This window comes from Nitratidesulfovibrio sp. HK-II (assembly GCF_003402415.2).
Lineage (GTDB): Bacteria > Desulfobacterota > Desulfovibrionia > Desulfovibrionales > Desulfovibrionaceae > Cupidesulfovibrio.
Map to the genome: position 1 here is coordinate 3594916 of NZ_AP036014.1, position 230686 is coordinate 3825601.

176 protein-coding genes, 1 tRNA gene, 1 pseudogene and 1 riboswitch (1 of these 179 cut by a window edge) are annotated in these 230686 nt (G+C 66.6%); of the genes and pseudogenes, 110 read left to right on the forward strand and 68 right to left on the reverse strand.

Going from position 1 to position 230686, the window contains the following annotated elements; genetic code table 11:
• Positions 1-563: 563 nt before the first annotated feature.
• From malQ to RVX_RS15210, 4 genes are all read right to left on the reverse strand, one after another.
• Positions 564-2075, reverse strand: a complete 1512-nt coding sequence (gene malQ, locus RVX_RS15195; RefSeq protein ID WP_116308018.1) for a 4-alpha-glucanotransferase — start codon at positions 2073-2075, stop codon at positions 564-566.
• A gap of 346 nt (positions 2076-2421) precedes the next feature.
• Entirely contained in the window at positions 2422-3345 is a 924-nt protein-coding gene (locus RVX_RS15200) for a GNAT family N-acetyltransferase (protein ID WP_230404819.1), read from the reverse strand.
• Between the two features lie 101 nt (positions 3346-3446).
• Entirely contained in the window at positions 3447-4340 is an 894-nt protein-coding gene (gene sppA / locus RVX_RS15205) for a signal peptide peptidase SppA (RefSeq protein ID WP_007524460.1), read from the reverse strand.
• Complete coding sequence (locus RVX_RS15210; protein ID WP_116308020.1) at positions 4324-6057, reverse strand: 30S ribosomal protein S1; 1734 nt, start codon at positions 6055-6057, stop codon at positions 4324-4326. The genes sppA and RVX_RS15210 overlap by 17 nt, the downstream gene beginning before the upstream one ends.
• Positions 6058-6366: 309 nt before the next feature.
• On the opposite strand from RVX_RS15210, the gene RVX_RS15215 reads away from it, so the two are divergent.
• The gene (locus tag RVX_RS15215) at positions 6367-6702 is read left to right on the forward strand and encodes a hypothetical protein (RefSeq protein WP_116308021.1); all 336 of its coding nucleotides are present in this window, start codon (positions 6367-6369) and stop codon (positions 6700-6702) included.
• Positions 6703-6848: 146 nt separating this feature from the next.
• On the opposite strand, the gene RVX_RS15220 is transcribed toward RVX_RS15215, so the two are convergent.
• Positions 6849-7493 (reverse strand): XTP/dITP diphosphatase, encoded by a 645-nt coding sequence (locus RVX_RS15220; RefSeq protein WP_420192360.1) that lies wholly within the window; start codon positions 7491-7493, stop codon positions 6849-6851.
• A 162-nt stretch (positions 7494-7655) separates the two neighbouring features.
• The gene (locus RVX_RS15225) at positions 7656-9467 is read right to left on the reverse strand and encodes an ATP-binding protein (protein WP_420192361.1); all 1812 of its coding nucleotides are present in this window, start codon (positions 9465-9467) and stop codon (positions 7656-7658) included.
• Between the two features lie 277 nt (positions 9468-9744).
• On the opposite strand from RVX_RS15225, the gene rimO reads away from it, so the two are divergent.
• The 3 genes from rimO to RVX_RS15240 all read left to right on the forward strand — a co-directional run bounded on the left by rimO (position 9745) and on the right by RVX_RS15240 (position 16086).
• Entirely contained in the window at positions 9745-11097 is a 1353-nt protein-coding gene (gene rimO, locus RVX_RS15230; RefSeq protein WP_116308022.1) for a 30S ribosomal protein S12 methylthiotransferase RimO, read from the forward strand.
• A 399-nt stretch (positions 11098-11496) separates the two neighbouring features.
• Entirely contained in the window at positions 11497-13320 is a 1824-nt protein-coding gene (gene glmS / locus RVX_RS15235; protein WP_116308023.1) for a glutamine--fructose-6-phosphate transaminase (isomerizing), read from the forward strand.
• 313 nt (positions 13321-13633) lie between these two features.
• Positions 13634-13708, forward strand: a riboswitch (cyclic di-GMP riboswitch).
• Positions 13709-14046: 338 nt separating this feature from the next.
• Complete coding sequence (locus RVX_RS15240) at positions 14047-16086, forward strand: methyl-accepting chemotaxis protein (RefSeq protein ID WP_172596670.1); 2040 nt, start codon at positions 14047-14049, stop codon at positions 16084-16086.
• Between the two features lie 236 nt (positions 16087-16322).
• On the opposite strand, the gene RVX_RS15245 is transcribed toward RVX_RS15240, so the two are convergent.
• From RVX_RS15245 to RVX_RS15265, 5 genes are all read right to left on the reverse strand, one after another.
• Entirely contained in the window at positions 16323-17600 is a 1278-nt protein-coding gene (locus RVX_RS15245) for an AI-2E family transporter (RefSeq protein ID WP_116308025.1), read from the reverse strand.
• 495 nt (positions 17601-18095) lie between these two features.
• Positions 18096-18785 (reverse strand): Crp/Fnr family transcriptional regulator, encoded by a 690-nt coding sequence (locus RVX_RS15250; protein ID WP_116308026.1) that lies wholly within the window; start codon positions 18783-18785, stop codon positions 18096-18098.
• A 105-nt stretch (positions 18786-18890) separates the two neighbouring features.
• Positions 18891-19229: a 4Fe-4S dicluster domain-containing protein gene (locus tag RVX_RS15255; RefSeq protein ID WP_116308027.1), complete on the reverse strand. Its 339-nt coding sequence runs from the start codon at positions 19227-19229 to the stop codon at positions 18891-18893.
• A gap of 27 nt (positions 19230-19256) precedes the next feature.
• Positions 19257-21041, reverse strand: a complete 1785-nt coding sequence (locus tag RVX_RS15260; protein WP_116308028.1) for an FAD-binding protein — start codon at positions 21039-21041, stop codon at positions 19257-19259.
• 326 nt (positions 21042-21367) lie between these two features.
• Positions 21368-22420: a sulfite exporter TauE/SafE family protein gene (locus tag RVX_RS15265; RefSeq protein WP_116308029.1), complete on the reverse strand. Its 1053-nt coding sequence runs from the start codon at positions 22418-22420 to the stop codon at positions 21368-21370.
• Positions 22421-22845: 425 nt separating this feature from the next.
• Between RVX_RS15265 and RVX_RS15270 the strand changes: the two genes are divergently transcribed.
• From RVX_RS15270 to RVX_RS15310, 9 genes are all read left to right on the forward strand, one after another.
• On the forward strand, positions 22846-23106 hold the full coding sequence (locus RVX_RS15270) for a hypothetical protein (protein ID WP_116308030.1): 261 nt from the start codon (positions 22846-22848) through the stop codon (positions 23104-23106).
• A 266-nt stretch (positions 23107-23372) separates the two neighbouring features.
• A complete protein-coding gene (gene polA, locus RVX_RS15275) occupies positions 23373-25991 on the forward strand; it encodes a DNA polymerase I (RefSeq protein WP_116308031.1) in 2619 nt (872 codons plus the stop codon).
• A gap of 75 nt (positions 25992-26066) precedes the next feature.
• Positions 26067-27017, forward strand: coding sequence for a DNA cytosine methyltransferase (locus RVX_RS15280; RefSeq protein WP_116308032.1), 951 nt, complete (start codon positions 26067-26069; stop codon positions 27015-27017).
• Positions 27018-27019: 2 nt separating this feature from the next.
• Positions 27020-27619 (forward strand): HNH endonuclease, encoded by a 600-nt coding sequence (locus tag RVX_RS15285; protein ID WP_216362360.1) that lies wholly within the window; start codon positions 27020-27022, stop codon positions 27617-27619.
• A 24-nt stretch (positions 27620-27643) separates the two neighbouring features.
• Positions 27644-28849, forward strand: a complete 1206-nt coding sequence (locus RVX_RS15290) for a class I SAM-dependent rRNA methyltransferase (RefSeq protein ID WP_116308033.1) — start codon at positions 27644-27646, stop codon at positions 28847-28849.
• Between the two features lie 17 nt (positions 28850-28866).
• A complete protein-coding gene (locus tag RVX_RS15295) occupies positions 28867-30036 on the forward strand; it encodes a pyridoxal-phosphate-dependent aminotransferase family protein (protein ID WP_116308034.1) in 1170 nt (389 codons plus the stop codon).
• A 217-nt stretch (positions 30037-30253) separates the two neighbouring features.
• Positions 30254-30577 carry a DUF1844 domain-containing protein gene (locus RVX_RS15300; RefSeq protein ID WP_116308103.1) on the forward strand — a complete coding sequence of 108 codons (324 nt, stop codon included), beginning with the start codon at positions 30254-30256 and terminating at the stop codon, positions 30575-30577.
• A 76-nt stretch (positions 30578-30653) separates the two neighbouring features.
• Positions 30654-31706, forward strand: a complete 1053-nt coding sequence (gene argC / locus RVX_RS15305) for an N-acetyl-gamma-glutamyl-phosphate reductase (protein WP_116308035.1) — start codon at positions 30654-30656, stop codon at positions 31704-31706.
• A gap of 152 nt (positions 31707-31858) precedes the next feature.
• Positions 31859-33850 (forward strand): methyl-accepting chemotaxis protein, encoded by a 1992-nt coding sequence (locus RVX_RS15310; RefSeq protein WP_116308036.1) that lies wholly within the window; start codon positions 31859-31861, stop codon positions 33848-33850.
• 164 nt (positions 33851-34014) lie between these two features.
• On the opposite strand, the gene RVX_RS15315 is transcribed toward RVX_RS15310, so the two are convergent.
• The gene (locus tag RVX_RS15315) at positions 34015-35223 is read right to left on the reverse strand and encodes an HD-GYP domain-containing protein (protein WP_116308037.1); all 1209 of its coding nucleotides are present in this window, start codon (positions 35221-35223) and stop codon (positions 34015-34017) included.
• A gap of 314 nt (positions 35224-35537) precedes the next feature.
• Here RVX_RS15315 and RVX_RS15320 point away from each other — a divergent pair, with 314 nt between their 5' ends.
• Entirely contained in the window at positions 35538-36779 is a 1242-nt protein-coding gene (locus tag RVX_RS15320; RefSeq protein WP_116308038.1) for an EAL and HDOD domain-containing protein, read from the forward strand.
• A 209-nt stretch (positions 36780-36988) separates the two neighbouring features.
• Here the strand turns inward: RVX_RS15320 and RVX_RS15325 are convergent, their stop codons facing one another.
• Positions 36989-38284, reverse strand: a complete 1296-nt coding sequence (locus RVX_RS15325; RefSeq protein ID WP_116308039.1) for a phenylacetate--CoA ligase — start codon at positions 38282-38284, stop codon at positions 36989-36991.
• Between the two features lie 435 nt (positions 38285-38719).
• Between RVX_RS15325 and purD the strand changes: the two genes are divergently transcribed.
• Complete coding sequence (gene purD, locus RVX_RS15330; RefSeq protein ID WP_116308040.1) at positions 38720-39997, forward strand: phosphoribosylamine--glycine ligase; 1278 nt, start codon at positions 38720-38722, stop codon at positions 39995-39997.
• Between the two features lie 262 nt (positions 39998-40259).
• Positions 40260-40760, forward strand: a complete 501-nt coding sequence (purE, locus tag RVX_RS15335) for a 5-(carboxyamino)imidazole ribonucleotide mutase (protein WP_116308041.1) — start codon at positions 40260-40262, stop codon at positions 40758-40760.
• A 332-nt stretch (positions 40761-41092) separates the two neighbouring features.
• On the opposite strand, the gene RVX_RS15340 is transcribed toward purE, so the two are convergent.
• The 3 genes from RVX_RS15340 to RVX_RS15350 form a co-directional block, all read right to left on the reverse strand.
• Positions 41093-41416, reverse strand: coding sequence for a hypothetical protein (locus RVX_RS15340; protein WP_230404822.1), 324 nt, complete (start codon positions 41414-41416; stop codon positions 41093-41095).
• Between the two features lie 148 nt (positions 41417-41564).
• Entirely contained in the window at positions 41565-42362 is a 798-nt protein-coding gene (locus tag RVX_RS15345; RefSeq protein ID WP_116308042.1) for an ABC transporter permease, read from the reverse strand.
• Positions 42359-43222 (reverse strand): ABC transporter ATP-binding protein, encoded by an 864-nt coding sequence (locus tag RVX_RS15350; RefSeq protein WP_230404823.1) that lies wholly within the window; start codon positions 43220-43222, stop codon positions 42359-42361. The genes RVX_RS15345 and RVX_RS15350 overlap by 4 nt, the downstream gene beginning before the upstream one ends.
• A 235-nt stretch (positions 43223-43457) precedes the next feature.
• Between RVX_RS15350 and mutL the strand changes: the two genes are divergently transcribed.
• Both mutL and RVX_RS15360 read left to right on the forward strand, forming a co-directional pair.
• Entirely contained in the window at positions 43458-45692 is a 2235-nt protein-coding gene (gene mutL / locus RVX_RS15355) for a DNA mismatch repair endonuclease MutL (RefSeq protein WP_116308043.1), read from the forward strand.
• A gap of 332 nt (positions 45693-46024) precedes the next feature.
• Positions 46025-47551, forward strand: coding sequence for a response regulator (locus RVX_RS15360; RefSeq protein WP_116308044.1), 1527 nt, complete (start codon positions 46025-46027; stop codon positions 47549-47551).
• A gap of 274 nt (positions 47552-47825) precedes the next feature.
• Here the strand turns inward: RVX_RS15360 and rfaD are convergent, their stop codons facing one another.
• From rfaD to RVX_RS15380, 4 genes are all read right to left on the reverse strand, one after another.
• Positions 47826-48809 carry an ADP-glyceromanno-heptose 6-epimerase gene (gene rfaD / locus RVX_RS15365; protein ID WP_116308045.1) on the reverse strand — a complete coding sequence of 328 codons (984 nt, stop codon included), beginning with the start codon at positions 48807-48809 and terminating at the stop codon, positions 47826-47828.
• A 250-nt stretch (positions 48810-49059) separates the two neighbouring features.
• A complete protein-coding gene (locus RVX_RS15370) occupies positions 49060-50019 on the reverse strand; it encodes a YkgJ family cysteine cluster protein (protein WP_116308046.1) in 960 nt (319 codons plus the stop codon).
• Between the two features lie 190 nt (positions 50020-50209).
• On the reverse strand, positions 50210-52114 hold the full coding sequence (locus tag RVX_RS15375) for a protein kinase domain-containing protein (RefSeq protein ID WP_116308047.1): 1905 nt from the start codon (positions 52112-52114) through the stop codon (positions 50210-50212).
• A gap of 246 nt (positions 52115-52360) precedes the next feature.
• Positions 52361-53164, reverse strand: coding sequence for a metallophosphoesterase family protein (locus RVX_RS15380; RefSeq protein WP_371682117.1), 804 nt, complete (start codon positions 53162-53164; stop codon positions 52361-52363).
• Between RVX_RS15380 and RVX_RS15385 the strand changes: the two are divergent.
• Positions 53145-53264: pseudogene (locus tag RVX_RS15385) on the forward strand (IS481 family transposase); the annotation flags it as partial. The gene RVX_RS15380 and the pseudogene RVX_RS15385 sit on opposite strands and share 20 nt — an antisense overlap.
• 138 nt (positions 53265-53402) lie before the next feature.
• Here the strand turns inward: RVX_RS15385 and RVX_RS15390 are convergent.
• The 15 genes from RVX_RS15390 to RVX_RS15460 form a co-directional block, all read right to left on the reverse strand.
• Positions 53403-53990, reverse strand: a complete 588-nt coding sequence (locus tag RVX_RS15390; RefSeq protein WP_147307544.1) for a hypothetical protein — start codon at positions 53988-53990, stop codon at positions 53403-53405.
• A 365-nt stretch (positions 53991-54355) separates the two neighbouring features.
• A complete protein-coding gene (locus tag RVX_RS15395) occupies positions 54356-54955 on the reverse strand; it encodes a tetratricopeptide repeat protein (protein WP_230404825.1) in 600 nt (199 codons plus the stop codon).
• Between the two features lie 419 nt (positions 54956-55374).
• Positions 55375-56523 carry an NADP-dependent isocitrate dehydrogenase gene (gene icd, locus RVX_RS15400; protein WP_116308050.1) on the reverse strand — a complete coding sequence of 383 codons (1149 nt, stop codon included), beginning with the start codon at positions 56521-56523 and terminating at the stop codon, positions 55375-55377.
• 385 nt (positions 56524-56908) lie between these two features.
• Positions 56909-57688 carry a tryptophan synthase subunit alpha gene (gene trpA / locus RVX_RS15405; protein ID WP_043609070.1) on the reverse strand — a complete coding sequence of 260 codons (780 nt, stop codon included), beginning with the start codon at positions 57686-57688 and terminating at the stop codon, positions 56909-56911.
• 29 nt (positions 57689-57717) lie between these two features.
• Positions 57718-58902: a tryptophan synthase subunit beta gene (gene trpB, locus RVX_RS15410; protein ID WP_116308051.1), complete on the reverse strand. Its 1185-nt coding sequence runs from the start codon at positions 58900-58902 to the stop codon at positions 57718-57720.
• A gap of 147 nt (positions 58903-59049) precedes the next feature.
• The gene (locus RVX_RS15415; RefSeq protein ID WP_116308052.1) at positions 59050-59742 is read right to left on the reverse strand and encodes a phosphoribosylanthranilate isomerase; all 693 of its coding nucleotides are present in this window, start codon (positions 59740-59742) and stop codon (positions 59050-59052) included.
• Positions 59739-60566, reverse strand: a complete 828-nt coding sequence (locus RVX_RS15420) for an indole-3-glycerol-phosphate synthase (RefSeq protein WP_116308053.1) — start codon at positions 60564-60566, stop codon at positions 59739-59741. The genes RVX_RS15415 and RVX_RS15420 overlap by 4 nt, the downstream gene beginning before the upstream one ends.
• A complete protein-coding gene (gene trpD / locus RVX_RS15425) occupies positions 60559-61575 on the reverse strand; it encodes an anthranilate phosphoribosyltransferase (RefSeq protein WP_116308054.1) in 1017 nt (338 codons plus the stop codon). The genes RVX_RS15420 and trpD overlap by 8 nt, the downstream gene beginning before the upstream one ends.
• Before the next feature lie 243 nt (positions 61576-61818).
• Positions 61819-62412 (reverse strand): anthranilate synthase component II, encoded by a 594-nt coding sequence (locus tag RVX_RS15430; RefSeq protein WP_116308055.1) that lies wholly within the window; start codon positions 62410-62412, stop codon positions 61819-61821.
• On the reverse strand, positions 62393-63967 hold the full coding sequence (locus RVX_RS15435) for an anthranilate synthase component I family protein (RefSeq protein WP_116308056.1): 1575 nt from the start codon (positions 63965-63967) through the stop codon (positions 62393-62395). The genes RVX_RS15430 and RVX_RS15435 overlap by 20 nt, the downstream gene beginning before the upstream one ends.
• A gap of 119 nt (positions 63968-64086) precedes the next feature.
• Entirely contained in the window at positions 64087-64878 is a 792-nt protein-coding gene (locus tag RVX_RS15440) for a prephenate dehydrogenase (protein WP_116308057.1), read from the reverse strand.
• Entirely contained in the window at positions 64875-66227 is a 1353-nt protein-coding gene (locus tag RVX_RS15445; protein WP_116308058.1) for a 3-phosphoshikimate 1-carboxyvinyltransferase, read from the reverse strand. Before RVX_RS15445 ends, RVX_RS15440 begins: the two co-directional genes overlap by 4 nt.
• A 453-nt stretch (positions 66228-66680) precedes the next feature.
• Positions 66681-67901, reverse strand: a complete 1221-nt coding sequence (gene pheA / locus RVX_RS15450) for a prephenate dehydratase (RefSeq protein WP_172596671.1) — start codon at positions 67899-67901, stop codon at positions 66681-66683.
• Between the two features lie 34 nt (positions 67902-67935).
• Positions 67936-68907: a 3-dehydroquinate synthase II family protein gene (locus RVX_RS15455; protein ID WP_116308060.1), complete on the reverse strand. Its 972-nt coding sequence runs from the start codon at positions 68905-68907 to the stop codon at positions 67936-67938.
• A gap of 324 nt (positions 68908-69231) precedes the next feature.
• A complete protein-coding gene (locus tag RVX_RS15460) occupies positions 69232-70029 on the reverse strand; it encodes a 2-amino-3,7-dideoxy-D-threo-hept-6-ulosonate synthase (RefSeq protein ID WP_116308061.1) in 798 nt (265 codons plus the stop codon).
• Between the two features lie 822 nt (positions 70030-70851).
• Between RVX_RS15460 and RVX_RS15465 the strand changes: the two genes are divergently transcribed.
• Positions 70852-71457 carry a hypothetical protein gene (locus RVX_RS15465; protein WP_116308062.1) on the forward strand — a complete coding sequence of 202 codons (606 nt, stop codon included), beginning with the start codon at positions 70852-70854 and terminating at the stop codon, positions 71455-71457.
• Positions 71458-71595: 138 nt separating this feature from the next.
• Positions 71596-72936, forward strand: coding sequence for an EAL domain-containing protein (locus RVX_RS15470; RefSeq protein ID WP_116308063.1), 1341 nt, complete (start codon positions 71596-71598; stop codon positions 72934-72936).
• A gap of 324 nt (positions 72937-73260) precedes the next feature.
• Here RVX_RS15470 and RVX_RS15475 read toward each other — a convergent pair whose 3' ends face one another.
• On the reverse strand, positions 73261-74469 hold the full coding sequence (locus tag RVX_RS15475) for a DHH family phosphoesterase (protein WP_116308064.1): 1209 nt from the start codon (positions 74467-74469) through the stop codon (positions 73261-73263).
• Positions 74470-74569: 100 nt separating this feature from the next.
• Complete coding sequence (gene cbiR, locus RVX_RS15480) at positions 74570-75433, reverse strand: cobamide remodeling phosphodiesterase CbiR (RefSeq protein WP_116308065.1); 864 nt, start codon at positions 75431-75433, stop codon at positions 74570-74572.
• Between the two features lie 243 nt (positions 75434-75676).
• Between cbiR and RVX_RS15485 the strand changes: the two genes are divergently transcribed.
• Positions 75677-75826, forward strand: coding sequence for a hypothetical protein (locus RVX_RS15485; protein WP_007524573.1), 150 nt, complete (start codon positions 75677-75679; stop codon positions 75824-75826).
• A 219-nt stretch (positions 75827-76045) separates the two neighbouring features.
• Here RVX_RS15485 and RVX_RS15490 read toward each other — a convergent pair whose 3' ends face one another.
• Entirely contained in the window at positions 76046-79723 is a 3678-nt protein-coding gene (locus RVX_RS15490; RefSeq protein ID WP_116308066.1) for a UvrD-helicase domain-containing protein, read from the reverse strand.
• 322 nt (positions 79724-80045) lie between these two features.
• Here RVX_RS15490 and RVX_RS15495 point away from each other — a divergent pair, with 322 nt between their 5' ends.
• Positions 80046-80999 (forward strand): tRNA1(Val) (adenine(37)-N6)-methyltransferase, encoded by a 954-nt coding sequence (locus tag RVX_RS15495; RefSeq protein ID WP_116308067.1) that lies wholly within the window; start codon positions 80046-80048, stop codon positions 80997-80999.
• Between the two features lie 48 nt (positions 81000-81047).
• Here RVX_RS15495 and RVX_RS15500 read toward each other — a convergent pair whose 3' ends face one another.
• Positions 81048-82865: a chloride channel protein gene (locus RVX_RS15500; RefSeq protein ID WP_116308068.1), complete on the reverse strand. Its 1818-nt coding sequence runs from the start codon at positions 82863-82865 to the stop codon at positions 81048-81050.
• A 252-nt stretch (positions 82866-83117) separates the two neighbouring features.
• The gene (locus RVX_RS15505) at positions 83118-84062 is read right to left on the reverse strand and encodes a bifunctional riboflavin kinase/FAD synthetase (RefSeq protein WP_116308069.1); all 945 of its coding nucleotides are present in this window, start codon (positions 84060-84062) and stop codon (positions 83118-83120) included.
• 402 nt (positions 84063-84464) lie between these two features.
• On the opposite strand from RVX_RS15505, the gene RVX_RS15510 reads away from it, so the two are divergent.
• The 25 genes from RVX_RS15510 (at position 84465) to RVX_RS15630 (ending at position 112756) form a co-directional block, all read left to right on the forward strand.
• Positions 84465-84551 (forward strand) — tRNA-Leu (locus RVX_RS15510).
• Between the two features lie 343 nt (positions 84552-84894).
• On the forward strand, positions 84895-85833 hold the full coding sequence (locus RVX_RS15515; RefSeq protein ID WP_116308070.1) for a glycosyltransferase family 2 protein: 939 nt from the start codon (positions 84895-84897) through the stop codon (positions 85831-85833).
• Between the two features lie 23 nt (positions 85834-85856).
• The gene (locus RVX_RS15520; protein ID WP_116308071.1) at positions 85857-86999 is read left to right on the forward strand and encodes a glycosyltransferase family 4 protein; all 1143 of its coding nucleotides are present in this window, start codon (positions 85857-85859) and stop codon (positions 86997-86999) included.
• Entirely contained in the window at positions 86977-88092 is a 1116-nt protein-coding gene (locus RVX_RS15525; RefSeq protein ID WP_116308072.1) for a glycosyltransferase, read from the forward strand. Before RVX_RS15520 ends, RVX_RS15525 begins: the two co-directional genes overlap by 23 nt.
• 31 nt (positions 88093-88123) lie before the next feature.
• Positions 88124-89164: an SDR family NAD(P)-dependent oxidoreductase gene (locus RVX_RS15530; RefSeq protein WP_116308073.1), complete on the forward strand. Its 1041-nt coding sequence runs from the start codon at positions 88124-88126 to the stop codon at positions 89162-89164.
• 48 nt (positions 89165-89212) lie between these two features.
• Positions 89213-90235: an N-acetylneuraminate synthase family protein gene (locus RVX_RS15535; RefSeq protein WP_116308074.1), complete on the forward strand. Its 1023-nt coding sequence runs from the start codon at positions 89213-89215 to the stop codon at positions 90233-90235.
• Positions 90232-91389, forward strand: coding sequence for a UDP-N-acetylglucosamine 2-epimerase (gene neuC / locus RVX_RS15540; RefSeq protein ID WP_116308075.1), 1158 nt, complete (start codon positions 90232-90234; stop codon positions 91387-91389). Before RVX_RS15535 ends, neuC (RVX_RS15540) begins: the two co-directional genes overlap by 4 nt.
• A gap of 94 nt (positions 91390-91483) precedes the next feature.
• Positions 91484-92965, forward strand: coding sequence for an MBOAT family O-acyltransferase (locus RVX_RS15545; protein ID WP_116308076.1), 1482 nt, complete (start codon positions 91484-91486; stop codon positions 92963-92965).
• Positions 92946-94166 (forward strand): hypothetical protein, encoded by a 1221-nt coding sequence (locus RVX_RS15550; RefSeq protein ID WP_147307545.1) that lies wholly within the window; start codon positions 92946-92948, stop codon positions 94164-94166. The genes RVX_RS15545 and RVX_RS15550 overlap by 20 nt, the downstream gene beginning before the upstream one ends.
• 24 nt (positions 94167-94190) lie before the next feature.
• The gene (locus RVX_RS15555) at positions 94191-94946 is read left to right on the forward strand and encodes a hypothetical protein (protein WP_147307546.1); all 756 of its coding nucleotides are present in this window, start codon (positions 94191-94193) and stop codon (positions 94944-94946) included.
• Between the two features lie 76 nt (positions 94947-95022).
• Entirely contained in the window at positions 95023-96051 is a 1029-nt protein-coding gene (locus RVX_RS15560) for a glycosyltransferase family A protein (RefSeq protein WP_116308078.1), read from the forward strand.
• Between the two features lie 86 nt (positions 96052-96137).
• Complete coding sequence (locus tag RVX_RS15565) at positions 96138-96827, forward strand: hypothetical protein (RefSeq protein ID WP_420192362.1); 690 nt, start codon at positions 96138-96140, stop codon at positions 96825-96827.
• The gene (locus RVX_RS15570; RefSeq protein WP_116308080.1) at positions 96824-97741 is read left to right on the forward strand and encodes an FkbM family methyltransferase; all 918 of its coding nucleotides are present in this window, start codon (positions 96824-96826) and stop codon (positions 97739-97741) included. The genes RVX_RS15565 and RVX_RS15570 overlap by 4 nt, the downstream gene beginning before the upstream one ends.
• Complete coding sequence (locus RVX_RS15575) at positions 97738-99588, forward strand: ABC transporter ATP-binding protein (protein ID WP_116308081.1); 1851 nt, start codon at positions 97738-97740, stop codon at positions 99586-99588. The genes RVX_RS15570 and RVX_RS15575 overlap by 4 nt, the downstream gene beginning before the upstream one ends.
• Entirely contained in the window at positions 99566-100315 is a 750-nt protein-coding gene (locus RVX_RS15580) for a cytidylyltransferase domain-containing protein (RefSeq protein ID WP_172596673.1), read from the forward strand. The genes RVX_RS15575 and RVX_RS15580 overlap by 23 nt, the downstream gene beginning before the upstream one ends.
• Before the next feature lie 20 nt (positions 100316-100335).
• Entirely contained in the window at positions 100336-101835 is a 1500-nt protein-coding gene (locus RVX_RS15585; protein ID WP_420192363.1) for a hypothetical protein, read from the forward strand.
• The gene (locus tag RVX_RS15590) at positions 101828-102886 is read left to right on the forward strand and encodes an N-acetylneuraminate synthase family protein (RefSeq protein ID WP_420192364.1); all 1059 of its coding nucleotides are present in this window, start codon (positions 101828-101830) and stop codon (positions 102884-102886) included. Before RVX_RS15585 ends, RVX_RS15590 begins: the two co-directional genes overlap by 8 nt.
• On the forward strand, positions 102870-104057 hold the full coding sequence (gene neuC / locus RVX_RS15595; protein ID WP_420192365.1) for a UDP-N-acetylglucosamine 2-epimerase: 1188 nt from the start codon (positions 102870-102872) through the stop codon (positions 104055-104057). The genes RVX_RS15590 and neuC (RVX_RS15595) overlap by 17 nt, the downstream gene beginning before the upstream one ends.
• A gap of 24 nt (positions 104058-104081) precedes the next feature.
• A complete protein-coding gene (gene asnB / locus RVX_RS15600; RefSeq protein WP_420192366.1) occupies positions 104082-105893 on the forward strand; it encodes an asparagine synthase (glutamine-hydrolyzing) in 1812 nt (603 codons plus the stop codon).
• Positions 105875-106588, forward strand: coding sequence for a cytidylyltransferase domain-containing protein (locus RVX_RS15605; RefSeq protein WP_420192367.1), 714 nt, complete (start codon positions 105875-105877; stop codon positions 106586-106588). Before asnB (RVX_RS15600) ends, RVX_RS15605 begins: the two co-directional genes overlap by 19 nt.
• Positions 106585-107553 carry a 2-hydroxyacid dehydrogenase gene (locus RVX_RS15610; RefSeq protein ID WP_420192368.1) on the forward strand — a complete coding sequence of 323 codons (969 nt, stop codon included), beginning with the start codon at positions 106585-106587 and terminating at the stop codon, positions 107551-107553. Before RVX_RS15605 ends, RVX_RS15610 begins: the two co-directional genes overlap by 4 nt.
• The gene (locus RVX_RS15615) at positions 107474-108928 is read left to right on the forward strand and encodes a surface carbohydrate biosynthesis protein (RefSeq protein WP_420192369.1); all 1455 of its coding nucleotides are present in this window, start codon (positions 107474-107476) and stop codon (positions 108926-108928) included. The genes RVX_RS15610 and RVX_RS15615 overlap by 80 nt, the downstream gene beginning before the upstream one ends.
• Entirely contained in the window at positions 108925-110217 is a 1293-nt protein-coding gene (locus RVX_RS15620) for a hypothetical protein (protein ID WP_420192370.1), read from the forward strand. Before RVX_RS15615 ends, RVX_RS15620 begins: the two co-directional genes overlap by 4 nt.
• On the forward strand, positions 110214-111542 hold the full coding sequence (locus RVX_RS15625) for a surface carbohydrate biosynthesis protein (RefSeq protein ID WP_420192371.1): 1329 nt from the start codon (positions 110214-110216) through the stop codon (positions 111540-111542). The genes RVX_RS15620 and RVX_RS15625 overlap by 4 nt, the downstream gene beginning before the upstream one ends.
• A 29-nt stretch (positions 111543-111571) precedes the next feature.
• Positions 111572-112756, forward strand: coding sequence for an NAD-dependent epimerase/dehydratase family protein (locus tag RVX_RS15630; RefSeq protein WP_420192372.1), 1185 nt, complete (start codon positions 111572-111574; stop codon positions 112754-112756).
• A gap of 91 nt (positions 112757-112847) precedes the next feature.
• On the opposite strand, the gene RVX_RS15635 is transcribed toward RVX_RS15630, so the two are convergent.
• The gene (locus RVX_RS15635) at positions 112848-114026 is read right to left on the reverse strand and encodes a sigma-54 interaction domain-containing protein (RefSeq protein WP_420192373.1); all 1179 of its coding nucleotides are present in this window, start codon (positions 114024-114026) and stop codon (positions 112848-112850) included.
• Between the two features lie 249 nt (positions 114027-114275).
• On the opposite strand from RVX_RS15635, the gene RVX_RS15640 reads away from it, so the two are divergent.
• From RVX_RS15640 to RVX_RS15685, 10 genes are all read left to right on the forward strand, one after another.
• Positions 114276-115253 (forward strand): sulfite exporter TauE/SafE family protein, encoded by a 978-nt coding sequence (locus RVX_RS15640; RefSeq protein WP_043609059.1) that lies wholly within the window; start codon positions 114276-114278, stop codon positions 115251-115253.
• Between the two features lie 24 nt (positions 115254-115277).
• Positions 115278-115697, forward strand: coding sequence for a DUF1634 domain-containing protein (locus tag RVX_RS15645; protein ID WP_420192374.1), 420 nt, complete (start codon positions 115278-115280; stop codon positions 115695-115697).
• Between the two features lie 195 nt (positions 115698-115892).
• Entirely contained in the window at positions 115893-117488 is a 1596-nt protein-coding gene (locus tag RVX_RS15650) for a sigma-54 interaction domain-containing protein (RefSeq protein WP_420192375.1), read from the forward strand.
• 1 nt (position 117489) lies between these two features.
• On the forward strand, positions 117490-117837 hold the full coding sequence (locus RVX_RS15655; protein WP_420192376.1) for a NifB/NifX family molybdenum-iron cluster-binding protein: 348 nt from the start codon (positions 117490-117492) through the stop codon (positions 117835-117837).
• Positions 117834-119564: a sensor histidine kinase gene (locus RVX_RS15660; protein ID WP_420192377.1), complete on the forward strand. Its 1731-nt coding sequence runs from the start codon at positions 117834-117836 to the stop codon at positions 119562-119564. Before RVX_RS15655 ends, RVX_RS15660 begins: the two co-directional genes overlap by 4 nt.
• A 1-nt stretch (position 119565) precedes the next feature.
• The gene (locus tag RVX_RS15665; protein ID WP_420192378.1) at positions 119566-119955 is read left to right on the forward strand and encodes a response regulator; all 390 of its coding nucleotides are present in this window, start codon (positions 119566-119568) and stop codon (positions 119953-119955) included.
• Between the two features lie 49 nt (positions 119956-120004).
• Positions 120005-120739 carry a sensor histidine kinase gene (locus tag RVX_RS15670; RefSeq protein ID WP_420192379.1) on the forward strand — a complete coding sequence of 245 codons (735 nt, stop codon included), beginning with the start codon at positions 120005-120007 and terminating at the stop codon, positions 120737-120739.
• 124 nt (positions 120740-120863) lie between these two features.
• Positions 120864-121154: a hypothetical protein gene (locus RVX_RS15675; RefSeq protein ID WP_420192380.1), complete on the forward strand. Its 291-nt coding sequence runs from the start codon at positions 120864-120866 to the stop codon at positions 121152-121154.
• A 93-nt stretch (positions 121155-121247) separates the two neighbouring features.
• On the forward strand, positions 121248-121703 hold the full coding sequence (locus tag RVX_RS15680; protein ID WP_007524674.1) for a response regulator: 456 nt from the start codon (positions 121248-121250) through the stop codon (positions 121701-121703).
• 29 nt (positions 121704-121732) lie between these two features.
• On the forward strand, positions 121733-122908 hold the full coding sequence (locus tag RVX_RS15685; RefSeq protein ID WP_420192381.1) for a sensor histidine kinase: 1176 nt from the start codon (positions 121733-121735) through the stop codon (positions 122906-122908).
• A 105-nt stretch (positions 122909-123013) separates the two neighbouring features.
• Here the strand turns inward: RVX_RS15685 and RVX_RS15690 are convergent, their stop codons facing one another.
• Positions 123014-123736: a DUF3313 domain-containing protein gene (locus RVX_RS15690; RefSeq protein ID WP_420192382.1), complete on the reverse strand. Its 723-nt coding sequence runs from the start codon at positions 123734-123736 to the stop codon at positions 123014-123016.
• A 370-nt stretch (positions 123737-124106) separates the two neighbouring features.
• Here RVX_RS15690 and RVX_RS15695 point away from each other — a divergent pair, with 370 nt between their 5' ends.
• Positions 124107-125771 (forward strand): patatin-like phospholipase family protein, encoded by a 1665-nt coding sequence (locus RVX_RS15695; RefSeq protein ID WP_420192383.1) that lies wholly within the window; start codon positions 124107-124109, stop codon positions 125769-125771.
• A 250-nt stretch (positions 125772-126021) separates the two neighbouring features.
• Here RVX_RS15695 and acs read toward each other — a convergent pair whose 3' ends face one another.
• Complete coding sequence (acs, locus tag RVX_RS15700; RefSeq protein ID WP_007524681.1) at positions 126022-128025, reverse strand: acetate--CoA ligase; 2004 nt, start codon at positions 128023-128025, stop codon at positions 126022-126024.
• Between the two features lie 446 nt (positions 128026-128471).
• On the opposite strand from acs, the gene RVX_RS15705 reads away from it, so the two are divergent.
• A complete protein-coding gene (locus RVX_RS15705) occupies positions 128472-131147 on the forward strand; it encodes a bifunctional acetate--CoA ligase family protein/GNAT family N-acetyltransferase (RefSeq protein WP_116308266.1) in 2676 nt (891 codons plus the stop codon).
• Positions 131148-131180: 33 nt separating this feature from the next.
• Here the strand turns inward: RVX_RS15705 and RVX_RS15710 are convergent, their stop codons facing one another.
• On the reverse strand, positions 131181-132170 hold the full coding sequence (locus RVX_RS15710) for a hypothetical protein (RefSeq protein ID WP_147307553.1): 990 nt from the start codon (positions 132168-132170) through the stop codon (positions 131181-131183).
• A gap of 265 nt (positions 132171-132435) precedes the next feature.
• Positions 132436-134130 (reverse strand): NADP-dependent glyceraldehyde-3-phosphate dehydrogenase, encoded by a 1695-nt coding sequence (locus tag RVX_RS15715; protein WP_116308260.1) that lies wholly within the window; start codon positions 134128-134130, stop codon positions 132436-132438.
• 302 nt (positions 134131-134432) lie between these two features.
• On the opposite strand from RVX_RS15715, the gene RVX_RS15720 reads away from it, so the two are divergent.
• The 6 genes from RVX_RS15720 to ablB all read left to right on the forward strand — a co-directional run bounded on the left by RVX_RS15720 (position 134433) and on the right by ablB (position 141331).
• Positions 134433-135767 (forward strand): LuxR C-terminal-related transcriptional regulator, encoded by a 1335-nt coding sequence (locus RVX_RS15720; protein WP_116308259.1) that lies wholly within the window; start codon positions 134433-134435, stop codon positions 135765-135767.
• 563 nt (positions 135768-136330) lie between these two features.
• Positions 136331-137158: an ABC transporter substrate-binding protein gene (locus RVX_RS15725; RefSeq protein ID WP_116308258.1), complete on the forward strand. Its 828-nt coding sequence runs from the start codon at positions 136331-136333 to the stop codon at positions 137156-137158.
• 169 nt (positions 137159-137327) lie between these two features.
• Entirely contained in the window at positions 137328-137984 is a 657-nt protein-coding gene (locus RVX_RS15730) for an amino acid ABC transporter permease (protein WP_116308257.1), read from the forward strand.
• Between the two features lie 70 nt (positions 137985-138054).
• Complete coding sequence (locus RVX_RS15735) at positions 138055-138828, forward strand: amino acid ABC transporter ATP-binding protein (RefSeq protein ID WP_116308256.1); 774 nt, start codon at positions 138055-138057, stop codon at positions 138826-138828.
• Positions 138829-139056: 228 nt separating this feature from the next.
• The gene (gene ablA, locus RVX_RS15740; protein WP_116308255.1) at positions 139057-140319 is read left to right on the forward strand and encodes a lysine 2,3-aminomutase; all 1263 of its coding nucleotides are present in this window, start codon (positions 139057-139059) and stop codon (positions 140317-140319) included.
• Positions 140309-141331 carry a putative beta-lysine N-acetyltransferase gene (gene ablB / locus RVX_RS15745; RefSeq protein WP_116308254.1) on the forward strand — a complete coding sequence of 341 codons (1023 nt, stop codon included), beginning with the start codon at positions 140309-140311 and terminating at the stop codon, positions 141329-141331. The genes ablA and ablB overlap by 11 nt, the downstream gene beginning before the upstream one ends.
• 188 nt (positions 141332-141519) lie before the next feature.
• Here the strand turns inward: ablB and RVX_RS15750 are convergent, their stop codons facing one another.
• The 6 genes from RVX_RS15750 to RVX_RS15775 all read right to left on the reverse strand — a co-directional run bounded on the left by RVX_RS15750 (position 141520) and on the right by RVX_RS15775 (position 147200).
• Positions 141520-142362 (reverse strand): glycosyltransferase, encoded by an 843-nt coding sequence (locus tag RVX_RS15750; RefSeq protein WP_116308253.1) that lies wholly within the window; start codon positions 142360-142362, stop codon positions 141520-141522.
• A gap of 118 nt (positions 142363-142480) precedes the next feature.
• Positions 142481-143200, reverse strand: a complete 720-nt coding sequence (locus RVX_RS15755) for a chemotaxis protein CheD (protein WP_230404853.1) — start codon at positions 143198-143200, stop codon at positions 142481-142483.
• Between the two features lie 196 nt (positions 143201-143396).
• Positions 143397-143672: an HU family DNA-binding protein gene (locus RVX_RS15760; protein WP_007524696.1), complete on the reverse strand. Its 276-nt coding sequence runs from the start codon at positions 143670-143672 to the stop codon at positions 143397-143399.
• A 318-nt stretch (positions 143673-143990) separates the two neighbouring features.
• Entirely contained in the window at positions 143991-145052 is a 1062-nt protein-coding gene (locus tag RVX_RS15765; RefSeq protein WP_116308252.1) for a metal-dependent hydrolase, read from the reverse strand.
• A gap of 533 nt (positions 145053-145585) precedes the next feature.
• Positions 145586-145864, reverse strand: a complete 279-nt coding sequence (locus RVX_RS15770; RefSeq protein WP_116308251.1) for a hypothetical protein — start codon at positions 145862-145864, stop codon at positions 145586-145588.
• A gap of 202 nt (positions 145865-146066) precedes the next feature.
• Positions 146067-147200 (reverse strand): YbgA family protein, encoded by a 1134-nt coding sequence (locus tag RVX_RS15775; RefSeq protein ID WP_116308250.1) that lies wholly within the window; start codon positions 147198-147200, stop codon positions 146067-146069.
• A gap of 95 nt (positions 147201-147295) precedes the next feature.
• On the opposite strand from RVX_RS15775, the gene RVX_RS15780 reads away from it, so the two are divergent.
• From RVX_RS15780 to leuB, 8 genes are all read left to right on the forward strand, one after another.
• Positions 147296-147964, forward strand: coding sequence for an HAD family hydrolase (locus RVX_RS15780; RefSeq protein WP_116308249.1), 669 nt, complete (start codon positions 147296-147298; stop codon positions 147962-147964).
• A gap of 225 nt (positions 147965-148189) precedes the next feature.
• On the forward strand, positions 148190-149038 hold the full coding sequence (locus RVX_RS15785; RefSeq protein WP_116308248.1) for a TVP38/TMEM64 family protein: 849 nt from the start codon (positions 148190-148192) through the stop codon (positions 149036-149038).
• A gap of 207 nt (positions 149039-149245) precedes the next feature.
• Complete coding sequence (locus RVX_RS15790; protein ID WP_116308247.1) at positions 149246-149890, forward strand: phosphatidylserine decarboxylase family protein; 645 nt, start codon at positions 149246-149248, stop codon at positions 149888-149890.
• Between the two features lie 48 nt (positions 149891-149938).
• Positions 149939-150688: a CDP-diacylglycerol--serine O-phosphatidyltransferase gene (pssA, locus tag RVX_RS15795; RefSeq protein ID WP_116308246.1), complete on the forward strand. Its 750-nt coding sequence runs from the start codon at positions 149939-149941 to the stop codon at positions 150686-150688.
• Between the two features lie 228 nt (positions 150689-150916).
• Positions 150917-152461, forward strand: a complete 1545-nt coding sequence (locus RVX_RS15800) for a 2-isopropylmalate synthase (protein WP_116308245.1) — start codon at positions 150917-150919, stop codon at positions 152459-152461.
• Positions 152462-153718: a 3-isopropylmalate dehydratase large subunit gene (leuC, locus tag RVX_RS15805; protein ID WP_116308244.1), complete on the forward strand. Its 1257-nt coding sequence runs from the start codon at positions 152462-152464 to the stop codon at positions 153716-153718.
• 61 nt (positions 153719-153779) lie between these two features.
• Positions 153780-154271 (forward strand): 3-isopropylmalate dehydratase small subunit, encoded by a 492-nt coding sequence (locus RVX_RS15810; RefSeq protein WP_116308243.1) that lies wholly within the window; start codon positions 153780-153782, stop codon positions 154269-154271.
• Positions 154272-154527: 256 nt separating this feature from the next.
• Entirely contained in the window at positions 154528-155604 is a 1077-nt protein-coding gene (gene leuB, locus RVX_RS15815; RefSeq protein ID WP_007524715.1) for a 3-isopropylmalate dehydrogenase, read from the forward strand.
• A gap of 1222 nt (positions 155605-156826) precedes the next feature.
• Here leuB and pspC read toward each other — a convergent pair.
• The 3 genes from pspC to pspA all read right to left on the reverse strand — a co-directional run bounded on the left by pspC (position 156827) and on the right by pspA (position 158686).
• The gene (gene pspC, locus RVX_RS15820) at positions 156827-157414 is read right to left on the reverse strand and encodes an envelope stress response membrane protein PspC (protein WP_216362362.1); all 588 of its coding nucleotides are present in this window, start codon (positions 157412-157414) and stop codon (positions 156827-156829) included.
• A 2-nt stretch (positions 157415-157416) separates the two neighbouring features.
• On the reverse strand, positions 157417-157737 hold the full coding sequence (gene pspB / locus RVX_RS15825) for an envelope stress response membrane protein PspB (protein WP_116308242.1): 321 nt from the start codon (positions 157735-157737) through the stop codon (positions 157417-157419).
• A 217-nt stretch (positions 157738-157954) separates the two neighbouring features.
• The gene (pspA, locus tag RVX_RS15830; protein ID WP_116308241.1) at positions 157955-158686 is read right to left on the reverse strand and encodes a phage shock protein PspA; all 732 of its coding nucleotides are present in this window, start codon (positions 158684-158686) and stop codon (positions 157955-157957) included.
• 189 nt (positions 158687-158875) lie between these two features.
• On the opposite strand from pspA, the gene pspF reads away from it, so the two are divergent.
• Positions 158876-160111 (forward strand): phage shock protein operon transcriptional activator, encoded by a 1236-nt coding sequence (pspF, locus tag RVX_RS15835; protein WP_116308263.1) that lies wholly within the window; start codon positions 158876-158878, stop codon positions 160109-160111.
• Between the two features lie 74 nt (positions 160112-160185).
• Entirely contained in the window at positions 160186-162153 is a 1968-nt protein-coding gene (locus tag RVX_RS15840) for a molybdopterin biosynthesis protein (protein WP_116308240.1), read from the forward strand.
• A 723-nt stretch (positions 162154-162876) separates the two neighbouring features.
• Here the strand turns inward: RVX_RS15840 and RVX_RS15845 are convergent.
• Positions 162877-163833 (reverse strand): DMT family transporter, encoded by a 957-nt coding sequence (locus RVX_RS15845; protein WP_230404852.1) that lies wholly within the window; start codon positions 163831-163833, stop codon positions 162877-162879.
• Positions 163834-163997: 164 nt separating this feature from the next.
• Here RVX_RS15845 and RVX_RS15850 point away from each other — a divergent pair, with 164 nt between their 5' ends.
• The 5 genes from RVX_RS15850 to RVX_RS15870 all read left to right on the forward strand — a co-directional run bounded on the left by RVX_RS15850 (position 163998) and on the right by RVX_RS15870 (position 168347).
• Complete coding sequence (locus tag RVX_RS15850; protein ID WP_116308239.1) at positions 163998-164681, forward strand: peroxiredoxin family protein; 684 nt, start codon at positions 163998-164000, stop codon at positions 164679-164681.
• A 56-nt stretch (positions 164682-164737) separates the two neighbouring features.
• On the forward strand, positions 164738-165610 hold the full coding sequence (locus tag RVX_RS15855) for a redoxin domain-containing protein (protein WP_116308238.1): 873 nt from the start codon (positions 164738-164740) through the stop codon (positions 165608-165610).
• Between the two features lie 37 nt (positions 165611-165647).
• Positions 165648-166262: a VOC family protein gene (locus RVX_RS15860; protein ID WP_116307786.1), complete on the forward strand. Its 615-nt coding sequence runs from the start codon at positions 165648-165650 to the stop codon at positions 166260-166262.
• Between the two features lie 395 nt (positions 166263-166657).
• A complete protein-coding gene (locus tag RVX_RS15865; RefSeq protein ID WP_116307785.1) occupies positions 166658-167059 on the forward strand; it encodes a MucR family transcriptional regulator in 402 nt (133 codons plus the stop codon).
• Between the two features lie 355 nt (positions 167060-167414).
• A complete protein-coding gene (locus RVX_RS15870) occupies positions 167415-168347 on the forward strand; it encodes a DMT family transporter (RefSeq protein ID WP_116307784.1) in 933 nt (310 codons plus the stop codon).
• Positions 168348-168430: 83 nt separating this feature from the next.
• On the opposite strand, the gene RVX_RS15875 is transcribed toward RVX_RS15870, so the two are convergent.
• The 4 genes from RVX_RS15875 to RVX_RS15890 all read right to left on the reverse strand — a co-directional run bounded on the left by RVX_RS15875 (position 168431) and on the right by RVX_RS15890 (position 174056).
• Entirely contained in the window at positions 168431-169936 is a 1506-nt protein-coding gene (locus RVX_RS15875; RefSeq protein ID WP_116307783.1) for a flagellar hook protein FlgE, read from the reverse strand.
• A 329-nt stretch (positions 169937-170265) separates the two neighbouring features.
• Positions 170266-171132 carry a bifunctional methylenetetrahydrofolate dehydrogenase/methenyltetrahydrofolate cyclohydrolase FolD gene (gene folD, locus RVX_RS15880; RefSeq protein ID WP_116307782.1) on the reverse strand — a complete coding sequence of 289 codons (867 nt, stop codon included), beginning with the start codon at positions 171130-171132 and terminating at the stop codon, positions 170266-170268.
• Between the two features lie 713 nt (positions 171133-171845).
• Complete coding sequence (eno, locus tag RVX_RS15885; protein WP_116307781.1) at positions 171846-173150, reverse strand: phosphopyruvate hydratase; 1305 nt, start codon at positions 173148-173150, stop codon at positions 171846-171848.
• A 117-nt stretch (positions 173151-173267) separates the two neighbouring features.
• The gene (locus tag RVX_RS15890; protein WP_116307780.1) at positions 173268-174056 is read right to left on the reverse strand and encodes a type III pantothenate kinase; all 789 of its coding nucleotides are present in this window, start codon (positions 174054-174056) and stop codon (positions 173268-173270) included.
• Positions 174057-174527: 471 nt separating this feature from the next.
• On the opposite strand from RVX_RS15890, the gene RVX_RS15895 reads away from it, so the two are divergent.
• Positions 174528-174833, forward strand: coding sequence for a hypothetical protein (locus RVX_RS15895; protein WP_116307779.1), 306 nt, complete (start codon positions 174528-174530; stop codon positions 174831-174833).
• Between the two features lie 252 nt (positions 174834-175085).
• Here RVX_RS15895 and RVX_RS15900 read toward each other — a convergent pair whose 3' ends face one another.
• Complete coding sequence (locus tag RVX_RS15900) at positions 175086-175718, reverse strand: tetratricopeptide repeat protein (protein WP_116307778.1); 633 nt, start codon at positions 175716-175718, stop codon at positions 175086-175088.
• 99 nt (positions 175719-175817) lie between these two features.
• On the opposite strand from RVX_RS15900, the gene RVX_RS15905 reads away from it, so the two are divergent.
• The 7 genes from RVX_RS15905 to RVX_RS15935 all read left to right on the forward strand — a co-directional run bounded on the left by RVX_RS15905 (position 175818) and on the right by RVX_RS15935 (position 182813).
• Entirely contained in the window at positions 175818-176012 is a 195-nt protein-coding gene (locus RVX_RS15905; protein ID WP_012612933.1) for a ferredoxin, read from the forward strand.
• A 349-nt stretch (positions 176013-176361) separates the two neighbouring features.
• Positions 176362-176640 (forward strand): DUF2325 domain-containing protein, encoded by a 279-nt coding sequence (locus tag RVX_RS15910; protein ID WP_116307777.1) that lies wholly within the window; start codon positions 176362-176364, stop codon positions 176638-176640.
• Positions 176641-176851: 211 nt separating this feature from the next.
• On the forward strand, positions 176852-177178 hold the full coding sequence (locus tag RVX_RS15915) for a tetratricopeptide repeat protein (RefSeq protein ID WP_043609158.1): 327 nt from the start codon (positions 176852-176854) through the stop codon (positions 177176-177178).
• A 398-nt stretch (positions 177179-177576) separates the two neighbouring features.
• Complete coding sequence (locus RVX_RS15920; RefSeq protein ID WP_116307776.1) at positions 177577-178041, forward strand: chemotaxis protein CheX; 465 nt, start codon at positions 177577-177579, stop codon at positions 178039-178041.
• Between the two features lie 600 nt (positions 178042-178641).
• The gene (locus RVX_RS15925) at positions 178642-179358 is read left to right on the forward strand and encodes a radical SAM protein (protein WP_116307775.1); all 717 of its coding nucleotides are present in this window, start codon (positions 178642-178644) and stop codon (positions 179356-179358) included.
• A complete protein-coding gene (locus tag RVX_RS15930) occupies positions 179258-181303 on the forward strand; it encodes a ribonucleoside triphosphate reductase (protein WP_116307774.1) in 2046 nt (681 codons plus the stop codon). Before RVX_RS15925 ends, RVX_RS15930 begins: the two co-directional genes overlap by 101 nt.
• 292 nt (positions 181304-181595) lie before the next feature.
• A complete protein-coding gene (locus tag RVX_RS15935; RefSeq protein WP_116307773.1) occupies positions 181596-182813 on the forward strand; it encodes a MalY/PatB family protein in 1218 nt (405 codons plus the stop codon).
• Between the two features lie 158 nt (positions 182814-182971).
• On the opposite strand, the gene RVX_RS15940 is transcribed toward RVX_RS15935, so the two are convergent.
• The 6 genes from RVX_RS15940 to RVX_RS15965 all read right to left on the reverse strand — a co-directional run bounded on the left by RVX_RS15940 (position 182972) and on the right by RVX_RS15965 (position 190439).
• On the reverse strand, positions 182972-183991 hold the full coding sequence (locus tag RVX_RS15940; RefSeq protein WP_116307772.1) for an ABC transporter ATP-binding protein: 1020 nt from the start codon (positions 183989-183991) through the stop codon (positions 182972-182974).
• A gap of 13 nt (positions 183992-184004) precedes the next feature.
• A complete protein-coding gene (locus RVX_RS15945) occupies positions 184005-185006 on the reverse strand; it encodes an ABC transporter ATP-binding protein (protein ID WP_116307771.1) in 1002 nt (333 codons plus the stop codon).
• 3 nt (positions 185007-185009) lie between these two features.
• Positions 185010-185930 carry an ABC transporter permease gene (locus RVX_RS15950; protein ID WP_116307770.1) on the reverse strand — a complete coding sequence of 307 codons (921 nt, stop codon included), beginning with the start codon at positions 185928-185930 and terminating at the stop codon, positions 185010-185012.
• Between the two features lies 1 nt (position 185931).
• On the reverse strand, positions 185932-186909 hold the full coding sequence (locus RVX_RS15955; protein WP_007524784.1) for an ABC transporter permease: 978 nt from the start codon (positions 186907-186909) through the stop codon (positions 185932-185934).
• A gap of 534 nt (positions 186910-187443) precedes the next feature.
• Positions 187444-189006 (reverse strand): ABC transporter substrate-binding protein, encoded by a 1563-nt coding sequence (locus tag RVX_RS15960; RefSeq protein WP_116307769.1) that lies wholly within the window; start codon positions 189004-189006, stop codon positions 187444-187446.
• Between the two features lie 440 nt (positions 189007-189446).
• A complete protein-coding gene (locus RVX_RS15965) occupies positions 189447-190439 on the reverse strand; it encodes a hypothetical protein (RefSeq protein ID WP_116307768.1) in 993 nt (330 codons plus the stop codon).
• 501 nt (positions 190440-190940) lie between these two features.
• On the opposite strand from RVX_RS15965, the gene RVX_RS15970 reads away from it, so the two are divergent.
• From RVX_RS15970 to galE, 11 genes are all read left to right on the forward strand, one after another.
• Positions 190941-191588: a winged helix-turn-helix transcriptional regulator gene (locus tag RVX_RS15970; RefSeq protein WP_116307767.1), complete on the forward strand. Its 648-nt coding sequence runs from the start codon at positions 190941-190943 to the stop codon at positions 191586-191588.
• Positions 191585-192727 carry an N-acetylneuraminate synthase family protein gene (locus tag RVX_RS15975; RefSeq protein WP_116307766.1) on the forward strand — a complete coding sequence of 381 codons (1143 nt, stop codon included), beginning with the start codon at positions 191585-191587 and terminating at the stop codon, positions 192725-192727. Before RVX_RS15970 ends, RVX_RS15975 begins: the two co-directional genes overlap by 4 nt.
• On the forward strand, positions 192727-193866 hold the full coding sequence (locus RVX_RS15980) for a glycosyltransferase (RefSeq protein ID WP_116307765.1): 1140 nt from the start codon (positions 192727-192729) through the stop codon (positions 193864-193866). The genes RVX_RS15975 and RVX_RS15980 overlap by 1 nt, the downstream gene beginning before the upstream one ends.
• The gene (locus RVX_RS15985) at positions 193863-195797 is read left to right on the forward strand and encodes a cytidylyltransferase domain-containing protein (protein ID WP_230404771.1); all 1935 of its coding nucleotides are present in this window, start codon (positions 193863-193865) and stop codon (positions 195795-195797) included. Before RVX_RS15980 ends, RVX_RS15985 begins: the two co-directional genes overlap by 4 nt.
• Positions 195794-196507 carry a TylF/MycF/NovP-related O-methyltransferase gene (locus RVX_RS15990; protein ID WP_116307764.1) on the forward strand — a complete coding sequence of 238 codons (714 nt, stop codon included), beginning with the start codon at positions 195794-195796 and terminating at the stop codon, positions 196505-196507. Before RVX_RS15985 ends, RVX_RS15990 begins: the two co-directional genes overlap by 4 nt.
• Before the next feature lie 75 nt (positions 196508-196582).
• Positions 196583-201403: an FkbM family methyltransferase gene (locus RVX_RS15995; protein ID WP_230404770.1), complete on the forward strand. Its 4821-nt coding sequence runs from the start codon at positions 196583-196585 to the stop codon at positions 201401-201403.
• Positions 201400-202491: a glycosyltransferase family 2 protein gene (locus tag RVX_RS16000; protein ID WP_116307762.1), complete on the forward strand. Its 1092-nt coding sequence runs from the start codon at positions 201400-201402 to the stop codon at positions 202489-202491. The genes RVX_RS15995 and RVX_RS16000 overlap by 4 nt, the downstream gene beginning before the upstream one ends.
• A complete protein-coding gene (locus tag RVX_RS16005) occupies positions 202484-203923 on the forward strand; it encodes a radical SAM protein (protein ID WP_116307761.1) in 1440 nt (479 codons plus the stop codon). Before RVX_RS16000 ends, RVX_RS16005 begins: the two co-directional genes overlap by 8 nt.
• A 31-nt stretch (positions 203924-203954) precedes the next feature.
• Entirely contained in the window at positions 203955-205064 is a 1110-nt protein-coding gene (locus tag RVX_RS16010) for a class I SAM-dependent methyltransferase (protein ID WP_230404769.1), read from the forward strand.
• Positions 205065-205243: 179 nt separating this feature from the next.
• Positions 205244-207997: a glycosyltransferase gene (locus RVX_RS16015; RefSeq protein ID WP_116307759.1), complete on the forward strand. Its 2754-nt coding sequence runs from the start codon at positions 205244-205246 to the stop codon at positions 207995-207997.
• A gap of 74 nt (positions 207998-208071) precedes the next feature.
• Entirely contained in the window at positions 208072-209073 is a 1002-nt protein-coding gene (galE, locus tag RVX_RS16020) for a UDP-glucose 4-epimerase GalE (protein WP_230404768.1), read from the forward strand.
• A 169-nt stretch (positions 209074-209242) separates the two neighbouring features.
• On the opposite strand, the gene RVX_RS16025 is transcribed toward galE, so the two are convergent.
• Complete coding sequence (locus RVX_RS16025) at positions 209243-212074, reverse strand: glycosyltransferase family protein (protein WP_116307757.1); 2832 nt, start codon at positions 212072-212074, stop codon at positions 209243-209245.
• A gap of 39 nt (positions 212075-212113) precedes the next feature.
• Entirely contained in the window at positions 212114-217744 is a 5631-nt protein-coding gene (locus tag RVX_RS16030; protein WP_172596644.1) for a methyltransferase domain-containing protein, read from the reverse strand.
• Positions 217745-218021: 277 nt separating this feature from the next.
• On the opposite strand from RVX_RS16030, the gene RVX_RS16035 reads away from it, so the two are divergent.
• The 10 genes from RVX_RS16035 to RVX_RS16080 form a co-directional block, all read left to right on the forward strand.
• Positions 218022-218771 carry a cytidylyltransferase domain-containing protein gene (locus RVX_RS16035; protein ID WP_116307755.1) on the forward strand — a complete coding sequence of 250 codons (750 nt, stop codon included), beginning with the start codon at positions 218022-218024 and terminating at the stop codon, positions 218769-218771.
• Between the two features lie 3 nt (positions 218772-218774).
• A complete protein-coding gene (locus tag RVX_RS16040) occupies positions 218775-219764 on the forward strand; it encodes a Gfo/Idh/MocA family protein (RefSeq protein WP_116307754.1) in 990 nt (329 codons plus the stop codon).
• Positions 219761-220714 (forward strand): polysialyltransferase family glycosyltransferase, encoded by a 954-nt coding sequence (locus RVX_RS16045; RefSeq protein WP_116307753.1) that lies wholly within the window; start codon positions 219761-219763, stop codon positions 220712-220714. Before RVX_RS16040 ends, RVX_RS16045 begins: the two co-directional genes overlap by 4 nt.
• A complete protein-coding gene (locus tag RVX_RS16050) occupies positions 220711-222012 on the forward strand; it encodes a DegT/DnrJ/EryC1/StrS family aminotransferase (protein WP_116307752.1) in 1302 nt (433 codons plus the stop codon). The genes RVX_RS16045 and RVX_RS16050 overlap by 4 nt, the downstream gene beginning before the upstream one ends.
• Positions 222013-222051: 39 nt before the next feature.
• On the forward strand, positions 222052-223914 hold the full coding sequence (gene asnB / locus RVX_RS16055; RefSeq protein ID WP_420192384.1) for an asparagine synthase (glutamine-hydrolyzing): 1863 nt from the start codon (positions 222052-222054) through the stop codon (positions 223912-223914).
• A gap of 26 nt (positions 223915-223940) precedes the next feature.
• Positions 223941-224639: an N-acetylneuraminate synthase family protein gene (locus tag RVX_RS16060; RefSeq protein WP_116307749.1), complete on the forward strand. Its 699-nt coding sequence runs from the start codon at positions 223941-223943 to the stop codon at positions 224637-224639.
• 65 nt (positions 224640-224704) lie between these two features.
• Positions 224705-226210: a glycosyltransferase family 2 protein gene (locus tag RVX_RS16065; RefSeq protein ID WP_116307748.1), complete on the forward strand. Its 1506-nt coding sequence runs from the start codon at positions 224705-224707 to the stop codon at positions 226208-226210.
• A 232-nt stretch (positions 226211-226442) separates the two neighbouring features.
• Complete coding sequence (locus RVX_RS16070; RefSeq protein ID WP_172596643.1) at positions 226443-227333, forward strand: class I SAM-dependent methyltransferase; 891 nt, start codon at positions 226443-226445, stop codon at positions 227331-227333.
• 102 nt (positions 227334-227435) lie between these two features.
• Positions 227436-228842 (forward strand): sulfotransferase, encoded by a 1407-nt coding sequence (locus tag RVX_RS16075; RefSeq protein ID WP_147307541.1) that lies wholly within the window; start codon positions 227436-227438, stop codon positions 228840-228842.
• A gap of 91 nt (positions 228843-228933) precedes the next feature.
• A protein-coding gene (locus RVX_RS16080) for a PEP-utilizing enzyme (RefSeq protein WP_172596642.1) crosses the window boundary here: on the forward strand, positions 228934-230686 show its 5' portion. The gene runs 623 nt beyond the window's last position; 1753 of the gene's 2376 nt are visible here — the first part of the coding sequence; the start codon lies at positions 228934-228936; the stop codon falls past the right edge of the window.

A 230686-nucleotide genomic window follows, 5' to 3' on the forward strand; every position in this document is an offset into this window, starting at 1 on the left:
GTCGGCAGCTTCCCTTCTGCACAGGACGCCTCCGGGCGATCTGCGCGACGGAAACGCCAATGCGCACATGGCTCTCGCAGGCATCACCGTGCAAGGGTACCCTTATTTACACCCTTGTTGCGACGCATGTGCCACCGTCTTTGCATCAGGCAGAAACCCGCATGCGGCGATACGCATACGTAGCCGGAGATCACCGCCGAGACCTTGCGAGGCGGAAGCTCCGGCGGTAACGGATGCGCGCCGCGGTAGAGTCGTACAGCCAAGGCTCCCAGGTTCCGCCGGGCCACTGGGAGCCACGCGCACATACGCATTCCGCCGGGCAGATCGCCCGGAGGCGCCTGCGCCGGAGGATAGCTGCCCGATGCAGGAATGCGGTGCAGGACGACTCGGGGGCCGGGGGCAGAGCCCCCGGAACGCGGGGGTGCAGGGGGCCGTCGTTACACGGCCCCCTGCCCGCCGGAGGCATAACGAAATCGCGCGTGTTCAACAGGGCGCAACCGTCTTCGTAGAAGCCGCACCCACCAGCGCGCGCCATCTTCCAATCCACGCCCCCGCGTTCCCCCCTACCTCCCGAACAACCTCGTCAACCGCCCCAACTCCGCGTACAGGCCCGCGTCCATCTGTTCCGGCGTCATGCGCCACGCCCAGTTGCCCGCAGCCACGGACGGCGTGTTCATGCGCGCCTCCGCCCCCAGGCCCAGCACGTCCTGCACCGGGGCCACGGCCAGTTCGGCCACGCTGCCCAGCGCCAGCCGCAGCAGCGTCCCGTGCGCCTCGTGCGGGGCGATGGCGTGGCCAACGTATTCCTCCAGCCGCGCCCGCTCGTGGCCCGGCGCGGACTCGAACCACGCCCGCGTGGGCGCGTTGTCGTGGGTGCCGGTGTAGACCACGCTGCGCGCCTCGTGCCGGAAGGGCACGTCCGGATTGTCGGCGGGGTCGCCCCCGAAGCCGAACTGCAACACCTTCATGCCCGGCAGGCCGAAGGCGGCCTTCAGCTCGCGCACGTCGGCGGTGATCACCCCAAGGTCCTCGGCGATGAGCGGCAGCGCCGTGAACCGCCGGGCCAGCGCGCCGAACAGCTCCATGCCCGGCGCATCCACCCAGCGGCCGTTGATGGCTGTTTCCTCCGCCGCCGGAATTTCCCAGTACCCCGCGAAACCCCGGAAGTGGTCCAGCCGCACGATGTCGGCCATGCGCAGGTTGTGCGCCACGCGGCGCACCCACCACGAAAAGCCGTCGCGCCGCAGGGCGTCCCAGTCGTACACCGGGTTGCCCCAGCGCTGGCCCGTGGCGCTGAAATAGTCGGGCGGCACCCCGGCCACGTGGGTGGGGGCGAAATCCGCGTCCAGCCGGAAGTAGCCGGGGTTGGCCCACACGTCGGCGCTGTCGTGGGTGACGTAGATGGGCACGTCGCCCACCAGCCGCACGCCAAGTTCGGTGCACGCGGCCCGCAGGTCGTACCACTGGCGGAAGAACAGGTACTGGCAGAAGCGCACGTGATCGAGGGCTGCGGCCTCTTGCGTGTCCAGCAGGGCCAGGGCGTCCGGGTGGCGGCGGGCAAAGGGCTCATCCCACATGGTCCACGCGGCCCCGCCAAAGCGCTCCTTCAGCACCACGAATCGGGCGTAGTCGTCCAGCCAGTGGGCATTGCCCCGGCAAAAGCGCAGGTAGGCGGTGTCCACGGCCAGTTGATGGCGGTTGCGCTCCCACGCGGCACGCAACAGGGCGCGGCGATGCGCCTCCACGGCCTCGAAGCACACCGACCCCCGTGCTACGTCGCGGAACTGTTCGGCCCCGGCGTCCACGTCGGCCCAGGAGACGAAGCCTTCCTCGGCCAGCCGTTCCGGACTGACCAGCAGGGTGTTGCCCGCGAAGGCAGAGGGGCTGGAATAGGGCGAATTGCCGATGAAGGTGGACGTGGGCGTCACGGGCAGGAACTGCCACACCGTCTGCCCTGCCCCGGCCAGCAGACGGGCGAAGGCATGCGCGGCCGGGCCCAGGTCGCCCACGCCGAAGGCCGACGGCAATGAGGTGATGTGCAGAAGAAGACCGCTGGCGCGGACCGGACGGGACATGCGCGTGCTCCTTGAAAGATGTGCGGCGGCGATGCGCGCGGGGCGGCGCGGGATGGGACGGCGTGCGGAAAGGCCGGGCGGACCGACGGACCGGGACGAACAAGGGCGAACCGGGGCGAACCGGCGAACCGGGGCGAACCGGCGAACCGGCGGACCGGCGGACCGGCGAACCGGGCCGACTGCGCACGGCAGGCCATTACCGACCGATGTTACCCACTGCAACGCTAGCATGAACGGAAACCGCGCGCCATGCGCCTAGACGGCGCAGGGCCGGGAGGCGGGACACTGGGCGGGGAGCCGGGCGGGGCTGGCTGGAACTGCCTCGCCCAAGCCCATCCGCAAGACGTCAACGCCGCACGCGGTACCAGTATCCGTAGGTGGTGGCGAAACCCAGCCCCTCGTACAGCACGCGGGCAGGCGTGTTGCCCTGCCCCACCTGAAGCCACGCCGTGCGCGCCCCGTCCTGCCGGGCGTCACCCAGCATGGCGGAAACCAGCCGACGGCCCAGTCCCTGCCGACGCAGGTCCGGGTGCGCCACCACGGCGAAGATGCCGTAGTCGTCGCCGGTGCGCACGCCGAGCCCGCACACGGCGGGCTGTCCGTCCACGCGCAGCAGCCACGTCTGCCCGGCGGGACCAAGGGTGGCCAGCAGCTCGCGCAGGACCGGATTCACGGCGGCATCGCCGGTGCGTCCCCGCAACGCGCCCTCCGCCGCCAGCCACGTGGCATGGTCAACGATGGCGCACGGTCGGTTCGGCAAGGGGGTGTTGCCGGGCCGCGTTACGACGGCATGGCATGACGCGAGCGGGCAGCCCGGCCAGCCCGCCAGATCCAGTTCCTGCACCAGCGTGGGGTCGGTGGCGCTGTACCCCCTGGACGCCAGCACCGGATCAAGGCCGCCCACTCCCGGCGGCCCCTGCCCTTCCAGCGGCTCCGGCAACCGGAACTGCGGCGGCAGGCCGCGCGCGGCGAACCATGCCTCGGCATCGCGGACATGCCCTTCGCTCCACGTCACGCCCGCACCCGGCATCACCAGCGGCACGCCGCTGTTGATGCGCATGGAATAGCCCCCGGCCGCGCGCAACAGCAGATGCCCCCGCCGCTCTTCCTCCAGCGCGGGCCATGCGGCGAAGCAGGCCGCCTCCAGCCGCAGGCAGCGGGCCAGCCGCATGGAATGGCCCGCGCACGCGGCGGCCACCTCGAAGGTGAAGGGCTGGCGATACGCGCCGCCGTGCCCGGTTGACGGATGCTCTGTGTCTGCGGAAGCCATGTTCATTCCCCTGCGCCCATTCCGACGCTCCAAAACGAAAGCCCCTGCGGCGTGGGCGGCAGGGGTTGCAGTTCAGCGGAAGCGGACAACACCCGCGTTGCTCAATACACGTACATGAAGCCGGGCGTACCCACCCGCGACGCCGGTTGCAGGTCCAGCACCGACTCCAGCGCGTCGCGCAGCCACGACGAGGGCTTGGGCTGTTCCACCAGCACCGGGCGTTCGGCAATGCCGCACAGCTGCAGCAGGTCGGTCAGGGCCATGTCCATGCCGCCCAGGGCATCCACCAGGCCCAGTTCGTGGGCCTGCCGCCCGGTCAGAGCCCGGCCGTCGGCCACGGCGCGCACCTTTTCCACGGGCAGGTTGCGCGAATTGGCCACCTCGGTCACGAACTGGTCGTACATGTCCATGACCAGGGCTTGCAGGTACTCGCGCTCCTGCGGGGTCATGGCCCGGAAGGGGGAACCCGCGTCCTTCATGTCGCCGGAAACCAGGGTCTGCCGGGCCAGGCCCAGTTTGTCCATGAGTCCCTGCATGTTGGGCAGTTCCATCTTCACGCCGATGGAGCCGGTGAGGGTGGCGGGGTTGGCGATGATGCGGCTGGCCCCCAGCGAAATGTAGTAGCCGCCCGACGCGGCCACGGTGCCCATGGAAACCACCACCGGCTTCACGCGCGCCATGCGGCGCACCGCCTCCAGCAGTTCCTGCGACGCGGCCACGCCGCCGCCGGGCGAATCCACCCGCAGCAGCACGCCGCGCACCGTGGGGTCTTCGCGCAGCTTGTCCATCCAGCCGACCGTCTTCGTGATGTCGGCGATCATGCCTTCCACGCGCACCACCCCGACGCGCGGGCCCGCGAACGGGCCCGCATCGCCGGTGAAATGGCGCAAGGCGGCCGAAGCCCCCATGAAGAGGGCAACGGCCGCCATAATGAGCAGGAATCCGAAGATGAACGGATGCCGCTGGCTGAAGGAGGGTCTAGCTGTCGGAAGCATCCTCTTCCAGCTTCTGCTTCAGCAGGTCACCAAGGTTCTGGCCGCCCGTATCGGCGGGACCGGCGCGGAATTCCTTGGGCTTGCGACGTTCTTCCTCGTCCTTGAGCTGCTTGATGGACAGCCCGAGGCGGCGTTCTTCGGCGGAGACGTGGATGACCTTGGCCTGGATGACCACGCCTTCCTTGAACATCTCGGAGGGCGACTTGATCTTCTTCTGGCTGATTTCGGAGACGTGGACCAGGCCTTCAATGCCTTCTTCCACTTCAACGAACAGGCCGAAGTCGGTGATGTTGGTCACCGTGCCTTCGATCAGGCCGCCAACCGGGTAGCGCGAGGGCACGTGGGTCCACGGGTCTTCGGTCAGCTGCTTGATGCCGAGGGTGAACTTTTCGTTCTCCTGATCGACGGTCAGCACCTTGGCCTGCACCACGTCGCCGGTCTTGAACACTTCGTTGGGATGGCGGATCTTCTTGGTCCAGCTGATGTCGGACACGTGGATCAGGCCGTCGATGCCGTCCTCGATGCCGATGAACATGCCGAACTCGGTGATGTTCTTGATCACGCCTTCAAGGATGGTGCCTTCGGGGTACTTCTCGGCCACCACTTCCCACGGGTTCGGCTTGACCTGCTTCATGCCGAGGGAGATGCGCTTCTTGTCCTGGTCCACGCCGAGGATGACCACTTCCACTTCGTCGCCCACGCGCACCATCTGCGACGGGTGACGCAGCTTGCGGGTCCACGACATTTCGGAGATGTGGACAAGGCCTTCCACGCCGGCTTCCAGCTCGACGAACGCGCCGTAGTCGACAAGGTTGGTCACGCGGCCCTGAAGCTTGGCGCCTTCGGGGTACTTGGCGGTGATGTCCTGCCACGGGTCGGCCACCAGCTGCTTCATGCCCAGCGACACCTTCTGGTTGTCGCGGTCGAAGGAGAGAACCTTCAGCTGCAGTTCCTGGCCAAGGGCGACCAGTTCCTTCGGGTGACGGATGCGCTTCCAGGACATGTCGGTGATGTGCAGCAGGCCGTCCAGCCCGCCAAGGTCCACGAACACGCCGTATTCGGTGATGTTCTTGGCCTTGCCGGTGACGATCTGACCCTCTTCGAGGGTGCGCAGCAGATCCTGACGCTTGGAATCGCGTTCCTCTTCAAGCAGGACGCGGCGGGAAACGATGACGTTGCTGCGCCGACGGTTGATCTTGAGAACACGGAATTCGTATTCCTGGTTGACCAGCGCGTCCATGTCGGGGACGGGGCGCAGGTCCACGTGCGAACCGGGCAGGAAGGCTTCGACGCCGCCGAGATCGACGGTGTAGCCGCCCTTGATGCGACGCACGATGCGGCCGGTGATGACCCCGTTGTTTTCCTGAATCTCTTCGAGCTTGTCGAAGAGCTGCATGCGCTTGGCCTTCTCGAAGGACAGGGTGATGGTGCCTTCCATCTCGTTCTTGCGAACGACGAAGACGTCCACCTTGTCGCCCACGGCGATGTTGACCTTGCCGGTGCTGTCCCTGAACTCGGAAGCGGAAATCTGCCCTTCGGACTTGAAGTTCACGTCGATGAGAACGCTGTCCTCATCCACGCGAACCACCTCGCCCTTGATGATCGACCCTTCTTCAAGGTCGCCGAAATCGGAGCTGAGGTAATTCTCGAGGGCGCTCTCGAAACTCAGATCCATTTCAAGAGCGGCGTTTTCCATGTTTTCGGGGGTTGCTGTCATACGTTTCCTCCAACCGACGCAAATTTTCCCGCCCTAATGCGCGGGATTGGTCTGCATAGCAGAATGCCCTGGGAATGACAACCGCGCGGGCAATGGCGGGCGGGAGCGGACGGAGAAACAGGACGGCCGGGGTGGGACCCCCTTGGGAAGGGCGTCACCCCGCCCGCCTCCCGCAGTCCCCACTTGACGCCACCCGCCCGGCATGCCAACCAAAAAATCCCACGGCGGGGGTACGCTTTCTCAAGCCGACCCGCCGGGGACCACCGCAACACCACGACACCCCCGGACCACTCCGGCAGGAGGCCGACCATGTACGCCATCAACTATCTGCTGAACCTGTGCGGCATCGCCATGCTGGCCGGGGCCGCCTTCAACTGGCTGCGCTGGCGCTCGGGCAACCGGGCGGCGGGCATCCGCGCGCGCAGCCTGGCCGTGGGCGGGGCCATGCTGCTGGTGTTCGGCAACCTGGTGTCGCCCATCGAACCCAAGGTGGAGCAGCCGGCAAACGCCACTACGCCGGTCACGCAGTCGCAGACGGCGCAGCCCCAGGCCGCGCCCCAGCCCGTTGCGCCCGTTACCCCGGACCAGCCCGCCGTTCCAGCCCCGTCGCCCCAGCCGGAACAACCCGCCCAGCCCGCCAAATAAGCGGCACTCCGGGCGCGGCCCGCATGCCGGACAGCCTGACCGGCCACCCGCAGCCTTTCCGAAAAACCAGAAGCCCCGCGATGTTCCGGATAAGCCGGAACGTCGCGGGGCGTCGTTTGGTGCGGACGGAGGCGAAAGTACCTGGACTAGCCCTTGCCCCCCGCGAAGGCGGGCCACAATTCCAGCAGGCGGCGCAGGGCCTTGCCCCGGTGGCTGCGGGCGTTCTTTTCGTCGCGGGTCAGGGTGGCGGCGGTGCGGCCCAGTTCCGGGTCGAAGAACAGCGGGTCGTAGCCGAAGCCGTTGTCGCCCTGCGGGGCGGCGGCCACGCGGCCTTCCCAGGCCCCGGCGGCGGTGATGTGGCGGCCGTCCGGGGCGCAGGCGGCGATGACCGAGCGGAAGCGGGCCGTGCGTTGCGCATCCGGCACGCCGGACAGGGCGGCCAGCAGCTTCTCGTTGTTGCGGGCGTCGGTGGCGGGCACGCCGTCTTCTGCGGAATAGCGGGCGGAATACACGCCCGGCGCGCCGCCCAGGGCGTCCACCTCGAGTCCGGAATCATCGGCCACGGCGATGCGGCCGGTCAGTTCGGCCACGGTGCGCGCCTTCAGCAGGGCGTTTTCCTCGAAGGTGACACCGGTTTCCTCGATCTCGCCGATCTCGGGGTAGGCATCCAGGCCGACCACGGTGACGCCGGTATCGCGCAGCATGTCGTTGAGTTCACGTATCTTGCCCGCGTTGCGGGTGGCCAGCACGATGACGGCGGTGTCGCCGATGGTGTTCGAAGCGGTGGTCATGGTGTGTCGAGGGTCGGGTTCGGGTTCAGGGTTGGGGTGGCGGCGGGTGATGCCCGCGCTGTGCAACGGATGCGCGGCGCATTGTGCGGAAGAATCGCCCCGGAGGCAAGAGAGCGCGGCAAGCGGCGGCTTGGCTACGGGCGGTTATGCGGCGCGGCGCGCCTACCCCTTCAGTCCCTCGCCCGCCGGGTCGTCCCGTGCCGGGGCCGCCTGTTCGGGCACGGCCAGCAGCGGTTGCAGGCGCAAGGTGATGGTGGTGCCCTTGCCCACCTGGCTTTGCAGGTCCACCTGGCCACCCATTTCCTCGATGATCTTGCGGCTCATGGCCAGGCCGATGCCCGCGCCCTTTTCCTTGGTGGAAAAGAACGGGCTGAATATCTTGTCGTGCAGGTCCGCCGGAATGCCCACGCCCGTGTCCTCCACGGCGATGTGCACGTACTGCGGGGTCATGCCGGTGCGCACGGTCAGGCGGCCGCCGTCGGGCATGGCCTCCTGCGCGTTCTTGACGAGATTGATCAGGCATTGCTTGAGCATTTCGCCGTCGCCGCGCGCCTTGGGAATATCGAGGGCCAGTTGCAGGTCGATTTCGATGCGCCGCTGGTCGAAGCCGATGCCCATCAATTCCATGGTCTGGCGGGCCAGCAGGTTCAGGTCCACCTCGCCGGTGCGGGGCGAGGTGGGCCGCGCGAAGTTGAGGATGGACTTCAGGATGGTGTCCAGCCGCCGCGATTCCTCCAGGATCACCTGCACCTTGCCGCGCGCGGCATCGTCCAGCGAGGGCGAGCGCAGCAGCGAATTGGCGAAGCCCCCGATGGCGAACAGCGGGTTGCGAATCTCGTGCGCCACATAGGTGGAAAGTTCGCCGATGGCGGCCATCTTCTCCGCCTGTTGCAGGCGGATTTCCATGTTGGTGCGGTTGGTGATGTCGCGCCGCATCTCGATGACCCGCGTCATGCGGCCCGTCTCGTCGGTGACGGGGTAGGTGTATACCCTGAAATACTGCACCCGCCCGTCTTCGTTGACCTTGGTGTGGATGCGTTCGGCCTTGCGCCCGGTGGTCACCGTTTCCTTGAAGGTGCAGCCCCCGTGCTGGGGCGGACAGCAGAAGGACGGCCCGTCGAGCTGCCAGCAGCAGGTGCCTATCCAGTCGTCCTTGGAACCGCCCTTGCGTTGCAGGATATTGCGGTTCAGGTCCACGATGCGGCCTTCGGTGTCCAGCAGCAGGATGTCCTCGTCCACCTGGTCGATGAGCGTGGCGAACAGGTCGCGCGCCTCGCGCAGGTGCAGGTTGCAGGTGGAACACAGCTTTTCCGAGGCCAGCATTTCCCACACCCACAGCGCGCCGCCCGCGTCCAGCAGCGAGACGCCGGCGGGGACCGCCGCGCGCAGGTCGGCCATGTGGCGGCCGTCATCGGACAGGTCGAGCACCATGCGCAGGTCGGGCAGGGCCGCGAACAGGGCGGCGGCGGAATCGAAGCGGGGCGCGCCGCCGGGATCGGGGGGGACGGGCGGCAGACCCGCGCGGGCTTCAAGGATGGCGAAGTTGATGGCGGACTGGCTTGCGCCGGGGCCGGGGGGCGGAACATCGTCGCCAAGGCCGGGGGGCTGGCAGGCGTGTTGCGCCAGTTCCTCGTGGTCCTGTTCGGTCAGCAGCAGGCCCGCCAGCCGCACCCACGGAAAGCCCCGCAGAAAATCCGGCCTGCGCAGCAGCCCGGCCACCGGACGCAAGGCGCGCCCCACGCCCGCCAGCGCCACGGGAAAGGGGCGGCGCGGCGGCGCGGCCTGGTCGTGCGGGTCAGCTGCCGCCATCAATGGGCCGGACTGTCCTGATTGACCGGCAAGGCCAGACGGGACGCAGGACATGCACGCCGGGCCGCAATCCGGGCAGCCCGGCGCGGCGCGGGGTGGTTCTTCGCCTGTTTCCGGTGCGGTGGGGGGCGATGCGGGCGGGCCGGGGAAGGGCTGCGTGGTCATGCGGGGCTCCTTGGTCCGAACTGCGGGGACTGCCGGAACGGCGGGGGCGGCAGGGGCGGCCATGGCCGACGGACATCATGCGGGCGCGGGGCCGGGGTTCCGGCGGGGGCTTGCGCGCGGCGCGCATTGCGGGTACGCGGCACCCAGCACCACGCCGTCCGCAACATTCCGCCCTCGCTGGGTCGGGGGGCGTGGGCGCGGCTTCCGTGGCACGGGCATGTGCCGCCACGGGCGCACGCGGTACCTTCCATCTTTTCCATACCCGGAACGCCATCCAATGATAAGTGTTTATTCCGTCAGCCTCGGCTGCCCCAAGAACCGCGTGGACACCGAACGCCTGCTGGGCGCGCTGGGCACGCCCGTGCGGCCCGTGGAAACCATGGCCGAGGCCGACGTGGTGCTCGTGAACACCTGTGGCTTCATCCTGCCCGCCGTGGAAGAATCGGTGCGCACCGTGGTGGAGGCCGTGGACGAGATTTCCGGGCTGGCCCGGCGTCCCCTGCTGGCCGTGGCCGGGTGCCTGGTGGGCCGCTACGGCGAGCGCGACCTGGCCGCAGAACTGCCCGAGGTGGACCTGTGGCTGCCCAACCAGTCCATCGAGAACTGGCCGGACCTGCTGGCCAACGCCCTGGGGTCCGGGGGCGTGGCCGCGTTCGGCGCGCCGGGCGTCGTCGCGCCCGGCTACGCGGGGGGCACGCGCCTGCTGTCCACCGGGCCGTCGTACGCCTGGCTGAAGATCAGCGACGGGTGCCGCCACAACTGTTCGTTCTGCACCATCCCCTCCATTCGCGGCCCGCACCGCTCCACCCCTGCGGCGGAGCTGGAACGCGAGGCGCGCCAACTGCTGGACATGGGCGTGCGCGAACTGATCCTGGTGGCGCAGGACGTGACCGCCTGGGGAGAGGACCTGAATAAGGCCAGCGGCAAGGGCGACCTGCGCCCCCTGCTGGACCGCCTGCTGCCGCTGCCGGGGCTGGACCGGCTGCGCCTGATGTACCTGTACCCGGCCGGGCTCAACGACGACCTGCTGTCCTACCTCGCGGCGGCGGGCGCGCCCTTCGTGCCCTATTTCGACGTGCCGCTGCAGCACGCCCACCCGGACGTGCTGGGCCGCATGGGGCGTCCCTTCGCGCGCAACCCCCGCGCGGTGGTGGAACGCATCCGCAAGCACTTTCCGGATGCGGCCCTGCGCACCTCGATCATCGTGGGCTTTCCCGGCGAGACCGAGGAACATTACGCCGCGCTCACCGATTTCGTGGTCGAGACGCGCTTCCATCACCTGGGCGTGTTCGCCTACCGGGCCGAGGAAGGCACCCCCGCCGCCGCCATGCCCGAGCAGGTTGACGACACGGTGAAGGAATGGCGGCGCGACGCGCTGATGGAAGTGCAGGCCGAAATCAGCGAGGAGATCATGGAATCATACGTGGGCCAGCGGCTGCCCGTGCTGGTGGACGCCCCCCACGACGAATGGCCCGGCCTGCACACCGGGCGCACCTGGTTCCAGGCCCCGGAGATAGACGGGGTCACCTACGTGAGCGGGGCCGGGGTCGCCCCCGGCGCGCTGGTGGAGGCGGACATCGTGGAGGCGCGCACCTACGACCTGGTGGCCCTGGCCGAGCCGGAGGAATAGGTCCGGACCGGGCGCGCCGACCCGGAATGGCATGCAGCGGAGTGCGATGCGCCCCGCCGGACCCGGCGTGACAGGGCATGGCGGAACATGGCGGGACATGGCGGAGCATGGCGGGGCATGGCGGGACATGGCGGGGCATGGCGGGGCATGGCGCATCGCCTGCGCCAGCCCGGCAAGCGTGCCGCGCGGCGGCCGCCCCCGGCAAGTTCCACCGCCGCCGTTCCCCGCTTCCGCCCCCCTGCCACCAGTTGCGAACCGTGCCGCAAACCTGATACATGCCACACCGCGAGGAATCGTTCGGGCGGCATGCGCCGCCACCCTCGCGACACACCTTCCGGCGGCCACCCCGGCCGTCGCCGCGCGGCGTCCGCCGCGCCTCTCCCAAGGAGCACACCACCTATGTGCGGCATCATCGGATACGCCGGTCATCGTCCCGCCGTTCCCCTCATCATAGAAGGCCTGCGCCGCCTCGAATATCGCGGCTACGATTCCGCGGGCGTGGCCTTCGTCCAGAACCGCGAGCTCATCACCGTGCGCGCCGAGGGCAAACTGTCCGCCCTTGACGAAAAGCTGGCCTCGTGCCCCAACACCGTGGCCACCACGGGCATGGGGCACACCCGCTGGGCCACCCACGGCATTCCCGTGGAACGCAACGCCCACCCGCACAAGTCCAACGACGGCCATCTGGCCATCGTGCACAACGGCATCATAGAAAACTACGCGGAACTGAAGGCCGACCTTGCCGCCAAGGGCTACGTCTTTCATTCCGAAACCGACACCGAGGTGCTGGCCAACCTCATTTCCGAGGGCCGCAAGCACACCGCCACCACGCTCGACGCCTTTGCCTGGGCGCTGCGCCAGGCCCACGGGGCCTACGCCGTGGCCCTGACCACGCCGGAAGAGCCGGACGTGCTCTACGCCGCGCGCCTGTCCGCCCCGCTGATCCTGGGCGTGGGCACCGGCGAGAACTTCGTGGCGTCCGACATCCCCGCCTTCCTGCCCTACACCCGCGACGTGGTGTTTCTGGAAGACGGCGAGTTGGTGCGCATCGACGCCAATTCGTGGAAGGTCATGCGCATCGCCGACCTGTCGACGGTGGACAAGACCGTCAACCACATCCAGTGGGACATGCAGGCGGCCCAGAAGGGCGGCTACAAGCACTTCATGCTCAAGGAAATCTTCGAGCAGCCCAAGGTCATCACCGACTGTCTGGCCGGCCGGGTGGACTGGAACCGCATGGAAGTGACCCTGCCGGAGCTGGCCGCGCTGCCGGTGCCCAAGCGCTTGCACATCGTGGCCTGCGGCACCTCGTACCATGCGGGCATGTGGGGCAAGCACCTGCTGGAAAGCTGGGCCCGCGTGCCGGTGAACGTGGAAATCGCGTCGGAGTTCCGCTACCGCGACATCATCCTGGACCCGGCGGACATGGTGCTGGTCATCAGCCAGTCGGGCGAAACGGCGGACACCCTGGCGGCCCTGCGCATAGCGCGGGAGCACGGGGTGAAGGTGGCGGGCCTGTGCAACGTGGTGGGCTCGTCCATCGCGCGCGAGGCGGACGCGGTCATCTACACCCAGGCCGGGCCGGAAATCAGCGTGGCCTCCACCAAGGCCATGTGCAGCCAGATGGTGCTGCTGACCCTGATGGCCCTGCACTGGGGCCGCAGCACCGGCGCGCTGTCCGACACTGTGCGGGCCAACGTGCTGCAAACCCTCAAGAAGCTGCCCGGCCAACTGGAAACCGTGCTGCCCGCCATGCGCGACGAGGCGCAGGTGCTGGCCCGCACTTACTCCAAGGCCAAGAGCTTCTTCTACCTGGGCCGCGGCCACTGCTTCCCGCTGGCGCTGGAAGGCGCGCTGAAGCTGAAGGAAATCTCGTACATCCATGCCGAGGGCTACGCATCCGGCGAAATGAAGCACGGCCCCATCGCGCTCATCGACCCGGACTTCCCCACCTTTGCCCTGGCCCTGAACGACGAGCTGTTCCCCAAGGTGAAGTCCAACATCGAGGAAGTGCAGGCCCGGCGCGGCAAGATCATCGCCCTGACCAACCCCGGCGTGGAACTGAAGGTGGACCACCCCTGGTCCATCCCCGACGCCTGGGGCCCCATGGCCGCCTTCCTGGTGCTGCCCGCCCTGCAATTGTTCAGCTACGAGGCCGCCGATTACCTGGGCAAGGACGTGGACCAGCCGCGCAACCTCGCCAAGAGCGTGACGGTGGAATAGCGCCCGCAGCATGCGGCAATGGCGGGCATTGCCATTGCCGCCCTTTCGCGACGGGTGCCTTCTCGCGAGAGGCACTCCCCTACCCACAAGGTACATTCAGGCAAGCCCCCGCATGGGGGCTTGCCTCGTTTCCGGGTACGAACTCGAACCAGCCCCCTCGCGACCTTGTGACATCGAAAGGCATATTCGAAACATATCGGAATATTGCACAAAGAACGCCATCGCCAAACAAAAAACCTACTCATGAACATTTGTAACGGTGGGGTTACAATTCAATTGACAGAAAAGGCGATATGTCGCAGTTGAGCCTTTGCGAGACAAATGCCAAACCTGCCGTGAGGTAGGGACGGAAAGCCACGGGTCTCTCGAAGACAGCCGGGCCGCCTTGCATCCGTCACCTTTTCCCCGCCTGAAGGGGAACCTTCGCTTCGCGTGACTGCCTGATCAAACAAACACGATTGGCGGCACGCACCTCCGGCACCCACCGCACTGTCCCGCCCGCCGTCGCACCCGTCGACGCGGCATCGCGCACTCACCCGCGCGGCGCGCCCCCCCGGCTTTTGGCCGCGGCTGCCGCCACCGGGCCGGGCAACGTCACGCCCGTGCGCAGGGACCACACTCATCGTGCATACCATGCAACCAGGGCATCACGCCCGCATCACGCATGCCCTCCCGGGGGGGACGGGCAGCGCGATGGCCTACCGCAACCCCGCCGGGGGGAACTTCATGAAACTGAATTTGCGCGCGCAGTTCCTGCTGCCCATCGTGGGCGTGGTCGTGCTGTCCATGGCGGCGTCGGGCGCCTTGTCCTACCGCAACGCCACCGATGCCCTGTGGAACGGCTACATTTCCACGGCCAACGAAATCGCCGCCACAGCCAGCCTGGGCTTTACCGAGCGGGTGGGCGACCTGCGCACCACCCTCACCTCGCAGGCCAAGGCCGCCGACATCACCGGCGTGCTCACGCCCGGCGGCGCGGCCCCCGATCCCGTGGGCACGGCCAACGCCGCCCTGCGCGACATCATGGAGGCCAACCCGGTGCTCCAGGCCGTCAACGTCATCGGGCCGGACGGCATCGTGGCGGCCAGCACCCGCCCCGACAGCGTGGGGCGCGACAATCTGGCCGAGCGCGACTACTTCAAGAACGGCATGCGCGGCGAAACGACCATCACCGACGCCTTCATGAGCAAGATCAGCAACGCGCCGGTGTTCGTGCTGGCCGTGCCCATCCGCAAGGACGGCAAGGTCCTGGGCGTGCTCTCCGCGCCGGTGGACCTGGCCGTGCTGTCCGCCCGGCTGGTGGACCCGGTGAAGGTGGGCAAGAACGGCTATGCCTTCCTGGTGGCGCGTTCCGGCAAACTGGCCGCGCACCCCAGGAAGGACCTGCTGCTGAAGCTGGATCTGAACGAGTTCGATTGGGGCAAGAGGCTCATCGCCCGGCGCTCCGGCACCCTGGAATACGATTTCGAGGGCCAGCACAAGGCCGCCGCCTTCACCCTGAACGAGACCACCGGCTGGATCATCGCGGTGAACGTCAGCGCGTCGGACATCGCCGCGTCGGTCACGGGCATCCGCAACGCGGCCATGGCCACGGGGGGCGGGGCCATCGTGCTGGTGTGCCTGGTGGTGTTCTGGATCGTGCGCGGGGTGACGCGGGCGCTGGGGTCCAGCGTGTCCTTCGCGCAGGCCGTGGCGGACGGCGACCTTGGCCGCAGCCTTGACCTGCGCCGCAACGACGAAATCGGCACCCTGGCCGACGCCCTGCGCACCATGGTGGGCAACCTGCGCGAGATGATCGCCACGGCGGACCACAAGACCGCGGAAGCCGAGGAGCAGACCCGCCGCGCCGAACACGCCGTGCAGGAGGCCGAGGCCGCCAAGAGCCGCGCCGAGGAAGCCCGCCGCGAAGGCATGTTGCATGCCGCCGGGCAACTGGACGTCATCGTCATGCGCGTGGGCGCCGCGTCCGAGGAACTGGCCGCACAGATCGAACAGTCGTCGCGCGGCACCGAGGTGCAGCGCGAACGCACGGCAGAGGCCGCCACGGCCATGGACCAGATGAACGCCAGCGTGCTGGAAGTGGCGCGCAACGCCACCGACGCCGCGGAAAGCGCCGACCGGGCGCGCGCCACGGCCCAGGAAGGGGCCGGAGTCGTGGAATCCGTGGTGGAGGCCATCGACGAGGTCAGCCGCCACGCGGGCGAACTGACCCGCAGCCTGGGCGACCTGGGCACCAGGGCCGAGGGCATTGGCCGGATCATGGGCGTCATCAGCGACATCGCCGACCAGACCAACCTGCTGGCGCTGAACGCGGCCATCGAGGCGGCCCGCGCCGGCGACGCCGGGCGCGGCTTCGCCGTTGTGGCCGACGAGGTGCGCAAGCTGGCCGAAAAGACCATGAACGCCACCCGCGAGGTGGACGAGGCGGTGCGCGCCATCCAGACCGGCACCCGCGAGAACATCCGGGGCATGGAGGAGGCGTCGGGCGCGGTGAGCCGCAGCACCGAACTGGCCACCGTGGCCGGGCGCTCGCTGGGCGACATCGTGACCATCGTGCAGACCACCGCCGACCAGGTGCGGTCCATCGCCACGGCGTCGGAAGAACAGTCCGCCGCCAGCGAGCAGATCAACCGGGGCACCGAGGAAGTGAACCGCATCGCCACGGAAACCGCCGATGCCATGAACCAGTCGGCCGCCGCCGTGTCCGAACTGGCCCGCATGGCGGCCGAGCTGCGCGGCCTGGTGGAGGAACTGAAGCAGGCGTAACCCGCGTCCCCCTGCACGGCCCTGCCCGACAGCAGGGCTGTTTCGGGCCGAGCAGGTCCGGCCCGAGCCTATCCGGGCCGAGCCTATCCGGGCCGGACAGACACGAAACACGACAAGGCCCCCGCGTGAGCGGGGGCCTTTTGCATCGTCGAACCGGCGTGGTCCCAGAGCCAGCGGCCATCTGCCGGATTTACCGGACTGGCCCGGACTGGCCGGACTTACCGGACTGGCCGGACTTACCGGATTGGCCCGCCGTCCTTGGGGGCCATTTCGGCGGCCACCTCGGCGTACATGGCCAGGGCCACCATGGCGAAGGTAAGCAGCAACGGCCCGTACAACAGGCCCAGCATGCCGAACATGTTCAACCCGCCCAGAATGGCCAGGAACAGGTAAAGCATGGGGATGCCCGCGCCTTCCTTCATGAACCACGCCCGCAGCAGGCCATCGGAGCTGGAAACCAGCACCGCGCACCACCCCAGCAAAAACACCGCCCGCCACGTTTCGCCCGAAAGGTACAGGTAGGCCGTGGCCGGAGCCCAGATGAGCGCGGTACCCACCACGGGAATCATGGCCGCGAAGGACATGGCGAAGCCCCAGAACAGCGCGGGCAGCCCCACCAGGGCAAAGCCCACCGCGCCGATCACGCCCTGGAACACCGCCACCAGCACCCCGCCCATGAACACCGAGCGGGCCACCCCGCGCAGGGCCGAGATCAGCCGGTCCTCCTGGGCGTGGGCCAGCGGCGAGACGCGCTTGACGAAGGCCAGCATCTGCCGCCCGTCGCGCAGCAGAAAATACAGGATGAACAGCATCAGCAGAAAATGGCCGAACAGGTACACCGCGTTGCCCACACCGGCGGTGATGCCGTGCAGCACGGCTTCCCCGGCCTGACGGGCCGCGCCCAGCAGGGTGCCGCGCAGGCTGGCCGGGTCGAAGTCTGCAATGTCCGAGGCGTCGATGCCGAAGTCGGCCAGGGTCTGGGTGACCCACACCGAAAGTTCGTGCAGCCGGGCCAGCCCCAGTTCCACCGGCGCGGGCAGTGAGCCCGCCGTGGATGCGGCGGTGGCGGTTCCGTCGGCAGCGCCGCTGCCGGACGCGGCGTAGAAGGCCATGGCCGCGCGGGCCAGGGCGCGGGCCTGCGGAATCAGCGCGGCCACGAACACGGCCAGCGGCGCGGCCACGCACAACAGCAGGGTGGCGATGGTGGACGCCGCCGCAAGGTCCGGCTGGTGCACCCGGCGGGCGATGCGCTCCCGCAGTGGCGCGGCCAGCGCGGCCACCACGATGGCCACGGCAAGGGTGTGGATGAACGGACGGGCCAGCAGCCAGCCGATGCCCACGGCCACCACGGCCAGCAGGGCCAGCCACACCCGCGTGGGCGCGGCGTGGGCCAAGGCGGGTGCGGATACGGGTGCGGGACCGGATGCGGGCGGCGGGACGGAAGTGGCGGAAGCGCCCGCAGGGGCCGACGCCTCCGGCTGCCCGGCAGGTTGCCCGGCGGGGCTATCGTTCACGGTTTCGGTACGGACGGAAGGGCACCCCGCGCAAGGCGAAGGGGCGAACGGGTCCGCGCCTTGCGGGGGGACATCGCCGGGGCAGCCGCCGCAGGGCGGGGAAAGACGCGTGGCGGCACGGCGCAGCACCGGCCGGGCGGCACGACGGGGGGAACGTACAGGAGTACTCATGGCGCGGTGCTAGCACGCGGTGGGCGGCGAAGCAACCGCGACACTTTTGATGCTTCAGAGGGTACCGACACGAATAGGATTTTTGTTCTCTGCCAAGGGAGAATGGATTTTTATAAAGGGAGTGCTTCAGCCGTTGGGTGAGCGGAGCGAACCTTACGGATGAGGACCGCAGAGCGTACTTTGATGGTATTCGACCGGAATAAAAATCCATTCTGACAGCGTTGCTCTCGATGCCCGTACGGCTCACAAGCTCGCCAACGGGCACGCTACGCGCCCTTCGGGTCGGCCAGTCAGAGGACAAAAGGACACTCGTGCCGAAACCCTCTACAGTTCCGCGCGCTCCAGCAACCGCAACGGATGCAGCACCACCACCTCGCGGCGGGTCACCCGCACCAGCCCCTCGTCCTGCATCTCGCGCAGAAAGTCGCTGACGGTCTGCTGGCACGATCCGGTCATGGCGGCCATCTGCTCCTGGGTCAGACGCACGGGGATCACCGCCGGTTCAAGCCATGCCGCCTCGTCGCCCAGCACCTCGTAGGCCATGTACACCAGCAGCTTGGCCAGCCGGGTGCCCACGTCGCAGGTCATCAGGTTGCCCACCTGCTCGCCCAGGTAGCGCACCCGTCCGCCCAGCGTGGCGATGACCCTGCGCGCCGCGCCGAAATGGCCGGACAGGAACTTCTCGAACTCGTCCCGTCCCGCCTCGCGCAGCACGCAGGGGGTCAGGGCCTGGGCATTGGCCTTGCGCGGCACCGAATCCAGCACCTCGGCCAGGCCGAACATCTCGCCCCGGCGGCGCAGGAAAAAGATGGGCTCCTTGCCTGACGGCGCAATGCGAAAAATGCGCACGATGCCCTGCTCCACGTAGAAGCACGAATCGCCGGAGTCCTCCTCGAAGAACACCATGTCGTTCTTCGCAAAGTCCCTCCGGCGCGACAACGCCAGAAACGCCGCCCGCTCGTCCGGCAGGTCGGCGAAAAAATCCTCGGTCCAGAGATGCCAGTTGCGTTCCATGGGCCCCCCTGGCGGAGAGCGTAGTGCTCCTGCGGCATATGGCAAGGGGGCAAGGGCGGTATCGGACAGCGCATGCCCGGGCCGCCCCCGCCCCCCGGAGTGTGATTACGCGTTCTTATCGGCCTGCAAGCGGTTGCGATACTTGTAGGTGGTTTCCACGCCGTGGATGTCCACGCACTTCCAGGTGATGTGCTCCTTGCCCATGATGGGCCGCAGGGACGCCTTGTGGTACCCCAACTGGTAGGGGATGCGCGTCTCTATGGCGGCGCGGGGGCAGGCCTTGGTACAGGACATGCAGTCCCAGCAGTCGCGCGTGCAGCGGCAGCGGGCCTTGCCCGTGGCTGCGTCCACCACCATCAGGTTGCCGGGGCAGGCTTCTTCGCAGCGCGATTCGGGCAGCCCTTCGCAGCCGTTGCACTTTTCGGTCAGTATTCTCGGCGGCATGTGTTCCTCCGTCCGGATGAGATGCGGTTAAGCCTTGAACCGGTCGCCCGGCACCAGCTGCTCGTAGGGCCGGGTGAAGGCGGTCACCTCGCCGGTGGCCGGGTCGCGCCGGGTTTCCACGAAGCAGTCGAAGTTGGCGTCGTCGCGGCCAGGGTAGTCGCTGCGGGTCTGCCACCCGGCCCAGCGGGTTTCGCGGCGGGCCTTCAGGTGGTGCACCACGGCCTCGGCCACGTCCACGCGGTCCATGGTCTCGTTGGCCTGCATCAGGTCGTGCAGGTCGGCGGCCTTCAGGTAGGCGAACTGCGATTGCAGCATCTTGATGTGGCGCAGGGCGTAGTCCAGGCGCTCCTCGTTGGTGCGGTAGAACTGCGAGCTGCCGCCCGCATACTCGTCCATCAGGCGCTGGAGACGTTCCTTCATCTCGGTGGGGGTCACGCCGTCGTAGTCGCCGCCGCGCAGCAGCGGCGCGAACACGCGGGCCTTTTCGGACTCCACCTGCATGGTGACGGCTGCCTCGTCGGGCGTTTCAAGGCCCGCCGCCATGTAGGCAATGGCCCCGCGCGCGGCCAGCTTGCCTTCCGCCGCGCAGCCGCCCACGAACTTGTTGGGGTTGCCGCCCGCCGTTTCGCCCGCCGCGAACAGGCCGGGCACGGTGGTCATGCGCTGCATGTCCACCCAGAAGCCGCCCATGGTGTGGCCGCCCATGATGTACGGGTCGGACCCGTAGATCTCGATGGGCTCCCTGGTCACGTCCTGCCCCCGGCTGGCCAGGAACAGCACGAACGACGGACGCTCGTTAAGGTAGTCGGTCATCATGGCCTGCACCAGTTCGGGGGCCATGTTGCGGGTGTCGCAGTAGCAGGGGCCGCGCCCGGCCAGCCATTCCTCCATGGGGGCGTTGGCCCGGATGAAGCGCGGGGCCGCGTCGCCGCCGAGGTGGGCGTAGCGGCTCATGACCCGCTCGTCCTTGCAGTTGATGATGGGGGCCTTGTAGCCCACCGAAATGGTGTCCACGGGGCCGCAGAAGTCCTTGGTGCGGGTGGCCACCCAGCGCTGCTCCAGCGAGGACAGCTCCGCGCCCTGGCGAAAGCCCATGGCGTAGCCGGAGCCCACGCAGTAGGGGCACATCCAGATCTGCGCGCCGCTGTCGGTGGAATCGGCCGTGTACGACTTGTACAGGGTGCCCGCGCCGCCGGTGGAAACCACCACGGACCTGGCGCGGAACACGTAGAACAGGCCGTCGCGCACGCCAAGGCCCATGGCCCCCACGCAGCGGCCGCCGTCCATGAGCAGGCCGGTGCCCACCACGCGGTTGTACACCTCGGCCCCGGCCTCGATGGCCTTCTCGGCCATGATGGGCTTCAGCTGCTCGCCGTGGATGGAAATGTCCCACTTGCCGCGATAACGGATCTTGCCGTTCTCGTCGCGCAGGATGGGCAGGCCCCAGCGCTCCAGGTCGTCGATGGCCTCGTTGAGCTCCTCGGCGTTGCTGAGGGCCAGGTCCTCGCGCAGGGGGCCGCCACCCACCTGGGCGCGGCTCCAGCGCACCAGGTCTTCCGGGGTCTTGCCTTCGGGGATGTAGGTGTTCAGGGCGTCCATGCCCGCCGAACACGCGCCGGAACGCATGATCTCGGCCTTTTCCATGATCACCACGCGCAGCGACGGATCAAGCCGCTTGGCCTCGGTGGCCACGAAACACCCGGCGTTGCCGCCGCCGATGATCAACAGGTCGCACTCCACCGTTTCCGTGCGCACCTCCGCAAGGCTGCGCGGCGCGATGTCCACGGCCCTGCTGGCCTTTCTGTTCGCCATGTCGTTTCTCCCGACGTTGATTGGATACGTTACGGATGCGCCGCAGGGGCCACCGCATCATTCTTTCTGTCGTTCACGTGCCCCCACCCGTTACGGCACTGGGGCTCATGGATCTTCAGTTTGCCCAAACGCGGGCCGTCTTGCTGCGGCGCAGGGATTCATGAATCTTCTCAGCCCTGATTCGGGCTATCTTTTCGCGACGCAGGATTTTTGTTCGCTGGCAAGGAGAACAAGCCTGTCATGAGGGAATATACTCTTTGGTATTTGACCGACATGACAGGCGAAGTTCGACGATGCCAGCGGACGAAAGGACAAGTCGCGATACATCAGGCGCTGCCAAGGCCGAGCTTAATGCCCATGTACTGCAACCCCACGAAGATCAGCAGGATGCCGAACAACAGGCGCAGGTAGCGGGTGTCCACCACGCAGCCCAGACGCCGCCCGAAGTTGGCCCCGCAGTAGCCGCCCAGCATGGCGAACACGGCCAGCTGGTAGATGACGGTGTCGGCCACGCCGCGCACGATGAACTGCGAGCCGATGTTGGCCACCTTGACGAAGTTGCCGGTGCCCACGGCCACCATCATGGGCAGGCCGAAGGCCGCGTGCAGCATGGGGGTGAACAGAAAGCCCCCGCCCACGCCGATGATGCCGGTGACGGCGGCGATGAAGAAGTTGCCGAAGGCCGGGTACAGGATGTTGGTGCGGTAGGGCACGCCGCCCCATTCGCCGCCCGCGTACAGCAGGCCCTGCTTTTCGGTGGCCACGAAGCCGCCGCTCTTGGCCGGGGCGGGGCGAATGCCGCGCCACAGCATCCAGAACGCCGCGCCGAACACCAGCACGGAGAAGTACATCTTCAGCTGTTCCGGGGTCATGCCCAGCGAAAGGTACGCGCCCGCGCCCGCGCCCAGAAAGCCGGTGGCCATCATGGGGAAGGCCACCTTCATGTTGGGGGTCTTCTTGGACAGGTGCACCATGGCCGCCATCAGGCCGATGACGGCCGAGGCAAGGCTGTTGGTGCCCAGGGCCACCTTGACCGGCAGGCCCAGCCACAGGGTGTACAGGGGCACGGAGAACAGGCTGATGAACGCCCCCACCATGCCGCCCAGGAACCCGGCCACCATGCCCACGCCAATGCCCAGCACCGGCACCACGTTGACGGTGCCCCAGTTGGGGTGGCTCCAGGCCACGGTCCACGAGGGGGCCACCGATTCCTTGACCAGCGCCAGCAGCAGCACGGCGGTCAGCGCCCACAGGGCCATGTTGCCGGGGGTGCGTTCGCCCAGCACCGCCCGAATGCCCGTGAGGACCGGTGAACAGGTGACGTCGGCGTCCGCCGCTCCGTTTGCCGGGGCCGCGCCCGTGTTGTTGGTATCCGCCATTCCCGCCTCCCTTGCTGGTTGAAGTGAGTGTGATGGTGAGTGCGCCCGCCTCGCCGGGGCATCCGGAATCGGACAGCCGGACGCGGGGCGTGCATCGTGAGCCACGGGAGTAGCGCGGAGGGGCAACGGGTTCTATCGCGGGGACGATAAACGGAGGAAACGTGATGAAAATACGCGCGGAATGCGGGCCTGCGGGCTGGCCGGAAAGACGGCGGGCACCGCGCTCACGGGCGAAAAAGGATAGCGAAAGGAGGGCGACGTGCCGGAGGGAGCGGCCCGCACTGCTGACAACGACCGCGCGGCGGGCTATGAAAAAGCATCCCCGTCCCGGCCGCGCGGCCCGCGCCGCCCCACGAAGCGAAGACCAGGCGCGTCAGCTGCGCGCCACAGGCACGCGCCGCAGACACGGGGAAGGAGGGTGCGCCGTGTTCGCCCTGCTGTTTCTGCAACGCTACTGCGTGGGCTGCGGCTTCTGCTGCGCCAAGGCCCAGTGCCCGCCGGGCCGCGAGGCCTACGGCGACCGCCGCCGCTGCCCCGGCCTGTTCTGGGACGGGGCGCGCTACCGCTGCCGCCTGGTGATGACCGACGCCCAGGTTGCCGCCGTGCTGCAGGTGGGCGAAGGCTGCTGCCGCCCGCTGAACCGCTGGCGCAGGGATGTGCGGGAGCGGGTGAAGCCGTTGCGATGACGGCCCTCGCCCTCCTTTCGGCACGCAGCCCGGCACGTGATCCGGCATCCTGATTCCGTCCCCGTCCCGGCCAATCCCCGCCGGTACACGCCCGCGCGCACGGCTTTGCTTCGGGCGCGGCGTGACGTATACCCTTTGCGCAGGTTGCCCCGGCCAGGGCGCGTTGCCGTTGCGCAGTCCGTGCGCAGCCCCTTCGCGTCCCTTCGCCTCCCTTCGCAAGGGGCCCGCGCCATCCCCTCACATCCAAACCGCCAACCGGAACCAGCATGTCGCTCACCCAACGCCTCGGCCTTCGCGGCGAGCCCCTGTGGCTCATGGACGGCTCGGCCTTCATCTTCAGGGGCTTCTACGCCTACCAGAGCATGCAGCGTTCGGACGGGTTTCCCACCAACGCGCTGTTCATCGTCACCCGCATCCTGCTGCGCCTTCTGCGCGAGGAACGCCCCACGAATTTCTGCTTCGTGCTGGACGGCAAGGGACCGACCTTCCGGCACGAGCTGTTCCCGCCGTACAAGATGCAGCGCGCCGTGACGCCGGAACCGCTGGTGCAGCAGCTGGACCCCATCAAGCGCATGGTAAAGGCGCTGGGCCTTCCGCTGGTCGTCTCCGACGGGTGCGAGGCCGACGACTGCATCGCCTCGCTGGCGGCGCGCCACCGCGCCGAGCGCCCCGTGGTCATCGTGGGCACGGACAAGGACCTCAAGCAGTGCCTGCACGACAACGTGGTGCTGTGGGACCCGGCGGCCAAGGAAGAAAAGCTGGTCACGCTCAAGGACTTCACGGCGGAAACGGGTCTTGCCCCCGCCCGCTGGCCCGACTTTCAGGCGGTCATCGGCGATTCGTCGGACAACATTCCCGGCATCCCCGGCGTGGGCCCCAAGACGGCGGAAAAAATCTTCAAGGACTTCGGCTCGCTGGAAGACATCCGCGACCGTGTGGGCGAACTGCCCGAAAAGCTGCGCGCCAAGTTCGAGCCGCACCTTGAAACCATGTTCCTGTACCGCCAGCTGACCACCCTGACCACCGACGCCTGCCCGGAAGTGACCCTGCCCGACCTCGCCGTGCGCCCGCTGGACCCGGCCGAGGCCGGGGCCATGCTGCGCGAATTCGAGCTGCGCCAGCTGACCCGCGAACTGTCCGGCATGATCGAAAACGGCAGCGTCACCTCTGCCCCGCGCTCCACCAGCCAAGTGCAGGCCAGCCTGTTCGGCGACGAGGGCCGCCGGGCCGACCCGGTGAGCACCTGCAAGGACCCCGGCAAGCTGCCCGACTGCGACGGCGTGGCCGCCGCCTTGGCGCCGCTGTTCGACAACGGCGCCATCACCGCCTACGCCGTGGCCGCCGGGGATTGCGAAAGCCGCTATTCCGGCCCGGTGGACGCGCTGGCACGTCACCTTTCCAAGGCCGCGCAGGTGGCCGCGCCGGACGTGAAGCACCTCTTGCGCACCGACCCGGCCTGGGGCGGCGTGGACCCGGCCCGCTGGTTCGACCTGGGCCTTGCCGCCTACCTGCTGAACCCGGAAGAGCGCGACTACGGCTGGCCGCGCCTGGCCGCCCGCTGGGGCGACGAACTGGAGCGCTCGTCCGGCAACCCCGGCTTGTTGGCGCTGGAAATGGCGGGCGCGCTGTCCGGCCGCCTGGCCGGGGCGCAGCTGTCGCGCCTGATGCGCACGCTGGAAATGCCGCTGATTCCCGTGCTGGCCGATATGGAGGCCGCGGGCATCGCCGTGGACCTGAACGCCTTCGCCGCCTTCCTGCGCGAGGTGCAGGGCGAGCTGGACCGCCTGACGCGCGACGTCTACAAGGCCGCCGGGGGCGAATTCAACATCCGCTCGTCGCAGCAGCTGGCCGAACTGCTGTTCGGCACGCTGGGCCTGCCCACGGGCGGCAAGACCAAGGGCGGCCAGACCTCCACCGCGCAGGATGTGCTGGAAAAGCTGTCCGGCCGCCATCCAGTGGTGGACGCCATCCTGGAATTCCGCAAGCTGGAGAAGCTGCGTTCCACCTATCTGGAACCGCTGCCCCGCCTTGTCGATGATGCCGGGCGCATCCACACCACCTTCAACCAGCTGGCCACGGCCACCGGGCGGCTGTCGTCCAGCAACCCGAACCTGCAGAACATTCCCGTGCGGGGCGACCTGGGCCGCCGCATGCGCACCTGCTTCACCGCCGCGCCGGGCCTGCGTCTGGTGTCCGCCGACTATTCGCAGGTGGAACTGCGCGTGCTGGCCCACATGTCGCAAGACCCCACGCTGCTGGCCGCCTTCCGCGAGGGGGCGGACATCCACAGCCGCACCGCCAGCCTGCTGTACGACGTGGCGCAGGACCAGGTTTCCACCGACCAGCGCCGCAACGCCAAGACCATCAACTTCGGGCTCATCTACGGCATGGGGCCGCAGAAGCTGGCGCAGGAACTGCGCATCCCGCTCACCGAGGCCAAGGCGTTCATCGAGCGGTATTTCAGCAAGCTGCAGAAGCTGCGCGCATTCTACGACGAGGCGGAAACCACCGCCCGCGAGCTGGGCTACGTGACCACCATGGCGGGCCGCCGCCGCCTGCTGCCGGAAATCCATTCCGAAAACACCCAGCTGAAGTCGCAGGCCCGCCGCCAGGCCATCAACACCCTGATCCAGGGCAGCGCCGCCGACATCATCAAGCTGGCCATGCTGGCCGCCCATGCCGACCCGGACCTGCGCGCGCTGAACGCCCGGCTCATCTTGCAGGTACACGACGAACTGCTGCTGGAAGTGCCGCAGGACAACGCCCCCGCCGCTGGCGAGCGCCTTGCCGCGCTCATGTCCGGCGTGCGCCCCGGCGGCGTTGCGCTGGATGTGCCCCTTGCCGTCGATTGGGGGCAGGGGGAAAACTGGGGCGTTGCCCATTAGACATGCACACTCTTCCGCAATCCTGCCCTGCGGACACATATTGCCCCGAACACCGTTTTGCTACAGGGATAACTCATGTTGAATTCTGTCGAAATATGCGCTGGAGCAGGAGGCCAAGCCCTGGGGCTTGAGATGGGCGGCTTCGGCCACGCCGCGCTTGTAGAAATCGAACCCGCCGCATGCGCCACTCTTCGGCACAATCGCCCTGCCTGGAACGTCATGGAAGGGGATGTTCGCGCGTTCGACGGCGTAGCCTACCGGGGCATCGACCTGCTTGCCGGGGGGGTGCCCTGCCCTCCGTTTTCCAAGGCCGGAAAACAATTGGGGGCCAACGACGAACGCAACCTCTTCCCGGAAGCCATTCGCCTCGTGGATGAGTGCCGCCCCAAGGCCGTTATGCTGGAAAACGTCCGGGGGCTTTTGGATGCCATCTTCGATGATTACCGCAATCACGTGGAACAGCAGCTTAAAAAGCTTGGATACACTCCGGGCTGGCGCCTTCTTAACGCTTCCGACTTCGGCGTTTCGCAGTTGCGTCCACGCGTTGTTTTTGTGGCAATTCGCAAAGAACTTGCCCACGGATTCCACTGGCCAGAACCATTGCAAGCGGCCCCACCCAGCGTAGGCGAACTCCTGTACGACCTTATGGCCGCCAATGGCTGGAAAGGCGCGGCCCGCTGGCGGAAAACGGCAAACGCCATCGCCCCCACCCTTGTAGGTGGCTCGAAGAAGCATGGTGGACCCGACCTTGGCCCCAGCCGGGCCAAAGCGGCGTGGGCCTCCCTTGGTGTGGATGGCATGGGGCTTTGGGACGATGCTCCTCCTGCTGACTTCGTCGGCATGCCGCGCCTCACCACCCGCATGGCGGCACGCGTACAGGGATTCCCGGATAGCTGGACAATACTCGGCAAAAAAACCGCCGCCTACCGGCAGATCGGCAATGCCTTTCCGCCCCCTGTTGCAGCGGCCGTCGGCGGGCAGATTCATGCCTGCCTTACGGCAAAACACTTCTTCAAGGTCGCGTAATCATGACACAGAAGAAATCCGGTGCGCGCACCATGCTGCGCTCTCATTTTCTGGACAACATCGGGCGCGTCATGGAATCTGCGGAACTTCGGGAAGTTTCCGGCAATATCAGCGAATGGGCACGTCGTGTTCGCGAATTGCGCACGGAAGAGGGGTACCAGATACTCACGCACCATGACCGCAGCGACCTTAAGCCGGGGCAATACCTGCTCGAAAACCCCAAGCCCCAGCCTGCCTTTGAACGTGCGATCTCCAAGGAGACCAGGGCGTTCGTGCTTGATCGCAACGGTTTCACCTGCCAAATGTGCGGCGCAGTGGCGGGCGAACCGCATCCGTATGATCCCAGTCGCAAAACCCGACTCCACATTGGTCACATTGTGGACAAGAGCATGGGGGGCACGGATGACGCTACCAACCTGCGTGCCATCTGTTCCGTTTGCAACGAAGGAGCCAGCAACGCAACGCTGACGCGACCAGACCTGCTCAAGCTGTTAACCCAAATCCGGCGCGCCACATCGCTTGACCAGCTTGAAACTCTCAAGTGGCTGATTGCAAAATTTCCAAAGCAGGCCGCCGAACTGCTCCGGCCCGCATCCAAATAACCATCTCCAGAACACACGGACACAATGAAGACACTGATCCTGAAACGCGGAGAAGAGCGCCGACTGCGCGTGGGGCACCTGTGGGTGTTCAGCAACGAGGTGGACGTGCAGCGCACGCCGCTCAAGGACTTTGCGCCGGGCGAGGCCGCGCTGGTCTTGGACGACGGGGGCCGCTGCCTGGGCACGGCCTACGTGAACCCGGCCTCGCTGATCTGCGCTCGCATGGTGAGCCGCCGCGAGAACGACCCGCTGAACGCGGACCTGCTCAAAACGCGCATTGGCCGCGCGCTGGCCTTGCGGCAGGCGCTGTTCGACACGCCGCACTACCGGCTGTGCTTTGGCGAGGGCGACATGCTGCCCGGGCTGGTGGTGGACCGCTACGGCGACACGCTGGTGGCCCAGATCACCACTGCGGGCATGGACGCCCAGACCGACGCGGTGGTTGCCGCGCTGGTGGAGGCCACCGGCGCAACCGGGGTGCTGCTGCGCAACGACACGGCCTCGCGCGAACTGGAAGGGCTGACCCGCGAGGTGCGCGTGGCGTACGGTTCCGTGCCCGACACCACGGAGATTTCCGAGAACGGCTGCACCTTCACCGTGCCGCTCACCGCCGGGCAGAAGACCGGGTGGTTCTACGACCAGCGCGACAACCGGGCCTTTGCCGCCCGCTTCGCCAAGGGGCAGGACGTGCTGGACGTGTTCTGCTACGTGGGCAGCTTTGGTGCCACGGCGGCGCGCGCTGGCGCGGCCTCGGTGACGCTGGTGGATGCGTCCCTGCCCGCCGTCGAACTGGCGGTGGAAAACGTGAAGACCAATGGCCGCGCCTATGGGCCAGGCGGTGTGGACGACGCCGACGGCATAGAAGGCGACGCCTTCGAGGCCATGGCGGAACTGCGGCGCGAGGGCCGCAAGTTCGGCCTGGTCTGTCTGGACCCGCCCGCGTTCATCAAGCGCAGGAAGGACGCCAAGCAGGGCCTGACGGCCTACCAGCGGGCCAACGAACTGGCACTCGACCTGGTGGCCGATGGGGGTGTATTCGTCACCTGTTCCTGCTCGCAGCACCTCGACAGGGAAGAACTGCGCCGCGTGCTCACCCATGCCGCGGCAAAGCGGAAGATGCAGGCCCAGATCATCGCACAGGGGCATCAGGGCGCGGACCATCCGGTACACCCGGCCATGGCCGAGACCGACTACCTGAAATCCTTCACCGCGCGGATCTTCCGCGCCTGAACCGGAGACATTGCGGCATGCTCGACAAGCCACGCCTGCTCACCCCCGGCCCCACGCCCACGCCCGAACGGGTGCGGCTGGCCATGGCCCATGACATGATCCACCACCGCAAACCCGCCTTCAAGGCCATCATGGCGGCGGTGCAGCCCAAGCTGCGCGAGCTGTTCGGCACGGCCCAGCCGGTGCTGCCCATGGCCTGTTCCGGCTCGGGCGTCATGACCGCCGCCGTGCACGGCCTGTTCAAGCCGGGCGAGAAGGTCATCGTGATCGAGGGCGGCAAGTTCGGCCAGCGCTGGCGCGAAATCGCCGCCGTGCGCGGCCTGAACGTGGTTTCCGTGGTGGTGGACTGGGGCCGCCCGGTCACCCCGGCGGAAGTGGAAGCCGCCCTCAACGAACACCCGGACGCCGCTGGCGTGCTGGTGCAGCTGTCGGAAACCTCCACCGGCACCCTGCACCCGGTGCGCGAGATCGCCAGGCTCACCGCCGGGCGCGACACCCTGCTGGTGGCCGACGGCATCTCCGCCGTGAGCATCTCGCCCTGCCCCATGGACGAATGGGGCATCGACTGCCTGCTCACCGGCTCGCAAAAGGGGCTGATGCTGCCGCCGGGCCTCGGCCTGATCGCGCTGTCCGAGCGGGCCTGGCGCAAGGCGGACACCGTGCCCCCCTCGTGCTTCTATTTCAACTTCCGGGGTGAGCTGGCCAACCAGGAAAAGCAGCAGACCCTGTTCACCACGCCGGTCAGCCTTATCATAGGGCTGAACGAAAGCCTGGACATGTTCCGCGAGGTGGGGCTGGACACCGTGTACCGCAAGCAGTGGGCGCTGACCCAGATGGCCCGGCGCGGGGTGACGGCCATGGGCCTTGAGCCGCTGGTGAAGGAAGGCTACACATGGGGCCTGACCAGCGTGCTGCTGCCCGAAGGCGTGCCCGCCACCGGCGTGCTGCGCGTGGCTGCGGAACGCTACGGCGTCATCATGGCCGCCGGGCAGGACCACCTGAAGGAACGCATCATCCGCATCGGCCACATGGGCTGGCTGGACTGGGCCGACCTGGCCGCCGGGCTGCACGCCCTGGCCGAGGGCTTCCGGGCCTGCGGCGGGTACATCGGCGCGCGCGACGTGCTGGAACAGGCCCTGGCCGCCTACCAGGCCGGGCTGGCGGTTGCGCCGGGAACGGAAATTTAGGGGCTGCTGCAAAATTGTCCTTTCGCCCGTTGGCTGCGTCAAACTTCGCCTGCCATGTCGGTCGAATACGATAAGAGTATACTCCCTCATGGCAGGCTCGTTTTCCTTGCCAACGGACAAAAAACCTAATTTTGCAACAGCCCCTCGGCGGTACGAGGGTCCGAGGAGCGCCGGAGCAATGGAACGCATGCCCGGCCCCAAACGCGAGGATGTGACCATGACCGACAACGAACGCACCGGCTGCGGCTGCGCGGCTGGCGGGGCCAAGGACGGGACGCAGGACGGCGCGCCCCAAATGCCGCAGGTGACCTTTTCCACCTTCATCCTGTCGCTGGCCTCGTCGGCGCTGGTGCAACTGGGCGAAGTGCCCGACCCGGACACCGGGCGCACCGGCGAGAACCTGCTGATGGCCAAGCACACCATCGACGTGCTGACCATGCTGCAGGAAAAGACGCGCGGCTGCGCCGACGCGGACGAGGCGCGCCTGCTGGAAGGCGTGCTGTATGAACTGCGCATGAAGTACGTGGTGCACAGGAAATAACCGTCAGATTCCACAGATCGAACGGACCACACGGACCACACGGATCAAACAGATCAAACAGCGCAAGGATCACGGCATGACTAGCATCCGCGCCGGGCTCGTGGGCGTTACCGGCTACACGGGCATGGAACTTACCCGCCTGCTGGCGGGCCATCCGAACATGCGCCTCGTGCGGGCCACCTCGCGCACCGAGGCGGGCCGCCCCCTGTCCGACATCTATCCCTTTCTGCGCGGGCTGCCCGGCGGCGACGTGGGCATGACCGCGCCCGACCCGGACGACCTGGCCGCCAACTGCGACGTGGCCTTTCTGGCCGTGCCCCACGGGGCGGCCATGGAAATGGGCGCGACCCTGCGCCAGCGCGGCCTGCGCGTGGTGGACCTTTCGGCGGACTTCCGCCTGCGCGACCCCGACGTGTACGAGGCCTGGTACAAGGTGCCCCACACCCGCCGTGCCGAACTGCCCCAGGCGGTGTACGGCCTGCCGGAACTGTATGGCGATGCGGTGAAGAAGGCGGGGCTGGTGGCCAACCCCGGCTGCTACCCCACGGCCACCATCCTCGGCCTGTACGCGGCGCTCAAGCACGGGCTGGTGGAAACCGACGGCATCGTGGTGGACGCCAAGTCCGGCGCAACCGGCGCGGGCCGCAAGGCCGCCGTGGGCACGCTGTTCTGCGAGGTGTCCGACACCTTCCGGGCGTACAACATCGGCAAGCACCGTCACACCCCGGAAATCGAGCAGGAGCTGTCGGCCATCGCGGGCGCGCCCATGGTGGTTTCGTTCAACCCGCACCTGCTGCCCATCAACCGGGGCATCCTGGCCACCATCTATGCCAAGCTGGCCAAGCCCGTCAGCCCGCAGGACGTGCAGGCCGCCTTCGAGCAGACCTGGCAGGGGTCGCGCTGGGTGCGCGTGCTGCCCGCCGGGCAACTGCCGGAAACCCGCCACGTGCGCGGCACCATGTTCTGCGACATCGGCGTGGTGACGGACCAGCGCACCGGCCGCCTGGTCATCATTTCCGCCATCGACAACCTGTGCCGGGGCGCTTCCGGCCAGGCCGTGGCCAACGCCAACCTGATGTTCGGCCTGCCCGTGGAAACCGGGCTGATGCTGGCCCCGCTGATGCCCTAGGGCGCGCCACGGCAATCGTCGTCACTGCAAGGGGACGCTCCGGCGAGGGGCGTCCCCTTTTCGTGCGCGCGCTGACATTTTCCGCGCGCATGATAATCATGGGACATCTCCCCTGCCCCCTGTCATGCAGGCATGGATAGGTGGTACGCCATATGAGCATCCGGTTGCGCATACTGCTCGCCGTCCTGGGCCAGGCGCTGCTTGCCGTCGCCATCTGCGCGGCGGTCATCGTCATTTCCAACCGCCAGACCACCGACGGCATGGCGGTAAACCTTGCCGGGCGTCAGCGCATGCTGAGCCAGAAAATGACCAAGGAGGCGCTGTCCCTGCTGCACGGCGGTCCGGCCGCGTTGCGCCAGTCCATTGCCAACCAGTTGCGCGTCTTCGACGCCACCCTCGCGGCGTTCATCGACGGCGGCGCGGCCCCGCTCACCCTGAAGCTCGATGGCCCCACGGGGCAGCTACCCCCGCCCAGCGGGCCGGTGCGCGACCAGTTGGCGACCGTGCGCGGCGAATGGCTGCGCCTGCGCGGCCTGGTCGAGGCCGCCCTGCCCGAAGGCGCGGCGGCCACCCCGGACACGGCGGCCGCCTTGCTCGCCGCCAGCGACGGAGTGCTGGACGCCATGAACAAGGCGGTCGCCCTGATGCAGGGCGAATCGGAAAGCCGGGTGCGCACGCTGTTGGTCAGCCAGTTCGTGGGGCTGTGCCTGGCCCTTGCCCTGGGCGGCGTGGCCGTGCTGGTGCTGCACCGCCAGGTCATCCGGCCGCTGCACGCCATCCGCGACTTCGCACGTGAGCAGGCCCAGGGGGCCCGCTGCATGGAACTGGCCGGCAACTTCCATAGCGAAATGCGCGAGGTGGCCGACGCCCTGTGCGCCATGACCGGCAGCCTTACCGGCGCGCTGGGCTTCGCCGAGGGCATCCTGCGCAGCATAGAGACCCCCTACCTGGTGGTGGATACCCAGGAAAAGGTGCTGCGCTGCAACGCGGCCCTGCTCGTGCTCATTGAGCGCGACGGCACCCCGGAACAGTACCTTGGCATGGGGGCCTCGGAATTCTTCTACGGCGACCCCGGACGCCAGACCGTGGTGGGCCGGGTCATGCGCGACGGCGATTCGGTCGTCCGCGAGGTGGAAATTACCGGGCGGCGCGGCGCGGTGCGGCGGGTGAACATTGCCGCGTCGCAGTTGCGCAATTCCATGGATGATTCCCTCATCGGCGGCATCTGCCTGTACACCGACCTCACCGAACTGCGTGAGGCCGAGGCCGACGCGCACGCCCGCAACGAACGTCTGGCCGATGCCGCGCGCGAGGCCGACGGCATCTCGCGCGAGGTGGTGGACCGCTCCGAGTCGCTGTCCGCCAGCGTGCGCGACGCGGCCCTTGGCGCGCAGACCCAGCGTGACCGGGTGGATGAGACCGCCTCGGTCATGCAGGACGTCAACGCCACGGCCGTGGACGCCACCCGCCTGGCCGGGCGCGCCGCCGACGCAGCCGACAAGGCCGGGGACGAGGCGCGCGACGGGGCGGACAAGGTGCGCCGCATGCGCGAGGCCATGCACGGCGTGGTGGAGCGGTCGGAGGAATTGCGTGGCGGCATGCGCGAGTTGGGCGGGCAGGCGGAATCCATCGGCCGCGTGATGGGCGTCATCGCCGACATCGCGGACCAGACCAACCTGCTGGCGCTGAACGCGGCCATCGAGGCGGCCCGCGCCGGCGACGCCGGGCGCGGCTTCGCCGTTGTCGCCGACGAGGTGCGCAAGCTGGCGGAAAAGACCATGCAGGCCACCAGCGAGGTGCACGCGGCCATCACCGCCATCCAGCACGGGGTGCGCGAAAGCATGAACCGGGTGGACGCATCCGGCGGGGCCATCGACGAGACGGCGCAACTGGCCCGCGAATCCAGCGAGGCGCTGGAGCGCATCGTGGAACTGGTGGGGGCCACCACCGGCGAGGTGGCCGCCATCGCCGACGGCGCTGGCCTTCAGGCCGACCAGGCCGCGCGGGCGGCCATGGCCATCGACGTCATCCGCGAGGTGGCCGAGGGCATGGCCCACGGCATGGACGAGGCGGCCGCCGCCGTGGACGGGCTGCGCCAGCAGGCCGACCGGTTGCAGGCGCTCATCGTGCAGATCACCGCGTGATGTCCGGCGGCTCGCCAGCCCGGCGCGGCCGCCACGCGAAACGGGGACGCCCCGGCATGGAGCGCCCCCGTTTCGCACGAAAAATCCTGTTCCCGCCTCGGGGCGGAAGGGCTCTGGTCAGCGCCCCCCGGACCGGACAGTGGCGCTGGCGCGCCCCGGCGCGGCTACTCCACCCCCAGCACCTGGCCGGGGTCGATGCCCGCGTCGCGCGGGTCGAGGCAGGCGATGACCTTCACGGCCGTCTGGCCGGAAAGGTCCAGCCTGCGGGCCGGGCCGGGCCGCCCCTTGGGGTCGCGCACCACGATGACCTCGGGCAGCAGCGGTTCGCGCGCGTTGGCCTTGCTGACCACGCCGCGCTGGCCGGTGTTCAGTTCCACCACGCTGCCCACGGGGTAGATGCCAAGACACCGGATGAACCGTTCCACGAAGCCGGGGTGAAAATCCTGCCCGCGCATGCCGTACATCAGGCCCAGCGCCTTGTGCGGCAGCATGGCGGCCTTGTACACCCGGCGGCTGGTAAGGGCGTCGTACACGTCCACCACGGCCAGGATGCGGGCGATGATGCTGATCTCCTCGCCCTTGAGGCCGCGCGGGTAGCCGAGGCCGTTGTACTTCTCGTGGTGCTCCAGCATGCCCGCCAGCACCTCGTCGTAGACCATGGGGTTGTCGCGCACCTGTTCCCACCCCAGTTCGGGGTGGCGCTTCATGACGCCGAATTCCTCGGGCGTCAGGCGGCGCGGGCTGTTCAGGATGGAATCGGGCACGCGGGCCTTGCCGAGGTCATGGAACAGCCCGGCCAGCCCCACCCGGTTCAGGGTGATGTCGCCAAAGCCCAGGTGCCGCCCGAAAACCACGGCCAGCACGGCTACGTTGATGCAGTGGGAGTACGTGTATTCGTCCACCGTGCGCAGCTTGGAAAGGCCCAGCAGCGCGCTGGCGTTGCGGGTGACGCTGGAAAGGATGCCCTCTACCATGGGCTGGGCGGCCTGCACGTCGACAAAGCCGTCCTTGCGCATGACGTCCATGGCCTTGCGGGCGAATCCTACCGAATCGTCGTACAGCGCGCGGGCCTGGGGCATTTCCTCGGCCAGCGGCACCAAGGGGGCCAGGGGGTCCTCGTCGCCAAGGTCGCGCGCCAGCTCGGCCGAAATGGCCTCTTCGTCGCTGAGGCCGTCGGTGCCGTCACCCCCCAGCGAACGGCGCGTATCCACGAAGACTTCCATGAAGCCCTCGCGCTGAATGCGCAGCACGTCGCCTTCAGAGGCGATGACGCCAACCTGGCTGTACAGGTACGGATTCTCGAGCCACGACAGGCCCATGTCCACCACGTACATGCCGGGTTTCAGATCCCTCGTGGAGATCTTCTTGAGCACCAGACCCTCCTCTCCTCCCCATTGCCGCCGAGGGGTAGCCCCTTGCATCTACGTGTCTTTGCAGCAAAAAACAACACCCGCCCCCGGCGCTGCGTCCCACGTGGACAGAAAGTCGCGCAGGCCCGCAGCACGAGGTGGTGCCCCCCCATCTGCGGCGCACTCACCCTTCCCGTGGCAGGGGGCATCACCACCTTGCACCTGCGGGCGACGCCTGCCATACTGTAAGGCTAGACATCCCGGATCTGTCCACCGGCACGGCGCGCCCGGCTCGCCCGCCGTCCAGCACACGCGCACGCGGGGCGGAGCCCGCACCCATGCAGGCCCAGAACACCACGCAACAGTCCCCCACCGTGTTCATTGCCCGGCAGCCCATTTTCGACGCCTCGGGCTCGCTGTGGGGGCATGAACTGCTGTTCCGCGACAGCCCCAGCGGGCCCGCGCGCATCGGCGACCCCGACGCGGCCACCGCCTCGGTCATCGCCGACGGTTACGCCATCGCCAGCGAGACCATTCCCGGCGTCACGCCCCTTCTGATCAATTTTCCCGAAGGGCTGCTGCTGTCCGGCGCGGCAGAGGTGCTGCCGCCCGACCGGTGCATCCCGGAAATCCTGGAAACCGTGCAGCCCACGCCCGAACTGGTGGAGGCCCTGCACACCCTGAAGCGCACGGGCTACCGCCTGGCCGTGGACGACTTCGCGGGGCAGGACCAGGCCCTGCCGCTGCTGGGGCTGGCCGACATCATCAAGGTGGACGTGCTGGCCGTGCCGCAGGCCGAACTGCACGCCCTCACGGCCAGCCTGCGCAAGCGCCACCACGCCGTGCTGCTGGCGGAAAAGGTGGAGAACGCGGCCATGTTCGGGCTGTGCCGCATGCTGGGGTACACCCTGTTCCAGGGCTACCACTTCGCGCGGCCGGTCATCGTGCCGGGGCGCACCCTGTCATCGGCCCAGACCGCGCGCCTGCACCTGATGCAGTCGCTGACCGGCGAGGTCGACCCGCACACACTGGTGCGCGCCGTGACCGTGGACCCCGGCCTGACCTACCGACTGCTGCGGTACATCAACTCCGCGTGGTTCGCCCTGCTGAAGGAAGTGACATCGGTCCAGCATGCGGCCTCTCTGCTGGGCTTCGAGACGCTGCGCAAGTGGCTGCTGGTGATCACCCTGGCCGACACGGCGGGCAGCGCCGCCCCGGCCGAGGCCATGCGCTCTGCCGTGACGCGGGCGCGATTCCTGGAACTGCTGTGCGGGGTTACCCGCACCTGCTCGCACGCGCCGGAAGCCATGTTCCTGCTGGGGCTGCTGTCGCAACTGGACGCCCTGCTGGGCATCGCCATGCCTGGCCTGCTGGCCCACCTGCCGCTGGACGCGGACTTTCGGGCCGCCCTTTCCGGCGAACCTTCACCCATGCACGACGAACTGCGTCTGGCCGTGCTGCTGGAACGCGGCGCGTGGGACGAGGCCATGCCGCTGATGGCCAGGCTGGGCTTTTCGCCCATGGACGTGGCCCGCAGCAACATCGACGCGCAGGTGTGGGCCAGCCGGATACTCAGCTAGGGATTGGCATGGCGGGCCGGATTGTAGGCATGTGGGGGCGTGCAAGAACGCAGGAGTGCAAAAAGGGCTTGTTCACGCTGTGAGAATTTTTGCCCTCTGCCAAGGAAGAACGGTTTTTTATGACGGGAGTATACTCTTATCGTATTCGACCGGAATAAAAAATTATTCTGACGAAGGCAGCGGACAAAAGGACCACAGCGTAACAATCCCTACCCGTCGGCCATGCGCAAATCGGTAACCCGCTTGGACTTGCCGAACGAGCGCGGCAGCACGCCGGGGTCCACCACCTGCACGGCCACGCGGGCCATCAGCTTCTTGTGCAGGCGGTCGCACACCTCGCGCGTGAGGCCCGCGTCGGTGTCCGCCGTGGTGCCTTCCAGCCGTTCCACCTGCAGCAGCATGGCGTCGCGGCCGTCGGTGCGGGTGAGCTGGATGTGGTACTCGGAACCCAGCACCGGGAATTCGTGCAGCACGTCGGCGATCTGGCCGGGGTAGATGTTCACCCCCCGGAAGATGATCATGTCGTCCGAGCGGCCCAGGATATGGTCGTGCCGGGGGATGCACCGCCCGCACGAACACTGGCCGGGCAGCATGCGCGTCAGGTCGCGGGTGCGGTAGCGGACCAGCGGCGAGGCCTCCTTGCGCAGCGAGGTCACCACCATCTCGCCCACCTCGCCGGGGGCCACCGGTTGCAGGGTGGCCGGGTCCAGGATTTCGATGATGAACAAATCCGCCCAGTAGTGCAGGCCCTCGCGCGCGTCGCATTCCAGCCCGGTGCCGGGGCCGTACATCTCGGTCATGCCCGCGATGTCGTAGCTGCCCGTCAGCCCCAGCTTCTGCTCGAAGGTGGCGCGCATGCGCGGGCTGTGCGTTTCGGCGCCAAAGATGACCTTGCGCAGCTTCACCTTGTCCAGCAGGCCGTTGCGCTCCACTTCCTCGGCCATCAGCAGGGCCATGGACGCCGTGGAACCCAGGCAGGTCACGCCCATGTCCACCAGCAGCTGCAACTGCATCTCCAGGTTGCCCGGCCCCACCGGCACGGTGAGCGCGCCGAACTTCTCGGACCCCAGCTGGAACCCGGCCCCCGCCGTCCACAGGCCGTAGCCCACGGCGATCTGCACGCGGTCTTCGCGGGTAAGGCCCGCCAGCTCGTAGCAGCGGGCCATCTGCAGGGCAAAGGTGTCCACGTCGTTCTGGGTGTACGCCAGGATCTTGCGCTTGCCCGTGGTGCCGGACGAGGCGTGGATGCGCACCACGTCGCTCTCGGGCACGGACAGCAGCGGCAGGGGGTAGCCCTCGCGCAGGTCTTCCACGCTGGTGGTGGGCAGGCGCACGATGTCGTCCAGGGTGCGGATGTCGTCGGGGCGCACGCCCGCCGCGTCGAACTTGGCCTTGTAGGCCGGGCAGTTGGCGTAGGCGTGGCGCACGGTCCAGCGCAGGCCCTCGGTCTGCACGCGATGCAGGGTTTCCGGGTCGAGATGGGGCAGGAAGCGATGCTGCGACATGGAAGCGGACTCCTCGGGACGGCGGAATATGTGGGCACGGGCACGGCGCGCGACACCGGCACGATACGGCGGCCCTGTACGGCGGCGCGGCTTGTGCGCGGGCGCAAAAGCCTGTATTTGAGCCCCACGCGACGCACCGGCCCGCCCCCCCCTTTGCGCGGGGGGCGGCAACCCACCGGAAAGCCGCCGACGGCTTGCCGCAGGCTGTGCCCGCCATGGGCGCACCGCCAGCGGAAACCGGGGCCGCACCCGGCCGTCAGGACCGCACGTGGCCTGAAGGCACCGGAATGCGGCGTCGCATGACGCTCACCGGATTGTATACAATCCGGGGGCGCGTCCGAGAGCTACCACGAATCACGGCGGGGGAAAACCCCGGCCCGGCTTCCCGCCGCGCGGCCCCCGCATCATCACCCTTGCCGCATCAGGAGGCCCACAGTGCGGATACTCATCGTCGGATCCGGCGGGCGTGAACACGCCCTGGCCTGGAAGCTGCGCCAGAGCCCCCTCGTCAAGGACATCTTCATCGCGCCCGGCAACGGCGGCACCGCCCTGGAAGGCACCAACGTGCCCATTTCCGACGGCGACCTGCCCGCGCTGGTGCGCTTTGCGCTGGACGAAAAGATCGACCTCGTGGTGCCCGGCCCGGAACTGCCCCTGGTGCTGGGCATCAAGGACGCCATGGTCGCGGCGGGCGTGCCCTGCTTCGGCCCCGACGCCTACGGCGCGCAACTGGAAGGCAGCAAGGCCTTCGCCAAGGAAGTCATGCGCGCGGCGGGCGTGCCCACCGCCGCCTTCGGCGTGTTCGACGATGCCGATGCGGCCCGCGCCTACATCCGCCAGAACGGCGCGCCCGTGGTGGTCAAGGCCGACGGCCTGGCCGCCGGCAAGGGCGTGGTGGTGGCCCGCAGCGTGGACGAGGCGCTGGAGGCCGTGGACGACATGATGGTCAAGCGCGCCTTTGGCGACGCGGGCGCGCGCGTGGTGGTGGAAAGCGCGCTGGCGGGCGAGGAGGCATCCTTCCTGTGCCTGTGCGACGGCGAAACGGTCATCCCCCTGCCCTCGGCGCAGGACCACAAGGCCGTGTTCGACAACGACGAAGGCCCCAACACCGGCGGCATGGGCGCGTACAGCCCCGCGCCTGTGCTGCCCGAATCGCGCTACGAGGAAATGATCGACCTCGTGATCCGCCCGGTGCTGCGCGAACTGATCAAGCGCGGCCATCCCTTCACCGGCGTGCTCTACGCGGGCCTGATGATGACCGCCGAAGGCCCCATGGTGCTGGAATTCAACACCCGCTTCGGCGACCCGGAATGCCAGCCCCTGCTGATGCGCCTGGACGGCGACCTTGCCGCCATCATGGTGGCGGGCGCGCAGGGCCGTCTGCACGAAACCTCCCTGCCCCTGAAGCGCGAAACCGCGCTGGGCGTGGTGCTGGCGGCCAAGGGCTACCCCGGCTCCTACGCCAAGGGCATGACCATTTCCGGCATCGAGGATGCCGAGGCGCTGGGCCCGGTGAAGGTCTTCCAGGCGGGCACCGAGCGGCGCGACGGCGTTGCCGTGTCACGCGGCGGGCGCGTGCTGTGCGTCACCGCCCTTGGCGGCACCCTGGCCGACGCGCAGGCCCTGGCGTACAAGGCCGTCTCAAAGGTGCACATGGACAACGCCCACTACCGCAGCGACATCGGGGCCAAGGGCCTGAAGCGCGGGGGGTAACACCCGCATGGCGGGGTGGGGAACGGCACGCCGCGGCCCTGCCCCGCAAACAGGACATGCTCCGCGCCAATCCTGGTCAGCCCCACCGGCTTCAATCGGCCCAATCGGTTCCAGCAGATCGAACATAGGCCACGCACGACGTTTCCGGCACTGCCCTCGAGTTCCGCCACGCCGTCCAGCAGATGCCCGTCCGGATTGTACCGGCGCACGGCGGCACGGAACGCCCACGTACCGAACCCGTATCGACCACAGGAGACCAGCAATGACCAAGGTTGCCGTTTTCATGGGCTCCGCCTCGGACGAGCCCACCGTGAAGCCCTGCACCGAAGTGCTCGACAGCCTGGGCATTTCCTACCTGTTCACCGTCAGCTCCGCCCACCGCACCCCGGAACGCACCGAGGCGCTGGTGACCAGGCTGGAGGCCGAAGGCTGCCAGGTGTTCATCTGCGCGGCGGGCATGGCCGCCCACCTGGCCGGGGCCGTGGCCGCGCGCACCCAGAAGCCGGTCATCGGCATTCCCGTGGCGGCGTCGGCCCTTGGCGGCATGGACGCCCTGCTGGCCACGGTGCAGATGCCCCCCGGCTTTCCGGTGGCCACCGTGGCCCTGGACAAGGCGGGCGCGCGCAACGCCGCCTGGCTGGCCGCGCAAATCCTGGCCCTGGCCGACCCGGCCCTGGCCCAGCGCCTTGCCGCCGCCCGCGCCAAGATGAAGGCCGATGCGGAAAAGGCCGGAGAAGAACTGGAAGCCCGGTACCGGAAATAGGCACGCCTGCTTCCCGCACGCAAACGACGGCCGCGCCCCATGGGGACGCGGCCGTCGTTCATTCGATCCTTGCCGACAAGGTTACGCCCTTGCCGTGGGGCAACCGGGAGGTTGCGAATCCCTCAAGTCCTCTGTTCCGGTCAAATCTTCCGATCCAGTCAAATCAACTGATTCCTCAAAGCTCCTGATCTTGCCAGCTGCTCTGATCCGGCTGTCCGGCGCGTGCCGCAGCCGCCCGGCCCATGTGACCGTGCGGGCACGCCGCCTTCCTGTCTCATCCGGTCTGTTCCGGTCCGGTCTGTTCCGGTCCGTCGGGTCTTTGGCCTTGCCCGTCAGGCGTTGCCCACCGCTTCGCCGTCACGCAGCAGATCTCGATGTACGATTTCGCTGATGCGGATGACCTTCATGCGGTAGTCGTCCTCTGCCGGGCGGCAGTGCGAGCATCCGTCGGTGACGATCATGCAATGGTCGTCAAGGTCGGATGTCTGTACACCCACGCCATGCAGCACAACGGTTGCGCGGCCCTGTTCCCACATCACCGGCCTGCCGCAACGGGCGCATTCCACAAACATCAGTTCAGGGTCATAGCCTTTCGGCTTCGATGGCACGTGGGGCTGCCGCAAAACACCGCGGTCGATGCGATCAATCTGGCGCATGGCGTTCCTCCCTGGCTTGTGCCCGGCTCGTGCCGAACTGGTATGGTCGCGGAATAACTGGTCGTTCGTCCTCCCGGTTGTCACCATCAGTCGTGCAAGGCATGCGGCGGGCGGTGTCCGTAACCACGCCGTCCGCCTTTTCCACGCCCTACGCTTTCAACAGTAAGTTATGCGCGCGCCCGAAGCAACGTTTTCGCACCAGGTGCAACACCATGAACGTGGCCAGCGCCGTGGACGCCACGATCATCAGCATGACCACTATCTGGTAACGCACGGCGTCGGCCGGGTCCGCCCCGGCCATGATCTGGCCGGTCATCATGCCGGGTATGGACACCAGGCCCACGCCCATCATGGAATTGACGGAGGGGATCATGCCCGCGCGCAGCGCCTCGCGAAAGATGTCGGCGCTGGCCTCGTCGCGGTCGGCCCCAAGGCACAGGCGCATTTCCACCTCTGCCCTGCGCGCGCGCAGGTCGGAAAACAGGCGGTCCAGCGCCACGGCCAGCGCGTTCATGGAATTGCCCGCCACCATCCCGCCGATGGGAATGAAGTACTGCGGCTCCCACCACGGCTTGGCCCCGATGATCAGCCCCGTGACCACGAAGGTGACCAGAAAGAAGGTCACCTGCACCGCCAGCAGGGTGGGCATGAAGTAGTCCACGCTCTTCTCGCGCACCCGCCCCTTGACGATGCGCGCCGCGAACCAGGTCATGACCATGTACATGCCCACCACCAGCAGCGCCGATTTCAGGCCGAACAGGATGCGCAGCAGGTAGCCCATGGCGAACAGTTGGGCAAAGGTTCGCAGCGTGCCGATGGCCAGGTCGCGTTCCAGCTTCAGGTGGTGCGCCAGCGACAGCGCGCCCGCCAGCACCACGAACACCACGGCCACGGCCAACTGCCACGGGCCGATCTGGATGTAGGCAAGCCCCAGCGGGTCGTTCATGCGGCACCCCCGGCCGCCATCGCGGCGGCGTCCGCGTCATCGGGAAGGGCCACCGCCACTTCGCGCACCCCGCCGTCCTGCACGCGCACGTCGCGCCACGGGCGGCGCGCCGGGCGGTAGGCCCCGTGGGTGACCATGAGCACGGTCACGCCGTCCTCGTTCAACTCCTCGGTCAGGGCTTCCACCACCCCGCTGCTTTCCGGGTCCAGCGCGCTGGTGGGCTCGTCCATCAGCAGGGCGGCCGGGCGCAGCAGCATCGTGCGGATGATGCACACCCGTTGGCGCTGCCCCACGCTGAGCGCGGCCGCCGTGGCGTCCAGCCCCACCCCGGCCAGCCGGAAGCGGGCCAGCCACCCGGCCAGTTCCGCGTCGTCCGGGGGCGTCAGCCCCTTGTTGGCGGCAAAGGAGAACGGCAGCAGCAGGTTGTCGCGCACCGTGCCCGCGCCCACCGTGGGTGTCTGCTGCACGAAGCCCAGAGTGCGGCGCAGTTCGGCCGGTGGAATCTCCGCCACCGGTCGGCCGCCACACCGGACCACCCCGGCGTCGGCCTCCTCCAGCCGCACCGCCAGGCGCAGCAGGGTGGATTTGCCCGCGCCCGACGGCCCGGTGAGCATCACGAAATCGCCGGGGCGCACGGCAAGGTTCACATGGAAAAGGCCGGGCGGAAGGGAAGGGGTAGGCGCACCGGCCACACCGGGCGCGGCGGGGGCGGCGGGCGCATCCGGCGCAGCGGGCACACCGCCCCCCGCTGGCACGGGGGGCGACGCAACGCTCCCCGCCTTGGGGCTGGGCGCGCCATCGCCCGTCCTGCCGGACGCATACGCGAACGACATGTCGTCAAACTGAAGAAGTGGCTGCATGGCCTCAATCTATCGCCGGGCCCGAGGGGGTGTCATCAACTATCATCCGGGCAAATGTGGAGCGCCGTTCCGGGCTGGCTGTCGTCAATGTACGCACGGACAGGGGCGGGCACGGGCAGGGCGAGCACGGTAACTGGCAACCGGTGGCGGGGCATCCCAACTCCCCCGCGCCCCTGCCGCGCGCCCTTCCCCACCGCCGCTTTACCTTGCCCGCCCGAGTGGCTACAGATGGACCATGCACACGCACGACCACGACACCGCCCGTCCCCCCGTTTCCCCCAACGCCGAACCCGCCGCCAGGCCCGCGTCCCAGGGCTCGCGCCGCCGCATCCAGGTGCTGCCCGCCGACCTGCGCAACCAGATCGCCGCGGGCGAGGTGGTGGAACGCCCGGCCAGCGTGGTCAAGGAACTGGTGGAAAACAGCCTGGACGCCGGGGCCACCACCGTGGAGGTGGCGCTGGACAACGGCGGGCAGTCGCTGATCATGGTGCGCGACGACGGCGGCGGCATTCCGGCCGAGGAGCTGGAGCTGGCCGTCACCCGCCACGCCACCAGCAAGGTGGCCAACCTGGCGGAACTGGCCCGCATCGGCAGCTTCGGCTTTCGGGGCGAGGCGCTGCCCTCCATCGCCTCGGTGTCGCGGTTCCGCATGACCTCGGCCCCCACGGCCCCGGCATCCCCCGATTCTCCGGACGGCACGCCCGGCGAAGCCACCTTCATCGAGGTAGCCCACGGCCATGTGGTGGCCTCCGGCCCGGCCGCGCTGCACCGGGGCACCATCGTCGAGGTGCGCGACCTGTTCGCCAACGTGCCCGCGCGCCTGAAATTCCTGAAGACCCAGGCCACCGAGCTGAAACGCTGCCAGGAACTGTTCGCCCGGCTGGCCCTGACCCGGCCGGACGTGGCCTTCACCCTGTCCGCGGGCGGGCGCGAGGTGCTGCGCTTTCCCGCCGGGCAGACCCTGGCCCGGCGGCTGGCCGTGCTGTGGCCCCCGGCCGTGGTGGACACCCTGCACCCCTTCGACCGCATGACCGACGGCATCCGCGTGCATGGCCTTGCCGCCGACCCGCGCGGCGCGCAGCCCCGGCCCGACCGCATGCTGCTGTACGTGAACGGCCGCGCCGTCAACGACCGGCTGCTGCTCAAGGCCGTGCGCGAGGCCTACAAGGGCCGCCTGCTGGCCCGCGAATACCCGCAGCTGGCGCTGTTTCTGGACATCGACCCGGAAGAGGTGGACGTGAACGTGCACCCGGCCAAGAACGAGGTGCGCTTTCGCGACGAGCGCGCCGTGTTCGTGGCCGTGCTGCGCGCGCTGGGCGAATCGCTGGACCGCATGCCCGCCATGGGCGCGGGCGACGAGGCAGGGCCGGGGCAGGATCCCTTCGCGGGCAGGGACCGGGGGGCGGGCCAGACGGGCGATTGGCGGAATGGCATCACCGGACAGGCCGGATTGGGCGAGCAGGCCGGCCAGCCCCGCTTCCATCAGGATTTCACCGGCACGCACGCCGCAGGGCCGCGCCTGGCCGATCCCGACGCCCCCCGCCGCGAGGCGCGCCCCCTGGGCTTCTGGGGACAGGCCGACGCCCGCGACGTGATCATCGACAAGCGCCCGCGCGAGGGCGACCCGTATGCCCCCGGCGCTGTGGAGGATGCTCCGGCGGGGTACCCCGCCACCGCCGATCCTTTCGGGCCATCCGGCCCCGGCGCGGCCCGGCCCGCCGACGACGCGGAGCCGAATCTCGACTTCCGCCCCGGCCTGCCCGGCGCGCGGCGCGACGGCCCGGCCCCCTCGCTGCTGGTGGCCGAGGAATCCGGCCTTGCCGCCTCCCCGGCCCACCTGGCGGACGGGGCGCGCCCGTTCGCCGATGCCGCCCCCCCCGCCGACTTCGCCCCGCAGGACGCCCGCGAGGGCGGCGTGCGCATTGGCGAGTACACCTACCTCGGCCAGATCGCGGACACCTACCTGGTGCTGCGCCGGGGCCGCGACACCCTGCTGCTGGTGGACCAGCACGCCGCCCACGAATGCGTGCTGCACGAACGCATCCGGCGGCGCGGCACGGCGGGCAACGGCCAGTTCCTGGCCCTGCCCGTGGAGCTGCCCCTGCACCCGGCCGAGGCGGAACGGCTGCACGAGCTGCGCCCCGACCTGGAGGCGCTGGGCTTCGCGCTGGAAACCTCCGGCACCACGGTGAGCGCCCGCGCCGTGCCCGCCCTGCTGGACCGTTCCGAAGCCGCCGCCTTCCTGCGCGAGGCCGTGGCGGGCCGCACCAACGACCTTGGCGGGCTGTGGGCCATGATGGCCTGCAAGGGGGCCATCAAGGCCGGGCAACGCCTGACGCCCGACGAGGCCGCCGGGCTGGTGGCCCAATGGCTGGCCACGCCGGGGCGCGACTTCTGCCCCCATGGCCGCCCGGCGGTGCTCACCTTCACCCCCGGCGAACTGGAACGGATGTTCAAGCGGCGCGCCTAGCCCCGGCACGGCGAAAAACCCGGCCAGCGCGCCCTGCGCACGCCACCGGCGGCCCGCCACGGGCAGGAGTGCGCCTTTCTGCCCGCGCCCCCGCCTTTCGCGCCTGGCGCGGTGCGCTCCCCCCCCCGCGCCCCTTGCGCACCGTTTCCGCTCAACCCCTTTACCCAATGCGTCCGGCGGGGTACTCTGGACAAGATACCCATGCCGCGCCGGGCGCATCCCCGCCCTTCGGCCGCCTTACGCCTTGAGCCCTTTGCCGACGGAACACCCCGTGTCCGCAACGCCAAGCCCGCGCGCCCCTGCGCCGCGCGGCCGCAAGGAGCCCGGCCACCATGTCCCCGCAGCCCCCACCCCTCGCGCCGCCGCCCGGCGTCCATCACGCCCCGTCCCCGCACGACGCCGCATCAGCCCCCACCCGCGTGCTTTCGGTGGAGGACGACCCGGTCATCCGGCAGTCCATCGCCGCGTGGCTCACCGACGAGGGCTACGAGGTCATGGAGGCCGCCGACGGCATCCAGGCGCTGCAGGCCGTGCGCGAGCGGCGGCCCGACGTGGTGCTGCTGGACCTGGGCATTCCCGGCCTTTCCGGCGACACGGTGCTTGAGCACATGTCGGCGGAGCACCCCGACGTGCCGGTGGTGGTGGTTTCCGGCCGGGCCGAGATCGGCGACGCCATCAACGCCTTCAAGCTGGGCGCGTGGGACTACATCACCAAGCCCATCCTGAACATGAACATGCTGGGGCTGACGGTGCGCAACTGCCTGGAGCGCCGCCGCCTGCGCGAGCGCCTTACGGCCATGGAGTCGCGCTACGCGGGGCTGGTGCAGAACCTGCCGGTGGTGGTCTTCAGCCTGGACGACACGCTGGAACTCACCTTCGTCAACGAGGCCTGCCGCCCCGTGCTGGGCTGGAACCCGGACCAGGCCCTGCTGGAGCCCGGCTGGTTCATGGGCAACGTGTTTCCCGAAGACCGCGAGCGGGTACGCGCCGCGTTTTCCGGCGCGTTCGCGGCCAGCGCGCCCTTTTCGCTGGAATTCCGAATGGTCAACCCGCGCGGGGTGCCCCTGTTCGTGCAGGCGCGGTCCACTGCCGTGGCCTCGCCCGATCTTGCGCGCGGCATGCCGGGCCGCATAGAGGGCGTGCTGATCGACCTTTCGCGCCGGGTGTTTCTGGAACGGCTGCTGGTGCAGCGCGAAAAGCTGAACACCCTGGGCGCGCTGGTGGACGAGATAGCCCACGAATTCCGCAACCCGGTCTTCGCGCTGGCGGGCTTTGCCCGCACCCTGCGCCGCAAGTTTCCCGACGCGCACGAGGCGGAGGTGGTGCTGGAAGAGGCCAGCCGCCTGGAGGCCCTGATCAACCGGGTGCAGCAGTACCTGGCCCCCGTTGACGTGGCGCGCCGCCCATGCAGCCTGGCCGCCGTGCTGGATTTTGCGGCGGACCTGCTGCACGGCCCGCTGCTGCGCAAGGGGGTGACGCTGCGCGTGGAGGCCCCGGCGGATCTGCCCCACGTCCTGTCCGACCCGGACCTGCTGACCCAGATCGTGGTGGGCATGGCGGGCCTGGCCGTGGAACACGGCGCGCCCGGCAGCGAAACCGCCATCCGATGCCGCGACCTGGGCCGGGGCCAACTGGTGGAGGTGCTGATGCGCACCGAATTCCCGCTGCCCCATGACGCGGAACTTTCGCTGATGCCCTTCGGCGACCAGCAGGGGCCGCAGCCGCTGGCCGTCAGCTACAAGCTGGCCCGCGACCTGAGCTGCCTGCTGCACGTGCGCCGCGAGCCGGACGGACTGCTGCTGATGCTGGCCGTGCCGTTGAGCCCGGACGACGTGGCCGACCTGCTGGCCGAGGGGTAGCGCCAGGCACACGTGGCCGGGCACATGCTCGGGCGCGCGGCCAGACGCGCGGCCAGCCACGGACCGGATGCGGACCAGACGCGAACGGGACGCATGCCCGGACGGATGGCCACGGGCCGCGCTGACGCCCCCCTTCCACACGTTGCCCCAACGCTTTGGCAGTACGAAAAACAACGGGGCGGGCCGCGCATTTCGCGCGGTCCGCCCCGCAGGCATTTTCGATTTCGGCCCGCCGCCCCCGCATGGGGGCAGTGGACGAAAGGCAGCCCGGCTTCTACCCTTCCGACCCCAGATACGGATCGTCCGTGGCCAGGTAGCCGCGAATGTAGTCGTCCACGCCGTCTTCCAGCGACCGGAAGGGTACGTCGCACCCGGCCCGGCGCAGCTTGTCCATGCTGGCCTGGGTGTAGTTCTGGTACTTGCCCGCGAGGTGCGCGGGCATGTCCATGTATTCGATGACCGGCTCGCGGTCCATGGCGGCGAACACGGCGCGGGCAAGGTCGTTCCAGGTGCGCGAGGTGCCGGTGCCCACGTTGAACACGCCGCCCACCTCGCGGTGTTCCAGCAGCCACCACATCACGTCCACGCAGTCCTTCACGTACACGAAGTCGCGCATCTGGCCGCCGTCGGCGTAGTCCGGGTGGTTGGAGCGGAACAGGGTGATGCGGCCCGCGTTGTTCACGTTGTGGAACGACTTGCAGATGACGCTGCGCATGTCGTCCTTGTGGTATTCGTTGGGGCCGTACACGTTGAAGAACTTCAGGCTGGCGATGGAATCCAGCACGCCCTCGCGCCGGGCCCACAGGTCGAACAGCTGCTTGGAGTAGCCGTACATGTTCAGGGGCTTCAGGCGCGGCATCAGCGCATCGTCGTCGGAAAAGCCCAGCGAGCCGTCGCCGTAGGTGGCGGCGCTGCTGGCGTTGACGAAGCGCGCCCCGGTCTGCATGGCCAGTTCGCACAGCATGCGGCTGTAGCGGAAGTTGTTCTCCATCAGGAAATCGGCGTCGCGCTCGGTGGTGGAGGAACACGCCCCCATGTGCACGATGGCGTCCACTTCCCACGGCAGGTCACCGTGCAGCACCATGTCCATGAACCCTTCGCGGTGGATGTAGTCCGCGTAGCGCAGGTTCACGAGGTTCTTCCACTTTTCCGTGCTGGCAAGGTTGTCGACGATGATGATGTCGTCGATGCCCATGCTGTTCAGCTTCCAGACCATGGCGCTGCCGATGAACCCCGCGCCGCCGGTGACGATGTACATTTCAGGCTCCTTTCGAAGGCTTCCCGGCGGGTGCGCCGGGCGTGCGGCATGATGCCGCGATGCGGGCCGCAGGGCAAGGGGGCGGCGGGTGGATGGCCGCCGTGCCCGGCCTGTCCGATGGTTCCGGCGGCCCCGCCGGTCCCGCCGGTCCGGTTGGTCCCGTTGGCCCCATTGGTAATGACAGGTGCTGAATGGCTATGCCCGGCAAGCGGGCGCGCACCGGGGCCGGGCCGATGCCCTCTCGCGGCAGTCAGCTGACGGAACCGGGCGGAAGCACCAGTTCCGGGCCGTCGGCGGTCATGCGCACGGCCACGCCGTACATCACCGCCGTGGCCGCCAGGGTTCGGCCCAGCAGGAAATCCAGTTCTTCCATGGCCGCTCCGGCGCGTTCGCGCACCAGCGACCGGAAGGCGAAATCGAAGCGCACGGCGTCCAGAAAGGTGGCGACGGCTTCGGCCACTTCCGCCACTTCCGCCACTTCCGCCGCATCAGGCGCATCAGGCGCATCAGGCACGTCTGGCAGACCGGGCAGGGGCACGGGATGCACCGCGCCGGGGTTGCGGGCGCGCAGATCTTCCGCCGCGCGTTGCAGGGCCGCGCCCACGGGTGCCAATACGGCGTAGCCGCAGCGTTCCTCGTGCGCGGCCAGGATGTCCGCCCACGGCACGCCGGGGTTGGCGCAACCGGCGAGTGCAGCCTGATTGGCAGAATCTGCAGGATCGGCGGAATCGGAGTGTCCGACAGCGGCACTGGCGCGTTCCGCCGCGCCTTCCGCCCAGGCGGCCAGCACGTCAAGCCGCGACACCCGACCCACCCCGTGCAAGGCGGTGATGGCCCGGGTATCGCGGCACAACAGGGCGCGGCATTCGGCGGGGCGGTGGGCGTAGACGGAGCACCGGTTGTCGGCCTGGTTCAGGAACAGGCAGGTCCAGTCGCCGCCGCGCGCGGATTGCCGTAAAATTTGGCGCGGGCGCAGCTTCACAAGTTCCCGTTCCAGCGGGCGCAACTGGCCGTCCAGGTCGCGGGCCAGTTCGCCCGCGCGCAGGGTAAGGCAGTGTTCGGGCGCGAGATGCCCGGCCCGGAACAGGGCAAGGTCTTCCGCGTGCAAGGCCGGGCCGCCCTTGCGGCAGCAGATGCCGCAGCCCCGGCAGTCGGTGTCGGCGGCAGCGTCCTGCGGGGCGAGGGCGGGCATGTCGTGTTCGTTGTGCATCCGGATTCCATTAGGGATAAAAAGGCGTTGTGCGCGGGCCGGTTGTGTGCAGGCCGAACGAGCGCAGCGTTCGCAAGGCTGAGGTCGCATGTGCGGGCCGAAAACCGGGGGACAAACGAGACGGGGACAGCTTGCGCGGCATCGGGTTGGCGACGCCGAGGCCGCAGCCCGGCGCGGCCCGTGCCCGAACCTACGCCGGGACGTCGCCGCGCACGCTCCGAACCGCCCGCACATGAAAACGGCAGGTGTCGTCCTGCCAGCCCACGAAGCCCATGGACGCGCTGACGAACCACCCCGCCGTGAACGACTTGCGGTCCGCCGTCCACAACGGGTCGGGGGACTGGTCCAGCACGGGGGGCACGCAATGGCCGTCCCCTTCCGGCGGCGGGGCCAGCAGGGTGCACAGCTCGTCCACCGTGGGCAGCCGCCAGTCGTCGAACCCGGCGAAGCGCGCCGCGTTCAGGTCGGCCACATGTTCGCGGGCCTCGGCCAAGGTCAGCCCCCATTCGCTGCCGCCGCGCTGCCACAGCAGCCCCGTGGCCGGTTGGTACGCCACCAGCGCGGCAAGATCAATCGGGCTGGCAGGGGGATTGGCGGGGGCAGTGCCGGGGACGGCGGCAACGGAAGCCTCCGCAGCCGCAGCTCCCCTCTCGGGCAGCCCCGGCAGCACCCCGCACGCGGGGCCGCCGTTGCGGGCTGCGCCCGATGCACGCGATGACGGCGAGGACATGCCGGCGGGCCGCCACAATTCGTCCAGCCCGAACAGGGCGCGGGCATGCCGGGGCATGACCTTCACCGGGGTGGAACGAACCTGTCCGGGCAAGGCACCATTCGATGCCGCGCGGCCAACTGAACCCGAAAGGCCGCCACCATCGCCCGCCGCGCTACCAACGCCATCGGACATGACAGCCTTCGGATTCCCCGCACCGCCCGGCATGCCAGCATCATCAGCCAAGCCACCATCACCCGGTGCGCCATCCTCTTCCGGCAGCAGGCACACCGCGTCCACTCGCTGACGCCATGCCGCCACCAGCGCATCCAGCTCCGCCGCCATGGTGCGTGCATCCGCAAACCGCTCACCGGGGTCGCGGGCCATGGCCCGCGCGAAAAAGTCGTCCCAGGCCGTGTCCAGGTCGGCGTGGCGCTTGCTGGCGCGGGGGATGCGCCCGCCAAAGGCCTCGTCCGTGGGCAGCACGCCGGTCAGCATGCGGAACAGCATCACCCCCACGGCGAACAGGTCGGCCCGGCCGTCCGCCGCGTCCGGGTCGCGCTCCTGCTCCGGCGCGGCGTAGTACGGCGAACCCACCTTGACCCCGCGCGGCAGCGGCTGCGCTTCGCCGCCCAGGCGCGACAATACGCTCGTTTCGCCGCGCAAGCGCGACAGTGCGCCCGTTTCGCCCCCCTGCCGCGCCAGCGCGCCCGTTTCGCCGCGCAAGCGCGAGAGGCCGAAGTCGATGAGCTTCACGTCGTCTTCGGCGGTGACCATGATGTTGAAGGGCTTCACGTCGCGGTGGATCACCCCTGCGTGGTGCATGCGGGCCAGCGCGTCCAGCGTCTGCGCGGCGTAGCGCCAGGCGCGCGGGAGCGGCAGGCGGCGGGTGGGGGCCTCTACCCGGTAGCTTTCGCCGATCAGCAGCCCCAGGTTCAGGCAGTAGTATTCCATGACGAAGAACGGCAGATCGCCGAAGCGGGCCACGCGGGCCTCGCGATCGCGCTCCGGGTCGCAGTCTTCCGGGGCGGCGGTGTCCGTGTCTCGCGCATCCCCGGCGGCCTCCACAGCCCCCTCTCCCCCGCCCCACGCATCGGGCGGCGGGCAGAAATCATCGCCGGAGGGCAGGCGCAACGTGCCCGCCGGGGCCACGTCCACATCCCACACCGCTGCCACGTGGGGGTGATCCAGCGCTGCCATTACCTGCGCCTCGTGCAGGAAGCGGCGGCGCAGATCGTCCATATCGGAAAGGTCGGCCAGCGTGTCGGCGGGGCGCAGCAGCTTCAGCGCGGCGATGCGCCCGGTAACCGGCTGGTGTACCTTGTACACCGCGCCCATGCCGCCCCGGCCCAGCAGCCCGCACACCTCGTAACGGCCTATGCGCATGGAAAAAATCCTCGGGACGTGATGCGGATGGCGGCGCGCGGGCGGCGGGTCGTGGCAAAGGGTTGCGGGGGGAATGGCATGGAACGGAAGACGTGCGGCCCGGGGGCTTCGTCAAAATTAGGATTTTCGTTCGTTGGCAAGGAAAACGAGTCTGTCATGAGGGAGTATACTCTTATCGTATTCGACCGACATGGCAGACGAAGTTTGACGTAGCCAACGGGCGAAAGGACAATTTTGACGCAATCGCTACAACAACCGCAACACATACCGCTCATTCACCCCCGCCTCGCGAAAGCGCCGGGCGGCGTCCTGCACGTCGTACCGCACGAAACGCACCGTCAGGCGGCGCTGGGCGGGTTCCCACAACAGGTACTTGGCGCGGTTGTCGCCGTCGCGCGGCTGGCCCACGCTGCCCGCGCTGATCAGGTAGCGGCCGCCCGCAGGCAGCACCCGCGCGCCCTCCGTCAGCGGTTCGCGGGCCACCACGCCGTCGGCGTCGCGCCGGACCAGTTCAAGGTCGTGGGTGTGCCCCACGAAGCAGATGGGCTCCGGAAACAGGTCGAACACCGACGCCAGCCGCTTGCCGTGAAATTCGTACAGGTAGGTGAAGGGCGAATCGGGCGGCATGCCATGCACGAAGCGGCAGCCTTCGCGCACCAGCACGCGGGGCATGGCGCGGGCCAGCTCCACCTCGTCGTCGTCCAGCCAGTCCATGGTCATGCGCACGGCCTCGCGCGACTGGCTGTTGAACTCGCGCAGCCAGCGGGCGTCGGCCACGGCCATCTCGTGGTTGCCCGCCACCGAAGGGATGTGCCGACTGGCCACAAGGCGCAGCACCGGGCCGGGGTCTGGCCCGTAGCCCACGTTGTCGCCCAGGGACACGGCGCAAGATGCCCCTTGCGCGTCCATGTCGGCCAGCACCGCCTTGAACGCGCCGAGGTTGCCGTGGATGTCGGAAATGACCGCCAGCTTCATGGCTATGGGGATAGCAGGCGCGGGGATGGTTGGGAAGGGTTGGGCCAGATGGGCAAGCAAGGCTTGCCGCATCATGGGGCATTCGCGCCAGCAGCCCCCCGAAATTCTGTGTAATTCTTTGACATTCTGGACAGAAGGGTTTGCGGTCCACTTTCCGGGACCACGGGAACCACGTTAGAACCGGGCTGATGGCGCGACGGCGGATAGGATTCTGGCCTAGCACCACGAATGCATGACGCAAGGTCTGACGCCTAGCTCACCAACTGACGCATAAGGCCAGTACGCCAAGTGTTTCTTGCAGCCAAAACTGTAATTAATCCGTAAAGCTGTTGAATCCTGCTTTCTTACGCCATTCGATAATTCCAGTTCTATAGCACATGTCTTCTAAATTCTTTCTAAGGTTAAAAAAATGAAGTTTGCGCCCATCAGAAAAATAAAAGAACTGACCCTTACTTCCCGGTCCTATTCTATAATTTATTATATCTTTCAGACTGCATCTATTAACTATTTTTGAATTCCACTTTTTCCAGTAAACACTCTGCTCATCATAACATATCCAAGACATGTTAATACATAAAATTCTTCTGATTGATATATTTATAGCAAGAATGAGTACAAACATAACAATGATCAAAGCCTCATGCCCACGAATGGAAAATCCACTACAAAAAAAAGACGCCATACACGTTACACCCGCAGATGAAACAATCATATTCGTATAATATTGCACTCTTCCATCAATATAGGATCTTCCTATACATTTCGCAGAAGGAGGAAGATTTCTTTTCCATTTTTCATTTGATTCTTTACCATATTTCCATGAAAAAAAATCAATCAAAAACGTCACTAGCAACAATACAATGAATAACCTTACATCAAAAATAGGCGCTATCGGTGCCATTCTCCACCCCGACTGCGAACACGCATATCAAAAGCAAATTACAATGTGTAACTTCAAAATTAGAATACTAACGATAGAAACAATATAAACCAACCCAGAGCGCATGACACGTACATCTACAAATTGCACCAGCGCCCCCACACGCCTTTCAAAACCAAGGACACTCTATCCATCCAAAACTATTGGTCTATCCCCAAATGCGGTGAGCAGTCCACAATATCCATGAGGCGCTATACCAGACGTTACAATTAAAAAACACTAACTGGAGGATTAGAATTCATCACGGCAACCACCATTGCCCACACTCCCCCTATCCATTGAATATTGCACCGTTGCCATTCACCGTCAAAATACGTGGCCCAGCATTACGGCAAATACACCTTGGGCGTCAGCGGCATCATGGTGTCGGAAAAGGCGTCGCGCTCGTAGGACGCCGAGCGGCCCGGCGACAGGGGACGCCAACCATAGCGCGCATCGGCCTGCGCCTCGCGGGCGTTGGCCAGGGCGGCTTCTTCGGCGTAGCCGCGCGCGGCGTCCGGACCAAGGGCCAGTTCACCGACCTGCAACTGCTGCACGCGCGGCCGGATGACCCGCACGATTTCGTAGCGGTTGCTGGTCCACTGCGACCACGCGCTGCGGGCGGCGGATTCGTCGCGGGCGGCAATGGCGGCTATGCCCGCCCAGAACCGGGCGTATTCCGCCGCGCGGGACGTATCCTGCAGCGGGCGCAACACGTCCTGGGCGGCCTGATAGTCACCGGCCTTGTACAGCGCATAACCGCGCCGCACGCCGGACTGCCAGTCTCCGGGGTTTTCGCGCTGGGCGGCGGCGTAGGTTTCCGCCGCCTGCCTATACTGGCCGTCGGACAGTTGGGACGAAGCGCGCATGCTGGTGGTGGCGCACCCGGTAACGGCAAACGCCGCCAACACGGCGGCGAGGGTGAATGTGCGAAGGTTGGTGTTCATGGTGTTCTCCTGCCCTGCCGGGGTGCATGACAGCCTCGGAAGGGGCAGCACAATCATAAGCATGGCCCGGCGACGCGCAAGATGTGCACGCAACCTATCCCACCATTATCACAGGCAATGCATCAGCCGTGCCATATGCACGACCGAAGGCAGGCGAGCGCCCGGCCTGCCCCTGCCGTGCCCGCCCACCGGGCAGAACGCAGAACGCCCCCGAAAGCGGAGAGCTTCCGGGGGCGTCATCACTAATTCCATGTTACCCGTTGCGCACATAGCATTGTTCTAAATCAGGATTCTTGTTCGTTGACGAGGTTTGACCTCATTGCGCACGGTGTCCGTAGGGCTCGCAAGCTCGCCCAACGGCCACGCTTCGCGCCCTTCGGGTCGGACGCCAACGGGCAAAAGCACCGCTCAGAGCATGCTTACAGCGCCTTGGTCACCATCTCGCCAAAGGCCACGGTGCCCACGGTGGTGGCCCCGGCCATCTGCGAGGCCAGGTCCACGGTGACGGTGCGGTTGCCGATGGTGGTGTTGATGGCGTTGTAGATGCGGGTGGCCGCATCGTTCCAGCCCATGTGTTCCAGCATCAGCGCGCCGCACAGAATGAGGCTGCCGGGGTTGGCCTTGTCCTGCCCGGCAATGGTGGGCGCGGTGCCGTGGGTGGCCTCGAAGAAGGCCAGCGAGTCGGACATGTTCACGCCCGGCGCAAGGCCAAGCCCGCCCACCTGCGCGGCCAGCGCGTCGGACAGGTAGTCGCCGTTCAGGTTGGACGTGGCGATGACGCTGTACTGGTCGGGGCGGATCAGCACTTCCTGGAACATGGCGTCGGCAATGCGGTCCTTCACCACCACCTTGCCCGCCGCGCCCCCGGCGTCTGCCTCCAGCACGGAAACATCGGCGAACTCGTCGCGCGCCACTTCATAGCCCCATTCGCGAAAGCCGCCTTCCGTGAACTTCATGATGTTGCCCTTGTGCACCAGCGTAAGGCTGGACCGCTTCTGGGCCACGGCAAAGTTCATGGCGCGGCGCACCAGCCGCTTGGAGCCGCGCGCGGTCATGGGCTTGATGCCCACGGCGCTTTCCGGGTCCACGTTGGCGCCCAGTTCGTTGCGCAGAAAGTCTATGAGCCGCTTGGCTTCCGGCGTGCCCGCCTTGTATTCGATGCCCGCGTACACGTCTTCGGTGTTTTCGCGAAACACCACCATGTCCACCAGGTCCGGCCGCTTCACGGGCGACATGATGCCCTCGAAGTAGCGGATGGGCCGGATGCAGGCGTACAGGTCCAGCGTCTGGCGCAGGGTGACGTTAAGGCTGCGGAAGCCCTTGCCCACCGGGGTGCCCAGGGGGCCCTTGATGGCCAGTTCCGCGCCGCGCAGGGCCTGCATGGTGGCCTCGGGCAGGTATTCGCCGGTGGCGGCGTAGGCCTTTTCACCGGCCAGCAGTTCCTTCCATTCGATGGAGCGCGCGTCGCCGTAGGTTTTCGCCACCGCCGCATCAATGACGGGACGGGCGGCCTTCCATACGTCGGGGCCGATGCCGTCGCCTTCAATCCAGTAGACCGTCTTCCGCATGGAGGCGCTCCTTTGCGCAGACCCCGCCGGGGCGGGGCCGTACTGTCGTGCTGATGTCGTGCTGCCGAAAAGCGGCCGGACGGCGCGCCGCCCGGCCTTGTATCACGTGCTTCCGGTGGGATCCGGTGTACCCTTGGGGGTCAGTTCCGGTAGCCGGTTTGGCGGATTTTGTCAAAACGGTCGGGATGCCCGCGACGGCAGACGCCACGGCTGGCCGATGTGCCCCCGCCCTGCCCCAGCTTCGCGCCCCCCCCACCCCGCTTGTAAAAACGAGACCGTCCCCCGCGCAGGGCGGGACGGTCCCGAAGCTTTGTGAATGCTGCCGCGCCACATCCGCGCGGCGGGCAGGGCGCTGCCCCGCCCTATCCTGTCCTATCTTGTCCCGTTACTTCCACGCAGCCAGGAACGATTCCGCGCTGTTGCCCGCGTCGATGTGGCGCAGCAGGGCAGAGCCGAACACCACGGCGTCGGGCCGGTCGGGGAAGCCTTCCAGCTGCTTCGGCTCCTTGATGCCGAAGCCCAGCGCCAGCGGCAGACGGAAGGCCTTGCGGGCGCGGGCCAGCGTCTGCGGCACTTCCGGCGGCAGGCCTTCGCGCACGCCGGTGATGCCCAGCACCGACACCACGTACACGTAGCCGGAGGCCACGGCGGCGTATTCGGCCATGCGTTCCTCGCTGGTGTTGGGGCCGACGAGGGCGATGAGGTCTATGCCCCGCGCGGCCAGCAGCGCGCGCATCTCGGCGTCTTCCTCCAGCGGCAGGTCGGGCACGATGAAGCCCGCCACCCCCGCCGCCGCCGCGTCGGCCGCCAAGTTTTCCAGCCCGTACTGCAGGAACGGGTTGTAGTAGCCCATCAGCACCAGCTCGGCGTTGTAGCGGTCCTTGCGGGCCTTCAGCCCGTCCAGGATCCAGCGCAGGGTCACGCCGTTTTCCAGCGCCCGCAGGGACGCCGCCTCCACCACCGGGCCGTCGGCCACCGGGTCGGAGAAGGGCACGCCGATCTCGATGACGTCCGCGCCGCCGCGATCAAGGCCGTCCATTTCTTCCCAGAAGCGGTCCAGGGTGGGAAAGCCCGCCGTCAGAAAGGGCACCAGCGCGGGCCGCCCCGCCGCGTTGGCGGCGGCCACGCGGGCTTCCAGCCGCGACACCGGGGCCTCGGGCAGCATGTCGTTCATGTCGGTATGAATGGCCGCGCTCATGCCAGCTCTCCTTCGCGGAACAACACTTCCCGCACGATTTCCATGTCCTTGTCGCCACGGCCCGAAAGGTTGACCACCACGTGTCCCCCGGCAGGCAGCTTGTCCCGGTTGTTCAGCACCCACGCCAGCGCGTGCGACGATTCCAGCGCGGGGATGATGCCCTCGCGCCGGGTCAGGGCCTGGAAGGCCTCCAGCGCCTGGCTGTCGGTGGCCATGCCGTAGGTCACCCGGCCAATGGCCCCCAGGTGCGCGTGCTCCGGCCCCACGCCGGGGTAGTCCAGCCCGGCGGACACGGAGTGCGACGGCTCTATCTGGCCGTCCGCGTCCTGCAGCAGCATGGTGTGCTGGCCGTGCAGCACGCCGGGGCGGCCCAGGTTGATGGGCGCGGAGTTGTAGCAGCCCGGCTCGCCGGTGCCTGCCGCCTCCACCCCCACGATGCGCACCGAGGCGTCATCCACGAACGGGTGGAACATGCCGATGGCGTTGGAGCCGCCGCCCACGCAAGCCACCACCATGTCGGGCAGCCGGCCCACGCGCTCCAGCATCTGGGCGCGGGTTTCGCGCCCGATGACGCATTGCAGGTCGCGCACCAGCGTGGGGAAGGGGTGCGGCCCCGCCGCCGTGCCGAAGCAGTAGTGGGTGGAATCCTGCTGGGCTATCCAGTAGCGCAGGGCCTCGTTGATGGCGTCCTTCAGGGTCTTGGTGCCGCTCTGCACGGGCACCACTTTCGCGCCCAGCAGCTTCATGCGCATGACGTTGGGGGCCTGGCGCACCACGTCCGTCGCGCCCATGTACACCACGCATTCCAGCCCCAGCCGGGCGGCGGCCGCCGCCGTGGCCACGCCGTGCTGGCCCGCGCCCGTTTCCGCCACCAGCGCGGTCTTGCCCATGTATTTCGCCAGCAGCGCCTGACCCAGGGTGTTGTTGACCTTGTGCGCGCCGGTGTGCAGCAGGTCTTCGCGCTTCAGCCACAGGTTAACGCCCAGTTCCGCCGACAGCGTGGGGCAGGCCGTGAGCGGGGTTTCGCGCCCCGCGAAGTTGCGCAAAAGGTCGTCCAGTTCCGCTTGGAATTTTTCCGAGGGCAGGATGTCGCGCATGGCGGCTTCCAGTTCCCGCAGCGGCGGCATGAGCATCTCGGGCACGAACTGCCCGCCGAACTCGCCGAAATAGCCTTTTTTCATGATGGTATCCTTTATCTTTTTGGAAGAGGGTGCGCCGGGGAGGGGACCTTTTGAAAAAGGTCCCCCTCCCCGGACCCCTCCCCCCAAAACTTTTTCATTGGCCAGCCCGTTATGGGGGCAGCATCATTCACTGTGCCGTATTCCTTCTCACCCTCGCAGCGCCGCAAGGGCGGCGGCCACGCGGGTTGCATCCTTCTGGCCGGGGGCGCTTTCCACCCCCGAATTGAGATCGACGCCGATCAGCATGGCGGGGTCATGGCCGCCGCAGGCGGCAACGGCGCTGGCCACGTTGTCCGGGGTCAGTCCGCCCGCCAGCAGCCACGGCGCGCCGGGGGCCAGGCCGCGCAGCGCGGCCCAGTCCATGGTGGCTCCGTGCCCGCCACCGCTGGTGCCCGCATCCAGCAGAAAGCAGCGCACATGCGGGGCAAGCACGGACAGCTCTGCTTGCAGCGCGGTGCGGCCAGTCCCCGTGATCAGGCCTGCGGAATCCACATGACGCTGCGGCCACGCCACGCGGATGACCCGTTCCCGCCCCACCCGGTCGCAGAAGGCGGCGTCCTGCCCGCCGTGCAACTGAGCAAAGTCCAGCCGGGCCGCGTCCATGATGGCCAGCACCTCGTCGGCGGACTGCTTCACGAACACCCCCACCCGCGCCATGCCGTGGCTGTGCAGCCCGGCGGCCACGGCGGGCGTTACCCCGCGCGGGCTGGACGGATGGAAGATGAACCCGCACAGGTCCACCCCGGCCTGCGCGCAGGCGTCCGCGTCCTGCTGCCGGGTCAGGCCGCAGACCTTCACCAGCAGGCGGGAGGAGGTGTCGAACACGGCGGCTGGTTTCATCGGGCACCTTCGGTTTCGTTGCATCCCAAAAGACGCATCAGCGACTCTTTAAGGTTTCCTCCGTCCATCAGGGCGGTGCCCACCAATACCGCGTCATACCCGGCATGGGCGGCTTCCGCCAAGTGGCGGTTCTCGCTGATGCCGCTGGCCGCTATCCACACCTCGCCGGGGGCGCGCAGCGGCCCCAGGCGCAGGCAGGCGGTGCGGTCCACGGCCAGGGTTTCCAAGTCGCGGTTGTTCACCTGGATGATCCGCGCACCGGATTCACGGGCCAAGGCCAGATCCGCCTCGTCGAAGATCTCCACCACGGCGTGCATGCCGTGCGCCTCGGCCTGCTCGCGCAGGTCGCGCAGGGTGCGCGCATCGGGCGTCAGCCGCACGATGAGCAGCAGCGCCGCCGCCGGGGTGGCCGCCGTGGCCGCCACCTGCAACGGGTCCATGATGAAGTCCTTGCGCAGCAGGGGCACGGACGGATCGACTTCCGCCATGCGGCCAAGGTAGGCTAGGTCGCCGCCGAAGTACTGCTCTTCTGTCAGCACCGAGATGGCCGTGGCCCCGGCGGTGGCGTAGGCCGTGGCCGCGTCCTCGGGCGATACGCCCGTCTCGATGACCCCGCGCGAGGGCGAGGCGCGCTTGTACTCGGCGATGACCGCCACCGGGGCATCCGGATAGCCGCTGCGGTCCCGCAACGCCCGCAGGAAGTCGGGGCGCGAGGTGCCGCCATCTGTCCCGGACGCCAGCGGCGCGGGCATCCCGCCTGCGGCGGCCAGCTTGCGCAGCCGGTCCAGTTCCGGCTGCTTGGCGATGCGGAAACGATCAAGCATGCAACACCTTCCTCCCTGCCCCGGCGGCCAGAGCCAGCCGCGCGGCGGCCATGGCGTCGGGCAGGGCCAGGCCCGGTTCCAGCAGGTGTAGGGCCATGCCCACGTTCAGCACCAGCATGTCGCGCATGGGGGCCGGGCCGCCGCCGGACAGCAGTTCGCGCAGCACGCGCACGGCGGTGTCGCGGTCGGGCACGGCCAACGCCTCGGGGGTGCACGGCGCGATGCCGTAGTCCGCCGGGTCCACGCTGATTTCCGTCAGCGTGCCGTGGCCCTCGCCGTCGCCCTCCAGCAGCAGGATGTGCGCGGGACCCATGGGCGTCAGTTCGTCGTAGCCGCCCGCGCCATGCACCACCGCCGCCCGGCGCACGCCGGTCAGCAGCAGGGTCTGGGCCATCAGGGGCAGCAGTTCGGCGCGGGCCACGCCCAGCAGCATGTGGGTGGGCCGGGCCGGGTTGAGCAGCGGCCCCAGCAGGTTGAACAGGGTGCGCACGCCCAGTTCGCGCCGGATGGGCATGACGTTGCGGAACGCCGGGTGGAAGCGCGGCGCGAACAGGAAGGCGAAGTTGCGCTGCGCCACCAGCCTGCGCACGTCCTCCGGGTCCAACTCCAGCGGCAGGCCCAGGCCCTCCACCGCGTCCGCAGCCCCGCACGAGGACGACACCGCGCGGTTGCCGTGCTTGACCACCCGGTGGCCCATGCCCGCCAGGGTCAGCGCCGTGGCCGTGGAGCAGTTGAACGACGAGCGGCCGTCGCCGCCGGTGCCCACGATGTCGATGGTGGGACCGTCGATGCCGGTCACCCGCACGGCGCGGGCCAGCGCGGCGCGCACCGCCTCGGTGAGTTCCTGCGGGGTCTCGCCCTTCATGCGCAGGCCCATCAGGAACGAACCCGCCTGCGCGCAGGTCATTTCGCCATCCATCAGGCGCGAGAACCCGGCCTCAGCCAGCTCCGGGGCAAGGTCCATGCCCGTGGCCAGTGTTTCCAGTATGGTGGACGTTGCGGTCTGCATTTGCTGTCTCCTTAAGGAGTTCTTTGTCGGATGGTCCTTCCGGGGAGGGGACCCTTTTGGAAAAGGGTCTCCCTCCCCGAACCCCTCCCCCCAAAAACTTCCCATCGGGCTTCGAGCCCTGATGCATCGTTTCTGTTCAGGCCCTGCCCCCATGAAAAGTTTTGGGGGGATGGGGTGGGGGTCCGGGGGCGGGGAAGGGAGACCTTTTTCAAAAGGTCCCCTTCCCCGCCCCCGATTCATCTTTCACGCAACACCCTTGGCCTTCCCCGCCACCTGGGCGGGAAAGTTGGCGAGCAGGCGCACGCCGTCGGGGGTCAGCACGGATTCGGGGTGGAACTGCACGCCCACCCAGGGCCGGTCGGTGTAGCGCAGGGCCATCACCTCGCCTTCGGGGGCGCGGGCGGTGACGGCCAGCAGGTCGGGGCGTTCCTCGGCGTGCACGATGAGCGAATGGTAGCGGCCCACCTGCATGGGGCTGGGCACGCCGTGGAACAGGCCCTGCCCGTCGTGGGTGATGTCCGAGGTCTTGCCGTGCATGATGCGCGGGCCCACATCCACGGTGGCCCCGGCGAACACCCCCAGCACCTGGTGGCCCAGGCATACGCCCAGCACGGGTACGGTGTGCGGCAGGCGCGACAGGAAATCGAGGCAGAACCCCGCGTTGCGCGGGTGGCTGGGGCCGGGCGAGATGCACACCATTTCCAGCGCGGGGTCTTCGGCCATGGCGGGCACGGCGGGGTCGTCGTTGCGGACCACCACCGGCGTGAGCCCAAGGCCGTAGAACGCCTGCACCAGATTGAAGGTGAACGAGTCGTAGTTATCGATTAACAGGAACATATTCCCCTCCGGTGACGGCGGCGCGGATGACGGCGGCCTTGTTGTTGCACTCCTTCCATTCCATCTCGGGCACGGAATCGAACACGATGCCCGCGCCCGCCTGCCAGTGCACCTGGCCGTCGCGCACCCACATGGAGCGGATGGTGATGCCGGTGTCCAGGTTCACCGAGTCGCGGTCCAGCCCCAACCAGCCGATGGCCCCGGCATAGGGGCCGCGCGCAAGGCCTTCCGCCTCGGAAATGATCTCCATGGCCCGCACCTTGGGCGCGCCGCTAACGGTGCCCGCCGGGAAGGTGGCGGCCAGCACGTCCAGCGCATCGCGGCCCGGCTCGATCTGGGCGGTAACGCGCGAGGTCAGGTGCATGACGTGCGAGAACTTTTCCACGTCCATGAACCGTTCCACCTGCACGGTGCCCGGCGCGGCGATGCGGCCCAGGTCGTTGCGGCCAAGGTCCACCAGCATGACGTGCTCGGCGCGTTCCTTGGGGTCTTCCAGCAGTTCCTGGGCCAGGGCGGCGTCGTGGGCGTCGTCCGTGCCGCGCGGGCGGGTGCCCGCGATGGGGCTGACCTGCAGCTTGTCCGCCCGGCAGCGCACCATGACCTCCGGCGACGACCCCAACAGCGAGACGCCGGGCAGCCGCATGAAGAACATGTACGGCGACGGGTTGATGCGGCGCAGGCGGCGGTACAGGGTGAACGGGTCGCCGCTGAACGAGGCCTGGAAACGGGTGGACAGCACCACCTGGATGGCCTCGCCCTGGCGGATCATGTCTTTCACCCGGGCCACGGCGCGGGTGTACACGGCCTCTTCCGGCACGTTGATGACGGGGCCAACTTCCGGCGGCTCGGGCGTGCGGTCCACCTGGCTGCGGTCCACCCTGGCCCCCGGCAGGTCAGTGAGCGAAAGCTGGCACAGCCGGTTGTACAGGTGGTCGAACAGCACCACGGTGCCGGGCAGGGCCAGGCAGGCCTCTGCCGAAGACGGCGGCAGCACCTTGGCCAGCTTGGGCTCGAACAGGCCGGACACGCCGTAGCCGAAATAGCCGTACAGGGCGCGGGTGATGGGGGGCTGGTCGGCGAAGGCCCCGTCCGGCTCGATGCGCAGGGCGCCCATCACCGCGCGGGTGCCCTCGATGAAGCCCATGCCGTCGAACCTGCGCAGCGGGGCAAGGCGCGGATCGCGCACGGCCACTTCCAGCTTGCCGTCGCGGCAGCCGAGGCGCAGCAGGAAGTTGAAGGCGATGACGCTGAACCGGCCCCAGCGGCCGTCCACTTCGGCGCTTTCCAGCAGGATGCCCTGCCCGGACCCCACCATGCCCAGGAACACGCTGATGGGGGTGTCCACGTCGGCCTCCAGCCAGCGGCCGGTCTGGCGCAACACGATCTCGCCGCCTTCGGGCAGCGGGGGGATGTCGTCACCGGAACCGGTGGGGGCGCAGCCGTTGCCGTTCGCGGTGGCCTGCGGGGCCTGGGTGACATCGGGGGTCTTCGCCGCTTCGAGGGCTTCCGCCCCGTCAGACACTTCGGCCTGTGCGGGCATTTCGGGCATTTCCATCTGGTCCTCCTTCAAGTGCGGTGTGCCGTGAGTGGTGCATCGAAAACAAAAAGCCGCGCTCCCGGGGAGGGAGCGCGGCCTACGATTGCCTTGTCCGTTACTCTACTACTTACGTGCAGCTATGACGGACGCACTCCTCCCCTTTCGGTGTGCGAACGCCACCACCACTGGGCGCGGTCGACCAGCACGTCCACATCGCCAGCGGCGGCGAAGTTGAGGAACGACAGGTAGCTGCGGACAGCGGTCTGGCTGTGGGGATTGGCTTCGAACATGCCTTCGAAGAGGGATGCGTCCTCGGTGAGCATCTTGCGCGCCGCGTCGAGGCGGCGGCGGAACGAGGGGGTGATGAAGGGGGTCAGCTCGTCGCGGTGGGCCAGCGTGGCAAGGTAGGCGACGCTGGTGATGAAGTTGAGGCCCTGGATGCAGGCGGCGGCCTCGTCATGCTCGTCCGCCGTGGTGCGGAAGGGCACGCAGCCCATGTCGGCGAACACGCGTTCGATGAGCGCCACGTCCGCCTCGTGCGCCCCCTGGCCGGGGGTCACGGCCACGCGCAGGTTCTCGGCGGGGTCGCCCGCCGGGGGAACCGGGCCGAACAGCGGGTGGGTGCCCACCACGGGGCCCGCGTAGTGGCGCTCCATGACCTGCATGGGGCGCACCTTGACGGAGGTGATGTCCGCCAGCACCTGCATGCCGTTCAGCAGCGGGGCCACCTGGCGCAGCACCTCGTCCATGACTTCCACGGGCACGCACAACAGCACGGCGGCGGCACCGTCCACGGCATGACGCAAGGCATCCTGCGTCAGCGGACGGTCCACGCCCCCCACCGCGTATCCCGCGGCGGAGAGCCTGTCGGCGAACAGGCGGCCCATGCGGCCCCCCGCGCCGACCAGCGCGATTTTCACTGCGTTCATGCGCGTACCTTTTCCCACTCGTTCCAGAAATGCGGAAACGACTTTGCCACGCAGGCCGGGTCGTCCAAAGCCACCTGTACCCCGGCGAACCCCAGAAGCGCAAGACTCATGGCCATGCGATGGTCACCGTATGACAAAAATGGCATCACTTTTTCGTCAATTGCCGGCGCCGGGCCGCCGCTGCGCAGCGAACCATGCACGACAAGGCCATCGTCCAGTTCCTCCACCCGCACCCCGGCCTTGCGCAGTTCCGCCGCCGGGGCGGACAGCCGGTCGCATTCCTTGATGCGCAGGTGCGCCACGTTGCGGATGGTGGTCACGCCCTGGGCAAAGGCCGCCGTGGCCGCCACCGTGGGCACCAGGTCCGGGCAGTGGCCCATGTCCACTTCCACCCCGGTCAGGCTGGACGGGGCCACCACCACGCCGTTGTCGGCCCGCTCGAAGCGCGCGCCCATGCGGCCCAGGATGTCCAGCATGGCCCTGTCACCCTGCAACGAATCCACCCGCAAGCCCGCCACGCGCACCGGGCGCGGACCCACGGCCCCCGCCGCCAGGAAGTACGAGGCGTTGGACCAGTCGCCCTCCACCCGGTAGTTGCCCGCTCGGTACACCCCCGGCGACACCACGAAGCGCACCAGTCCGGGCCGCACTTCGCGCAACATTCTCCAGTCGTCGGCCTGCCACGTGCCGCGCGGGGTCTCGCGCGTTTCCACGCGAAAGCCGATGCCGAAGTCTTCCAGCGCCTGCAGGGTCAGGGCCACGTACGGCCACGACACCACCTTGTCGCCGGAAACCTCGATGGTCAGCCCGCTGGTAAGCGGCGCGGCCAGCAGCAGCCCCGACAGGTACTGGCTGGATTCGCCAAGGCCGATGGCGGTGGAACCGCCGGACATGCCGTCGGAATCGACGAGCAGGGGCGGACAGGCCTCGCGGCCCTCATAGGTCACGCGCACCCCGCGCCCGCGCAGCACGTCCACCAGTTCGCCAATGGGCCGTTCGTGCATGCGCGGCGCGCCGTGGATGCGGAACTGGCCCTTGCCCGCCGCCAGCACCGCCGTCAGCAGGCGGCAGGTGGTGCCCGATTCGTGCACGTCGCACGATACCGGCGCGTCGAACCCGCCCGCAGGCGTGCCCGCCACGCCGGACACCGCGAACCTGCCGTCGCCCTGGCGCTCGATCCGCGCGCCCGCCGCCCGCAGGATGTCCGCCGTGCGCTCGATGTCGCGGCTTTCCAGCACGTGCTCCACCACCGAATCACCCGCGGCCAGCGCCGCTCCGATCAGCATGCGGTGCGACACCGACTTGGACGGCGGCGCCGCCACGATCACGGTTTCACGCTTGGTTTCCATCATGAATCCTTTTGGCAATCCGTATGGGAAGAAGAGCCACCGGGGGAAGGGACCCTTTGCGCCAGCCGTTAGGTGAGCGCCAAGCGCGAACCTTACGGATGGCGACCGCAGAGCGGGAAAGGGTCTCCTTCCCCCGGACCCCCATCCCCCCAAACTTTTTATTTGGGGGTAGGAGACACAACCCGGATGCACCCTGTCGGATGATCCGGCTCGAACTCATTTACGCAAAGAGCGCCGGTCACCGTCGCCGACGGCATGCGCGGTGCGGATTTTTGTTCTCTGGCAAGGAAGGCGAGCCTTTCAAGAGGGGAGCGTACTCTTCGGTACGTGACCCGAAGGAAAGGCGACGCCTGACGCTCTGCTCTCGATGGCCGTAAGACTCGCAAGCTCGTCTAACGGCCACGCTTCGCGCCCTTTGGGTCGGTCTGCCAGAGGGCAAAAGGCCGCGCCGCGTCAATCACCGCTCATATCCAACTGCGGCCCGGCGGGATAGCTCCCGAGGATGCGCAACGTATGGCATAGCCTGCGCAGTTCATGCACCACCCGGCCATAGTCCTCGTTGCCAAGGTCGCATTCCACGTCCACGAAGAACACGTACTTCCACTTTTCGCCGCGCAGGGGCCGCGATTCCAGCTTCTTCATGTTGATGCTTTCGCGGGCCAGCAGGTTCAGAACCTCTGCCAGCGCGCCGGGCCTGTCCGGCACCGAGAACAGCATGGAGGTCTTGTCCGTGCCGGGCTGCCCCGCCGGAGCAGGACCGATGACCACGAAGCGCGTCCAGTTGTCCGGCTGGTCCTCTATGCCGCGCGCCAGGATGTTCAGCCCCAGCAGTGCGGCCAGGCTGCGGTGCCCGATGGCCGCCGCGCCCTTCTCGCCCACCACCCGGCGCGCGGCCGAGGCGGTGGAATCCGCCGGGATGATCCGCGCCCCCGGCAGGGCCTGGCGCAGCCAGCCGCCGCACTGGGCCAGCGGCTGCGGATGCGAGTACACCGTGGTCACGTCGGCCAGGCTGGTTTCCGTGGTCAACAGGCAATGGCTGATGCGGCAGAACAGCTCGGACTGGATGAATACCTCGTGCGTCAGGAACAGGTCCAGGCTCTGGCCCACGGTGCCGTGCAGCGAATTTTCCAGCGGCACCACGCCAAGCTCGCACTGCCGGTCGTGCACGGCGCGGAACACCCCGTCCAGATCCTTGTGCGGCATGTATTCCACGGCCTTGCCCAGGAATTCCACGCCCGCGAAGTACGAAAAGGTGCCCTCGGGGCCGAGGTAGGCCACCTTCTGCGGCCGCTGCAGGCTGCGCGAGGACGAAAGAATCTCGCGCCAGATGGAGCGCAGGTGCTCGTTGGGCAGCGGCCCGCCGTTGGCGGCCATGAGATTTTCCAGCACCTCGCGCTCGCGAAAGGGCTTGAACACGATGCCCGCGTCGTCGGCCTTGATGCGCCCCACCTCCAGGCTGAGCGAGGCGCGACGGTTCAGCAGGTGCAGCAGGTCAGAATCCAGCCCGTCGATTTCGTGGCGGATCTGGCCGAGCCGTCCGGCCAGCGCCGCTTCCGGGTCGGCAGATGGCGAGGACGGGGTTGCGCCGCCGTCCGTAGCCTTGAGAGCCTTGGCGGTGCTGGCGGCCATGGCATCCCCTCGCCAGTGGGGGTCCTTGTCGTCGGTGAGGCTCATGGCCGCGTCCTCCGGCGTTGCATCGTGGTGCGCATCAGCATTCCTTGATGTCCTCCTTGATGCGCATGCCGAAGTGGCGGCCCGCGCAATCGGTGCGGCACAGGATCTGGTCGCCTTCCTTCAGGCTCACCACGCTCACCGGGGTGCCGTCCGGGCGGGTCAGGCGGATGGTTTCCGCGTTCTGCAGAAACACCGCGCCCTCCACGTCGCCAACCCTGGCGCGCACCAGCAGCATGGGCCGCGCCTCCACCTTCAGCCTGCCCACGGTGGCCACGGTGGTGGAACCGTCGGCACTGACGATGAGCACCTCGTCGCCCGCGCGCAGTTCTTCAAGGTAGGTGGTCCTGTCGCCAGGCATCTGGGCGTAGGCGTGCACGGCCCCGGCATTGACGCGGAACGGCCGCGCGGCCACGTACTCGTTGTGCTCCGTCTCGGCATGCACCAGAAAGGTGAACGCGCTGGAATTGCCCACCAGCATGCCCTGTCCCCGGCGCAGCATGGACATGGTGTCCACGCACACCCGGTGGCCAAGGCCCACGTTCTCCACCGCCGTGACCACGGCGGGGGCAAGGTCCATGCAGCCCTGCGACAGCTTGAGGTCGGCCACGATGGACTTCAGCTCGCCAGCGCCTTCAGGCAGCACCACCACGGTGGCCACGCCCCGCTCAAGGATGCCCGCCGCAAGGCGCGCTTCACCAAGGTCGGCCACTTCCACGGCCACGTCGTCGGACTGGGCCAAAAGATTCTCCACCGGAATGATCTCCCACCCGCGCGCCAGCACCACGGTTTCGCCCCGCGCCAAGCGGGCGGCGGCGTCCTCTTCGTCGGCCTTGGCCGCAAGGGCGATGGTCACAACGTCCTCGTCGGCCAATACCCGGCACCGGGCCAGGGCGGCCACCGAATCCACCTGCGCGCGCGGCACGATGATGCCGTCCACGCCCGATTCCAGCGCCAGGGTCACCAGGCCCTTGTCGAAAGGCACGCTCTTGAAAAGAATGGTCCGCATCCGACCCCTCACATTTTTGTCATGGCGGCGAACCGCTCTATAAATCCGCCCAGTGCGCGGCCCATTCGGGCCAACTCTCTTCGGGAGGAACAAGGACATTCAGCCGTTCACTGCCGGGCGTCATGCGCTTCCGACTCTCCCGGATTCGGCGCAGTTCCGTTCTCTGGCAAGGAGGTGGCACCGCTCGAACCCGACCACTTCCCGCGCGCGTATCGGTGCGCCGGCCAGGAGGACAAGGATTCCGGGAGGGAGCGTACTCTTTGGTACGTGACCGACCGGAAACCGCCGTCCGACACCGCCCGCGCGCCGATACGCCGCGGGAAGCTACTCGCCGACGAGGGAGATCGCCTGCTCCACATCCCAATCCTCATGCACCAGGCCGCGCAGGGCCTTGACGAGGGCGGGAGTGCGTTCGTGCTGAAAGATGTTGCGGCCCACGGAAAGACCGGCCGCGCCCGCGCGGACCGCGTCGTGCACCATCTGCAGGAACGAGCGGGTGGAATCCAGCTTGGGGCCGCCCGCGATGACCACGGGCACGCAACAAGAGGCCACCACGTGGGCAAAGCTGTCCATGTCGCCGGTGTAGGCAACCTTGACCACGTCGGCGCCCAGTTCCACGCCCACGCGGGCGGCGTGGGCCACCACCTCGGGGTCGTACTCGTTCTTGATGCGGGGGCCGCGGGCGTACATCATGGCCAGGAGGGGCATGCCCCAGTCGTTGGCCACGGTGGCCACGCGGCCAAGGTCGGCCAGCATGTCGCGTTCGGTCTCGTCGCCCAGGTTCACGTGCACGGACACGCCGTCCGCGCCGTGCTTCAGGGCGTCTTCCACGGTGGCGACCAGGGTTTTGGCGTTGGGGCGGGGGGAAAGGGAGGTGGATGCGGAAAGGTGCACGATGAGGCCCACGTCGCGGCCGCCCTCGCGGTGGCCGCAGCGCACCAGGCCCTTGTGCATGAGCACGGCGTCCGCGCCCCCTTCGGCCACCTGGTTCACGGTTTCGCGCATGTCCACAAGCCCGTAGATGGGTCCCACGCTCACCCCGTGGTCCAGCGGCACGATGACGGCACGCCCGGTTTTTCGGTTGAAAATGCGCTCCATCCTGATTCTTTTGCCGATTTGCATCGTATCGTCCCCTGTTATTTCGGAAAGGTTGCGGCGCAACTGGCCGTGATCGTTCGTCCTTACCTTGCGCCCAGGCCGTCTGGCGCGGACGCCGGGGGGTATCCCCCGTGTACCGGGTACTGCTGATGCGGCAGCGTCGGGCTGCGGGCCGGGGTTGCCTTGCGGCGTGCCCGGCCTTTGGGGCACACGCTCCGGGGCGCGCCGCGCGTAACGCGCCACCGGAAAAAAAGAGAAAGGGGCCGCCGGCTTTTCGCCCGCGGCCCCTTGAGTCTTCGTGTGTTTACACCTTCGTCAGATGCTTACGCACGCTCCATGCGGCCACGGGCTTCTCCATAGCTAAAAAAGTACCAAAAGTAATAGTTGGTACGGAAAGCGGTGGTGAAGGTGGCGGAGGTGGAAAGCATCTTGAATGATGTCCTTGCGGAAATCCGGTTTGGTGTCCCGACGTTATCCGTTTCAGGTGTTTCGTGAAACCTACGCCCGCCCCGCGAAAGCTGTCAAGCGGAATATTCGGGGCAATCCCGTTTTTCCACGGCTTCAGCCTTGTCCTATTTTACGTTTTTGTTTCTTCAAACACTCATAGCGTATCCAAATTTGTAATTATAACACCTGGCACATTGCCATCCACCCCGCCGACTCACCCGCGATGCCTTGAAATTCAGCACGTTGCCGCCGTTGGCCCCTGTTTTGCTAACTTCCCGGCATGGTCACGTGGACGGCTTGCCGCCGTGCACGCCCCCCCACCCCGGTTGCCCGCCGGAAAGGGGACCGGACATAACAGCAACCATAGGGCCTCCGCCGCGACCGGCACGGAAAGACGCCATGCACCCCGCACACCGCCATACGCCAGACAGCCCCGCACCCCGCCGCCGTGGCGCGGCCCGCGCCACGGCCCTGGCCCTGCGCGACCACGCGGACGTGCTGCCCTTCCTGCGCGCGGAACCGTACGGAGACCCCGCCATACCAGCGCCGCCCGCGGGCGCCGGACGTGCCTGCGACACGCCCGGCCACACCTCGCGCGGCCTTGCGCCGGGGCTCTCGTGCCTTCTGGCGGCCGGGCTGGGCGTGATTGCCGCCGCCCTGCCCGGCGACCCGGCCCGCGTCGTCTGCGCGGCCATGGTGTGCGCGTGGCTGGTGTTCACTATGCACGTGGCCGCCGCCTCGCTGCGCAGCCTGTTGCGCGCCCCGGCGGATGTCGACGCCCGCAACCTTGATGTCTTGCTGCACGCCCGCGTGCACGCCGCCCCCCAGGTTGGGGACGGCATCTGCGCGACGGGCGGTGGATTTCCGCCGGAGGCCCTTGGCGCACACACCGCGCCAGGCTTCGCGGTTCCTTCCGTGCACCGGTCCGCCGGGGGGAGCACCCTGCCGCTCCACCTGCAACCCGGCAAGATCGCGCACGGTTCCTCGCCTTGGCGAAGGAACTGACAACGGCGTGAACGGGCGGCGACACCCCAGCAACCCCCGCCGCCCGCACCCTCCGCCGGACCGGGGCACCCTTCCCCCGCCCGCCGCCCCGGTCCGGCCCTTTTTGCCCGCGCGCCGCCGCGCCCAAGAGACGACCACATGATCGCCACGACCACGGCGCGCCCGGCCTCTCCCTCGCCCGCCGAACCGCAGAGCCACACCCCTTCCGCCGCACGTCCAGCGGCGCACGGCGGCACGCCCGCCCGCGAAAAGGGCCACCCCCCGGTGCCTGGCCTGGCCATCGCCGACGTGTTCACCCTGTTCCAGCCGCTGGTCTCCGTGCGCCGCAACGCGGTTGTGGGCATGGAGGCATTGAGCCGGGGCCGGGTGCCCGGCGGCGCGGTGATGCCCCCGGACATCATGTTTTCCACGGCGGCCGCCCACGGCGGCGCGCTGGAACTGGACCGCCTGTGCCGCGAGCGGGCCTTTGCCGCCTTTGCGCCGCTGGTGCGCCGCAGGCCGGAACTCCTGTTGTTCGTGAACATCGACACCGCCGTGCTGCGGCGCGGGGTGGTGGGGTCCGGGCACATCCAGCGGCTGGCCGAGTCCGCGGGCATTAGCCACAACAACGTGGTGCTGGAAATCGTGGAATCGCAGGTGGACGACACCGACGCGCTGATGGATTTCGCCGCGCGCCACCGCAAGCTGGGCTTCCTGGTCGCCCTGGACGACGTGGGCGCGGGGCATTCCAACCTGGAACGCATCGCCGCCTTGAAGCCCGACGTGCTCAAACTGGACCGATCGCTGGTGTCCGGCCTGCCCGATTCGTTCCACCGCCAGGAGGTGGTGCGGGCGCTGGTGGGCCTTGCCCGGCGCATCGGGGCCATGACCGTGGCCGAAGGCGTGGAGCACGAGGCCGAGGCCGCCCTGCTGATGGACCTGGGGGCCGACGTGATGCAGGGCTTTCTGTTCGCGCACCCCTCGCCCGAAGGCGCGGTGGCCGAAGGCGGAACGGCCATGCACAACGTGGCCCGCGCCTATGCTGCGCTCACCCTGGCCCAGGTGGAGGAAGAGGAACGCCGCGTGGCCACCCTGCGCGCCGCCGTGCACCGCCTGCGCGAGGACCTGCACCGCGCCTGCCCCGGTGATTTCGATGGGATACTGGCCGGATACCTGAACGCGGAATCGGCCCTGGAATGCCTGTACGTGCTCGACGCCTCGGGTCGGCAGATATCCGACACCGTGTGCAACCCCTACCGGCTTTCGGCCAGCAGGCGGTTCATCTACCAGCCCGCCCGGCGCGGCACCGACCATTCGCTGAAGGAATATTTCCTGCCCATGCGCAGCGGCATAGAGGAGTGCCTGACCGCCCCGTACATTTCACGGGCCTCGGGCAACCTGTGCGTGACCCTGGCGGTGCGCTTTACCGATGCCTCTGGCACGCCCCACGTGCTGTGCGCCGACGCGGGCCGCCCCGACCGCAGGCGGCGCGGGGCGTAGCACCGGCGGCCCGGCCCCCCTCCCGCAGGACGGGCGGCCCATCGGCCATGCGGGGCACCCGGCCATGGTTGCTTTCCCTTCCCTCCGCGCGCAAGGCCGCCCCCCGGACCCCCGGAGGGCGGCCTTGCCATATGCGCGCGGGCAGGCGGCATGACGGCGGGGAACCGCAAACCGCCCCGTGAACGAGCGCGATTGCACGCCATGGGGCATGGCCGCACGCAGTTGGATGTGACCGTACGCGAATCGGCGCGGTGCACGGCAACGCTGGCCCGCAAGGAAAGGGAAAAATACTGGGAGTAGGACGAAATCGCGCGGCCGGGGCCGCTACTTGGCGCCCGTCCCCACGGGCGCGTCCGGTGCGACTGCCGCAACGGGCACATCAGACACTCCGGGCACACCGGGCACATCAGACACACTGGGCGCCCCGACAGGTGCGGCGGCCGTGCCTGCGGGCAGCGCCTTGACCGGGGCCTTCTGGGCGGGCTGCGCGGCCACCTTGGCGTCCGGCTTGACGTCCGGCTTGGCGTCCGGCTTCGCCTCGGGCCTCACCTTGGCCCGCTTGCGCGGGGCCAGCAGCCGCTTGTAGATGAAGAACTCCACGTTGCGGCCCTCGGCGACGGACAGGGGAATCTCGGCGCGGGCCATGGCCCGGTGCCCCCCGGCCGAGCCCACGTCGCCGAACTGGAGATTGGCGTAACGGCCAAGGTCGCGCCCCATGCCGTCGCCGCGCAGGATGACCACGATGGTGTCGTGGTACACCCCGCACACCGCCGCCCAGCGGATTTCGTGCACCCGCATGAAGAAGTCGGCGATGACCACCAGGATGTCCGGGTTTTCCACCTCGCCCACGTACACGTACTGGCCGGTGCCCAGCTTGTGCATGCTGATGAACGCGCGCGAGAAGTAGTCCAGCCAGTGCAGCCGAAATTCGCTGCGCACGATGCGCGACAGCAGGGCATGGTCCGCGAACTTGGTCAGGTAGCGGTAGGCGCGCATGTCCACGTCGCAAAAAGCGCGCTCGAAGCTGGCGGTGTCGGTCTTGATGCCGAACTGCAACGCCGTGGCCAGCAGCTTTCCGGGCCGGATGCCGAGATTGTACAGGTACTCGGTCATGACGGTGGAGGTGGCCCCGTAGTCGTTGCGGATCTCCTTGAAGTCGGCCACCACCGGGTGTTCCTCGCTGAGGGGGTGGTGGTCGATGACCAGGGAAAAGTGCAGGTCCTTGAAGGAAGGGTGGTGGTGGGGCTGCGAATCGACCACGGCGAAACGGTCGAACTGGGCGGCCAGCGTGGGGGTAAGCTTGACCATGGGGATGCGCAGGTAGCGGGCCATGGCCAGGTTGTCGGGCCGGGTGATCTCGTTGACGCGGGCGATGGCCACGTCGTCCACGCGGTGGATCATGATGCGCTTGAGCGCCAGGGCCGAGGCCATGGCGTCCGGGTCCGCGTTGATCACGATGAGCCAGCGTTCGGCGCGGTCGAGCAGCTCCAGCAGATGGGTGAGCTTGGTCTCCAGCTTCCTGAAGTAACTCATGGTTTCCTCTCGGCCCCGGCCACGTAAGCGTCCGCCGCGCGCGGCGCGCGGCGCTGTGTCCTGTTGCGAAATCCTGCTGAAGGTTGTCGCCGCCGCCCGGCTACCCGGGCGGTTCCGGCACTTCCGGCATCCCCGCCACTGATCGGTCTTCCGGCGCACCGGCGGCCAGCAGGCGGTCCAGCACCGGCAGCGAGGCCAGCACCCCGTCCCAGGCGAATACCTCCACCGTAAGCACCGCATCCGGCGGCAGGGCGGGCAGCACCCCCGCGGCCCACGCCGCCTCGTGGGGCGTCAGCTCCGTGAGGGGGCGGTGGCGATCCATGCCGCCCGGCGCGTGCACGTGCGCCATGCGCACCCGCGCCAGCAGCGCGGCGGATGCGGGCAGCCTATGCTGACCGTAGGTCAGGACATGGCCCATGTCCAGACACACATTGCAGTTTCCGTCGGCGATGGCCGGAATCAGGTCCACCAGATCCTGCCCGGCGATGTTTTCCAGCAGCAGGTCGGCCGGATCGCGCCCGTGGCGCGCCCATGCGTCCAGAAACACGCCCAGCAGCCGGGCTGGGCCGGACGGACCGGCAAAACCCGCCGCATGGGCCTGTTCCGGCGTGGGTGGATGCAGCACCGCGCGCCGCGCGCCCAGAAAGGCCACCCTGTCCATCAGCAGGGCGCAGACGCGCGCCGCGCTGGCGCCGGGCGCGCCATGCGGGCCGTGGCCCCACGCAAGGTCCACCGGAAGGTGGGCGTGCCAGGACAGGGGCAGCCCGGTCATGGCCGGAGGCAGGTCGGCATCGGTGTAGGCAAGGCAGGCTTCGGCCTCGAACAGGCACAGCCCCACCTCGTGCACTTTCCCCGAAAGAAATGCGCAATTATCATGGACATTGCCGGAAATAACCCACGAGGGGGCCGCCACGGTTCTGGACAGAAGCCGAGGCGATGCGGTAAGGGCCTGCGGAACGTGCATGCCGTTCCGGTTACGGGCTTTCCGCCCGCCGGGCAAGCGCGGCCCGGCAAAAATGTGCCGCCCGCGCCCGGCGGAACGCCGGTTTCCCGCCGTCCGCCCACGTCCGGCCATGCTCGACGGACGCGCCCCTTCCGCAAGGTGCCGTCACCATGGACCACGGCCCGCCACGGCATGCGGCATGCACGGCATACGTCGTTCCCCCGTCAGACTTCGGTTGACCACGGCGGGGAACAGGAGACTTTGATGCGCCACGTGAAGCACTTTCTGCAGCACCGTTTCAATCCCCTGCACGTGTACTGTCGCCTGCGCGACGCTGGCCTCAGCCCCCGCGCGGCGGGCCGGGTGTCCGGCCTGTACGAGCGCTACGTGTACAGGGTGTGCTGTCCGCTGTAGACCCTGCCCCCGCCGCCCGGCCAGTTGTGCGCATGCCGGGCCACGCGCGACGGCGCACTGTCCGCGACGCCTTCCCCTTCCCCAAAAAAACACCACGGCCCGGCATGACCGGGCCGTTTGCTTTCCGAGTTCTTGGCGAGGGGTGCACCCCGCGCGAACGTCAGGGCCTTCGTGCCCCGAAAAACCGAAGCAGCGCGCAGCGGCACCGGCCTGCCGGGTCTACAGCAACGGCAGCTGCCGCTCCTTGCGCTTCTGGTGCTGCACCAGCATGGAGCGGCGCAGCCCCTCCAGCGGCACGTCGTCCAGGAAGCGCGACGGCTTCAGGCGCAGTTCGCGGCCGTACAGTTGGCGGCGCGCGGCGCAGCTCAGGAACAGCCCCTCGGAGGCACGGGTCATGCCCACGTAGAGCAGGCGGCGTTCCTCGTCCACGTCGCTGCGCGCCTCCGGGTCGGGCTTGCCGGTCAGGGTGCCCGCCCCGGCAAAGGGCATGATGCCGTCCTCCAGCGCGGGCAGGAACACCGCGCGGAATTCCAGGCCCTTGGCCGCGTGCAGGCTCATGATCTGCACCTTCTCGCTCCCGCGCCGCACCAGTTCCAGCTCGCTTTGCAGGCTGATCCAGTTCATCAGCCCGGCCCATCCGCCGTGGGTGTCGTAGGAGCGGGACAGCGCCCGGAAGGCCGAGGACTGCCAGAACAGGTCGTCGAAGGGCGGGGTTTCGCGCAGGTAGGCGGCCACGCCCAGCGGCCCCCTGGCCAGCACCTTGGGCGGGCAGTCCACCTCGGACGGCGTGCCGCGCGCGGGAATTTCCACGTCGGGCCGCAAGGGGACCTCGCCGCCGTCCGGCAGGCCGGAAACGGCCGCGCCGGAATCCTCGGCATCGTCACCTTCCTCGTCGTGCGCAAGGGAGGCATGCAACTGCGCCGCCGTCAGCCCCAGCCGGTTTGCCAGCGAGGGGTGCACCCCTTCCGCCATCAGGCGGCGGTGGCTGAGCCCGGCGGGCAGTGCCGGACCGCCAGACGCGCCCTGCGGCGACGTGGAACCGATGCCCAGCATGCGCCCGGCCGCGCCCAGGATGAGCGCCACGCGCTGGTCGGTCCAGAAGGCTTCGGCCTCTGGCACGGCGCAGGGCACGCCGAAGCGGGTCAGGGTGCGCTGCAACTGGGGAATCAGCGATTTCACGCGCACCAGCACCGCGATGTCGCCGGGGCTGAACCCGCCCTCGTCCAGCACCGTGCCCCGGCGCGAACTGCCGTGCCCGGCATCCAGCAGCGAATGGCTGGTGGCCCCGATGAGCCCGCGAATCTGCTCGCCGATCCAGGCCGCCTCGCCTTCCGCCGTGGGGGCCTCGAACAGGTGCAGTTCGCCGGGCAGATCGCGCGCGGCGCGCAGCGGGCCGCAGGCCGAGCGGCCCCGCATCAGCCCCCCCGCGAAGTCGAGGATGCGGGCCGAGGAGCGGTAGTTTTCCTCCAGCGCGACCACGGAAAGGTCGGGCCACGCCTCGCGCAGGAAGGCGGCCACGTCGCCGTGCGCCCCCCGGAAGCCGTAGATGGACTGGTCCGGGTCGCCGATGCCGAAGAAGCCCGCGCCGCCGTGCGGGGCCAGCGCCCGCACCAGGGTGAGCTGGAGCGGCGAAAGATCCTGGATTTCGTCCACCAGCACGTGCCGCCACGGGCTGGCGTAGATGTTGTTCTGCATCTGATCCAGCCAGAATTCCAGCAAATCGGTGTAGTCGGCCAGGTTCCACGCCGCCTTCTGCTCGGTGTAGCGGGCCAGCAGGGGGGCATGCTCCACCAGGCACGAGCGCATCTTCTCGCGGCACACCCCGATGGCTTCCCACGCCTCGCGCAGGCGCTGGGCGGGCTCGTCGGGGTTGGCCTCGGCGAACACGCGGCGGGCCGCCTCTTCCGAAAGCAGCACCGGCGGGGTGGGCGTGGCCCGGTGCCAGTATTCGAAGGCGAGGGCGTGCAGGGTGTCGGTGCGCGGCAGGGGGGCGTCCTCGCCAAGGGCGGTCGCCAGGCGCTCGTCCATTTCCGCCGCCGCGCGGCGGGTGAAGGTGACGGCCAGGATGCGCCGGGCGTCGATGCCCGTTTCCGCCAGGTGCAGCACCCTGCCGACGAGCGTGCGGGTCTTGCCCGTGCCGGGACCGGCCAGCACCAGCACCGGCTGGGGGCCTGCGGTCAGGGCGCGGCGCTGGGCGGGGTTGAAGCGCATGGATGCGCCCTCGGGGGGACGGGGCGCGCTGAGCGCGGCAAAGGCGGGCGGCGTTGGGCCGTCGTCGCCGTCCGCAAGATCGGGGGCATCGATGGAGCCAGGCGTGGGCGCGGGAGAAAATTCGAATTCAGGCTCCGCAGCGGGGCCAGCTGACGTGCCGGACGCCGTGGCGGTGACCGGAACAGGGGCCCTGCGCCCCTCCCAGGCCGCCATGGGGCCAGACTGAACAGCCGGGCCAGCTTGGCCAGACGGGCCGGAAAGGGCGTCCAGCAGCGAGGGGCGGTCCGCCCCCTTGGCCTTCTTGCCCTTGCCCGTGGCGCTGGCGGCGGCCTTTACGCCATCCCCGCGCGGGGCGGCGGTCATGCCCATGCCCTCCAGCAGGGGCAGGCCGCCCACCACCGAACGGCGCTGGATGGAGGCGCGCTCCTTGTCCGTGAACACGCGCACCACGCCGTACTCGCCGTCGTAGCCGGACTGGCGCAGCACCTCGCGCCGCCGCATGCGGGCAATGCCTTCGCCCAGCGGCTCCCAGAACCGCGACAGCTCGGCCTCGGGCACGTCCTGCAGGATGTTCAGTTCCGAGCCGAATCGGGCAATGCAGCGGGCGTGCTGCTCGGCCACCTTGCGGCTCTTGGCCCCCACGCCCAGCAACTCGCCCAGGATTTCCGGCAGCGGGATGAGCGAAAGATAGCCCTGCTGCCCCGGCGACTGGATGGGGGTTTCGCGGTCGGCCAGTTCCACCACCCGGTGCAGCACGCCCACGGTCACCGGCTTGCCGCACACCGGGCACAGGCCGCCACGGGCGCGGGTTTCGCGCGGCTCCATGACCACGCCGCACTTGCGGTGGCCGTCCAGGTGGTATTTGCCTTCCTCCGGAAAGAATTCCAGCGTGCCCAGGAATCGCCCGCCGATGCCCTGCCCCTTCAGGCTGCGCAGGATGCTTTCGTAGCCGATTTCGCCGGAGAACAGGTTGGCCTCGCGCCCCAGGTTCTCGCCGGAGTGGGCGTCGGAGTTGGAGATGAGCGCGAAGCGGTCCAGTTCGCTCCACAGCCAGTTCATCTCCGGGTCGGACGACAGGCCCGTTTCCATGGCGAAGATTTCGGACGACAGGTCGCCGAAGCATTCCGCCACCGAGTCGAAGCCCGATTTCGAGCCGAACAGGGCGAACCACGGCGTCCAGATGTGCGCGGGCACCAGAAAGGCCTGAGGGTGCGTTTCCAGCACCATTTCCAGCAGGTTGCGCGAGTCCAGGCCAAGGATGGGCCGCCCGTCGGACTCGATGTTGCCCACCTCCGCCAGGCGGCGGGACAGGCGGTCGGCGGCGTCCATGTCGGGCACGTAGACAAGGTTGTGCACCTTGCGCACCTTGCCGCCGCGCTTGTAGATGCTGCTGATTTCGGCCTGGAGCATGAACAGGGTGCGCCCGGCCAGCGGCTTGCCCGCGTATTCGGGCAGTTCGGCGTCCAGCCCGCGCGGGTCGCGCAGGCGGTACAGGCCGCTGGCCTCGTCCAGCACCAGCTGCTCGGCCAGTTCCGCCCGCCACTTGGGGTGCGTGAAGTCGCCGGTGCCGAGCACGTCCAGCCCCTTCACCCGCGCCCACGCGGCCAGATGGCGGGCGTTGAGCCGCCCGCTGGTGGCGCGCGAAAAGCGGGAGTGGATGTGCAGGTCGGCCCGGAACTGCTGCATCGGGCGGGCTCCTGTGGGGCTGGCCGGACGGGACGGGCGGCGCGGAAAGGGCCACCTAGTCCGGCTGGTGTGCTACGGGCCGGGTTGCGCCGGGGCAAGGCCCCGGTCCGCGAACGATGGACCGCGAGAAGGCCGGGGATTGCGTGGCGGACCCCGCCGCACGAATCCGGCCCGTGACCTTTTGTCTATCAAAATAGACTAGCTTGGCAAATGGGTTGGCGAACAGGGCCACCCCGCCCGACTGTCGGTTGGTTACCAGCCCGTTGCCGACCCGGTTGCCCGCCGGGTTGTCAACTGGGTGCCGCCCGGATAGCCTGCGCCCATGAACAACCCTGCCGCAGAACCCCGCCCGGACGCCATGCCGCCTGCCCCGAAGATGGTCGAGCCCGCCACACTGCCCGACGCCATCCTGCAGGCCCGCGCCCTGTTCCCGCGCGGCCTGGCCCAGCCGGAAGGCAGCTTCCGCTTTTCCCTGGACGCCCTGCTGCTGGCGGCGTTCGCGGGAGAGGGGTTGACGGGAATGGAAAGGAAACCTCGCCAGAAGGGCGCAATTGCCCCTGATGCGCGGGCCATGCCGGGTCACGGCAAGGCGCTGGCCTTCGCGGACCTTGGCGCCGGGTGCGGCGTGGTGGGGCTGGCCCTGCTGCTGGCGCAGCCGGGCCTGACAAGTGCGGGCCTGACAAGTGCGAGCCTGACGGGTACGGGCATCGAGATCGACGGGCAAATGGCCGACGCCGCGCGGGACAACGCGGCGCGATTGGGGCTGACGGAACGCTTCCGGGTGCTGCGGGCCGACCTTGCCGCTACCGCCACGTCAACGTCCGACGCCCTGCCCAAGGCCGGGTCCATGGACCTGGTGGTGGCCAACCCGCCCTACCGGCGGCACGGCTCGGGCCGCCCCTCGCCCAGCAGCCAGCGCACCCGCGCCCTGTTCGAGACGCCAGAAACCCTGCCCGCCTTCGCGCGGGCTGCGGCGCGCCTGCTGCGCGCCCGAGGCCGCAGCTGCTGGGTATACGGGCCGGACCGCTTGCCCGACCTGCTGCAGGAGCTGCGCACGGCGGGGCTGGAACCCAAGCGGATGCGCTGCGTCCATTCCCGTGCCGACGGGCCGGCCACGCTGGTGCTGATGGAGGCCCGCCGCGCGGGCAGGCCCGGTCTTGTGGTGGAGCCGCCGTTGGCCCTCCACAGGGGGGAAGGGGCGGCCACGGCCCTCACCGACGAGGCGCTGGCCTTCTGCCCCCTGCTGGCGTGCAACGCCGGGGGGCATCGGCGGTAGGCCCGGCCAACAGGCGGGACCGACAGGCGGGACCGACAGGGCGGCCTCCTACTGATCCTCCCGCAGCGCCTTCAGCGACTCGCTGTACGCCCGGAACAGGTCGGACCGTTCCAGAAGGCCCAGCACCTGTTCCTCGTTGTCCTTGGAGACCACGGGCAGTTGCGAAAGGTCGGTCTCCACGAAGGCCAGCAGGGCGGTGTACAGGTCGTCGTCCTCGGTCAGGGCGGTCAGGGGGCGAGCCAGGTCGCCCGCCAGCACGAGGTCGAACAGGTCCGCCTCGTACAGGATGCCGCGCACGTCCTGCACGGCCAGCAGGCCGTTCAGCCTGCCATGCATGCCCCGCACCGGAAAGGTGAACGCCTGGGTGCCCGCGATGATGTCCGTGAGGGCCTTCAGGGTCACGTTCTCTTCCACCACCGCCACCCGGCCACGGGTGTAGCAGTCGCGCACGCGCATGGTGGCCAGCAGGTTCACCGTGGCGTCCTGAAGGTGGGCGGGCGACTCGAACTTGTTCTCCACCTGGTTTTCGTACAGCGCCGTGCGCCGCCCCAGCAGGATGCACACCGCCGAGGACAGCATCAGCGGGGCCAGCAGCCCGTAGCCCTGGGTGAGTTCGCAGACCATCACCAGCGGCCCGATGGGCGCGTGGGCGATGCCCGCGAAAAAAGCGGCCATGCCCACCAGCACGTAGCCGCCGGGCTGGGTGACCACGTTCGGCTGGATCTCTTGCGCCGCAAAGCCCACCACTCCGCCGGTCATGCCGCCCACGAACAGGGCCGGGGCGAACATGCCCCCGCTCATGCCCGAGCCCAGGGTGACGGCGGTGGCCAGCGTCTTGCCCAGCAGTATCGTCACCATGGTGACCACCGGCAACTGGCCCAGGATGGCCTGCTCTATCCAGCCGTAGCCGTCGGAGAGCACGGGCGGGTACAGGATGCCGAACAGGCCCATGAGCACGCCGCCGAGGGCCGTGGTCCACATGATGCCCACCCGCGCCCGCAGCTTGCCGAACACGGAATACTTGAGCACCCGGAAGGTGCGTACGTAGGCCCAGCCCGTGGCCGTGCAGGCCAGCGAGAGCAGCAGGTACCAGGGCAGTTCCAGCACCGAGGTGAAGCTGAAGCGGGGAATGCCGAAGATGGGCGCGGTGCCGAACACGAAGGTGAACAGCGAATAGGACACCACCGACGAAAGCACGGCGGGCAGCAGGGCCTCCGACTCGAAGTCCTCGCGGTACAGCACCTCGATGGCGGTCAGCGCGCCGCCCAGGGGCGCGCGGAACACCGCGCCCAGCCCTCCGGCCGCGCCCGCCAGCATCAGGATGCGCCGCTCGCGCGGGGAAAGTCCCAGGCGCATGGACAGCCACGAGCCGATGCCCGCCCCGATCTGCGACACCGGCCCCTCGCGCCCGGCGCTGCCCCCGGCGGCGATGGTGCAGATGGAGGTAAGCCCTTTCAGCAGCGGAGCCCGCCTGCGGATGACGCCCTTTTCCGCGTGGAAGGCGCGGATCATGGCGTCGGTGCCGTCGGTCATGCCGTCGAGGCTGTTGGGCAGAAAGCGCTGCACCAGCCAGCCGGTGACCAGACCGGTAATGCCGAGCGCCGCCACGATGACCCAGGGCCGGTAGATGCGCGCGGCCGATTCCGCGTGGCCGAACAGGGTTTCCCCGGCCGGGGCGGGCAAGGACAGCCCGGCCCAGACCACCTGAATGTAGTGCTTGCCCGCCTCTATGCCCAGAAAGAACAGGATGGCCGCGCATCCGGACAGCAGGCCCAGCCCCATGCCCAGTACGCCGAGGCGCACGTAGGCCACGGTGCGGTACAGGCGCAGGAATTCGTGCACGGGTTTCTTGAGCATGCGCAGCATGGTGCTTCCTTGGGTATGGCGCTTCCAGTCCCGATGTTTCCGGACTCGCGGTAACGCGTGCACGCCGTCAACACACAGGGGCGCTGTGCGTTACGGCGGCATGCGGGCCGCGCGGCGCGGCACACGGCCGGGCGCGGCGGGGCGAAAAATCCACAAGGTCGGCGAGTCCGGCCGATACGGCGGTCCGGCGGATCCAGCCCAAGCGGCAGAACGCAGAGCAGGCCCTGGCGGGGGACGCATCCTGCCGGAAGGCTACAGGCGCGCGTCGGGCGCGGACAGTATCTGCCGGGCCAGGTCCACGTCGCGGCGGATCTGGGTCACCAACTCGTCCAGGCCGGAGAACTTGCGCTCGTCGCGCAGGCGGTGCACGAACGAGACGCGAATCTCCCAGCCGTAGATGTCGCGGTCGAAATCGAGGATGTGCGTTTCCACGCTGAGCCGGGCGTTGTCGAAGGTGGGGTTGTAGCCCACGTTGGTCACGCCCTGGTACACCTGCCCGTCGATCTGCACCCAGGTGGCGTACACGCCGGGCCTCGGCATCAGTTCGTCGCGCGGCTCCATGTTGGCGGTGGGAAAGCCCAGCAGCTTGCCGCCCCGGTCCATGCCGCGCACCACCTTGCCACGGATGGCGTAAAAGCGGTCCATGAGCGGGCGCACGTCCCATACGTCGCCCGAGCGGATCAGGTCGCGGATGCGGGTGGAGCTGACCACGGCGTCGTTGATGATCACCGGGTCGAGCCGTTCTGTGGCGAAGCCGTACTGCGCGCCCAGACGCTGGAGCAGTTCGAAGTTGCCCTTGCGCCCCTTGCCCAGCGAAAAATCGTAGCCGATGACCAGTTCGCGCACGTGCAGGGCGTCCACCAGCACGCGGCGCACGAACTCTTCCGGCTCCTGCGCGGCCATCTCGCGGGTGAAGCGCAGCATCAGGGTAAGGTCCACCCCCAGCGCCTCGAACAGGTCCAGCTTCTTCTCGTAGTCGGTGATCAGCGGGGGAGTGTGCGGCCCCACCAGCACCCGCAGGGGATGCGGGCAAAAGGTGACCACCACCGAGGGCACGCCGAGCGCGGCGGCCTTGGCCATGACCCGCCCGATGAGCTTGCGGTGGCCGTTGTGCACGCCGTCGAAGTTGCCGACGGTGACGCAACTGCCCCGCGAAAGGTCGAGGCCGATTTCCTGTAGTTCGCGTGCGATTTCCATGAATACTCGTGACGGCGGAATGGTGCGCGGCGCGGCGGCCGGGTCGGGCCGGTAGTGGCGGCCCACGCGGCGGAGTGCGGAGCGGCGGACGGCTGCCCGCACTGGCGAAACAGCGTGCGGATGCCCCCGCCGGACGGATGGCCCTGAAGCCCGCCCGTGCGGCCCGGCAAGGTTCCTCCGCGCCGTTTCGTGCTACCCCAAACGGCCCGCGGGTTCAAGGGCGGCAGGGGCGGACCGGCCGATGCTCCCGTCCACGGGCCAGCCATGCCGCGGCACCGCCATCCTCCGGGGCGGGGCGGCGCGCCCCCTGCGTGCCTTCCTTTAAGGCGCACACATATTTCGGCACGTTCGCAAAAAACTGCTTGCCAAGCACGCCGCCATGCGGCTATACGACTTCTCCGCGCCGAAGTGGTGGAATTGGTAGACACGCTAGGTTCAGGGTCTAGTTCCCGCAAGGGAGTGGGAGTTCGACTCTCCCCTTCGGCACCACGAGAATAAAGGGCCGCAACCCACGTTGCGGCCCTTTCTCTTTGCCCTTTACGCGCACTCGCAACCCCCAAGCGGCCCTTCCCGTGCGCGTCACGCAGGATACTGGCCCACCACTCTCCGCTGGCGGGTGCCAAATATTGACGTTAGTTACCAGAGCCTGTAATTTTTCAGAACATTTTAAATTATTGCCCACGCAAACTAATAAAGGTTACAGACAGTTCGGCACCATATACCATGAATGACTGCCCGCCGCAGAAAGCCTGCAACTTGACCCACAAGTGATGCATGCCCCCATTGCGCCAGCATGACGGGCAGCAACTCATACCTGCTCTAGAGAAACCATATGAAATCATCGCTCCTGGATGTCGCTGTTGTCGTCCTGAACTACAACGGCTGGGAGGACACTATTGCGTGCGCAGAAAGTCTCCTTCTGCTTTCACCATCGCCACGCTTTATCATCATCGTTGACAATGCATCGACAAACAAATCAAAGATTCACATTTCAGAATGGATGAACAATAAATCCGGCAGTATACAGTTCAAATCCGCCGATGCGAATACTGCACTATCGACATCATTTAAACCTGCCCGCATCAATCTTGTCACTGCAGACAAGAATCTTGGCTATGCTGCGGGGAACAACATAGGCATCAAGATAGCCATGCAGCACGGCGCCAAAGCTGTGTGGATATTGAACAACGACACTCTGGTTTTCCCAGATACGCTTGGCGCACTCTGGACCCGACTCAACAACGCCCCCCGACCAGGATTGTGCGGTGCCCTGGTACGATACTTTGACGAACCAAATGTCGTGCAATGCATGGGGGGCGGGCGAACAAGCCGCGCAACGGGACTATCCACCTTGGCGGGGCAAGGCTATTCTGTCGACCAAGCCAAGGCTATCCCCACAGAAGAAGTGGAAAAAAACATCAACTTCATATACGGCGCTTCCGTACTTGCATCACGAAATTTTATTTCAACAGTTGGACTGATGGATGAACGCTACTTTCTTTATTGCGAAGAGCAAGACTGGGCGTTCAGCGCCAACGGAAAATTCAACATATCGTACGCAAAAGATGCAGAAATCCTTCACCGCGAAGGACGAAGCAGCACATGGTCGCGCAAGCATCGCTCCCTCATTGGCTTTTACAGAATAGCGCGAAGCAGAATACTTCTGGCTGCGAAGTTTCATCCTTGGTTTATACCAACCGTAATGTTCTCTTTAATATATGCGTTAGCCAGACTTGCAGCACGCTCTTTAGTAAAAACTAAATCCTCCTAACCTTCCAAAGAATCGACAAAACAATGGCACGGATAGCGTATCTATCATTCTCAAAGCTACCATCAATGACAGCAAATTCCATACACGTGATGCGTATGGCGGCTGCCTTCTCCGACATTGGCCTCGACGTGCACCTTTTTGCGCAAAGAGGCCTATGCTCCGAAACGGACATCTTCAAATACTACGGAACTCGAAAAACCTTCACCATACACCAAAAAAATTTAGCTGGGTTTCCAAAAATAAAAGTATTTATGTATTCCGCAGCATGCGCTGCACACGCGGCGCTACTGCTGAAAAAAAACGACATATACTACGGAAGAGACCCTCTCGCACTCGCGCTGCTCGGCGCGACAGGCATACCTGTCGCGTACGAAACGCACGGCCTCCCCCCCACCCCACTCGCGCGACGCGTTGAGAATTTCCTCATGAAGTCCGGAGGGTTCAAAGGCATAGTGGCCATAAGCAACACGTTGAAGCGATACTACCTAGCGAACCATCCGCGCCTTTCACCGCAAGACATCCTTGTGGCCCATGATGCGGCTGACGATACCGGCCCACCTCCTCCACCGCCCCATAACACCAGCGGAAACCGACTGCGCGTGGGATATGTGGGCAGCTTGTACCAAGGCCGTGGTATTGAGCTCATCCTTTCGCTGGCTGCGCGACAGCCCGATGTGGACTTCGTACTTATAGGCGGCCCCCCTGAACAGATCGCCCACTACAAAAAGGGACAGCCTCCGAACAATGTGCTCTTTCTTGGGCACATCAAACCGGCTGAAATACCAGACACATATGGGAACATGGACATACTTCTTGCCCCCTATGCCCACAAGGTACACATACATGGAGACATATGTGACACCAGCGCCTACATGTCCCCCCTCAAAATCTTCGAATACATGGCGGCAGGGCGCCCCTTCATTGCCTCGCGCATGCCTGCCATTGAAGAAATAGTCCAGGACGGAGAATGCTGCCTGCTGGCCGAGCCGGAGGACGCCGAGGACTGGGACCGGGCTCTGGCCACCCTAAAGGACTCGCCTGAATTACGCGAGAAATTGGCGTTGCGGGGAAGGGAGCGCTTCCTGAGGCACCACACGTGGAAAATCAGGGCCGCGAACATCCTGTCACACCTGGAGAGTTGCCATGCCAAAACCAGACAGGCGTGAAGTCACGTTCGTACTCAACACGCTCGGCACCGGCGGCGCCGAGCGTGTATGCCACACGCTGTCATGCGCACTTGCTTCAAGGGGGTGGGCGGTAACCATCGTCACCCTGTTTCAGGATGAGCCCATCGCCTTCGGGCCGCTGCCGGATTCCGTCAGACACGTCGCGCTGGACTGCCGCCATGCGCGCACCAGCCTTGTTCCGCTTGCCGCATACATCCGGCGCCACCAACCAAAGCTCGTCGTGCCGTGGATATATGGCCTGGCTGTTGCCCTGACGCTCATCCGCGCCGCAGGCCTCGGAAACTTTATTCTTCTCCCGCGGAACGTGACGGCCATGAGCGCCTATTGCCGATCACAGCGTTCCTTATGGCAACGTAAACTCGCCCCGGCCATAGCCAGGGCCATCTACGGGCGGGCCGACCACTACATAGCTCAATGCGGCAAAATGAAAGAGGAAATGGCTACAGAGTGGGGAATAGAGAGGACTCGCATTTCAGTTATTCCCAATCCTGTGGCTGAATGTTATCTAGCCCCTCTACCAAGCACCGCCCAACGGGCAACACCGCCCGAGTTGCTTTTCGTGGGCCGTCTGCAGCCCCCGAAAGGCATTGACAAGCTAGTGGAAGCATTTGCCCGTGCACGGCAACTACGCCCGAATCTTGTCTTGCGCATTGTTGGTGATGGCCCGGACCGCACCATGTTAGAGCGGCGCGTCAGGGACCTGGGACTTTCCGGTTCCGTAATCCTCGAGGGTTGGCAGCAAGGCCTGCGACCATACTACCTCAAGGCCAGCGCCACCCTGCTGACCTCGGACTGCGAGGGTTTTCCCAACGTGCTGCTGGAATCTCTGGCTTCCGGCACTCCGACAGTCGCGTTTGACTGCCCCACCGGCCCGCGAGAAATCATCCGTGATAAACGCGACGGATTCCTCGTCCCCCCGGGCGACATTCAATATTTTGCCGAACGCTGCGTCGAAGTGCTGGAATGGCCCCCCTTGGAACAAGACCGGCGTTTCGCGCCAGACGTGATAGTCGATAGCTACGAAACACTATTTTCCGACATGCTTACCCGCAGCGCGCTGCAACGACAGTAGCAAACACATCCGCACCACGAGGCCAAACGTAATGACACTTCCCGTATCGATACTGAAAAACAAACACGTTCTCATAACTGGCGTTTGCGGCACGATCGGCAATGAATTGGTTCGCCAGATACTGGGAACAGGAGCGCTAGGAATTCGCGGGCTCGATCACAACGAGACAGGAGTATTCAATTTACAAGAACAATACAGAGACGAGCCCCGTTTCACAGGCATCGTGGGAAACGTGGCCGATAGCAAGTCCGTGCACAATGCCATGGAAGGCATTGACATCGTGCTTCATGGTGCCGCCCTCAAGCATGTATATCTTGGCGAGCGCTGCCCCGACGAAATCATCAATACCAATGTACACGGTGTACAGAACATTATCCGATCTGCCGTTTCACACAACGTCGAGCGTGTTGTGTTCATGAGCTCGGACAAGGCGGTCAATCCCACTAGCATCATGGGCACCTCCAAGCTCATGGGAGAACGACTGATCACCGCAGCCCAGGGGCACGGGCGCCGCACCATTTTTTCGGCCACCCGCTTCGGAAACGTTCTCGGATCCAGCGGCTCTGTCGTGCCCGTGCTGCTTCGCCAAATCCAAAACCGGGCGCCGCTCACATTGACCGACCCCGACATGACGAGATTCGTCATGAGCAGACGCCAAGCCGTGCAGCTTGTGCTGTCCGCGCTGCAACTGGCCTTGGGAGGGGAGGTCTTCGTAACGAAGATGCCAGTCCTGCGTATTGTCGATTTGATTGAAGCCGTGCGCGACCTGTATTGCTCGACGTGCGGCATTGTCCCCCAGGAGATACCCATCACTGTGGTAGGCAAGCGCCCTGGCGAAAAGTTGTATGAAGAGTTGATGAGCAGCGAAGAGCTCGGCAGGGCATACGAAACCGAAGACTTCTTCATCGTCAGGTCCGCGTTTCAGCCAGAACTGCCTGCGGCCGACGCCTATGGCGGCAACACCACCCGCCCGCATTATGAGTACAGATCAAACCTCGAGCAGCCAATGCCTCTGGACGAAGTCGCGGCGTACCTCCAACACCACAACATCATCGAGGACGCAGAGCTTTAGCCAGCCAACCGCTCACCAGCAGCGGCGCACCAACCCAACGGAACCAGCATGATCATTTCACCCACGTTTGACATCGCAGGCCGTCCCGTAGGGGGCGATGCCCCTTGCTTCATCATCGCCGAGGCTGGCGTGGCCCATTTCGGGGATTTCAAGAAAGCCCTGAAGCTGGTGGATCTTGCCGCAGAGTCCGGTGCCGACGCCGTCAAGTTCCAGATATTTTCCGTCGACAAACTGATCGCCGACGAGGCTGCTGAGTGGAAGAATCGCCTGGGCTCGCGCAGCCTGCCCCCGGAGGCATTCCGTGACCTGCGCGACTACTGCCGCGAGCGGGGCATCATTTTCTTCGCGACCGCACATGACGACGAAAGCCTTGACCATCTGGAGCCGCTCAATGTGCCAGTGTACAAAATCGGGTCCGGAGAGCTGGCAAATCCGAAATTCATAGCGCGCGTTGCGGGCCTTGGGAAACCGGTCATCTATTCCACGGGGCTGCACACCCTCGCCGATGTGCGCCGGTCTGTGGAAGCCATGACGAGCACTGGCAACCGCGACATCGCGATCCTGCACTGCGTGACCCGCTACCCGACACCGGCCGACGACGTCAATTTGCGCGCAATGACCTTGCTGCAAGAAGAATTCCAGGGGGTCACCGGGTACTCCGACCACACCGCGGGGTTCCATATCCCCCTTGCGGCCATCGCCATGGGCGCAAATATCGTGGAGAAGCACATTTCGCTGGATTTCAATGTGCCCAACGCGCAAGACTGGAAAGTTTCCTGCGGCCCGCACGACCTTGCCCTGTTCATCCAACAGGCGAGAGAGGTCGAGGCAAGCCTTGGCCGGCGCGACAAGCAGCCGTCCTCGCTGGAATTACAAAGTGCCGCCTGGGCTCGCAAGTCGCTGGTCACCACGCGGGACATCCCGGCGGGAACCATACTCACGGACGAAATGCTCACGGCCAAACGCCCCGGCACCGGGTACCCTCCCGAAATGCTAACGGAACTCGTCGGCAAAAGAACATCTGTGCCCCTCAAGGCCGATACGGTCGTCAAAAAGGAACATCTCTCGTGAAGCGCCGCATTTGTATCGTACTCACGGCACGTGGGAATTACGCAAAGATGAAGACCGTGATGCGCGCCGTGCGCAACCATCCGCAACTTGAACTGCAAGTGGTTGTGGGCGGAAGCATTATCCTCGACAAGTATGGAAAAATTCTCGAAAACAAGCTGGTGGACGAGTTTCCTATCGACCACCTGATCCACTTTCTCATCGAGGGAGAAACGCCGCTGACCATGGCGAAATCAGCTGGCCTGGCAGTCACGGAATTTGCCAATGCGTTTGGCCATCTCAGACCTGATGTCGTCGTAATCATAGGTGACAGGTATGAGTGCCTGGCCATCACGATGGCTGCCACCTATATGAACATCGCAGTTGCCCACGTCGAAGGGGGAGAACTCTCGGGATCGATAGATGAATCCATACGCCATGCAATCACAAAGATGGCGCATGTTCATTTCCCTGCGTCCAAAGACGCCGCAGAGCGCATTAAAAAAATGGGCGAGAAGCCCGGCAGCATATTCATGGTAGGCGCTACCAGCTTCGACGTGTTGGCGTCCATGGACCTCGACAATATGGAGGCCATACGACACCACCAGACAAAAGCAGGGGTCGGGGCGGAACTGGCCATCGAGCCCGGCCGCTACATCGTCGTGAGCCAGCACCCCGTTACCACTGAATATGCCGACAACCTCGGGCACATCAACGAAACAATCCTTGCCATCGACAAGCTGGGACTGCCCACATTCTGGATCTGGCCCAACATGGATGCCGGTTCTGACGGAATATCCAAGGGCCTGCGGCTGTACAGGGAAAGGCGCTCGCCTACCCACATGCGGCTTTTCAAAAGCCTGCCGATAGAGCTCTACGCACCGCTTATCAAGAACGCCGCCTGCCTCGTAGGCAACTCATCGAGTGGCATCAGGGAGGCCGCATTTCTTGGAACGCCTGTCGTAAACATTGGGTCTCGACAGCAAGGCCGCGAAAGAGGGCCTAACGCCACGGATGTTCCCTACGACCATGCAACAATCATTGGCGCGATAGAGTCACAGATTGCACATGGCCCCTACCCCCCCTGCTACATATACGGCGACGGGAAATCCGGAGAAAAGATAGCAGACATATTGGCCAGTTTTGCCTTTGAACAACAGAAGCTCAATGCGTATTGAGAAGCACCGCGAGCGGCCATTCAGCGGCTCCATCCTTCTCCCCTGGCCAACGAAGTAAGCGAGATCACCAAGCAGGCAAGCAAAAAACCGAATCATGCTGTTCAACTCGTATATATTCCTGCTTTGCTTTTTTCCGGCAACCATTCTGGGCGCTGCATTCGCCCAACGCCTGCGTTCGCCAATACCATTGCAGGCATGGCTTTTTGCGATGTCCTGCCTTTTCTATTCATGGTGGTATCCCGAACACCTGCCTCTGCTTCTTTGCTCCATGACCTTCAACTGGTGGATGGGAAAGCAACTTGCCAAGCGACACACCCATGGCAACCACGCGCTGGCCCTGGGCATAGTGCTCAATCTCGCCCTCCTCTGCATATTCAAATACGCAAGATTCTTCCTTGAAAATATAAATGCCGTCACCGGAACCAACCTTGCGGCCTTCGACGTTGCCCTTCCTTTGGGAATATCATTTTTCACATTTCACCAGATAGCATACCTGACAGACGCCCACCACGATGGGCACGCAGAACAGTCATTCATACAGTACGGGCTTTTTGTAAGTTTTTTTCCACACCTTATTGCGGGCCCAATACTGCGACGTGACGACTTCTTCCCCCAGCTGCATGATGGGAGGCTCGGCCTTCGCTACGAAACAATCGCCACAGGGCTTGCCTTCATTGCAACAGGACTCTTCAAAAAGGTCTGCATAGCAGACCCTCTTTCACTGCTTGTAGACCCTAGCTTCTCCCTCGTAAGCGCCGGAACGAAACTCACGCTGGCTGAAGCCTGGGTTGCTGCGCTGGGCTTCACCTTCCAGCTTTATTTCGATTTTTCGGGCTATGCAGACATTGCGATCGGGCTGGCGTATTGCTTCGGCATCCGTTTTCCGTTCAATTTCAATTCGCCTTACAAGGCCCTTGGCCCCGTTGATTTCTGGCGCCGTTGGCACATGACCCTTTCCCGATTCCTGCGCGACTATCTCTACATCCCCCTTGGCGGCAATCGCGGCGCCCCGACGGCACGCGCCCTGCGCCTGCTGGCAACCTTCCTGCTGGCAGGCTTGTGGCACGGCGCAGGCTGGACCTTTGTCGCATGGGGCGGCTACCACGGGCTTGCCGTCATGATCAATCACGCATGGAATGCGCACCGAAAAGAAAAGCCGCCTCTGCCGCGGACACTTACCCTTCCTGGCACATTCCTGTTCGCCGTATTTGGCTGGGTACTTTTCCGCGCGCCCGACTTTGCCTCCGCCGCCTCTCTCATGAAATCCATGCTTGGCGTGAATGGCATCGCTGCTCCTGCGCGAATTCGCTCGGCGTTCCCCATGCTTGAGGGCATTTTCGTTGCCGGCAGCCCCTTCGCGCATGAATTCTACCCGCCCAAACTGGCCTTGGCGACGCTTTGCGTACTGCTTGCCTGGGTATGGGGGCTGCCAAACAGCCAGGAGTTGATCCTGTCTCAAGGCAAACTGCGCTGGCAATCCACACCCGCTTGGGGTGTCGCGCATGGCATTGCTCTTGCCGTATCGCTACTTTTCATGATGGGATGGAGCACTCCGTTTGTCTATTTCCAATTCTAACTGCCATACCTTCCACGCCGCGAAGAGCTACTTGATCGCAACGCTAGGCACGCTGCTAGCCTCTGCGCTTTTGGCCCTACCGCTTTTACTGTTCGCAAGAAACACTTGGGAACTGGCCTCAACGGATGAGATCGTCACCCAGCAGCGCACGCACGGCGGACTGTATGGAACCGCGATCCACGGCAACACCTACGCTTACAAACTCAGCATATACAAGGCATTACTTCCTGATGTCGTCATCCTTGGCACATCTCGCATGATGCAGATCAGACAAGGCGGCTTTCGCGCGTCCATGCTCAATGCCGCAGGGACTGCCGACACTGCACAGCAAATGGAAGCCTTTGCCAATGACATGCTCGCCATCCATACACCCAAGGCCATCATCATCGGTATCGATTTCTGGAATTACAACCCGCTTCGCCCGGAAGACGCCAGCACTGCCCCGCCAAACGGAAGCAACACCCTGTCATGGAAGCAGCTTTTTAAAATCGTCGAGTTGATCGCGGCAAAACGCATTCCCCCCGATATCGCCCTGGAATATGCATTTTCAACGCGCAAATCCACGGACATGCTCGGGATTGCCGCCATCTGCGACAATACCGGCTTTGCCACCGACGGATCGCGGCATGGCATGTCTGGCATCGTCAAAATGAAGAGCTTTCCGGACTTCAAATTCTCTGACACATTGAGCCGTGTCACGGATGGCAACCGGCGCTTTGAACCTGCAGACACCATCGACGAGAACAGATGGGAGCGCCTGCAAAACCTTATCAACACCTTCACAGCCAAGGGAATTCACGTAGCGATACTCCTTCCGCCCTTGGCCTCACCCGTTCTTGAGGCCATGAACATGCGCGGAGACTACGGCATCCTCCCGGCGTTACACGACAAAATACAGACGCTTGGCGTACCTGCTTTCGACTTCACATCCGCAAGTGTCGCCGGGGGAACAGACTGCGAGTTTCTGGATGGGTTTCACGGTGGTGACGTCCTGTATGCGCGCATGCTGCTTTCAATAGCAAAACAGAGCCCCGACTGGGTCGCAACCCTTTTCGACGTAAACGCCCTGGAGCGCATTATCGCTACCGAGCACGGACTGGCAGCGGCAAGGCCATGGCGACTTTCCGACGAACCGGAACCCGATTTCCTGGGCCTGGGATGTTCGAAGCCAGCATCCCCCCATGCATCCGCCTACCAATAAACGCGCCCCAATGCGGAGGCTACAGTGCTGCGCACAATCATTAGAAAAATCGAATCATTCAGGCACGGAATCTACTGCAGAAAAAGCAAGGAAGTGCTTGAGCGCGTCGGAATAACAAAAAATTTTGCCAACAGAGACAGCTCGGCGCTGCCTCCGAAATATGACGACCTGCACACGTTGTACGCATTGGTCAAGGAAACCCGCCCGAAGCTCATCCTGGAATATGGAAGTGGCGTTTCAACAATAACGATGGCTCACGCCCTCATGGAAAACGCCCGGCAAGGCTGGGAGGGGAAGATCCTTTCCATTGAGTCGGACAGCAAGTGGGCAAATCATACCATGGCTGGCGTTCCCTCTGCCCTGAAACCATTTATCGATATGCAAGTGCACACTCCAGAGCTGCGTCTATTTGCCGCAGTGGCTTTCGGGCAAAAAGAATTCAAACGCGGTGTCTGGTTTCGCGATCAAAAACGCCCCGCGACCATCCCCATGATGTGCATAGTGTACCCGGCTCTACTCGATATCGCGCCCGACATGGTATACCTTGACGGCCCAGATCCGCGCCATGTCAGAGGGTATTCTGACTGCCGAACAGGCGAGACAAACAGAGCAATAGTCGCAGACATGCTGTTCCAAGAACAAAAATTAAGACCAGGGTTCGTGCTCGCTGTCGATGGCAGGAATACGAACTGCGCTTTTCTGCACAACAACCTCACCGCGAGGTATTCCGCTGAAAAGCGCGAAGCGCAAAAATTCACTATTTTCAAGAAATTGAGCTAGCATCTACGAAACAAAACGGCATATTGCATTTTTAATCGCATCATCAGCCTTAAAAAACCGCGGAATCAGAAAATCCATGCGTATAGGCGAGAACCCAACAAAGTTTGCACGGCACAATCCTGACATCGTGCGCCTTGACATCAAGAAGCCAGAAAATATTCTGGCATGCACCGTCGTATACATACCCCGCCTTGATGACTACTATGCAGAGGCTCTCGATGTTCTCAAGGCATCTCTGTACTCGCTCTGCGCCACTGTTGATCGCCCTTTCGACTTGTTGGTTTACGACAACGGCAGTTGTAGTGAAGTACAAGACTTCCTGCGGAAATTGCACAGAGAAGACATTATCCAGTGGTTATGGCTGTCCTCTTGCAACATGAAGAAAATCGGCGCATGGAGCCAGATATTTGGCGCTGCCCAAGCGGACCTGGTCTACTTCTTCGACTGCGACATATTCCATCGCGCTGGCTGGCTGGAAGACTGCCTGGCCGTCCTCGACGCCTACCCGGAAGCAGGCATTGTCAATGCCGCCCCACTGCCCATGAAAGGAGCGGCCCTGCAGGCCGCCACCCTCTCCACGAGCATCGATATCGCCCACAGGACAAGAGACATCCACGTAGAGCAAGGCCAGTTCACGAATCCCGACTGGTTCAGGGAATTCGGAGAGAGTCTTGGTAGTCAGCCCGACACTTACCTTGCTCAAGCGCTGGCGAATCCCCAGGTTCGAGTGACACGCAACAACGTCTCTGCGTACATTCAATCGTGGCACGCGCAGTTCCTTGCGCGGCGCAGCGTTCTACAGGGATTCTTTCCTGCCGACAGAACCTGGCACACTGAAGGGTCGGATCGGGGCTTCGACGAGTATCTCAACTCCACTGAAATCATGCGGCTCGGCATTGTCGAACCGCGCGTTATTCACCTGGGAAACACGATACACCCCCGATACCGTGAGGAAGTGGCGCAGCTTCTCGGAGAGCATGCCACAAAGCCGCGCCTTGTCCCGCGCTGCAACCCCTGGTTCATGCGCATCCCCGGAATGCCACGCGTGGTGCGGCGGCTTCATGCCCTGACGTTCGAAGCACTGTACAACGTCAAATGCTCTTGACCCTGGGACCCGACAACGGCGCATCAAACGCGACAAATGCACAATCGCCCGCGTATGCCCCCGGGCAACGCACGCCCCGGATGGAGATGAAAATGATACTGAATTTGCTTAAGAAAGCACTCGGAAAGCCTCAGGTTCTTGATTTCGACCCTGCGCATGACATCATCAACCTGCTGCCAAACGGCATCGACTTCCCCGTTCTGCTGGCTGATGCGAAGCGAGACTTGCAGGACTCCCACGCCGAATACACATCCACGGTTTCCGTAGGCTCATCCGCCGCATCGCTCGAGCTTGCGGCGCTACTGGCCGCGCTGTGCCGTGTCCTGCAACCCCGGCGCCTCGTGGACCTCGGATCCGGCTACACCTCCTATGTCCTCCGCAGCTACGCCAAGTCGCAGGCCACGCCTGTGGACGTCACCTCGGTCGATGACAGCGCGGATTGGCTGGCTCGCACCCGGGAATACCTGGAGGCTGCGCAACTCGACACCAGCAACCTGATGACCTGGGATACGTTCGAGGCTTCAGGGGATACCGACTTCGATCTTGTCGTGTTGGATGTTCGGCCAATAGCGCGCCGCGTGGAGCACCTTCCCCGCCTCATGCGCGGCCTTCGCCCGGGCGGCATGATCATTGTGGACGACGTGCACAAGCCGCATCTCTCCCAGCCGCTGATTCGCATGGCCAAGGAACACCACTGGTTCTGTGCGGGTCTCAAGTCGTTGACCCTTGATGGCTACCAGCGCTTTGCCGCCGTAGTGGCCAAGGAGCCGGCATGAGACTTCTGACCCGCCTCCTGCGAAAGTACTACCGCCTGGTTACCGGACTCTGCTATCTGGACAAGCATCATCAGTGGCGCCCCTCTCCGCTGGGGCAGAGACTTATCCCAATCCTGCCTTCCCCGGCCGTCGAATGGGATAACGGCCAAGAACTGCGCCCTGTACTTTCCAGCCGGATCTGGGCCCAGCGCTGCGGACAGGGACATCATGAGCAGGCGCTGGACCAGCTCATCGCCCGCTGCCTCAAGCCCGGTGACGTTGTCATCGATGTCGGCGCACAGGTGGGACTGACTGCCGTTCAGGAAGCGCTCGCGGTTGGACCGTCAGGCATGGTCGTGGCCCTTGAACCGTCCCCCCTCAATTTCCCGTTCCTTTGCAAGGCGTTGCAGCTGAACAACTGCACCTGGACCACCCCGCTCAACCTGGCCGCCGGAGCACAAGAGGGAATGCTGGGTTTTTCCCACGAAGCGCGGGCCGGATTGATCCAGCGGGTTGCTGGCCAGGATCATGAAATACTCATCCCGGTCGTCAGGGTGGACGATATCGTCAGAGAGCACTCCTTGCCTGCCGTGGATTTCGTCAAGATCGATGTTGATGGACCGGAAATGGACGTCGTTTACGGGATGGAAAACCTGCTCACGGGTGAAAAGCCACCATTCCTCTGCGTTGAATGCTCACGCTACTGGGAACGTTTTAATTGCAGTTTCGAGCACGCGTTCAATTGGTTTACCGAGCGCGGTTTCTCGATTTGGCAGGCTCATCGGAGCGACTCCGGGTTGGAAAAAATCGAATCCCCTGACGCGCTGCCCCCAGGGTGGGGCACGCAAAAGGGTCTTTCCTTCAATTTCTACTGCTTCAAGACTGATTGTCACGCCGACAGGCTTGCAAACATGGGCGTAGCGCTGAATCCATGATCGAATCCTTCAAATTGATGCTTCGAGCGTTCGGGCCAGCTCGCAGCCGCCTGTTCTTGGCACTTGGATTGATGGTTGCCAGCGCGCTTCTTGAGAGCATGTCCGGGCTGTTGTTTCTTCCCATTCTGGAAGTGATGTCCGACGCCAATGCCGCCTCGGACAGACAAAGCGGCGCCCTTAAGGTCATCATCAACACGCTGCATTCATTTGGAATCAACGACATATTCGGCGCACTATGCGCAATCCTTATATTCACCTACTTCTTCAAGTCGTTCTTTTCCATAGCTAGCCTCAGCTTCAACGCCGCAACGGCGGAAAGAGTGCGCCTGCACTGGTTGGAACTATTGGGACAGCGCTATCTTTTTGCGCCATATGCGGTCATTGCCGCTCAACGACACGGAACTATTGCCAACAACATCATTCGCGAGACCACAGAGGTATCGCGGTTCCTCAACTTTTATCTCACCTACCTGATCAACTTCTTCATGGTGTGCTTTCTCGTGGGAAGCATGGCGATTGTGGACTGGCGTGTAGTTGCGGTGTTCGGAACCCTGATCAGCCTGGTTGTCATTCCCATCAGAAAGCTTCTGTTTGGCACCGCATCCCGACTCGGCAAGGAAAGCATCAGGCTTTCCCAGTCGATTATCGGCTATGTGTACGAAACGGCGTCGGCACAGCGCGAAATTCGCCTGTTCGGCGCTGAACGGCTCAGAATCACAGGCATCCGCTCGATAATGGCGCAGCTCACCCGCGTCTTCATTCTTACCCAGATCATCAAAGGGCTGCCGCAGCCAGTCGGGGAATTCATCTTCATCACCGTCGGCGGCGGCATGCTCTACGCGCTGCATATATACGCCCCCGACCAACTGGCGCTCGTCCTGCCCAAAATAGCCTTCTTCGCGCTGGCCCTGGTCCGCCTCATGGCGGCCCAAAGTCAGCTGGTTTCCATCAAGGTGGCCTATTCAAACAAGGTTCCTTCCGTGCATTTGGTCTTTGAACTGCTTGAAGACCCGAGGCTGGCCGCCGAGCAGCCAGACGACAACGACAAGATGCCCGCGCCCAAATTCGAAGGGCTGACTTTCGACGCGGTGTCCTTTGGCTATTCGGACGACCGGCAGGTACTTCACGATGTGACTGCATCGATCCCCGCAGGCAAAACAACCTACCTTCTGGGCTCTTCCGGGGCGGGGAAGAGCACCATCCTGGATATGATCGGCCGCTTCTACAGCCCGACATCGGGTTCCATCGCCATGGCCGGTCACGATATATCCGACTACGACATCAAAAGCTGGCGCAACAAACTAGGCTACGTTTCGCAAGAAGCCGTCATCTTCACCGGGTCGCTCCGCGACAACATCCGCCTTGGGCGGCAACATGTGACAGATCGTGAAGTAGAGGCCGCGGCGGAACTTGCCGGCCTGCTGCCACTGCTGGGCACGCGACCGGAAGGGCTTGATACAATTGTTGGCGATCGCGGGTTGGAGCTTTCGGGAGGACAACGCAAGCGTATCGCCATCGCTCGCGCACTTGCCGGCAGCCCGGAACTTCTCATTCTTGACGAAGCCACGACCTCGTTTGAAGAAAATCTTGAGCAGTCCATCATCCTTGCAATCAGACAGGCGCTGCCAGGCATCACCATTCTTGTCGTGACGCACCGCATAAATACCGCGAAACACGGCGACTGCGTTCTAGTGCTGGACAACGGACGTATCGTGGCGAATGGCGCGTATGACATGGTGCGCGAACAGGTTGAAAGCCTGCTTGCCACAATCGATCCGAAAGAGCTCAAAGCAAGTCACGCCGTATTCAGAAACAACGCGAGCAATGCTGATGATACCGATAAATGAGGAAAAGACCCTCGGGCTCATCCCGGCCCGAGGCGGGTCGAAGTCACTTCGGCTCAAGAATATCCATCCACTCTGCGGAAAACCGCTGATAAGCTACTGCATTGCAGCGGCAAAACACGCAATGCAATCCTCGCTTGGTGGACTGGCATGTTCGACGGATCATCCCGATATCGCGGCTTGCTGCAAAAAGTACGGCGTCTCCGTCATTGACAGGCCGGCAGAGCTTGCCACGGATGAGTCACTGACCGAAGAGGCCGTGGTGCACGCGCTGCATGTTCTGCAGCAGCAGGATGGTGAGGCACCCGGCATCATTGTGCTGCTGCAACCCACCTCTCCGTTCGTGCTACCGGAGCATATCGACGGCCTTGTCAAGCTGCTCAAGGAAGACAAGAGCCTGGACACCGCACTCACCATTGCCGACATTCCGCACAACCTGCACGCATGGAACCAGCGCAGCTTTGAAAACGGGCACGTGCGATTCCGTTATGAGAAAGAACGGCAAGCCGCATACAACAAGCAGCTGAAGCCCAAGAATTATCGTTTCGGCAACCTTGTTGCGTTCCGCGCAAGCTCCATTCTCTCCGGAAATCGATGCTTCGGGCTCAACCAGGCAGGCCTCGTGATAGAACGCCCGTACGCGCATGACGTGGACGGCCCTGAAGACTTCGCTTATGCGGAGTTTCTGATCGAACGCCAACTGATCCACATCCCTGACGACATCACGTAGTGCGGAAGCCGGACCATCACATGCCACCCAACGCCCAGAAACACACGCCGCACGTTCTCGTGTTTGCCTACCGTCCGTTTGACATACGCACGCTCGTGTTCTCGGGCGTTATCGAAGAAATGGCGAACCATGTCGACGTAACTTTGCTTGTCCCCACAAACCTGGCTGACGGGTTGCGACAGGCCGCAGGCAGCAAGGCCAAGGTACTGGCGCTGCCTGCGGGGCTCGGCAAATCGCGGGGAGACAACAGTCTCAGTTCCGATCCAGTTCGCGGTCGCAGGGCTCTCAATGCCATGCTTGCACTGGCGGCTGAACTGACATACGCGAGTGGCGACCTGCCCGAAAACGCTTCCGGCAGAATCATGCGCAGCGAAGTCGCACGCAGCATGAAAGCCAAGCCTTGGGGCAAACAACTGCTGGACATCGCGACACTCGCCATGGCCAATGCGGGTGGCAATTGCAGGTGCTTTCGACGCGCCATCCAATTAGGATACAGGATGACGTGTCATTCCAGCGGATTCGACGCCATCCTGAGAGACACTTCCCCGGACCTGCTCGTCACAGCCAGCGCAGGGCTCGCACTTGACGGGCAAATCATGTGCGCCGCCAAGGCGCTGCAAATTCCCATCGCCACCGTGGTGCAAAGCTGGGACAAAACGTCCACCAAGGGCTACCCCCCGGTACACCCGGATTACATGCTGGTCTGGAGCCATCTTACCCGCCAGGAGGCCATCCACTATCTGGACATGCCGCCTGAACACGTCTTCGTCGACGGGGCGCCAGGGTGGGATTCCATGTTCAACGCCTCCCCTTCGTGCACGCGCGAAGAGTTCCTGCACAAGCATGGCCTGGCTGCCGACACCGCCAACCTCATATACGTGTCGCTCGGCTATCCTGCGTACCACGACGGCAATCTCTGTCTTGTCAAACATCTAGTCGAAGGACTCCTGACACAGGCATTCCCACCTCGCACCGGCCTATTGCTGCGCCCGCATCCCGCCTTTCACGATGAACAGCAACTACTTCATCAATACCACGACATCGCGAGGAGCCTACCGCATGGCCGTGCCGCAATGCCAATACCGGTCAGGGTGACGTACGGTGCGGACTACTTTCTTGATGCTCGCGACGGGCAAGATCTTATTGATATGTTCCACCATTGCGACGCCTGTGTCGAAGTTGCCTCCACACAGATGATCGAAGCGGCAATTTTCGACAAACCGATTATCGACATTGCGTTCGGCACATGGAAGACATCCATATACGACATTCCTCTCAAGCAGCTAACCTTGCAACACCTGGAAAGAATATTCGCCACAAACGGCGTGACCCGCGTATTCTCACCAGAGCATCTTGCCCCCACGATCGCCGCCGAGCTTGCCTCACCACAACGGCTCAAGCACGAGCGCGAACAGATGGTGCAGCAGGAAGTTTCAGTCAACCGAGGCACCGCCGCAGCTGCTGTTGCAGCGCGGCTCTGCGAGCTTGCAGAGCACGGCTTGGGAGGCCCACGTGAATAGCGATATCATGATCGCCGGGAAGGCGATCCAGAATGACAACAAGCCATTCCTGATCGCCGAGGTTGCCCAGGCTCACGATGGCTCCCTGGGAATGGCGCACGCCTTCGTCTCGGCGGCAGCAGTCGCCGGGGCCGACGCGATCAAATTCCAGACACACATCGCCAGTGCCGAATCCACGCGCGACGAGCCCTTCCGGGTGCTCTTTTCAAAACAGGACGCCACCAGATATGATTACTGGAAGCGCATGGAATTCACGCCGGAGCAATGGCAGGGCTTGGCGGAACATGCCCGTGAATGCGGCCTGGTGTTCCTGTCTTCGCCATTCTCTGTAGCCGCCGTACGGCTGCTTGACCAGCTGGGAACCCCTGCATGGAAAATCGGCTCGGGAGAACTCCGCTCGACGGACATGATGCAGGCCATCCTTGCAACGGGAAAACCGATCCTGCTTTCCACAGGAATGGCGAGCTACACGGAACTGGATCAACTGGCAGCAGGCTTCCGCTGCGACGGATCGCCGTTCGCCATGTTCCAGTGCACCAGCAAGTATCCTTCCTGTCTTGAGGAAGTGGGGCTCAACGTTCTTCAGGAATTCCGCAAACGGTATGCCTGCCCGGTCGGCCTGTCCGACCACACGGGAAGAACTGAACCGGCAATGGCGGCAATGGCCCGGGGCGCAGCAATGGTAGAGGTACACGTCACCTTCCATCGCAGCATGTTCGGGCCCGACGTGCCTGCCTCCCTTACGTTCGAGGAATTCGCCACCCTCGCGGCCTTTCGTGATGCGCTGGAAGTCATGCGTACGCACCCCGTCGATAAGGACGCCTTGGCGCACTCCCTGGCGGATTCGCGCAGGATTTTCGGCAAAAGCGTCGCACCCGTTCGCGACCTGCCCACAGGCACGGTCCTTGACCTGTCCATGCTCACGCTGAAGAAACCGGCAACGGGCATCCCTCCTGAACATCTTGATTCCCTGCAGGGACGCCGCCTACGCAGAAACATCACCGCAGACCGGCTGCTACAGTGGAGCGACCTAGATGACAACAACGCATGATTCGGCAGAACATAACATGAGAAAAATCTGCATCGTAGTGAACAGCAGGGCGAATTACGCGCGCATCAAATCCGTCATTCTTGCTGTACAAGAGCATCCGCAGCTTGAACTGCAGCTTATTGTCGGGGCATCAGCCCTGCTGGATCGCTTCGGCCGTGTCATCGACATCATCAGGAGTGATGGCATCAAAGAATCCGCCGTTGTCTACATGGCCCTTGAAGGCGATACGCCCGCAAACATGGTAAAATCGACAGCTCTCGGCATGATAGAACTCTCGACGCTTTTCGAGCAGACGAAGCCTGATGTTGTCCTGACGGTCGCAGACAGACATGAGACGCTGGCAACAGCGGTGTCTGCAAGCTATATGAACATCCCCCTGGCGCACACGCAGGGGGGTGAAGAGACAGGGTCGATCGACGAGTGCGTTCGTCATGCCATCACAAAACTGGCGCACGTGCACTTCCCTGCGACGGCCAAGGCACGTGATACGCTGCTCCGCATGGGAGAGGCCCCCGACAAGGTCTTCCTTACCGGATGCCCGGCCATGGACATCGTGACATCACTTGCCTCGACCAAGCTCGACCAGGATTTTTTCGCACGGAATCCCGGGGTCGGAAATTCCATCGACCCGCTGAAGCCATACATTGTGGTGCTGCAACATCCTGTTACCACTGAATACGGCTCGGCCTACGCACAAATCGACGAGACGCTGAACGCCATCCTGTCACAGCAAGTACAGACAGTCTGGCTCTGGCCCAACATCGATGCCGGTACAGACCAGATCTCAAAGCGGTTGCGCCAGTTCCGTGAAAGCCGCAGCAGCCACCCCGTGTTCTTTGTAAAGAATCTTTCCGCTGAAGATTATGTGCGGCTCATCGACAATTGCGCCTGCCTCGTCGGCAACTCCTCATCCGCCCTACGCGAAGGCGCCTTGCTCGGCGTGCCGGCCGTCAACATCGGCACCCGCCAGTCCAACCGCGAGCATGGGCCCAACGTTGTGCACGCGCCCTACGCCCATGACGCCATCGACTTGGCCATCAGGCAGCAGATGGCGCATGGCAAATACCAAAGCAACGCCCTGTACGGCGACGGCCATGCTGGCAAGCGCATTGCCGATATCCTGGCCTCCGTAACCCTAGACATCCGCAAGCGGCTGGTGTTCAGCAACTAATCCGATACAGGCAAAGGATACGCAATGTGCGGCATTGCAGGCATATTTGGCCCGGCACTCACATTCCACGCTCTCGAGGCCATGACTACGGCGCTCCATCATCGGGGCCCTGACGCGCGCGGTACATACTGCATTCCGGATCAATCCATCGGGCTTGCCCACACCAGGCTCAGCATTCTCGACCTGAGCCCGCAGGGGCTGCAGCCCATGGCGGATGCCACCGGCCAGCGCCACCTCGTCTTCAATGGCGAAATCTACAACTACCTAGAACTGCGTGAAATTCTAAGCGAATATCCATTTCGCTCCAACTCGGACACCGAAGTCATCCTGGCGGCTTACGACAAATGGGGAGTGGAGTGCCTTTCCCGTTTCGTGGGGATGTTTTCCTTCGCCCTGTGGGACGCTAAAGCCAGCGTGCTGTTCTGCGCGCGTGACCGGCTGGGCATCAAGCCCTTTCTCTATTCCTGGGACGGCAGGACGTTCCGTTTCGCTTCCGAGGCAAAGGCGCTGTTCGCCGCTGGCGTGGATTCGCGCCCGAACCACGAAACCTTCGCCACCTATCTGGCGCACGGGCTTTACGACCACTCGGACGCTACGTTCTTCGCACAGGTCCACTCGCTTCCTGCGGGACATTTCATGCTGCTGACACCGGCCAGCGCCCCCGCCCCCAGACAATACTGGAGCGTGCGCATTCCAGATGCCTGCGACGTGGCACCCATCAGGGAAGAAGAAGCCATTGAGAGACTCGGCGACCTGCTGCTCGACGCGGTGCGCATACGGCTACGCTCGGATGTTCCGCTGGGGCTGAACTTCAGTGGTGGCCTGGATTCCTTCACCCTGATGAGCATCATGGAGCAGCTGAGCCCCCTCAACCAGCGACTTGATGCAAGCACTGCCTGCTTCCGGGAGCCGCAGTACGACGAGACCTGGTTCACCAGACGGCTGATGGACCAGGAAAGATGGAATTCTTTCGAAATCCCCACAGCGCCCGGCGAAATTCCGGGCCTCATGCACGAGGCACTGTGGCATCAGGAGGCCCCCATTGGTGGCGTCTCGACGCTGGCGTACCACAAGCTGCACCGCGAACACCGCAAGCGCGGGGTTGTCGTCCAGCTTGAAGCGCAGGGTGTCGACGAACTCTTTGGCGGGTATGCCTACTACTCCAGATTGGCCGCCGGAACGCAGAGCATTGACGCATGGCTGGGCGCCAACACCTATCAGGACGCCTCCCCGTTTCTTGCGCCAGAGGTTCTCGCCCCGGATTTTGCCAGGCTCGGCAACCCGGTCCTGCCGGACAGGCCATCCACTCTGGCCGCCCCGCTGGAACAAGCCCTCAAGATCGACCTCATCTACCGCAAGCTGCCTCGCGTCCTGCGCATGAATGACCGACTCTCCATGGCCAGCGGCATAGAACTGCGAGAGCCCTTTCTGGATCACCGCCTCGTCGAGTTCACGTTCACCTTGCCCAGCAGCCTCAAGATACGCGATGGCGTGTCCAAGTACCTTGTCCGCCGGCTGATTGCCGGAAGGCACCCGGAAAAGGCGGCACTCCTTCAGACCAAGCGGGCGGTTGTGGCACCCCAGAGAGAATGGCTGCGCGGGCCACTGGCATCTTGGGTGGGTGATCTGCTGCATTCCGCGGCACTGCGCGACTGCGGCTATTTTCACATCCCGGCACTGCAGAACAGGTTTCGGAACTACCTTGCGCACGGGGCCGACAACAGCTTCTTCCTGTGGCAATGGTGCAACATCGCCCTTTGGTTCGAAGCCTTCGGCAAACTTGCACACACCACCGCGCAAGCGCGCACGGAGCAACCATGCGCATTCTCGGCCTGATCAATGCCCGGGGCGGCTCCAAGGGCGTCCCCAGGAAAAATGTCCGCCCGCTGATGGGAATTCCCCTTATCGCTCATGCGATTCGTGTCGGACTGCGCTCTTCGTCGGTCAACCACCTCCTGGTGTCGACCGACGATCACGAAATCGCAACCGTGGCACGCGAACATGGCGCGGACGTGCCTTTCATGCGCCCGATCGAACTTGCGACGTCCACCGCTCTTCAGATAGACGCCATCCGGCATGCCCTTTCGTTTCTTGAGGATCGCGGCGAACACTTCGATGCCGTCCTGCTGCTGCAGCCGACCACACCCTTCCGCCTCACAGAGGATATCGAAGGTGCCGTGGCCCTCATGAATGCCAGCGGCGCCGAAACGGTGATCAGCGTTGCCGATGTATCGGGGCATCATCCCCTCACCTGCTACACGGGCAACCCCGAAACGGGGCTTTCCCCCATGCTTCCGGCAAACCCTGCCGGCGTCAGGCGCCAGGATTTTGCCCCCGTGTGGTGGCGCAATGGCGCGATCTACCTCATGCGCCGAGACGTCATCATGGATAGGAAATCGCTTTATGGGTCGTCCGTGCTGGGTTACGTCATGCCACCGGAGCGCAGCATCAACATAGACGTCCCCCTGGATTGGGTGATCGCGGAAGCCGTGGGGGGGTGGCTGGTTGAGCAAGGGCTGTGGCAGCCATGAAGCCCAAGCTGCTCATTACGGAACCACTCAACTTCCCCAAAGACGTCCTTGAAACCCTGAGGGGCGTTTTCGAGGTCCACATGGGTGCGGCAACACGTTCTGACCTGCTGCACGAATCCCGTGACGCGGATGTCATCCTCGTACGCCTGGGGCATCGCCTGGATACGGAGTTTTTCGGCCATGCTCCCAGGCTGCGGGCAATCGTCTCTGCCACCACGGGACTGAATCACATAGATATCTCCGCTGCAGCGCAACGAGGCATAGAGATAATAAGCCTCAAGGGTGAAACGGAATTTCTGCGGCGCATCACCGTCACCGCAGAACTCACGTGGGGATTGTTGCTGGCACTCGTACGCAGCATACCTGCCGCATGCGCGCACACCGCCCACGGCAGGTGGAACCGTGACGAATTTCGGGACGGCCTGCAGCTTGCCGGTCGAACGCTGGGGATATTGGGCTACGGACGGCTCGGCACGATCGTCGCGAACTACGGACATGCCTTCGGCATGCGCGTCCTTGTTGCAGACATCCGGCCCATGGAGCTTCCCCCTTGGGCAGAGCAGGTTTCCCATGACGCTCTGTACGCCGAGAGCGACGTCATCACCGTGCACGTCCCCTCGGCTCCGGAAACCCACCACCTTGTCGGCCGCTCGGCCTTTGCCCGCATGCAACGTGGCGCCGTGCTCATCAATACCGCGCGCGGTGACGTCATTGACGAGCGCGCCCTTGTCGAGGCCCTGGAAACGGGAAAAATCGCGGGCGCTGCGCTGGACGTCCTTGAAGACGAGTATGACGCCGCAGCCACAGCCAGTTCCCTCAAACTGCGGCAGCTTGCCGCGTGCAGCCGCCGGGTACTGATCACGCCCCACATCGGCGGCGCATCCAATGATGCCATGGCTCGGGCCGAAACGTTCATTTCTGAAAAACTGTTGCGCCAATGGCTGTCGTTATCACCGCAGAATTAAAACAAAGCCAACCATGCCTAATCCAACCATCCTGCTGCTTCCGGTCGAAACAAAGACCCGTGAATTTCTTGCAAAAATATTCTTCGCCGGGCATGCCGCGCGAAGAGGATTTACGGCATTGCTCGGTTGTGCCCGTTTTTTCCATGCCAACACCCCGCGCTTTCCCCGGGGCATTGTCATGGAAAACGACATCAGCGTCGGCAGCACCACAAGGCTCCCGGAATTGCGCAGGCTTGGCTTTGGCGTGGCGGCATGGGACGAGGAGGCGCTCGTCGTCAAGAACGATCCATACTACGTTGATGAGCGCGTTCGGCCCGAGGCCCTGTATGCCTGCCACAAATTCTTTACACGGGGCTCCGGCGACCTCGAGGCCATCGCCACTCGCTATCCGCTGGCCAGAGGGCACATGACCCCCGCAGGCAACCCCCGCCTGGACATTCTGGAACCGCAGTACCGACATCTTCACCGGCACACGGCCATTCAGTCTGACCGCCCCATACTACTCGTGAATTCGCGCTTCTCCCACAGCAACCCCTTTCACATGTCTCCCGAAGCATTCCGCAAGGCCTTGCTGGCACGCTCCGGGCTCAGCGGGCAGGCCCTGGAATTCAAAATCGGCTACATGGATTATACCGATAAACTCTATAGCTTTTTTAAGGAAATGGTGGCGCAACTACCCGCCCGTTTTCCCGATCACCTCGTGGTTATTCGACCGCATCCATCTGAAAATCCCAATGTATGGAATGCGATAGCTGAGGAACACGAGAACTGCATCTGCTCAAAAAAGCATACTGCTACGGAATGGTCCATGGCTGCAGTGGCGACCATTCACAACGGGTGCACAACGGCGTTGGAAGCTGCGCTACTGGGCTGCCGCGTCCTGGCGTACTGCCCCACAACATCCGGCAGCTATGATGTTCAGCTACCAAACGCCATTAGCGAACAATACGATAACACCTTTGAAATGTTCGCGGCACTGGAGCACATGCACATTCCTTCCGATGTGGAACGCGATGCGTTATCGACGGCGGCGCGTCACCGTGTTGCCCCACAGATAGCCGGCCTGTCGGGGTGCACTGCCACTGATCACATCCTTGACGAACTGGAGTCGCTGCGCTGGACGACACCTATCGCGCCACGTGAACTTCTGCGCGCAGTACGGTGCCTCGCCCGCTATTGGCGTCAGGAATCTGCAGTCGCGCTTCGGATCAGGAATAACACCAACGCTCTTCAAGCAATCATGACCCCTTATGCGCTGGAAAAATTTCCCGGCGCGACCATGGAAGAAGTGCGCGGCATTCTTGATGGATTCGGCATGCACGATGTTCTCGCTGAGGATATGGGCAACTGGTGGTTCCGCATGGTGCGCGCATGAACGATATAATAGACTTCACAAAGCGCCTCATCCCGCCTTCGTGCAAAACCGCAATAAAACAAGCGATACACACTACAGTACGTTTCTCGCGCAATGAACCCACCTACAAGACTGAAGATGACATCACCTGCATTACGTTAACCGAAAAAGGAAACCACATTTTCTTCGGATATTACGACATATCTCCATTTCACGAGAGCACGGCTCGGATTCTTGCCTGCAAGGTTTCATCAAAAAAAAGACACTCGAACAGCTTGCACATGGACCTTGGCTGGTATGACACCAGCAGCCCGGATGTGTTCCATAAAACAGCGGAAACGCAGACATGGTGCTGGCAGCAGGGAGCTCGGCTTCAATGGGTTCCGAAGGCCGGAACAAATGCAGTGTTGTACAATACACTGTGTAACGGCCATGCCGCGAGTGTCGTGAAGGACGTGAAAAACGGGAGCATTCTCTACGAATTCCCGATGCCAACCTATGCACTGGATGCATCGGGAAAACGCGCATTAAGCTTGGATTTTGCGCGGTTGCAACGCCTGCGCCCTGGCTACGGCTATGGCAACATCCCTGAACTTTCTCCCACAGCGACCATTCCGGCAGACAATGGACTGTTTCTCGTGACTCCCGACAACGAGCCAAGACTCATCCTCTCCCTTGAAAACGCCTGCCACCAACAGCCATCCCCAACGATGGCAAGCGCCTGCCACTACTTCAACCATCCTTGCTGGACCCCTTCCGGAAGCAGATTGATGGTATTTCACATCTGGGTGGCGCCCGATGGTACACGTCGCACGCGCCTGCTCACCCTAGATGCCACTGGCGACAACGTTCGGGTTCTGACACACGAAGACCACGTGTCCCATTACTGGTGGGTTGACGACAGCACCCTGCTTCTTTACGCCACGCATGGCGGGCGGCAAGGCTACTTCATGGTTCGGGACGAAGCTGGCGCCCTTCCAGAGCCCTACCTCCCCCACACCCTGCCTTCTTCGGACGGACACCCCAGCTTCTGCCGTGCCGGCACCCTGCTGGTGGGCGACACCCTGCCTGGCGCACGACCCGAGCGAAACCTGTGGGTAGCCAACCCTTCTGCAGGCACGCTGACGCAACTGGGGTCCTTCTACAGTCCGCCCAACTTGTCAGGCGAACATCGTTGCGATCTACACCCTCGCTGGAACGCCGATGGAACGCGAATCGCCATCGACACCGCACACACGGGGAAACGCTCGATGATCATTCTTGACATTTCCAAATTCATCCAAAAACACAACGCATCTTTCAGCTCATGAACAACACATACAGCAACATAGTCCTGCCGATTGAAACCACGGCGCGCGAGCTTAACGCCAAGCTGTACTTGGCCATGGTCCTGGCAGAACGAGGCTTCAACGTATATCTCGGCGCAAAGGACCCCGCACTGGAAGTCTCATGCAGGCTTCCGGGCGTCATCTATTTTGACAAGGGATTCCACAGGGGAGTTTCCGAGGGCATCTACACGCGCCTCAAGGAGGCGGGATGCCTTCTGGTAAGCCTTGACGAAGAAAATGGCGTTGATTTCCGCGACTTCTTCATGCTTGACATCAGAATGCCAGACGACTTCCTGTCCCGAATGGACAGGGTCCTGCTTTGGGGCAAATCCCAGCAGAACTACCTGGCAGAACACAGAGAAAGCATGGACACCCGGCGCGTCCTGGTTACCGGGCACCCACGTTTCGACCTTCTCGCCCCACCCTTGAGCAATCTGTACGAAGCCGAAGCACAACGCCTGCGCGACCGGTACGGAGATTTCGTCCTGTATACAACGAACTCCAAATTTTCCAACAACATCAACAGCAGAGAGCACATCCTCAAGAACTACACAGGGCGTGTAAAGGAATTGGAACGGCGCCTGGAATACGACAGCGCCCGCTTGGCAGCCAACATATCATTGATCCGCAGGATTTCCGAAGAACTCGGAATGCCCGTCGTGGTGCGTCCTCACCCAGAAGAGAACATTGGCACATATCGCGAAGCATTTGCCAATAGTCCGGGTATTTACCCGATATACAAGGGAACCGCAGTCAACTGGATCCTCGCGGCACGTACCGTGATCCACAACCACTCTACCACCGGGCTCGAGGCGGCAATGCTCGGAAAATGGGCAATTGCCTATACACCAATCGTCGTCGAGGAAAATTTCTTCCCCTGGATTCCCGTGGCGTGCAGCCACAGAATGCACAACGAAGACGACGCAGTCCGCTGCCTGGCCAATGGCCACTATCTCACCAAGCCGGAAGGCATAGACGACATCATGTCTGCATTTTTCACACATGATGGCAGGGCGGCACAAAGAATCGCCCAGGTCGTATCAGAGCTTGCCGCGAGACACGCAGTTGGCAATACCCCCACCCAAAAAGGGCTGCAAGGCTATCTCGTCAAGGTAAAGTGCAAACGTTTCCTGAATCGCCTCCTGGGCCGCATCACGACGACCGCCCTGGACCGTAACAAGCTGCGCGACCTGTACCCGGCGTCCGTCACGGCGCATTTCCGCGCCTTGCAGAGCCTTTTGCCCGGCCAGCAGACCCAACTCGACATTCTGATTCACGACCTTTATCGCATCCGGAAGGCTGGCTAACCGCACCCCAAGCACCGGAGGAGGCCCCAATGCACATTCTCATCCTAGGCGGCGACGGATATCTGGGCTGGCCATCGGCCATGTATTTCTCCGCACGCGGTCACCAGGTTACGGTTGTAGACAATTACTTCCGCCGCAAGGCCTGTATCGATGTCGATGCAGACTTCCTCTACCCCGTCCCGAGCCTGCCGGAACGAGCCCGAATCTGGCACAAAGCCACAGGCCGGGAAATCAAGGTGATACTGGCCGACCTTTCGGACTCGGAGACCATGCGCGGCCTGTTCTCCGGCGCCGTACGTTACACATGGGCTCTGGATGAAAGGTTCACCGGCCTGCCGCACACCATCCTACACTACGCCGAACAGCCATCGGCCCCGTATTCCCTGCTGGACTACCGCCGTGCGAACATCACGCTCGCCAACAACCTCATCACGACGAACAACCTCATGTTCGCCGTGAAAGACTTCGCCCCCGATACACATATCATCCACATCGGCACCATGGGCGAATACGGAACACCCAATATCGACATCGAGGAAGGCTGGCTCGACATTGAACACAAAGGCCGGCGTGACAGATTTCTTTTCCCTAGACAGGCCAGCTCCATCTACCACACGTCAAAAATCATGGATACCGACCTGTTCTGGTTCGGCATTCGCACATGGAAGCTCCGCATGACAGACCTGATGCAGGGCCCCGTGTACGGAATTGAGACGGAAGAGTCACGCGTTGACGAGCGCCTGCGCCCCTACTTCAATTACGATGAGATATTCGGCACCGTAATCAACAGATTCGTGGTGCAGTCCGTCGCGCGGCACCCCCTTACCGTTTATGGAAAGGGGGGGCAAACCCGTGGCTATCTGAACATATGCGACACGCTGCAGTGTGTTTACAAGTCCTTCGAGACCCCCGCGAATCCCGGCGAACTCCGTATTTTCAACCAGATCACCGAAACGTTCACCGTCAACGAACTCGCTGAACGCGTCCAACGTGTTGGCACTGAACGAGGGCATGCCGTTCAGGTCAACCATGTGGAAAATCCTCGCAAAGAAGCAGAAGAGCACTACTACAACCCTGCTTATCAGGGCCTCCAGGGTATCGGCGTCACGCCTCACCCCCTCACGGACGATGTGTTGCATGGATTTTTTGCCATCGTCGAAGAACACAAGGCCAACATCAAGCCGGAGTTGTTCCTGAAGGGCGTGCGCTGGTAGCCCTCTTCCCCCATCCGCCACAACAGGAAACCGCCAAGACACCGGACATGAAAAGCCCGGTGCCTTGGCGGTTTTGCCGTCGCATATTCCCTCAGAACCGCAACCCGTACTCGCTGAACTTGTAGCGCAGGGTGCGCGGGCTTACCCCCAGCAGGCGCGCGGCCTCGCCCTTGTTGCCGCCGCTGGCGCGCATGGCCTTCAGGATCACGCGCACCTCGGCTTCGCGGCGGGCCACGTCCAGACTGAGGTCCTCGCCCATGCCCGCCGGGTGCACGGCGTGGATGGCCAGTGAGTCGCCCTGCCCCGTTGCGCTCCCCATCGCGCCGCCGTTCGCCCCACCAGGCAATCCATTGCCGCCTGAACCGTTGCCCCCAGCGCCCCCGGCGTACCCGCCAGCGCCACCACCCATGCCCGCCGCCCCCAGCGCCACGGCCGACCGCAGCTCCAGCGGCAGATGTTCCGGTCCGATGTCCCCTTCCGGGGCCAGCAGGGCCAGCCGCTCCACCAGGTTCTTCAGTTCGCGCACGTTGCCCGGCCACGGGTAGCCGCTCAGGCCCGCCTCGGTCTCTGGCCGAAAACGCATCCCGTGCCGATGGTACTTCTCGGCGTAATGGGCAAGAAAATGCCGGGCCAGCGGCACGATCTCCTCGCGCCGCGCCCGCAGCGGCGGCAGCGAAACGGGGATCACGTTCAGCCGAAAGAACAGGTCCGCCCTAAAGCGCCCCTCGCGAACCATGTCCGGCAGTTCGCGGTTCGATGCGGCGATGATCCGCGCCTGAAACGGAATGTCCCGCTGCCCACCGATGCGCCGGTACTTGCGCTCCTCCAGCACCCGCAGAAAGTCCGCCTGGTTGGCGGGCGGAATCTCGCCCACCTCGTCCAGGAACAGCGTGCCGTCCCCGGCCAGTTCGAAACACCCCTGGCTGGTGCGGTGCGCGCCGGTGAAGGCCCCCTGTTCGTGTCCGAAGAACTTGTCCGCGAACAGCTCGCCCTCGTGCACGCCGCAGTTCACGGCAACGAAGGGCTTGCGCGCCCGCACGCTCATGTCGTGGATGAGCCGGGCGAACAGTTCCTTGCCGGTGCCCGTTTCGCCGTGGATCAGAATGGGCGCGTCCGACGAGGCCACCTGCACGGCCAACTGTTTCAGGCGCAGCATGTCGCCGGACAACAGGAGAAACCCCGTTCCGTTCTGCAACGTTTCGAAATGAGGACCTTCCTGGCCCTCTCCCGGCAATTTGTTGCCGGTCTGCGGAAATTTTCTGCCGTCCATGCGTGAGGACTAGGCCATTTCCCAAGGTTTGGCAAGCGCTCACTGGTGGCACGAAACTTGTTACAGCAATCACAAATAACGGAGGCGACCAGACCATCACCTCTCTTTCCGGTGGGTTGCTGGCGCACAGGACGCAACGCGCATCGCACTACGGGGCGGAAAATCCAAAAACCACCCTGCATTGCGCGCCGCGATGGCGAGTTTTTGTTTCATCAATGTTTCAATGTTTCAAAAGGGGACATTACCGACATGAACACCGCTACCAAAGTCAGGTTCTGGGGCCCGGCGGTCCTCGCGGTCCTGCTCGTGCTGTGCTGGGCCCTTCCCGTCCTGGCGTCGGGGGGCGACGCCGCCTCCGCGGCCGCCGCAGCCATGCCCGCAGACGGCCACCCGTGGTGGTTCTGGCCCACCGCGCTGCTGTTCTTCTGTTTCATTCTCGGCATCATCGCCGTGCTCGCGGGCGTGGGCGGCGGCGTGCTGTTCGTGCCGCTGGTCAGCGGGTTCTTTCCGTTCCACCTCGACTTCGTGCGCGGCGCGGGCCTGCTGGTGGCCCTGGCGGGCGCGCTGGCGGCCGGCCCTGGTCTTCTGAAGCGCAACCTGGCCAGCCTGCGCCTGGCCCTGCCCGTGGCGCTCATCGCCTCGGCCTGCTCCATCGTGGGCGCCATGGTCGGCCTGGCCCTGCCCACCAACGTGGTGCAGATCTGCCTTGGCGGCACCATCCTGTTCATCGCCGTGCTGCTGCTGGTGTCCAAGAACACCGTGCGCCCCGAAGTGAAGAAGCAGGACGCCATCAGCGTTGCCCTCGGCATGGACGGCGTGTTCATCGAACCCTCCACCGGCGAAGTCATTGACTGGAAGACCCACCGCACCCTCCCGGGCCTGCTGCTGTTCATCGTCATCGGCCTCATGGCGGGCATGTTCGGCCTTGGCGCCGGGTGGGCCAACGTGCCGGTGCTCAACCTGCTCATGGGCGTGCCGCTGAAGGTGGCCGTGGGCACCTCCAAGTTCCTGCTGTCCATCACCGACACCTCGGCCGCGTGGGTGTACCTGAACCAGGGCTGCGTCATCCCGCTGATGGCCATCCCCTCCATCATCGGCCTGATGCTGGGCTCGTTCGTGGGCGTGCGCCTGCTGGCCGTGGCCAAGCCCAAGTTCATCCGCTACATGGTCATCGGCGTGCTGCTGTTCTCTGGCGGCAAGGCGCTGCTGAAGGGCCTGGGCATCTAGCCCGGCGCACAGGAGGAAACAGACATGTCCAATCAGTCCGTCAAGGCGTCTCCGGAACAGGTGACCTACGCCAACCTGCTCTACTACGGCTGCTGGGGTTCGCTGGCCATCATGGTCGTCACCTACCTCATCTACGTGCTGGGCATCCTGCCCCCGCACATCCCTCTGGACGTCATCACCCAGTTGTGGGGCCAGCGCGTGGGCGTATACCTCTCGCAGGGCAACGTGCCCACCGGCTGGGGCTGGGCCGTGCTGCTCGGCCAGGGCGACTTCCTGAACTTCATCGGCATCGTGCTGCTCGCGGGCATGACCATCATCTGCTACCTCACGCTGATCCCGGCCTTTCTCAAGAAGAAGGACCCGCTGATGGCCACCATCGCGGTGCTTGAGGTCATCGTGCTTACCGTGGCCGCGTCGGGCATCTTCGGCGCTGGCGGCCACTAGCATTCCGATCTGAAACGCGGTCGGCACATCCGCTTGCAAAAATGTGCCGCCCGTGGAACTGCCATGGGCAACGGTCCGGGACGCGACGCGGCGTCCCGGACCGGAGAAACGGAACGCCGGTTCGGCGGGATGTTCCGCATCCCGGCGCATCCCTTGGGCAACCGGCACAACGCGCAACAACGGAACAGGTATTTCGTGTCCATACAGCAGACAGGCCCAGCAGCCCCGCACACCACCCGGCCCCGTACCGGCGCTGGCGCACGCCACGGCGCGTCGCCGCTGCCGCACGTGGCGGGGCTTTCCCCCCTGCCGGTGGACCTGTCCGCCATGCTGGACGCCCTGCCCGTGGGCGTGGCCCTGCTGGACACCGACTGCACCATCCGCCTGATGAACCGCGCGCTGGAAACCCTTACCGGGTTCACCACGGCAGAAGTGCGCGGCATCCCCTGCCGCCACGCCCTGCGCGCCAGCATCTGCCTGCACCGCTGCCCGCTGCGCCGCCCGCTGACCACCGCATCCGGGGTCACCGTGGCCACGGCATCCGGCGCGCACTACGACCTGGCCGACGACGGCGAACGGTCACCGACGCCGCAGGCCCAGGAAGGCGACATCCTCAACCGCCACCGCCGCCGCATCCCGGTGCGCATGAGCATGGCCCCCCTGCGCGACGCCGACGGCCGCGTGGTGGGCTGGCTGCACGCCGTGGAAGACCTGACCCTGGTGCGCGAGCTGGAGGAAAAGACCGCCAAGGGCGAGGCCTTCGGTCCGCTGGTGGGACGCAGCGTGGCCATGGAACGGGTGTTCCAGGCCCTGCCCGCCGTGGCCCAGAACGACACCCCCCTGCTGGTCACCGGCGAGACGGGCACCGGCAAGGACACCCTGGCCGAGGCCGTGCACAAGGCGTCGTCGCGCGCCCGCGAACCGTTCGTGAAGGCCAGCCTGTCGTCCCTGCCCGAATTTCTGGCCGAGTCGGAACTGTTCGGCCACCGCAAGGGGGCCTTCCCCGGCGCGGACGAGAACAAGCCCGGCCGGTTCCGCATGGCCCAGGGCGGCACGCTGTACCTCACCGAGATCGGCGACCTGCCCCTGTCCATCCAGGGCCGCCTGCTGGCCTTCCTGGACGAGGGGGTCATCTACCCCGTGGGTGCCACGGAACCGGCATCCTGCGACGTGCGCCTGGTGGTGGCCACCAACCGCGACCCGGAACAACTGGTGGCCGAAGGCCGCCTGCGCGAAGACCTTTTCCGCCGCCTGTCCGCCGTGCGCCTGCACCTGCCCCCCCTGCGCGAGCGGGGCGAGGACATCGAATTTCTGCTCAACCACTTCATGGGCCACTTCGCCGCGCGGCTGAAAAAGACCGTGCGCGGCTGCTCGGGCAAGGCCCTGCGCACCCTGCTGGAGTACCCCTTCCCCGGCAACGTGCGCGAGTTGCGCAACATCGCCGAATACGCCGTCACCCTGTGCCACGGTGAAACGGTGATGCCCGCGCACCTGCCCGCCTATCTCTTCCAGGCCAAGGCAGAGGCCCGCCGCGCCGAGCGCGAGCGCAGGGCCGGGCGCGCCCTGTCACCCCTGTCGCCTCTCGCCGACAACGAGCAATCCGCCGCGCAGCAGGGCATGCCCGGCGATGCGGCCGAACCCCTGGCCCGGGCCAGCGTCAGCGACCTGGAGCGCCGCCTTATCGCGGACGCCCTGCACCGCACCGGCAACCGCCGGGGCGAGGCGGCCGAACTGCTGGGCTGGGGCCGTTCCACCCTGTGGCGCAAGATGAAACAGTACGGGATGTGCTGATATGCCCGCCACCCTGCTCATACCCCTGTACCGCGACGAGATCGCGCCCCGCTTCGACCTGGCGGGAGAAGCCCTGCTGGTGCACCTGGACGCCGACGGCGCGGAGCTTTCCCGTTCCAGCGTGCTGCTGGCCCACGCCTCGTCCGAAGAGCTGTGCCGCATCGCGCTGGAAGAAAAGGTACGCGCGGTGATCTGCAACGGCATCGACGACGAATTCTGGCAGTACCTGCGCTGGAAGCGCATCGAGGTCATCGACAACGTCATGGGTCCGGCGGACGAGGCCATCGCCCGGTTCCGGGCCGACGTGCTGCGCCCCGGCGACATCCTGTTCCACAGGAGCGAGCTGTGAGCCGCTTCGAGCACTTCCGCAGCCTGTTCCGGACCATGCTGGACGTGCCGGAAGAAATCGCGCCGGAACGCTACCGCGCCCTGCGCCGCAAGATCACCCTGCTGCTGACCACGGCCGCCGTGGTGCCGCTGGTCATCCTGTCGGCCATCAACTACCACCAGTACCGCGCCACCCTGACACGCGAAATCGTCACCCCCGTGCGCGGGCTGGTGAACAAGACCCGCCATTCCTTCGAGCTGTTCCTGGCGGAGCGCGCCTCCACGGTCAGCCTCATCTCGCAGGTGTACAGCCCGGCCGAGCTTTCCGACGAACGCAACCTGAACCGCATCTTCCGCGCGGTGAAGGGCGAATTTCCCGGCTTCATCGATCTTGGCCTCATCGACGAGAAGGGCGTGCACGCCAGCTACGTGGGCCCGTACAACCTCAAGGGCAAGGACTACTCCACGGCGGACTGGTACCAGCAGACCCGGGTCAAGGGCGTGTACGTCAGCGACGTGTTCATGGGCTTCCGGCGCTTTCCGCACATCGTCATCGCCGTGCAGCGCATGACCGACGACGGCCACTCGTGGGTGCTGCGCGCCACCATCGACACCGGGCAGTTCGACCGGCTCATCGCCTCCATGGGGCTGGAGCCGGAAAGCGACGCCTTCATCGTGAACACCGCCGGGGTGCTCCAGACCCCTTCGCGCTTCTACGGCAAGGTGCTGGACGAACTGCCCATGCCCATGCCGCCCATGACCTATGAAACGGCCACCCTGGAAACCACCGACCCGGCCGGGCGCGACGTGTTCATCACCTACACCTACTTCCAGCACGCCGATTTCGTGCTGATGGCGGTGAAGCCCCGCGCCGAGATTTTCAAGCCCTGGACCACGCTGCGCAGCGACCTGATCCTGCTTTTCGTCACCAGCGTGGCGCTGATCCTGTCCGTGGCCTTCGGCCTCACCGACCTCCTGGTGCGGCGCATGCGCGCCAGCGACGAACGGCGCATCGCGGCCTTCGTGCAGATGGAGCACACCCAGAAGCTGTCCTCCATCGGGCGGCTGGCCGCCGGGGTTGCCCACGAGATCAACAACCCGCTGGCCATCATCAACGAGAAGGCTGGCCTGGCCTCAGACCTCATGGAACTGGCCAGGGACTTTCCGGAGCGCGACCGCTTCCGCGCTCTGGTGGACGCCATCCTGCGCTCGGTGGAGCGCTGCCGTTCCATCACCCACCGGCTGCTGGGCTTTTCGCGCCGCATGGACGTGAACATAGAGCAGTTGGACGTCAACGACGTGCTCAAGGAAACCATGAGCTTCCTGGAACAGGAGGCCCTGCACCGGTCCATCACCACCTCGGCCAGCCTCGACCAGGCCATGCCGCGCATCGCCTCGGACCGGGGCCAGTTGCAGCAGGTATTCCTGAACATCCTGAACAACGCCTTCGCCGCCGTGCCGGACGGTGGTTCCGTGACGCTGGCCACCTGGCTGCGCGACCCGGACACGGTGGGCGTCTCCATCAAGGACAACGGCAAGGGCATGTCCGACGAGGTGCTTCGCCACATCTTCGAACCGTTCTTCACCACCAAGAAGACTTCGGGCACCGGCCTTGGCATGTTCATAACCTACGGCATCATCAGGCGCCTTGGCGGCGACATCGCGGTGCAGAGCAAGGAGGGCGCGGGCACCACCGTGACCGTGTTCCTGCCCGTGAAAGCCGCGCCAACGGCCACCCTGGGGAGCTAGCATGCAGGAACTGAAGGTTCTGCTCGTGGACGACGAGGAAGAGTTCGTCACAACCCTGGCCGAGCGGCTTTCGCTGCGCGGCATGGTCACGCGCATCGCCACCGACGGCGAGCAGGCCCTGCGCGCCGTGGAGGCGGACCCGCCCCACGTGGTGGTGCTGGACCTGATGATGCCCGGCATCAAGGGCACCGAGGCCCTGCGCCGCATCAAGGCCGGGCACCCCACCGTGCAGGTCATCCTGCTCACCGGGCACGGCAGCGCGCGCGACGGCATCGAAGGCATGAAGCTGGGCGCGTTCGACTACCTGATGAAGCCGCTGCGGCTGGAAGACCTGCTGGAAAAGCTGCACGAGGCGGGCAGGCTGGCCCACGCCGCCCAGGGCAACAGTTAGCCCCTGCACGAGCGCATCCCGGCACAACGCACCGCACAGGAAACACGGCATGGCACACGACGACACCCCCCGCATGGACGCCCCGGCCCACATGGACGGAAGCGACGCGGCCCACGAATGCGTGGGCTGCCTTGCCGCCTCGGCCACCCACGAACTGCAGAACGCCCTGGCGGTGATCCGCGAATCGGCCGGGCTGATGCAGGATCTCGTGTCCCTGTGCGGCGAAGGGCTGCCCCACCGCGACCGGCTGTGCACCATGCTTTCGCTGATCCAGGAACAGGTGGCGCGCGGGGGCGACCTTGCGTGGAACCTGAACCGGCTGGCCCACGCCTGGGAAGAGGACGGCGAATCCGCCCGCGAGCTTTCCACAGTGCTTGAGGAATTCGTGGCCCTGGCCCGGCGCGGCTGCGCCATGCGCGGGGTGCAACTTTCGCAAGGGGATGGCCCGGCCGTGCGCGTGAGCGCACCCGGCCTTGCCCTGCGCGCCAGACTGCTGCGGGCCGTGCGCTGCTGCCTGGGCGAGGGGCTGGCGGATGGCGCCGCGCCGCAGGGCAGGCCCGCCACCGGCGGCATGCTGGTGCTGCGCACGGCCATGCGTGACGGCACGCCGGGCGTGGAACTGGATTTCACCCCGCCCGGGGCGCTGTCCGGCTCCGGAACGACGGAGCTTTCCACGTCCAGCGCCGACATAGCGCGTTGCATGCGGGCGTGCGGGGCGGATGTGCGGCAGACGGAAGGGGCGCAACTGCGCTTCTTTCTGCCCTGCCCCAACTGCACCGCATGATGCAGACGATATTTTCCGCTTTCGCGTTGCAACGGTTTCAGCTACGATATAGCCAACTGCTCTCCTGAAACATTTGTCTCACGCTGCGGCAACATCCTGCCGCCACGGCACAACGGAGGAACGTATGGCAACACTTCGTGAAACGCTGGAACGCTGCTTCGCAGCCGTGGCCTTCGCCGATGCGGCGGAACACGGCGAGGCCATGCGCATGGCGGGCGTCACCGCCACCCCCGCATGCGCCGGGCGGCTTGAAGATGTCTTCGCGGCCGTGGCCTTCGCCGAGGCCGACTGCCACGACGCGGCCCTGGAAATGATGGGATGCGCGCGCCCCGCGCGCCGGGTCATTCACAACAGTTTCCTGGACAACGTGGGCCTTGGCGACGTGGCCGTGTGCTACGGCGTGGCGCCCATTTAGCGCATGAACAGTTAAGATGCACCGCGCGGCGGCTTCGCCACCGCCGCGCGGGTTTGCGGACCGAGTTTCACCCGAACCCGAAGGAGAGCAGTCATGAAGGGTATCAAGGTATTGCTGGTGGACGACGAGGAAAATTTCGTCCGCACGCTGGCCGAGCGCATGTCCATGCGCGACGCCGGGGCCACCGTTGCCCTGAACGGTGAAGAAGCCCTGCAGATGGTGTCCTCCGGCGAAGTGCCCGACGTCATGGTCCTCGACCTGCGCATGCCCGGCATCGACGGCATGGAAGTGCTGCGCCGCGTCAAGAAGGCCTACCCGCAGGTACAGGTCATCGTGCTGACCGGCCACGGCACCGAAAAGGACGAGGAAGAAGCCCGCCGCCTGGGGGCCTTCGAATACCACAAGAAGCCCGTGGACATCGACATCCTGGTGCGCGACATCCGCCGCGCCTTCCGCGAGAGGGTCGAGGACGCCATGGTGGCCGCCACCTTCGCGCAGGCGGGCGACTTCGACAACGCCCGCAAGATCCTTGACGAAGACAAGGAGTAGCGGCGCGGGCTTGCCCGCCCGCGGGTGGCATGATGCGCGCCCTGCTCGTTGACGACGAGACGGCATTCGCCGAGCTGCTGGCCGAACGGCTGCGCGCGCGGGGCATTGCCGTGCGCACGGCCTACGACGCCGAATCCGCGCTCGCGCTTCTGGACGCGGGCGAGGAGTTCGACGTGGCCGTGCTGGACGTGTGCCTGCCCGGGGCCAGCGGCATCGACCTTCTGCGCCGCATGAAGGCGCGCCTGCCGCTGGTCGAGGCGCTGATGCTCACCGGCTCGTCCGACGTGCGCAGCGCGGTCGAGGGCATGCGGCACGGGGCCTTCAACTACCTGCTGAAACCCGCCGACATCGACGATCTGGTGCGCGAGCTGCGCGCCGCCCACGAGCGCAAGCTGCGCCAGGAAGAAAACGCCCGCATGATCGAGGCGGGCAAGCTGGCCTCCATCGGGCGGCTGGCCGAGGGCGTGGCGCACGAGATCAACAACCCCGTGAACATCATGACCAACGCTGCGGGCTGGATCGAGGACCTGCTGGACGAGCCGGACCTTGCATCCAGCCCGCACGCGGCGGAAATGCGCCGCTCGGTGATCCGGATCAAGGCCCAGAGCCGCCGCGTGCGCGAGATAACCCGCAAGCTGCTGTTCTTCGGCAAGGGGTTGGACCCGCGCCCCGGCCCGGTGCGCGCGGCCGATCTGCTGGGCGAGGCCCTGCGCCTGCTGAGCGACCGGGCCGCCGACCTTGGCGTGACGGTGCGGCTGGACGCGCCGCCGGACCTGCCCCTGCTGGTGGCCCCGCCCGTGGAACTGCGCCAGGTGTTCGTGCACGTGGCGGAAAACGCGCTGGACGCGGTGGAATACGCCCAGCCCCCGGCGACGCAGCGCGAGCTTGCCGTCACCGTGCGGGTGGATCTGCCCCCGCCCGGCGACGCAGCCGCCCCCGTTCCCGGCGGCGAACTGTGCATCGCCTTCCACGACACCGGGCACGGCATCGCCCCAGAGGTGCTGCCCCACGTGTTCGAGCCCTTCTTCTCCACCCGGCCGGTGGGGCGCGGCATGGGCCTTGGCCTGTCCGTGGCCGTGGGCGTTGTCACCGCCCTTGGCGGGTTCATCGACGTGGACAGCCGCCCCGGCGACACCACGGTCACCCTGCGCCTGCCCCTGCCGGAAACCCCTGCCGAAGCGGCCCCGCCCACCTGCCAGGGGTAGGCTGGCACGCCGACCCACCACGCCTCCGCAGTGCCCCCCCGAAAAGAACCAGCCACGAGGCAATGCCGCGTGACTGGTGACGTTTCCGCTCGCAATCGAAGGGGGCTACTTTCCGTGCAGGCGGTTCCAACCGCGCACCAACGTTGCCGCGCTGGCCTCCACGCCGCTGCGCGCGGCGTCCCACCGGCCAAAGGCCCGCAAGGGATCAAGCCCGGTGACGGAACACCGCTCCACGAAGCTCAGCAGCCGCGACCCGGTCTCGGAATCGGTCAGTTCGCCGCCCAGGGTGATGTTGCCCATCAGCGCCGCCTTGCCCGCGTCGTCCAGCCGGGTCAGGTCGATGCGTCCGAATGGCGTGTCGTAGGTCCCGTTGCTGGGGGCCACCTCGGTGGGCTGCATGCCGAAGATCATCAGCCGCAGCCGGGCCACGCCGGGGCCGGGCTGGTCGGTCACCTCCCACCCGCCGCGCCGCAGCCCATCCACGAAGATGTCGCGGGTCATGAAGACCATGTTGGCCTTCTCGTCCAGGGACGCGCCCCGGAAGGTTTCGGGATGCTCCTCGCGCAGCACCACATGCTCCATCTGGAATTTCGTGTACCGCCGCAGCAGTTCCGGCTCACGCGCGTAGAGCATGCCCCCGGTGGTGGGGTGTTCCAGCAGGAGCGGCGCGCTTTCCGCCGCTGGCGCGGCCGCCTTGGCATCCCCCTGCGCGGGGGGCTGCCTGCACGCGCACCCCGCCAGCAACAACGCAAGCAACAGAACCAGCAACAGCAGCGCCGGGCGGGGCCGGGCCACGCTACGGACGGAACGCGGGGGCAATGCGGGCATGGAAACCTCCTGGTGGTGTCGCGAAACGGGGTGGCACGGCCAAAGGGGCAATCCCGGACGAGGCCCGGAACCATACGACAACATAGCACCTTTCCGGCGCGTGCGGCAACCGGGCTAGTTTCCCTTTGCGACCATGCCGCGCCGCGCACAATTTCCTTCCCACGGGGGGCGGCATGTGCGAACATCCCTGCATCTCCTTCCACACCCCCTCCGCGCCGCCACCGCCCTCTCCCCCCCCCCGCCGCGCCGCCACCTTCCGCCACGCCATCTCCCTCCGTCGCCGTTCGCAGCAGGTGACGGGCCATGCCCGCCGCACCGCATCGGGGCGGTCAACCGGCCGTCCGCAACCTCCGATCCACCGGGGGCACCCATGGCAGAGCCGTTCCACATCGCGCTCACGTCGGCCGGGGCCGTATCCGGCGGCCCCTATTCCGCCGGGGTCATCGACTTCATCATCGAGGCGCTGGACGCCTGGTACGCGGCCAAGGCGCGCGGCGACCCCGTGCCCGACCACGACGTGCGCATCGACGCCGTGTCCGGCACCTCGGCCGGGGCCGTGGCCGCCGGGCTGTTTCCGGCGGCGGTGATCCGGGGCAGGCGCACCGCGGGCGGGCACACCCCGTCCCTGCTGCGACAGGTGTGGGTGGACAGCCTGGACCTGCGGCACGACGACGGCACCTCGCGCGGTTTCCTGGGCCTGTCGGACATGCAGGACCCCGGCGACGCCATTCCCTCGCTGCTCAATTCCCACCGGCTGGACGCCATCGCGGACGAGGCCTTCGGCTCCCCGTGGGACCCGCGCTTCTCGCCGCCCCCATGGCTGTCCGAGACGCTGCGCGTCATCCTGTGCGTCACCAACCTGCCCGGCGTGCCCTACCGCATCGCCATGCAGGGGTCCGGCCCGGAATCCGGGCACGACATGTTCCAGCATGGCGACCACGGCACGTTCCAGTTCTCGCTTGCCCCACCGGACAAGCCGGGCGTTACCCACGTGGACCCGCACGGCCCCACCGGGTGGAACACCCTGGTCACGTGGGCGCTGGCCAGTTCCGCCTTTCCCGTGGGGCTTGCGCCGCGCTTCCTGTACACCTCGCGCGAGGTCTACGAAGCGCGCATGTGGCCCGGCCTCGACCAGGACGGACGCTGTACGCCGGTGCGCGCCCCCACCCAGCTGCCCACCGGCGACACGCTGCGCTTTCCGGCGGTGGACGGGGGCATGGCCAACAACGAACCCTTCGAGCTGGCCCGGCGCGCACTGGCGGACGACATCTGCACGCGCCTGCCGCGCACGGGCGAAGCGGCCCATTCCGCCGTGGTGCTGGTGGATCCCTTTCCCTCGCCCTTCGATGCGCAGGTCTATCAACGGCAGTGCCAGCTGCGCCCCGACGTGACGGAGGTGGTGGCCCCCCTGCTGTCCGCCATGAAGCAGCAATGCCGCTTCAAGCCCGAGGAACTGGCCCTTGCCGCCGACTCGGCCATCTATTCCCGGTATCTCGTGGCCCCAACCGGCAGCAACGCGCGCGGAACCGTCTACGGCGACGACGCCCTTGCCGGGGCGGGGCTGGGGGCCTTCGCCGGTTTCCTGTCGCTGGCCTTTCGCGAGCACGACTACCAGCTTGGCCGACGCAACGCACAGCAGTTCCTGCGCATGCACTTCACCCTGCCCCTCGCCAACAGCCGGTTCGAGCCCAGCCGGTCGCTCTATGCGGCCAAGGGCGCGCTGGGCGGCCACCTGGTGGCCCGGACCACCGGCGGGGCCAGGGACCATGTGCCCATCATCCCGCTGATGCCCTCCGTGAGCGCCGAGATTCCCCTGCCCGCCTGGCCCAGGCTGCCCGCCGACGAGCTTGCCGCCATCGGCAGGGCCATGCAGCCGCGCCTGAACACCATGGTGGCCCGCCTGGGCCGCAAGACCTGCTGGCCCGCGCGGCTGTTCATGGCCGCCGCGTGGCCCTTTTTGCGCGGCATGGCGCGCCGCAAGATAGTGGAATACATGGACCGCGACTTGCGGGCACGCGGGCTGGTGACCCCATAGGAGAAGGCGGCCCGCCTGCCCCGCGCGCGGCGGCAGGGCGTTGCGCGCCCCGAAAACGGCGGAGGCGGACCGGGTGCCCGGTCCGCCTCCTTTGCGGGAAGGGGGGAGAGAACGTTTTGTGATGCTGAACCAAGGCCGGTTGTCCAGTGGCCGGCCACCCGCGCCGGACATCGCCGCACGTCCGGCGCGGGTGTGGTTGCCGGCGGGCAGGGCGGTCCGCCGCCAAACGGGCCGCCCTGCCTTGCTATGACTAATGTCCGGTAAGTTGCACGCGCCCCTCGATGAGATCCTGCACCACCCCCGGGTCGGCCAGGGTAGAGGTGTCGCCGAAGTCGGAACCCGCGCCCGAGGCGATCTTGCGCAGGATGCGCCGCATGATCTTGCCGCTGCGGGTCTTGGGCAGCCCTTCGGCGAACTGGATGACTTCCGGCGTGGCGATGGGGCCGATTTCCTTGCGCACCCAGGTGCGCAGGGCCGCGCGCAGTTCCTCGGTCTCTTCGGTGCCCGCCGCCAGGGTGACGTAGGCGTAGATGGCCTCGCCCTTGATGGCGTGGGGCATGCCCACCACGGCGGCCTCGGCCACCGAGGGGTGCGAAACCAGTGCCGATTCCACTTCCGCCGTGCCCATGCGGTGCCCGGAAACGTTGATGACGTCGTCCAGCCGCCCCATGACCCAGGTGTAGCCTTCCTCGTCGGTGCGCGCGCCGTCGCCCGATTCGTACATGCCGGGGAAGCGTTCAAAGTAGGTGGACTTGTACCGCTCGGGCGACCCGAACACCCCGCGCAGCATGCCGGGCCACGGCTTGCGGATGACCAGGTGCCCGCCCTCGTTGGGGCCGCAGGGGGTGCCGTCGGGCTTCACCACCGCCGCGTCCACGCCGGGCAGGGGCATGGTGGCCGAGCCGGGCTTGAGCGTGGTGGCGTAGGGCAGCGCGGAAATCATGATGCCGCCGGTCTCGGTCTGCCACCAGGTGTCCACGATGGGCAGGCGGTTATGGCCGATGTGCTCGTGGTACCACATCCACGCTTCGGGGTTGATGGGTTCGCCCACCGAACCAAGAATGCGCAGCGAGGACAGGTCGTGCTTCTGCGTCCAGTGCGCGCCTTCGCGCATCAGGGCGCGGATGACCGTGGGCGCGGTGTAGAAGATGTTGACCCGGAACTTTTCCACGATGTGCCAGAACCGGTCCGGCCCCGGCCACGAGGGCACGCCCTCGAACATCAGCGTGGTGCCGCCAAGGGCCAGCGGGCCGTACACGATGTAGCTGTGCCCGGTGATCCAGCCGATGTCGGCGGTGCACCAGTACACGTCGTCGTCATGCAGGTCGAACACCCACTGGGTGGTGTGGGCCGCGTAGGTAAGGTAGCCGCCGGTGGTGTGCACCACGCCCTTGGGCTTGCCGGTGGAACCGCTGGTGTACAGGATGAACAGCATGTCCTCGCTGTCCATCTTGGCGCACGGGCAGGCGGAATCAAGGGTGCGGTCGGCCATCACCTCGTGCCACCACAGGTCGCGGCCTTCGCGCATGGCGCAGCCCGAGTGCGCGCGGTCGACCACCACCACCTTTTCCACGCTGGGGCAGTCCTTCAGGGCCTCGTCCACGTTGACCTTGAGCGGGATGGACCGGCCCGCGCGCAGCACGGCGTCCGCCGTGACCACCACCCTGGCCTCGCAGTCCTGGATGCGGTTCTGCAGGCTGACGGCCGAGAACCCGGCGAAAACTATGGAATGCACCGCCCCGATGCGCGCGCAGGCCAGCATGGCCACGGCCAGCTCGGGAATCATGGGCATGTACAGCGCAACGCGGTCGCCCTTCTGCACGCCAAGGTTGCGCAGCACGGACGAAAACCGGCACACCTCGTCGTAGAGCATCTGGTAGGTCAGCACGCGCACGTCGTCTTCCGGCTCGCCCTGCCAGATGATGGCGGCCTTGTTGCGGCGGCCGTTGACCAGATGGCGGTCCAGGCAGTTGTACGCCACGTTCAGCTTCGCGCCCGTGAACCATTCGATGCGCGGGGCGTGCATGTCCGCGTCCATCACCTTGTCCCACGGGGTGAACCAGTCCAGCAGCTGCTTTGCCCGGTCGCCCCAGAAGCCTTCGGGGTCCTTGTCGGCGCGTTCGCGGTGGGCGAGGTATTCGTCCATGCCGTTCACGTGCGGGCGGCGGCGATCACCGGAAGGCGCGGCGGGCGGCGCGAAGTGGCGCTTTTCGTCCATCATGCTTTCGATCTTGTCGGACTTGTTCTGGCTCATGGCCGGTGCCTCCCGTTCGTTTGGCGGTATGCCGGTGTTCCGGTCTTTTCGTGGCGGCCCTGCCCGTTCTTGCGGCGGGGCGTGGCCCACGGCCCTTGTCTAGCCCCGTGCAGTGACCATGCGAAAGGGCGCGCCACCCCCTTTTCGGTGAACGGTCATCCCGCGCCGGTGAAATTGACTTTTTGCCGGTGGACGGAAAGAATGCCCTGAATGGTGCGCCCCATGAACGGCGCATGACGGCCCGTCACCGGACGGGGACGGCACGCCGGAGCGGCGCGGCGGCATGACCGCACACCGCGCGGCCCTGCTCTTTCCGCCCGCACTGCCGCCGCCAACGCGCACCGCCACGTCGCCGGGCATCCGCCCGGCGCGCCCGCACCTGCCCGCACGCGGCGGCACGACGGAAGGGGGTTCGCACGGTGTCCACGCAATCGTCCCTTGAGCAGATGTTCAAGCCCAATTCCGTGGCCGTCATCGGGGCCACGTCCACGCCGGGCGAGCCGGGCTGCATCATCATGAACAACCTGATGTCCGGCACCTTTCTGGGGCCGGTGCTGCCGGTGAACGAAACGGGCGAGGCCGTGGCGGGCATGCCTGGCCACACCGCCATCGACACCCTGCCGCTGACGCCCGACCTCGCCATCATCTGCTCCCCGCCCGAAACCATTCCCGGCTACATAGAAGAGCTGGGCAAGCGCGGCACCCGCGCCGCCGTGATCATGAGCCGGGGGTTCTTCCGCTTTGACCGCGAACGGCGCGAAGTGCAAAAGGCCGCCCTGTTGCAGGCCGCGCGGCGCTGGGGCGTGCGGGTGCTGGGGCCGAACTGCCTGGGGTTCATCACGCCATCGGTGGGGGTGAACGCCAGCCTTGCCCCGCGAGAGGCGCTGCCCGGCAAGGTGGCCTTCCTCTCGCAGTCCGACTCGCTGTTCACGTCCGTTCTGGACTGGGCCACGTCCAAGGGCATCGGCTTTTCGCACTTCATCGCCCTGGGCGACCGCTACGACGTGCACTTTCACGACGTGCTGGACTACCTGAACAGCGACGTGAACACCCGCGCCGTGCTGCTGTACATAGAGACCATCGACAGCGCCCGGCGCTTCATGTCGGCCGCGCGCGCGCTGGCCCGCAACAAGCCGGTGCTGGTGATAAAGGCGGGCCGGTCAGAGGCGGCGGCCATGGCTGCGGCCGCGCATTCCGGCATGCTGCTGGGCGCGGACGAGGTGTACGACGCCGCCTTTCGCCGGGCGGGCATGCTGCGGGTGGCCGACATCGACGCCATGTTCGACACGGTGGAAACGCTGGCCCTGGCCAAGCCCCTGAAGGGCGACCGGCTGGCCATCCTGACCAACGGCGGCAGCCCCGGCTTTCTGGCCACCGACGCCCTGTTGCAGGGGCGCGGCAAGCTGTCCGAACTTTCCGACCAGACCTGCCAGGCGCTGGACAACGAGCTGGGGCGCGACTGGTCGTACTGGAACCCGCTGATCGTGCGCAGCTCCGCCGACGGGGCCATGTACGCCAAGGCGCTACAGATATTGCTGGACGACAGGGGCGTGGACGCCGTGCTGGCGATGCACGTGCCCACCTTTTCCGTGCCCAGCGACGAGGTGGCGGGCGCGGTCATAGAAGTGGCCCGGCGCGGGCGCAAGCCGGTGCTGACAAGCTGGCTGGGCATAGACGACGCGGCGGAGGCCCGCCGCAAGTTCGCCGCCGCCGGGGTGCCCAGCCACTTCACGCCGGACAACGCGGTGCGCGCCTTCCTGAACATGGTGGAGTACCGGCGCAACCAGGACACCCTGATGGAAACGCCGCCCTCGCTGCCCGAGGCCTTCAACCCCGACGTGACGGCGGCGCGCATGGTGGTGAACGACGCGCTGGAGGCCAAGCGCATGCTGCTGACCCCGGCAGAGGCCCACGCCGTGCTCACCGCCTATGGCATACCCGTGGCCGAGACGCGCCATGTGAAGACCCCGCGCGAGGCCGTGGCCGCCGCCGCCGAGATCGGCTACCCCGTGGCGCTGAAGGTGGAATCGCCCGACGTGCCGCGCACCTCGCTGGCCGGGGGCGTTGCCCTCAATCTTTCCAGCGACGAAGAAGTGATGGACGCCGCCCTGTCCACCGCCAACAACGTGTGCGACCAGGTGCCCGGCGCGCGCATGGAAGGCTATGCCGTGCAGCGCATGTGCCGTCTGGCCGAGGCGCACGAACTGGCCGTGGAAACCGCCACCGACCCGGTGTTCGGCCCCATCATCCGCTTTGGCCAGGGCGGGTCCATGGCAGAGGTGCTGGCCGACCGCCAGACCGCCCTGCCGCCGCTAAACATGGGCCTTGCGCAGGAACTGGTGTCGCGCACGCGGGTGTACCGCCTGCTGCGCGGCAGCGGCCACAAGGCCCACGTGAATCTGGACGCCGTGCGCCTGCTGCTGTGCAAGGTGTCGCAGCTGATCATCGACATTCCCGAAATCTTCGAGATGGAGATAGACCCGCTGTTCGTGGACGGCGACGGCGTGGTGGCGCTGGATGCGCACATGCGCATTGCCTGGTCCACCACCACCGGCACGGACCAGCTGGCCATCCGCCCCTACCCGCGCGAGCTTGAGGAATGCGTGACCCTGCGCGACGGGCGGCACGTGGACCTTTTGCCCATCCGCCCGGAAGACGAGCCGGAGCACTGGGAATTCGTGGAGAGTCTATCGGCTGAAGACAAGCGGTTCCGCTTCTTCGGCAACGTGGCCAAGCTGCCCCGCGCCGAGATGGTGAAGCTGACCCAGATCGACTACGACCGCGAAATGGCATTCATCGCCAAGGGGCCGGACAACGAAGGGGTGACGCGCACGCTGGGCGTGGTGCGGGCCATGGTGAGCACCGACAACAGCGAGGCGGAATTCGCCGTGGCCGTGCGGTCCGACCTGAAACGGCAGGGCCTGGGCAAGCTGCTGATGCAGAAGATCATCCGCTACTGCAAGGCGCGCGGCACCAAGCGCATTGTGGGCGCTGCCCTTGGCGACAACAAGTCCATGGCCGAACTGGCACGGTCGGTCGGATTCATCGTCAGCAAGGACTACGACGAGGACATCTGGCAGCTGGACTTGCCGTTGGAGGATGGGAAGGGGGAAGGCGAATAACAGCCCGCCCCTGCGCCATCCTCCGTACCACGCCTACTCATCCGGATTTTCGAGTACGAAACTGTTCAAAACTGCCCTGCACAGCGGCGCGATTTTTTCAAACTCTGCTTGTATACCCCGCGCATTCTCAACGCCACCAGCGTGGCACGTCAGCTGGACGAAATTCCCGTAGGGAAAAAATTGATACTCCAACATCCGTTGCATATACGTCATCCCCGCACGTTCCATCCGGACATCTTGCATCACCCAGAAGCCTGGAATACCTTCTATAGTAAATGTTCCTGCCGAAATATATCGCGCGCCTTCCTCGAGGGCATCCTTTATTCTTCCGGATTCAACAAAGCTCTCTATTTCATGCTTTTCTGGGCTAAAACCATCTGCATTCTTGATTACAAGCGTAATCATATTCAATCCATCACCGTTTTCACTCACCCATTTCTGCACAATATGAGGCCTGTCACCGTCAAAAGCAGCCCACGATATCGGCAAATTCATCCGCAATCTTGTTCCATGAGCCTTGGCATGATCTTTTGTGTTATACGCCTGCTTGAAACCATCCACAAATTCACCCACAGGGTTTTTTGCATACTGCACGGCAAGCATATACTCCAACACGGGGCTGTATATGTTGCCATTCGCCCTACCCTTAACCTCTTCTATGAACGCTTGCGCATCGCTTCTTGAAAAGTTCCCACTGAATACAGCATCACGTATTTGCCTTTTGGCGTCGATAGACCTCGCCCTCAGCCCCTCACTCCCCCCCATGTTATCAAGCTCACTCTCGATATTCTTTTTCACCTCTGGAAATGTGACTTCAAATTCTAACGCTGCAATCTTTGCATCTTTTTGCATGTCTGGAAATTTTTCAGCCACCGCATCAAGATATGCATCTTGACTCACCAAAAAGCCATACGCCTGCGCAACCCCAATCATAGATTTTTTTGTAACGCTCAATGCTGCTGCATCATGCACCGACAGTAAGCAAAACAGTCCGGCAACAATACCGCATGCTATTCTATACATTTCATCACACCCCTGTGTCATTGCACAGAATAAAAACATATCGCCTAAAATCACCAAAACACCACAAAAACCACCATCAACAAAACTTCAACACATCCACACAGCTATCCAAACACAACCATAGTGCACACAACTATAGTGGCCATTCCCCCTTTCTTTAATCGCTCACCACCATCGACAAACCTTTATACCATAATATTTTCAAGAGAAACAGAAAAGTCCGCCGAAATCAGCGGACTTTTCTGTTTCTGCAGCTTCTCTTGCCTTACAGTATAAAATCGTTCGATAAAAAGTTCGACCGCCTGTCCCGGATGATGCTGGTCAGAATCTCCTTGTTGGCGTCGCTGCCCTTGGCCGCCACCAGCGTGCGGATGGAGAAGCAGCGCAGCGCATCGCTGACCGAAAGGGTGCCCTCGGCGGAATCCTTGCGGCCGGTAAAGGGAAAGGTGTCCGGCCCGCGCTGGCACTGGCTGTTGATGTTCACCCGGCACACCTGGTTGACCATGGGGTCGATCAGCCGGGCCACGTCGTCCGGGTCGTTGCCGAAAATGCTCAGCTGCTGCCCGTACTGCGACCCCACCACGTAGCGCACCGGCGTTTCTATGTCCGTGAAGGGGATGACGGGTATCACCGGGCCAAACTGCTCCTCGTGGTACACGCGCATCTGCGGCGTGGCCGGGCAGACCACCGTGGGGTGGTACAGGGTTTCGGCGTGGGTGCCGCCGCCGCTGTTGGCCACCTTGCCGCCGTGGGCGGCGGCGTCCCGCACCAGGTCGTCCAGATAGGCCGACTTGCCGGGCACCGGCAGCGGGGTGATGCGCACCCCCTCGTCCCACGGCATGCCGATGCGCAGCTTGCGGATGCCCTCGTCCATGCGGGCCAGAAACTCCTCCAGCCGTTTTTCATGCACGAACAGCATCTTCAGCGCGGTGCAGCGCTGCCCGTTGAACGAGAACGAGCCTTGCAGCGCCTCGGCCACGGTCAGGTCCATGTCCGCGCAGTCCAGCACGATGCCCGCGTTCTTGGCGTCCAGCCCCAGCACGCAGCGCAGCCGGTGCGGGTGCGGGTGGGCAAGGCGCAGCGCGTCCGCCGCCGTGCTGGACCCGATGAACGCCAGCACGTTGATGCGGCCCGACGCCATGATGGGCTTCACGATGCGCCGGTCGCCATGCAGGATGTTCACCACCCCGGCGGGAAAGGCGTCGCGGAAGGCTTCCATCAGCGGCGAATACAGCAGCCGCCCCAGGCGCGGCGTTTTCACGATGACCGGGTTGCCCATGATCAGCGCGGGCATCAGCGTGCAGAAGGTTTCGTTCAGCGGGTAGTTGTACGGCCCCATGCACAGCACCGGCCCCAACGGCGCGCGGCGTATCTGCGCGTAGATGCCTTTCTCGATGACGAAGCGCGACGAGGCGCGGTCCAGATCCTTCAGCGCGTCGATGGTGTCGCGCAGGTACTCCATGGTGCGGTCGAATTCGCCGCTGGCGTCCTGCCACGACTTGCAGATTTCCCACATCATGATGCGCACCACCTCGGTGCGCCGCGCCGCCATGCGCCGGGCAAAATCCTCCACGTGGCGGATGCGCTCGGCCACGCCCATGGTGGGCCATGCGCCCATGCCGTCGGCCCAGGCGCGGTCGGCGGCGTCCACGGCGCGCAGGGAGGCGGCCTCGTCAAGGATGGGGCAGCGGCCCAGCAGGCGCGGGGTGAAGCCGCCCGTGCCGCCAGTCCCGTCAATCTCGCCGATGGGCGAGAACACCTGCTGCATCTCGCCGGGCCATTCCTCCAGCTTGCCGCCGATGAGGCAGGTGCGCTGCTCTATGGGCGCAAAGGCGTGGGCGGCTTCCGGCAGGGGCTGCCCGGCCACGGGAAACAGCGCGCGCAGGCTTTCGGGGGTATGGACGGCGGCAGGGCTGGCGGCAGAAGAGCCCGCGGTTGAGACGGTCGGCTGGGACGACATGCGAAACTCCTTCATCCGGCGGCGGGCCGGGCTGCGGGGCGGCGAACGGTGTGGAAGCGGCCATGGAGGCCATGCGCTGCCAACATAGCAGGCTTGCGCACCGATGGCAGCAGGGAAGGCGGGCGGGCGATGAGAATGAGGAAGAAGGAAACAGAGCGCGGGGCAGGCATCAGCAGCCCCCGCCCCACAAGCAACACACCGCAATGCCATAACAATATCTGTTTTGAAGCAATACAGCCACGCAACGCCACCGCATCATCGCAACTTGCAAAACTTCACATCCGGTAGTACCACACTGCACAATGCACAGCACTACCCGAAAATCTCCATCCACGTCGCGCCATATAGCCCCTGCCACGCCTGGGCATGTCGTCGATGCATGGAAAGACCTTATCCTGTTCACCGATGCGCGCGGCATCATCATGGAAGTACGCGGGCATCCCATTGCCTGCGCGGGCAGCACGCCTCGTCCCGGCCAGTCGTTCTGGAAGGCCCTGGGACTTGGCGGCCGCTCGACGGACGACGCCCTGCGCCGCTACCCCCCGTTGTCCATCCACGAAATCCACCGCGCCGGGCGCACCTTTCTGCTGCGCATCATGCCCCTGCCCCCGGCCATCGCCCCCCGGGGCGGGCTGGTGGTCGTGGCCACGGACAACCACTCCATGCACGCGCTCTACCGGCGCTACGAACAGCGCCTGCACGACCACATCTCGGCCTGGGCTGATTCGGTCACCCTGTTCAACGCGCTGTTCGACACCGCCAAGGACGCCACCTTCCTGATGAACGAGGCGGGCGTGATCATTGCCGCCAACCCGGCCGCCCTGCGCAGGCACGCCGGGGACACGCCAACAGGACCCGCAGGGCCAGACGGACCAGCACCAACCAGACCAGCCGGATCAGCCAGACCAGACGAAACAGACGGGGCGGAATTCGCGGGCACCGCCGTGGACGCGTTGCTGGCGCGGCGGGCACGCCCCATGGTGCGCAAGGCCATGCGCGCGTTGCGTCCCAACGGGCAGTGGACACGCACGCTTGCCGCCCGCGACGCCGAAGGCGCCACCTTTCCGGCAGAGGCCACCCTGCGCCGCATCGCCTTTCAGGGCGGCAGCCTGTTCCAGCTTATCCTGCACGACCTGTCCGAACGCGTGGAATTGCAGGATTCGCTGCGCGACCGCATGGCCGAGGTAAAGGAAATGAATATCGCCCTGCGCCAGGTCTTGCGGTCCGTGGAAGAAGAACGGCAGGAAATGCTGCGCACCCTGCACACCCGCATGAAGCGGCGCATGCTGCCCGCGCTGGACAAGATTGCCCGCGCCGAAACCGCAGAGGTACGCGAAGGCTACCGCAACCTGCTCGCCGAACAACTGGCGGGGATGGTGGGCGAGCCGGACGGGTCAAATGGACCGGGCGGGGCGGACGGCGGAAACGACCCCGCACTGCTGGGCCTGACCCCGCGCGAACTGGAAGTGTGCCGCCTGATCCAGCTTGGCCGCAGCGGGAAGGAAATAGCCGACCTGCTGGGCATCTCGTTCGAAACAGCCCAGACCCACCGCAAGAACATCCGCAAAAAGCTGGGACTGCGCGGCAGCACCACGTCGCTGCAAACCCACTTGCAACAGGGGCCGTCGCTGCTTTGAGGCCGGGTCCCTCACGCCGCTGCCCCTCCCTTACCTGGCGTCTGTTGCGCCCGCCCCGACTGGCCAGACTGACCAAACCGGCAAGACTGGCAAGACTGACAAAGCGGGCACGCCCACCAGGACCGGTGCGCCCGCTGCGCCACACCCCGCCCGCCCTGTCCCGCCTGTCCCGCTCCGGCCCACGCCCCTTCCCCGTCCGCTCCGTCCGGCTAAATCCCCCCGGCCTTCCGTCGCACATGCCCCCGCAGCAGCGAAAGCACCCTCCCCATCGGGTACGCCGCCATACCCGACACGTAACCCATATCCCCCTCTTGCCCATCATGTCGCACCATGCCAGCATTGCGACATGATGCGACACTGTTCTCCATTCACGCCGCAGCACTCAGAAAAAATTCCCACAAATACGCACGCTGCAACCAAGCATCGGTGACCATCCGGCAAACGTGCGTCGCGGCTATGCAGTCCATGCCATCGTCATTACCACGCCATCAATGCGGCACTGCGTGCATCACACACGCCATTTCCGCTCCAACCATCCAATCACCATCAACAAAGGAGCATTCATGAACATTCCCACCCAGGCGGCGCTCCTGCGGCCCGGCCCATCGCCGCTGCCGCGACTGTTCTCCCTGATCTCGCTGCTGGCCCTGCTGGTGCTGGCCCTCACGGCCTGTTCCAGCCCCCCGCCCACCGGGCTGGAACGGGTAAAAAAGGCAGGAAAGATCAGCTTCGCCATGAGCGGCGGCTATCCGCCCTTCAACTTCTACGACACCACCAACACCCTTACCGGCTTCGACGTGGACGTGGCCGCCGAGGTGGCCAAACGCCTTGGCGTCACCTCGGCCCCGGTCACCACGGATTGGAGCGGCATCATCGAGGGGCTGCGCTCCGGCGCGTACGACGGCATTCTGGGCAGCATGGCCGTGACGGCAGAGCGCGGCAAGGTCGTCGATTTCTCCACGCCCTACTACTACTCGGGCGCGCAACTCATGGTGCGCAAGGGCGCGCCGTTCGCCACGCCCGCCGGCCTTGCTGGCAAGACCATCGGGGTGGTCACCGGCACCACCTTCGCCGACGACGCCAAGGCCCTCGGCGCGGGTGAGGTGCGCCTGTACAAGGACGACAACCAGACCCTGATGGAACTTTCCACCGGCGTGGTGGACGGGGTGATCACCGACCGCGTGGTGGGCGTCACCGCCATGCAGGGCGGCAAGTTCGACGTGGTGGCGCTGGGTTCGCCGCTGCGCAGCGAGGACATCGCCGTGGCCTTCCGCAAGGGCGACGACACCCTGCGGGCAGAAGTGGACCGCATCCTTGCCGCCATGCACGCCGATGGAACCCTGACGAAGCTCAGCGAAAAATGGCTGCACAGCGACATCACCAAACGGTAGGCCGGGCGGAGCGCGCGCGCCGTGGCGTCCGACGGGACGGTCGGCCCCATGACCATCACCATGGCTGGCGTCACCCCCGGCGCGACGCCGCGGCCCGCGTTCCCCGCCCCGCTCGCCCCATCCCCACCATCCCTGATGCCGCAACCGCCGGATACGGGAGGCAGGAACCATGAACTTCGACCTGAACGCAGTGGCCCATTACCTGCCCTACTTCCTGCCCGCCGCGTGGATGACCATCGAAATCACCGTGCTGGGCATCCTGCTGGGCACGGCACTGGGGCTGGCCGCCGCACTGCTGCGCCTGTCCGGCCGGTGGTGGCTGCAACTGCCCATGCGCGCCTACATCTACCTTATCCGGGGCACGCCGCTGCTGCTGCAACTGCTGTTCATCTACTTCGGCCTGCGCGGACTGGCGGGCTTCAGCGCGCTGACCTCTGCCGTGCTGGCGCTGGGCATCCATAACGGGGCTTACGTGGCCGAAATCTTCCGGGGGTCCATAATCTCCATTGCCGCCGGGCAGATGGAGGCCGCCCGCAGCCTGGGCATGACCCGGCACCGGGCCATGGTGCGCATCGTGCTGCCGCAGGCGCTGCGGCGGGCCATTCCCGCGCTGGGCAACCAGTTCATCATTGCCCTCAAGGATTCGTCGCTGGCCAGCACCATCACCATCAACGAACTCTTGCTGAAGGCGCAACAGCTGGCCTCGTCCAACTTCCTGATGATGGAAATGCTGGCCGTGGCCGCCATGTTCTACCTGTTCTACACTGCCCTGTTCAGCTGGCTGCTGGGCAGGCTGGAGGCGCGTCTTGGCGTGTCCGGGGCCTGAGGCGGCATCCGGCGATGCCGCATCCGCCCCCCTCGCACACGACACGGCGCAGGCCCCGAAAGGAGGCACCATGAACGATACCGCCACATCAGACCCATCGAGCATAACCGGCACAACGCCCGTCATCGACATTCAGGGGCTGCACAAGTGGTTCGGCGACACCCACGTACTGCGCGGCGTGGACCTGCAGGTCATGCCGTCCGACGTGGTGGTGCTGATCGGCGCCAGCGGCTCCGGCAAAAGCACCCTGCTGCGCTGCGTGAACCGCCTGGAAACCCATGACGAAGGCGATATCCGCATCTCGGGCGAACCCGTGCGCGGCGACGAACGCTACATCAACGCCCTGCGTGCCCGCGTGGGCATGGTGTTCCAGCACTTTCACCTGTTCCCGCACATGACCGCACTTGGCAACGTCATGGAGGGTCCAACCCAGGTGCGCGGCATGCCCCCGGCACAGGCCACCGACATGGCGCTGGGACTACTGGACCGCGTGGGGCTGGCCGACAAGGCCGACGCCTATCCCGCAACCCTTTCCGGCGGGCAGAAGCAGCGCGTGGCCATTGCCCGCGCGCTGGCCATGCAGCCCGAGGTGATGCTGTTCGACGAACCCACATCGGCCCTGGACCCGGAACTGGTGGGCGAGGTGCTGGCCGTCATGCGCGGGCTGGCCGACGAAGGCACCACCATGATGGTGGTGACCCACGAAATGGGCTTCGCGCGGGAGGTGGCGGACGTTGTTGCCTACATGGACGAAGGGGCCATCGTGGAGATGGGGCCGCCCGAGCAGATATTCGACGAACCCGCCATGGAACGCACCCGCCGCTTTCTGGGGCAGATCCTTTAGCTGGCCCTTTTAGCACCCGGCCTTGCACCCGGCCCGCCCGTCACGCCCCGGCCCGGCCCCATGCATCGGGCGCATCCGCAGCAGGCCATGGACTCACGTACTCCGGGCGGGGCACATCGGGCGCATCCGGCTCATTCACCCCTGGCAAAGGAGGCTTCCTTGAACATACCCGCGTTACACCACCACCCCGGCACTCTGCGAACCGCCCCGGCGACCCAGCTTGCCGACATGACCGACGACCCGCGCTGGCACGACTGGCGCTGGCACATCCGCAACGCCGTGCGCAACGTGGCCGATTTCGAGCGCGCTCTGGGCATACGCTTCACGCCCGAGCAGCGGCAGTTGCACCAACGCACGCTGGAACGCTTTCCCATGTCGGTGACGCCCTACTACCTGTCGCTCATCGACACGGAACACCACGCAACCGACCCGGTGTTCCTGCAATCCTTCCCCTCGTCCGGCGAGCTGGTGGTGGGGCCCCACGACATGGCCGACCCCTTGCACGAGGACAGCGACAGTCCGGCACCCGGCATCACCCACCGCTACCCGGACCGGGTGCTGTTCCACGTCAGCAACACCTGCTCCATGTACTGCCGCCACTGCACCCGCAAACGCAAGGTGGGCGACGTGGACTCCATTCCCTCGCGCGGCGACCTGGAACAGGGGCTGGAGTACATCCGCAACACCCCGCAGGTGCGCGACGTGCTGCTGTCCGGCGGCGACCCGCTGATGCTGTCCGACGACATGCTCGACTGGCTGCTGACCGAAGTGGAATCCATCGACCATGTGGAGGTGGTGCGCATCGGCACCCGCATGCCGGTGGTGCTACCCTTCCGCATCACCAGCGACCTCGTGGACATGCTGCGCACCCATCACCCGTTGTGGCTGAACACCCACTTCAATCACCCGCGAGAAATCACCCCCGACGCCAGCCGCGCCCTGCGCCGCCTGGCCGACGCGGGCATCCCGCTCGGCAACCAGACCGTGCTGCTGGCCGGGGTGAACGACTGCCCCCGGATTATCCGCGCCCTGAACCTGAAGCTGGTGCGCAACCGGGTGCGCCCCTACTACCTGTACCAGTGCGACCTTTCCGAAGGGCTGGCCCATTTCCGCACCCCGGTGGGCAAGGGCATAGAGATCATGGAAAGCCTGCGCGGCCATTGCAGCGGCTTTTCCGTGCCCACCTACGTTGTGGACGCCCCCGGCGGGGGCGGCAAGATACCGGTCATGCCCAACTACGTGGTGGCCTGGGGCGCGGGCAAGGTGGTGCTGCGCAACTACGAAGGGGTCATCACCACCTATCACGAACCGGACGACTACACCCCGACCCGCTGTGACCTGCGGTGCGGCGACTGCGCCCTGCAACTGCACGCCGGGGACGTGCCCGGTCATGCCGTAGGCGTGGAAAAGCTGCTCTCCGACTGGGACGACACCCGCAGCCTGACCCCGTCCGACAACGAACGCATGGAGCGCAGGCGTGATGCATCGTGATGCGGCGGATTCCGTCCGGGCACACCCGGACAGAGCGGCACCGGACACGGCTGTTCCGGACAGGGCGCGGCCCGACGAGGTGATCCGCCACGGGCGCTCGCTGCTCCAGCACGGGCCGCTCAATGACCGGGTCTATCTGATGCAACTGGATGAGTCCGACCTCTCCGGCATGGCCTGCGTCATCGACCGGATGGAGGAACTGGCGGCACGCCACGGCTACACCCGGCTGTTCGCGCGGGTTCCGGAGCACGCGGCGCATCGTTTTCTGGAGCGAGGCTTTGCCGTGGAGGCCTACGTGCCGGGAATGTGCCGTGGGCGTACGGCCGGATGCTTCATGGGACGACACCTGTGGGACGCGCGTGCCGTGCCGCGCCGCCCCGGACTGCTGTGCGAGGTGCTGGCCCTGGCCAATGCCAAGAGAGCCGGGCTGGAACAAGGCGCGGCTTGCGCCCGGCACGGCGGTACGCCTTCCGACGCCGCCAGCGGAACGCCGGGGACGCAGCCGGACACGTGGCGGGTGGTCGAATTGGGTCCGAACCACGCCCCCGCGCTGGCCCGCCTGTACGCGGGCACCTTCGCCACCTATCCCTTTCCCGTACACGACCCGGCGTACCTTGCCCGATCCATGGCCGAAGGGGTGCTGTTCCACGGCATTGCGGACGACGGTGCCCTGCCCGGGCATGATTGCGGACCGACCGGAGGGGGCGATCTGCTGGCCGCCGCCTCGGCGGAGGTGGACATGGCGTGGCGCTGCGCCGAGATGACCGACTTTGCCACCCGGCCCGAGACGCGCGGACGGGGAGCCGCCCTGCGCCTGTTGCGGCACATGGAAGAGCGGGTACGCCGCATGGACATCCTTACCGCCTACACCATCGCCCGTGCCGAAAGCCACGCCATGAACGTGGTGTTCGCGCGGGCGGGGTACACCCTGGCGGGCACCCTGCACAACAACACCAACATCGGCGGCGGGCTGGAAAGCATGAACGTGTGGTACCGGCACCTGCCCGAATGACGGCAAGTTCGGGCAGGACGGCGAGACGCCAGGGGGGGACGTTTGAAGATGCAACCTGACGCCGGGGCGTGCGGCCAGGCACCGGGACGGGCAGCCTGAAATCGGGGGAATCGCCTGACCTGCCGGGCGACGACTTCGTGCCTGGTCGGCATGATGCGGCTCCGCGCGTGCAGGTCCCCTGTGGGATGCTACCCCGCCGCCTCCCACGCGGCGGCCAGTTCGCGCTCTTCCGGGGTCAGCAGTTCCAGCCAGCGGCGGCGGAATTCCATGTAGTGGTTGATGCGCAGGTCCTTCCACAGCGCCGGCCTGGTGTCCCACGGCTTCGGCCCGTGAAAGTGCACGATGCGCGCCCGCTCCAGCGCGTCGGCCCGGTAGGGCGGACAGTTCCACGAAGGGTCCAGCTTGGTCATGCGCTTGCCGAAGAAGTAGTTCAGCAGCGACTGGTCCAGGTTGCCGATGCGGTGCAGGTTCTGCACGCAGAAGGCCAGAAAGTTGTGCACGTGGTCGTGCTTGCGCAGCCGGGCAAGGTTGAACACCACCACCCCACTGCTGAAGGTCCAGATGGGAAACGGCAGCGGCACCACGTAGCGGCGGCCGCGCCATTCGTAGTCCAACTGCTCGTGGGCGTGGTGGAAGGGGGCGGTGGCCTCGCGTGCCATGGCCATGTATGGCGGGCGGATGTGCTCCGCGCCGTCGGCATCGCCCAGAATGGGCTGATGGAAGTAGACGTCGGAATCGCAGTACAGCACGTACTCGTCGTCGGCCAGTTCCGGCAGCAGGGCCAGTTCCAGCTTCAGAAACGCGCCGATGCAGCGGTGGAATTCGCGCGGGGCGTTATGCACGCCGATGACCGGGGTGTGCCGCACAAGCTGCACACCCTCCGCCAGCACCCCGTCCATGACCGCCGGGCTGGCACCGCCGTACACGCACACGCAGCGCGCGTCGGCGTGCAGACGCCGCAGCGAACGCACGGCGGCACGCATCATCAGCAGATAGCGGGGGTTGTCGTCGATGCAGAAGACGATCTTCATGCGGCGGAGCGTCCGGCGTGCGGGTGCATGGGGATGGGGTTCCTGCCCCGCTCGTAGCCCATTTCCGGTGGCAAGGCCAGCGTGCGCGGGCGCGCGGCCAAATGGCGCCCCGGCGGCATCAGCCGGACTGGCCGCCCCGCTCGCCCGAGCCGCCCGATTCGCCAACCCCGAAGGGGTCGGTCCACGGGTCCGGCTGGGCGTCATACGACCACGCCGACGGTTCTGGCCTGGCTCCCCTGCCGTTGCGCCCCGCGCCCCGTGCCTGTTCGGCCAGGCTGCGGCGCAGCAGCTTCACCCACACCTCGCCGGTGCCCGCGTGGAACAGCAGCTTGCGGCCGCGCTCGCCCATCACGTGCTCGCTGGACAATACCAGCCCCTTGGTGCGCAGCAACTCGCGGGCAACCTGCACGTTGCGGCCGCCCACGTCCACCAGCGAACGCACCTGCGACTTTTCCTCGGTGTTCATGCTGAACGCGCCGCCAAACAGCTTGGTCTCTATCTCGATGATGGGCACGCCCTTGCGGGTGAAGTGGCCAAGCACCGCCTCCACGGCGGTATCCACGTACTTGCAGGGATTGCAGTCGTAGTCGCGGCTGCCTTCGGCCGTGGGCAGCATGGCGTGAAAGATGCCCGCAAGGCCGCTGGGCCGGTGAAAGAACGTGACGGACACGCACGAGCCGAGCACCGTGGCGATGATGGCCGGACGCCGCGCCACGATGCCCTCGCCGATGCGCAGGTGCAGATGGCGCAGCCGTTCCTCCGCCAGTTCGCGCGGCATGACGGCCGGTATGGGGCATGCCCCGCGCCCGTAGAGTGTGTCGTCCGTGCCCTCGTCCATCTCTCCCCCCTGTGCCGCCACGCGGGCGGCACGCATCCCGATACGTCATGAATGTCCTGGCCCCGTCCGGCCCCAAACCAAACGCGAGCGCTCGCGCGGCCAGCCCCCCGACCGGCAGCGCAACCGCCCGCGGCGGCGCACCACGCGCCGCCCAACCATCACACGGAAACGCGATGAAGCCCGGAAACCCTGTCCGTTACGGGTTCAGGATGTCCTTCAGTTCCTTCCCGGCACGGAACACGGGCAGCCGCTTGGGCGGCACCGCCACGGAATCGCCGGTCTTGGGGTTGCGGCCCTTGTAGCCCCGGTACCCCTTGATCTTGAACGAACCGAAGCCGCGTATCTCCACGCGGTCCCCTTCCAGCAACGCGTCGCGCACGCAGTCGAAGAAGGTGTTCACCACCGTGGTGGCGTCCTCTACAGGCAGTTCATGCTCTTCGGCAAGCGCTCGTACCAGTTCGCTCTTGTTCACGTGGACCTCCGTCGGACATGGCATTCCTGGGCCGTGCGGGGCATGTCGTGTGCTGCGGAGCCTCCACCGCGCCCCGGAACCCCGATGCGACGACACCGTGTGCGAAACATGATTTCTGCCGGTATGTTGTGCGCATGCCCGACACTCTGCCGCCATGCCTTTCCGGCACTGCGGAAAAGGGACACGCCGATCGTCGCGGCCTTTGCCGCAGCAGCGTCAGCGCCCTTTTCCCCAATATTCCATTAATATCGTCTCCACCACGGCGTGACAAGGGGGGTAGGCGTATTTCATCGGCAGGTGCGCAACGTCATGCCGCGCCTACCGCACCACCGGCACCCAGCCGCCCTCCGCGCCAGGCCCGCCAGCGCTGCGCCCCTGCACGAAGCGGAAGCCCTCCAGTTGCCCGTCGGCCGAAAGGCGGGCGAACAGCTGAAAGGGCACGCCCTCGCCGCGCAGCATGCGCATGAAGGGCACCGTGGAGGCAAAGCGCAGGTCGCGGTAGGCCACCACGGGCGCGCCGTTCTCCTGCCGGGTTTCCTGGGTCATGAACATGGCGAAGCGGCCGTAGACGCGGAACAGCTCCTCTGCCTCGGAAAGGCGGCGGTACAGCACCGGGTCCGCCTTCTCGAACAGCTCGAAGGCCAGCGGGGCATCGGGGTGCAGCAACTGATAGCGGGCCATGCCGTAACGGCGGCCATCGTCGGTCACCACCTTCCAGTTGAACGGGGCCAGCGCCTCGGGGATCACCGCGACGGACTGCGGGGGCATGGGCTGGGCGGCCAGCCGGGCGGCCACGGTATCGTGCACGTGGCGCTGCACGGCCAGCGACGCGCCGGGCCACAGCAGCGTCCAGGCAAGGCCCGCCGCCGCGAAGGCGCGCCGGTGCGTCCGGCCCATGGCCGCCACGATGAACGCCAGCATGGCGATGGTCATCACCGGGTCGATGATGAACACGGCGGGCAGCGCCACCCGGTAGTCCGAAAAGGGCAGGAACACCTGCGTGCCGTAGGTGGTGATGCAATCCAGAAAGATGTGCAGCAGTATCAACGCATAGGCGGCCAGGGCGTACCGGGCATAGCCCCACGCATGCACGCCGCCGGGCGGGCCGGAACCGGCTTCTGGCGGGCCTTGGGGCGCGCGCCGCAGCAGCGGCAGGAACAACAGCGCCATCAGCAGGGCCATGCCAGCTCCGCCCAGGAAGGAATGGGTGATGCCGCGGTGCACCGTAAGGTAGGCCAGCGGCGTGGAGCCGAAGAACACGTCCACGTCGGGCAGCACCGCGCAGATCAGGGCAAAGGGCATGAACCAGCGGCTGCGCCGGGTTCCGGGCAGGGTCATGGCGACAAGCGCGCCGCTGGCGAGATGGGTTACCGGGTCCATGGGGCGACCTCCGTGGGAATCGTAGGGGATGCGTGCGTGGCGCGCGGGCGCGGATGGAACGGACGGAACGGAGAGGGGAAAGAGGCGGCGCGGGCGCGGCGGGATGGCAGATGCACGAACCGGGACGGACGAGGGTGAACGGGAACGAACGGGCTCGGGACGCACTACGCCGGGCAGCCGCCCGCAGGGCGGGCCGGAACGCACCGGCGGCAACCGGACAGGGTCTTGCCCCGGATATATCGTCATCGGGACGGCGGATGGCAAGATGGGGAGGCGGGACCGGATGGGGCACGGGGGTCGCGCGGCATGGCGGGCGATGCGGGGGACGGAGGAACCCGGGGCGATGGGAGTCGATGCGGGAGGAAGCGGAGAATTGGGGCCGTGGCGGGGCCGCCCTGCCCGTATCCGCCTGGCGGTCGCCATCGGGCGCGGCGTCTTTCGGAACGGCGAAGCGGACGGGCGGCCTGGCAACCCGTCCGCTCATCGTCGCAATGTGCGCGGTACGCCACGGCGTCCGCCGCCATGGCCACCCGTCAGGATTCGGTGTGCTCGCGGTTGCGGCTGCTTTCCTGCCGCACGAATTCCCGGACCAGGTCGCGCACCTCAAGCAGCAGGTAGAGCGGTCCGAAAGAGATGACCACCCCCGACAACCCGACGAACAGCAACGAAAAGAACGGAAGGTACGCGAATCCTTCGCCCTTCTTGTCCAGTATTCCGGCGCCCACAGCGAACGCCACCGCCCCGATCAACCCCAGCACGAAGCCCACGTCGAGCAGTTTCGGAAATATTTTCATCAACCAGCGTCTGATCATGCGTGCCTCCTCACGGTTTGGGGGCACCATAACCGCCCTGCACATACGTGTCGACGCATAGGGGCGACGTGCCGCTTCGTGCGGGACGCATCCATGCAGCACTGCGCATCCAAAGAAATATTACCTATTATTCCAAAGCGTAAAGGCACTACACACAGCATCGCCCGGCTTCACACACCAGCCGGGCCAGGTGCGAAAGCGCTCACGCATGGTTGCGCAGCTTCAGCTCCACCGGGTGCGGGTTCAGGTAGAACTGCCCGGCCAGGTACGGTTCGCCGTACTTGCGCACGTAGTGGTTCAGCAGGGTCACCGGCACCACCAGCGGCACCTGCAACTTGCGGTAGCGCTGGATGACCTCCAGCATTTCCAGCTTTTCGTCCGGCGTCAGCACCCGCTTGAAATAGCCCATGCAGTGTTGCAGCACGTTGGCGTGCTTGGCCGTGGTGGCGGGCAGGCGCAGCCCGTCCATGAGCCCGGTCAGGTAGTCGCGGGCCAGGTCTTCGGGCGCGTGGGCGGCCGCATGGGCCACCAGCCTGCCCAGCGAGCGGTAGTGCTCCACCGAGTGCGACATGAGCAGCAGCTTGTGCCGGGTATGAAAGTCCACCAGCCCGCCGCGCGTCATCCCGGCCTCGGCCAGCGCACGCCAGCGGCGCATGACGAACAGCCGCTCGATGAAGTTCTCGCGCAGACGCGGGTCGTTCAGGCGGCCTTCCTCTTCCGTTGGCAGCAGGGGAAAGCGGTCCATGAACGCCCGGGCAAAGAGACCCACGCCCTTTTCCTGCGGCGGGCCCAGATTGATGCGGCCCGCGCCTTCCGGAACGTCGCGGGGGTCGTGGTCGGCGTACACCTTCACCCGCTCCATGCCGCTGGAGGGCGAGGCCCGCTTGAAGATGAACCCGTCCAGCCGCTCGGCGGCCAGTTGTTCCACCCGGCGCAGGGCAAAGGCGCACATGCGCTCCGTCCAGTCCTCGTAGCCCTTCACCGTGACCAGCCGGGGGTTGGCCGGGTCGCCCACCAGCCGCAACGCCTCGCGCGGGATGGGCATGCCGCATTCCACCTCTGGGCACACGGGCACGAAGTCCATGTACTGGCCCAGGGTGCCGGTGATGTACGGGTCATGCTTGTGCCCGCCGTCGAAGCGAACCTTGTTGCCCAAAAGGCACGAACTGATGCCCACCCGCAGCCGGTCGTCGGAACCGGAGAGGGGAAGTTGGCCCGCATCGTGCGACAGCCCGGAATGCCCGGCCGGTGTCGGCCGCGAGGATTCTTCCATTGCGCTTTGCCTCCGCGTGGTTATCCTGAACGGGTTGCCGCCCGCGCCCCATCCGCTCCCCATCCGGCCCCATCCGGGAGCCCGGCGGCTTGCAGAAACGGGGAACATCACCGCGCCGCATGTCGGCAGCGAGGCCCCGCAGACACCAAGGATAGCCCATGACACACTCGCGCGGCAATGCCGCCCCCATCATCGACGTCATCTTCTTCGACTTCAGCGGCGTGCTGGCCGAGGAAGGATTCATCGAGGGCCTGAGGGCCCTCGGCCGGGCCCAGGGCCTGGACCCCGAAGCCACCATGCGCACGGCCACCGACCTGTGCTACGCCACCGGCTACGTCAACGGCCGCACCGACGAGGCCGCGTGGTGGAACGCGGTGCGCGCGGCCACCGGCATGACCGGCAGCGACGCCGCCCTGCGCGCCGAAATCATGACCCGCTTCACCGTGCGGCCGGACATGCTGCGCGCCGCCGACGCGGTGCGCGCCGCCGGGCTGCGCACGGCCATCCTCAGCGACCACACCAACTGGCTGGAGGAAATCGACGCGGCGCACGGCGTGTACCGCCACTTCGACCGGGTGTTCAATTCGTTCCGCGAGGGGCTGAACAAGCGCGACCCCGGCTTCTTCACCCACGCCGCGACCATCATGGGCGTGGACCCCGCGCGCGCGGCGTTCTTCGACGACAACGCCGGGCACATCGGCCGGGCCACGGCGCTGGGCATCCACGCCCGGCTGTTCACCGACCGGGCAGCCTTCCGCGCCGACCTGGCCGCGCTGGCCCCGCAGGTGAACCTGCCGGAAGGCTGGCCAGACGGCTGGCCGGAATAGCGCCGCCGACCACACCGGACGGTGCCCGACTATACCCGACCGTGTTCCGTCACCCGGCCATCATCATTCCGCCACGCGCAGGCCCCATGCTGCGCGTGGCGGCCTTTTTCTCCTCGCGAAGGGTCGTCCATCCTCCGGCAGGCAGGCCCGCCCGTGCGCACTCCCCGTCCCATCGCCCCCCCGGCCCACCCCCCCCGCGACCCGGCACGGGGCGGGCCTGCCGTCTTGAAACCGAGTGGCCCTGCCGCTCCAACTCGCCGCCTGCCCCTGCCCCCCGCCGTGCTGGCCGCCCTGGCGCTGGCCATCCTGCTGGCGGCGCTGGCGCTTACCGGCCACTTTCCGGCCGTGGGGCCCGACCAGGCGCTGGCCCTGCGCGACCGGCTGCTGGCCCTGCACGCCCGCCATCCCCTGGCCAGCGTGGCCGCGTACGTGGCGGGCTATGTGCTGATGACCTCGTGCTCCATCCCCGGCGCGGTGTTCCTGACCCTGACCGGCGGGGCGGTGTTCGGATTCGGCGTGGCCCTGGCCGCCGTCAGCGCGGCCAGCACCGCCGGGGCCTGCGTGGCCTTTCTCTGCGCCCGGCACCTGCTGCGCGATACGGTGCGCCGCCTGTGGCCCGGCCAGCTTGCCCGCATCGACGCGGCCATGGCCCAAGGGCTGCCGGGCGGCCCCCCGTGCGGCCCCGCCCCGTCCGGACCCGCCCCGTCCGGCCCCGCCCTGTCCGGCCTTGCCTCCCCCGGCGCGCTGTGCCTGCTGGGGCTGCGCTGCGTGGCGGTGATGCCCTACTGGCTGGTGAACCTGCTGTTCGGGGTAACCGCCATGCGGCCTTCCACCTTCGCCACGGTCTCGCTGTTCGGCATGCTGCCGCTGAACGCCATCTACGTGCACGCCGGGGCGGAGCTTGGCCGCATCCGCCATCTTGGCGACATCATCTCGTTGCGCACCGGGCTTGCCCTGTGCCTGCTGGCCGTGGCTCCCCTTGCGCTGCGCCGTGCGGCGCGCATGCTGGAGGCCCGGCGGTGCGCCGTTCACCGCGCCGCCGCCGATGCCACCGCCCCGGAACAGCCCGAATAATTCCCGCACGGGCCGCACGGGTCGCACGGGCCGGGCAGTCCGGATCGGGTCCCCCCGCGCCCCCGTTCCCGCCGTCCGCCCGCCTCCAGCCCTGCCCGCCCCTGCCCGGTTGCCAGCGCGGCGGCTTTTGCCTACACTCCCGCCACATTGCCCGCGCACGGTCCGCGCCGCGCGCCATGGCCACCACCGCAACCAACGGCACCCCACATGCGCAAAGCCTCCATCGGCATCACCCCCGAAGGCGTCCCGGCCATCGGCCTGTGCGCCCTCGTCACGCTTTCCCTCGCCATGCTCGGCTGCGCCACCGGCAGCTTCGTGTTCATGCTGCTGACCTGGTTCTGCTGCCACTTCTTCCGCGACCCGGAACGGGTCACCCCCACCGCCGACGGCCTTGGCATCAGCCCCGCAGACGGCAAGGTGGTGCGCGTGCAGACCATGCCCGACCCCTTCACCGGCCAGCCGCGCACCACGGTGTGCATCTTCATGAACGTGTTCAGCGTGCACGTGAACCGCGCCCCGGTGGCGGGCACCGTGACCGACATCGCCTATCATCCCGGCAAGCTCCTGAACGCGGCGTGGGACAAGGCCTCCACCGACAACGAGCGCTGCGCCTACCGCATGACCGGCGACGACGGCTCGTCGTGGACCTTCGTGCAGATCGCGGGGCTCATCGCCCGGCGCATCGTGTGCCGCACCGACGAGGGCGATTCGCTGGCCCGCGGCGAGCGGTTCGGCATGATCCGCTTCGGCTCGCGGGTTGACCTTTACCTGCCGGACGACTATTCTCCGGCCGTGAACGTGGGTGAACAGGTGTTTGCCGGGCAGACCATTGTGGCGCGCCGCAACGCCTAACCATCTGGATTCACTTACCGCAAGAAGGCACAGGACAGCCGCAAGGCCATGGAACAGCCCGCCCGCCCGATCCACAAGGGAGTGTACATCCTCCCGAACCTCTTCACCACGGCAAGCCTTTTCGCAGGCTTCCTGGCGATGTTGTGGGCCGTTTCCGGGCGGTACGAAGACTGCGCCATGGCCATTCTGTTCAGCGCCCTCATGGACGGCCTGGACGGCAAGGTGGCCCGCCTCACCAACACCGCCAGCGAATTCGGCGTCCAGTACGACTCGCTGTGCGATCTGGTGGCCTTCGGCGTGGCCCCCGGCTTCATGATGTACCAGTGGCAGCTGCACCAGTACGGCCGCCTCGGCATCGCCGCCGCCTTCCTGTTCGCGGTGTGCGGGGCGTTGCGCCTTGCCCGGTTCAACATCTCCACCGCCACCACCTCCAAGAAGTTCTTCATCGGCCTGCCCATTCCGGCGGCCGGTTGCGCCGTGGCCACGCTGGTGCTGTTCAGCCCCTACGTGCCCGACCAGTTCGCGGGCTTTTTCCCGCGCTTCTGCCTTGCGCTCGCCTTCGTGCTCGCCTTCCTCATGGTGAGCCGCGTGCGCTACGCCTCCTTCAAGGAATACGGGCTCATCAAGGCCCATCCGTTCAGCTCGATGGTTACCGCCATCCTGCTGTTCGTACTCGTCTCCTCCGAACCCAAGCTCTTGGGTTTCCTGGTGTTCGCGGGCTACCTCATCTCTGGTCCCGTGTACACCTTCGTCATCATTCCCCGCCGCAATCACAAGCTACTACGCAGCCTATCCTAGGGTTGTCGTAGCAGCGCCCCGTACCTCCGTATCAGGAACGCCCGCCGTTCCCGGGCGGACGTGTACCCTCCTCTCAGCCAGAGTCCCGTCTCCCGGGCCGGCGCGCAGCTAACGAACAGATGCAGCAATCCGTCAGGCGCACACGCCGCTCGTGACGACCGCGCATCAGCGCCATGGTCCCGCCCCCAACCACAACGGGCGCGGACCGCAGCCAGAGGAGCACGAACCATGACCATCGAATCCGGTCGCATCCGCATTTTCGACACCACCCTGCGCGACGGCGAACAGTCGCCCGGCGCCACCATGAACCTCAAGGAAAAGATCCGCCTGGCCCGCCAGTTGGAAATCCTTGGCGTGGACATCATGGAAGCCGGGTTCCCCGCCTCCAGCCAGGGCGACTTCGAGGCCGTGCAGGCCATCGCCCGCGCCGTGAAGGGCGTGGAAGTGGCGGGCCTGTGCCGCGCCATGCCCGCCGACATCGACCGCGCCTGGGACGCCGTGAAGGTTGGCGAGAACCCGCGCATCCACACCTTTCTGGCCACCTCGCCGGTGCACATGCAGTACAAGCTGCGCAAGGAACCGGACCAGGTGGTGGAGATGGCCGTGGCCGCCGTGCGCCACGCGGCCAAATACACCAGCAACGTGGAATTTTCGGCCGAGGATGCATCGCGCTCCAACCCCGACTTCCTGGTGCGGGTGTTCGAGGCGGTGATCAACGCCGGGGCCACCACCATCAACGTGCCGGATACCGTGGGCTACGCCCAGCCCGAGGAATTCGGGCGGCTCATCAAGTACGTCATCGAGAACACGCCGAACAGCCACAAGGCAGTGTTCAGCGTGCACTGCCATAACGACCTCGGCCTTGGCGTGGCCAACACCCTGGCCGCGCTGAAGGCGGGCGCGCGCCAGGCGGAAGTGACCATCAGCGGCATCGGCGAACGGGCGGGCAACGCCTCGCTCGAGGAAATCGTCATGGCCCTGCACACCCGGCGCGACTTCTACCAGCTGGATTGCGGCGTGGTGACCGAGCAGCTCTTTCCCACCTGCCGCCTGCTGTCCATGATCATCGGCCAGCCCATCCCGCCCAACAAGGCCATCGTGGGCGCCAACGCCTTCGCGCACGAATCGGGCATCCATCAGGACGGCATGCTCAAGAACCGCGAAACGTACGAAATCATGACGCCGGAATCCATCGGCAAGACCAAGACCGACCTTGTCATCGGCAAGCATTCCGGCCGCAACGCCGTGAAGAACAAGCTGGAGGAGCTTGGCTACCGGCTGGAGGAAGACCAGCTGGTCACCGTGTTCGAGGCGGTAAAGAAGCTGGCGGACAAGAAGAAGCAGATTTATGACGAGGACATCGAAGCCCTGGTGCTTGAAGAGGTCTACCGCCTGCCCGACCAGTACCGGCTGGTGAACCTTTCCGTGCAGTGCAGCGACACCGGCATGCCGCCCACGGCCGCCGTGGTCATGGACGTCATGGGCGAGGTGAAGCGCTCCGCCGGGTTCGGCGTTGGGCCCATCGACGCGGTATTCAACGTCATCGGCGACATCGTGGGCCGCACCCCCACCCTTGAACGCTACTCGGTCACCGCCATCACGGGCGGCACCGACGCCCAGGGCGAGGTTACCGTACGCCTGCGGCAGAACGGCAGCAGCGCGGTCGGACGCGGGTCCGACCCCGACATCATACTGGCCAGCGCCCGCGCGTACGTGAACGCGCTGAACCGCCTGGCAAAGAAAGAAGAAGAGCAAGAGAAGGAGGGCATCTAGATGGCACACACGCTTGCGCAGAAGATCCTGCAGGCGCACACCGACGAGGCGATCACGGCCGCTGGGCAGATCGTCCGCTGTCGCGTCTCGCTGGCTCTGGCAAACGACATCACCGCTCCGCTCGCCATCAAGTCCTTCCGGGCCATGGGGGCGAAAAAGGTGTTCGATCGCGACAAGGTGGCGCTGGTCATGGACCACTTCACCCCGCAGAAGGACATCGATTCGGCGCAGCAGGTGAAGCTGACCCGCGAATTCGCCAGGGAAATGGGCGTCACCCACTACTACGAGGGCGGCGACTGCGGCGTGGAGCACGCCCTGTTGCCCGAACTGGGGCTGGTCGGCCCCGGCGACGTGGTGGTGGGGGCCGACAGCCACACCTGCACGTACGGAGGCTTAGGCGCTTTTGCGACCGGCCTTGGGTCCACCGACGTTGCCGGGGCCATGGCCCTGGGTGAAACGTGGTTCAAGGTGCCGCCCACCATCCGGGCCACCTTCACCGGCGCCCTGCCCAAGTGGGTGGGCGCGAAAGACCTGATCCTGCGCCTCATCGGCGAGATCGGCGTGGACGGCGCGCTGTACCGCGCGCTGGAATTCGACGGCGCGGCCATCGAGGCCCTGTCCGTGGAAGGCCGCATGACCATCGCCAACATGGCCATCGAGGCGGGCGGCAAGGTGGGCCTGTTCGCCGCCGACGCCAAGACCCTGGCCTACACCGCCGCGCGCGGCCGCAAGGACGCACCCCTGTCCGCCGACCCCGGTGCCATCTACGAACGCGAGCTGACCTTCGACGTGTCCGGCATGGACCCGGTGGTTGCCTGCCCGCACCTGCCGGAAAACGTGAAGCCCGTGGGCGAGGTGCAGGGCGTGACCTTGGACCAGGTGGTCATCGGCTCGTGCACCAACGGCCGCATCAGCGACATGCGCGAGGCGGCGGAAGTGCTGAAGGGCCGCAAGGTGGCCAAGGGCGTGCGCTGCATCGTGCTGCCCGCCACCCCCGGCGTGTGGAAGGAGGCACTGAAGGAAGGGCTGATCGAGACCTTCATGGAATCGGGCTGCATCGTGGGCCCAGCCACCTGCGGGCCGTGCCTTGGCGGGCACATGGGCATCCTGGCCGACGGCGAGCGCGCCATCGCCACCACCAACCGCAACTTCCGCGGGCGCATGGGCAGCCTGGAGTCCGAAGTCTATCTGGCAAGCCCGGCCGTGGCCGCCGCGTCCGCCGTGGCGGGCGTCATCGCCCACCCCGGCAGCCTGTAGGCCCCTGTCGCCCCCTGTCGGCCAGGGACCGTTACACGCCATTTACGGAGGTTTACGCACCATGAGTTACACCGGCACCGCCCACAAGGTGGGCGAGCATATCGATACCGACGCCATCATCCCCGCGCGCTTCCTGGTGACCACCGACACCAAGAAGCTGGGTGAAAACTGCATGGCTGGCCTTGAAGAAGGCTGGGTGAAGCGGGTGAAGCCCGGCGACGTGATGGTGGCGGGGCGCAACTTCGGTTGCGGTTCGTCGCGCGAGCACGCGCCCATCGCCATCCTGGGCGCGGGCATGCCCGTGGTCATCGCGCACAGCTTCGCGCGCATCTTCTACCGCAACGCCTTCAACATGGGGCTGTTGCTGCTGGAAGTGGGCGAAGAGGTGGACAAGATCGCCGATGGCGACACCGTGGAGGTGGACGCGGCCAAGGGGCTGATCACCAACCGCACCACCGGGGCCACCATCACCTGCCCGCCGCTGCCCGCGTCGATGCGGGAGTTGCTGGATAAGGGCGGACTCGTCCCCTACGTCAAGGAGCGTATAGGCTAGCATTCGGGTCTTTTGCCCTCCGGCTTCGTCAGATGCGTCTTTCGCTCCGGTCACGTACGATAAGAGTACGCTCCCTCCGCGAAAGACGCCTCTTCCTCGCCGGAGAACAAAATCCCTCGAATGCCGGTTTTGCAGGCGCGAGGGAAAAGGCGGAAGCGAAAGAAGCCAATCCTGACCATTCCGGCGGCGGGCCGGACCACCGTCCCGCCGCCGCACCACCCATAGCGCGCATCGGTCATCGAAAAGGGATATCCAGATGGACATGAAGATCTGCCTGATGCCGGGCGACGGCATCGGCCCGGAAATCGTGGAACAGGCCGTGAAGGTACTGGACAAGGTGGCGAAGAAGTTCGGCCACACCGTCAGCTACACCAACGCGCTCATCGGCGGCGCGGCCATCGACGCCACGGGCGGGCCCCTGCCGGACGACACCGTGGCCGCGTGCAAGGCGGCCGACGCCGTGCTGCTGGGCGCCGTGGGCGGCCCCAAGTGGGACACGCTGCCCACCGCCATCCGCCCGGAAAAGGGGCTGCTGGGCATCCGCAAGGCGCTGGGGCTGTTCGCCAACCTGCGCCCGGCCACCCTGCTGCCCGAACTGGCCGGGGCCTGCCTGCTGCGCGCCGACATCGCCGCGCAGGGCCTGGACGTGATGGTGGTGCGCGAGCTGACCGGCGGCGTCTACTTCGGCGAGCCGGTGTGCGAGGAAGAACTGCGCGACGGCCTGCGCACCAGTTACAACACCATGATCTACAATGAAGAAGAAGTGCGCCGCATCGCCCGCGTGGCCTTCGAGGCGGCCCGCAAGCGCAGCAAGAAGGTCTGCTCGGTGGACAAGGCCAACGTGCTGGCCGTGTCGCGCCTGTGGCGCGCCGTGGTTATCGAGGTGGCCAAGGAATACCCCGACGTGGAGCTGACCCACATGTACGTGGACAACGCGGCCATGCAGCTGGTGCGCTGGCCCGCCCAGTTCGACGTCATCGTCACCGAGAACCTGTTCGGTGACATCCTGTCCGACGAGGCGGCGGTGATCACCGGGTCCATCGGCATGCTGCCCTCGGCCTCGCTGGGGGCCAGCGGCCCCGGCATCTTCGAGCCCATCCACGGTTCCGCCCCGGACATCGCCGGGCAGAACAAGGCCAACCCCGTGGCCACCATTCTGTCCGTGGCCATGATGCTGCGCTACACCTTCGGCCTGGAGAAGGAAGCCGTGGCCATCGAGCAGGCCGTCAGCGGCGTGCTGCGCGAAGGGTACCGCACCGGCGACATCATGGAGGAAGGCAAGACGCTGGTGGGCACCGTGAGCATGGGGAATCTGGTGGCGGAGCGGGTGTAATGCCCTGTCGGACGTGCCCTGCATAAGAAGTAACGGCTGGCGTGCCTCGTTGAACACGTTTTCTACGAAGGCACGCCAGCCCTTTTGAACACGCTCGATTTCGCTATGCCTCCGGCGGGTGGGGAGCGGTGGCGCGCCCTGTTGGACGCGGCTTCCACGAAGACAGTCGCGCGCGGTTGAACTCGCTCGATTTCGCTATGCCTCCGGCGGGCAAGGGGCCATTGAGCGATGGCCCCTTGCATCCCAGCGCTCCAGGGGCTCCGCCACTTGGAACCCCGGCGTATCCTGCGCCGCATTCTGACGCCGGGCAGCTTCCCTGCGGCGCTTCGCGCCTTCGGGTGATCTGGCGATGGGAATGCGATGTGCCCCTCTCTCCCGCAGCCTTGGCTTCACTTTCTGAGCCATTCCACCGACCTCGTTGCGACGCGTGTCACGTTCCTTTGACCGGCGAGTCACGGCGTTAGATGCCACCCGTGCCGAATTCGTGCAGTAAAGAGAACCTGCCACTGTCGAAAGCACAACTCGTCTCGTTGAGGTGAGGGCTACCTGTGTGCGGCGATACGCGTCCGCAGCCGAAGATCACCGCCGAGGGCTCGCGAGGCGGAAGCTTCGGCGTCGCGGATGCGTACCGCAAACAATGTGTGGAAAGGGGACACTCGCTCGGCCAGACCGACGAGAGCCTTGCGCACATGCGCATTCCGCCGGGCAGATCACCCGAAGGCGCCTTGCGCCGAAGGGAAGCTGCCCGGCACAGGAATGCGGTGCGGGATGAATGGGAATAAAGGCACCGCAGCTACGCCAATGCGCCGGGAGCCTTGTGCGCATCGCATTCAGACGGGCAGATCGCCCGAGGCGCGCCAGCGCCGCAGGGAAGCTGCCCGGCGTCAGAATGCGGCGCAGGATACGTTGGGGGGGACCAGGGGGGCAGCGCCCCCCGGAGCGCGGGGATGCAAGGGGCCGCCGCTCTGCGGCCCCTTGCCCGCCGGAGGCATAACGAGATCGAGCGTGGCCAACAGCGCACGACTGCCTTCGTAGAGGCCGTGTCCAACAAGGCACAGCACCCATTCGCCCCAAAAATACGACGGGAGCGAGAACGTTCGTCCTCGCCCCCGTCCGGAGACGCCTCTCCATCCCGAAGGACTATGGTGTCCGGAACCGTCCGGCCCGCGCGGAGTCCTGCGCGGCAACGCCTCTCGCGTTTCCGCCTTTCCCGCGCCCGGCGCTATCGCTGTGCGCCAAACCTGCGGTCCCAGTCGAAATCCCGTCTCGTGACCACATCCTCCATGCGGCGGATGCGGCCTTCCAGCCGGTCGAACTTCTCCTTCAGCCTGCGCAGCGCCTCGGCCCGCGAGGACACGTAGCTGCCGTAGAAGTCACGCTCGCCCGCGTCGGCCGGTTGCAGCACCGGGCGCGGCTTCATCACCAGCCCGGCCAGCACGTACAGCCCCACCACGGGCCAGAACCCGGTGAACAGGGCCGCCGCCACGAACAGCGCGCGCACCATGAATACCGACATTCCGAAATGTTGCGCAAGCCCTTTACACACCCCCATCAGCTTGCCGTCACGGGCGCGGTACAGGGTGCGCGGTCCGGCATCGCGCCCGCCGCGCAGGCCGTCCCAGGCGTCTTCCTGATGGGTGCCGTCGCGGCGAAAACCATCGCCCTGCCACCCGGCCCGACACCCGCCGTCACGGTCGAATCCGCGCCCGTCACGGTCCTGCCGGTCATGCCGGTCATGCCCGTTCGGGCAATGCCGCCCGCTCCGGCCCCGGCCGGAGCGCCCGTCGAACCTGTCGCCGTATTCGCTCATGGTCATTCCCTCCCCGGCCCGCGCGGCGCGGCGCGCTCACCGGACCGGCCACGCCCCGCCGTGCCGTCGGGGTCGAGCAGCAGCGTTTCCAGCGCCTCCACCCGCTCCTCCATGCGGCCCATGGCCCGGTACATCTCCTGGATCATCCGGGCCTCGTCGTCGTGGGCCGGGGTGGCCCCCTCGCGGGTGCGCAGCAGGCGGTACAGGATGGCCAGCAACAGCACGGCCACCAGCGCGGGCAGCACCATGAACCAGAACATCATGACCGGCCCCAATTGCGCCATGACGGCGAACATTTCCTCGAACATGTACGGCTCATGCATGCGTGGCCTCGAACTGTCGTGCTGCCGTGCGCCGGGGCGTGGCCCATGGCGCGGACAGCGGGGTGGCAAGCCCGGATGGAATCGCGGACGTCAACACGCGCGGCGCAAGTGGCGCGGGCAGCGCGGCCCAATGCGGGTCGGCGCACAACCGGTTTCCGCAAAGGCGATGCCGCGCGGGCATCCAGCCTAGCCTCTGCAACCTGCGGGCGCAAGGCGGTTACTCCGCAGCGCCGGAAACTTCGCCGTGGCGCGGGGCGTCTTCGCCCTTGCCGGCACCTGCCTTGCGCTCGCCCACGCGGGCGCGCAGGGCGGCCAGTTCGCGCTCCAATTCGTCGTGCGTTTCCAGGTCCGCGAAGGCGGCATCCAGACCATTGCGGCCGCCCGAGGGCATGCGCACGGCGTCGGCCTCGGCCTCCATGTGCTCCACGCGGCGCTCCAGTTCCTCGAACCGGTGCATCACCTCCAGCGAGGCGGCGCGGCGCACGTCCTCGCGGGCCTGGCGGCGCACCCGGGCGTGCACGTGGCGCTGCACCAGCATGCGCTGCTTCTCGCGCGCCGCGGCCAGCTTCTCGTCCAGCACGTCCATGTCGCCCTGCGTGCGGGCCACCAGCGCGTCGATCTCGTCCAGTTCGCGGCGCAGCGCGTCGGCGCGTTCGTTCTCGCGGCGGCGTTCCAGCAGCGCCTCGCGCGCAAGGTCTTCGCGGCCGGAGGCCACGGCCAGTTCGGCCCGGCGGTCCCAGCGGTCCACCTGGTCCAGCACGCCGTCCAGTTCGCGGCGCACCCGGCGCGCCTCGGCCATGCTGGCGGCGCACCCGGCCTTCAGTTCCACCAGCGTTTCCTCCATCTCGCGGATCATCAGCCGGACCAGCTTTTCCGGGTCCTCGGCCTTGTCCAGCATGGCGCTGATGTTGGAACTGACGATGTCCTTGAATCGCGAAAAGATACCCATGATCGCCTCCTGCGGTGCGTCGTGCCTTGGTGCCTGCGGGAAAGCAGCAACCGTGCCAGCCCACCCGCAGGAGGCAACCATGAGCAATCACTGGGAATGACCTCAACATGCCGGGCGGCGCGCACCGCCCGCAAAAATGCATTTACACCAATTGCTGGCGAAAATCACCAAAATATGGTTGAACTTCCCATGCACGATCGCACGCGCACTGCCGCCGCGTCGCCCGCGCTGGCCGAGGCCATCGGTCAGTCGGACGCCTTTCTCGCCTTTCAGGAGGCGCTTTCGCGCGTGGCGCGCGTGGAACGGCCCGTGCTGCTGGTCGGCGAGCGCGGCACCGGCAAGGAACTGGCCGCCGCGCGGCTGCACTATCTTTCCCCGCGCTGGCAGGGGCCGCTGGTGGTGCTGGATTGCGCGGCGCTGGCCCCCAGCCTGGCCGAGGCCGAGTTGTTCGGCCACGAGGCCGGGGCCTTCACCGGGGCCGGGGCGCGCCGGGCCGGGCGTTTCGAGCGGGCCGACGGCGGCACGCTGTTCCTGGACGAGGTGGGCAACATCCCCGCCGGGGTGCAGGACAAGCTGCTGCGCGTGGTGGAATACGGCATGCTGGAACGGGTGGGCGGCACGCAACCTGTGCGGGTGGACGTGCGCGTGGTGGCCGCCACCAACGCAGACCTGCCCGCCATGGTGGCGCAGGGGCGCTTTCGCGCCGACCTGCTGGACCGCCTGAGCTTCGAGGTGCTGGCCGCGCCGCCCCTGCGCGAGCGCGGCGACGACGTGGCGCTGCTGGCCCGCCACTTCGCGGCCAGCATGGCGGCGGAACTGGACCTGCCGGAAACGCCGGGCCTGGCCCCCGCCGCCTTGGCCCAACTGCTGGCCCACCCCTGGCCGGGCAACGTGCGCGAACTGCGCAACGCGGTGGAACGGGCCGTGGCCCGGCTGGCTGGCGGCGGCATGCGGGCGGGCGATGTACGGCGAGGCAGCACGAGACCGACGGGCCGCGCCCCGCGCATCGAGCATTTCGACCTTGATCCTTTCGCGCGGCCGTGGCGGACGGGACCGGCAGTCCCCCATCCCGCCCCGGCCGCGCAGCCCCCACCCTCCACGGGGGCCATGGCGGACGGTGCCGGGCCAAGGCGCGGTCCCGGCACCGTACCGCCCGATGGCGCGGCCTTTCCCCCGCGCGAAGCCACGCCGCCAGCCGCCGCGCCGGGCAGTCTCCTCCCCGTCCACACCGGCGCGCCGCATCCGGAATCACTCCTGCCCAGCGTGCCCCTGCCAGAGGCCGTGCGCCAACTGGAGCTTTCCGCCCTGCGCGCCGCCCTGGCCCGCGCCCGGCACAACCGCCGCGTGGCGGCCGAACTGCTGGGACTGTCCTATGATCAGTTCCGCGGCTTGTACCGCCGCCACCGGCAGGATATGGAACCGTAACCGCCCGTAACCAGTTGGCACCACACCGCACCTCACCGCACCGCGCGCACACCGTCAGCACCAAGAGGCACGCCATGTCCCATCCCGATACCTCCGCCACCGTGTCCACCCGCAACATCTACCTCGAAACCCTGCCCATCGCGGAGGCCGTGGACCGCGCCCGCGCCGCGCTGGACCGCGCCGCGCTGGTCCACGCCGAAACCGTGGGCTCGCACGAGGCCGCCGGACGGGTGCTGTCCGAGGCGGTGTACGCGCGCTATTCCTCGCCCACCATGCACAGCGCGGCCATGGACGGCATTGCCGTGCGCGCGGCCGACACCTTTGCCGCGCGCGAGGGCAGCCCCGTGGCCCTGCGCCGGGGCGAAACCTACCACCCGGTCAACACCGGGCACCCCATGCCCGAAGGGTGCGACGCCGTGGTGATGATCGAGCACGTGGCCCAACTGGACGCGGACACCGTGGAAATCGAGGCCCCGGCCTTTCCGTGGCAGCATGTGCGGCGCATCGGCGAGGACATCGTGGCCACCGAACTGCTGTTCCCGCGCAACCACCGGCTGGCCGCCTGCGACGTGGGCGCGCTGCTCTCCGGCGGCATCTGGGAGGTGAAGGTGTGGGAACGGGTGCGCATGCGCATCATCCCCACCGGCGACGAGGTGCTCGATTTCACCACCCGGCCGGAACCGGGCGCGGGGCAGGTGGTGGAATCCAACTCGCAGGTGCTGTCGGCCATGGCCCGCGACATGGGCTGCATGGTGGAGCGCATCCCCCCGGTGCCGGACAACCCGGAGGCCCTGCGCGCGGCGCTGGCCCGCAGCCTGGAGGACGGCTTGCACGTCACCGTGCTGTGCGCGGGCTCGTCCGCCGGCAGCAAGGATTTCACCCGCCAGATCATCGAATCGGAAGGGCGGGTGCTGGTGCACGGCATCCAGGCCATGCCCGGCAAGCCTTCGCTGCTTGGCGAATGTCGCGGGCGGCTGGTGGTGGGCGCGCCCGGCTACCCCGTCAGCGCGGTGGTCTGCTTCGACGAGTTGGTGGCCCCGCTGGTGGCCTGGATGGGCCGCACCGTGCCCGCCGACCGCCCATCCGCCGACGTGCACCTGACGCGCAAGGTGCCCTCCAAGCTGGGGGTGGAGGAATTCGTGCGCCTGGCCGTGGGACGCGTGGGCAACCGCCTGGTGGGCACGCCGCTGGGGCGCGGCGCGGGCAACATCACCACCCTGTCGCGCGCCCAGGCCGTGGCCCGCGTGCCCGCCCTGTCCGAGGGCGCGGCCGAGCACGACGTGCTGCGCGCACGGCTGACCGTGCCCGAGGCGGTGCTGGACTCCATTCTGGTCTGCGTGGGCAGCCACGACAACACCCTGGACCTGCTGGCCGACGAACTGATGGGCGGCGAGCGGCCGTTCCGGCTCGTCTCCACCCACGTGGGCAGCATGGGCGGCATCACCGCGCTGCGCGGCGGCTCGTGCCATTTCGCGGGGGCGCACCTGTTCGACCCGGAAACCGGTGACTTCAACTTCCCGTTCCTGGCCAAGTACCTGCCCGACATGGAGGTGCGGGTGGTGAATCTGGCCATCCGGCATCAGGGTCTCATCGTGGGCAAGGGCAACCCCAAGCATATCCACGGCGTGGAAGACCTGGCGCGCAGCGACGTGCGGTTCATCAACCGCCAGCGCGGCGCGGGCACGCGCATCCTGCTCGACTGGCATCTGGGGCAGGCGGGCATCGCCCCCTCGCGGGTGCAAGGGTACGACAAGGAAGAGCACACCCACATGGCCGTGGCCGTGAACGTGCTGACCGGCGCGGCCGACTGCGGCCTGGGCATCCACGCCGCCGCGCGGGCGCTGGGGCTGGACTTCGTGCCGCTGGCGCGCGAGCGGTACGACCTGGTCATCCCCGTCGGGCACATGGAGGACGCGCGGGTGCAGGCCGTGCTGGCGCTGCTGCGGGACAGGCAATTCCTGAAACGGGTGGAAGAAATGGGCGGGTACGAGACCACGCTGTCCGGGCGGGTGATGGAGAAGGGAATGGGGTTGGAGGGGTAGGCGCGACGCGCCGATGGGTGGAGGTGGAACGGCGTAGTGCCTTGTTGGATGCGGCTTCTACGAAGACACGCCAGCCCCTTTGAACACGCTCGATTTCGTTATGCCTCCGGCGGACAGGGGGGGTTGCAACGAACACCCCCTGTACCCCCGCGTTCCAGGGGCTCCGCCCCTTGGAACCCCGTGTCCTCATGCACCGCATTCTCTCGCCGGTCAGCTTCCCTGCGGCGCACAGCGCCTTCGGGCGATCTGTCCGGCGGAATGCGCATGTGCGCGAAGCTCCCGCAGCCACACCGCCACTCGGGAGACTTCCCGACGCCCCCGTTGCGACGCATATGCCGCCGCCAAAGTCCGGCGGCATATGCTTCTACGCACGGGGCGTTGTCGTTGCCCGCCACCCAAAAGGCAAGTGGTATCCCCGGCAGGGGTTTCCCAATCCTGCCCTGTTCCCTTTCCCTACACCCCGATGCTATCCCGATCCCCTTCCTTTAAACCCGTGCGCGACCTTGCGCGCACGGGGGGCTGGTGTCGGGAGGGCGGCGTGAAAATAAGAGTTTTTTCCGCTGGCGAGGAAGGGCGCGTTTCGCCGCAGGGAGTGTATATGCATACTCGACCAAGGCGAAACGCGCACTGACGACGCCAGCGGGAAAAAGGCTGTTTTTGCGTCGCCTTCCCGGCGTTGCAGGGCCTGCGCCGCCTCCCCCTGCCTTCTCAATCCGCCCGGCGCTACCCCCGGCGTTGCAGCAGGTTGCCCGCCACGATGAGCACCAACCCCGCCAGCGTGGTGGGCAATATCCGCTCGCCCAGCAGCAGCGCAATGAACACCAGCGACAGAAACGGCGAAAAGAAGATCAGGTTGCCGATGCGCGCCGCCGACTCCGTCAACCGCATGGCCTTCAGCCAGAACACGAAGGCAATGCCCATCTCGAACGCGCCCACGTACGCGGCGGCGGCAAGCCCCTGCCCCAACTCCGCCCGGAACGGCAACGTCGAAAAAATGCACGTGGCCGCCAGCACCAGCGGCAGCCCCGCCGCGAAATTGCAGAACAGCCCCAGCACCGGCTCCAGCGGGCTGCGCGCATTGCCGATCCAGTAGAGCGCCCAGATCACCGTGCTCACCAGCGCCAGCGCCACGCCCCCCACGTTGCCCCCGGCCAGCGCGGCCACGTCGCCCCGCGTGGCGATGACCACCACCCCCGCATAGCTCACCGCCACGGCCAGCAACTCGCGCCGGGTCACCCTGTGCCCCAGCAGCGGCACGGACAGCAGCGTCAGGGTGATGGCCCAGGTGTAGTTCACCGGCTGGGCCACCTGCGCGGGCAGCAGGGCATACGCCTTGAACAGCACGATGTAGTAGACGAAGGGGTTCAGCACGCCCAGCAACCCGGCGCGCAGCAGCTCTCGCCGGGGCACGGCAGCCAGTTCGCGGGCAACCCCCCGCGCGCCGTGACGGCACAGCAGGATGGCGGCCAGCACCAGCAGCGAAACCCCTGTGGACACCAGCAGCAACTGCAACGGGTCCAACTGGCGCAGGGCCAGCTTGAAGGCCGTGGCCACCGTGGACCAGATGGCCACCGTGGCGATGCCGTAAAGATACGCCTTGCGCTGGTCGGTACGCGCTCCGGCGGGCATGCCGGACGCCGTGGCGGCATCGCCCGCGGAACTGTCACGAGGGGTGGTCATGTGCGCCTCCTGCCGGATGTACTAGCACCGCCGTGGGGGCATGCCAATGTTTGCGGCCCCCTGCGCACGGTGCAGGACCGGATGCAATGGGCCGCACCTTTGCGCAAACCGGATTCCTGTTGTATGATTTATGGCAGTACGCACCGCAAGCACCGGAGACCGCCATGCACCCGCACCACGCCCCGCAAGCGTTCCAGCCCGCCGCCCGGCCAGCCACTGTTCCCTGCCGTGACACCGCCCCCCAGCCCGCCACGCTATTGCGCATCATCCTGCTGGCCGCCCTGCTGGCGCTGCTGCCCGCCTGCGCCACGCCCACGCTGGCGGAGCCGGTACCAGCCAGCACCCCTTTTCCGGACATCCCCCTGGAAAACGCCGCGTCGCCCGACCAGTTGGCCGCGCTGGGCCTTTCCGGCCAGGGGCCGTGGAAACTTTCGGACATCCGCCCGCCCGGCATGAAGAACGCGGGCAAGGCACCGCTGGTGCTCATCGAGATTTTCAGCATGTACTGCCCGCACTGCCAGCGCGAGGCCCCGCACATGAACCGCTTCGCCGAACTGCTGGCCGCGTCCCCGCTGAAGGACCGCATCGCCGTCATCGGGGTGGGCGCGGGCAACACCCGCATGGAGGTGGACCTGTTCCGCGAGCGTTACGGGGTGACCATTCCCCTGTTCGCCGACCCGGACCTGGCCGTGCATGAACAGGTGGGCGAACCCGGAACGCCGCATTTCTTCCTGGTTTCGCTGAAAAACCGCACGGCACCGGCCACGCTGTTTTCGCGCACCGGGCGCATGGCCTCGCCACAGTCCTTCCTGGACGAGCTTGCCGCCATCGCGAAGCGCGCCAACTGACACCGCCAGACCACCCGATGCAGCCGAACAAGACGGACCCACGCGAGGTAGCCGACATGAACGGAAAAGAATTCACCGCGCCGACCAGCACCGGGCCACGCCCGGTCCGAGGGCTGGCCATCACCCTGGCTCAGGCTGCCATCCGGACACTGGCCGTCACCCGGATCATCACCGGGACGCTGCCGCGCGCCCTGCTGTTCGCGTTGGCCCTTCTCGCCCTGCTGGGGGCTGCGCCTGCCGCCTGCCCCGCAGCGGGGCTCCAGGATCTGCTGTATCAGGAAGCGCCCCGCAAGCCCGTGGACAGCGCGCTGAAGGTGGCCGTGGGCGACCCCGCGCCCGACTTCGCCCTGCCCGCGCTGCCCTCTCCGGCCGCTTTGGCCGTGCAGGGCGGCAGCCCTGGCGATGGCATGGTCCGGCTGTCCGACTACCGCGGCAAGCGCGCGGTGGTCCTTTCGTTTGTGCCCGCCGCGTTCACGCCGGTCTGTTCCGGGCAGTGGCCTGGCTACAACATCGCCCGCGAGGAATTCGAACGGCGCGGCGCGGTGCTGCTGGGCATCACCACCGACAACCTGCCCTCGCTGTACGCCTGGACCCGCGAAATGGTCGAGAACTCACCCGGCGCCGACACCGGGCATGACGCAGGCAGCAGCGGCCCGCAGGCCTCACCGCCGCCAGGCAAGGCGCGGGCGTCTTCCGCCGCCGCACCCGGCGACCCTGCCGGGCTGTGGTTTCCGGTGCTGTCCGACTTCTGGCCGCACGGGGCCGTGGCCGCGTCCTACGGGGTGCTGCGCGGCGACGGCATGGCGGAGCGCGCCCTGTTCGTCATCGACAGGCAGGGCGTCATCCGGCACATTCACGTCTCGGACATCAACAAGCGCCCCCCGCTGGACATCATCCTGCGGGCGCTGGATGCGCTGCCCGCCCCCTAGCCCACCCGCACGCCGTTCAACCGCGTCAGGAGCACCAATGCCCCGCTACACCGGCTTCAACCACCTCGCCATGGTCACCGGCGACATGGAGACCACCGTGCGCTTCTGGCGCGACCTGCTCGGCATGCGCATCGTGGCGGGGCTTGGCCACCCCGGATACCGCCAGTATTTTTTCGAGGTATCGCCCACCGACATGATCGCCTTCTTCGAGTGGGACGGCGTGACCCCGGTGGAGGAAAAGGACCACGGCGCGCCCGTGCGCGGGGCCGTGGTGTTCGACCATGTGTCCGTGGGCGTGGCCTCGGACGACGACCTGTGGGAACTGAAGGACAGGCTGGAAGCCGCCGGATTCTGGTGTTCCGAACTGGTGAACCACGGCTTCATCCATTCGCTGTACAGTTTCGACCCCAACGGCCTTGCCATAGAATTTTCCGCCCCGGCGCCCGGCGTGGACGTGCGCGCCGCCCCCCGCATGACCGACACCCACCCCGCGCCCGCCGCCATGGAGGGCCCGGACCCCGTGCCCGGCCACTGGCCGCCCGTAACCGCGCCCACCCCCGCCGCCGACCGCAGGGTGTACCCCGGCGAAGGCGACGACTTCCTGCGCATCAAACGCAACGCCTGGGATACGCCGAAGCCCGGCCGTTCATGACGCCCGGCCGGAGTGCGCAACCGCACATCCGGCGTCACACAGGACGCCCCGCCTTTTTCCGCATGCACATGCACTGCGCGTGCAGCCCACCTGCGGACCGCGCACAGCCGTTTCACCGCTCCCTGGCCATGTCGGGAGCGGTGTTGCGTTTTTTCATTCGGCCATGCACCCGCCGGTACATCTTGTTGCATGCAAGAAAATAATGGAATTACGCCACAAGAGGTGCTAATGCAGTGCACATGCGCATTGCGGCCTTGACCGCGCATGATGTACCCCGGTTTCACGGCGGCCCATGCAGCGGCGTGCGCCACGCCCCGCATACGGAGTGCGACGATGTCGGCCGCCGTGGCCCCATCGGCCATGTTGCGCCTCCGCCACCACAAAGGAGTACCGAAATGGAAGAATATCTCAAGCAGGCCCTCGACATCGTGAAGGCGCAGGCCAGCGTTCGCACCATGGCCGAGGAAGAGATCAGCTCCATGGTGCAGAAACTCGCGCAGGCCATCCGCCAGATCAGCGAGGGCGGTCCCGCCGATGAACAGGCCGCCCCAGAGGCTCCCCTGCCCGACGCCACGAAGGCGCTGAAGGAAAAGTCCATCACCTGCCTGGAATGTGGAAAGACCTTCAAGATCCTGACCCGCAAGCATCTGGCCTCGCACGACCTCACGCCCGACAGCTACCGGGACAAGTACGGCTACCGCAAGGACATGCCGCTGGTTTGCAAGTCGCTGCAGCGCGAGCGCCGCAAGAAGATGAAGGACATGAAGCTGTGGGAGAAGCGCCGCAAACCGGCGTAGCACCTGGCGGACCTTGCGCCGCGCCCCCGGCTTCTTTCGTGCTCGCCGCCTTGTCGGCCACGCATGACGTTTCCGACGCCCCGACGGCACCTGCCGCCGGGGCGTCGTCATTGCGGAAAACGGTCGCACAGGTACACTTCAGCCAGCGCGCGAATGGCGGGTTTCGCCGCGCGTTCCCCGCATCGGTGGCGGGCCTGCGCGTGCCTTTCCATGTCTTCGCCTCCCTTCCTGCCCGGCCCTGCGCCCCCCCGTCCCGAAGAAGCGCCGCTCCAACCCGTGCCAGTGGACACGCGGGGGGCGCGCGTCTAGTGTGCGCCCACCGCCCGCCCCACACACCTCGTCCCCAGAAACGCACATGCCCGCACCCCGCATCCCCACCGCCTCCCCGGCCACGCTGGCCCTGTTGTTGGCCATGCTGCTGTGGAGCAGTTCGTTCATCGCCATGAAGGTGGCCCTGGAAGGGTATGACCCCATGGTGGTTGTCTTCGGGCGCATGGGCATTTCATCGGCGGTGTTCCTGGCCCTGTGGCGCAACTTCCGCCACGTGCGCTACCGCAAGGGCGACTGGAAGCGCCTGGGAGCCATGGCCCTTTGCGAGCCCTGCCTGTATTTCGTGTTCGAGGCGTATGCCCTGCGGTACACCTCTGCCTCGCAGGCCGGCATGATCGTATCGGTGATGCCCCTGTGCGTGGCCGTGGCCGCGTGGTTCATGCTGGGCGAACGGTTGGCCCGCCGGGTGTGGTGCGGCTTCGGCCTGGCCATCGCCGGGGTGGTCTGGTTGAGCCTGGGCGGTGCCAGCAGCGAAAACGCCCCCAATCCGCTGCTGGGCAACCTGCTGGAACTGTGCGCCATGGTCAGCGCCACCGGGTACGTCATCAACGCCAAGAAGCTGTCCGCCACCTACCCCCCGCTGTTCATCACCGCCGTGCAGTCCCTGGCGGGCAGCGCGTTCTTTCTGCCGCTGCTGTTCCTGCCCACCACGCACCTGCCGGACGCCTTTCCGATCCTGCCCACGCTGTCCGTGGTGTACCTTGGCACATGTATCTCGCTGGGGGCATACGGGCTGTACAATTTCGGCGTCAGCCGCCTGCCCGCCGGGCAGGCCTCGGCGTTCATCAACCTGATTCCGGTGATCACCCTGCTCATGGGCCGGGTGCTGCTGGGCGACGAACTGACCCCGCAGCAGTACGCGGCCTCCGCACTGGTGCTGGTGGGCGTGCTGCTGTCGCAGGGCAAGGGCGCGACCCGGCGCAGCGACGCCGCGCCGGAACCCGACGCGGGGGGCTAGCGCGCCGCGCGCCCCCCCCTGCCGCAACGAAAAGGCCGCCCCCCTAAAGGAGCGGCCTTTCTCATGCCAGTGCCGTTCGGCCCCTACGTGCGCTTCAGTTCCAGCGCCTTCTGGATCATGGAGTCGGCGGTCATGATCGACTTGGAGTTGGTCTGGAAACCGCGCTGGTAGAGGATCATGTTCACGAACTCGCGCTCCATGGACACGTTGGACTGCTCCAGCGTCTTGGCTGCCACGGTGCCGAAGTTCTCGGTGTCGGGCAGGCCCTCTTCCGCCGCGCCGGAATCCTTGGTGGCCGAAAAGTGGTTCATCCCCTCGCGGCGCAAGCCGTCCTCGCTGGTGAAGCGGTACAGGGTGACGCGGTACAGTTCATCGTTCTGGCCGTTGCTGTAGCGCCCGATGACCGTGCCGTCCGAACTGATGTCCAGGCTGGCCAGAAATCCTTCCGCGTAGCCATTCTGCTTCGAGCGCAGCTCGGACGAACTGCCCCCATAGGCCGTGGTGCTGGCCGAGGCCAGGGTGGCCCCGCCCATGCCCATCAGGGCGGAGGCATTGGACCCCACCGCTGCCGGGGTGGCCGCGCCCGCCGTCCACGTGCCGGTGGACGAGGACAGGCCGAGATCCAGGCTGATCAGTTGCGTGCCCCCGCCGCTGGCGAAGGTGGCCGAGAACTGCGGCAGGCCGTCCGCCCCGAACGAGGCCGGAGCCCAGTTGCTGAGGTTGGTGGCGTCCGTGCCGGTGGGCGTGTAGGCGGACATGTTCACCAACTGCCCGGCGGAATTGAAGGTGAGCGTGCCGGACATCAGCAGCCCCGCGCCGGATGTGCCCGCCAGGGCCGATCCGTCCTGCGCCGGGTTCATGGCCACCACGAACTCGAAATACTTGTTGCCGCCGCTTTGCCCCGCGCCGTCGAAATACACGTTCACGTCGTGCGCAGTGCCCGATGCGTCGTAGATCTTGATGGTCTGCTTGTAGTTGTAGGCGGAATCGCCCAGGGGCGTGTCCGACGTGCCGTTCCACTTGGAAAGCAGCGAGAAGTAGGGGTTGGCCGCGTCGGACGACTTGTCGCCCGAACCCAGGTTGTTCAGGGCCGTGATGGACGTGGTGGCCCTGGGAGCCATGACGTTGCGCCCGTTTGCCCCCGGCGGCAGGCTGATTGGCCCCGTCGCGCCCTCCACGCCGTCGGTGATGGCCCGCCCGGTGAGCACGTAGCCGTTGGGGTCCACCAGGTTGCCGTCCTTGTCGAACCGGAAGTTGCCCGCGCGCGTGTAGTGGACGTCGCTGCCCAGGGTAACCTGAAAGAACCCCTTGCCGTTGATGGACAGGTCGGTGATGTCGGTGCCCGACTCATACGGCCCCTGCCCATACGCGGTGCGGATGGTGGTCAGGTTCGAGCCAAGGCCCACCTGGCTGATGGACGTGGTGGCGGAGTTGCCCGTGCCCGCGTACTGGCTGAGCAGGTCCTCGAACAGCGCCTGCTGTTGCTTGAACCCGACGGTATTGACGTTGGCGAGGTTGTTGCTCACCGCCTGCATGCCCTGCGACAGGGTTTTCATGCCGGAGGCGCCGGAATAGAGGGCGCGTAACATGCGTGTCTCCTCGGGCGTGGAATGCCCCGGTCCGTGCCGCGTTTCGCCTGCCTTCCCGGCGGAAGGCGGGCACGCGGGACCAGGGAAGATTCTTCCCTGAAGGGTCGCAAAGCACGAGCCGTGCCAGCGTTGGGCAATATTTCGCAACATTGCGGAATGTAAAGACGTCGGCGCATGAAAACGGGCGCGAGGCGGCAGGAACTGCCCTGCGGCGGTGGCCCGCGCATGCGAAAGGGCCGCGCGGCTGTGCCACGCGGCCCTAAAGAGCCTCGCGCATGCGGGGCCTGCCGGGCGGTCTGCCCCGGCATCACCCCCGCGCCGAATCCCCGTTACCCGGCCATGCCGGTGCGGGCCTTCCACGAGATCACGGTATTGACGAGCAACTGGGCGATGGTCATGGGACCCACGCCGCCGGGCACCGGCGTCATGGCCGAGGCGATGCAGCTGATGTCGTCGTACTTGCAGTCGCCCACCAGCCCTTCTTCGGTGCGGTGAATGCCCACGTCCACCACCACCGCGCCGGGCTTGACCATGTCCGAGGTTATCAGGCAGGGCCGCCCCGCCGCCACGAACAGGAAATCGGCCCGGCGGCATTCCTCGGCAAGGTTCGGCGTGCCGGAATGGCACACCGTCACCGTGGCGTTGGCGTACTTGCCGGGCGCGCCCAGCATCAGCGCCAGCGGCTTGCCCACGATGTTGCTGCGCCCCACCACCACGGCCTTCTTGCCCGAAGGCGAAAGGTCGTACCGCTCCAGCAGGGTCATCACCCCCGCCGGAGTGCACGGGCGAAAGCCCGGCAGGCCCAGCGCCAGCCGCCCCATGTTCTCGGGGTGAAAGCCGTCCACATCCTTTTTCGGGCTGATGCGCTCCAGACAACGCTGGCTGTTCAGCCCCTTGGGCAGCGGCAGTTGCAGCAGGATGCCGTCGATGTCCTCGCGCCCGTTCAGGTCGTCGATGAGCGCCTCCAGCGCCTCCTGCGCGGTGTCCGCAGGCAGGCGAAACGCCTCGGACCGGATGCCCGCCTCGGCGCAGCCGCGCTCCTTGTTGCGCACGTACACCTGCGAGGCCCCGTCGTCGCCCACCAGAATCACCGCAAGGCCCGGCGCGCGGCCCGCCGCCGCAAGACCCGCCGCCACCTCTTCCTTCAGCTCCGCGCGAATGGCCGCAGCCGTCGCCTTGCCGTCAAGCAGCACCATGTCTCCACCTCCCGAAATCCGGCGCGCGTGCGCGCCGCCTGTCTGATTCCGCTGCCCGGCACTGTTGTGCGTCCCGGTCGCATCCGCCATGTGTCGCTGCCCTGTTTCTCCGCGGGAGAGCAGGCAGTGTTTTGAAGTCGGGGCTCTGCCCCGTGCCCCGCCGGGGGAGCACGCTCCCCCGGTCCCCCTTTCAAGGGTGGGGCTCAAACTGAAATATCTTTACAAAGGCATCGCAGTGGCAGACCGGCTCACACACGCAAGGCCCGCCGTCTCTCCGTGACGGGCCACGCCGCAGCACGGTGCCTTCCTGTCTCCACCAGTCTTTCTTCTGTCGAACTGCCTTTCTTCCTTATACTCCGCGCGGTCCTCCGCGCGGACGGCGGGTGCGGGAAAGACGGGTGAAACTACGAAATGCGGAGGCTGGCAAGGAAGGGGACGTTTTCCCGAAGGGAGCGTGCGGCAGCCGTTATGTGAGCTTGCGAACATTACGGATGGCGACCGCAACGCGCTCTGCCGTACGTGACCAAGGGAAAATGGCCACTGACGCCGCCAGCACCCGAATAGCGGGTTTTGCCGCGTATTCCCCGCGTTGGGACACAGGCAGGGCCTCTCCCCGCCTTTCCCTCTTCCCTCCTCCCGCCTTTCTCCCCCCGCCCGAAAGCAAAAGGGAGGGAGCCTCGCAGACCCCCTCCCCGTCATCGCGCAAGCGTGCGCTAGTCCTCGCCTTCTTCCTCGAAGCCGAAGTGCGCGCTCATCATGGGCCCGAAGTAGATGCCCGTGTCGTCCAGGTCTTCCTCGATGCGCAGCAGCTGGTTGTACTTGGCCAGCCGGTCGCTGCGGCACAGGGAGCCGGTCTTGATCTGCCCGGCGTTCAGGCCCACGGCGAGGTCGGAGATGAAGTGGTCCTCGGTCTCGCCCGAACGGTGCGAAATCACCGTGGTGTACGCGGCCTGCTTGGCCATCTCGATGGTGTCCAGGGTCTCGGTCAGCGTGCCGATCTGGTTCAGCTTGATGAGGATGGAGTTGGCCACGCCCTCGTCAATGCCCTCGGCCAGGATGTCCGGATTGGTCACGAAGATGTCGTCGCCCACCAACTGGATGGTGTCGCCCAGCTTGTAGGTCAGCTCGCGCCAGCCGTCCCAGTCGGACTCGGCCAGGCCGTCCTCGATGGAGATCAGCGGGTAGCGCGTGGTGAACTCGCCCAGCCATTCCACCATCTCGGAATTGGACAGGTTCTTGCCCTCGCCCGCCAGCACGTACTTGCCGTCCTTGTGGAACTCGGACGCGGCGGCGTCGATGGCCAGCGCGATTTCCGCGCCGGGAATGTAGCCCGCTTCCTCGATGGCCTTCATGATGTAGCGGAAGGCCTCGTCGTGGTTCTTCAGGTTGGGGGCAAAGCCGCCCTCGTCGCCCACGCTGGTCACGTGGCCGTCGGCGGCCAGCAGCGCCTTCAGGGTATGGAAGGTCTCCGCGCCCATGCGCAGCGCGTCGCGGAAGGTGGCCGCGCCGATGGGCATGATCATGAATTCCTGAATGTCCAGGTTGTTGGGCGCATGCGCGCCGCCGTTGATGATGTTCATCAGCGGCACGGGCAGCACCTTGGAATTGACGCCGCCCAGGTACTGGTACAGCGGCAGCCCCAGGAAGCTGGACGCGGCCCGCGCGGTGGCCAGGGATACGCCCAGCATGGCGTTGGCCCCCAGGCGCGACTTGTTGTCGGTGCCGTCGAGGTCGAGCAGGGTGTTGTCCACCTGCACCTGGCGCAGGGCGTCGAGCCCCACGGTGGCCTCGGCGATTTCACCCATCACGTTGTCCACGGCCTTCTCCACGCCCTTGCCCTTGTAACGGCCCTTGTCGCCGTCGCGCATTTCCAGCGCTTCGCGGGTGCCGGTGGAGGCGCCGGAAGGCACGGCGGCGCGGCCGGTGTGGCCCGATTCAAGGGAAACTTCCACCTCGACGGTGGGATTCCCGCGGGAGTCAAGGATTTCCCTCGCCCAGACGGATACGATGGTGCTCATCTGCATCTCCTTGGTCCTTTCATGTTCGTCGGGTTTCGGTCGTCGGAATGTCTATTGTCGGATGCGGCCCGCGCCCGGCCCCGCCCCGGCCCGGAATGGAGGGGCGATGGCGTGGCCCTAGCGGGTGCCGCTTTCAAGATACAACAACCGCAGGCCTTCCAGCAGCAGGTCGGGCCTTACGTGGTCGAAACAGCGGCTCACCCGCGCGATGTCCCGGGCGAACCCGCCCGTGGCCACCACCTCGGTGGGGCCGGGCAGCACGTCGCCCAGGCGGGCCAGCACGCCCTCGGTCATGGCGGCGAAGCCGAAAATGAACCCGTGGTTCAGGCTGGTGGTGGTGGAACGGCCGATGACCGGCGTATCCTCCGCCACTTCCAGACTGATGCGCGGCAGCTTGGCCGTGCGCGACGACAACGCCCCGGCGGACGAAAGCACGCCGGGACATATCAAACCGCCAAGATACGCGCCGCCCTCCACGCAGTCAAACGTGGTGGCGGTGCCGAAATCCACGGAAACCAGCGACCGGGGGCCGGGGTACAGCCGCCGGGCGGCATAGGCGGCCACCAGCCGGTCGGCCCCCACCTCTGCCGGGCGCTCGTAGCGGTTTTCCAGCGGGATGGCCACGTCGCCGGGCGCGAACAGCAGCTTGCGGTACAGGTAGCGTTCGCAGGCGCGGCGGACCAGCGGATTGACGCTGGGCACCACCGAACTGGCCACGCAGGCCGAAATGTCGGCCGGACCAAGCCCGGCGTGGCGCAGCACCTCCAGCAGGCGCAGGCCGATGGAGTCGGCCGTCTGGCCGGGGTCGGTGGGCAGCACGTACGAGGTCAGCACCGCGCTTTCCACCGCGATGCCGATCTTGACGTTGGTGTTGCCGATGTCGAACAGCAGGAAATTCTGGGTCATGCCGCTTCCGGAAGGAACAGGGCGAGGGTGGCGCGCCCCGCCCCGGAACGCCCGGGGCCAGGGGCTGGCAAGGGCCTGCCCGCACGCGCCGGAGACAAGGAGGACGCACACGGGGCGCACATGGATGCAAGTGTAGCGCGTTCGGGCGGAAACGCAACCGTGGCGCGCCGCTTCGCCTACCCCAAAGCGGCCCGGACCGCAATCCCGGACAGCCGGATCACCGACACCGACGGACGACACGCACTGGCGACACCGACGGGGGGCAGGAACGGGCCGCAGGAACGGGCGGGGGACTAGGCGGGTGACTGGACGCGCGGCAGATGTGCGGGGCGGAGCGGGTGCGCCGCCGGACCGCGCGCGCCCTCATGCCCGAGGGTGGCGCACCCGTGCCGGAATCCCGACGCCATGGCCCGTTTGCACGGCCCTTGCAGAATGACGCGGGCAGACGGAAAAAACTTCCAGGAGGCCGCCATGACCACGGGGACCACGGGTATCACCACCCTTTCGCAGGATTCCTTCTCGCGCATCGACGCGCTGCTGACCCGCGCCCGCGAGACCACCGAAACCAAGCGCAGCGCGCTCGACACCGCCGGACAGGTCGGACAGGCCGGGCTGGCAGGACAGGCCGCGCAGGGCGTGCAGACCAGCGCCGTCGCCGTTCCCACCGCCGAGGCCGACCAGGCCTACAGCTCCGTGATGGACATGCTGTCCGCCCCGTCGAGCGACGCGCACCGCTCGCTGGACCCGGAGCGGGTGGCCCGCCTGCTGAACCTCTAGGCCGGGCTTCCGGCCGCAAGAAGGGTTTCGCTGCCCCTCGCGCCGCCACGCGGCGGTTGGTTGGCGACTGTCCAGCTACCGGAACTACCCGCCCGTGCCCACTCCTGACGGGCGCACGGGTTGGTGCAGCCCGCGCGCCAACGGCATGACGCCCTCATCCGCGAAAACTGTCTCGCGGATGAGGGCGTCATGCCGTGCGCAACCCGCGCCCGCCGGGTCGGCCTCCCGGGTGCCGTCCGGCCCTGCCGCGCCTCAGGCCGGGTCGGGTTCGCCCTTGCTGCGGGCCAGCGCCGTGTCGTGCACTCGCCTGGCCTGTTCCTTGTCCGGGTCCACTTCCATGGCCTTGCGCAGGTGGCGCAGAGCCCGCTTGGGCTCGCCCGCCTCCAGCATGGCCTTGCCCATCAACAGGAACAGGCGGTGTTCGTTACGATAGTGGCCCATGGCCTCGGTGAACGCCTCGTCGGCCTCGGCCACCTTCTTGTGCTCCAGCAGCCGCCTGCCGTGCAGCAGCAGCTTGTCGAGCTGCTGCTTGCGGGCGATGGCCTGCTCGTAGGACTCCTGCTCCTGCTCGTCGCGCATGGAGCGCAGGATGCGGGCCAGGGTGCCCAGCAATTGTTTTTCGGCCCCCTTCTCGAAGACCAGGCCGCGCGGCGAAATGGCCGCGGCGCGGGCCTTCACGTCCTCGTCGCGCGAAAGCAACTGCACCATCTCGCGCAGCGCGCCGTGCAGTTCCGTCAGGTCGCGCCCTACGATGCCGCCGTCCGCAATGCCCTGCACGCCGGCTGCGGTGGCCGCAAGTGCGCGCGGCACGTCGTGCCGATGGAAATATGCCTTGGCTCGCGCCAGAAATTCGCGCGTCTGGCGCGCGTCGCCTTTGGGTGACACCGGGTTGCCTCCGCCGCGAGGGACGCCGCGCCCCCCGCCCGTTGTGCTCGACGCTACGGCCATGCTATACCATGTGGCAAACAGCCCAAGGAGGCCACCATGGCGAAATACCTGTACCTCGATCAGGACGAATGCATGGCGTGCGAATCGTGCGTCGAACTTTGCCCCGAGGCGTTCAGAATGTCCAGCGCGGGCGAATACGCCGAGGTCATCGACCCGAACACCACCGCGGAGTGCGTGGAAGACGCCATCTCCACCTGCCCGGTGGAATGTATCGAATGGCGTGAGGAATAGCCCCGCGCCTCCCTCCCCTGCCCCTTTTCCGCCTAGCGCCCGGGCCGCCCCTTCTTGCCGGAACGGGCGGCCCGCATGCGTTCGACCTGACACGAGTAATCGCGGGCAGCGCCGTTCGCCCGCCCTCGCCGTTCCCTCGCCACGCCACCGTGCGGCCCCGCACGCCACAGACTGTTCGCGTCGCCATTCCAGACGCTCCTTTTTCCGCCCTGCAGCACCCCTGGAAAGCTGAACAACACCCCCGCCCCCGTGGCCATGTGCACCAAACATCACACCGCATCATTGACAATGAAAATCGTTTTCATTAAACAGGACGAAACGACGCGAGACTCGTCGGAAGGAGCCTCCCATGTGCGCAGCACTGATCGGCGGAATGGACAGACTGAAGCGCGACTACATCAATGCCGCCCTTGCCAGCGGCGTGGACCTGAAGGTGTTCACCGGCAAGGAAAACCGCATCGCCGACAAGCTCGGCCAGGCGGACCTGGTCATCGTGTTCACCAACAAGATATCCCACGCCGCCAAGCGCGAGGTGGTGCAGCACGCCAAGGCCAACAGCATTCCCGTGCAGATGCTGCACAGTTGCGGCGTTTCCACCCTGCGCCAGGCGCTGGAGCCCGCCAACTAGATTTCGGCACGACGAGGCGCCGCTGGCGACCCCCGGCCCACCCCGCGAAGCACAGGGATGCGACCCGCCCGGCGCATCCCGGCCGGGGATCGCGGCGGCGCCCCCGTGACGGATCAGCGTACCCCGATACATACAGACTAGCGTGATGCGCGGCAAAATACAGGCACGCAGGCCGCGCATCACGCCATCTGACCACTACGAGGATACGACCATGTGCGCAGCAAGCCGCATCGGCGCATTGAACAGGCAGGGCATGCAGGCCCTTTCGGAAGGCAACCTCGCCAACGCGGACTTCCTGCTCTCGCAGGCGTTGCGCCAGGCCATGTCCCTGGGACTGTCCGGCTTCGAGGCCAAGATCCGCAACAATCTCGGGCTGGTCTGCCGTCTGCGCGGCCGCACCGAAGAAGCCGTGGCCCATTTTTCCGCCGCGCTGGCCCATCTGGAGGCCAAGGTAGGCACCGGGCACCGCGTCTATGCCACCATTGAGGGCAACCTGAACGCCGCCCGCACCGAAGCTGGCGCACGAGCCCCGCAGTAGATCCGGGGGCGCATGTCGCGCCCCTCTGCTCCCCCGTCGCGTCCGACCGCACCCGACCGCACCCGGCCCGTGCGGCTGACTCACCAGCTTCCGGGCTGGCCCGGCACGCCTTGGCGCATCCACTCGGCAGCACATGCCGCATTGCGCCACTCTGGCCGCGCGCGCGCTGCCCCTTCAGCATCGCTGCGATGCATTTCACGCACATGCGATGCACCCACCGCGCGCCACGCTACAGCCCGCCCACCTACCTTGCGGCACCCGCCGCGTTTTCCGGCTTTTGCCGTGAATCTCATGCCTTGGCACTGGACGGCCCCCGGCCGTTTCCAGTAGTCTGTGCAATGCGCCGCCACCGCACACCACGCTGCGCGGGGCGCGCCCTACCGCCAAGGAGCCATACCATGAGCACCGGCATCGAAGTCGCAAAGCCCTTCATCGCGGCCACCATCAACGTGTTGTCCACCATGGCGGGCATCACCCCCACGGCTGGCGTGCCGTACGTGAAGAAGAACAACGTGGCCAAGGGCGACGTGTCTGCCGTCATCGGCATCACCGGGCACAAGAACGGCACCATCTCGGTGACCTTCACCAAGAAGTGCGCCATTGCCCTGGTCAAGGCCATGCTGGGCGACGACATCCAGGACATCGTGCAGGACATCAAGGACGCCGTGGGCGAGGTCACCAACATGATCTCCGGCCAGGCCCGCGCGGGCCTTGCCGAAATGGGCATGACCTTCCAGGGGGCCACCCCCTCGGTGATCATGGGGGATGGACACACCATCAGCCACGTCACCAAGGCGCCCATCATCGCCATCCCCTTCGGCACCCCGCACGGAGATTTTACCGTGGAGTTCTGCTTCGAATAGTTCGCCGGTCCTGCCTTACAGGGCCTTACAGGGCCTTACAGGGCGGACAGCGTCGAACAGGACCGGACAGGGGGCCAGGCCACGGCCACGTGCGGGAACGCACGGCAGCTTTCCACAGCCAGCCTGTCCACACCGCATCCCCCTTGCTGTGCACAGCGCCGCCGCACTCCGGCGGCGCACGTTTTTTCACAGCACGCCTTCAACAAACCATCCACCTATAATCACACCCCTTCTTCACGGGCGACAGCGGCTCGACAGGGGATGCCGGACCATCCGCGCGCCACATGCGGAACGTGCGGCGCGCAGACTGTGGAAAGACAAAAATGTCGGCTCGCAGACAGCGACGCAAAGGTCCAAAACCGGGAAAAAATAGCCCGGTATTCCACCCCCTAACGGGTTAAGGACTGGCTTTTCCAAAACACCCCACTATACAAAAAAATAGGGGTGCAGTAGGCTTCGGACCGAACTAACCCGATGGGTTAAATTTTTCCTAGACACTTTCATGATGGCCCGAAACGCCCGCGCACGCCGCAATCGCGTCATCATGAAGGCCATTCATGTTCACGGGCACTCGCCGCCCGGACAAGGATACTTCCCGTCATGTCCTCCGCATGGAACCACGTGCATGGCTTCGAGCGCCTGAGCCTCTGCGACTGGCCCGGCTACAGCAGTTGCGTCGTCTTTCTGGGCGGCTGCAACATGCGCTGCCCCACCTGCCACAACTGGCAGCTGGCCTGGCATGCCGACACCCTGCCCGTGCTTTCGCGCGCCGCCATCGAAGCGTACATCGAAGCCCGCCGCCACTGGCTGGACGGCGTGGTCGTGACCGGGGGGGAAGCGACCATGGTCGAGGGCTTCGCCGACATGCTCCGCGATCTGCGCCGCTTCGGCCTGCCCGTGAAGGTGGACAGCAACGGCCTGCGCCCCGACGTGGTGGAACTGCTGCTGCGCGACGGCCTGGCCGACGCCTTCTCCATCGATGTCAAGGGGCCCTTCGCCCTCTACCCGCGCCTGTCCGGCGGGACCACCAGCCCGGACGAGGCCCGCGCCGCGCTTTCGCGCATCTTTGCGCTGGCCCAGGCGCAACCCGACGCGTTCATGTTTCGCCTCACCCGCGTTCCCGTGCTTTCCGATGACGACGTGGAAGCGGCCCGCCGCCAGCTTCCCGCCGGATTCGACCTGAAGATACAGGATTACGTGCCCCCCCGGAGGAAGCATGCCGAAGCAGATTCTGAAACGCGACGGACGGCTGGAGACGTGGTCCACGGACCGCATCGCGGAAGCCATCCTGAAGGCCCTGAAAGCAAACGGCATTAAGGACCCGCTGCTCTCCAAGCGCATCGCCCACAGGGTGGAGCTGAAGCTCGCGGACTGCGAGATTCCCGAGCAGGAACAGGTGCAGGACACCGTGGAACAGGTGCTGATGGAATCGCGCCTGTACGCCGTGGCCAAGCGGTACATCATCTACCGCGAAACGCGCCGCACCCTGCGCGAGCAGAAGGCCGCCTTCCTCGACATTTCCGAGACCATCGACAACTACCTCACCAAAGCCGACTGGCGCGTGAACGAGAACGCCAACATGACGCACTCGTTCCAGGGCCTGATGCTGCACCTTTCCGGCACCCTGCAGGCCAAGTACGCGCTGGAGAAGTACCCGGAAGAAGTGCGCCAGGCCCACGACCACGGCTACTTCCACATCCACGACCTGTCCTTTGGCCTTGCGGGCTACTGCGCCGGCTGGAGCCTGCGCGACCTGTTGCTGGAAGGGTTCAACCTGGAAAACCGGTCCAGCGCCGGGCCCGCCAAGCATCTGGACACCGCCATGGGCCAGATGATCAATTTTCTCGGCACGTTGCAGAACGAATGGGCGGGAGCCCAGGCCTTCAACAACGTGGACACCTACCTCGCCCCCTTCGTGCGCAACGACGGCCTGACCTACAAGCAGGTGCGCCAGGCCATGCAGAAGTTCGTGTTCAACCTGAACACAACCTCGCGCTGGGGCGGCCAGAGCCCGTTCACCAACCTGACCTTCGACCTGGTGCCGCCCAAGCACATCGCCACCGAGCCCATCATCATCGGCGGCGAATACAAGGATTCCGTCTACGGCGAATACGCGCCGGAAATGGAGATGCTGAACCGCGCCTTCCTGGAAGTGATGCTGGACGGCGACTTCCACGGCCGCATCTTCTCCTTTCCCATTCCCACGTACAACGTCACCAAGGACTTTCCGTGGGATTCGGAGATCGGCGACCTGCTGCTGAAGCTTACCGCCAAGTACGGTGCGCCCTACTTCCAGAACTTCATCAATTCCAACCTCAACCCCGAAGACGTGCGCTCCATGTGCTGCCGGTTGCAGATGGACCTGCGGCAGTTGCGCAACAAGGTGGGGGGGCTGTTCGGCGCGGGCGACCTGACCGGGTCCATCGGGGTGGTCACCCTGAACCTGCCCAAGCTGGCCTACCTTGCCCAGGGCGAAGAGGACTTTCTGGACATGGTGACCGAATACGCGGAGCTGGCCCGCGATTCGCTGGAATTCAAGCGCAAGCTGGTCACCGCCAACCTTGAGCGCGGCATGTTCCCGTGGTCGCGCCGGTACCTCAAGAACGGCTTTGCCGGGCACTTTTCCACCATCGGGCTGGTGGGCGGCCACGAGGCCTGCCAGAACCTGCTGGGCAAGGGCATCGAAACCGAGGCGGGCGTGCGGCTGATGCAGCGCACCCTGAACCACCTGCGCAACCTGACCGCGCGCTTTCAGGAAGAAACCGGCACCCTGTACAATCTGGAAGCCACCCCCGCCGAGGGCACCAGCTACCGCCTGGCCAAGATCGACAAGTCGCTCTATTCCGAAATCAAGGCCTCCGGCAACGGCACCCCGTACTACACCAACTCCACCGCCCTGCCCGTGGGCATGACCGAAGACGTGTTCGCCGCGCTGGATCACCAGAACAAGCTGCAACCGCTGTACACCGGCGGCTCGGTGTTCCACACCTACCTCGGCGAATCCGTGGCCGACACCAAGGCCCTGAAGAAGTTCATCATCAAGGCCTTTACCCAGACGCGCCTGCCGTACCTTTCCGTCACCCCCACCTTTTCGGTGTGCAAGGACCACGGCTACCTGCAAGGCGAAAAGCATGAATGCCCCGACTGCGGCCAGGCCACGGAAGTGTACACCCGCATCGTGGGCTACTACCGCCCCGTGTCCCAGTGGAACAAGGGCAAGCAGGTCGAATACGACGACCGCGTCTGCTACAACGGGTTTTAAAGACAGGTTCAAGCCAACCCTGGTTCAGACTGTTGGCAAATCCACATTCTTGCGGGGGAGGGCCCCTTTTGAAAAAGGGTCTCCTCCCCCGCCCCCCTCCCCCCAAAACTTCCATTCGTGCTTTCTGTAGCTACAGAAGCACAACGCATGGGGTTCCAAGGGGCCTCGGCCCCTTGGCCGCCGGAGGCGTCTAAATTGCTGATGATGCCAACACCCTGAGCCGCCTACCGGGCGGCTCTTTCACATAGGCGGACTTGCCCCGCCAAACCCGACGCCCGCGTCACCCCTCGCCATGCCCGACCACAACTTCGACTTCGACCACGCCCCCGACCGACGCAACACCGGCAGCCTGAAATGGGACGACATGGGGCACATGTTCAACCTTTCGCCGGATGAAGCCGCCAACGCCATCCCCCTGTGGGTGGCCGACATGGACTTTGCCTCGCCCCCGGCGGCGCGCGATGCCGTGGCCCGGCTGGCCGAGCGTGGCGTGTTCGGCTACCCGGCGGATGGCAACGCCTGCCGCGAAGCCGTGTCCCACTGGCTGGCCACCCGCCACGGCTGGACCGTGAACCCGCGCCACCTGCTGCCCCTGCCCACGGTGGTGGCCTCGCTGTGCCTGGCGGTGCGGCTGTTCACCCGGCCCGGCGACGGCGTGGTCATCCAGACGCCCATCTACCCGCCCTTTCGTGCGGCCGTGCAGGACGCGGGCTGCCGGGTGCTGGCCAACCCGCTGGCCCTCACCACGGATGCCGACGGCAACCCCTTCCATGAAATGGATTTCGACGCGCTGGATACGGCCCTTGCCGACGGCGGACGCGGGGCCAAGATGCTGCTGCTGTGCAGCCCGCACAACCCCGGCGGCAGGGTGTGGACCCGCGCGGAACTGACCCGCGTGGCCGAACTGTGCCTGAAGCACGGCACGCTCATGGTCAGCGACGAAATCCACCACGACCTGCTGTTGCCCGGCCACGCGCACACCGTGCTGGCCAGCCTGTCGCCGGAGGTTGCCGAGCGCACCATCACCGCCGTGTCCTCCGCCAAGGCGTTCAACGTGCCCGGCGCGGGCCTTGCCCACGTGGTCATCGAGGACGACACCCTGCGCCGCACCTTTCGCGCGGAACTCACCGGCCTCGGCATCCGCCACCCCAACATGTTCGGACTGGCCACCACCGAGGCCGCCTGCCGCCACGGCGGCCCCTGGCTGGACGCGCTGATGGCCTACATCGCGGGCAACGCCGCGCTGGTGCGCCACGTGCTGGGACAGCGCCTGCCCGCAGTCCGCGTCATGCAGCCGCAGGGCACCTATCTTTCATGGGTGGACTTTCGCCCCCTGGGCCTTGCGGAGGCCGACCTGCTGCACCGCGTGCGCCACGAGGCGGGCGTGGTGCCCAGCCCCGGTTCCAGCTTCGGCCCGGAAGGCGAAGGCTGGCTGCGCCTGAACCTGGGCTGCCCGCGCGCGCTGCTGCGCACCGCACTGGACCGCATGGCGGATGTGTTGGGCAAGTAGCCAACTGCACACCACGATATCCGCCGCACAAGAACAACGTCCCCCGTCGCGCTGACGCGACGGGGGACAATCGAAAAGTTTTGGAAGATGGGGGGCCGGGGGAAGAAACCTTTTCCGAAAGGTTTCTTCCCCCGGTTATCTTTCAATTGAGGCGTCCGCTAAATCCGCCCTTCCTCCACGCCGTGGCAGGCCACCAGCGCGCCGCCGTCAAGCTGGCGGGCCTTGGGCACCTCGCGCATGCAACGTTCGTTGGCGTGCGGGCAGCGGCCGTGGAACACGCAGCCAGAGGGCAGGTTGATGGGCGTGGGCACGTCGCCGGAAAGTTTGATGTGCGCGGCGGCCTTGCCGCCGATGCGCGGGATGGCCGACAGCAGGGCCTGGGTGTACGGGTGGCGCGGGGTGCCGAACAGGTCTGCGGCATCGGCCAGTTCGCACAGGCTGCCCAGGTACATCACGGCCACGCGGTTGGAGATGTGCTCCACCACCGAAAGGTCGTGGCTGATGAACAGGTAGGTCAGGTTGCGCTTCTCCTGCATGTCCATCATCAGGTTCAGCACCTGCGCCTGAATGGACACGTCCAGCGCCGAGATGGGTTCGTCCGCCACGATGAACTCGGGGTCCACCACCAGGGCGCGGGCGATGGAGATGCGCTGGCGCTGCCCGCCGGAGAATTCGTGCGGGTAGCGCACGCCCCACAGCGGGTTCACGCCCACCTGCTCCATGACGTCGGCCACGCGGGTGCGCACGTCGGCGTCGGAGATGCCGGGGTTGTGGAAGCGCACCGGCTCTTCCAGAATCTCGCGCACCTTCATGCGCGGGTTCAGCGAGGCGTAGGGGTCCTGAAAGACCATCTGCATGCGGGTGCGGTAGGGCAGCATGCCATTGTCGCTCAGGTTGTCGATGCGCTCGCCCCGGTACAGGATTTCGCCGCCGGTGGCCCGGTACAGGCCGATGACGGTGCGCGCCAGGGTGGACTTGCCGCAGCCCGACTCGCCCACCACGCTCAAGGTCTCACCGGGCAGGATGTCGAAGCTCACGTCGTTGACGGCATGCACCACGGTGCGCTTGCGGGTGATGCGGCCGCCGGAAATGCGTAGCTGGTCCAGCAGCCCGCCGGAGATGTCGAAATGCTTGACGACGTTGCGCAGCGAAAGCAGTGCGGTGTTCTGGTTGGTCATTCCGGCGTCCCCCTTAGGCTACCATATGGCAGGCCGCCAGACGGCCATCACTCTTCACTTCGAGCAGCGGCCGGGTGGTGGTGCACACGGTTTCGCACAGCTCGCAGCGGTTGTTGAACGGACAGCCGCGCGGCACGTCGGAAAGGCTGGGCATACTGCCGGGAATCTGGTTCAGGCGGCGGCGGGCACGCGGCGCGGCCACGGTTTCCAAGCCGCACACGGACTTGTCCGCACACTGCGGCAGCGCGCCCAACAGGCCCCGCGTGTAGGGGTGCAGCGGCTCGCCCACCACTTTCGCGGTGTCGCCCATCTCCACGATGCCGCCCGCGTACATCACCGCGATCTTCTGGGTGACCTGCGAGACCACGCCAAGGTCGTGGGTGATCAGGATCAGGCCCATGTCCTCCGACTGGCACAGCTCCAGCAGCAGGTCCATGATCTCGGCCTGGATGGTCACGTCGAGGGCCGTGGTGGGCTCGTCGGCAATGATCAGCGACGGGGACGTCAGCAGGGCGATGGCGATGACGATGCGCTGGCGCATGCCGCCCGAGAATTCATGCGGGTACTGGGTCAGCCGGCGTTCCGGCGAGGGAATGTAGACCTTGCGCAGCTTGTCCAGGGCAATGGCCTCGGCTTCCTTGCGGGTCACCTTCATGTGGGCGCGGATGGTCTCGATCATCTGCGTGCCCACGGTCAGCACCGGGTTCAGGGTCATCATGGGATCCTGAAAGATCATGCTGATGCGGTTGCCCCGGATGTCACGCAGGGTTTCCGCGTCGGCCTTGGTCAGGTCCTTGCCCTCGAACAGCACGGAGCCGCCCGCGATGAAGCCGGGCTTGGACACCAGGTTCAGGATGGAGAACCCGGTGACGGACTTGCCCGCGCCCGATTCGCCCACAAGGCCCAGGCGCTCGCCCTTGCCCAGGGTGAACGAGACGTCGTTGACGGCGGTGAGCGCGGTGTCGCGCAGCGCGAACTTGACGGTAAGGTTGGATACGTCGAGCAGCGGTTGCATGGGCTAGTCCTTGTACAGCTTGGGATTCAGGAAGTCCCGCAGCCAGTCGCCAAGCAGGTTGATGGACAGCACCAGCAGAATCAGCACCACGCCCGGAAACAGCGTTATCCACCAACTGCCGCTGAAGAAGTACTGAAAGCCCGACTTGATCAGCGAGCCCAGCGAAGGCTTGGTCACCGGCATGCCCAGGCCCAGGAACGACAGGGCCGCCTCGCTCATGATGGCGTTGGCCACCTGCACTGTGGAAATGACCAGCACCGGGGTGAGCGTGTTGGGCAGAATGTGCCGCCACATGATGCGGAAGGGCTTGAGCCCTATGACCCGCGCCGCCTCCACGTATTCCTTCTTCTTCTCCGCCAGCACCGAGGCGCGCACGGTGCGCGCGTACTGCGGCCATTCCGCCAGGCCGATGACCAGCACCAGGAAGGGCACGGCCACCTGTTCGTAGCGGCCCACGCCAAAGGTCATCTGCACGATGGCCCCCAGAAAGATGGCCACCATGTACGACGAGAACGACAGCTGCACGTCGGCGATGCGCATCAGGATGTTGTCCAGTCTGCGGCTGCCGTAGCCGGACAAGAGGCCCACCATGATGCCGATGCACGCCTGCATGGCCACCGCGCCCACGCCGATCAGCAGGGACACGCGCATGCCGTACAGGATGGCCGAGAACAGGTCGCGCCCCTGGTTGTCGGTGCCCAGCAGAAAGGCCGGGTTGCCGCCATCCTTCCACAGGGGGGGCGTTTCCGCGTCCATGATGTCGATGTTGGCCCCGTCGAACGGGTTGTGCGGGGCAATGACCGGGGCCAGCAGCGCCGAGCAGGCCAGGATGACGAACAGGGCGAAGCTGGTCACCGCCACCGGGTCGCGCAGGAAGGAATACAGGAAGTACGACTGGCGGAAACGCCGCAGAAGACCGGCCATGTTACTTCCTCCCCGCGATGCGGACCATGGGGTTCACGAAGCCGTAGATCAGGTCCACCACCGTGTTCACGGTGACGAACACGGCCCCGACAAAGATCAGGTAGGCCACCAGCAGCGCCGTGTCGGCGCGTTCCACGGCCTCCACGAACATGAAGCCCATGCCCTGCCACTGGAACACCGTCTCGGTCAGGATGGTGAAGGCGATCATGATGCCAAGCTGCACGCCCCCCACGGTGATGACCGGCAGAAGGGTGTTCTTGAAGGCGTGCACCATCACCACGCGCCATTCGGGCAGGCCCTTGGCCCGCGCGAACTTCACGTATTCGGTCTCCAGCGCCTCCTTCATCTCGGCGCGGATCAGCCGGATGAACAGCGGCAGCATGATGGACGACAGGGCGATGGAGGGCAGGATGATGTGCTTGAAATTGGGCCAGGTGGTCAGCACCGATGTCCACCCCGGAAATATCTCCACCGGGTTGCCGCGCCCGAACGAGGGCAGCCAGCCAAGGTGCACCGAAAAGATGTAGATCATGAAGATGGCCGTCAGGAACACCGGCACCGAAACCCCCACGATGCTGATGCCCATGAACAGGCGCGACAGCACCGAGCGCGGGCGGCAGGCGGAATACACGCCCACCGGCACCGAGATCAGCACGATGATGCACTGGGCCACGAAGACCAGTTCCAGCGTGGCCGGGGCTTTCGCCAGGATCACATCCAGCGCGGGCTTGCGGTAGAAGTACGAGGTGCCCAAGTCGCCCTGCACGGCGTTCTTGGTGAAGCGCGCCCACTGGACCAGGTACGGATCGTTCAGGCCCAGCTTTTCGCGCAGGGCCTCGCGTTCCTTGACGGATACGGACACGCCCACCATCTCGCGCGTGGGGTCGCCGACGGACTGCTTGATGGCGAACCCGATGAAGCTGATGATGAACATGACCAGCAAGGCTTGCGCCACCCTGCGGATGATGAATGCGAACATGTGCGTCTCGTTGCCGGTTTCGGCGTTGCTGGTTGCCGCGGTGCCGGGGCCGCGCGTCTTTTACCGCATGGCCCCCATCCGGTGCGGACTCCCGCACGATGCGGAAACGGGGGCGGGCTGACGGCGGCAGCGCCAGCGCGCACGGGCCGGGTGCGTGCGAACGTCCCGGCCGGGGGGGGCCCCAAAGTCCCCCTGCGCAGCAGGGGCGGCGGGACCGCATGCTGCGGCCACGAAAGCGCGATGGCGCGAAACGGCGTGCGCGGCGTTGTCCGCAACCCGGCCACGATGGCGCACCGTGTTCCGGTGAACCTGCGGGAAACGCCCGCCGCGCGTCCGGCATGGCCTGGCGAAAAGCCCGGCGCAACGCCGAAAGGCGGGGGCTGCGGAATGCCGCGCGTCGGTAACGGGGTGAACCCCGCCCGGTGGGCTACAAAATTTTGGCGGGGCAGGCAAGGGGTGTTCCCCTGCCCGCCCGTCTTCACAAAACCGTCGAAAAGGCGCGGAGGCATGTTAACCCTCCGCGCCCGTTCGTCATTACTGCATCACGAGGTCGCCAAAGTAGGGGAAGTCCTGCACGTTGATGATCGCCTTGGCGTTCTTCACCGTCTTGCGGGCAGCCCACGACAGCGGCTCCATGTGCAGCGGCACGAAGGCCGCCTCGTCATAGGCCAGCTTTTCGGATTCCTGCAGCACGGCGTCACGCTTCTTGGGATCGGTGGTGCGGTTGGCTTCCTCGATCAGCGCGTCGTACTTCTTGTTGCAGTAGTTGCCGCTGTTGTACTGGCCCATGCCGGTGTCCTTGTTGGCGCACATCAGCAGGTATTCGCCGTAGTTGGCGGTGTCTTCGGTGTCCGGATGCCAGCCGATCATCTGGATGTCGGCCACCTGGGCGTCGTACTCATCCCAGTACTGGGCCTTGGGCATGGTCTTCAGGTTCACCTTGATGCCGATCTTGGCCATCATGGAAACGAAGGCCTGGGCCACCTTTTCGTCGTTCACGTAGCGGTTGTTGGGCGCGATCATGGTCAGTTCCAGACCCTTCTCGTAGCCCGCTTCCTTCATCAGCTTCTGGGCCTTGGCCAGGTCGAAGCGGGGCTTCAGGTCGGCGATGTAGCCGGGGTAGCCCTTGGGGGCCTGCTGATGGGTGACCACGGTGTAGCCCTTCATGATCTTGGCCACGATGCCCGCATGGTCGGTGGCGGCGATGATGGCTTCACGCACCTTGGGATTGGCCAGGGCGGGGTTGCGCTTCTGGTTCAGCTGGAAGGTGATGATGCGGGTGCTGGCCATGGTGATCAGCTCGACGTCGGGGTTCTTGGCGAGCTGGTCGTAGTCCTGCACGGGCACGGGGGTGATGAAGTCCACGTCGCCCTTCAGGATGGCGGCCACGCGGGTGGCTTCGTTCTTGATGGGGGTGAGTTCGATGGTGTCGACGTTGCCGCGCTTGCCCCAGTAGTTGGGGTTGGCCTTCAGCACCAGCTTCACGCCGTGCTCGCGCTGCGCCACCATGAACGGGCCGGTGCCCGAGGCGTTCTCGTTGGCGAACGAGGGACCGTTCTTCACCACGGCGCCCTTGGGCTGGCCCGCGGCGTCGGTGCCGGTGTAGAACTTGGAATCCATGGGGAAGATGTAGGTGGCCAGGTTCATCACCAGGCCGTAGGGCTCGGTGGTGATGATGTCGATGGTGTTGTCGTCGACAACCTTGGGCTCGGCGAACTTGACGTACAGGCCCTTGAAGTCGGGGGATTCCTTCAGGCGCTTGATGGTCCAGGCCACGTCGGCGGCGGTGAGCGGGTTGCCGCTGTGGAACTTCACGCCCTTGCGCAGGTGGAAGCGCATGGTGGTGGGGTTGACCTGTTCCCACTTCTCGGCCAGGCGCGGTTCGAACTTCATGTCCTGGGTCCAGCGCACCAGGGGATCGAACACCCAGTGCGAGTAGGCCAGCATGGGGCCGGAAAGCTGCATGTGCGGGTCGAGCGATTCAGGGTCGGAAGAGATGCCGACCCGGAAGGTCTTGCCTTCGGCGGCTTCGGCCTTGGGGCCGAACGCCAGCACGGCCGCCAACATCATCATGAGCAGTACGATGGTCCGTTTCATCCAGTACCTCCAGCGGTTGTTGATGCAATGACGCCGCGCGGGACCGGGTACGGCTCGTCCCGTGGCCGTAAGTCCGGCGCCGCCGACGCGTTGTCCGATGCATGAGACCGACAGTCCTGTAGACCATCCGGCGGCTGGTGCGTCAAGACGCGGGCCGTGCGAATATTGTCAAATCGCGCTACGCAAATGTACCGTGAAATCAGCGTGTAGGCGCGACGGCGCGGCGCCTGCCCCGCCCGGCGGGCGCAAAGGCCGTTGGCGAAAGATCGCGGAAGGCCAGAAAGGGCCTGCTGCGGCAAGGGGATGATTTCAAATCAGGATTTTCGTTCGTTGGCAAGGAAAACAAGCCTGCCATGAAGGAGCATACTCTTATCGTATTCGACCGAAATGGCAGGCGACGTTTGACGATGCCAACGGACGAAAAGACGATTTGAAAGCCGCTACTGGGCGCGCACCTTGCGCATATACTCCATGTACACGGCGTTCACCCACTGGGCCAGGCGGTACACGCCGTCGCGCACGGGCAGCCAGGTCACCATGCCGTCGGCGTCCGGCTTGCCCTCGAACTGGAACTCCAGCCCCACGTCCACCCCGCCGGGCAGGCTGCCCGCAGACTGCATGCGGGTGGAGACCTCGGCCTTCAGCAGCAGGTCCAGGGGCTGGTGCGCGCCCCCTGGCCAGTGCAGGATGGTGCGCAGCACCACCCGGTCGCCCCGGTTCAGCAAGCCCGTTTCCGGCCCTTCGCCCGCGCGGGGGGCGATGCAGGCGCGCAGGCCCCCGGCGGAAACGTCCACCAGATAGGGCTGCGCGTCATTAGCAGGCAAGGAACCGGGGGCAGGAACGCTTGCGGGGGCTGGCGCATCGCCCCCCGCAGTGTCCGCCACCGTCCCGCCGGGCACGGAGGATTCCGCGCCCAGCGGCCCCTGGGCCGCCACCCCGCCGATGCGCAGGTAGCCGTCCAGCGCGGCCAGGGACAGGGGGCCGTCATCGGGCGACTGGTCGCGCCGCATTTCCAGCATGCCCACCAGTTCCGGCACCGGGCGCACCCGCACGCTGCGGCGGCGCTGGCCCGACTCGATGGCGGCGGGCTTTTCCAGTTCCACGATCAGCCCCGTGGACAGGGCGCGGATGTCGAGGATGCGCGAGGCGAACATGAAGTGCTGTTCGGTGCGCTGGGGGACCATGGCCACGATGCGGAAATAGCACTCCACCACCTGGCCCTTCCATGCCGCGGAAAGCCGCACCCCGGTGGACATGTCGATGAGCAGGGTGGGCCCCTCGCACGATTCGATGAGCCCCGGCAGCGAATGCTGCTTGCCGTCGCGGGTGCGCACCACCACGTAGAACCGCGCCCGGCGGTCGGCCGCCAGGCGCAGTTGCCGGTACACCAGGTTCGCCGCGTGTTCCTCGTCCTTCTTTCCGAACAATGCCATTGGTGCTCCTGCGGCATGCCTCTGGCGCGGCATGCCCCGCATGGTCGTGTGTCTGCGTTGCGCGCGGCGGCCTGGCTCCCCCGAGCGGACCATGACGGTCCGTGCGCCGCGCGTTTTTGAGCACTGCCCCGGAAGGGCCGATGCGTCAAGGACAACCGGGCAGACAATGGCAACCGGGGCAGACAAGCGCACCCGACTGCCGACGCCCGGCCCGCAAGCGGCAACCGGGCGCGGCCCATCGCCCCTGTCGCCCCCCCAATCGCCCCCAGTCGTTCCCCTGTCGCCCGCTAAATCCCGCAACAACGCCGCCCCCTTCCCTACCTGGGCGGCACGACGACGCGGTGACGGCCTCCCCACCCCCCTTCGCAAGCCCCCGCGCGAGCGGAGAAATTTCGCGCCAGGCCGCGCCAGCCGTGAATTTCACGCCCCCCCGCTTGACACATCCCCCCTGGCCTGCCACAATCGATCATAAACATACTGAACGATTTTTTCGGGGGCCCCATGTTCTTCCAGGGCAAGGATTTCATCCGGCCGTCCAAGAAGCTGCGCCTGCTGTCCGTGGTGCAGGCGCTGACCGAAAACGAACGGCTCAGCCAGACCCAACTGGCCCGGTTCAGCCGCACCAGCAGCGCCATGGTCAACCAGTATCTGGCGGAACTGCACCGCGAGGGCATGGTCCAGTTCGCCCCGGTGAACCGCAAGAGCTTCGCCTACAAGCTCACCGACAAGGGGCAGGAGGCGCGGCGCAGCATGCTGGAACAGTACTGTGCGGAGATGGTCTGCGGCTTCACCGCCATCAAGGAGCTGGTGCGGCGGCGGCTGGAACCGCTGGCCGCCCGCCACGCGGAAGGCGCGCCCATCCGCCTTGCCCTGTTCGGCGCGGCCGAAACGGGAGAGGTGGTGCTGGCCGCGCTGGAGGGCACCCCCTTCGACGTGGCCCTGGTGGTGGACAACGACGCCGCCAAGCACGGCGCGCCGTTCCACGGGCACACCGTGCAGCCCCCGGCGGCCCTGCTGGCCGGGCCCGGCCGCCTGGCCGTGGACGCGGTGGTGGTGTCCTCGTTCGCGCACCAGCGCGCCATCCAGCAGCAACTGCTGGCCATGCCCGGCATGCCCGAATCGGCGAGGGAGGCCGTCGTGCTGTTATGAACGCACCCGCAACACCCCCCGTCATCACGCTGGCTTCCGGCAGGCGCATCGGCCCCGGCTGCCCGTGCTTCGTCGTGGCCGAGGTGGGCAACAACCACCAGGGCGACATGGAAACCGCCCGGCGCATGGTGCGCGAGGCCGCCCGCGCGGGCGCGGACGCCGTGAAGTTCCAGAAGCGCGAAACCGCCGCCCTGCTCACCACCGAGGGCGCGCGCGCCGCTTACTCCGGCCCCAACAGCTTCGGGGCGACCTACGGCGAACACCGCGACGCGCTGGAACTTTCCGCCGACCAGTTCACCGAGCTGAAACAGCTGGCCGAATCGCTGGGCATGGTCTTCTTCGCCTCCGCCTGGGACGCGCCCAGCCTTGGCGTGCTGGCGGGCCTGAAGGTGGAACTGCTCAAGGTCTGCTCGGCCGAGGTGGTCAACGTGCCCATGCTGCGCCGCATGGCCGCGCTGGACCTGCCGGTGGTGCTCTCCACCGGCATGAGCACCCTTGCCCAGGTGGACCGGGCCGTGGCCGAACTTTCCGCCCGCCACCGCGACATCGTGCTGCTGCATTGCAATTCCAGCTACCCCTGCGACGAGGCGGACATCGCCCTGCCGGTGATGGGCGAGCTGGCCCGCCGCTACGGACTGCCCGTGGGCTATTCCGGCCACGAGCGGGGCCTGGGCCCCAGCGTGGCCGCCGTGGCGCGCGGGGCATGCATGATCGAGCGCCACTTCACCCTCGACCGCACCCAACGCGGCACCGACCACCAAGCATCGCTGGAGCCGGACGACCTTGCGCTGCTGGTGCGCATGATCCGCGAGGTGGAGCGGGCCATGGGCGTTGCCGAAAAGCGCGTCACCCCCGCCGAGGCGGCCATGGCCGTGAAGCTGCGCAAAAGCCTGGTGGCCGCGCGCGACCTGCCCGCGGGCACGGTGCTGGCCCCGGACGACCTGACCGTGAAAAGCCCCGGCGACGGCCTGTCGCCGGAGCTGTGGGACGCGGTGATCGGCAACTCCCTTACCCTCGCCCTGCCCCGCGACGGGCAGCTTTTGCCCGCCATGCTGGCCATGCCGATACAGACCGGCGACGGGGGGGATGAGCGAGACGGGGGCGACAGCGGGCCGGATTCCGGGGCCGGGGCCGCGTGATGCGCGTCGTCCATTTCGCCGTCACCCCGCTGGCGGGCGCGCCGCTGCGCCTGGTCCGGGCGCTGAGCGCCCATCTGCCCGGCTGCTCCGCCCGGCTGGTGGACCTGACGCGCTACGGCAGCGAGGACTTCGGCCAGGACGTGGTGTTCGATGAAACGCCCGACCTGGCCCGCGAACTGGCGCAGGCAGCCGACATCATCCACTTTCACAACTATCTGGACCTGGATTCGCGCCACTTCGCGCCCATCGACTTTCGCGCGCTGGCGGAAAAGGGCACTCTTGTGGTCCGCCAGTTCCACAGCGAGCCGGGGCTGGTGGCGGCCCGCATGGGCATCACCCCCGCCGCGCTGCTGGCCCAGCCCATCCCCGCGCTGGTTGTGGGCCAGTTCCAGGAACGCTGCTATCCCCGCGCGCGGGTGGTGCCCAACCCCATCCCCATCGACGACGCGGACCATCTGCCGCACGACCCCGCCATGCACGGCCCGCTGCGCCACGACGTGTTCCTTTCCCCCACCCGCCTGCACTCGGCCTGGGCCGACCGCTGGAACACCAAGGCCCGGCCCGAGGCCGAGTCCGCCGTGCGCGCCGCCTGCCTGCCGCGCGGGGCAAGCTGGCACCTGGTGCACAAGACCCCGCTGGCCCAGACCCTGGCCGCCAAGCGGCTGGCGCGCGTGGTGGTGGACGACCTGGTCACGGGCAGTTGGCACCTTACCGGGCTGGAAGGGCTGGCCCAGGCCAAGCCGGTGCTGGCCCACCTGGACGGTCGCTGCCGCCGGGTGCTGGCGCGCATGGCGGACAGCGACGCCTGTCCGTTCATCGACGTGCGGCTGGAAGACGCGGCCCGCGTGCTGGGCCATTTGCTTGACCATCCTGCGGACGCGCTGGACGTGGGCCGCGCCGCCCGTGGCTGGATGGAAACCCACTGGCGGCCGGAACGCATCGCCGCCGCATACGGCGCGGCCTACGCGGACCTGGCCCACGACCCCGCAGCCGCCGCCCGCGACTGGCGCAACTGGCGTCAGCCGGACCTTGCGCTGGACGGCCCGGCGGAGCGCTTCTTCGCCGTGACCCTGCCGGACCTGATACACGACGCCCGGCGCAATGCGGCGCAGGACGCCCCCACCGGAGTTCCGGCATGAGCGCGCAGCAGCCCGCCGCCCAGCGGCTCCCCCATTTTTCCGATGCCGGGCAGATGCCCGACGAACAGCGCGTGCTGGCCGTGACCGAATCGTGGCTGGGCCGCGCGGACAGCGGCGTGCGCCGCGTGCTGGCCCACGGCCTGCCCTCCTCGGCCCTGTACGACTGGATCATGGACTGCGGGCAGGTGCGTCACCAGCGCCTGTCCGACCCGGCCCGGCGCGACGTGAACATCCCGCGCGCGGACTGGGACGTGGTGGCCGTCATCGCGGCGCGCGGCGGCTCGCGCGGGGTTCCCCGCAAGGCCCTGCGCACGGTGAACGGCGTCCCGCTCATCGCGCGGGCCATCGAGGCCTGCCGGTCGGTGCGCTCCATCACGCGGGTCATGGTCAACACCGACTGCCCGGACATCGCGGCGGCGGCCCGCGCCGCCGAGGCCGACGTGCCCTTCCTGCGCCCTGCGGAACTGGCAACGGACGCGGCTTCGCCCCTCGACGCCTGGGTCTTCGCCCAGGTGTGGATGCTGCTGGTGGAGCGCCGCGTGCCTGACTTCCTGTTGTCCGTGTCGGCCACCCACCCGTGCCTGCACCCGGAAGAAATGCAGCGCGCCGTGGACCGGCTGGCGGCGGCCAACCGCCCCTCGCTGCAGACCGTGGCCCGGCTGCCCGCCGTGTCGCTGGAATTCCTGACCCTGCGGGAGGGGGCGGGCGCGCCCCTGCCCGGCGGCGGACAGGCGAAAGACAACGGCCCGGACGATGGCGAACAATACCTGCAATGCGGTGCGTTCTCCATCACCTGCAACCGCCCGTACTACCACGTGCAGCCGTGGTTCCGCCCCCACATGGCGGACGTACCCGCGCCCCCGGCCGAGCCCATGGCCCATGTGCTGTCCGCCCGGCAGGGGGTGGACATCGACGAGCCTTGGGATCTGGCCACCTGCCGACTGCTGCTGGGCGGGGACGATCCCTTTCCGCCATGCGCGCCAGCGGATGTGGCCGCGCATCAGCCCGCCGAAACCGGCACACATCTCGCGCCGGGCATGCCCGGCATGCCGGACGTGGCGAACCTGGCCTGCGTGGTGGTGCTGCCGCCCGATGGGCAAGAGGGGCCACGCGAACACCATGCCACGGACGCGGCGGAAGCCACCGCCGACCCGGACGGGCCGTACCTGCGCATCGCTGGCATTCCCGCGCCGTGCCGGGTGGTGGACGCGGTGCGGACCGCCCTGCCCAACGCTCCGCTGGCCGTATGCGGCGATGGGGTCATGGCCCGCGCCGTGGCCCGCCGTTACGGGCTGCCCCGGTTTACCCAGTCACCCCTGCCGGAATTTCTCGCCAACCGGCGCGCCGCGTGGCCGGTGCCGCTGCTGACCGCTGGCGATCTTGCGGCGGGCCGCGCGGCCTGGCCCGGCGCATCTTCCGACGCGCCCGAATTTTCCGGGCGGGACATCCTGTGCATCGACGGGCGGGCTGTCCTGCTGGATGCGGCCACCCTGCGGGCCTTCGTCACGTCCGCCCTTGCCAACGCAAACGCCGGATGCGGCCTGCCCGCGTGCTCCGTGTCGCCCGCCCCGGTGCATCCCGCCCATCTCAAGCGGGTGGACGGGGCAGGCTCGGTCATCTCCGCGCCGGGCGTGCCCGCCCGGCGGCAGGACCTGCCCGAGGCATGGTGCCGCGACGGCGCGCTGACCCTGCTGCGCGCAGGGGGCAGCACCTCCGACGAGGGCCCCGGCCAATCCGCCAGCCTGAACTATCACCCCATCCCCATCGGCCGCGCCCAGGCCACGCTGGCGGCCTCGCGCCTGGACGCCGCGCGGGGCATGGCCCTGGCCGTCCACGACGGGCACCCCGACATCCCGGCCTGCCCGTCTGGCGCACCTGACGCGCCCTGCGCCCACGACCGCCACAAATCCGACACCACGGAACCCGCATGACCACCGCACCCTCCATCAACGCCGAACAGGGCGACCCGCGCCCCCGCTACCCGGACATCACCGACACGCTATTCTGGGACGCCTATTTCACATGGCGCGACGCATCGCTGCTGTCCGTCGAGCGATTCCACGCCCTGTATCTGGCCCTGCGCCACATCACGGCCACGGGCGTGCCCGGCGCGCTGCTGGAATGCGGGGTGTACCGGGGTGGCTCGGCCTGCTTCTGCGCCGCCGTGCTGGCCGCACTAGGGCAGGCGGACCGCGACCTTTTCTGGTGCGACACCTTCCGGGGTTTTCCCGACGGTGTGGAGGAAGCCTCCCTCACCGGCGAGACCCTGCAAGCCTTCCCCAAGGACGACGTGCTGCCCATGGCCATGGCCAACTTCGCCCGCACCGGCTACCCGGCGCAGCGACTGCACGTGCTGCGCGGACCGGTGCAGGACACCATTCCCGGCGGCCCCCTGCCGGACGCCATCGCCCTGCTGCATTTGGATACCGACGACGCGCCCTCGGTGCTGCACGAACTGACCCACCTCTACCCGCGCCTGTCGCCGGGCGGGGTGCTGTGCATCGACGACTACGGCCACTTTCCCGGCGTGGGCCGCGCCGTGGACGCCTATTTCGCGGACCTGGCCCGCGCCGGGACCACCCCGCCGCTGCTGGCCCGCACCGACTACACCGGCCGCATGGGCGTGAAGCCCCGCGCCTGAACCGGCAACAGACACGCCAGCGCGCCGGTGGCCCATGCACCCGGCACGCCGCAACCGCAGGATACCGCCCCCATCATGACTACCCCCGGCACGCCCCGCTCCACAGGCCCCGACCTCCCGCACCTTCCAGACCTTCCGGACATGGCCGGGCTGGCCCGCTGCAATCCCCGCCTGGCCGCGTGGTTCGCCTGGTCGCACGACGACTGGCAGGGCGCGGACGCCGCCGGGGCCTACGTACATCTGGGCTGCGGCGGCGCGGTGCTGGACGGCTTCGTGAACCTGGACTTCCTGCCCCACGACGAGCGAGTGCGCGAATGCCGCCTGCTGGACGTGTGGCCGCGCCGCCTTGCCGGACAGGTGGCCGCCTTCTACGCGGAAGACGTCATCGAGCACTTCTTTCTCACCGAACAGCTGTACATCCTGTGCTCCATGAACGTGCTGCTGCGGCCCGGCGGCGTGGCCCGGCTGCTCACCCCGGACATCGGCCAGCTGTGGACCTACGGCCAGCGCTTCGACCCCGCCGTCCTTGTGGGCAGCGGCGACTACTTCGCCGACGTGATGCGCTGCCGCAACGGCATGGATGCCGTGAACACCGGCCTGCGCATGGGCGGCCACCGCTGGCTGCACGACTTCACCAGCCTGCGCCGGGCGGCGGCGGACTGCGGCTTTGCCGCGCAGCGCACCCCCTGCGCCGCCTCCGCCGACCCCAGACTGTGCAACATCAACCTGCGCGACGAATCGGGCATCTCCTTCGCGGCGGAACTGCGCAAGGCGCGCCCGCTGCGCCACCTGCTGGTGTGGCCCGAACACATCGCCAACGCCGTGCCCGTGGCGGGCGGCGATCCGAACGGGGCGTTGCCCACCGGTCTCGACGGCGGCCCAGACCATAAACACCCGGACGCCATCCAGCCGGTGTTCCGCACCACCACCGGCGACCCCGGCATCACCTACCGCCTGCCCGACGTGGCCGTGGATCGCATAGCCATGGTCAACGTGCGCTCGGCCAACCTGTGCGAATTCCGCGAGCACAACTTCGCCAAGGCCTACTTCCGGCTGGAGGAAAGCGGCGCCGTGTACGCCGACCGCACCCTGCAGTCCGTGCCGCACATGAACGGCTTCACCCGCGCCGACGTGGAAACGGCCCTACGCGGCGAGGGGGTGCTGCGCTCCGTCCGCTTCGACCCTTCGGAGCGGGAGGGCGACCTGTTCACCGTGGGGCCGCTGGAACTGTTCCTGTACGACGACGGGCCGGAAGGCGGGGAAGACGGGGACAGGGAAAAGCGGGCCAGGGGACAGGGCATGACCGCCGTGGCGGCCGACATCACCTCCGAATCCATCCCTTCCGATATCGCCCCGCTCGATAACACCCCGACCAATGACCTGCCTCCGCACCTCGAAGACCACGTCATGGCCACCCCCTGCCGCCAGGGCGTCATCCACCATTTCGATTTCGACGGCCCGGTGGGCATGGCGCTGGCCATCTACGGCGAATGGGCGCAGGCGGAACTGGACGCGCTGGCCCCCTACGCGCCAGCGGGAGGGCGGGTGCTGGATATTGGCTCCAACGTGGGCACCCACGCCGTGGCCTTTGCCCGCATGGTGGGGGCAAGCGGACACGTGACCGCGCTGGAGCCGCAGGCGGAGGTGTTCGCCCTGTTGCGCCGCAGCGTGGCCGTGAACGGCCTTGCGGACGTGATCACCCCGATGCGGGCCGGGGCGGCGGGCCGCGCCGGAACGGCGCGCGTACCCCGCATCGCCGCGCCCGAAGGGCAGAACCTGGGCGCAGTGCGCCTGCTGGATGAGGACGAAGCGCCGCAGGACCCGGCCCATCCCACCAACGAAGTCCCCCTGCTGACCATCGACGGGCTGGGCCTGCATCTGCCCGCGCCGGGTTCGCCTGAAACCGGCACCCGCCTGGACCTCATCAAGATAGACGCCGAAGGGGACGAAGCCGCCATCCTGCGCGGGGCGGCGGCCACCGTCCGGGCCTGCCGCCCGGTGCTGCACCTGGAATGCCCCGGCTTCTCGCGGGCCTGGCCCTGCGCGCGGCAGGCGCTGGCCTGGGGCTACGCGGTGTTCCACCTGCGCCTGCCCGCCTTCAACCCCGCCAATTTCCGGGGGGCCAGCCGCAACGTGTTCGGCGCGGCGGAAGAGGGCGCGCTGCTGTGCATCCCGCGCGAACGGCTGGAGGACGGCAGCCTGCCCGCACCCTGCGGCGCGGAAATCCGCGACCCTGCCCATCTCGCCCGCGCCCTGCTGGGAACCCGCGCCTACGGCCAGCCGGAAGAGCGCATTCCCGCCACCGTGCGGCTGGACCTTGCCCTGTCCGACCTGCGGCGCAAGCGGGCCGAGGAGCACTGCGTGGCGGCCAACGCCCGCTCCGGCCGCCAGCACGGGCGCATCACCACCCTGCGCACGGCTGCCCGCGCGGCGGAAGAACTGCTGGCGGGGAGGGGGGACGCAACGGCGGCCTCCGGCGGCGCGGAAGCAGCCCGCGCCCGGCTGCTGGCCGCGCTGGACGCCACCGCGCCGGAACGCCCGGCCATCGACGAACCGGACACCCGCGAACCGTGGCCCACACCGCCCGACATTGCACATGACGCCGCATGGGCCGAACTGGCCGCGCGCCGGGCGGAGCTGTCTGATGCACCAGACGGCGCGCCGCGCACGGTCATCGACGTCATCGTGCCGGTGTACGCGGGAACGGACCAGACCCTGGCCTGCCTGCATTCCGTGCTGGCCGCCGACCTCGCGCCGGAAGATTCCGCCGCCCCCCGCGCCCACGTGGTGGTGGTCAACGACGCCAGCCCGGAGCCGGAACTGGCGCAAGCGGTGCGCCGCCTTGCCGAACTGGGGCTGGTGGAACTGGTGAAAAACCCCGCCAACCGGGGCTTCGTGGCCTCGGTCAACGCGGGCATGGCCCTGCACCCGGACCGCGACGTGGTGCTGCTGAACTCCGACACCGTGGTCTTTCCCGGCTGGCTGGGCCGCATGGCCGCGCACCTGGCCGCCTGGCCCGACGCGGGCAGCGTCACCCCGCTGTCCAACAACGCCACCATTTGCAGCTACCCGGTGACCGAGCGCGACAACCGCGCCGGGCTGGAGCTGGATGCCGCCGCGCTGGACGCGCTGGCCGCCACGGTCAACGCCGGGACGGCGGTGGACATTCCCACGGCGGTGGGCTTCTGCATGCTGATCCGCCGGGGCTGCCTGACGGCCACCGGCCCCTTCGACGAGGCCACCTTTGGCCGGGGCTACGGCGAAGAGAACGACTTCTGCATGCGCGCCGCCGCGCTGGGCTGGCGTCACCTGCTGGCCGCCGACGTGTTCGTGCGCCACGCGGGCGAGATGTCCTTCGGAGATGATGCCGCGCCGCTGAAGGAGGCGGCCTTCGAGACGGTGCAGCGGCTGCACCCGGACTACCTGCGCACCGTGGCGGCATACTGCGCGGCGGACCCGGCCCGCCCGGCCCGCCGGGCGCTGGACCTGGCCCGGCTGCGGCGCGTGCTGGCGCGGCGCTTTTCCGAATCAGGCCGCCCGGTGCTGATGGTCACCCACAACTGGGGCGGCGGCACCGAACGCCACATGCAGGACCTGTGCGCCCGGCTGGCGGCGGAAGGCACGCCCGCCCTGGTGTTGCGCCCGCGCGGGAACGACGCGGGGTGCGTGTGGACGCTGAACCTGTCAGAACCTGCCTGCGGGTCCGCCTCTGTCTGCGGCGCTGGCCCCCTGCATCTGCCCAACCTGGCCTTCGACCTGCCGCCCGACTTCGGCGCGCTGCTGGAAGTGCTGGCGGAACTGCGCGTGGGCCACATCCACGTGCACAACCTGGCCGGGTACCCGCACGCCGCGCCGGAACTGCTGCCGCTGGTGGCCCGGCTGCTGGAAATCCCCTACGACGTCACCGCGCACGACCTGTCCGCCCTGTGCCCGCGCATCACCTGCATCGGGCCGGACGGCTACCCCTGCCCCACGGCGCTGGACAAGGACGAGGGGGCGACACCCGGCGCGCCATGGCGCTGCGCCCCTTGCATCGCGGCGGAAACGCCGCAACTGGGCAACACGGACATCGTACGCTGGCGCGCGGCGTGGGCCACGCTGCTGGACGGCGCGCGCATGGTCTTCACGCCCAGCCGCGACACGGCCCTGCGGCTGGCCGCCCACTTTCCCGGTTGCGCCAGCAGGCTTGCCGTGCGCCCCCACCCGGAAACATCCCTCCTGGCCCAGGCGGCCCTGACGGACATGACAGGCATGACAGATGCGATCATGGCCCGTCGTGCGGACGACGCCCCCGCCGCCACGCCCCCCGTGCCCGGCCAACCCCTGCGGGTGGCGGTGATCGGGGCCATCGGCCCGCACAAGGGATCGCACGTGCTGGAAGCCTGCGCCCGCCAAGCCCGCGAGGCGGGGCTGCCGCTGCACTTCACCGTGGTGGGCTACACCGACCGCGACGACGTGCTGCGCGACCTTGGCGTGGCCATCACCGGCCGCTACGGCGAGGAAGAACTGCCAGCCCTGTTGGCCGGGAACGGGGGTGCGCCGTACCATCTGGCCTTCCTGCCCGCCGTGTGGCCGGAAACCTATTCCTACACCCTGTCGGAGGCGGTGCTGGCCGGGCTGTACCCTGTGGTCTTCGACCTGGGCGCGCCCGCCGAACGCATGGCGGCCTGGGAATACGGCCTGCGCCTGCCGGTGGATCTGATGCGCGACCCGGCGGCCATCAACGCCGCCCTGCTGGACTGCGCGGCCACCCCGCCGCCGTTCCCGCCGTCGGGGCTGGCCACCGCCATCGTGCGGGCCGGTGACTACCCCGCGCCGTTCCGGGCCAGCTACTACGGGCTGGAACCCGGCGTGCGGGACGCCGAGGCCGCGAGCCCGGCGGGAGACCAGCCATGACCCCCACCATCCACACCGGCGCGGCGGCCCCCGGCGGCCCCGACCAAGCCCGCAGGCCCCAACGCCCCCAACGCCCCCAACGCCCGTTGATCTCGGTGGTGGTGCCCAGCTACAACCACGGCCGGTACATCGGGGCCTGCCTCGATTCCCTGATGTTCCAGGACTACCCCAACCTGGAGATCGTCATCACCGACGACGCCTCCACCGACGATTCCGTGGCGGTGATCCGGCGCTTTCTGCGCGACGTGGCCGGGGCTACCGCCTCGTACGCCTGCCGCTACGACGCGGCGGCGGACGTCATCGAGCGCGCAGAGCATCCCCGCTACGCGCGCACAGGCCGCCGCATCGTGTTCCTGCGGGCCGGGGCCAACTCCGGCTCCACGGCCAACTACAACCGGGGCCTCGCCCACTGCACCGGCGAATACTGCACCTTCATCCCGGCGGACGACATCTGCCACCCGCAGCTGTTCTCCACCCTGGCCCAGCCGCTCATGGACGACGCGGCGGACTTCACCTACGCCGACATGTTCGTGGTGGACGACGACATGCGCATCCTGCGCGAATTCCGCCTGCCGGAGCATTCCTTCGACGCCTCGTTCCGCAGCTGGTACCTGTGCGGGGTGGCCAAACTGTACCGTCGCGCCCTGCACGACCGTTTCGGTCCCTTTGACGAAACCGCCGACGCCGACGACCACGAATGCTTCCTGCGCTTCGCCCTGGGCGGGGCGCGCTTCGCCCACGTGCCGCGCACCCTGTATTCGGTGCGCAGCCACGAGGGGCGGGAAAACGGTCTGCACGCGCCGGGGCGCTTCGCCCGGCTGCTGGAGCATTCCAAGCGGCTCGTCCTGATGGCGCGCGAACGGGAACCCGCGCAGCCTGGCGTCTGGCGGGAAGAGATGGTGCGCCACGATGCCCCGAACGCGGACGATGCGCCGGAATCGCGCGCGGCGCAGGCGTCCGCCGAACGGCACCCCATCATCGAGCGCGTGGTGCTGACCGACGAGGAGCGCAGCTTCTTCGCCGAAGGGAACGGCGCGGACATGCCGCCCCCTCGGTCTGAAGACGATCCGGAGGCCCGCCGTGGGTGACCTGGCCCTGCCGCACATCCTGCCCCGCGTGCACAACCCGCGGCGCGAGACGCGCAAGTACGCCAACTTCCTGCTGGCCCTGCGCGCCCGCCGCGCCGGGGCCGCGCGCGTGGCGCACCACCCCTTCGACCTCACCGTGGACTGCGCCACCCTGTGCCAGTTGCACTGCCCGTACTGCGCCGTGGGCAACGGAACCATCCGCCGGGGCCGCGCCCTGATGGAAACCGCCCTGCACGAGCGGCTGGCGGCGAATGTGGCCCCGGACCTGTTCCTGGCCTGGTACTTCAGCGCAGGGGAACCGCTGCTGCACCCGCGCCTGCACGAGCATCTCGCCCGTACCGCAGGGGAAGAAGCGTTCACCGTGGTCTCCACCAACCTCAGCGTGCCCCTGTCCCCGGCCCGGCAGGAAGCGCTGCTGCGCTCCGGCCTCGGCATGCTCAGCGCCTCCGTGGACGGGGCCAGCGCGGCCACCTACGGCCAGTACAGGCGGGGGGGCGACTTCGCTCTGGTCATGGACAACCTGGCCGGTCTGGCCCGGCGCAAGCGGGAGATGGGGCTGCAGTTCCCCCTGCTGGAATGGCGCTTTCTGCTGTTCGCCCACAACCAGCACGAGGTGGACACTGCCCGTTCGCTGGCGGCGGACATGGGCCTGGACCTGCTGGAATTCTTTCCCGGCTACGCCCTGCCGCCCGGCGACCCCGGCGAGCAGGGGGTGCACCCCATGACCGCGCCCATGCCGGGGCGGGCCATTTCCGGCCCGGCCTATGAGGCAGGACTGGCCCGGCGCGAGACGCTGGTGCAGCGGCTGACGGCCGAGGGCGCGGCCCCCGCGCCCGCTCCGGTGGACACGGCCGAAGGCGCGCAGGCAGGGGACGCCGCCTCCCACCGCCGCTGCGACTGGCTGTACTACAGCGGCATGATCTACCCGGACGGCGCGTTCGGCCCGTGTTGCGTGGCCACCGACGCCGACGACGACTTCACCCGGCTGGATGCCCACCCCGACTTTGGCACGGCATGGAACGCCCCGGCCTTTCTCCGCTCTCGCGGGGCATTCGCGGCGCACGGCGGCACGACAGCCGCGAACGGCAACCCATCCGGCACCGGAGGCAGGGCCTCCACGGTATGCGACCGCTGCCCCCTGCCCGTGGCGCAGGAACTGCAATTCGTGCAGAAGGTGCGCGCCATCCTGCGCAACGCGCCGGACTGGGTGGTGCGCATCCTGTCCGCCGCGCCGGACGCATTCTTCCTGCCCGCAGACAGCCGCAGGCTGCCCGTGGAACTGGCGGCCCTGCGCCGCCCGGAAGCCCTGTCCCTGACCAATGCTCACGACGTGGACCCTGACGCGCTGGCGCGGCTGCGCATGCTTGCCGCCACCCACCCCGACCCGGAACTGGCCCGCTGCGCCGACATCCTGGAACGCGGCCATGCCTGACGCCGCCCCCATCCCGCGAGGAGACACCCGCATGACCGCCCACCGCGTGACCGAACCCGCCCGCCCGTTTCTGGAATGGCTGTCCGCCCAGCGCTCACAGGACGGCGTGCTGCTGCTGGGCGATGCGCGCCCGTTCTTTCACGACGAAACGGCCTACACGGCGGCCTGCGGCGACGACCCCTCCCCCTTCGACGCCGGAGAAGGGCTGGCGGCCCTGCTGCGGGCCACGGGCGCGGACACCTCGGCCCCGGCGCTGGAGATAGGCTGCGGCTTCGGCTACCTCAGCCTTGGCCTTGCCAGGGCCAACCCCTTTCCGCTGCTGCTGCTTACCGACACTTCGCCAGGCTTCCTGCGCATCCTGGGCGACCGGCTGCGCGCCCACGGCATGGAATGGGCGGCGGGTCAGGCGGCCGAAGGCGCGCCCGACGGCAAGGCGGACGGCAAGGCTGGAACGGAAGGAGCGCCCGGCGCGCCCGATGCCGTGACCCCGGAGAACGCTGCGGGGGCCGTCCGGCTGGGCATCCTGTCCGGCGACGCCATGCAGGAAATTCCCGACGCCAGCCTGTCGTGCATCACCATGCGCGCCACCCTGCACCACGTGGCCGACGTGGACGCCTTCCTGGCCCAGGCGGCGCGGGTGCTGCGGCCCGGCGGGCACCTGGTGTTCGAGGAACCCTGCCGCGAAGCCCTGCTGCTGATGGGCGTGCTGGTGGCCCAGATGCCGGAGCTGGCCGCCGCGCGCGGCGTGCAGGTCACCCCGCGCCAACTGGAACTCGTCGACCTGTTCCGGCGCATGGTGGAATTCTACTGCCGTCAGGACATCGACAAGAGCACGGCGGAAGACAAGCACCTCTTCCACCCGGTGGAAATCGCCGCGCGCTGCCGGGCGCACGGCTTCGACACCGCCGTCTACGCCAACACCACCCTGGCCTCGCTGAAATACCTGCAAGCCGAATCGCCCCTGCCGCCCACGTTCTTCCACGACACCACGCGCGCGTACATCGCCAGCGTGTGCCGCATGCCCGAACTGGCCCCGCTGTTCGACGCCACCATCGCCGACGCCTGCGCCTACATAGACGCCTGCTCGCGCGGGGGGCGGGGGCCGCACTACATCAGCGTGTTCGACGCGTGCAAGGCGTGACCCGGCCAGCCCCACTCCGACGTTTTCGTCAGGAATGCATCTTGCAAATTCACTGGCGGCGAACCGCTCCACCGTCTCTTCCCTGACGGAGGAGCGGCCGCGATCCATGTGCGCAGACTGCCCGCCGCCTCTTGCGCCCGGACGCGCGCAAGAAACACTACCCGAGAGTGACCACGACCATGACCCGCGACCCCCAGCAGCAGGAAAACGTTTCCCACCAGATCGCCAGGCTGGAGGAGGCCGTCCTGGCCGCCACCGAGCGGGGCGACCGCCCCCGGCGGCTGTACGACGCCGTGCTGGACGCCCTGCGAGCCGGCGTGGATTCACCGGTATTCTCGCGCTGGGTGATGGACTTCCTGATGCAAGGGGCCGCCGTCCAGCCCCCCAGCGGTCTGCCCCCGGTGGCAACCATTATCGTTCCGTGCCACAACTACGGAGAATACCTTGAGGAATGCGTCAACAGCGTACTGATGCAGACCTTCACGGCGTGGGAACTGATCATCATCAACGACGGCAGCACCGACAACACCCACGAGGTGGCCCAAGCGCTGCTGCGCCGCCATCCTGGCCACGCCATCCGCTATTTCCGGCAGGAGCGGAAGGGCATCGTGCAGCCCCGCAACCGGGGGGCCACCCTGGCCCGGGGCGAATTCATCCTGGCGCTGGACGCGGACGATCTTATCGCACCCCAGTTTCTGGAAAAAACCGTGCCCGCCCTGCGCGCCCGGCCAGACCTTGGCTACGTGAGCACCAAGGCGCTGTTCTTCGGCAGCGTCAACGCCATCTGGCCCACCGAGCCCTTCAAGTGGGTGAACCTGCTGGTCACCAACCAGCAGACCAACACCACCCTGTACCGCAAGCGCATGTGGCAGGAGATCGGCGGGTACGAGGAACGCATGGTCCATGGCTACATGGACTGGGAATTCTGGATCCGGGCCACCAAGCGAGGCTGGGCGGGCGCGCAGCTGGACGAGCCGCTGTTCTTCTACCGCCGCAAGGCCGATTCCGTGGTCATGCGGGCCAAGGACCGCGACGTGGCCATCAAGGAACAGATCGTGCGGCTGCACCCCGACGTGTACGACGCCTCGAAGCTCGACGCGGTGCGCGCCGAAATGCACAACCAGAACTGGATTCCCGTGGGGCTGGTGCGCCAGGACCTGGTCATCCGGCCGCGCGGGCCGGTGGACATGGAGGACACCGCCGCCACCGAGGAACGCGCCAAGGTGCTGCTGGAAATGCTGCGCAACGCCCTGCCTTCGTTTGCCCATGTCTTCGAGGGCGAGCACGTCGGCCGGGGCGACCCCGCCGTATTCCCCGCGCTGCGGAGCAGACTTGCGCAGAAAGCCCAGGCGTTGCTGGACAAGGGCGAACGCGACAAGGCCGCGGAAACGGCCCTGCAACTGCTGGCGACCTTCCCGGCGCAACCCGGTGCGGCCCTGCTGGCCATGCAGGTGTTGCTGCGGTGCGTGAAGATCAACGAAGCCCACACCCTTGCCGGGCAGTACATGGCGCTTTTTCCCCGCGACAAGGCTGTACGCGGGTTCATGGCCGAATTGATGGCCCTCGTCGCCGGGCACACCGAAGACCCATACCGCGCCATGGCCCTGCTGGACAGCGCCCACATGCTGGCCCCCGGCCACGAACGGCACGGCGGCGAACTGGCCGAGCGCCTCGCCGCGCTGGGGCAGCACCGCGCCGCCGAGCGCGTGCGCGAGGGCGGCCGGGCAACGGGCGGCAGGAGGCGGGTGTGGTACATCACCGACACCTTCGGATTCGGAGCGGGTGGGGTCAACGGCGTCACCCAGGCCAAATTCATGACGCTGTCCTCCATCCTGCGGGGCCATGACAGGCCAGACAGGCCGGACGTCACGGTCATCACCGCCTGGCACCCCGGGCTGCCCGAAGGCATGGCGGAATTCGCCCGCATGACGGCAGAGTTCTGCGGCGAAGACGGCTTCCGCTGGCCGCTGTGGATCGCGGTGCATCCGGAACGGAACCCGGAGGAGGATCTTCGCTGGCAGGCAGCCGGCGAGGCGGAACTGATCATCGAGGAAGGGGTGCTGCTGGAAGGCCACCGCTTCCTGCGCACGCTGCCCCTGCCCGAGGATTGCCCGCGCGCCTTCGTCCACCACACCTCTCCCGACCAATACACCGGCAAGTTCGAGTACCGGAACCTGTACGACGAGGCCATCCACGCCTTCAGCGGGTACGCAACCCATGTCTGCGTCTCGGAAAACGTCATCGCGGAATGGAAGGCCATCGACGTGCTGGCCGACAAGCGCTGGACGTACATTCCCAACTGCGCCGCCGAAGAAGAGGCCGCCGCGCTGCTGCGGCGCGATACGGGCGAGGTGCGCGACGCGCTGGAGTTGCCGCGCGACGCCATGATCTACCTGTGCCTGGCCAGCGTGCAGACCCGCAAGGGCCACGACATCCTGCTGGACCAGATGGCGGAGGTCTTCCACAAGGTGCCGCACGCCATTCTGGTCTGCGTGGGTCCGGTGCACGGCGAATGGAGCGGCTGGGACATCGTGGCCGAGGCACGCCGCCGCTACGGTCAGGAGCGCGTGCGCTTCACCGGCATCCGCCGCAACGCCCTGGAATACGTGCGCGCCTGCGACTGCATGGTGCTGCCCTCGCGCGAGGAGGCCCTGCCCCTGGTGCTGCTGGAGGGCATGGCCCTGGAAAAGCCGTGCGTGGCGTCCGACGTCAACGGCATCCCGGAACTGGTGGAACACGGTGCGACCGGACTGCTGTTCTCGCTGCAGAACCCGCGCGACCTTGCCCGGCACATGGTCGCCCTGGGCACGGCCCCGGAACGGGCCCGCGCCATGGGGCAGCGGGCCGGTGAACGCTACCGCGAGCGCTTTTCGCGCAAGCTCCACGCCGCCCGATGGGCGCAGGCCATCGGAAAAATGCTGGCGGGGTCATAAGCCCGGACCATGCCGAAGGCACACCGGAAGAAAACGGCCATCCCCGCAGCGCGGGCCATGGCGGGAGACAGCACGTGAGCGGAACCATCCTCGTCACCGGCGGAGCCGGGTACATCGGATCGCACGTCAACCTGATGCTGGCGGAACGCGGCGAGCCCACCGTGGTGCTGGACAATCTGGTCTACGGTCACCGCGAATTCGTGCAATCAGGGCATTTCGTGCACGCGGACCTGTCCGATATCCACAGGCTGCGCGAGGTGTTTCGCCAGCACGACATCACCGGGGTAATGCATTTCGCGGCATACGCCTACGTGGGCGAATCGGTGACGGACCCGGAGAAGTACTACGCCAACAACGTGGGCGCCACGCTGAACCTGCTGCGGGCGATGCGCGAACACGACGTGCGCGACATCATCTTTTCGTCCACCTGCGCCACGTACGGCAACCCGGTTGCCCTGCCCATGGCAGAGGACCATCCGCAACAGCCCATCAACCCGTATGGCCGGTCCAAGCTCACCGTGGAGCACATCCTGGACGACTACAGCCGCGCTTACGGGCTGCGCTACGTCTCGTTGCGCTACTTCAACGCCGCCGGGGCCGACCCGCAGGGCCGCGTGGGCGAATGGCACGATCCGGAAACCCACCTCATCCCGCTGGTGTTGCAGGCCATCCTGGATCCTTCGAAGCCATTGCGCATCTTCGGCGACGACTACGACACCCCGGACGGTTCGTGCATCCGCGACTACATTCACGTCACCGACCTTGCTCAGGCGCACCTGCTGGCGCTGGACCACCTGCGGGCGGGCGGCGCCAGCACCGTGTTCAACCTGGGCAACGGCACGGGATATTCGGTGATGGAAGTGGTGGCCGCCGCGCGGGAGGTAACGGGCAGCGACGTACCCTTCCTGCTTGACGCCCGGCGGCCTGGCGACCCGGCGCGCCTGGTGGGCAGCGCCGCGCGCATCCGCGCCGAATTGGGCTGGGCGCCCCGCTACGGCGACCTGCACGACATTCTCGCCACTGCCTGGAACTGGACGCAAACGCTGAAGGCACGCCAGACCGACGGTCTGGCCTGAGGCTGCCCGCCCCCCACGGACGCACGCAGCCAAGACATCCGGGGCGGACCGCGCCTTCCCGCGACAAGCCGCCGGATGCATTCCGCCACCCCGCCACATGCAGACGCCCCGACAGGCTTCGGGGCGGCATGCCGTCATGGCGGCCAAACCGGACTGCCTGCCCGGACATCTAGACCAGGTCGAGTATGCTCGCCGCCCGCCGGTCGAAGGTTTCGCCCGCACAGCGCTCGCGCGACAGCGAGGCCATCTCGTTCCGGGCCGCCTCGTTGGCGAGGTAGTATTCCACCTTGTGGCGCAGGTCTGTGGGGCTGGCGTAGGTGACCACGCCAAGCTCCTCGATGCCGGGCACCGCGTTGCTGATCTGAAACTGCCCCAGCAGGCCGAGGTCGTAGGTGCGGTTGTTGATGAACCCGTCCCGCACCATGGCCGGATGGTGGTCGTTCAGGTTGATGCGGGCCATGCCGTAGAAACGCGGCAGCATCTCCTGCGGGATGTTCCGCTCCAGCAGCATTCCTTCCGGCAGATACCCATCCCAGTCTCGCCCCACCACCCGCAGCGTGCCGCCGCACCCGGCGTCCAGCACGTCCTGGACGATCCGGCGGCGGCTGTTCTCCTTGTAGGCATAGTTGTTGCCCACGAACAGCAGGTCCAGCCGCTTGGGCACGTCCACGGCGTTGCGCACCACCAGCGGGCTCGCGGCCTGCGGCAGGTAGTGGCACGGCGTGGACGTGATCGGCCCGATCTGGCGCAGGAAGGTGGCCGACGCGCACAGCACGAGGTCGTAGCTGTCCAGTTCGTCCCGGGTGATCAACTCCGGGTGGCTGATGATCCACAGCACGTTCCTGGACCCCGGACGGGGATAATGGCGGTAGACGCCCCGAATGTGGATGGCCACGTCGTGCCCGGACCGGGCGTGCCATTCGTCCTTGAACAGCACCTCCACATCGTTGCCCAGCCGGGCCAGGGCCTCGGCCAGATCTCGCCCGAAGGCCGTATCGCCCCACCCCTGGTCATGCCGCGACGGCGTGCAGATGCGCACCGCAATGCGCCGCCGCGGGGCGTTGACCGGCCGCCGCGGCAGATGGCGCATCCGGTAGCGACGCCACCAGGCGGTCAGCGCCTCGCCGTAGGCGGCATCTGGCGCAAGGTCGCCCGCGGCCCGCGCACGCCGGGACAGCCCTTCGGCCATGGCAACCTCGCCGCCAGCGCCATCCGCCCCGGACGTGTCGATGATGTCCGGGGCCACCAGCCCTTCCCAGCGGGCGCGCAGGCGCGCGTTGTTGGTGTTGATGGCCACGGTGCGCTCATGTCCGCTCTTGCCCTCGTGGTGCACCACCACGCTGGCCGGCTCGTAGACAACCGTGCGGCCCAGTTGCCCCAGCTTGAAGCACAGGTCCACGTCTTCGGAACCGTTCCAGTACCCGGTGTCGAACCCACCCACGTCGGCGAACGACGCGGCGTCCACCAGCATGCACGCGGCGGTGACGGCTTGCATGGACATGGCCCGGACCGGGACGGCCATGGACGGGGATTCTCCGATGAAGGCGTGGCGGGGCAGCAGCGAGGTAACGCCGCGCCGCTCCACGATGACCACGCCCGCATGCTGCACCGTGCCGTCGGGGAACAGCAGGCGGCTGCCCACCGCGCCCACGCCGGGCCGCGCGGCCATGGCCAGCAGGGGCGGCAGCCAGCCGGGCTGCACTTCGGTGTCGTTGTTCAGGAACAGCAGGTACGGGGCAGTGGCGGCGGCGGCCCCCGCGTTGCAGGCCCGCGCGAAGCCTTCGTTGCGATCGTTGCGGATCACCCGTACCCGCCCGGCGTATCTATCCAACAGCCGGGGGGTGTCATCGGTGGATCCATTATCCACCACTATGACCTCGCACGGTTCCGGGGTGTTGCGAAACAGTACGTCGAGGCACGTCGCCGTGAAGTGCACCTGGTTGAAAACCGGAATGACGATGGACACTACCGGTGGCCGCCCCAAGGCATGGCTGGGCACCGCCGTTGCGTCGGCCGTGCCCTCGGGCGCATGCGCCGCCCGGCTGGCAGCCTGTTCGACGGCGAGGGCCTGCGTGGTCCGCAGGTGCGCGTGAATGACCCCGGCCAGTTCCCTGGCCCGGATATCGTAGGTGTGCCCGGCAAGCACGCGCGCGCGCAGATCGTCCACGGTATGCTGGTACAGCTCCGGATCGTCGAGGTACCGCGACAGTTCGCCGCGCAACCCCTCGGGCGACGTGTAGACCGGCAACCGGTTGTCGAACAGCTCCGCAGAACCGGTGGCGCTGTTGGTGATCACCAGGATGCCCGAGGCCAGCGCGTCGAAAACCCGACTGTTGACCGAACCCCATTCCTTGGTGACGCTGTTGGCGTCGTCCACCAGCAGCCGCGCCTGGTTGTAGACGCGGGGCATGGCGTGGTAGGGCGCGAACCCCTTGTAATACGGCTTGAACCGGGGGTGATCCTCCCAGTTCTTGCCGTACAGGGCAAAGCGCAGCCCGATGGCGTCGGGGTCGATCAGCTCGATATCGCGCGGAGCCCCCCAGTAGCTGCCGGTGAACACGTAATCGTACAGCTTTTCTTCGCTGCGGGGGCGGAACCGGGTGTGATTTGTGGCGATGCGCAGCAGCGAGGATTCGTACCCGTAGGTTGCCTTGATGTGCGCGACCGACTTCAGCGACGAGCACAGCCGGATGTCCCACATGCCGAAATGCGCCTTGCCCGCCCACCGGTCGAACCAGTTGCGCATCCAGCAGATCTTGATCAGGCTCGCCGCCCTGGTTCCCAGCCGCGTGGGGTCGTAATGGTCGGTCATGGCGATGACCGCGTTGGCATCGCCCACGTCGTACCACTGCGGGGTCGGCAGCCAGACCACCTCCCAGCGAAGCAGCCGACGCAGGGCGCTGCCCAGTTCGAGAGCGGTGAAATAGTCACCCGCGGCCACGTCGGGACCGGCCTCGGTGACGGCGAAGGCAACCTTGAACGTACGGGGGGAGTGGCTCATGGATGGTTGGGCTCCGTGCGCAGAGAGGCGGGACGGGCTTCAGGCCGCCTGCTTGAATGCGAAGGCGCAGGCGTACTGGGTATGGCCTTCAGCCGCCAGCCGCGCATCGAATTCCAGCAGGTCTTGCAACAACGCCGCATCGCGCGTGTCGTCGAAATTGGCGATGGCGTCCTTCAGGGCCAGGTTGTACACCACGCCGCCAGTGGCGATGACGTGCACCCCGGGAAACATCTCGCGCAGGGCAGGGATGATGCTGTCGCTGTCGGCCGCCTCGGAGGGGTCGACGGCGATCATCTCCGCCAGGTCCGGGCGGGTGATCCTGTCGGGCAGCAGCCTGTCCGGGCGCTCGGGATCGCGTCGCAGCCGTTCGGGCAGGGCGCGGCGTACCCGGCTGGCGATGTCCAGTTGCACGTCGGGCCACTGGAAGCGCGTGGCGCCCACGTAGTCGTCCACCACCAGCAGGCCGCCGGGGCGCAGCCGGTCCCGGCTCCATGCCAGGGCCTGCCGCACGTCATGCATGTGGTGCAGGGCATTATTCCAGTAGACAAGGTCATAGGGCTCGCCCTGCTCTCCGGGTGCGGGGGTGAAGGCGTCCCGCGCGTGAAAGCGGACCCTGTCCGCCACCCCTTGCTGGCGCGCCGCCCCCATGCCGATGGCCACCCGCTCCGCGCTGATCTCGTACAGGTCGAAGCTGCCCACAATGCCCCGCTCCAGCAGGCCCAGTTCCTTGGAGGCGCAGCCGCAGCCAACGGACACCCCGCGTGCCAGCGGATGTCCCCCGGCCAGTTCGCGCATGCGCACTTCCAGCCCCGCCCACGGGCCGTCCAAGGGTGCCCCGCACACCAGCCCGTTGCAATGGCGCAAAATGGCCGGGTGCATCCACCAGCGGGTGCGGTGCGCGCCCCGCGGGGTGGACCAGTACCGTGCCGTGGCGCGCAGGGCCTGCTCCGTCGCGCCGCCAGACCCGGCACCCGCGGTTCCCCTGGCCGCCCTGGCTGATGTCCGGGCACGCGAGCCGGAGCCTGCATCGACGGTTTCGGGGGACGCCGCCCTGCGGCACAGGAACAGCTGCCCTCCGCCAAGGCGCATCCGTTCCGTTTCTTCCTGGCTGAACAACTGGCCCGTGTCCACGTGGGTCACGTCGAATCCCGCGTCGCGCAACCTGTCCATGATGTCCATGCCGTAATAGCGCACGTGGTCGGACTGGCCGTAGCGGCGGGTACGCTCAGCGGGATCGGTAATGGCAAGATCCTCGTCGGTGGTCGCGCCGCGCAGGGGCACCACGACAATGGCCACGCCGTCCCTTTTCAGAACCCGGTGCAGTTCTCGCATGGCCTTGCGATCGTCGGGCACATGTTCAAGCACATGCGAGCAGTACACCACGTCGAAGCTGGCGTCGGCGAATTGCAGGGCGGTGATGTCCGCGCGCACGTCGGCACGCGGGTCGAGCAGGTCCGCCGTGACGTAGCCTGCACCCAACAGTTTCCGGAAGTGCTGTTCCAGGCAGACTTCGGGCGCGAAATGGAGCATCCGCAGGCCCGACGAGGCGAAGAAGTCCGTGTACCTCTCCAGGAACAGCCACAGCGACCGATGCCGCTCCAGCGATGTGCACCCCGGGCACAGTGCCGCCGGGCGAGGCGGCGTGCCGAAGGCGCGAAACGCGGCATTCCCCCCGCAAATGGGGCAACGGTTCACGCCCTCTCCCGCCGGTGCAATCGCCGGACCGGGGTGCGGATCTTCGGAAGTTTCCGTTCCGGCTTCCCTGACGGGGGCTTGCGCCGCCCGCCCGTTGCCCGTGCGTGCAGGGGCCTGCCCGCGCAGATGGTCGGCCAGGGCGTCATTGAGAATGGACAGGTCGAATTCGCGCAACACCCTCTGGCGGGCGTTGACGGCAAAGGTCTTGCGAATGGCGGGATTCTTCAGCAGCACCCGCAGGTAGCCGCTTATCTCGTCCACGTTCCGCTCCTCGGCCAGGAATCCTGTTTCGCCGTGGGCCACCAGTTCCGGAATGCCGGAATGCCACGAACTGACCACGGGCAGCCCGAGGGCCTGGGCCTCGATGAGGCTGACGGGCACGCCCTCCTGGTCGCCGTTGGCGGCAGTTACGCTGGTCAGCGCGAAGATGTCGGCCTCGGCCATCTCGCGCCGTACCCCCTCGTTGGGCAACTGTCCGAGGAAGACGACCTTTTCGGCCACGCCCAGCGAGGCGACCAGGGCGCGCAACTCCGGTTCCAACGGGCCGTAGCCCACGATGCGGTATTCGGCGTCCAGCCCGGCCTGGGCCCTGGCGAAGGCAGCCAGGGAATATTCGAGCCCCTTCTTTTCCACGAAGCGCGCCACGCTGAGCACGCGCACCCTCGCCCGCCCGTCCTCACGCGGGACAGGCGCGAACGCCGTCGTGTCCTTTCCGTAATGGTGCACCACGACCTTCGCCTCCGGGCAGCCGTACTGCACCAGCGTGTCCTTCATGAACTGGCTGGGCGTGGTGATCAGGTCCGCACGGGCGAACAGCCCGGCATACACGTCGGCACCCTTGACCCGGAACGTGGCCGAGCCGTCGTAGCCGTGAAACGACACCGCCACGCACAGGCCGGGGTACACGCTGAACAACGGCTCCAGCTTGCGGAAGTTGGGGCCGAAGTGAATCTGGATGGCCGCCGCATCGTCCGGCGGGACGAGGCCGTTGTCCCGCAGAAAACGTTCGGTCCACTTGTGCGGGTCGCCACGCAGCGAATCCGGCGGCAGGGTGATGTACCGCGTCTTTTCCAGCAGCTGGTACCGCCGCACGTTATCGTGCACCACCGGTTCGTCCATGCGCTGCAGCGACCAGTGCTCCACGCCCAGCCCCCGGTCCATGAGGCCGGTGATCTGGTCGAGAATGAAGGTCTGCGACAACACCGGGAACTGGTCGGTGACGATGATCACCCGCGGCCCCGGCTCGTTGGCCAGGACGGATGCGCCGGATGCGGACGTCGCCTTTACGGCGGAGTTGGCGGGTGCCACGGCCGTCCCGGCAAGTCCTGTAATCATGGGGTTCCTGGAAAAATCATCTGGCACGGCGTCCGTGCGCAGCAGTTCCTGGTAGAAGGGGAACAGGTCCCGCGTGAGGCCCTCGCGCGTTTCCGCGGCCATGGGCGCGCGGCGCAGCCACAGGCCCATCATCTGGGCCAGGGAAGCGTTCCAGCCGCCCAGGGCGCCCACATGTGCATCCTTAAAGCCCGCCTCTGCCAACAATCGCTCCATGGCGTAGGGCGTGTAGCGGTAGTGGTCGTGCGGGGCGTCGTGGATGGGCCAGAGGTACGGCGTGGTGAAGAAGAACGCGCCGCCGGGCGCCAGGACGCGCCTGATCTCCTTGAGCACGGCCAGCGGATCGGGGCAATGCTCCAGAACCTCCGTGGCCATGGCGCAGTCCACTGAGGCGTCCGCCAAGGGAATGACGGTGCCGTCCCATGTGATGTCGGGCTGTTTTCTGTCGGCGTACTTGCCCGTGGCGAAATCGAGCCCCACGTAGCGCGTGATCTTGCCGTTGCGGCCAAGGATATGCTCCCGGTAGGGCATCTGGCCGCAGCCCACGTCCAGGAGCGTGCCCCGGAACAGCGGAATGGCCTGGTTGAGCCGTTCGAGAATCCTGGTGCGCACCACGTAGAGGTCCGCGAATTCCGGGGAGAGCTGGGGGTCAAGGAACGGATCGCCGGGGGGCGGAGTTTTGACGCCCTGCCCCGGGGCCTGTTTTCCGGTCCTGGTCGGCATCTCGCACCACACGCCCGTCCCGTCGATATCCTTGACGTCGAAGAAGAGGTCGTGCCGGACGGAAAAGTCCAGGATGGCTTTCTTGCAGCCGTCCCAGGCGCCCCAGTCGTCGATCTGGATCAGGGCGCGGCCATCCAGCTGTTCAAAGAGGTTGTCCAGGATGGTCATGGTGGAGGAATACCAGTCCGCATCCATGTGGAGCATGGCGATCCGCCCGATCTCCTCGCGATGGACCGGCAGCGTGGCTTCGAACAGTCCCTTGCGGGTCGCCACGATGCCGCCCACTCCCAGGCGCTCGCACTGGGCCCGGACAAACTCCTCTGGAGCGGCGCAGGTGGCCGTACCCCATCCGGTCTCGTCGGCCGGGACGCCGTTGGCGGTGTCCACATCCTCGGGGTCGGGCATGCCCGTGAACGTGTCGAAGGCGAAGACCCGGCGCGGCATCTTGCTGTGTTTCTGCACCACCAGGGCCAGCAGCATGGTGGAACCGCCCGCCGCCACGCCGCACTCGACGATGTTGCCGGGAACGTTTTCGCGGCACACGCGCATGGCCAGGTCGTACAGCGAGCGGGCTCGCTTGATGTTCAGCCGCGTGAAGGGCCGGACGGTGTTGTAGAGGTCGATGAATTCCTTGTCCGCCTCGTTCGTGGCCACATGGGGCTTGAAGACGTCGCCGCCGAGTTCCTCAAGCATGGCAGTGGCCTGGGCGTTGTCCGGAAAGTGCCGCAACTCCTCCTTGAGGGCCTCACGGGCTCCGTGCTCGTTGCCGACAGACAGGAAGTAGCGGGCGCGGATGACGTCCACGTCGCGCATGCGGACGTGGCGGCGCTTGAGCGCGTTGGTGAATTTGAACGCTTCGTCGTGCCTGCCGACGGTGGAGCGAGCCAGGGCCTTGGCGAAGAGCTCGACGTTGTTCAGGGCGTCGATCTTGTTGACGGGATACCACGTTCCGGAAGGCGCCTTGCGGATGTTCCAGCCCAAAAGCTCCGCGATCTCCTCGGGCTTTTTCCGGTTCTCTTCGCCAAGGGCCTGACGGGCCCAGTCAACGTGGGTCGTGGCGTCCTCCGGCTCGGTGAAGAAGAAGGGATACCGATTCCGGCAATATTCGGTAAAATCCATTGTTTTCAGCACGTTCGTGACGTTGCCGTATCTCAGGTGGTGGGGGTGCGTGTCCAGTTCCTGCTTCTGGTATCCGCAATCCTTGCCCCAGTAGGAAACCTTGCACCCGCAATACGAAGCATAGGCCAGATGCGAGCCCGGCGTGTTCGTCGTCACGAACTCGAACTGCCCGAACACGGCGTGCATGCGCTCCAGGGCGTTCCTGTCGTAGGTCCAGGCCCCGGTGATCCAGGGTATGCCCGCGGCTTCGAAGGCCTCGATCCAGTTGCCCTTCACGGCGTCCTCGTAGCCGATGGACGCGACGACGAGCGGAAACCGCTCTTTCAGCTTCACGACGAAATCGACGTACGGCAGACTCCGGCCGCTTATGCTGTATTTGGCGCACTGCGTGATGTGCTGCGGGAACACGATGATGCTGCCTGGGATTCTCTGCAGCGGCGCCGCGCTCGCGTAGATGAACGGCGTGCCCGCCGCCACGGCTCTCTTGTAGCCGTGCCCGTGCAGGAACTTCTCCTGCTCCTTCGTGGCCACCAGATTGCTCATGCCTATGCGCTCCGCGTCAACCAGGACGCCCGGTTCGGACAAATCCCTCCACAGCCAGCCGTGTATCCACGTGGCGGCGGAATAAAGGGGCTTTTCCAATCCCAGGGCACGGGCAATGCGGTGGCTCGCCCCGTAGAAATCCACCTCGCCGTTCCACCTCTCATGGTATTCGATGGGCGGAAGATTGGCCACGATGTGCTCTATCTTGGCAAAGAGAGCCTTCGCGTTCGTCGCCTGGCGGAAAATGGGTTGGCTCATTTCGTTCTCCTGGACTGATGGAATCCTTAAAGGCAGAGCGCATGCCGGTCGCATGCATCGTCGCCCGGCACGGTCGGAAGATTCGGAAGCGACGCAGAAACTTGCAAATTACATGCCCGCACATCGAATTCCTGACACTGGCATCGCCTTTGCAAAGGCTGCGTGACACAGTCAAGTCCGGGGCAATGCCGCCGCCGGACGCTTGTGCGCGCTCCCGGCACGTTTCCGGGCCACGGGGCGAAGACAGACGGGAAACCGCATGCAAGGATGAACCCTGGTGAACAAGAAACCACAAGTCAGCGCCATCATCGAAGCCCGGATGGGGTCTTCGCGCCTGCCTGGCAAGGTCATGCTCGACCTGGCCGGACGCCCGATGCTGGTGCGCATGATCGAGCGTGTCCGCCGGGCCGCGCTGGTGGACACCGTGGTCGTGGCCACCACCCAGACCCCAGCGGACGACATCATCGAGGCCACGTGCCGCAAGCATGGCTGCCCCGTCTTCCGGGGCTCCGAAAACGACATGCTCGACAGGCTCCTCGGCGCGGCCGCAACCTTCGGGGCGGACATCATCGTCCAGCTCACCGGCGACTGCCCCGCCGTGGACCACCGGCACATCGACCGGTCCGTTGCCATGTTCCTTGAAGGCAGCTACGACTACGTTTGCAACAACATGCCGCCAACGCTGCCCATAGGCTTCGATGTCCGCCTGTTCCCGACGGAGGTGCTGGCGCTCGTCGGCGAACTGACATCCGACCCCATCGACCGGGTGCACGGCAGCTACTACATCTATACCCGCCCCGAGCGCTTCCGCCTGGGCAGCTGGGGGGTCACCGAAGACATGCTCCCGAAACTGCGCCTGACCGTGGACGAATTCCCCGACTACGAGCTCATGTGCTCCGTCTTCGAGGCGCTGCTGCCCCTGGACCAGGACTTCAGCGCCGAGGACGTGGTCGCCTTCCTGCGCGACCGGCCGCAGCTGGCCTCCATCAACGCCCGCGTGCGCCAGAAGGCCCCCCAGGAGGGCTGACGAATGCCGTACAGGGCCGTGATCATCGGAGCGGGGGCCATCGGCTCGCGCCTCGACGCTCCGGAGGGGAGCGCTTGCGGGACGCGGCTGACCCACGCGGGCGGCTACCGCGCCCATCCCGCCTTCACGCTGGAGGCCATCGCCGACGCCGACGAAACCTCCGGCCGCATGGAAAGCGCCCGCTGGGGGACGCCTTTCTTCGGCGACCCGGCCCGGATGCTCGCCGACGTGCAACCGGACGTGGTCAGCATCTGCGCTCCCACGGCCAAACACGAGGAACTGGCCGCGCTCGCCATCAAATCCTCCGCCCGCGCGATTGTTTGCGAAAAACCCCTGGGTCCGGACCTCGCCTCGTCGAGAAGAATCGCCTCCATGGCAGAAGCCTGGGGCGGAGTGTTTCTCGTCAACTACACCAGGCGCTTCGTCCCCTTCTACGCCTCCCTGGCCCGCAGAATCCGCGACGGCGAGGAACTGGTGCAGAACGTCACCGTCAAATACGCCAAGGGAGTAAGCCACAACGGATCGCACGCGCTGGACCTCTCCAGGTTCCTGTTCGGCGAGCCGCTGGAAGTGCTGGCGCTCGGCCGCACGTCCGACTTCTGGGAGGCCGACCCGACGGTCTCCGCCTTCATGCGCTTTGAACGCTGCCCGCAGTTCTTCCTGCAGGGGCAGGACGAACGGGCCTTCACCTTTTTCGAATACGACATCGTGACGCGCGAGGCGCGCTATCAGGTCAACGAGGACGGCTTCACCCTCAACCGCTACGGCATACGCCACAGCCCGCACTACCGGTGCGACAGCCTCGGCATTTCCGGCCGGGAGGATACCGGCCACGGCCAGGCCATCCTCAACCTGCTCGACCACCTCCGGGAGCTGCTGGAGGCCAACGGCCGGGATGCCCCACCGCCGCGCTGCGGCGTCCGGGACGCCTTGAGAGCCCAGGAGATCGCCCACGAACTGGCCACGCAGACTCCGACTGGAGGCAGGGCGTGACCGGCTGGCGGTCGTTGGTCGGGCGGTTGAGCGAGGGTGTGGGCTGTGCCCGCCTGCTCGCGGCGGACCCCGGCGCGCTGGCCGTGCTCATGGAAATCGAGCCCGAGTTGCGCCGCCATGTCGCCTCGGTCGCCCTGCTGACCGAAGGATGGGCCCTTGGTCGGGCGGCGGAGGTCGGCGCGCGTCCCTTCCACGAGTTGCATCTTGCGGGGCTGGCGCCCGGCTCCGACCTGTGGCTGGGCGCGAGGATGGATTTCGCCCGCACCCGGGGCATCCTGAACGCATGCCGTCGGGCGGGGATCCGATCACTCTACGTGTTCGACCATTGGAAGAACTACGCATCCCCTTTCCTTGACGGCCAGACCGGCGAGGCCGTCCTGCCGGACGTCATTCTCCTGCCGGACGACGAGGCGCTCCGGGGGTTTTCCTCCGAGTGCGGACGCACGCCAGCGCTTGCCTCGCGGCTCCCCTCGGCACGCCTGGTCAGTTTCGGGCATCCCGCGCTGGAAGCCGCCGCAGACAGGATACGTCACATGGCTGACGCCCACCCTCGTACGCACGGCCGCCGCACGGCGGTCCTCTTTCTGGATCCCTCCCCCCCCGGAGGGAACTACGGCTACGCCGTACCCGACGTCATCGCCTGCCTGGCGGGCTGGATTCCGAGGCACCGCCAGGGGATCACGGTGCTCGTCAAGCCGCATCCCCGGCAGACCCCGCCCCTGACCCGGAAGGACTTCGCATCCTGGACGACCGCCGGGATCAACTTCAAGCTGGTGGACACCGCGCCGGAGGAACTCATGGCCCAGGCTGACGAAGTCTGGGGCATGACCAGCATCACCCTGCTCACGGCCCTGGCGGCCGGGCTGCCCATCATCAGCTTCCAGCCGGGCCGGAACGACGCGGGGCGACGCGAATCGAACATCTATCTGGAGAGGCATCTCGCCATATGAACGCCAAGAAACAACTGGCCTTGTTCGGCGGCCCTCCCGTCCGGGACCGCCTTTTCCCCAGGTACAACCCCATCGGGGCGGAGGAGAAGGACGCGGCAGTGCGCGTTGTCGAATCCGGGGTGCTCTCCCAGTTCATGGGGAGTTGGTGCGACGGATTCAACGGCGGGCCAGAAGTGCGCTCTCTGGAGCAGGAGTGGCTTACCCAGTTCGGCTCGCGCCACGCCGTGGCCGTCAACTCGGCATCTTCAGCGCTGGTGTGCGCCCTGGGCGCGGCTGGCGTCGGCCCCGGAGACGAGGTCATCGTCACGCCCTTCAGCATGTGCATCTCGGCGACGGCCCCCCTGTTCTGGGGGGCGATCCCCGTATTCGCCGACGTGGAGCCGCGCCACTTCTGCCTGGATCCGGACAGCGTGGAGTCGAAGGTCACCCCGAGAACCAGGGCGATCCTGGCCGTGGACATCTTCGGGCACCCCTGCGACTTCGTCCGGCTGCGCCAGATCGCCGACCGCCACGGGCTCCTGCTCATCGAGGACGCCTCCCAGGCCCCCCTGGCCCACCTTAACGGCAAGAGGGCCGGCACCTTGGGCGACATAGGCGTGTTCTCCCTCAACTGCCACAAGCACATCCATTGCGGCGAGGGCGGCGTGGCGGTCAGCGACGACGATTCCCTGGCCGAGCGCATGCGGCTCATCCGCAACCACGCAGAGGCCGTCGCCGGCCCCAAGGGCGAGACAAACCTCGTGAACCTCGTCGGCCACAACATGCGCATGACCGAGATCGAGGCCGCCATCGCCAGGGAACAATTGAAAAAGCTCCCCGGGCTTGTGGAGAAGCGCAGGGAGAACTGCGCCCGCACCGTGGACCGGCTGACCCGCATCCCCGCCATCTCGTTCGGCGGCCTGAGGCCTGGTGCGTCCCATTCCTTCTACCTGCTGCCGCTGCTCTTCGACGCCCAGGAGGCTGGCTGCCCGCGCGACCGCTTTCTGGAGGCGGTGAAGGCCGAGCTGCGCCCCACGCAGGGCCGGGAGAAGGAGGGCGTGAAGCTCTACGGCGGGTACGTGAAGCCCATCTACATGCTGCCCATCTTCCAGCAGCGCATCGCCCTGGGGAAAAACGGCTTCCCGTTCTCCCTGGCCCCGCAGGTGGACTATTCGCCAGGCATCTGCCCCGTTGTGGAGGACTTGCACTCCAACGGCATTTTTTGCCATGACCTCATGCATGCGGCCATGAGCGCGCAAGACCTGGACGACGTATGCACGGCTTTCGACAAGGTGTGGGAACTGCGGCGTCATCTGTGACCCGTTCAAACGGCTCCGGCCTCCACGGGCGAGGAAGACATGTGCGGCATATGCGGGGTTAAAGGCGCCAGCCCGCCATCACCCGAAACGTTCGACAGGATGCTGTCGGCCCTGAAACACCGGGGCCCAGACCAGGACGGGCGCTACGAGCGGCCCGGCTACACCGCCGGGATGCGCCGCCTGTCCATCAACGATGTGGCGGGGGGCGGCCAGCCGCTCTACAACGCCGACAGGTCCGTGGTTCTGTTCTACAACGGCGAGATATACAACTCGCCGCAATTGCGCCGTGAGTTGGAGGCGTCCGGGACTCGCTTCCACACCACCTGCGACGGCGAGGTCATCTGCCACCTGTACGAACGCCATGGAGAAAAGGCGTTCTCGCTGCTGGACGGCATGTTCGCCTGTGCCCTGTGGTCCGAGCGGGAGCGCAAGCTCATTCTGGCCCGTGATCCCTACGGCGAAAAGCCGCTGTACTACACCGTCCTGCCCTGCGGAGGACTCGCCTTCGCCTCAGAGGTGAAATCCCTGCTGCGCCACCCGGACGTCGACCGGGAACTGGACTACCAGGCCCTCTGGGACTTCCCCACCTTCCTGTGGATTCCCGAGCCGGACACGGCGTTCCGATCCATCAAGCATCTTCCGGGCGGGCACCTGCTGATAGACGGACAGGACGGCAGAAGGATCGTTCCATATGAATGCCGGTACGACCGCACCCCGGACGTTTCCGGCCTCGCCCCCGACGACATCGTCGCCCTGGTGAGGCAGACGGTGGAACAGGCCGTCACCAGCAGGCTTCTGTCGGATGTGCCGGTGGGGTGTTTCCTGTCCGGAGGGCTGGACAGCTCCATCGTGGCCACCCTGGCCAGCCGCGCCCTCCCCAGCCTATCCACCTTCACCATCGGGTTCGAGGATCTGCACGACCCTTACCATGGTCGCAGCGACGAGTCCCCCCTTGCGGAGGCCACGGCGCGAAGGCTCGGCACCACCCACAGGACGATCCGCGTGACCGGCGGGGACTTCCGCGCGCTGCTGCCGGACTTCTGCGCGGCCGGGGATCTCCCCTTCGCTGTCTCCTCCGGGCTCGGGGTCATGGCCGTGGCGCATGAGGCGCGCAAGGACGGCGTCAAGGTGCTGCTCACGGGCGACGGGGCCGACGAAGCCTTCGGCGGCTACTCCTGGTATCTTCATCTGGACGCGATGCGAAGCCGACGGTCGGCCAAACCCGACGAAGCGCCCGTGTCCTTCCAGAACTTCGGCCTCCCCCTGGAGAAGCGCCTGATCGCCCTGGCAGGCTATGCCCCCCCCGAGAGGGCCTGGGCATGGCACTATTACGCCGCCGAATCCGAAAAACGGGCATTGTTCGCCAAGGAACCGTTCGTCGGCCTGGGCTCATCCCTGCGGCACTTCCAGGCGTACAAGGACGGCCCATGGGACTCCATCGACTACGTCCGGCAGGATCAGGCGTTCTATTTTCCGTTCGAGATGCTGGCCAAGGCAGACCGCATGACCATGGCCCGCTCCGTGGAAGGTCGCATACCTTTCGCCGCCCCCTCGGTGCAGGCTCTCGCACGGGAACTCCCCCTCCCTCTGCTCGTCCGGGACGGACAGCTCAAGTGGGTGTTGCGCCAAGCCTTCTCGGACACGGTTACCCAGGAGGTGGCCGCCCGCCCGAAACACGGCTTCAACGTCCCCATTGACCACTGGCTCAAGACGGACTGGTCCGACCTGCTCCAGGCCGCATTCTCGCCCTCCTCGGCCCTGTCGCGCCACAAGCTGCTGGCGACCGGGGCAGCAACGACGGCCCGCGAGATGCTGCACGACCGGAACAGGCTCAATGGGCACACCCTGTTTTGCTACATCATGCTTGACATGTGGCTGGACATTGCCGACTCATGGCGCTAGTCGCCATGCAACAACAGGAAATATAAATGGAAGTCATCGCAGAGATCGGACAGAACCACAACGGCGACATCGCGCTCGCCCAAAAGATGGTACGCATGGCCGCGGCCTGCGGCGCCGATGTGGCCAAGTTCCAGGTGTACGATGCCCCAGCGCTTTTCCCCAGGGAGAACAACCCCTGGTATGCCTACAACTGCCGCACGGAACTCTCCCGGCGCGACGTGGATTCCCTGGCGGAAACCTGCCGGGAGGCCGGGATCGAATTCATGGCCTCGGTCTTCGACGTCAGCCGGATCGCCTGGCTGGAAGAAGCCGGTGCAAGCCGGTACAAGGTGGCCTCCCGCTCCATCAGGGACGACGCCCTTCTTGATGCGCTGGGAAAAACGGGCAAGCCCCTCGTCGTCTCCCTCGGCTTCTGGGACCGCCCGGATTTCCCCCTCATCCCGACCCGGGCGGCGGTTGACTTCCTGTACTGCATACCGAAGTACCCGACCCCCCTGGAGGATCTCCGCCTGGGCAACGTGGATTTCGCCCGGTATGCCGGGTTCAGCGACCACACCCTTGGCATCAGCGCGGCCATGGCGGCTCTCGCACGCGGGGCACGCATCATCGAAAAACACTTCACTACGGACAAATCCATGGAGGGGCCGGACCACTCCTGCAGCATGGATTCGGAAGAGCTGACCGCGCTTTGCCGCTTCCGGGATGACCTCAAGCTCTGCATGTAGAAGATGGCGCGCGTCTTGCATGACATGCGCCAAAATCCCTGCAGCCCTGCACAAAGGGGACGTCCATGAGCAAGGCCCCGGCATCACACGAAACGGTGAAGGTTACCGTCTACATTGTCTCGCACAACTACGCGCGCTTCCTCCGGGAGGCGATCGAGAGTGTTTTCCGACAGTCTTTCGCCGACTGGGAACTCATCCTCATCGACGACAACTCCACGGACAACACCCTGGACATCATGGAGTGCTACGCCAGGATGCCCCGTGTACGGCTGCTGCACGGCCAAGGGAACGGGCTTGCCAAGGCCGCCAATCTGGCCGTCTCCGCCGCGCGCGGCGAATACCTCATCCGCCTGGACGCGGACGACGTGTTCGACGAGAACATCCTGCTCGTGCTCTCCAACCATCTGGATGCCAATCCCCGCTCGGCCCTGGCCTTCCCGGACTATTACCTCATCGACGAATACGGCTGCATCTTCGCCAACGAGAGACGGGAACAGCTCCATTACAAGAATCACATACAGGACATGCCCCCCCACGGCGCCTGTACCATGTTCAGGAAATCCGTTGTCGAGGAAGTCGGAGGATATTCCGAGGAGCTCAACGCACAAGACGGATTCTATATCTGGAACAGGATAAAAGACTCTCACCGCTGTTCCAACGTCAACCTTCCCCTGTTCTACTACCGGCGTCATGGCTACAACATGACGAACAACGCGCAGCGCATCCTGGAATCCAGACGCACCATAAAGCGGGAAGCCTGCCGCGACCGCCTGCGGGAGAACGGCCCGATCCTCGCCGTCATCCCGTGCAGACAGAATTTTGACATTTACCCGGACCTGTGGCGCCAAGAGATAGGGGGAAAAAACCTCCTGCGGCTGGCCATCGAGAAATGCCTGAGGTCGGACGTCTTCGAGTCGATCGTTGTCACGTGCGACACCACCGACGTCGGGGAAGTGCTGGCCGGCTTCTCGGACAGCAGGCTCTGCTTCGTCCAGCGGTCCGTGGAGTCCACATTGCCTTCCCGCCCGCTGGTGGACACCCTTGAGCAGGTGCTGCGCGCCAGAGGCTTGGGGGACAACGGCCTGACGACCCTGTGTTACATCCAGTCGCCCGCGACCACCACCGACACCCTGGAAGAGAGCGTCTTCACGCTGATCAACAACGAGGCCGACAGCTCCTTCACCGCGGAAGAGATCAGCAGCCCCCTGTTCACGAGGACCCCGCACGGGCTACTGCCGATCAACAACTCCGGCTTCCTCTACTCCGACTTCAACACCGTCTTCCGTGAGCTCAAGAACGTCTTTTCCGTCCGCAATGCCTGCATCCTCCGCGGGTCGACAACCGGAGCGCGTTCCGTTCATTTTGTGGTTTCCGACGATGAGTGCTTCTTCATCAACAGCAAGCGCGACCTGGAGCTGGCCAGATTTTTTTCACGAGAGAAAAACGATGCCGCAGGTCGCCAGTTGCTTCCCTTTTCGCCCGGCGTCAGGCTCGTCAGCGACCGCGCGGGAAAACACCGGCAGAGAGAAGCACTGCCCACGGGTACCGACGCCGCCGTCGGGCGTCCCTGAGCCCGGCATGCGGACGCTTTTTTCCAAGCCCCTTGCGGACATCCGCGACAAGTCCCGCAAGCTCTCCGACATGGACGACGCCTGGAGCGGGGGAATACACAAGGCCGTCGCAGCGCTGGAAGGGTGCCTGCCACGCCCCTGGTGCTGCGTGTGCCGAGCCGCCCTGGAACACTCCCCCACGTTTATCCATCGTGGGCAATCGTACAAACGGTGCGGGGAGTGCGGGCACGTCATGATCGGGTGCCTGCCGCCCGAGGGATACCCGCATTCAGGCCAGGGCGGCCTTACCTACAGCGCCGTCTACGACAAGCAGGGCGACGCGGCGACGGCCAAGCGCAGAAGCCTCGTCTATCAGCCCAAGCTCGAATGGGTTCTCTCACAGGCCGATCTGCTGGGAATGACCCGCCAATCCCTGCTGGATGCGCGCTGGGTCGAGCTGGGATGCGGCGACGGACAGTTCCTGAAATGCCTGGAAGAGGCTGGCGCGTCCCGCTTCACCGGCTTCGATGCGGACCCGGCACTGGTCGGCAGGGCCGAGGCCGCATTGACGGCCGGCAGCGCGGTCCACTCGCGGATCCCGTTGAGCGATGTGGTCCGCGCCACGCAGGCGGACATCTTCGCCGCGTTTTTCGTCCTGGAGCACATTCCGGACGTGCATGACTTTTTCACCGCCTTTTCGGACAAGCCACAAGGGACTGTTCTTGCGTTCAGCGTCCCGGTATTCTCCCTCGCCACGGCGCTGGAGAGCGCTTTCGACGTCCATGCGCCACGCAATCTGGACAGCGTGCTGCATACGCAGCTTTTCACCGAGGCATCCATCAGGCGCTGCATGGAAATCGGCGGACTGGAACCCGTCTCCCAGTGGATCTTCGGCCAGGATGCGGCCGACTTGAGGAGAATGCTCATGCAGGCGCTGGCGCGGGTCTACCCCGAACAAATGCTGCAGGAAGTGGACGAACGGCTCGCCCTCATGGAGGAAGGCCTGCAAAACGTGGTGGACAGGGCTTGTTTTTGCGACGCGCGACACATCGTGGCCGTGCGCCGCAAACGCGGCCGCAATGCTCACAGGCGGAATAGCCCGTCACAAGCCCCCCACGGCCGCGAAGCACGAGGCGCCGCATGAGCCAGAAAGCCCAGTTCAACGCAGTTCCTCCCGGTGCGGACGGCTTCCGGCGGCGCCCCGCAGAGCGCCGAGGAGTCCCGTCGGGCGGAGAATGGGGGTGGCATGCGACCTCCCTCGCTTGACGAGCTTGCCGGAAGAATCAACCTCGCCCTGCTCTTCGACCATGTGGGACGCGCCGGAAACGGCTTCTGCCTGACCGTGTTCGATCAGCACCCGCAGGTGTTGACATGCCCGTGGGTGCACTATTTGTATTCGTATTTTGTCACGGAATTCGGCGACGCCCCCGTCGTCGACTCACGCAAGGCCGTGGAGTTCCTGCAGCACAAAACCTACTTCCGATATGTCCTCAAAACCCCCGACCGGGAGATGGCCAAAACCATGCACCGGTTCGGCGCCGACCCGGACACCCCCCTCGACCGGTCCCTCGGCCGGGACGTCCTGAACACCCTCGCGCGCGCGCACGACACCGTCAGCCGGAGAGACCTTTTTCTGGCGGCGTATGCTGCGTTCGCCCTGGCCGCCGGGAGGGATCTCGGCCAGGTTCGCTACATCCTGCTTGCGGACGCGGTCAGCCTCAGAACGGAACACGTCCGCACGGGCTTCTCCGGGAAGGTTCTGGCATGCGCCCGAAACGACTTCCCTCAGGCCAGGTTTCTCAGCATGGTGCGCGACCCCAGGGCGATGTTCGCCTCCAACCGGCACCAGTTCGTCAACGCCCTCGGCAACATGTACGCCGTCGCCCCCGGAACCTTCGCCCGTAGGATCAAGGAACTCGCCACCCTTGACCAACGCATGGACAACAGCGTGTGGCTGATCTGGATGTGGTACGCTGCCGAGACCGGCAAGACCATCTCCCGCCTCAAGAAGGAACACCCGTCCCGTTTTCTCACGGTGCGCAACGAAGACCTCAACCTGCGCTTCGTCCCCACCCTTCGCGGGCTATGCCGATGGCTGGAGGTTCCCTTCCACGCCCCCTGGGCCGCACCTGACTTTGAGCCGACGATCGTCGGCAGGCCCTGGCGGGGGACAGGAGCCTACAACAGCCGCTACCAGACATGCACGAACGGCCTGCTGCTCAACGACCCCAAGGAGGTCGCCGATACGGTGACCGGGCCGAACCGCTACGTGACCGAGCGTTGGAGGACACGTTTGGCTCCCCGGGAAATGCGACTGATTGAACGGTTGTTCTCCCAAGAGATGGTGCAGCAAGGGTATGAGCCGACCCACCCCCCGCAGCCCGATACCTCCGCCGGGCTCCTCGCGCTGCTGTGGCATCCCCTGCGGGGAGAGCTCCCCTCCGTGCGTTGGCTGCGGGACGGACTTGCACAGGGCTCGGGCGAATTCGGCCGAAGGCTGTTCTACACCCTGGTCTTCCCTCTTTTCTCCGTTCTCGCCAGGCTGCAGTTTTTGCGCCTGCACAAGAAGGGCGTCTTCCGCAACCCATGGATATCAGGGCCGGACGAGACGCTCCTGCATCCTGACACGGCCGGGGAGGAACCCGCCGCATGACGCCCCGCGAAGACCGGACCGTGATCCGCCGGAGACGGGTCATCACGACTGCATGCATCAAACTTGCGCGCGTGACGGCGTGGAGTTGCCCATGAAATTCGCCACGAAAGCGGAAACGCTGCAAAGCCTGCGCGAGGCGCATCCGGAGCTGGCCATCCCCGAGCTTGAGTATTTCGACTTGCGCCAGTGGGAGGACGACGCGGAGAGCATCATCGCGAAGCTGATGGCGCGCTTCAGGCAGGGCCGCGTGGTGGTTCGGTCCAGTTCCCGGTCCGAGGATTCGCACGAGAACTCCAATGCGGGCGCGTTCCTCTCTCTTCTGGACATAGACCCCACGGAAGAGGCCCAACTGCGCCAGGCCGTCTCGTCGGTGGCGGCGTCCATGCCGGGCGATCCCCGTGACCAGGTGCTGGTACAGAGCATGGTCCAGGACATCGTCGTCTCCGGCGTCATCATGACGCGCTGCATGGAGGACGGTTCCCCCTACCTCGTTCTCAATTACGACGACGAATCCGGCCGGTCGGACCTGGTGACGGGCGGCCGCGGCGTTTCAAAGACCATCCACGTCTTCCGGGGCGTCCAGCAGACCGACCTCCGCTCCCCGAGGGTGCGGGCCATGCTCGCGCTGGCCCGGAAGGTCGAGCAGGTTTTCGGATCCACCGCCATAGACATCGAATTCGGCATCGACCGGCAAGAGCGGGTGTACCTCTTCCAGGCGCGCCCGATGGCCTCAGTCCGGGACTGGTCGCCCGAAGTGGATCAGCGCATCGCCGACCGCATCGGGTTCATCGAGGCGTTCGTTTCACGCTGCATCAAACCCAAGCCGGGCCTCCACGGCGAGCAGAGCATCCTGGGCGTCATGCCGGACTGGAACCCGGCCGAGATGATCGGCATCATGCCGCATCCGCTGGCGTCCTCGCTGTACAGGGAACTGATAACCCGGGCGGAATGGCGGCTGGCACGCGAAGCCATGGGGTACAGGACCATGCCCGCCGAAGAGCTTATGGTGCTCGTGGCGGGCAGGCCCTACATCGACGTGCGGGCCAGCTTCAACTCCTTCCTGCCGCAGGGCATCGCACCGGACATGGCTTCCGTCCTGGTGGACGCGTGGCTGGAACGGCTGCGCGCCCATCCGGAGCTCCACGACAAGGTCGAATTCAAGGTGGCCGTCACCTGCCTGGACTTCGGATTCGACGCGTTCATCGCCGAGTTCTACCCCGGCCTGCTGCCGCCCGGGGACCTGGGAGTGTACAAGGGGCTGCTCATGGGCCTCACCCGCAAGTGCCTCGACCTTTCGCCCTCCGGCACCCTGGCCACTGCGGAGGCGGCCGTGGCCGCGCTGGAAACGCGCCAGCGTTCCCGCAGCAAGACCCTCACGCCGGGCCACGAGCGCCTCTCCGTCATCAAGACCCTGGCCGAGGAGTGCCGCCTGCTCGGCACCAGACCCTTCTCCATACTGGCCCGCCACGCGTTCATGGCGGAATCGCTGCTGCGCTCCGCGGTGACCAGGGGCGCCATGGACACGGAACGGGTCACGCTGCTGCGCCGCTCCATCACCACCGTGGCCAGCGACATCACCCGGGATTTCAACCGCGTCCTGGCCGGACAGTCCTCCAGGGAAGATTTCCTTTCCCGGTACGGCCACCTGCGCCCCGGCAGCTACGACATCCTCTCGCCCTGCTACGCCGCCCGAAGCGACATCTTCGACTCCACGCCCAGCGAGCCCCCCCAGGCAGACCAGCACCAGTTCAGCTTCACCAGCCAGGAACGCAGGGCGGTCGAAAGCCTGCTGGCCGAGTCAGGACTCTGCGACATCGGCGCGGACGGCCTGCTGACCTACGTCC

Excerpts from the sequence above, each read along its gene's own strand:
- malQ (WP_116308018.1), bottom strand. The coding sequence starts at position 2,075 with ATGTCCCGTCCGGTCCGCGCCAGCGGTCTTCTTCTGCACATCACCTCA.
- RVX_RS15200 (WP_230404819.1), bottom strand. The coding sequence starts at position 3,345 with ATGGCTTCCGCAGACACAGAGCATCCGTCAACCGGGCACGGCGGCGCG.
- sppA (WP_007524460.1), bottom strand. The coding sequence starts at position 4,340 with ATGCTTCCGACAGCTAGACCCTCCTTCAGCCAGCGGCATCCGTTCATC.
- RVX_RS15210 (WP_116308020.1), bottom strand. The coding sequence starts at position 6,057 with ATGACAGCAACCCCCGAAAACATGGAAAACGCCGCTCTTGAAATGGAT.
- RVX_RS15215 (WP_116308021.1), top strand. The coding sequence starts at position 6,367 with ATGTACGCCATCAACTATCTGCTGAACCTGTGCGGCATCGCCATGCTG.
- RVX_RS15220 (WP_420192360.1), bottom strand. The coding sequence starts at position 7,493 with ATGACCACCGCTTCGAACACCATCGGCGACACCGCCGTCATCGTGCTG.
- RVX_RS15225 (WP_420192361.1), bottom strand. The coding sequence starts at position 9,467 with ATGACCACGCAGCCCTTCCCCGGCCCGCCCGCATCGCCCCCCACCGCA.
- rimO (WP_116308022.1), top strand. The coding sequence starts at position 9,745 with ATGATAAGTGTTTATTCCGTCAGCCTCGGCTGCCCCAAGAACCGCGTG.
- glmS (WP_116308023.1), top strand. The coding sequence starts at position 11,497 with ATGTGCGGCATCATCGGATACGCCGGTCATCGTCCCGCCGTTCCCCTC.
- RVX_RS15240 (WP_172596670.1), top strand. The coding sequence starts at position 14,047 with ATGAAACTGAATTTGCGCGCGCAGTTCCTGCTGCCCATCGTGGGCGTG.
- RVX_RS15250 (WP_116308026.1), bottom strand. The coding sequence starts at position 18,785 with ATGGAACGCAACTGGCATCTCTGGACCGAGGATTTTTTCGCCGACCTG.
- RVX_RS15255 (WP_116308027.1), bottom strand. The coding sequence starts at position 19,229 with ATGCCGCCGAGAATACTGACCGAAAAGTGCAACGGCTGCGAAGGGCTG.
- RVX_RS15260 (WP_116308028.1), bottom strand. The coding sequence starts at position 21,041 with ATGGCGAACAGAAAGGCCAGCAGGGCCGTGGACATCGCGCCGCGCAGC.
- RVX_RS15265 (WP_116308029.1), bottom strand. The coding sequence starts at position 22,420 with ATGGCGGATACCAACAACACGGGCGCGGCCCCGGCAAACGGAGCGGCG.
- polA (WP_116308031.1), top strand. The coding sequence starts at position 23,373 with ATGTCGCTCACCCAACGCCTCGGCCTTCGCGGCGAGCCCCTGTGGCTC.
- RVX_RS15280 (WP_116308032.1), top strand. The coding sequence starts at position 26,067 with ATGTTGAATTCTGTCGAAATATGCGCTGGAGCAGGAGGCCAAGCCCTG.
- RVX_RS15285 (WP_216362360.1), top strand. The coding sequence starts at position 27,020 with ATGACACAGAAGAAATCCGGTGCGCGCACCATGCTGCGCTCTCATTTT.
- RVX_RS15290 (WP_116308033.1), top strand. The coding sequence starts at position 27,644 with ATGAAGACACTGATCCTGAAACGCGGAGAAGAGCGCCGACTGCGCGTG.
- RVX_RS15295 (WP_116308034.1), top strand. The coding sequence starts at position 28,867 with ATGCTCGACAAGCCACGCCTGCTCACCCCCGGCCCCACGCCCACGCCC.
- RVX_RS15300 (WP_116308103.1), top strand. The coding sequence starts at position 30,254 with ATGACCGACAACGAACGCACCGGCTGCGGCTGCGCGGCTGGCGGGGCC.
- argC (WP_116308035.1), top strand. The coding sequence starts at position 30,654 with ATGACTAGCATCCGCGCCGGGCTCGTGGGCGTTACCGGCTACACGGGC.
- RVX_RS15310 (WP_116308036.1), top strand. The coding sequence starts at position 31,859 with ATGAGCATCCGGTTGCGCATACTGCTCGCCGTCCTGGGCCAGGCGCTG.
- RVX_RS15320 (WP_116308038.1), top strand. The coding sequence starts at position 35,538 with ATGCAGGCCCAGAACACCACGCAACAGTCCCCCACCGTGTTCATTGCC.
- RVX_RS15325 (WP_116308039.1), bottom strand. The coding sequence starts at position 38,284 with ATGTCGCAGCATCGCTTCCTGCCCCATCTCGACCCGGAAACCCTGCAT.
- purE (WP_116308041.1), top strand. The coding sequence starts at position 40,260 with ATGACCAAGGTTGCCGTTTTCATGGGCTCCGCCTCGGACGAGCCCACC.
- RVX_RS15340 (WP_230404822.1), bottom strand. The coding sequence starts at position 41,416 with ATGCGCCAGATTGATCGCATCGACCGCGGTGTTTTGCGGCAGCCCCAC.
- RVX_RS15345 (WP_116308042.1), bottom strand. The coding sequence starts at position 42,362 with ATGAACGACCCGCTGGGGCTTGCCTACATCCAGATCGGCCCGTGGCAG.
- RVX_RS15350 (WP_230404823.1), bottom strand. The coding sequence starts at position 43,222 with ATGCAGCCACTTCTTCAGTTTGACGACATGTCGTTCGCGTATGCGTCC.
- mutL (WP_116308043.1), top strand. The coding sequence starts at position 43,458 with ATGCACACGCACGACCACGACACCGCCCGTCCCCCCGTTTCCCCCAAC.
- RVX_RS15360 (WP_116308044.1), top strand. The coding sequence starts at position 46,025 with ATGTCCCCGCAGCCCCCACCCCTCGCGCCGCCGCCCGGCGTCCATCAC.
- rfaD (WP_116308045.1), bottom strand. The coding sequence starts at position 48,809 with ATGTACATCGTCACCGGCGGCGCGGGGTTCATCGGCAGCGCCATGGTC.
- RVX_RS15370 (WP_116308046.1), bottom strand. The coding sequence starts at position 50,019 with ATGCACAACGAACACGACATGCCCGCCCTCGCCCCGCAGGACGCTGCC.
- RVX_RS15375 (WP_116308047.1), bottom strand. The coding sequence starts at position 52,114 with ATGCGCATAGGCCGTTACGAGGTGTGCGGGCTGCTGGGCCGGGGCGGC.
- RVX_RS15380 (WP_371682117.1), bottom strand. The coding sequence starts at position 53,164 with ATGATGCGGCAAGCCTTGCTTGCCCATCTGGCCCAACCCTTCCCAACC.
- RVX_RS15390 (WP_147307544.1), bottom strand. The coding sequence starts at position 53,990 with ATGGCACCGATAGCGCCTATTTTTGATGTAAGGTTATTCATTGTATTG.
- RVX_RS15395 (WP_230404825.1), bottom strand. The coding sequence starts at position 54,955 with ATGAACACCAACCTTCGCACATTCACCCTCGCCGCCGTGTTGGCGGCG.
- icd (WP_116308050.1), bottom strand. The coding sequence starts at position 56,523 with ATGCGGAAGACGGTCTACTGGATTGAAGGCGACGGCATCGGCCCCGAC.
- trpA (WP_043609070.1), bottom strand. The coding sequence starts at position 57,688 with ATGCTGCCCGAGGCCCCGGTGTCGCGGCTGGAAGCCCGCGTGGCCGCC.
- trpB (WP_116308051.1), bottom strand. The coding sequence starts at position 58,902 with ATGAAAAAAGGCTATTTCGGCGAGTTCGGCGGGCAGTTCGTGCCCGAG.
- RVX_RS15415 (WP_116308052.1), bottom strand. The coding sequence starts at position 59,742 with ATGAAACCAGCCGCCGTGTTCGACACCTCCTCCCGCCTGCTGGTGAAG.
- RVX_RS15420 (WP_116308053.1), bottom strand. The coding sequence starts at position 60,566 with ATGCTTGATCGTTTCCGCATCGCCAAGCAGCCGGAACTGGACCGGCTG.
- trpD (WP_116308054.1), bottom strand. The coding sequence starts at position 61,575 with ATGCAGACCGCAACGTCCACCATACTGGAAACACTGGCCACGGGCATG.
- RVX_RS15430 (WP_116308055.1), bottom strand. The coding sequence starts at position 62,412 with ATGTTCCTGTTAATCGATAACTACGACTCGTTCACCTTCAATCTGGTG.
- RVX_RS15435 (WP_116308056.1), bottom strand. The coding sequence starts at position 63,967 with ATGGAAATGCCCGAAATGCCCGCACAGGCCGAAGTGTCTGACGGGGCG.
- RVX_RS15440 (WP_116308057.1), bottom strand. The coding sequence starts at position 64,878 with ATGAACGCAGTGAAAATCGCGCTGGTCGGCGCGGGGGGCCGCATGGGC.
- RVX_RS15445 (WP_116308058.1), bottom strand. The coding sequence starts at position 66,227 with ATGGAAACCAAGCGTGAAACCGTGATCGTGGCGGCGCCGCCGTCCAAG.
- pheA (WP_172596671.1), bottom strand. The coding sequence starts at position 67,901 with ATGAGCCTCACCGACGACAAGGACCCCCACTGGCGAGGGGATGCCATG.
- RVX_RS15455 (WP_116308060.1), bottom strand. The coding sequence starts at position 68,907 with ATGCGGACCATTCTTTTCAAGAGCGTGCCTTTCGACAAGGGCCTGGTG.
- RVX_RS15460 (WP_116308061.1), bottom strand. The coding sequence starts at position 70,029 with ATGCAAATCGGCAAAAGAATCAGGATGGAGCGCATTTTCAACCGAAAA.
- RVX_RS15465 (WP_116308062.1), top strand. The coding sequence starts at position 70,852 with ATGCACCCCGCACACCGCCATACGCCAGACAGCCCCGCACCCCGCCGC.
- RVX_RS15470 (WP_116308063.1), top strand. The coding sequence starts at position 71,596 with ATGATCGCCACGACCACGGCGCGCCCGGCCTCTCCCTCGCCCGCCGAA.
- RVX_RS15475 (WP_116308064.1), bottom strand. The coding sequence starts at position 74,469 with ATGAGTTACTTCAGGAAGCTGGAGACCAAGCTCACCCATCTGCTGGAG.
- cbiR (WP_116308065.1), bottom strand. The coding sequence starts at position 75,433 with ATGCACGTTCCGCAGGCCCTTACCGCATCGCCTCGGCTTCTGTCCAGA.
- RVX_RS15485 (WP_007524573.1), top strand. The coding sequence starts at position 75,677 with ATGCGCCACGTGAAGCACTTTCTGCAGCACCGTTTCAATCCCCTGCAC.
- RVX_RS15490 (WP_116308066.1), bottom strand. The coding sequence starts at position 79,723 with ATGCAGCAGTTCCGGGCCGACCTGCACATCCACTCCCGCTTTTCGCGC.
- RVX_RS15495 (WP_116308067.1), top strand. The coding sequence starts at position 80,046 with ATGAACAACCCTGCCGCAGAACCCCGCCCGGACGCCATGCCGCCTGCC.
- RVX_RS15500 (WP_116308068.1), bottom strand. The coding sequence starts at position 82,865 with ATGCTGCGCATGCTCAAGAAACCCGTGCACGAATTCCTGCGCCTGTAC.
- RVX_RS15505 (WP_116308069.1), bottom strand. The coding sequence starts at position 84,062 with ATGGAAATCGCACGCGAACTACAGGAAATCGGCCTCGACCTTTCGCGG.
- RVX_RS15515 (WP_116308070.1), top strand. The coding sequence starts at position 84,895 with ATGAAATCATCGCTCCTGGATGTCGCTGTTGTCGTCCTGAACTACAAC.
- RVX_RS15520 (WP_116308071.1), top strand. The coding sequence starts at position 85,857 with ATGGCACGGATAGCGTATCTATCATTCTCAAAGCTACCATCAATGACA.
- RVX_RS15525 (WP_116308072.1), top strand. The coding sequence starts at position 86,977 with ATGCCAAAACCAGACAGGCGTGAAGTCACGTTCGTACTCAACACGCTC.
- RVX_RS15530 (WP_116308073.1), top strand. The coding sequence starts at position 88,124 with ATGACACTTCCCGTATCGATACTGAAAAACAAACACGTTCTCATAACT.
- RVX_RS15535 (WP_116308074.1), top strand. The coding sequence starts at position 89,213 with ATGATCATTTCACCCACGTTTGACATCGCAGGCCGTCCCGTAGGGGGC.
- RVX_RS15545 (WP_116308076.1), top strand. The coding sequence starts at position 91,484 with ATGCTGTTCAACTCGTATATATTCCTGCTTTGCTTTTTTCCGGCAACC.
- RVX_RS15560 (WP_116308078.1), top strand. The coding sequence starts at position 95,023 with ATGCGTATAGGCGAGAACCCAACAAAGTTTGCACGGCACAATCCTGAC.
- RVX_RS15565 (WP_420192362.1), top strand. The coding sequence starts at position 96,138 with ATGAAAATGATACTGAATTTGCTTAAGAAAGCACTCGGAAAGCCTCAG.
- RVX_RS15570 (WP_116308080.1), top strand. The coding sequence starts at position 96,824 with ATGAGACTTCTGACCCGCCTCCTGCGAAAGTACTACCGCCTGGTTACC.
- RVX_RS15575 (WP_116308081.1), top strand. The coding sequence starts at position 97,738 with ATGATCGAATCCTTCAAATTGATGCTTCGAGCGTTCGGGCCAGCTCGC.
- RVX_RS15580 (WP_172596673.1), top strand. The coding sequence starts at position 99,566 with ATGCTGATGATACCGATAAATGAGGAAAAGACCCTCGGGCTCATCCCG.
- RVX_RS15585 (WP_420192363.1), top strand. The coding sequence starts at position 100,336 with ATGCCACCCAACGCCCAGAAACACACGCCGCACGTTCTCGTGTTTGCC.
- neuC (WP_420192365.1), top strand. The coding sequence starts at position 102,870 with ATGACAACAACGCATGATTCGGCAGAACATAACATGAGAAAAATCTGC.
- asnB (WP_420192366.1), top strand. The coding sequence starts at position 104,082 with ATGTGCGGCATTGCAGGCATATTTGGCCCGGCACTCACATTCCACGCT.
- RVX_RS15605 (WP_420192367.1), top strand. The coding sequence starts at position 105,875 with ATGCGCATTCTCGGCCTGATCAATGCCCGGGGCGGCTCCAAGGGCGTC.
- RVX_RS15610 (WP_420192368.1), top strand. The coding sequence starts at position 106,585 with ATGAAGCCCAAGCTGCTCATTACGGAACCACTCAACTTCCCCAAAGAC.
- RVX_RS15615 (WP_420192369.1), top strand. The coding sequence starts at position 107,474 with ATGATGCCATGGCTCGGGCCGAAACGTTCATTTCTGAAAAACTGTTGC.
- RVX_RS15620 (WP_420192370.1), top strand. The coding sequence starts at position 108,925 with ATGAACGATATAATAGACTTCACAAAGCGCCTCATCCCGCCTTCGTGC.
- RVX_RS15625 (WP_420192371.1), top strand. The coding sequence starts at position 110,214 with ATGAACAACACATACAGCAACATAGTCCTGCCGATTGAAACCACGGCG.
- RVX_RS15630 (WP_420192372.1), top strand. The coding sequence starts at position 111,572 with ATGCACATTCTCATCCTAGGCGGCGACGGATATCTGGGCTGGCCATCG.
- RVX_RS15635 (WP_420192373.1), bottom strand. The coding sequence starts at position 114,026 with ATGGACGGCAGAAAATTTCCGCAGACCGGCAACAAATTGCCGGGAGAG.
- RVX_RS15640 (WP_043609059.1), top strand. The coding sequence starts at position 114,276 with ATGAACACCGCTACCAAAGTCAGGTTCTGGGGCCCGGCGGTCCTCGCG.
- RVX_RS15645 (WP_420192374.1), top strand. The coding sequence starts at position 115,278 with ATGTCCAATCAGTCCGTCAAGGCGTCTCCGGAACAGGTGACCTACGCC.
- RVX_RS15655 (WP_420192376.1), top strand. The coding sequence starts at position 117,490 with ATGCCCGCCACCCTGCTCATACCCCTGTACCGCGACGAGATCGCGCCC.
- RVX_RS15665 (WP_420192378.1), top strand. The coding sequence starts at position 119,566 with ATGCAGGAACTGAAGGTTCTGCTCGTGGACGACGAGGAAGAGTTCGTC.
- RVX_RS15670 (WP_420192379.1), top strand. The coding sequence starts at position 120,005 with ATGGCACACGACGACACCCCCCGCATGGACGCCCCGGCCCACATGGAC.
- RVX_RS15675 (WP_420192380.1), top strand. The coding sequence starts at position 120,864 with ATGGCAACACTTCGTGAAACGCTGGAACGCTGCTTCGCAGCCGTGGCC.
- RVX_RS15680 (WP_007524674.1), top strand. The coding sequence starts at position 121,248 with ATGAAGGGTATCAAGGTATTGCTGGTGGACGACGAGGAAAATTTCGTC.
- RVX_RS15685 (WP_420192381.1), top strand. The coding sequence starts at position 121,733 with ATGATGCGCGCCCTGCTCGTTGACGACGAGACGGCATTCGCCGAGCTG.
- RVX_RS15690 (WP_420192382.1), bottom strand. The coding sequence starts at position 123,736 with ATGCCCGCATTGCCCCCGCGTTCCGTCCGTAGCGTGGCCCGGCCCCGC.
- RVX_RS15695 (WP_420192383.1), top strand. The coding sequence starts at position 124,107 with ATGGCAGAGCCGTTCCACATCGCGCTCACGTCGGCCGGGGCCGTATCC.
- acs (WP_007524681.1), bottom strand. The coding sequence starts at position 128,025 with ATGAGCCAGAACAAGTCCGACAAGATCGAAAGCATGATGGACGAAAAG.
- RVX_RS15705 (WP_116308266.1), top strand. The coding sequence starts at position 128,472 with ATGTTCAAGCCCAATTCCGTGGCCGTCATCGGGGCCACGTCCACGCCG.
- RVX_RS15710 (WP_147307553.1), bottom strand. The coding sequence starts at position 132,170 with ATGTATAGAATAGCATGCGGTATTGTTGCCGGACTGTTTTGCTTACTG.
- RVX_RS15715 (WP_116308260.1), bottom strand. The coding sequence starts at position 134,130 with ATGTCGTCCCAGCCGACCGTCTCAACCGCGGGCTCTTCTGCCGCCAGC.
- RVX_RS15720 (WP_116308259.1), top strand. The coding sequence starts at position 134,433 with ATGCACAGCACTACCCGAAAATCTCCATCCACGTCGCGCCATATAGCC.
- RVX_RS15725 (WP_116308258.1), top strand. The coding sequence starts at position 136,331 with ATGAACATTCCCACCCAGGCGGCGCTCCTGCGGCCCGGCCCATCGCCG.
- RVX_RS15730 (WP_116308257.1), top strand. The coding sequence starts at position 137,328 with ATGAACTTCGACCTGAACGCAGTGGCCCATTACCTGCCCTACTTCCTG.
- RVX_RS15735 (WP_116308256.1), top strand. The coding sequence starts at position 138,055 with ATGAACGATACCGCCACATCAGACCCATCGAGCATAACCGGCACAACG.
- ablA (WP_116308255.1), top strand. The coding sequence starts at position 139,057 with ATGACCGACGACCCGCGCTGGCACGACTGGCGCTGGCACATCCGCAAC.
- ablB (WP_116308254.1), top strand. The coding sequence starts at position 140,309 with ATGCATCGTGATGCGGCGGATTCCGTCCGGGCACACCCGGACAGAGCG.
- RVX_RS15750 (WP_116308253.1), bottom strand. The coding sequence starts at position 142,362 with ATGAAGATCGTCTTCTGCATCGACGACAACCCCCGCTATCTGCTGATG.
- RVX_RS15755 (WP_230404853.1), bottom strand. The coding sequence starts at position 143,200 with ATGGACGAGGGCACGGACGACACACTCTACGGGCGCGGGGCATGCCCC.
- RVX_RS15765 (WP_116308252.1), bottom strand. The coding sequence starts at position 145,052 with ATGGACCCGGTAACCCATCTCGCCAGCGGCGCGCTTGTCGCCATGACC.
- RVX_RS15770 (WP_116308251.1), bottom strand. The coding sequence starts at position 145,864 with ATGATCAGACGCTGGTTGATGAAAATATTTCCGAAACTGCTCGACGTG.
- RVX_RS15775 (WP_116308250.1), bottom strand. The coding sequence starts at position 147,200 with ATGGGGAGCGGATGGGGCGCGGGCGGCAACCCGTTCAGGATAACCACG.
- RVX_RS15780 (WP_116308249.1), top strand. The coding sequence starts at position 147,296 with ATGACACACTCGCGCGGCAATGCCGCCCCCATCATCGACGTCATCTTC.
- RVX_RS15790 (WP_116308247.1), top strand. The coding sequence starts at position 149,246 with ATGCGCAAAGCCTCCATCGGCATCACCCCCGAAGGCGTCCCGGCCATC.
- pssA (WP_116308246.1), top strand. The coding sequence starts at position 149,939 with ATGGAACAGCCCGCCCGCCCGATCCACAAGGGAGTGTACATCCTCCCG.
- RVX_RS15800 (WP_116308245.1), top strand. The coding sequence starts at position 150,917 with ATGACCATCGAATCCGGTCGCATCCGCATTTTCGACACCACCCTGCGC.
- leuC (WP_116308244.1), top strand. The coding sequence starts at position 152,462 with ATGGCACACACGCTTGCGCAGAAGATCCTGCAGGCGCACACCGACGAG.
- RVX_RS15810 (WP_116308243.1), top strand. The coding sequence starts at position 153,780 with ATGAGTTACACCGGCACCGCCCACAAGGTGGGCGAGCATATCGATACC.
- leuB (WP_007524715.1), top strand. The coding sequence starts at position 154,528 with ATGGACATGAAGATCTGCCTGATGCCGGGCGACGGCATCGGCCCGGAA.
- pspC (WP_216362362.1), bottom strand. The coding sequence starts at position 157,414 with ATGAGCGAATACGGCGACAGGTTCGACGGGCGCTCCGGCCGGGGCCGG.
- pspB (WP_116308242.1), bottom strand. The coding sequence starts at position 157,737 with ATGCATGAGCCGTACATGTTCGAGGAAATGTTCGCCGTCATGGCGCAA.
- pspA (WP_116308241.1), bottom strand. The coding sequence starts at position 158,686 with ATGGGTATCTTTTCGCGATTCAAGGACATCGTCAGTTCCAACATCAGC.
- pspF (WP_116308263.1), top strand. The coding sequence starts at position 158,876 with ATGCACGATCGCACGCGCACTGCCGCCGCGTCGCCCGCGCTGGCCGAG.
- RVX_RS15840 (WP_116308240.1), top strand. The coding sequence starts at position 160,186 with ATGTCCCATCCCGATACCTCCGCCACCGTGTCCACCCGCAACATCTAC.
- RVX_RS15845 (WP_230404852.1), bottom strand. The coding sequence starts at position 163,833 with ATGACCACCCCTCGTGACAGTTCCGCGGGCGATGCCGCCACGGCGTCC.
- RVX_RS15850 (WP_116308239.1), top strand. The coding sequence starts at position 163,998 with ATGCACCCGCACCACGCCCCGCAAGCGTTCCAGCCCGCCGCCCGGCCA.
- RVX_RS15855 (WP_116308238.1), top strand. The coding sequence starts at position 164,738 with ATGAACGGAAAAGAATTCACCGCGCCGACCAGCACCGGGCCACGCCCG.
- RVX_RS15860 (WP_116307786.1), top strand. The coding sequence starts at position 165,648 with ATGCCCCGCTACACCGGCTTCAACCACCTCGCCATGGTCACCGGCGAC.
- RVX_RS15865 (WP_116307785.1), top strand. The coding sequence starts at position 166,658 with ATGGAAGAATATCTCAAGCAGGCCCTCGACATCGTGAAGGCGCAGGCC.
- RVX_RS15870 (WP_116307784.1), top strand. The coding sequence starts at position 167,415 with ATGCCCGCACCCCGCATCCCCACCGCCTCCCCGGCCACGCTGGCCCTG.
- RVX_RS15875 (WP_116307783.1), bottom strand. The coding sequence starts at position 169,936 with ATGTTACGCGCCCTCTATTCCGGCGCCTCCGGCATGAAAACCCTGTCG.
- folD (WP_116307782.1), bottom strand. The coding sequence starts at position 171,132 with ATGGTGCTGCTTGACGGCAAGGCGACGGCTGCGGCCATTCGCGCGGAG.
- eno (WP_116307781.1), bottom strand. The coding sequence starts at position 173,150 with ATGAGCACCATCGTATCCGTCTGGGCGAGGGAAATCCTTGACTCCCGC.
- RVX_RS15890 (WP_116307780.1), bottom strand. The coding sequence starts at position 174,056 with ATGACCCAGAATTTCCTGCTGTTCGACATCGGCAACACCAACGTCAAG.
- RVX_RS15895 (WP_116307779.1), top strand. The coding sequence starts at position 174,528 with ATGACCACGGGGACCACGGGTATCACCACCCTTTCGCAGGATTCCTTC.
- RVX_RS15905 (WP_012612933.1), top strand. The coding sequence starts at position 175,818 with ATGGCGAAATACCTGTACCTCGATCAGGACGAATGCATGGCGTGCGAA.
- RVX_RS15910 (WP_116307777.1), top strand. The coding sequence starts at position 176,362 with ATGTGCGCAGCACTGATCGGCGGAATGGACAGACTGAAGCGCGACTAC.
- RVX_RS15915 (WP_043609158.1), top strand. The coding sequence starts at position 176,852 with ATGTGCGCAGCAAGCCGCATCGGCGCATTGAACAGGCAGGGCATGCAG.
- RVX_RS15920 (WP_116307776.1), top strand. The coding sequence starts at position 177,577 with ATGAGCACCGGCATCGAAGTCGCAAAGCCCTTCATCGCGGCCACCATC.
- RVX_RS15925 (WP_116307775.1), top strand. The coding sequence starts at position 178,642 with ATGTCCTCCGCATGGAACCACGTGCATGGCTTCGAGCGCCTGAGCCTC.
- RVX_RS15930 (WP_116307774.1), top strand. The coding sequence starts at position 179,258 with ATGCCGAAGCAGATTCTGAAACGCGACGGACGGCTGGAGACGTGGTCC.
- RVX_RS15935 (WP_116307773.1), top strand. The coding sequence starts at position 181,596 with ATGCCCGACCACAACTTCGACTTCGACCACGCCCCCGACCGACGCAAC.
- RVX_RS15940 (WP_116307772.1), bottom strand. The coding sequence starts at position 183,991 with ATGACCAACCAGAACACCGCACTGCTTTCGCTGCGCAACGTCGTCAAG.
- RVX_RS15945 (WP_116307771.1), bottom strand. The coding sequence starts at position 185,006 with ATGCAACCGCTGCTCGACGTATCCAACCTTACCGTCAAGTTCGCGCTG.
- RVX_RS15950 (WP_116307770.1), bottom strand. The coding sequence starts at position 185,930 with ATGGCCGGTCTTCTGCGGCGTTTCCGCCAGTCGTACTTCCTGTATTCC.
- RVX_RS15955 (WP_007524784.1), bottom strand. The coding sequence starts at position 186,909 with ATGTTCGCATTCATCATCCGCAGGGTGGCGCAAGCCTTGCTGGTCATG.
- RVX_RS15960 (WP_116307769.1), bottom strand. The coding sequence starts at position 189,006 with ATGAAACGGACCATCGTACTGCTCATGATGATGTTGGCGGCCGTGCTG.
- RVX_RS15965 (WP_116307768.1), bottom strand. The coding sequence starts at position 190,439 with ATGGCATTGTTCGGAAAGAAGGACGAGGAACACGCGGCGAACCTGGTG.
- RVX_RS15970 (WP_116307767.1), top strand. The coding sequence starts at position 190,941 with ATGTTCTTCCAGGGCAAGGATTTCATCCGGCCGTCCAAGAAGCTGCGC.
- RVX_RS15975 (WP_116307766.1), top strand. The coding sequence starts at position 191,585 with ATGAACGCACCCGCAACACCCCCCGTCATCACGCTGGCTTCCGGCAGG.
- RVX_RS15980 (WP_116307765.1), top strand. The coding sequence starts at position 192,727 with ATGCGCGTCGTCCATTTCGCCGTCACCCCGCTGGCGGGCGCGCCGCTG.
- RVX_RS15985 (WP_230404771.1), top strand. The coding sequence starts at position 193,863 with ATGAGCGCGCAGCAGCCCGCCGCCCAGCGGCTCCCCCATTTTTCCGAT.
- RVX_RS15990 (WP_116307764.1), top strand. The coding sequence starts at position 195,794 with ATGACCACCGCACCCTCCATCAACGCCGAACAGGGCGACCCGCGCCCC.
- RVX_RS15995 (WP_230404770.1), top strand. The coding sequence starts at position 196,583 with ATGACTACCCCCGGCACGCCCCGCTCCACAGGCCCCGACCTCCCGCAC.
- RVX_RS16000 (WP_116307762.1), top strand. The coding sequence starts at position 201,400 with ATGACCCCCACCATCCACACCGGCGCGGCGGCCCCCGGCGGCCCCGAC.
- RVX_RS16010 (WP_230404769.1), top strand. The coding sequence starts at position 203,955 with ATGACCGCCCACCGCGTGACCGAACCCGCCCGCCCGTTTCTGGAATGG.
- RVX_RS16015 (WP_116307759.1), top strand. The coding sequence starts at position 205,244 with ATGACCCGCGACCCCCAGCAGCAGGAAAACGTTTCCCACCAGATCGCC.
- RVX_RS16025 (WP_116307757.1), bottom strand. The coding sequence starts at position 212,074 with ATGAGCCACTCCCCCCGTACGTTCAAGGTTGCCTTCGCCGTCACCGAG.
- RVX_RS16030 (WP_172596644.1), bottom strand. The coding sequence starts at position 217,744 with ATGAGCCAACCCATTTTCCGCCAGGCGACGAACGCGAAGGCTCTCTTT.
- RVX_RS16040 (WP_116307754.1), top strand. The coding sequence starts at position 218,775 with ATGCCGTACAGGGCCGTGATCATCGGAGCGGGGGCCATCGGCTCGCGC.
- RVX_RS16050 (WP_116307752.1), top strand. The coding sequence starts at position 220,711 with ATGAACGCCAAGAAACAACTGGCCTTGTTCGGCGGCCCTCCCGTCCGG.
- asnB (WP_420192384.1), top strand. The coding sequence starts at position 222,052 with ATGTGCGGCATATGCGGGGTTAAAGGCGCCAGCCCGCCATCACCCGAA.
- RVX_RS16060 (WP_116307749.1), top strand. The coding sequence starts at position 223,941 with ATGGAAGTCATCGCAGAGATCGGACAGAACCACAACGGCGACATCGCG.
- RVX_RS16065 (WP_116307748.1), top strand. The coding sequence starts at position 224,705 with ATGAGCAAGGCCCCGGCATCACACGAAACGGTGAAGGTTACCGTCTAC.
- RVX_RS16070 (WP_172596643.1), top strand. The coding sequence starts at position 226,443 with ATGATCGGGTGCCTGCCGCCCGAGGGATACCCGCATTCAGGCCAGGGC.
- RVX_RS16075 (WP_147307541.1), top strand. The coding sequence starts at position 227,436 with ATGCGACCTCCCTCGCTTGACGAGCTTGCCGGAAGAATCAACCTCGCC.